Source organism: Anaeromyxobacter sp. K (genome assembly GCF_000020805.1).
Lineage (GTDB): Bacteria > Myxococcota > Myxococcia > Myxococcales > Anaeromyxobacteraceae > Anaeromyxobacter > Anaeromyxobacter dehalogenans.
The window spans coordinates 3,516,321-3,743,849 of sequence record NC_011145.1 but is presented as its reverse complement, the minus strand read 5'-3'; the positions used below and the strand labels follow the sequence as shown (position 1 = coordinate 3,743,849).

Below are 227,529 nucleotides of genomic sequence, written 5' to 3'. Positions count from 1 at the left end.
GCAGACAGCATGACGCCGACCCTCACGGCGTGCGGCGAAGCAGCTCGCGGTCCGTGCAGCGAGCTGAGGCGGGCCGTCTTCGCGGCCCGGCGTGCGACGGAATGCGAGTATTCTGGCGAGGACCCTCAGGTGCCCTGCGCACCCACCCATTGGACCCGACGAGCATGGACAAGAAGCCGCGAGTCTTCACGATGTCTTTCCGGAGCGTGTACCCGCTGTACGTCCAGAAGGCCGAGAAGAAGGGCCGGACGAAGCAGGAGGTGGACGAGATCATCGCGTGGCTCACGGGCTACCGCGGCGCGAAGCTCCAGCGCGTCATCGACTCCGAGGTGGACCTCGAGACCTTCTTCTCGAAGGCGCCGCGGCTGAACCCGAACGTCGGGCTCATCACCGGCGTGGTGTGCGGCGTGCGCGTGGAGGAGATCGCCGACCCGCTGATGCAGAAGATCCGCTACCTCGACAAGCTCATCGACGAGCTCGCCCGGGGGAAGAAGCTGGAGAGCATCCTCCGGAAGTGAGCCACGGCGGTGCGGACGCGGCGTCCGAGCGCGCAAGAAAATGAGAGGCGGCCCGTTTCCAGGCCGCCCCTGCGGAACCAGCTCGGTCGTCGATGCGACGCCGGGAAACCAACGGTCGCCCGTCGCGATCCCGTTTCGCCGTCGAGCGGCGGGCAAGCTCCGCGCGATCCCCGCTGCCCTCTCGAGCCCCGGGTCACGCGACTGAATCGTGGGGTCGCGCATCGCTCCGCGCAAGGGGCGCCGGCGCTCCACCGCGGTCAGCTTCGCGACGGCGCCGAGCATCTCGCCTGGCCGCTCGTTAGGGATCGACGATGACTGCTCGCCTGCTCGTGACCGGTGCGACCGGCACCTTGGGACGCCACGTCGTCGCCCGGCTCCGGGCACGCCCCGGGGTAACGGCGCGGATCCTGAGCAGGAGCGAGCGCTCGCCGGATGCTCCGGCGGGCTGCGAGTGGGTTCGGGGAAACCTGCTCGAGGACGACCTCGGACCGGCGCTGCTGGGCGTGGACGCGGTGCTCCACCTCGCGAGCGCCAAGGGCGCGGGCGATCCCGACGTGCGCGCCGTGGGCCGCCTGCTCGCGGCCGCGGAGGCCGCTCGCGTCCGCCACCTCACGCTCATCTCGATCGTCGGCTGCGACGCGATCCCGCTCCCGTTCTACGCCTCGAAGCAGCGGATCGAGGCGGCGGTTCGTGGCGGTCGCGTCCCGTGGTCCATCGTGCGCGTCGCTCAGTTCCATTCGTTCGTGGATCGGATGGTGCGATCGGCGGCCACGCTGCCGTTGCCGACGCCGATCGTCGCGGACCTCAGGTTCCAGCCGGTGGACGAGCGCGAGGTCGCGGACCACCTCCTCGAGGTCGTGCTCGGGCCGCCCCTCGGCGACGCGCCCGAGCTCGCCGGGCCCGAGGTCCTCACTCTCGGCGACCTCGCGGCGACCTGGCTCGCCGTGACCGGCCGCCCCGCCAGCCTCGTGCCGGTGTCCGTGGACGCGCTCGGGTTCGACGGCGGGGTTGCCCCGGCGCCCGCGCCGTGGACGCGTCCGACGCTGGAAGGATACCGCGCGGCGTTCAACACGCCGCGCGGCCCACGGAGCCTCGGGAAGATCCGCTTCGCGGACTGGCTGCGCGAGCGGGAGTCGGCCGCTGGGAAGTAGCCCGGCCGCCGCGCCCGGCCGCTAGCGCCGCCGATAGTGCAGCGTCACGATCCCCGACTTCAGCCGCCTCGCCGACACGAGCTTCAGGCGGAGCGAGGGCTGCAGGCCGGTGAACAGGTACGGACCGTGCCCGGCCACCACCGGGTGGACGACGAGGCGATACTCGTCCACGAGACCGAGGCGCTGCAGCGCGGCCGAGAGCTGGGGGCTGCCCACCAGGATCCCGCGCGGCGTGGCCTTCTTCAGCGCCTTCACCGCCCGCGTCAGGTCTCCCTCGACGAGGTGCGTGTTGCTCCACGGGAAGTCGCGGCGCGTGGTCGAGACCACGTACTTGGGCTTCGCCTCGAGCTTCCTCGCCCAGGTCCGGTCCGCCGGCCTCGCCTTCGGGTCGCGCGCCACCTGCGGCCAGGCGTCCTCCATCAGCTCGTACGTCCGGCGCCCGAAGAGCATCGCACCGGCGGCATCCATCCGGCGCGTCCAGTAGCGGAGCATCTCGTCGTCGGCGATCCCCTCGCGGTGGTCGCAGCACCCGTCGAGCGTCACGTTGAGCGCGAAGGTCAGGAGTCCCATGGAGTCGATGGCCGGATGCGTCGAATCACGCAGCCGTCAGCCACGCCGCGCCGCCTCGATCTTCGCGACGTCGATCTTCGTCATCGGCATCATGGCCTCGAAGGCGCGCCGCGCCTCCTCGCCCCCTGCCTCGAGCGCTTCCATCAGGACCCGCGGCGTGATCTGCCACGACACGCCCCAGCGATCCTTGCACCAGCCGCACGCGCTCTCCTGGCCACCGTTGCCGACGATCGCGTCCCAGTAGCGATCGGTCTCCGCCTGATCCTCGGTCGCGATCTGGAACGAGAACGCCTCGTTGTGCTTGAACGCGGGACCCCCGTTCAGCCCGATGCACGGCACCCCGGCCACCGTGAACGCGACCATCAGCACGTCGCCCTTCTTGCCGCTCGGGAAGTCGCTGGGCGCACGGTAGATGCGGCCGACGGCGCTGTCCGGGAAGGTCTTGGCGTAGAAGCGGGCCGCGGCCTCGGCGTCCTTGTCGAACCAGAGACAGATCGTGTTCTTCGTCATGTGCTCGTCCTCCGTTGTGGGGCGCCTGCCGCCCATCGACCGCGGCGGCGGTCGGATGGGGAGAGTCGGTACCGAAGGAACGCCCTGCCGACGAGCCATCGGAAGGGGCTCCACTCATCCGACCCGGCGGCGGAGAAGGGCTCATCGGTCGCACCCCATGCGAGACGCTCCTCGGCGCGGCGAACGCCCGACACTTCTGAAGGAGGGCGCACGAGGAGCGCGCATGGAGACGCTCGGAAAGGCGAAGCGGGTCCGCATCTACGTGAGCGAGGACGACCGGGCGGATGGCAAGCCGCTCCACCTCGCGATCCTGGAGCTCCTCCGGCGGGAGAGCGCCCAGGGAGCGACCGTCCTGAAGGGCGTCGAGGGCTTCGGCGCGACGGGCCGGATCCACGTCAGCAGCCTCGCCGACGTCGCCTGGCGCCTGCCCCTCGTGATCGAGTGGGTCGATCGTCCGGAGCAGGTCGAGCGGCTCGCGCCCCGCCTCCGCGAGCTCGTTCGCCACGGCCTCATCACCGTGGACGACACGGACGTGCTCCTGTTCGAGCCGCACCCGGTGCGGGATCTCACCACGACGGCGGTCGTCGCCGACGTGATGAGCCGGGACGTCGTGACGGTGGCGCGCTCGACGCCGGTGCGCGAGGTCGTGGAGCTCACGCTCGGCAAGACGTACCGCGCGGTCCCGGTGGTCGAGGACGGTCGGCCGGTCGGCATCGTCACCAGCAGCGACCTCGTCCACCGCGGCGGGCTCGGCGTCCGGCTCGACCTGCTGGCGAGGCTCGACAAGCCCGCGCTCCAGGAGCTCCTCGAGCGCCTGACGCAGCAGCGCCGGACAGCCGCGGACGTGATGACGCCCGATCCCGTGACCGTGAGCTCCTCCGCCTCGCTTCCCGCGGCGGCGGAGCTCATGGTCCGTGGCAGGCTCAAGCGCCTCCCGGTGGTGGACCACGCCGGGTCGCTCGTCGGGATCGTGAGCCGGGTGGACCTGCTCCGCACGGTCGGCATCGGGTACGGAAAGAAGGAGCCGGTCGCGCGAGAGCTGGGGCTCGTGGGGGATCAGCCGCTCTCCCGCGTCATGCGGCGGGACGTACCCGCGGTACGACCGGACACCTCATTGCCCGAGGTGTTCCAGGCGGTGACGTCCACACGCCTCAACCGTGCGCTGGTCCTGGACGAAGAGAGGCGTCCCGTCGGCCTCGTCACCGACGCCGAGCTCCTCGAGCGCGTGACGCCAGCCCTTCGTCCCGGCGCGATCCGCGCGCTCATGCAGCGGCTCCCGTTCCGGCACGCGAAGGGCGAGGAGTCCGCGGCGGCGCACACGCGCGGCCGCACGGCGGCGGACGTGATGAGCCGGCACGTGGCCACCGTCCGGGAGGACGTGCTGCTCTCGGAGGCGATCGCGAGCATGCTGCGCGGCGAGGACAAGGTGCTCGCCGTCACGGACGCGGAGGGGCGCGTGGTCGGGATCGTGGACAGGGCCGACCTGCTCCACGGGCTCACCGGCCCGCCTCCCACGCCGAGAGCGGTCCCGTAGACGGGGCCCGCGCGCTCGCCGGATCCGATCGACGAGCGCGCCAACGGGACGAGGATGGCGAGCCGCAGGCTCTCCGCAGAACCTAGACGACCATCACGTGACCGTCGGGGACGAACGGGCAGTCGTCCTCGTCGAAGGTGATCGTGAGCTGATGCGTGACCACCATCCCGCCGATGATCTGTGCGGCGTCCTCGGGCTTCAGGTCCGGCGTCGCGTGGTTGACGTCCTGCGCGATGACGAAGTAGCGCCACAGGCCCGCGGATGCCTGCGAGAAATGGCGTCGGCCGGCGTAGGTGCCGTCGCCGGGCTTCTCGTCCGGCAAGCTCCCGTCGTCCTGAAGCAGGAGCTTCGCCGACTGGCCCTGCGGGCCGACCAGGAAGCACTGCACGAGCAGCTGGGCTCCCCGGAACAGGTTCCCGTCCTGGTCGCGGAAGCGAGCCTTGATGACCCACTCCCCGTCCTTGGCGTACGAGGCCACCACCTCCGGGGCGTCGATCTCGTAGCTCGAGGTGACGTGAAGGTTGTGGTTGAGGTCGTTTCCGGACGCCTCGTAGATGGCGGCGTTCGTCGCTCGCTTGTAGTCCCACCTCGCGCGTGCGGCGAAGGGGCGGCCCAGCGCCACTGCCTCGGGATACGTCAGCTCTACGCGCAGCAGCTCCTTCATGGTCAGCTCCCCGGCGCCGGGGAGGGTCGCGTCCTGTCCGCGCCGGATGGGGTCGCGTGCGTCGCTCATGGCCGCCGCGGTGGCCGCCGCCGCGGCGGCCGCGACGAGCCCGGCCGCGATGGGGCTCGTGCCGCCGCCGCCGGCCCGGACGCCGCAGCAATCCCCCACCGGACTGCCCGTATCTCCGGAGCCGCCGCCGACCACCACGTCCCCGCTGCCATCGACGGACTCCGCGATGGCGGCCGCGATCAGCAGCAGCACCGCGAGGATGCACAGCACGATCTTCCACCACGGGTCCTCGAAGGGCAGGTCGGAGTACTGCCCGGCGTAAGGCGGAGTCGGGGTCCAGGCCATCTCCACGACGTGGGGCAGGTATCCGGGGGGACAGAACTCGAAGCTCGGCCCGAGCCGCTCGAAGAGTGCGGTGAGGTTCCCGGTCGCGAGCTTGGCTCGATTCAGGCCGCGCAGCCGTCGATCGCTCGTGTCGTGTGCCAGCTCGTCGGCGGACCGTGGGTCCTCGCGCCGCTTGTGACCGCAGCAGCCGTCCGGCGCCGGCTGCGTGTTCTTGCAGCCGCGGGCGGGCCGGACGAGATCGAGGAAGTTGACGGACAGGACTCCCTGAGGCGTCTCCGCGTGGAAGGTATGGGTGGTCGGGTCGAAGGCGACGCCCATCACGAAGATCTTCTTGATGAAGCGGCTCTTGGTCCCCGCGGCGTCCTCGACGATGAAGCTGATGTGGTGGACGCCGCTCGGGCACTGGCTGAAGTCTGCCAGCCACTGCTCCACGTGAACGGCCTTCGCAGGCAGCGTCGGCAGGAACCGGGTCCCGGGGGAGTAGGCGATCGCGGGGTGCGACACGCTCTCGATGTAGACCTTCGGGGCAGCCACGCTCCCGCCGCCAGCGTTCTGGACCTGCAGGTTGATGTTCTGCTTCCCGAGCATCGTGACGAAGATGCCGTCGGGCAGCATCAGGCCCGTGATCAGGTCCGACGCGAAGGGACGAGTCGGGACGGTGATGGCCATGATGGCGCTCCTCTCGACCAGCAGAAAGACATCGAAACCGGACGGCGCGGCGCGCAGCACCCGCTGCGCCGGTCAGCCCATCACGAGCACGCTGATGCCGCCCGCCAGCGTGTCGCCCCGGTATTGCGCGACGTGAAGGAGCGCCGCGCCTCCTTCGACGCGGCCGACGAGCGTGGTGAAGTGGCCGCCCTTGCCGCGTATCGAGACCTCCTCCACGCGGCCGTCGTCGCGCCTGTCGAGCACGTCCTCGGTGGGGCATCGGGCCTGCACGAAGGCCGTCCGGACGAGCTTCCCTTCCAGCTTGGGCCGCTCGAGCCTGAGGCGTCTCCGCAGCGGATCGAGCTCGCGGAGCGTTCCCTGACGGACCTTGAGCTGGTACCGCCCCTCGGTCCGGAGCGCGTTGTACACGGTGAAGGGGAACGCGAAGAAGCCGCGCAGGGCCTGCACGACGTTCAGGTTCCGCTGAGCGACGTGCCTGTCGGTCGGCACGTCGAAGTCCGGCACCGGCGGGAGGGGATCGAGCGTGGTGTGGAACGCCTCCGCGAGCACGCACTCGTGGCCACCGTTGACGTGTTCCGGGATCCAGGGCGCGAGGCACAGCACCTCGGCCGACTCGTTGGGCAACAGGTTCACGTTGGACGCGCCGATGAAGTGTGCGGTGTTGCGGTCGAATCCAACGGACGGATTGGCCCAGTAGAAACGCACCGCGGCATTGCTCACGTTGCTCGTGCCCTTGTTGGTCACCAGCGCCCAGAGGTAGCAGGGCTGCCCGATGACGGGCGCCCCCGCGGGGCCTTCGGGGTCGGTTCCCGGGACCGTCCAGACGTCGGGGCTCATCCACCACGGCTCGCCATCGCGAATCTCGAGTTCGACCGGCACGGGAGGCCTCCGGAGCTGAAGTCGTCGACGCTCGCGCTCGCGGCCCGGTCCGACGCTCCGGGACTGCGGCCGCGCGCGTCTCGTGCCCGGAAGACCGGAGTGCACGGGCAGCGTGACCCGACATGTCGGGGTCACACCTTGCGTGTGCCGCGTCGACCGCAGACGGCGTGAGACGGCACCCGGTGGTCCTCGCCGGAGGCGGCCGGCGCTCAGAGGGCGGCCGGCCGGAGAGGCGTCAGCCCCCACCGTTCGAGCCGATGCAGCACACGTCCGCGAAGGGACCTCGACCATCCGCACGCCGCTCTTCTCGCCGCTCGGAGGGCCGCCGGGTGCACGGACGATGCGGGGGACCGCGCTTGCGTGCGAAGGTCCTGGACGGTGGACCCGAGGGGAGTCCTCATGGCAGCGGCGACGCGGCTATGTCTCGATGTGCGGACGTCTGCGCGGCGCGTGAACCACGTCGTCGCGGTTCGGGGGACGCCACGCGAGGCTGGCCATGAGCTCGAAGCCGCAGAACGAGAAGCAGCGCTCGGGTGCACCCGGTGCAACTCAGGCCTTCGTGGTGGGGCTTTGGGGCGTTCGATACCAGGTCAAGGACGTCGAGCGCGCGCTCACCTTCTACACGCAGACCCTGGGCTTCAGGCTGGACATGCAGAACCTGCCGGCCTTCGGCCAGGTCTCGGTGGGCGGCCTCAAGTTGATCCTGAGCGGTCCCGGCGCATCGGGCTCGCGGCTGCTGCCCGACGGCCGTCAGCAGGAGCCCGGTGGATGGAACCGGGTGGTCCTCCAGGTGGAGGACCTGCCTGTCCGCATCGCCGACCTGAAGCAGGCGGGGGTCCGGCTCAGGAACGAGATGGAGGTGGGCCCCGGGGGCAAGCAGGCCCAGATCGAGGATCCCGACGGCAATCCGATCGAGCTCTTCGAGTTGGCCCACCGCTGAGCACCGGCCGTCCGCCGCCGATCCCGGACCGGCGCCGGCGCCGGGGAGGTGCGGGTGGAGCGCATCCACGATCACGCCATCATCGGCGACGGCCGGTCGGCGGCGCTCGTGTCCAGGCGCGGGAGCATCGACTGGCTCTGCTGGCCGCGGTTCGACGGCCCGAGCGTCTTCGGCGCGCTCCTCGATGACGGGGCGGGCCACTTCACCGTCGCGCCGACGCAGCCATTCCGGACCCGCCGGCGCTACCTCGGGGACACCAACGTGCTCGAGACGCGGTTCGAGACCGCCTCGGGGACCGTCGCGGTCACGGACTTCATGCCGGTCGCGTCCGACCCGGAGCGGCGGCGCCTCCTCCTCCCCGACCACGCCATCCTGCGCATCGCCGCGTGCGAGCGCGGCGACGTGGAGCTGGAGGCGACGTTCGAGCCGCGCCCCGACTACGGGCGCGAGCGGCCGCGGCTCGTGGACGCGGGCGGGCTGGGGCTGCGCCTGGAGACGCGGGCGGGGCTCGTCGCGCTCCGCGCCGGGCTGCCGCTGCGCATCGACGACGGCGGGCGCGCCACCGGGCGGATCCGGGTCCGCGCCGGCGAGGAGTGCCAGTTCGCGCTCACGCTCGCGAGCGAGTGGCCTGCCGTGCTGCCGCCGCTCGGCGCCGCGACGCACGACGCCCTCCACCGGACGGTCGGCTGGTGGAGCGACTGGGCCGCGCGGATCCGCTACGGGGGACCGGCTCGCGAGGCGGTGGTGCGGAGCGCCCTCGCGCTGCGGCTCCTCGTCTACGCGCCCTCCGGCGCCGTCGTCGCGGCGCCCACCACGTCGCTCCCGGAGCGGGTGGGGGGCGATCTCAACTGGGACTACCGGTACTGCTGGCTGCGCGACGCCGCCCTCACGGTCCGGGCGCTGTTCGGCCTCGGCTTCCAGGAGGAGGCGGACGCGTTCGTGAGCTGGCTCCTGCACTCGACCCGCCTCACGCAGCCGGCGCTCCAGGTGCTGTACGACGTCCACGGGAACCAGCCCGCCGCCGAGCGCACGCTGGGTCACCTCGCGGGCCACCGTGGATCGCGCCCGGTGCGCGTCGGGAACGGCGCCGCGGGCCAGCTCCAGCTCGACGTCTACGGTGAGGTGATCGACGCGGTGGCGCACTTCGTCCGCAGCGGCGGGACGCTCGACCGCGAGACGCAGCGGATGCTGTCCGCGCTGGGCGAGTACGTCTGCCGCAACTGGCAGCGGCCGGACGACGGCATCTGGGAGCCCCGGTCCGGAGCGGCCCACAACACGCACTCCCGCGTCCTCTGCTGGACCGCCCTCGACCGCCTCCTCGAGCTGCACGCGAAGGGCCACGTACGGCGGGCGCCGGTGAGCCTGTTCGAGCGGAACCGGTCGGCGATCCGCAGCGAGGTCGAGGCGCGCGCTTGGAACGCGCGGCTCGGCAGCTACGTGTCGCGGCTCGACGGCGAGGAGCTCGACGCGTCGCTGCTCCTCATCCCGTGGTACGGGTTCCAGGACGCGAGCGCGCCCCGCATGCGCGCGACGTACCGGCGGATCACCGAGCAGCTCGGCGCGCGGGACGGCCTCCTCTACCGGTACCGCACCGGCGACTCGCCCGGCGAGGGCGCGTTCGGGATCTGCTGCTTCTGGGGCGCCGAGACCCTGGCGCTCGGGGCGGGGAGCGCGGCCGACGCGCAGGCCACGCTCGAGCGGCTGTGCGGGTTCGCGAACGACGTGGGCCTGTTCGCGGAGGAGATCGACCCCGCCACCGGCGAGGCGGTCGGGAACTTCCCCCAGGCGTTCACGCACGTCGGCCTCATCAACGCGGCGCTCTCGCTGGAGCGGCGGCTCCGGCGCGAGGCGCCAGCGTCGGCTGCGGAGGTGCGCGAGCTGCCCGCGGCCGACGAGGTGGGCCCATGAGCGTCGGGAGCTGGCTGCTCTGGGGGTTCGTCGGGACGGTCGTGCTCACGACGGTGATGTCGGCGAGCCAGGGCCTCCGGCTCACCCGCATGAACCTGCCGTACATGCTGGGGACGATGCTCACGCCGAGCCGCGACCGGGCGAAGCTCCTCGGGTTCGGCGTGCACCTCCTGAACGGCTGGCTGTTCTCGCTGCTCTACGTCGCCGCGTTCGAGGCCTGGGGCAGGGCGTCGGTGTGGCTGGGCGCCGCCATCGGTCTCGTTCACGCGGCGTTCGTGCTCACCGCCGGGATGCGGATCCTGCCGGGCCTCCACCCGAGGATGGCGAGCGAGGCGCAGGGCCCCGACGTCACGCGGCAGCTCGAGCCGCCCGGGTTCCTCGCGCTGAACTACGGGGCGCGCACGCCCATCACCACGCTCGCCGCGCACCTCGTCTTCGGCGGGATCCTGGGCGCGTTCTATCGCGTGATGCCGGGGTGACGGTGGAGGGATGGCGACGGCGACGTGACCCCGCGGATGCCGGGGCTGCGCGCTCGCCCGTCCCCCACCGCACCGGACCCCGCGTCAGTCGGCGACGCGGACGACGACCTTGCCGAAGTTCTTGCCCTCCAGCAGGCCGATGAACGCCGCCGGCGCGTTCTCCAGCCCGACGACCACGTCCTCCCGCAGCTTCACCTTGCCCTCGGCGACCCAGGCGCTCATGTCGCGCAGGAAGGGGGCGTAGCCGTCCGCGTAGTGGTCGAGGATGATGAACCCCTGCAGGCGGAGGCGCTTGCGGAGCACGAGCGCCATCAGCATCGGCAGGCGGTCCGGGCCCGGCGGCGGCGCCGCGTCGTTGTAGTGCGCGATCCCCCCGCACACCGGCACGCGCGCGCCCTCGCGCAGGAGCGGCAGCACGGCGTCGAGCACCGCGCCGCCGACGTTCTCGAAGTAGACGTCGATGCCGTCCGGGCACGCCGCGGCGAGCTGCTGCGCGAGCCCGGGGTCGCGGCGGTCGAGGCAGGCGTCGAAGCCGAGCTCCTCGGTCACGTACCGGCGCTTCTCGGCGCCGCCGGCGATGCCGATCACGCGCGCGCCCCGGAGCCTGGCGATCTGGCCGACCACGGCGCCGACCGCGCCGCTGGCGGCGGCCACCACCACGGTCTCGCCGGGCCTCGGCTCGCCGATGTTCAGCATGCCGTGGTAGGCGGTGAAGCCGGGCATGCCGAGCACGCCGAGCGCGTACGAGGGGTGCGCGAGGTCGCGGATCGGCATCAGCCCCTCGCCGTCGGAGAGCGCGCAGTCCTGCCAGCCGGTGGCGCCGACCACCAGCTCGCCCTCGCGGAAGCCAGGGTGCCTGGAGGCGACCACGCGACTGACCGTGCCGCCGACCATCGTCTCCCCGAGCTCCAGCGGAGGTGCGTAGGAGGGACCTTCGCTCATGCGGCCCCGCATGTACGGGTCGAGCGACAGGTACACGGTGCGGAGCAGCACCTGGCCGGCCGCGGGCGCCGGCACGGGAACTTGCTCGAGGCGGAAGTCCTGCGCGGTCGGCGCGCCGCGGGGGCGAGCGGCGAGCACGATGCGTCGGTTGATGGCGGGGCGCTGCGACATGGCGATTCTCCCGGTGGGGCCTGAGGCGGGACGTGAGCTGTGAGGTCTTGCGAGGCTCGGTCGCGGTCGAGCCCGCTACCCTTCGACCGGAGGGTGGTGCGGATATGCGGATCAACCCTCCGGACGTCAAGTGAATGCGGGAGCCACGGAGCGCGGGGGGCGCGAGGCGATCCTCGCAGCCCGCGGAGCGCTCGAAGCGATGGAAAAGGGCGTGGCCGCCGTGGAGGGTCGCGTCAGCCACGGCAGCACGAACCCGCGCACGCCGAGGTCGGCCACCGCGGCAGGGGCGGGCCCGGGTGCGCGATGCGGTCCGCTCACCGTGGCGCTGCGCTTCGGAAGCGACCTGATGAAGCGCTCACGCGCCGCGCGGGAGCACGGTCAGCACGCGGACGATGAAGCCGTGGAACTCCTTCATGTAGTTCGCGAGGAAGTCCTTCGTGGAGGGCTCGGTCACCTCGCCCTCGGGCGTGATGAGCCCGGGCTTGAAGTGGATGTACGCCTCGAGCGAGTTCATGAGCGGCGAGTTGCAGAACGCCAGCACGCCGCGAAGGCTCTGCTGCGCGAGCGCCGTGCCGAGCGATCCGATCGACGCGCCGATGATCGCCGACGGCTTGCGGGTGAAGGAGTTCTGGCCCCAGGGCCGGCTCGCCCAGTCGATCGCGTTCTTCAGGCCGCCGGGGATGGAGCGGTTGTACTCCGGCGTGACGAACAGGATCGCGTCGCTGTCCTCGATCGCCTTCTTGAACGTGCGCGCGACGGGCGGGTAGTCGGCGTCGTAGTCGTAGCTGTAGAGCGGGAGGTCCTTGAACGGGATCTCGGTCATCGCCAGCTCGGGCGGCGCGAGGCGCACGAGCGCCCCGGCGAGCTGGCGGTTGATGGACGCCTTCGCGAGGCTGCCGATCAGATAGCCGACCTTGTAGCTGGCCATGGGAACCTCCACCGAGCGCGGGAGGCTCGGGCAGGCGGCACGACGCCGCCTCATGGCGCGAAGGATAGGCGGCGCGGACCCGGCGGGCACCGCGACCGCTCGGGTTCGGCCGGTCAGGGCGGTCCCGCGGTCAGGGCCCCGGCGCGTCGTACTCGAGCAGCCGCCGCTCGCCCTGCAGCGCCCGCAGCGGCGTCAGGTCCTGCGTGACCTCGAGCGTGCCGAGGTACGCGCCCGCGGCGTCGCGGACGGCGAAGTAGCGGATGTGCACGAACCGGCCGTGGAGGTCGATCCAGAACTCCGCCACGCTCTGCCGCCCGGCCTTGAAGTCCTCGACGATGCGCTCCACCACGTGGACGCTCTTCGGCGGATGGCAGTGCTTCACCTCGCGGCCGATGACGGCGCGCGAGCGGGCGAAGACGCGGTCCGGGCCCTCGCTGAAGAACGCCACCCGGTCGTCCCGGTCCACGAACGTGAGGTCCACGGGCAGCGTCTGGAACAGCCCGAGGAGCTGCTCGAACGAGAGCGTGCCGCTCGGGAACTGCACCGCCTGCGCCGGCGGCAGCTTCACGGCGTCGGTCACCGGTCGCGGCTCGGGCGGACGGTAGCCCGTGGCCGGCGCGACGAGGCACCACCCGTACTCGGGGCTCTGGCGGAAGATCTCGCCCCAGTCCTCCGCGGTGAACAGCCCGAGGGTCATGGGCAGGAGGATGTTCTCCTCCTTGTAGATCATGCCCTCGAGCGCGGAGAGCGCGGGATCGAGCACGGTCTCGGCGACCACCTTCAGCTCCGCGCCCGAGACCTCCTCCTCGCCCAGGGCGGCGAGCGAGGCCTTCAGCAGCTCCCGCACCTCGTCGTCCTTCCCCCACATCACCTTGCTCGGGCCGGTGGTGCCGTGGCGCTCGAGCACGCTGAAGACGAGGTGCTCCTTGCGCTGGTAGTGCTTGTCCACCTCCCAGAGCACCTCGAACGCGCGGCGCGCCTCGACGCGCTCGGCATCGAAGCGTCCCTCGTCCGGGAGCGCCGCCAGGTTCCGGACGAGCTGGCGCGCGGCCTGGGCCGCGGCACCGAGGGCGCGGTTCTCGGCGCGGAGCTGGTGCACGGGGTGGCCGGGCGCGAGCGGCATGGGCGTCGCGGGCCGGGTCATCACGTCCTGCAGCACGTCCGCGTGCAGGTCGCAGAGCGCCTGCACCTCCTGGTGCGTCATGCCCTCCGCCATGAGCTGCTGCTCCATCGCCGCGACCTCGCTCGCGTCCACGTCCGCGATGAGCGCCGCGAGCCGGCCACGCACGGCCTCCGGCGCCTCGCCGCGGTGCAGGTGCAGGATGATCTCCTTCAGCGTCTGGACGCGCTTCTCGCGGTTGTTGATGAGCTCGCTCATCCGGCCCTCCGGAAGTAGGTCCGCACCAGGGCGTCTCCCTCGGAGACGCTGAAGCTCTCGAAGCCCTTCCCGCGGGCGAGATCCACGAGCGGCGCCGGGACGAAGGGCGTCACGAGCTCGTAGACGTCCCCTTCGCCGAGCGCGGCGAGGTCCGCCATCACCTTCGGCATGGGGTGCTCGCCGGCCTCGATGGCCGCGCGCGCATCGTGGCGCCGCGTCACCGCCTGCTCCGCCGCCCACGGTGGGCGCCGGCCGGGCACCCCGGCCTCCGCCGCCGGGACGGCGAGCGGCGCGAGCCCGGCGGCGGTGCGGAGCCGCTCGATCAGCGTGGCGAGCGGGACGCCGCCGACGACCGAGACCTGGCGGAGCGTGGCGACCTTCGCGACCGTGCGCCGGAGCACCGGGTTCCTGAGCGCGCGGTACCGGGGCGAGAGCTCGACGAGCACGTCCTCGAGCTGCGGCCAGCGCTCCAGCAGCTCTCCGACCCGCGAGTCCGGCGTGATGTTCGCGGCGCCGTCGTCCTTTGCGGCCATGACGATCTCCCCTCGCTCGACGCCTCGTCGCGCCGCGTCACGCGGAACCTTCGCGGACGAGCTGCATCGCCCGGACGCACAGGTGCCCGCCCACCTTGGAGAGGAGCGGCTCCAGGTGCGGCCGCGGATCGCAGGCGAGGCGCCACAGCAGCGCGGCGAGCGCCTCGCCCGACGCCCGATCGCGCTCGCGCGACCACCACTCCGCGAGCTGGATCATCGGACAGCGCTCGACGGCGGCACGGAAACCCTCCGTTCTCCGCTCGAGATCGTGCTCCACCGCCTCGGCGAGCGCACACGGGTTCGTGCAGCCCAGGAGGAGCCTCACGCGAAGGGCCTCCTCGCGGAAGCCCGCGTGATCGCGACGGCCGAACCCGTCGAGCAGGGACTCGACGTCCTCGCGGCGGAGCAGCACGCCGGTGACGAGGGCCAGCGTCGAGGGATCGATGTCCCAGATCCGGCGGGGGGCGACCTCGGGCGATGGACGGCTGGCTCCCGGATCGCGCGCCCTCGCGCTCGGCCGCTGCGGGCAGCCATCGCAGGCCTCGACGAGATCCGACGGGGAGGGGAGAGGAGGCGTCCGGTCGTCGGTGATAATGCGACTCATTATCATCATGGGGCGACCATACGTCTCGGGGCCGGGCGCAGTCAACCCTCCTCGCCGCGCCGGGACTGTTGCATCTCAGCAACAGACAAGTGCCGCCGCCTGCATTGCGCCGAAACGGGAACAGCGCCAGATTGCCTCCCGTACCGAGCGCCACGCGCCCTCCACCCCGGAACCGAGGAACCAAGCCATGACGAATACCTGGGACATCGACGTCAGCCACTCCGCCATCCACTTCCACGTGCGCCACATGGTCATCTCGAAGGTGCACGGCCGCTTCGCGAAGTGGTCGGGCGCCATCCAGCTCGACCCGCAGGACCTCACCCGGTCCTCGGTCGAGGTGACCATCGACGCCGCCTCCATCGACACGCAGGTGGCCGACCGCGACACGCACCTGCGCTCGGCGGACTTCCTGGACGTCGCGAAGTACCCGCAGCTCACCTTCCGGTCGAAGCGGATCGAGAAGGGCGGGGCCGGCTACCGCGTCACCGGCGAGCTCGAGCTGCACGGCGTGAAGAAGGACGTCGTCCTCGACGCCGAGTTCGCCGGCACGGGCAAGGATCCCTGGGGCAACGAGCGCGCCGGCTTCGCCGCGAAGGCCTCGCTGGATCGCCGCGACTTCGGCCTGGTCTGGAACGCCGCGCTCGAGGCGGGCGGCGTGCTCGTCGGCGAGAAGGTCGAGATCACGATCGAGCTCGAGGCCGTGAAGAAGGCCGCCGCCACCCCCGTCGCGGCGTGATCCCGCGCGCGCGCGGCGATCGCTCCGCGCCGCAAGCGAGTCCTCCCGCGGGCCGGCTCCGGCAGGGGCCGGCCCGCGCCGTTCTCGAGCTCCGTCCCGCGGGGCTCCTCCGCCCCGGACCCACGAACCCCAGCCGCATGTCCCGCCGCCGCCTCACCTGGATCCTCGGAGCGCTCGCCGCGATCGGCCCGCTGTCGATCGACACGGCGGCGGTGGCGTTCCCGAGCATCGCGCGGTCGCTCGGCGCGAGCATCCCGGCGGTCCAGCTCACGCTCGCCGCCTACCTGGGCGGGATCGTCGCCGGACAGCTGATCCACGGTCCGCTCTCGGACCGCCTCGGCCGCAGGCCGCCGCTCCTCGGCGGGCTGTCGCTGTACACGGCCGCCTCGGTCGCCGGCGCGCTCGCCCCGACGCTCCAGGTCCTGTGGGCCGCGCGCTTCGCGCAGGGGCTCGGCGCCTGCGCGGTCATCGTCGTCTCGCGCGCCGTGGTGCGCGACCACTGCGCGGCGCGCGAGGCCGCGTCCGTGTACGCGTCTCGCATGCTCGTGAGCGGGGTGGCGCCGGTCGTCGCCCCGGTGCTCGGGGGGCACCTGGTCGTCGCGTTCGGCTGGCGCGCCGTGTTCGCCGTGCTCGCGGCCGCCGGGCTCGCGCTCGCCCTGCTGGTGGCGCTCGCGCTGCCGGAGAGCCTCGCCCCGGCGGGCGCGCCGGCCCCAGCCCGCCACCCGCTTCGCGGGGCGGCCGCCGCCCTCCGCGACGGCAGCTTCGTGCGCCTCTCCCTCGTCGGCGGCGCCAGCGAGGCGGGGCTGTTCGCCTGCATCTCGGCCGCGCCCTTCGTGTTCATCGAGCGGTTCGGCCTGTCGCCCGAGCGGTTCGGGCTGGTCGGCGCGGCGAACGCGCTCGCCGTGGTGGGCGGAGCGCTGGTGAACCGGAGGCTCGTGCGAAGGGTGGGCGTCGCCCGCGCGCTGCGCGCCGGCACGACCGCCGCGACGGTCGCCTACGCCGCGCTCGCGGTGGCGGTCCACATGGGCGCCGGCGCCGCCCTGGTCGCCGCGTTCATGATCGCCGGCGTCGCGACCGTGGGCATCGTGCTCCCCAGCGCGACCGCGGGCGCGATGGACCTCCGCGGCGAGCGCGCCGGGAGCGCCTCGGCGGTGCTCGGGCTGGTCCAGTCCGGGAGCGGCGTCCTCGCGTCCGGCGCGGTGAGCCTGCTGGCGGACGGCACCCCGCGGCCGATGGCGCTCGTCATGCTCGCCTGCAGCGGCGTCGCGCTCGCGCTCTCGCGGCGCGGGCGGCCGCGAGGCGAGGCCGACGCCGTCCCAGGGCGGGACGCGGTGATTGGCCCGGTGCGATGAAGCTGCCATGGCGTCGAGTCGTGCCGACGAAGCCGCGTCGCCCACGGACACCCCGGCGCCGCGCCGCGACGCGCGACCCGCCGGCGCAGCTCCCCGAGGCGATCGCCGCGCACACACCGCTCCGGTGGCTGGCCGGGCCGGAGGACATCGCCGGGGCCGTCGCCTTCCTCTGCTCCTCTCACCCGGTCGCCAGCCCGGTCGCGGCTCGCGCCGCAGGGCAGGCCGCTTGCCCGGGCATAAGCAGGATTTGAGGCCGGGAGGGACGACAGATGAACGACCGCTGGATGGTGCAGGACGGGATGACGGTTCTGAGCAGCGATGGCGAGAAGCTCGGCAAGGTGGTCGCGAAGGACGATCGGACCTTCACGGTGGAGAAGGGCCTCTTCTTCCCGAAGGACTACATCGCCCGGTACGACGAGATCAGCGGGATCACCGACGACGAGATCCGGCTCGCGATGACCAAGGACGCCTTCGTCGCGATGCGCGAGCGGGGGGACTACGGGTTCACCGACACCCGCGACACGGCGCGGACCAGCGCCGAGGACATCCGGGTACCGGTGCACGAGGAGGAGCTCGACGTCCTGAAGCGCGAGCGGGATGCCGGCGAGGTCCGGCTCCGCAAGGACGTCGTGACGGAGACGAAGCACGTGGACGTCCCCGTGACGCGCGAGGTGGTCCACGTGGAGCGCACGCCGGCGAGCGGCGAGCGCGCCATGAGCGCGGGGGAGAGGGCGTTCGAGAAGGACAGCGTCTCGGTCCCGGTCCACGAGGAGGAGGTCGAGATCCGCAAGCGTCCCGTCGTCAAGGAGGAGGTCCGGCTCCGCAAGGAGCGTGTGACCGAGCAGCGAGCAGCCGACGAGGACCTCCGCAAGGAGCGCGTGCACGTCGAGGGCGAGGGTGGTGCGCGCCCGCTCCGGGGCGACGAGCCTGGGCCGTTCCCGCCGAGGCGGGACGATGACGACCAGCTGCCGTGACGGATGATGGACCAGAGCTCCCCCCGGCCATGGAGCGCCGTGGCAGGGGGAGCCTTGGATGTCGAGCTGGCCGCGTGGCGGGGCCGGCGCTGGACCGGTCCCGCCACACGGCCCCCCGCGCTACGGGTTGCGCGCCGCGGCGCGCTGCACGGCCCCGATCTTCACGACCGGCAGGAACCCCTGATCCGAGAGCGTCTTGGTGAGGTGGGCCGAGCAGCTCAGCGTGGCGCCGCGGTTGCCGGTCGCGTCGCACCGGCCCAGCAGGTCGGCGATGGTGCAGCCGTTCGTGAACAGCGTGTTGCTCACGCCGGTGTCTTCCCCGCCCACGATCACGGTCGCGCGCAGATCGGACCCGAGGCACTGGTCCCCGGCGTCGTCGGCGACGCCGTCGAGGTCGCCGTCGGGGTACCAGCCCACGTCGCGCAGGAGCGGCCGGGTCAGGTCCTGCGGCAGGTCCACCGAGTGCGGCAGGTCGGCGTTGATGGCCGGCTCCATGAGCTGGTTCGGGGAGGTGCTCGTGTCCCAGTGCGACACCGACGAGCCGGGCTGCACCGGGTTCGGCGTGTAGAGCAGGACCTGCCCGTCGCGATCGGCGCCGGCCATCACGGCGAGATCGAGGCCGAGGGTCACGTTGACGGCGCCCTGCGCCAGGGCGGCCCTGAGCGCGTTGCCGTCCGCCAGCGTGACCCGCACCGACGGGATGACGATGGACGGGTCCGCCCCGCCCAGCCCCGCCGGCGGCCCGCCGGCCACGTTGTCGGCGACGATCACCGCGATCGCGCCCGCGTCCTGGGCGTTCTTCACCTTCACGGCGAAGCCGCAGGCGCCGCGATCGACCAGCGCGATCTTGCCCGCCACCCCGGCCGCCGCGTCGATGACGGTGCACGCGTCGGTGGAGGAGGGGCCGGTCGGGTTCGAGGCGTCGGTCGCCAGCGCCACGTCACCGGTGATCCCGGGGGAGCCGATCGCCGGGCCGAACGAGGCCGCGCCGACCTGGTAGTCGGCCGGGGCCGGGGCGTTCACGTGCAGCAGCGGCGTCCCGGGCGTCAGCACCGCGGGCGCGGCGAAGGTGACGCTCGGTCCGTTCCAGACCACCGCGCGCGGGTTGACGGCGGAGGCCTGTCGCTCGGCGTCGGTCATCTGGTCGCGGAACTTGCCCGCGGTGTCGTCGAAGTAGAACTTGGAGTAGACGTCGCCGAAGCCGACGAGGTACGCGCCGGTGCTGACGTTCGCGAAGCTGGAGAAGCCGAGGCCGTGCGCGAACTCGTGCAGCAGCACGGTCACGAGGTTGATCTGGCTCGCGGTGTGGCCGTTGTCGAGCCCGTAGTACCAGCTCGTTCCGGTGAGGCACCCGACCTTGCCGATCTCGCTGTTGAACCGGGCGCGGAGGTCGTCGGCGCTGGAGTTCGGGTCGCCCGGGGCCAGGTCGGTGAAGGCGAGCTTGTTCGCCAGGGCGACGTGGTACCAGGTGTTCTCGAACGCTGCGCCCGGGAAGTCGCGGAAGACCTGGATCGCGCCGGCGGAGCCCAGGGTGGCCGCGCTCGCGGTGCAGGCGAGCGGCACGAACGACGCCTGGATCCGGACCTCGACCGCGCTGTCGAGCGACGACGCCCAGATCTCGGCGGCGCGCTGGAACGCGATGAGCCGTTGCTGGCCGACGGTGGTGCCCGGGTTGCCGCCGACCGGGGCCGCCGGGGTGGGATCGTTGAAGCCCACGCCGGGCGCGTTGACGTTCACGATCGTGATCTGCGCGGCGGGGAGGGCGGCGCCCGGGAGCGCGACCGCCAGCAGCGCGAGGAGGAGCGAGGACCGGTTGGCGCGCATGGTCACTCCTCCTCCAGCGGGGCGGCCGCCGGCGCTTCGGCCGGCGCGAGCTGGCCTTCCAGGAACGACCGGGCCTCGGCGGGCGTGCCGACGCACTCGGTGCGGACGCCTTCGGCGCCGACGCGGGCCAGCGAGACGCTCTGGAAGCGATCCTGAAGGTCCAGGCCCACGGCGCCGTTCGGCAGGATCACCTCGGCGAGACCGTCGGACGACTGGCTCACGAGCGGCTCGAGGCCGCGGAGGAGCTCCTCCAGCTCGGCCTGCGTCGGCTGGCGGAGCGCGTGCGTCCGCGGATCGGTCGCGGCCTGGGCCGCCGACGCGCCGGCGACGTCCGGGTCTCTCCGGGCTTCCTTCGCGGCGTGCTGGCCTCGCGAGACGGCTGGCGCTCCGAGTAGCGCGGCCACGGTCATGACGAACGGTACGGTTTGGCGCATGTTCCCCCGCTGAACTGTTGGTGAAGGTGAGGCGGTGTGGACGCTACGTAAAAAGGCGCGTCGCGCTCCCGCAATGGGCAACGGCATCCCCGAAGGGTGGGGCATGTTCACGCTGCGTCCTCGCAGCCGGCGCGTCGGCTGGCGCGTGTCCCCTCGACAAGGGATGGCGCGAACGCGGTCGATGCGCGTCCAGCGTCGGGCGCCCCCGAGCCGCCGCTGCGCGCGATCGACCGACCCGGGTCACCCTCCTCGCGGGGCTGCTCGCTTGCCAGGCCGCGGCGGGGTCGCCAGCGTGAGGCGCTCTCCCCGAGGAGACCGCATGCGCAGAGGACTGCTCGTCTCGCGGGCGTGGCCGCAGGCCGCGCTGCTCGTCCTCGTCGTCGGGTTCGGCATCCTGGGCGTCCTCGCCTGGCGCACCTACACCGCCTCGCCGCCCATCCCCGAGAGGACGCTCGATCCGCGCGGCCGCGTGGTGTTCGACCGCGAGGACGTCCTCGCGGGCCAGGAGCTGTTCCTCACGCGCGGGCTGATGGACTACGGCTCCGTGCTCGGGCACGGCGGCTACCTCGGGCCGGACTTCACCGCCGAGTACCTGCGGAGGTCGGCGCGCTTCGTGGCGGCGCGGAACGGCGAGTCGGAGCGCGAAGGCGGCCCGCGGACCTGGGCCGAGCTCCGCGAGAACCGCTACGACCCTGCCACCGGCGTGCTGAGGTTCACCGACGGCCAGGCGGCGGCGTTCGACCACGTGCGCGAGTCGCTGCGCGCGTTCTTCTCCCTGCCGAGCGCGAGGACCGGGCTCTCGCCCGGCCTCGTCTCGACCCCCGAGGACCTCCGTCAGCTCACGGCGTTCTTCGCGTGGACCGCCTGGGCCGCCTCCACGCACCGCCCCGGCGCCGACTACTCGTACACGAACAACTGGCCCCCAGAGCCGCTCGTCCTGAATCGTCCCACCGGCTCGATGGTGGTGTGGAGCGTCCTCTCGCTCGTCGCGCTGCTCGGCGGGACGGGGCTCCTGTTCGCCGCGTTCGGCCGGTGGCGGTTCCTCGGCTGGCAGGGTCGCGAGACGCAGACGCTCACGTTCCGGCGGCCGCAGGACGTTCCGCTCACGCCGGGCCAGCGCGCCACCGGCTGGTACTTCCTCGTGATGGCGCTGCTGTTCCTCGCCCAGACGCTGGTCGGCGGTGCGACCCAGCACTATCGCGCCGAGCTCGAGGGCTTCTTCGGCATCGACCTGGCGGCGCTGCTCCCGTTCAACGTGGTCCGCACCTGGCACCTGCAGCTCGCCATCTTCTGGGTGGCGACGTCCTACCTCGCCGCCGGCATCTTCGTGGCGCCGATGATCGCCGGGCGCGAGCCCCGCGGACAGCGGGCGCTCGCGTTCGCGCTGCTCGGGGCGCTCGCGGTGGTGGTGGTGGGCAGCCTCTTCGGAGAGCTCGCCGGCATCCACGGGTGGATCCGCGGCTACTGGCTCGGGAACCAGGGGTTCGAGTACCTCGAGCTCGGGCGCTTCTGGCAGGTGCTCCTCATCGCGGGGCTCTTCGCCTGGGCGGCCATGCTGTACCGGACGCTGCGCCCGCGCCTCGCCCGCGAGCACCTCGGCAACATGCCGTGGCTGTTCTTCTTCGCCGCGCTCGCCATCCCGGCGTTCTACGCGGTGGGCCTGCTCGCCCACCCGCGCGCGCACTTCACGGTCACCGACTACTGGCGGTTCTGGGTCGTGCACCTGTGGGTCGAGGACTTCCTCGAGCTCTTCACCACCGCGATCGTCGCCTACCTCTTCGTCCTGCTCGGCGTGGTGGCGGAGAAGGCCGCGGTGCGGCTGGTCTACCTCGAGATCATCCTCTACTCGGTGGGCGGCGTGGTGGGGACGATGCACCACGTGTACTTCTCCGGCGAGCCGGCCGAGCACATGGCGCTGGGCGCGTTCTTCTCCGCCGCCGAGGTCATCCCGCTCACGTTCCTCACCGTCGAGGCCTGGAGCTTCCTGTCGCTCGCGAAGGCGCAGCAGCGCGAGGGCGCGGCGCCGTTCCCCCACCGCTGGGCGGTCATGTTCCTCGCCGCGGTGGGGTTCTGGAACTTCGTGGGCGCGGGCATCTTCGGCTTCCTCATCAACCTCCCGATCGTCTCCTACTACCAGGTCGGCACGGCGCTCACGGCGAACCACGGGCACGCCGCGATGATGGGCGTGTACGGGATGCTCGCGGTGGCGCTGGCGCTGTTCGCGGTGCGCTACCTGGTCGCGCCGGAGCGCTGGTCCGAGCGGCTGGCGAAGGTGAGCTTCTGGTCGCTGAACCTCGGGCTCGGCTGGATGGTGTTCGCGACGCTGTTCCCGATCGGCGTGCTCCAGCTCTACCGGTCGGTGACGGTCGGATACTTCGAGGCCCGCCAGCTCGAGTACGTCACGGCCCGCCCGCTCTCGCTGTTCGAGTGGTGGAGGCTCCCGGGCGACGCCCTGTTCATCGTGGGCGGCGTGCTGCCGCTGGTGGTCCTCTGCTGGCGCGGGATCCGGGCGGCGCCACGCCCCACCACCGCGCCCGCCGGGGAGAGCCCCCTCTTCAGCGACGTGGAGGGCCCCGGCGCGGCGGCCGAGGGCGCGCCCGGTGGTCACGCGGCGCCCCGCAGGCTGTGACCGGGGCGGCCGTCGCGAGGCCGGCGGGTCGGGGCAGGCGAGGGCGGCCCGCGTGCGCACCTTTCGCCTGATGCCGGTCTGGGCGTGGGCGGGGACGTGGGGGCTGGTGGCCGGCTCGGCGCTCGTGCTCGGGGCGGCCGCCGGCTTCTACGCTCGCGTCCCGCAGCGCGTCATCGCCGTCGTCATGGCGTTCGGCGCGGGGGTGCTCATCTCGGCGCTGTCGTTCGATCTCATGGACGAGGCGTACCGCCGCGGAGGCTTCGACTCGACGGCGATCGGGTTCGTGGCCGGGGCGGTGGTGTACACCGCGCTCACCGCGGTGCTCTCCCGGCGCGGCGCCAGGCACCGGAAGCGCTCCGGGCCCGGGAAGCAGCCGTCCGAGTCCGAGCACTCCGGCAGCGGGCTCGCGATCGCGCTCGGCGCGCTCCTCGACGGGATCCCGGAGTCGATCGTCATCGGCTGTCGCTGATCGGCGGCGGCGCGGTCAGCTGGGTGGCGGTCATCGCGATCTTCGTGTCGAACGTGCCCGAGGGGCTCTCGAGCGCGGCCGGGATGCGGCAGGCCGGCCGCACGCCAGCCTACGTGTTCGGCGTGTGGGCGGGGATCGCGATCGCGTCCGCCGTCGCGGCCCTGCTGGGCTTCACCGTGTTCCGGGCCTTCCCGCCCGACGTGATCGCGGCGACGACGGCGACGGCTGCCGGCGCGATCCTGGCGATGCTCGCGGACACCATGATCCCGGAGGCGTTCGAGAACGCCCACGACGTCGCCGGGCTCGTCACGGTGTTCGGCTTCCTGGGCGCGTTCGTCCTCACGAAGCTGGGAGGGTGACGCGAGGGCAGCGGCGCCGGCCCCCGTTCACGTCGGGCTCCACCGCGGGGAAGAACCACGAGGGCTCACGGCATGGCGACGACGGCGCGCCAGATCCTGCGGACCTACGTCGTCCTGACGCTCCTCTCCACGTTCGCGTCCTCCTTCATCTGGGGAATCAACACGCTGTTCCTGCTGGACGCGGGCCTCTCCGTGGCGCAGGCGTTCGCCGCGAACGCGTTCTTCACCGCCGGGCAGGTGCTCTTCGAGGTGCCGACCGGCGTCGTCGCCGACACCCTGGGACGGCGGGTGTCGTACCTGCTCGGCGCCGCCACGCTGTTCGTCGGGACGCTCCTCTACCTCGTCATGTGGCGCCTCCACGGACCGTTCTGGGGCTGGGCCGGGGCGTCCATCCTGCTCGGGCTCGGGTTCACCTTCTTCTCCGGTGCGACCGAGGCGTGGCTGGTGGATGGCCTGCACGCCACCCACTACCCGGGCACGGTGGACGCCGCGCTGGCGCGGGGCAAGATGGCGGAGGGCGCCGGGATGCTCATCGGCACCATCCTCGGCGGCGTCGTGGCGCAGACGACGAACCTCGGCGTGCCGTACGCGCTCAGGGCCGCGGCCCTCGCCCTGACCTTCGCCGTCGCGCTCGCGTCGATGCACGACGTCGGCTTCACGCCGCGGCGAGGCGCGTCGGTGGTCGCGGAGGTGCGGGCCGTGCTGCGCGCCTCACTCCACCACGGCCTGGGGAACCGGCCCGTGCGCTGGGTCATGCTGGGCGGCCTGCTGGGCGGTGGCGTCCCCATCTTCGGCTTCTACGCCATGCAGCCGTACCTGCTGCGGCTCCGCGGCGAGGGCAGGTCGTACGCCGTCGCGGGGCTCGCCGCCGCGCTGGTGGCCCTGGCGCAGATCTCCGGCGCCTACGTCGTGCCGTGGGTGTCGAGGCGCTTCCACCGTCGCACCACGTTCCTGCTCTTCACGACGGCGGCGAGCGCGGCGTGCATGGCGGGCATCGGGCTGTTCCCGCGGTTCTGGGTGGTGCTCGCCCTGCTCGCGGGCTGGGCGGTCGCCTTCGCGATGACGATCCCGATCCGCCAGGCGTACCTGAACTCCCTCATCCCGTCCGCCCAGCGGGCGACGGTCCTGTCCTTCGACAACCTGCTGGCCTCGGCGGGCGGCGCGATCGCCCAGCCGGCGCTCGGCAAGATCGCGGACGTGTGGAGCTACCCCATGTCCTACGTCGCCGGGGCCGTCATCGAGCTCACGGTCCTCCCGTTCCTGGTGCTCGCGCGGCGCGAGCGCGCACCGTCGGATCGGATCGACCCGCGCGGCGTCACCCCCGCTCCGCGCGCAGCCCCGCCGGCACGAGGACCTTCTCGGCCAGATCGAACAGCCCCTGCACGCCGAGCGCGAGGAGCGCCGCGGGGACCGCGCCCTCGAGGATGAGCGGCACCGACAGCAGCCGGATGCCGGTGAGGATGGGCTGGCCGTAGCCGCCCGCCCCCACGAGCGCGCCGAGCGTCGCGGTGCCGACCGTGATGACCGCGGAGGTCTTCACGCCGGCCAGGATGGCGGGGGTGGCGAGCGGCAGCTCCACGAGCCGGAGGCGGGCGAGCGGCGGAAGCCCGAGCGCCTCGGCCGACTCCCGCAGCTCCGGCGCGAGCCCGGTGAGCCCGGCGTGCGTGTTCCGCACGATCGGCAGGAGCCCGTACAGGAACAGCGCCGCGATGGCGGGGCGCGCCCCGATCCCGAGGAGCGGGATCATGAACACGAGGAGCGCGAGCGAGGGGACGGTCTGCACCACCCCCACGAGCGCGAGCACGAGCCGGCCGAGCCGCGGCCGGCGCGCGGCCAGGACCCCGAGCGGCACCGCGGCGAGGATCGCGCCGGTGAGCGCGACGGCGACCAGGACGAGGTGCTCGAGGGTGCGGTCGGCGACGCGACGCGCGAGCCTGTCCCTGGCCACCGGCGCCGGCGCGAGCCCGAGCCGTTCCGCCACGAACTCCGCCGCCACCTCGCCGGGGTCGGCGTGCTCCAGCTGCACGCGCGCGTTCATGGCGGTCATCTCGCGCGCGGTGATGGTGCCCGCGAGCCGGCGGATGGCTGCGACGGCCGCAGGGGCGCGCGCGTCGAGATCCAGCCGCTGGAGGATCACCGCGTCGTAGCGCGGGAACGCCCGCCGATCGTCGTCCAGCACCGTCAGGTCGAGCTGGGCGATCTGGGCATCCGTCGAGTACAGGTCCACCACGTCCAGCGCGCCCTCGGCCAGCGCGCGATAGGCGAGGTCGTGGTCGAGCCCGCGCACCGAGGACGCCGAGAGGCCGTAGCGCGCCCGGAGCGCCGGCCAGCCGTCGGCGCGGTCCACGAACTCGTTCGTGAAGCCGAACCGGAGCCCCGGGTGACGGAGCAGGTCCGAGATGGCCCGGATCCCGAGCCGCTCGGCGGCTGCGCGCCGCATCCCGAGCGCGTACGTGTTCTCGAAGCCGAGCACCGCCGCCACGCCGATCCCGCGCGCCGCCAGCGCGCGCCGGAGGGAGGCGTCGTCGCCGATCGGCTCACCGGCCAGGATCTCCCGGACGAGGGTGCCGGTGTACTCGGGGTAGACGTCGATCTCGCCCCTCGTCAGCGCCTCCCACACCACGCGCGTCCCGCCGAGCGCCCGGCGGTGGACGGCGGCCGCCCCCGAGGACGCGGCGGTCCGCGCGACGATCTCGCCGAGGACGACCGACTCCGTGAACGCCTTCGAGCCGATCTGGACCCCGGGCGCCGCCAGCGCGGCGAGGGCGAGGGCCACCGCGAGCGTCACCGCTCCTCCGGGAGGACGAGGGCCCGGTGCGCGCCGACGAACCGGGCGACGAACGGATCGGCGGGGTTGCGAGCGAGATCTCCGAGCGTCCCGACCTGGACCACCCGGCCGTCCCGCAGGAGCACCAGCCGGTCCGCGAAGAAGGCCGCCTCGGCGAGATCATGGGTGACCAGGATCACCGTCTTCGACACCGCCCGGAACGCGGCCCGCAGGTCCTCCTGCAGCTCGGCCCGCGTGATGGGGTCGAGCGCGCCGAGCGGCTCGTCGAGGACCAGGAGCTCGGGATCGAGCATCAGCGCCCGGGTCAGGCTGACGCGCTGCGCCTGCCCGCTCGAGAGGGCGCCCGGGTGGCGCTCCAGCGCGTCGGCCGGAAGGCGCGCCAGCGCGGCCAGCTCCGCGAGCCGCGCGCGCACGCGCCCCGCGGGCCAGCCCAGGTGGCGCGCGACGAGGCTGGTGTTCGCGGCGGCGGTCAGGTGCGGGAACAGGCCGCCGCCCTGGACGACGTAGCCGATCCGCCTGCGCGCCGCGTGGTCGTCGGGGCCGATGGGCGCGCCCAGGAAGCGGACCTCACCGGCGTCGGGGCGGAGGAGCCCGAGCGCGATGCGGAGGAGGGTGGACTTGCCGGCGCCGCTCGGCCCGAGGAGCGCCACGGCCTCGCCACGGCTCACGGTGAGTGACACCGGACCGATCGCCGCCGGCCCGCGGAACCGCTTCGTGACCTGGTGCAGCTCGAGGACGGGCTGGGTCATTCGGTGAGCGGGGCCGCGCGTCCCCGCCGCCCCTCTCGCGTCTACCTCTACCCCGGTCCGCGGGGTCACGGTGCGGACATCCGGGGAACGACGATCGCGCCGGGGGCGCCGGACAGGCACGCGCGATCGAGAGCATCGAGCGCGTACCCATCAAAGGCGCGCCACCGGGCGCCGGGTCGTCGGCGCTCGTTCCCGGAGGATCCGCGCGGAGGTCGGGGCGAAGCGTGCCCTGCGCGCGGTCCGGCGATCGGGGCGGCGCGCCCGCCGCGGTGTCTCGCCGGCGCGTGCCGACCGGCTACTGGATGGTTCCGCCCGACGCGGTCAGCCTGTCGATGAGGGGCTGCAAGTCGCCGAGCGAGGCCCCGGACACGTTCATCGAGGATCCGACGAAGGCGGACATCCCCCGCGCCGAGGCTCGACGTGCCGGCCGTGCCCTGCATCATGGTCCCGCCCATCATGCCCCCCATCCCGTCCATCGAGATGGCGGTCGATCCCATCATGCCGTTCATCACGCCGTCGGTGGCGTCGTCCATCATGGCGGTGACCATGCCGGACGAGGTCGTCATCCCGAGGGTCATCGCGGACTGCGACTCGCCTGCAGCACGAGGGGACCGGCGTGGTCACCCGAGGTCGGGGGTGAAGGCGGACACCACGCTCGCATGAACACCCCCGATCGCGACGGGGCGGCGCCCGGAGCACCGCCCCTCGACCGCGCCGCGTGGCGACGTCAGCGCGCGGCGATCGAGGACGCCCGCTGGCCGGCCCCCATCACCAACCGCACCTCGTGCGTCCGACCGTCGTCGGCGAGCGGGATGGCCGATGCGTCCACCGCGACGCCGTCCAGCTCCGCCACGGCGATCCCGCGGCACCGCCGCTCGGGGTTCGCGACCGTGATCTCGTAGCGCGTCGAGCCGAGGCGCCAGGTGATCCCGTACTCGGGCCACGACGCCGGGATGCACGGATCCAGCTCGAACGTCCCGCCGTGCCGGCGCAGCCCGAGGATGCTCTCGAGCCCGGCGCGGTACAGCCAGCCGGCCGAGCCCGTGTACCAGGTCCAGCCGGCGCGCCCGGCGTGCTCGGGGTGGGCGCAGACGTCGCCTGCGACGGCGTACGGCTCCCCGCGGTACCGCGCGACGTCCGCGCCGGTGCGGGTGTGGTTCACCGGGTTCAGCATGTGGAACAGCTCGGCCGCCTCGTCGCCGCTCCCGAGCTTCGCGAGCGCCATCACCACCCACGCGGCGGCGTGGGTGTACTGGCCGCCGTTCTCGCGCACGCCGGGCGGGTAGCCCTTGATGTAGCCGGGCTCCTGCGCCGATCGGTCGAACGGCGGCGCGAGCAGCACGACCACCTGGGCGCCGCGCCGCACCAGGTGCGTCCGGACGGAGTCCATCGCCCGGTCGGCGAGGCGCGCCGGCGCGACGCCGGAGAGCACCGCCCAGGACTGGGCGATCGAGTCGATGGCGCACTCGTCGTTCAACGCCGAGCCGAGCGGCGCGCCGTCGTCGTAGTAGCCGCGCCGGTACCACTCGCCGTCCCAGCTCCGCTCGAGCGCCGAGGCGAGCCGGGTCGTCTCGGCGCGGTAGCGCGCCGCGCGATCGGGCTCGCCGCGCGCGGCGCACAGCGGGGCGAAGGCGGCGAGGACGGCGTGGAGGAAGAAGCCGAGCCAGACGCTCTCGCCGCGCCCCTCGCTCCCCACGCGGTTCATCCCGTCGTTCCAGTCGCCGCTCCCCATCAGCGGCAGCCCGTGGACCCCCGAGGTGATCCCGCGGTCGAGGGCGCGCGCGCAGTGCTCGAGGAGCGAGCCCTCCTCGTCCGACACGCGCGGCTGGGCGTAGGCGTCGTGGGCGCCCGGGGCGAGCGGCTCCCCGTCGAGGAACGGGATGCGATCGTCGAGCACCGCGGCGTCGCCGGTCGTCTCGACGTAGTGCGCCACCGCGTAGGGAAGCCAGACGAGATCGTCCGAGCAGCGGGTGCGCGTCCCGCGCCCGCCCGGCGGATGCCACCAGTGCTGGACGTCCCCCTCGCGGAACTGCCGCGCCGCCGCCCGCAGGAGGTGCGCGCGAACCAGCGCCGGCCGCGCCGTGGTGAGCGCCATCGCGTCCTGGAGCTGGTCCCTGAAGCCGAACGCGCCGCCGGGCTGGTGGTAGCCGGTCCGGGCCCACATCCGGCAGGAGAGGTCCTGCAGGAGGAGCCACCGGTTCACGAGGATGTCGAAGGAATCGTCGGGCGTCCGGACCTGCACCGCGCCGAGCGTGTCCTCCCACGCCGCGGTCACGGCGGCGAGCGCGGCCGCCGCGGCCTCGGGGCGACCGTTGCGTCCGACGAGCTCCCGGACGTGCGCCACGTCTCTCCCCTCGCCGACGAGGAACACGATGCGCCGGGTCTCGCCCGGCTGGAGCACGACGCCGACCTGCAGTGCCGCGCACGGATCGATCCCCGCTCCGAAGCGCGCGGGGAGGGCCGCGAGGTCGAGCGCCGCGGGCCGCCCGAGCGAGCCGTTCCGGCCGATGAAGGCGGTGCGATCGCCGGTCGCCGACCGGAGCGCCTCGCTGGCGTGGGCGAACGCGACGCGCCCGGCGAACTCGTGGTTCCAGGTGTTCGTGGCGAGGACCGCGCCGGTCTCGGCGTCCTGCCCGGTGACGACGTGCAGGTTCTGGCCGCCCTGCGGCGGGCCGAGGACCCACTCGACGTAGGAGAAGACCGAGAGGGACCGCGTGGCGCCGCTCTCGTTCGTGAGCGTGAGGAGCGAGAGCTTCACCGGGTCCGCGGCGTCCACGAAGACGTCGAGCGCGTGCCGCACGCCGTTCGTGGCGCGCTCGAAGCGGGTCACGCCCGCCGCGTGGCGGATCACGAACCGGCCGGACGCGCCGGTGCGGGGCAGCGGCCCGGGGGTTGGCGACCACGACGCGCCGGTCTCGTCGTCGCGGACGAGGATCGCCTCGGAGGTGGGATCGCTCACCGGATCGTTGGCGAACGGCGTGAGGCGGTTCTCGCGGCTGTTCTCGGACCAGGTGAACGACGCGCCCGACGCCGTGACGACCGTCCCGAAGCCGGGGTTCGCGATGACGTTCGCCCAGGGGAGCGGCGTCTCCTCGGCGCCCTCGAGCACGATCACGTACTCGCGTCCGCCGTCGGCGAAGCCGCCCAGGCCGTTCCAGAGCGCGAGCGGAGGGATCTCGGGCTGCGCGGCCGGCGCGAGCGCGGGCCTGCGCGGCGCGGGCGGGTCGAGCGCCAGCGGCGCCGCCTCTCGCGGCACCGGCGCGTGATCGAGCTGGTGCGCGAGGGAGCCGGCGCCGCCCGTGAGGACCGCCCGGGCCACGCCGCAGAGGAGGAGGCGCTCCGCCTCGCTCATCCGGTCGCCTCGCAGGAGGTACGCGCCGCCCGGCCTGTGCTTCCACGCCCGCCACGGCCCGTCGTCGAGGAGCGCCGCGAGGCGCCCGTGCATCTCGTCGAGGTAGCTCACCGGGTGCTCGTTCAGGAGCACCACGTCCGCGCGGAGCCCCTCGAGGCGCCAGTACTCCTGCGCCTGCATGACCTGCCGGACCAGCGCGAGATCCGCGTCCGACACGATCCGCACCAGCAGGACCGGCAGGTCGCCGGAGACCCCGTGCCCCCACAGGCCCTCCTGACCGAGCGTGTTCCGCGCGAGGAGCTCGGGGGCGGGGCGCAGCGAGGCGTCGGCGTAGAGCACGCGCGAGGCCAGGCGCTCGAAGAGCAGGGCCTCCTCGCTCGAGATGCCGAGGTGGTGGAGCCTGCTCCGCGCGTGCGCGAACGCGAGCGCGAAGGTCCGGGCGGCGGCGGTGGGGTCGTGGTACCGCTGCGCCAGCGCGAGCGCGGTCTCCCGGCTCGAGGCGACGCCGGTCGAGAACGACAGCCTCACCACGCCGCCGGGCGCGAGCCGCACGCGCTGGCGCAGGCTCACGATGGGATCGAGCAGGACGCCGGTCGTGCCGGAGAGCGCGCGCCCGTCGAGCGCCTGCGGATCCTCGGGGCCGCGGCCGCGCCCGAGGAAGCGCTCGCGGTCGCTCTCCCACTCCACCGGGCCCTGGGTCCGGCCCTCCTGCCCGATGACGTGCACCGCGAAGACCTCGGCCTCCTCCGGCGCGCGCCGCCGGCGCCGGAGGACGAGCGCGCTGGACTCCGGCACGTACTCCGACTCGACGAAGAGCTTGCCGAACGCGGGGTGCGCGAGGTCGTCGGCGCCCGGCGCGAGCACGATCTCGGCGTAGCTCGTCACCTCGAGCTCGCGGGCGCGATCGCCGTGGTTCGTCACCTCGAGCCGGCGCACCTCGACGTCGTCCTCGGGGGAGACGGCGACGTCGAGGCGCGTCGCGATGTCGTCGTCCGTCCGCTGGAACGTCGCCTTGTCGATCGTGAACGTCACCACCTCGTCCCCGCCGGCCCGCGCGGTCGGCTGGTGCGTCGCGGACCAGACGCGGCCGCTGCGGACGTCGCGGAGGTAGAGGTACTGGCCGCCGAGATCGCGCGTCGCGTCCTGGCGCCACCTCGTGACGGCGCGCTCGCGGCAGAAGCTCGCGCCGCCGCCCGCGTTCGTCACGACGGCGGTGTAGCTGCCGTTGGAGAGGAACTGCGCGTGCGGGAAGGTCGTCTCGGGCGAGCGGAAGCGGCGGGCGGCCGCCGGCGGGATCGGCGCGGCGACGCGCGCCACCTCGTCCGGCCGCGGCAGGATGACCGCCGCGTGGCGCGGCACGCGCTCCTGCAGGAGCAGCTCCGTCGCCTGCACGCGGCGATCGGCGTGGAAGCGCTCCACCATGCGGTTCGCCTGCAGCGCGCCCGCGATGGCCGCGAGCGTCATCCCCTGGTGGTGCGCGAGGTAGGTCCGGACGATGGTGCCCCCGCGATCGGCGCGCCCGGGCGCGGCGTCCGTCTCCTCCGGATGTCTCGGCGTGTAGTCGACCGCGTCGAAGTAGCCGTACGCACCGAGGAGGCCCTCCCGCTCGAGGCGGCGAAGGTTGGCCGCCGCCGCGGTGGGGTGGACGAGCGCGGCGAGGGCGGTCGCGTACGGCGCGACCACCAGCTCGTCCCCGAGGCCGCGCTTCAGGCCGAGCCCCGGGACGCCGAACGCCTTGTACTGGTAGTTGCCGTGGTGGTCGACGAGGTCGTAGGCGGACTCGGAGATCCCCCACGGCCTGCCGCGCTCGGCCGCGTAGTCCCGCTGCCGCCGCACCGCCAGCCGGCAGCTCTCGTCGAGCAGGGTGTCCGGGTAGCTGCGCAGGAGCAGCAGCGGCATGAGGTACTCGAACATCGTGGCGCTCCAGGACAGGAGCGCCGGGCCGCCGTGCACGCTGGTGACCGCGCGGCCGAGGTGGAACCAGTGCTTCTCCGGGACGTCGCCCTTCGCGATCGCGATGAAGCTCGCGAGGCGGGCCTCCGAGGCGAGCAGGTCGTAGTGAGCCGGATCGAGCCGGCCGGGCCCTTCCGCGTCGGCGGCGCGGTAGCCGATCGCGAACAGGTCCCGGCGCGGATCGTAGAGGAAGCGGAAGCTCATGCCGTCGGCGAACGCCGCCGCGCGGCGCGCGAGATCCTCCAGGCGCTCGGGCGCGCCGTCCGGCGCGGGCCCGCGCGCGAGCCCGCGGAGCCCCTCGGACACCGCGATGAGCGCGCCGGCGAGGTTGCCGCTGTCCACGGTCGAGACGTACCGGGGCGGGAGCGGCGCCAGGGTCTGGGTGTCGTACCAGTTGAACAGGTGCCCCTCGAGCCGCTCCAGCCCCTCCATCGTGGTGAGGGTGGCGTCGATGCGCTCGAGGAGGCCGCCGGTCGAGACGATCCCGAGGTCGTGCGCGGCGAGCGTGGCGAGGAGACCCATGCCGACGTTCGTGGGCGAGGTCCGGTGCGCGATCCGGTCCGGGGCCTCCTGGAAGTTGTCCGCCGGGAGGTGGTGATCGTCCGGCCCCATGAACGCGTCGAAGTACCGCCAGGTCGAGCGCGCGACGCCGAGGAGGAAGCGCCGGTCCTCCGGGTCGAGCTCGCGATCCCGCGCCGCGATGGGCTGCGAGAGCCGGTGGGCCACGAGGGGGGCGAGCGCCCAGAGGAGCAGCAGCGGCGCCGCCGGGAGCAGCGCCGCCGGCCGCACCGCGGCGACGAGGCCCGCACCCGCGAACGCGATCGCGGGCCCCGCGGCCATGCCGACGAGGAACGACCGCGCCTCGAGCCCCCCGCCTCGCGCGGCGCTCGCGGCGGCCGTCTCCCACTCGAGCAGGCCGCGCCGCGTGATCGCGAGGCGGATCAGCGTCACCAGGATCGCGTGCGCCATCGCGTACGCCTGGTTCGCGAGGAAGGTGAGCTGCAGCAGGACGCGCGCCAGGGTCGCCGCCGCGTCCTCGGCGAGCGCGCGCAGGAACGCCCGGACCGGCTGGTGGCGCCTTGGGCCGCCGAGGGCCTCGAGCACGAGCGGGACGAGGGGGAGCGCGAGCGACGCCACGATCGCGGCGGTCCAGAGCGCCGGGCTGCCCGGGAGCGCGAGCCAGGCGGCGAGGAGCAGGCCGACGGTCGCGGGCGCGAGCAGCGCGCGCCGCAGGTTGTCGAAGATCTTCCAGCGCGCGATGAGCGGGAGGCGGTTCCTCGCGAGGCCCGCCGTCGTCCGCACGAACGGCAGCAGCCAGCCCAGGATCTGCCAGTCGCCGCGGGTCCAGCGGTGCTGGCGGCGCGCGTGGGCGAGGACGCTCGAGGGGTAGTCGTCCACGACCTCGACGTCGGTCACGAGCCCGGTGCGGGCGTGGAGGCCCTCGAACAGGTCGTGGGAGAGGAGGGTGTTGTCCGGGACGCGCCCCTCGAGCGCCGCCGTGAACGCGTCCACGTCGTACAGCCCCTTGCCCGTGAAGCTGCCCTCGCCGAACAGGTCCTGGTAGGTGTCGGAGACCGCGGTGGTGTAGGGGTCCACGCCGGTGTGGCCCGCAAAGATCCGGGCGAAGCGCGAGCTGGACGCGCTCGCGGTCGTGACGCTGACGCGCGGCTGCAGGATCCCGTAGCCCTCGGTGACGCGGCCGGAGCGCGGATCGAGCACGGGGCGGTTGAGCGGATGCGCGATGACGCCGACGAGCTTCTTCGCGCCGTCGCGCGGGAGGCGCGTGTCGGAGTCGAGCGTGATGCAGTACCGCACGCGCTGCAGGACGGCGAGGTCGCCGGACTGCACGACGTAGCTCGTGTCGGTCGCGCCGCGGAGCAGCCGGTTCAGCTCCTGGAGCTTGCCGCGCTTCCGCTCCCATCCCATCCACACGTCCTCGGCCGGATTCCAGCGGCGCGCGCGATGGAGCAGGAAGAACCGGTCGTTCCTGCCCTCGCCGAGCCGCACGTTCAGCGCCGCGATCCCGCCCCGGGCCGCCGCGAGGATGCCCGGGTCCGCGGGCGCGTCCGCGGACGGTGCGTCGGCGAAGTCCCCGAGGATCGCGAAGTGGACGTGGGGGTCGAGGTTCCCGAGCGCGAGGACCTCGAGGTGCTCGAGCTGCCGCTCGACGCCCTCCACGCTCGTGAGCAGCGTCGGGACGGCCACCAGCGTCCGCGCGTCCTCGGGGATCCCCGCCGACAGGTCGAGGCGGGGGAGGCGCCGCGGCGGGGCGAAGCGCGCCGCGAGGCGCTGGGCGAGCGCGACGGCCACCTCGCTCGCCGGCAGCAGGAGGAGCAGCGCCAGGCCGACCTGGGCCGGCGTCGAGGCGCCGGCCTGTCGCGCGTACGCGGCGCCGGCGAGGGCCAGCGCCGCCGTCGCGAGCGCGATGGCGCCGAGATACGCCGCCGTCGCGTGCGCGAACGCGAACCGCCGCAGCGCCTTCCTCGGGCCCGGGCGCCAGGCCACGTCCACCTCGAGCTCGCGGCGCGCCTTCCCGATGAGGTGGGCCCCGACGTGCGCGGCCCGCGCGCCCGGTCCCTCGGTCTCGGCCGCCTCGCGCGCGCTCTCGACCGCGCGCAGGGCGACGCGGACCTGCGCCTCACCGGTGGGCTCGGCGAGCTCCTCGACCGCCTGGCGGTAGCGGTCGCGGGTGAGGAAGTCCATCCGCGCGTGGACGCCCGCGGGATCTCGCTGCAGCACCCGCTCCACCAGGCTGACGCTCTCGACGAAGCGGGTCCAGTCGAGGGTGGCGCAGAGGCGCAGGCTCGTGACGACGTTCGCGACCGAGACCTGCGCGACGGCCTCGTGCTGGTGCTCGCTCCGGATCGCCTCCTCCGCCGTGTGGTGGTCCGCGGCGAGGTGCCGATCGAGGTCGCTCCGGACCGACGCGAGGCGCGGCCCGTACTCGCGCAGCCGCTGCAGGAGCTGCACGACGAGCGCGGGGGGCAGCGCGCGCGGCAAGGGCGGCGCGGAGCGGCGTCCCGCGGCGTCGAAGCGCGCCAGGTACGCGTCCGCGGCACGGCGGCCCGCGCGGGCGGCGAGCGTCTCGTCCGCGAGCCGCCGGAGGTTCTCGACGAGCGCGAGCTTCACCATGCTCGGCCAGGCCCACAGCTCCCCGATGGTGAGCGGCGCCACCGTCTGGAACGCGTCGAGCCAGCGCACGAGCTGGGCGCGGTCGAGCCGGCTGTCGCTGTGGCGGATGAGCTCGACCGCGAGCGCGTAGACGCGGGCGCTCCCCGCCTCCTCGCGGGCGGCGAGCTTGGGCAGCTCGCGGTAGTAGCGCCGCGGGAGGTTCTGGCGGACGTCGCGGATCTCGGACGCGACGAGGTGGTAGTTGTCGAGGATCCACTCGGCGGCCGGCGTGACGAACTCGCCGCGGCGCACGTCGCCGGCGAGCGAGCGGTAGCCGTCGCGCAGCGCCCGGACGTTGTCCTCGAAGCGCGGCAGGACGGTCCGCGCCGCGCGGCCCGACGGATCCACCGTGAAGCGCGCAGCGAGCGAGCGGGCGCGCTCGTCGAGGCGCTCGAGGCTGAGCAGCTCGTCGCGGAACGGCTTCAGGGGAGCGCTGACTGCGCCGCCGCGCGATCTGCGGAAGAAGGACGACTCGAGCCTGGACGCCACGAACAACGCACCCTCCCGGGACGGCAGTCGGCGCGTCATCGGAGATGCGGCGGGCTGTGCAGGAGATCTAGTACGTCGCGCACGGCGGCGCCCCCGCGGATCGGAGGTCGGAGCCGTGGCCCGGGCGCGCGCCTCGTCATTGCGGGCGGGTGGGTAGACCCCCATCTTGCGTCTCGGGGGGAGAGCCATGAGAGCAGCGAGCTATTTGATGGCGGGCACGGCCCTGCTGTTGGGCTGTGCGAGCACGCGGCAGGCGAGCGAGAGCCCGAATCCGGCGACGCGGGAGGTCGCAGCGGAGCAGAGGCAATCCGAGGCGGCCCTGAAGCGCGCGCAGGATGCGCAGGCCGCGGCAGCCGAGCAGGCGAAGCGGGCCGCCGCGGCGGAGGCGCAGGTGCGGGATGATCAGGCGAAGCTGGAGCGCGACCAGGTGAAGCTCCGGCAGGAGCAGCTGAAGGCGCAGCAGCTCCAGACCCAGGCGAAGCAGGAGACCTCCCGGGCGGCGCAGGAGACCCAGCAGCACCAGCAGGCGGCCGTGAGCGGGCTCGCCGCGCAGACGCAGCGCAGCGTGCGGGATCAGCAGCTCGCCGCGGGCGTGGTGACGCAGGTCCGGACCGACGAGATCGTGCTGCAGCCTCGCTCCGGAGGTGCCATGCGGTTCAAGGTGGACGATCGGACGCGGGTCGAGATCGAGGGCCGCCAGGGTTCCGTGGACCAGATCCGGGAGGGCGCAGAGGCCCGCGTCGTCTACGAGCCGTCCGCCAACGGACCGGCCGCGGTGACGGTGGCCGTGAACCCGTCGTCCGCGGCGTCGGGCTCCGGCATGGGCAGCGACGCGCCCGGCTCGACCGGGACGGGGGCGCCGAGCGAAGCGCCGCCGCCTCCGCCTCCGCAGCAGACCTTGCCGCCGCCGGGGACGAACCGGTAACCGGGCCTCGAGCGTCCTTGCCGGTGCTCGCTGGCGCTCTTGCCGCGGGCAAGGTGAAGCTGCGGGAGGGCCTCGTCGCCTGACCCGCCCGGCGCTGGTGCTGGCCGGGAGCACGGGGCTAGGAACCTGCCCGATGGGCACTCCCTACCGGCTGGCCTATTGGCTCGGGTTCACTCCATGGGAAGGGCAGCCGCTGCCCCCGGAGCTCCAGGCGCTCGTCGAAGGGCCGCGCGCCCTTCCGCCGGGCAGGGCGCTCGACCTGGGCTGCGGGCGGGGTGCGCACGCGATCTACCTCGCGAGCCACGGCTGGAGCGTGACCGGGGTGGACCGGGTGACCGCCGCCCTGGAGGACGCGCGCCGGCGGGCAGCGCGCGCCGGCGTCGGCGTGCAGCTCCTGGCGGGCGACGTCACGCGGCTCGAAGCGCTCGGTCTCTCGCCGGGGTACCGCCTGCTGCTCGACGCCGGCTGCTTCCACGGGCTGAGCGATCCCGAGCGCGCGGCGTACGTGAAGGGCGTGACCGCGCTTCGCGCCCCGGACGCGGTGATGCTGCTGTTCGCGTTCGCGCCGGGGTGGCGCGGTCCGGCGCCCCGCGGCGCGAGCGCCGAGGACCTCTCGTCGGCGTTCGGGTCGTCGTGGCAGCTGGTGCGGTCGGAGCCGGCGCGGGAGGCGCGGCTCCCGCGCCCCTTGAAGAACGCGAAGCCGATGTGGCACCTGCTGCAGGCGGCCTGATGATCGCGCGTACGCGGCGCCCGCCCGCCGGGACGTCGCGTCACCCCTCCGGCGCGTCGAGGAACGGCTCGACGGCGGCCGGCATCGCGGGCGACTCGAACACGTCGTAGTGCGTGAGCCCGGGGAGGATCGCGAGCCGCGCCTTCGAGACGCCGCTGCGATCGAGGCCGGCGTCGCGGCGCCCGCCGCCGAGCAGCTGGAAGAGCTGGACCACGTGCTCGGGCCGGATGGCGTCCGCGTCGGCGTAGACGAGCAGGGTGGGCGCGGCCACGTTCGCGACGTCCGCCGACCAGTCGTACGGGCGCCGCTCGAGCTCGCCGAGCTTGTCGAGCAGGTCGCCGAAGCGCGCGGGGTTCGGCGCGATGGCCGCGTACGTCTGGTACGCGGGCGACGGCCGCATCGGCTCTGCGAGCGCGCGGCCGAGGTGCTGGAACCCCACCTTCACCTCGGGGTACCACCCCGCGTCGGAGAACGGCACCGACACGAGGACCAGCCTGCGGACGCGCTCGGGGTGCTGGATCGCCGTCCTCAGCGCGACCCCGCCGCCGAGCGAGTAGCCGAGGAGGTCGGCCTGCGGGATCCGGAGCTGGCCGAGCAGCGCGGCGACGTCGTCGGCGAGCCGCTCGAAGCGGAGCGGCCGCTCCACGTCGGCGGTGCGGCCGTGGGCCTGCAGGTCCACCGAGATCACCTGGCGGTGCGCCGCGAGGCGCTCGGCGACGGGGGCGTCGAGCGCGGTGTTGTGCAGGCCGCCGTGCAGGAGGACCAGCGGCGTCCCGCCGGTGCCGCGGATCTCGTAGTGGAGGCGCAGGCCGTCGACGTCGGCGTATCCGGAGGAGCGGGGGCGTGCGGGGGCGTTCATGGCGGGGCTCTCGAGGCTGGAGGTGTGCTGGGTGCCGGCGGCCGCGCAGGCGCAGAGCACGCTGGCGAGGGTGGCGAGGGCGCGCGGATGAGGTCGCGTGCGCGATCGAGGAGTGCGAGGGCGCGCGGCGAACGCGTCGGGGTGGGTGGTCATGTGGCCCTCGACGTCGTAGCCGGCCGGATCTCATCGCGGACGACCCAGGCGGGACGCCGGCGCCGGTTCACCGCCCGCCGCGCGTCGTGGCGCGGCGATGCCAGGGCTCGCCGCGCGCACCCGATGGCCTGAGACCTGCGGCAGCCTTCCCCGACCTCGATCACCGAACGTGAACGGTGCGCCCGAGCGTTTCGCCGCATTCCCCGGCTGTGTGGTTGTCCGCGAGACCGTGCGTGGCTCTCCTGACCGCGGACCCCCGACATCGAAAGGATCACCGCGCTCGACCCGTACCCGCCGACGCTCCTCGGTGTCCGCCGCTCGTCGATCCCCGAGTCGCCTCCGAAGGGGGGAACTCGTCGCCGCGCGGCCGGACGGGTGGACTTTACAAAAAGTTAACGCTATACAGCAGGCTTCCCGGCCCACGCTGGGCAGGGCACGACGGCGAACATCGCCGCTCGAGAACGAAGAAAGTGTCGTGAGAGAGATGGCTACCGGTACCGTGAAGTGGTTCAACGATGCGAAGGGCTTCGGCTTCATCACCCAGGACGGCGGCGGCGAGGACGTGTTCTGCCACCACACCGCGATCCAGTCCGAGGGATTCCGGAGCCTCGCCGAGGGCCAGAAGGTCGAGTTCGACGTGACCAAGGGCCCGAAGGGCCTGCAGGCGGCCAACGTCCGTCCGCTCTGATCTGCTGACCTGTTGATCCGCTTCGCAGCGGAGACGGAGCCCGGCCCCACCAGGCCGGGCTTCGCCGTTCCTGGGATCCGCGGCGCCGGACGCTCGCGCCCATGCCCGCCCGGCAAGGGCCAGTTCCGCGTCGACGAGCGGCGCCCCCCACCTCGAGCCTAGAAGAGAGACATGAACGAGAACTTCGGCGAGATGAAGGCGCGGCTCCGCAAGCTCACCGAGCGGCTCACCGGCGAGCCGGACCGCATGCTGGGGAACCTCGAGTTCGCGCGCGCGGTCAGCCAGGCGCAGCGGCTCCTGCGCGACGGGGACCGCACGCGCGAGCCGTCCGAGGCGCTTCGCGCGGCCATCGACAAGGCGGAGCTGCTCGGGCGGTCCACCCGGGAGGGCTGAGTCGCTCCGACGGTTCACCCCGGCGGCGAGCCGCCGCCCCAGGGGTCGGAGGCGCCGGCGACGGGCAGGCGCCAGCCGCGGCGCAGGGCCATGAAGCGGAGGCCGAAGCAGAGGAGCGCGCCGGTGGTCGTGGCGATCGGCGATGGGACGCCGAGCCAGCTCCCGACCACCACCACCGTCGCGCCGGCCAGGGCGGCCACGGCGTAGATCTCCGCCCGCAGCACGGTGGGGACCTCCGCCACCAGCAGGTCGCGCACGACGCCGCCCCCGATCCCGGTCAGCGTGCCGAGCAGCGCGGCGGGCAGCGCCGGGAGGTGATACACGAGCGCCTTGTGCGTGCCGGCGACCGCGAAGAGCGCCAGGCCGGCGGCGTCGAAGAGCTGCACCGGGTTCCGGAGCCGGTCCACCGTGGCGTGCGCCGCGAGCACGACCACCCCGGCGAGGAGCGAGATCGCGAGGTAGCGCCAGTCGGCCAGGGCGGCCGGGGGGATGGCGCCGATGAGCACGTCGCGGATGATCCCGCCCGAGCTCGCCGCCACCAGGGACAGCACGAGCGCCCCGAAGACGTCGAGCCGGTGCTTCACCGCGGCGGCAGCGCCGCTGAGCGCGAACACGAAGGTGCCGCCCAGGTCGAGCGCCACCGGGAGCACGCCGAGGTCGACCGTGAACTGCGTGACGGTCACGGCGCGAGCCAGCCCATCGCCGCCGACGCCGCGGCCTCCACGCCGGTGCGCAGCGTCGGGTGGAGCACCGGCGCGAAGCGCGGGTTGTGATTGGTGGGGATCTCTCCCATCCGGCCCGCCGCCCGGGCCTTCCGGTAGGTCTCGGGATCGGTCCCGCCCACGAACCAGAACACGGACGGCACGTGCCACTGGGCGCCGAAGCAGCCGAAGTCCTCGCTCGCCGACGTGGGCGAGACCTCCCGGACCCGCTCCGGCGGGAACCTGCGCCCGAAGGCCTCGACCACGCGGCGGGTCGCCTCCGCGTCGTTCTGGACCATGCCGTAGCGATCGAGCGGCGTGATCTCCGGCGGCCTGGGCGCCCCCGAGGCGGCCGCCTCGGCCTTCACGATGCGCTCGATGGCGGCGAGCACCCGGGTGCGCACGCCCTCGTCGAACGTGGCACGTTCAGCTTGATGAGCGCCTCGTCGGGGATGACGTTCTCCTTCGTGCCGGCCTGCAGCGCGCCCACTGTGACGACCGCCGCCTCGCTCGCCGCGAGCTCGCGGGAGACGATCGTCTGGAGGCGGAGCACCGTGGCCGCCGCCATCACCACCGGGTCGATGCTGGCCTGGGGCATCGAGCCGTGCGCCCCGCGCCCGAACAGCCGGATCTGCAGGCTGTCGCCGGCGGAGGTCATGACGCCCGCGCGCCAGCCCAGCACGCCCGCCGCGCCGACCATGACGTGCTGCCCGAGCACCACGTCGGGCTTCGGGAAGCGCGTGAACAGCCCGTCGTCGATCATCGCCTGCGCGCCGGTGGCGATCTCCTCGGCCGGCTGGAACACGGCGAGCAGCGTTCCCCGCCAGGCGTCGCGGGCGCGGCCGAACAGCGCCGCTGCCCCGGCGAGCCAGGTCACGTGCATGTCGTGGCCGCAGGCGTGCATCACCGGGACGCTCCTGCCCTCCGCGTCCGTCGCGTTGACGTCGCTCGCGTAGGGCAGCCCGGTCAGCTCCTTCACCGGCAGCGCGTCCATGTCGGCGCGCAGCATGACGGTGGGGCCGTCGCCGTTGCGGAGCAGGCCGACCACGCCGGTCTTCCCGATCCCGGTCGTCACCTCGAAGCCCGCCGCGCCGAGCCGCTCCGCCGCGATCCCCGCGGTGCGGGTCTCCTGCATCGAGAGCTCCGGGTGCGCGTGGAGGTCGGTGTAGAGCGTCTCCAGCTCCGGCAGCAGCCCATCGAGCGGGGCGAGCAGTCCGTCCATCCCTCGAGCGTCCGTCATGTCTCCCTCGCAGCAATCCGTGGAACAGGCCACGGCGGCCGCGTCGATCGTAGTCCGCGTCCGCCCCCGCCTGGCGACTCAGGCGAGCATCCTCCTTCGCGGGACTCAGCCCGCCCGCTGCCTCGGCTTCCCCGCCAGCTCCCGCGCCACGTCCACGAAGGCCCGGAGCGCCGGGGACACCTGCGCCCGGCTGGGAAAGTAGAGGAAGAACCCGGGCACCGCGGCGGCGTAGGGCTCGAGGAGCAGCCGAAGCCTCCCGCTGCGCAGGTCGTCCTGGATCTCCGGCTCGAACATGTAGAGGAGGCCGACGCCAGCGACGGCCAGGGCCCGCATCAGCTCGGGGTCGTTCGTGGTCACGGTCCCCCGGACGGGAACGCGCCAGGACTTCCTCCCGCGCTCGAGCTCCCAGGCGTAGAGCCCGCCGTGCGTGCTCGAGCGGATGCACAGGCAGTCGTGCTGGAGGAGGTCCTGCGGCCGCTCCGGCGTCCCGCGCCGCGCGACGTACGAGGGCGCGCCCGCCACGACGAAGCGGCCGGCCTCGGTCAGGCGCACCTGGACCATGTCGCGCTCGATGGCCTCGGTGAGGCGGATCCCGGCGTCGATCCCCTCGGCGACGATGTTCACGAACCGGTTCTCCACCTGCACCTCCACCTCGACGCGCGGATGCCGCTCGATGAAGCGGGGCAGCAGGCGGGCGAGGACGGGGGTCACGGCGGTGCTGGGCACGGTGAGCCGCACGCGGCCGGTGACCTCGCCGGGCTGGACGGTCACGGTCTTCAGCGACTCGACGGCCTGATCCACCGCCGCGCCCGCGTTCTCGAGCAGGCGCTGGCCCGCGTCGGTGAGCGCCACGGTGCGCGACGTCCGCGTGAGCAGGGTGACGCCGAGGCGCGCCTCGAGCTGCCGCACCGACTGGCTGAGCGCGGAGGTGGAGACGCCGAGCTGCCGGGCGGCCGCGGCGAAGCTCCGGCGCCGCGCGACCGCGATGAACGAGTTGAGCGCGTTGAGCGGCGTGAAGGCCATGGTGCGCGTCCTCTCCTTGCCGGTGCCGGTGCGGCCGCCCGGATCCTACGATCCTCCATCGGCCGACGGGGGAGCGTCGGTGCCCCGGAACGCGCATGGGGCGTTCGGGAAATCTTCACGGCACGGCGGGGACGTGTCGCGACAGAATGGTGGCGACGACCCGCCCGCGGCGGCTGGCCGGGTCGGGGGGCGTCCGGCTCGCATGCTCGTGTTCGAGATCATCATCGGCCTGCTCCTCGCCGGCGCGGCCCTCACGGCCCTGTCCCGGCGGATCGGGACCCCGTACCCGGCGCTGGTGGCGCTCGCCGGCGCCGCGCTCGCGCTCGTGCCGGGCACGCCGACCCTGGTCCTCGAGCCGGAGCTCGCGCTCACGCTCTTCGTCGCGCCCGTGCTCCTGGATGCCGCCTACGACGCGTCCCAGCGCGACCTTCGGGCGAGCTGGCGCACCGTGGCCGGGCTGGCGGTCGGCGCGGTCGCGCTCACGGTCGCCGTGGTGGCCGTGGTCGCCCGCGCGCTCGTGCCGGGCATGCCCTGGGCGGTGGCGGTGGCGCTCGGCGCCATCGTGGCGCCCCCGGACGCCGCGGCCGCGACCGCGGTGCTCGGGCAGCTCCGCCCCCCGCACCGCCTCATGGTGATCCTCGAGGGCGAGAGCCTGTTCAACGACGCCAGCGCGCTCCTCGTCTACCGCCTGGCGGTGGGCGCGGCGGTGGCGGGCGCGCTCTCGCCGCTCGCGGCGCTGCCGCTGCTGCTGGTCGCGACGGTGGGGAGCGTGGCGCTCGGGTACGCGCTCGCCCGCGTGATCCCGCCGCTCATCGCGCGCATCGAGGACGTGCCCATCGCCGTGGTGGTCCAGTTCTGCGGGACGTTCGCGGTCTGGATGCTCGCCGAGCGGCTCCACCTCTCGGGCATCCTCACCGTCGTCGTCTTCGCCATGGCGAGCGCCCAGCGCGCCGCGGGGCAGATGGCCGCGCGCGTCCGCATCCCCTCGTATGCGGTCTGGGGGTTCGCCGTCTTCGTGCTGAACGTGCTCGCGTTCATCCTGGTGGGCTTCCAGCTGAAGGCGATCCTCGGGCGGATCGACGCGGCCACGCTCCTCCGGTACGCCGGCGTGGCGGGGGCGGTGTGCCTCGCCGCCATCGTGGCGCGCATCGCGTGGGTGTCGGCCACGGCCGCGGTGAGCCGGCTGCGCTGCCGGCCGGCGTGCGACGGGACGCCGGAGCGGCCCGACGCGATCGGGCTCTCGCCGCGCGGCGCCGCGGTGGTCGGCTGGTGCGGAATGCGCGGCATCGTGACGCTCGCCGCGGCGCTGGCGTTGCCCACCGGCGGCCGGGGCGCGCCGGCGTTCCCGCACCGGGACCTGGTCGTGTTCACCGCGTTCGCGGTGGTGCTCGGGACGCTCGTCCTGCAGGGGATGACGCTCCGCCCGCTGCTGCGCGCGCTGCGGCTCGAGGGAGATCGCTCGGTCGATCGGGAGGTCCGGCTCGCCCGGGTCGAGACGCTGCGCGCCGGCCTGTCGGCGACCGACGGGGCGGCGGGCGACGAGCTCTCGCGCGTGCTGCGGCGACGCTACGAGGTGATGCTCCGCGGCGCCGAGGCGGAGCTGCGCGGCGAGGCCGCGGAGGCGCCTGCGGGCGAGGCCGATGATGGGCCGCGCACCCAGGGCGCGGCCGTGGCCCGCCGGGCGGTGGAGGCGGAGCGCGGACGGCTCCTGTCGCTGCGCGCCGAGGGGACCATCGGGGACGCGGCGTTCCAGCGGGTCGAGGAGGAGCTCGATCTCGAGGAGCTGAGCCTGCGGCGGCTGGCGCGCGACGAGGCGCCGGAGGCCTCGTGACCGGGCCCGGCCCCATCCTGCGCGTCGAGCGGCTGTGCAAGGCGTACGGCGCGACCCCGGCCGTGGACGGGATCTCGTTCCACGTCGCGCCCGGCGAGATCGTGGGGCTGCTCGGCCCGAACGGCGCGGGCAAGACCACCACCATCAGCATGATCCTGGGCGTGCTCGCGCCGACCTCCGGCGGGATCTGGATCGACGGCGTCGACCTGGCGCGGCGGCGGTCCGACGCGCTCGCGCGCACCAGCTTCGCGGCGGTGTACGCGCCGCTGCCCGGGAACCTGACGGTCTCGCAGAACCTGACGGTGTTCGGGCTGCTCTACGGCGTCCGGGACGTCCGCGCCCGCGTGGAGGCGCTGCTCTCGGAGCTGGACCTCGTCCCGTTCCGCGACACGAAGACCGGCGTGCTCTCGTCGGGCGAGCAGTCGCGGGTCACCATCGCGAAGGCGATGCTGAACGCGCCGCGGCTCCTCCTGCTCGACGAGCCGACCGCGTCCCTCGACCCGGCGGTCGCGCGCGAGCTGCGGGTGCGGATCCGCGGCGTCGCCGCGCGCGAGGGGCAGGGGGTGCTGTGGACCTCGCACAACATGCGCGAGGTCGAGGAGGTCTGCGACCGCGTGCTGTTCCTGTCCCACGGCCGGATCCTGCTGGAGGGCGACCCGCGCACGCTACCCGGCGAGCACGGGCGCGCGTCGCTCGAGGACCTGTTCATCACCGTCGCGCGCGAGCCGCTCGCGCTGGAGCAGCCGTGACGGCGCGGCGCCTCCGGCGGGTGGCGGCGGTGGTGCTGCGGCAGGCGTACCTGCTGCGCGGGAGCCCGGCGCGCATCCTGCCGCTGTTCGCCTGGGTGGCGATCGACGTGGTGCTCTGGGGGTTCATCTCCCGCTACCTGAACCAGGTCGCCGCGTCGGGGCTCGACTTCGTCCCGCTGCTCCTGGGCGCCGTGCTGCTCTGGGACTTCTTTTCGCGGGTGATGCACGGCGTGACCATGGCGTTCTTCGAGGACGTGTGGTCGCGCAACTTCCTGAACGTGTTCGCGACCCCCATCACCACCGGCGAGTACGTCTCCGGCCTGGTGGTGTCGAGCGTGCTCACGAGCACGCTCGGGCTCGCGGTCATGCTCGGCCTCGCCACCGCGGCGTTCGGGCTCTCGTTCGTCGCCTACGGGCTCGCCATCCTGCCGGCGCTGCTGATCCTGTTCATGTTCGGGATCGCGCTCGGGATCCTGGGCTGCGCCATCGTGCTCCGCCTCGGCCCGGCGGCCGAGTGGCTGATCTGGCCCATCCCGGCGGTGCTCTCGCCGTTCGTGGGCGTGTTCTACCCGATCGCCACGCTGCCGCGCTGGATGCAGGCCGTGTCCTGGTTGCTCGCGCCGTCGTACGTCTTCGAGCAGCTGCGCGCGCTCACGGCCGGCCGGCCGGTGTCGTGGACCGCGCTCGGGCAGGGGGCGCTCCTCGCGGCCGGGACCATCGTGCTCGCGGGGTGGGCGTTCGTCCGCGTCTACCGGTACGCGGTCCGCACCGGCCTGCTGGCGCGCTACAGCGCGGAGACGGTGAGCTGAGGCCGCCGGGTCAGGACCGGCGGCGGGCGGGCGCGGCCGCGCTCGCGACGCGGTACCGGACCCACAGCAGGTCCCCGGGCCGGCGCTCCGCCGACAGCAGCCGCAGGCGCAGCCTGGGCCCGGGCTCGCCCGCGTCGAACAGGGCGGGCGTCCCGACGCTCCCGTCGGCCACCGGCGCGACGAGCAGGCTCAGCTCGTCGATGACCCCGGCGGCGAGGAACGACCCGTTGATCTTGCCGCCGCCCTCGAGGAGCAGCCGCCGGATGCCGAGGCGCGCGCGGAGCTTGCGCAGCACCGCCGGCAGCGCGATCCGGTCCTTGCCGCCGAACAGGTACGACACGCCGCGGTCGCGCAGGAACGCGAGGTAGCGGTCCGGGACGCGCTCGGTGAGGATCGCGACGGCGTGGTCCGCGTCGATCGCGCCCGACTCCCAGCGCAGCTTGCCCGATGGGTCGAGGGCGATGGCGTACGAGGGCGCGTCCGACCGCGCGATGAAGTCGGTGCGTGGGAGGCGGCCCCGGGCCCGGGGCGGCAGCGGCGCCCGCCCGGCGTACGGCTCCATCGAGATGCGACCGATGATCCAGGCGTCGGCGCCGAGGGCGGCGTGGATCCGCTCGTACTCGGCGCTCAGCCGCGCGGACCGCGGCCAGCCGTCGGTGACGATGCGCCCGTCCACCGACGGGCCCATGTGGCAGATGACGTACGGCCTCCCGGACCGGCCGGACGACCTGGAGGGCTTCGGGGGCATCGTCGCGACCTCCGTCTCACCGCGGGCCCGGCCCCCGGCGGCGCGATCCTACCGCCGCGCGGGAGCCGGCGCGGGCCTTCACCCCGCCTGGAGCGAGGCCATGTCGATCGAGAAGCGGTACTTCACGTCCGAGCGCAGCATCCGCTCGTAGGCCTCGTTCACCTGCTGCATCGGGATCACCTCGACGTCGGCGGTGATGCCGTGCGTGCCGCAGAAGTCGAGCATCTCCTGCGTCTCGGCGATGCCGCCGATGGGCGAGCCGGAGATGCTGCGGCGGCCGAGGAGCAGGCCGAACGCGGCGACCGGGAGCGGCTTCTCCGGCGCACCGACGAGCGTCAGGTTGCCGTCGCGGCGGAGCAGGTTCACGTACGCGTTGAGGTCGTGGTCTGCGGCGACCGCGTCGAGGATGAAGTCGAAGCTGCCGGCGTGCTTGCGCAGCGCGTTCGCGTCCCGGGAGAGGACCACCTCGTGCGCGCCGAGGCGGAGCGCGTCCTCGCGCTTGCCGGGCGAGGTCGTGAAGACGACCACGTGCGCGCCGAGCGCGCGCGCGAACTTCACGCCCATGTGGCCGAGCCCGCCCAGGCCGACCACGCCGACCTTCTTGCCCTCCTTCACGCCCCAGTGCCGCAGCGGCGACCAGGTGGTGATGCCGGCGCACAGGAGCGGCGCGGCGGCGGCGAGATCGAGGTTCGGGGGCACGCGCAGGACGAAGTGCTCGTCCACCACGACGCTGCCGGAGTAGCCGCCGTAGGTCACGCCGCCGAGGTGCCGGTCCGGCGCGCCGTAGGTGAGGACCTGGCCCGGGCAGAACTGCTCGAGGCCGGCCCGGCACTCGGGGCAGGTGCGGTCGGAGTCCACCATGCAGCCGACGCCGACGAGGTCGCCGGGCGAGAACCGCGTCACCTCGGCGCCGACCTTCGCGACGCGGCCGACGATCTCGTGGCCCGGGACGCACGGGTAGACGGTGGACGCGAGGCTGCTCCACTCGTTGCGCACGGTGTGCAGGTCGGAGTGGCAGATGCCGCAGTAGAGGATCTCGATCTGGACGTCGCGCGGGGTCGGGTCGCGGCGCGGGATGGTGGTGGCGGCGAGCGGGGACGTCGGGCTGGTGGCGGCGTACGCCTTGGCGTGGAACATGTGGCTTCCTCCGGGGCTCGCCGCGGCTCCACCGGGAACCGGGCGGCGGGAGGAAGCTACGCGCGCGCGCGGCGCCACGAAACGGGCGGATCGCGCATGGGCCGTTCATGAAAGCTTCACGGTGCGCGGCGCGGCGCGCGCCGTCCACGGGCGCCGGCACGTCCGGCCGGGCGGCGCCGCGTCCCCGACGGAGCGCGGCGGGGCGGACCGCCCCGGCCCGTGTTAGGCATCCCCGCCGGAGGACGCATGACCGATCCCTCGGCCCACTCGGCGGCCCTGACCTACGGCTCGTACCTCGCGCTCGACGAGCTGCTCTCGGCGCAGCGGCCGCGCTCCGAGGAGCACGACGAGCTGCTGTTCATCGTGGTGCACCAGGTCTACGAGCTCTGGTTCAAGCAGGTGGTCCACGAGCTGGCCTACCTGCAGGAGCGGCTGCACCGGGGCGAGGGCGGCCACGCGCTCGCGACGCTGAAGCGCGTCCTCACCATCCTGAAGACCGTCGTGTCCCAGGTGGACGTCATCGAGACCATGACGCCGCGCCAGTTCACCGCGTTCCGCAGCCGCCTGGAGGCGGCGAGCGGGTTCCAGTCGGCGCAGTTCCGGGTGCTGGAGGCGATGCTCGGGCGCCGGGACGAGCGGATGCTCGCGCCCTATCCGCCGGGCGGTCCGGGGCACGCGCGGATCGCGGCGGCAATGGCGGCGCCGTCGCTGTTCGACTCGCTCCTGCGCTACCTCGCCACCCAGGGCTTCGCGGTGCCGCCGGTCCCGGAGGCGCCCGCGGCGGGGTGGCGCCCGCCGTCGGAGGCGGTCCAGCGCGTGCTGCTGGACGTGTACCGCGCCGACGGCGAGGCGGCCCTGGTGTGCGAGCGCTTCGTGGACCTCGACGAGGGCGTGCAGGAGTGGCGCTACCGGCACGTGAAGATGGTCGAGCGGACCATCGGCGACAAGCCGGGTACGGGCGGCTCGGCGGGCGCGCAGTACCTGCGCACGACGCTGTTCACCCCGGCGTTCCCCGACCTGTGGGCGGTGCGGGGCGCGCTGTGAACCCGCTCGCGCGCCACTACACGCGGTTCCGCGTGGCGGAGCGGCTGCTGCTCACCGGCCACTCGCACCAGGCCTGGCCGGACGTCGCGCGGGAGGGAGTGCTCGAGGCGTTCGAGGACGCGGCGCGCGAGGTGGACGGGAAGTGGGGGCAGGCGCTCGCGAAGGCGGAGCGGGTGCGGGAGGGGTTCCGGGCGCTGCTCGCCGATCCCGGCGGCGAGCTCGCGCTCGGTGGGAGCACGCACGAGCTGGCGCTGCGGTTCCTGTCGGCGCTCGACCTGCGGCGGCGCCGGCGGCTGGTCACGACCGACGGCGAGTTCCACACGCTGCGGCGGCAGCTCGCCCGGCTCGGCGAGGACTGGCTCGAGGTGGAGGTCGTCCCGGCGCGGCCGGCGGACACGCTCGCCGAGCGGCTGGCCGCGCGCGCCGGCGACCGGACCGCCGCGGTGCTGGTCTCGGCGGTCCTGTACGAGGACGCGCGGATCGTCCCCGGCCTCGGAGGGCTCGCGGAGGCGTGCGCGGCCCGCGGGGTCGAGCTGCTGGTGGACGCCTACCACGCGCTCGGCGCGATGCCGTTCGCGCTCCCGGCCATGGGGCTCGGGTCGGCCTGGATCGTGGGCGGCGGGTACAAGTACCTGCAGCTGGGCGAGGGGAACTGCTTCCTGCGCCTGCCGCCGCACGCGCGCGGGCTGCGGCCGGCCGTCACCGGCTGGTACGCCGAGTTCGACGCCCTGGCGGACGCGGCGCGCCCCGGCCTCGTCCCGTACGGCCGCGGCGCCGCCGCGTTCGCGGGCTCGACCTACGATCCGACCAGCCACTACCGCGCCGCGCGCGTGATGGACTTCTTCGGCGAGCAGGGGTTGACCCCGGAGGCGCTCCGCGCGAGCTACCGGCGCCAGGTGGACCTGCTCGCGGCGCGCTTCGACGCGCTGGGGCTGGACGACGCGCTGGTGGGGCGCGACCGCAGCACGCCGCTCGACCGGTTCGGTGCGTTCCTGGCGCTCGACACCCCCCGCGCGGCGGCCCTGCAGCGCGCGCTCGCGGCGCGCGGCGTGCTCGCCGACAGCCGCGGGCGCCACCTGCGGCTCGGCCCGGCGCCCTACCTCGACGACGCGCAGCTCGAGGCCGCCGTCGAGCGGCTGGGCGAGGCGGCGCGGGAGCTCCGGGTCGAGCCATGAGATGATGGCCGAACAATCCGTCAACGGAAGGTCACGGTCGTGCAACCCCGGGCGCACCAGCCTGTCGCCACCATGAACAGATCCTCACCGCAGTGGGCGCGCCACCTGGCGGCGCTCCTCCTCGTCGCGCCGCTCGCGGCCGCCGCGCAGCCGCGCGACGCCCGCGGGAAGGGCGGCGCGCTCCCCGAGCCGTCGCTGCAGCTCATCCTGAGGAGCCGCGACGCGCTCGGCCTCGACGCCGGCCAGGTCGTCACGCTCGAGCTGAAGCTGAGCGAGATCCAGCTCCGCGCCCGGGAGCTGGTCGCGGAGCGCGACCGCGACGTGGAGGCGGCGAGGTCGGGGCCGCAGAACGGGTCGTCGGGACCGGGCGAGGGGGCGCTCCGCGGCGGCACCGGCGCCGCCCCGCCGCCCGGGGCCGTCCAGGTCCGGGACCAGCGCCTGCTCGCGGACTATCAGGCCCTGGACGCCGCCAGCGTCCAGGGGGTCCGGCGCATCTTCCGGCCGGAGCAGCTCGAGCGGCTCGATGCGCTGCTCGCGGGACGCGCCGAGGCGCTGGGCAGCCCGCAGCGGCGGCCGGCGCCGCCGCGCGACACGGCGCCGCCGCAAGCGGGTACGCCGCCGGAGGCGCCGGCTCGCGCACCCTGAGCCGCGGTCGGCGTCCGCGGCCGTCGCCGCGGCCACCGCGGAGGCAGGGCGGGGCGCGGAACGATCGGGGCGGAGGCGCCCGGAGGCACCCCCGGGCTGAGACGAGCGGGGTGGAGGCGCCCTGTGGCACCCCCGGGCTGAGACGAGCGGGGCGGAGGCGCCCTGTGGCACCCCCGGGCTGAGACGAGCGGGGCGGAGGCGCCGGTGGCGCCTCCGCCCCTTGGGAGCAGCGGGGAGGATCGCTCCCCGCCGCCTCGCAGCGGTCGCTACGGCACCGCGTCGATCAGCGTCTGGCGGCCGTTCTCGAACACCGACGGCGCCCAGCCGTTGTCGTACGCGTGCTGGCGCAGCTGGAACTGCTCGAGCGCGTCATCGGACTGGTGGCAGCTCATGCACGACGCGGTGGTCGGGCCGAGGAGCTGGTCGTCGGCGAGGACGTTCCACGGCGCCACGCCGGCGTCGTAGGTGACCCCGACCACCTGCCTCGGATCCGGCAGCACGTCCGCGGTGGTGCCCGTGAGCGTGTCCACGTGGCAGGCGCCGCAGTCGTTCAGCGCGCGCGGGTACTCCACCTCCACGAAGCGGTGCGGGCGCCACGTCCCGTCGGTGCTGGCGGGCAGGTCCGCCTGCGCCTTGCAGGAGCCGTCGGTGTTCGCCACCACCGAGTAGTCCTTGCCGGTGGCGGAGGAGCCGTACACCTTGCAGTAGGTCAGCGGCCCGTCCTCCTCGTCCACGCAGGTCACGCACGCGTCGCCGGACGGCCAGTTCGGCAGCACCGCCAGCGCCTCGGCGGAGCCGAAGAAGTAGATGCCGTTGGTGCGGTAGTACATGAGGCCTCGGCCGGTCTCGCCGGCCGAGTGGATCGCGTGCACCATGGTGCGGAGGTCGTACGTCTGGCCGTTCAGGCCGTCGTACGCGTTCGCGGCGCTGATGCCGATGTCCACGCGGCGGTTCTGCTCGCTCGACGCCGGGTTGTGGCACATGACGCACAGCTCGATGCTGTCCACGCGGCTGCCGCCGTGCTGGTACAGCGTGCCGAAGTGGCACGCGTTGCACTTGTCCACCGAGACGATCTGGCGGCGGATGACCTCGGGCACCGCGCCGTCGGCGACCAGGAACTCGCGGGTCGGGGTGGTGGCGCGGACCCAGACGACGTTGCCGTTCGAGAACCGGACCTGCGGCTTGCCCTGCAGGGCGAGGATGCCGCGGGTGGCGGTGGTGTTCTGGAGCGGCAGCACCGTCGTGGCGACGTGGTTCGCGTCGCAGGTGGTGTTGTCGGTGGTGAGCAGGGTGGAGCCGTTGGGCTGGCCGGGCAGGATGGTGGTGGACGCGCCGGTGAGGCCGTCGTTCACCCAGTCGTCCGCCTGCGCGTAGGACCGGATGAAGCTCATCGAGTTGCCGCAGCCGGCGGTCGTGTTGGTGCATCCCTCGGTGGCCAGGTCAGGCGGCGTCCGGAAGAACACCGGGCCGACCGCGTAGTCGTCGTTGCACGGATCCCACGCGGCGCCGCCGTCGCTCGGGTTGGTGGCGGTCCAGGTGACCGTCGTCCCGGTGGCGCTCACCGCGACGTCGGTGATCTCCAGCTTGATCGTCGAGGCGAGCACGATGGACTGGTCGGCGCCGTCCCAGATCAGCCCGGCGCGCTCGGTGACCTGGCCGTCGTGGAGCGCCCCGGCGGTCTGGCCGTCGTGGCACGGGCTGCAGGAGGAGAACGGCGTCAAGGCGGCGTGATAGCCGCTGAGCGCGCCGGTGACGAACTGGCCGAGGTCGTCGTGGCAGGACACGCACAGCGCGAACGACACCGGGGCGCCGGCGGCCGCGGCGAGCTGGTCGGGGCCTCGGTGGCAGGTGGCGCAGTTGTTCATGTTGCCCGGGAAGCCGTTCGAGAAGTCGGTGAAGTTGCCATTCGACGGCCACACCCAGTGGTACACGCCGTCCGGCATGTTCTTCGAGTTGTGGATGCCGTGGACGATGCCCATGAGGCCGGTGCCGCGGGTCCCCTCGGCGGGATCGACGCCCACGATCGGCGGCGTGACGTTGGCGTTCGCGGCGACGTACCCGGTCAGCCGCGTCTCGACCGCGCCGTCGCGGTTGTGGCAGACCACGCACGGGCCGATGCCCTGCGGGTTGGTCACGTCATGGGCCGCGCCGCGCCAGACGTGGTTGCCGTGGCAGTTCATGCAGGCTTCGTTGCTCACGGAGTCGTGCGAGGCCTCGCCGAGCGTCGCGACCACGGTCGCGGTCATCTCGTCCGGGCCCATGGTGCTCAGCATGAAGGTCGTGCCGGGCGCCGGGTCCGCCGCGAAGCCGGACACGGTGATGGTGTAATTGCCGCTGCCGTTGCTCGAGACGGCCCACTGCACGTTCGGATCGCAGGTGGCGCTCGCCACGGTGCCGCACGGGATCTTGGTGCGGCGGCCGGCGCGGATGGCCGGGTCGTAGACCCAGAACGCGTCCTCGTTGTGCGCGCGCAGCGTCGCCGCCTTGTTCGTGAAGTCGATCTGGTTCACGCCGTTCACCTTCACGTTGAAGCGGAAGGTCACCGCGTGCGTCTCCGGGTTCACCCTGATCGTGTAGCGGTCGTCGGTGGACAGCGTCACCTGGACCGCGTCGTTCGGCGCGAGCGCGTGGACGGACGCGATCGACCCTGCGTGACAGCCGGCGCACGCCTCGGTGGTGGCGAGCGGCGGCTCTCCCTGATCACCCTTGTCGCCCTGGTCCCCCTTGTCGCCCTGCGGCCCCTGCGGGCCCACCGGCCCCTTGTCGCCCTGACAGCCGGCGGACAGCACCGTCGCGACCGCGATCGCGACGAGCATCATCAGCTTCCTCATGACTTCCCCCTCCTACGTTGGGTTGCGCTACGGAGCCCGCGAACGTCGGAGCGCGATGAGACGCCCCCGGATCAGTCCGGTCAATGCGACGGCCGACCACGCCACAATGCGGATCAATCCATCGTGCGGTGCGGCAATCGCCGCTGCGCAATCGCGCACGCCCGGGAGAACCCCCTGCGCGCCTCGGCTCGCCGCGCACGGGGGCGGCCGCTCCGCGCAGCGGCCGCCGCCTGCGCGGCCGCGCGCCGCGCCCGGCGCGTCACGCGCCTGACGCCGGGGGGGACGGCGTGGCGCACCGTCCGGGCCGGGCGGGCGCTGTCACCCAGGGTGAGGACGAACCCTCGAACGACGCGTGCGGACACGAGCATCCGCGCGCGTCGGGCGTGGCCCGGCGCTTGCTCGGGGCCTTCGCGCCCAGTCAACCACCGGACGCCCATGCGCTCTCGACTGAACATCGGAAAGAAGATCGTCGGCACCTACGCCATCGCGGTGGCGCTGCTGGTGGTGCTCCTGGCAGGCGCCGTCGCGGCGCTCCGCACGCTGGAGGGGATCGCCTCCGGCTTCACCCAGGTGAGCGTGCCCAACCTGGCGTCGGTGGCGACGCTCGAGTCGGAGATGACCGACGTCTCCCGCGCGATCCACGCGCTCTCGAACGGCCGCTTCGACGGCGACTTCCGCGCGGCGCTCCACCAGGAGGCGGCGCGCTCGATGGAGGCGGTCGCCCGTGCGCGGCGCGAGTACGGCGCGCGGCCGAGGACGACCGAGGAGCAGGAGCACTGGAACGCCCTCCAGGCGCCGCTCGACGAGTGGGGCGAGGCGGCGGGGCGGGTGCTCGAGCTGGAGCGGCGCCGCGACGCGCTGCTCGCCGCCGGGCTTCAGCTGGAGGACCCGGAGGTGGAGCGCGCGCAGCACCGCATCGTCGGCGGCCTCCTGCTGCACCGGGACGGCTACGACGCGGCCATGGCGCTCCTCGCGACCTTGAAGGCGAGCCAGGCCGCGGACGTCGCGGTCGAAGGGGCCCGGGCACGGCGGGCCGCGCTGGTCTCGGGGGTCGCGCTGGCCGCCGGCATCCTGCTCATCGCGTTCGCGCTGGTGGGCGTCGGGGTGCTGGTGGCGCGCGACGTGACGGGCACGTTCGCCCGCATCGCCCGGACGCTCGACGAGATCGCCGGCGGGCGGATGCCACCGCGCATCACCGAGACCCGCGGCGAGGACTTCAACGGCGTCCGCGACAGCTTGAACTCGGTGATCGGGGCGGTGGAGGCGCTGGTCGAGGACGCCAAGTCGCTGGCGGGTGCCGCCGCCGAGGGTCGGCTCTCCACCCGGGCCGACCTCTCGCGGCACCGGGGCGACTACCGCGCCATCGTGGCCGGCGTGAACGAGGCGCTCGACGCGGTGACCGGGCCGGTCGGGGTGGCGGCCGACTACGTGGACCGGATCGCGAGGGGCGACATTCCGCCGCGCATCGAGCAGCCGTGGGCGGGTGACTTCGCGCCGCTGCGCGAGAACCTGAACACCTGCGTGGCCGCGGTGAACGCGCTCGTCGCCGACGCGCGCGCCCTCTCCGCCGCCGCGGTCCAGGGACGGCTCACCACCCGCGCGGACGCGCGGCGTCACCAGGGGGACTTCCGGCGCATCGTGGAGGGCGTGAACGCCACGCTCGATGCGGTCATCGGGCCGCTCGGGGCCGCGGCGGCGTGCGTGGATCGCGTCGCGCGCGGAGACCTCCCGCCGCCGATCGCGGAGCGCTGGGCGGGTGACTTCGACGCGCTGAAGACCAGCCTCAACGGCTGCATCGGCGCGGTCACCGCCCTGGTGGAGGACACGCGGCTGCTCTCGCACGCGGCGCTCGACGGCCGCCTGGACGTCCGCGCGGACGCCGCGCGTCACCAGGGCGTCTACCGCGAGATCGTGGACGGTACGAACGAGACGCTCACCGCGGTGGTCGCCCCCATGCGCGACGTGGCGGCGGTGCTCGGGCGCCTCGCCGACGGCGACCTCTCGGCGCGCCCGGACGCCGGACGCTACCGGAACGAGGCGCGCGCGATCCTGGAGGGCGTGGACACCACGCTCGACGTGCTGCTCGCCCCGATCCACGAGGCGGCCGAGGCGCTCGCGCGCCTGGCCGAGCGGGACCTGCGCGCGCGGATGCGCGGCGCGTACCGCGGCGACCACGCGCGGCTGAAGGACGCGCTCAACGGCACCGCGGCCGCGCTGCACGACGCGCTGGCGCAGGTGGCCGAGGCGGCGGACCAGGTGTCGAGCGCGGCGTCCCAGATCGCGTCGTCCTCGCAGGCCGTCGCGAGCGGTGCCTCGGAGCAGGCCGCCTCGCTCGAGCAGACGCGCACCGCCGTGGACGGCGTCGCCTCGGCGGCTCAGCGCTCCGCGGACAGCGCGCGTCGCGCGAGCGCGCTGGCGGAGCGGGCGCACGGCGCGGCCGACGAGGGCGCGACGGCCGTGGAGCAGGTGAAGGGCGCGATGGCCAGCATCCGCGCGAGCGCGGAGGGCACCGCGCGCATCATCAAGGACATCAACGAGATCGCGTTCCAGACCAACCTGCTCGCGCTGAACGCGGCGGTCGAGGCGGCGCGCGCCGGCGAGGCCGGGCGCGGGTTCGCGGTGGTCGCCGAGGAGGTCCGCGCCCTGGCGCTTCGCGCCAAGGAGGCGGCCACGCGGACGGAGGGGCTCATCCGCGACTCGACCGAACGCGCCGACGAGGGCGCAGGCACCGCCGGCCAGGCGGCCGATCGCCTCGGCGACATCGTGGCCGCCATCGCGGAGGTCTCCGGCATCGTCCGGGAGATCGCGGACGGCGCCCGCACGCAGGCGGCCGGCATCGCGCAGGTCCACTCCGCGGTCGGCGAGATGGAGAAGGTGACGCAGCAGAACGCGGCCAGCGCCGAGGAGTCCTCCTCGGCCGCGAGCGAGCTTTCCGGCCAGGCCGAGGAGCTCGCCGCCATGGTCGGCGCCTTCCGCGTCGCGCGGACCGGCGCGGCGCCGGAGGCGCCCCCCGTCCACGCCGGGCCGCGTCCGGTACGCCGGGACGGCGTGCCGCACGCGCCGCGGCTCGAGGCGTGAGCGCCCGCACACGCTGCCCGGCGGGCCGGAGGACGTCGGCCCCCGGGATCACCCCCACGTCCTGTGAAGAGGTGCCAGATGAAGAAGCTGCTCGCCGCGGTCGCGTTGGCCGCCGTCCTCGTCGGTGACGCGTGGGCCGCGGAGGTCCGCGCCACGCCCGAGGATGCCCAGGAGCTGGTGAAGACCGCGGTCGCGTACCTGAAGAAGCACGGCAAGGATCGGGCGTTCAAGGAGTTCCAGAACCGGAACGGCCCGTTCATCTACAAGGACCTCTACCTGTTCGTGTACGACCTCGAGGGCACGTGCGTGGCGCACGGGGCGGACCCGTCGCGGGTGGGCAAGAACTACCTCGGCGTCGCCGACGAGGACGGCACCCTGTACACCAAGGAGTACGTCGAGCTCGCGAAGACCAGGGGCTCGGGCTGGACGCGGTTCAAGTTCAGGAACCCGGCCACCGGGAAGGTCGAGCCGAAGAAGGCGTACACGGAGCGCGTGGGCGACGTGCTGGTGGGCTCGGGCGCGTACACCACCGACTGATGGTGGAGGGCGCCGCCCGGTGCCGGGCCGGGCGGCGCGCGGCGGCGCGCCCGCGGATCCGAGCCCGGCGCCGGCGCTCACGGGCCGGGGGGCGCGCATTCGGCGAGCAGCTCCGCGACGAGCCGCTCCATCCGCCGGTGGTGCGAGCCGGCCCAGTAGATGCGGTCGCAGGACGGGCACCGGCGGAACGCGTGGTGCCGCGCCCGCACCGCGGGCGGCACGCGACCCGCCACCGCCTCCGGGGCGACCGGCTCGAGCGACGTGTTGCAGCGCAGGCACCGCCGGAACGGGGCGACGGCGCGCGCCAGGTCGAGCCGCCGGACCACCTCGGTGAGCTGCCGCCGCGGGTCGGTGGCCCGGACCCAGTAGCCGTGGGTGACGACGCGGCGCTTCAGCAGGCCCTGGTCGCGGGTGAGCAGGATGCGGCCCTCGGCGGCGGCCACGGCGGCGAGCTCCGCGTCGGCGGCGTCGCTCCACCAGCGCACGTCGAACCCCAGCATGCGCAGGTGCCGCGCGAGCCGGCCGAGGTGGCCGTCGAGGACGAGGCGCACCTCGCGCAGCGGGACGGGGCGGACGCGCGCGAGCGGTCCGATGTCGAACGAATCGAACACGGGGTAGACGCTCACGCGCGCCCCGTCCCGGAGCGGCCAGGCGAAGCCCACCGACTCCCCGTCCGCGAGGATCAGGTCCACCTCCGTGTGCGGCACGCCCAGCGACTCGATCACGTCCTTGACGGCAGGGCGGCCGGGATAGGCGTGCTCGAACGGCACGCCGCGCCGGCGCGGCGGCAGGAAGTCGTTCAGCTCGGCGTAGAAGCGGAACGTGGCGCGGGCCATGGGCCGATCCGACGTTAGGCGTCGCCGTCGGCGGTGTCGCGGGCGCGTCGGGGGACGCCCGACCACGCCGGCGCCGGAGCGCCCTCTTGCCCCGCGCACGGGCCGACCGGGGCGGTCGTCATCCCGCGACCCACCTCGAAGCGGTGAACGCACCCAGGGGCGGCCTTCACCGCACGGCGGCCCGTGGTGCAAACTGGCCGCATGCGCGAGAGCCTGATCGCGTTCGCGGTGCTCGCGGTGCTCATGTTCGCTGCGCAGGCCGCGCGGCTCCGGGGCCGCCGCCGCCGGGCCGCGCCATCCCACGTGCCCTGGAAGCCGGGCCAGCCGCTGGTGCTCCGGACGCCGCCGCGGAACGCGCTGCTGTCCTGCGTCACCGCGCTCGTCCCCGCCCTGCTGGTGGCGGCGCTCATGACCCGGTCGTGGGGCGCGCAGCCGCGCCGGGTCGGGCCGGTGGGCATGGCCGGCGGGGCGGCGGTGGTGCTCCTGCTCCTCGCGGTCGCGGTGTTCCAGCTCGCCTCCGCCGCGCGCGCGCACGTGATGGTCCACGACACCGGCCTCGAGCGCGTCGGCGTGTTCCGCCGCCTGCTGGTCGGGTGGGGGAGCGTCGCGAAGCTCTCCTTCAACGGCGCGCAGCGCTGGTTCCACCTGACCACCGACCAGGGCGCGCACGTCTGGCTGCCCGTCGAGGTCGCGGGGATGCCGGAGTTCGCGCGGCTGGCGCTGCGCCGGATCCCGCGGCAGGTGCTCCAGGCGGACCCGGCGGCGCGCGAGGCGCTGCAGGAGCTCGCCGGCACCGGCGGCGCGCCGCGCTCGCGCAGCGCGATGTGACGCCGGGCTCGCGCTCGCCCGCGCCGCCCCGGAGGCACCCGCGCCCGAGGGGGCGGCGGCGTCCCGCCGTCGCGGCCGGACCACCGCTGCGAGGCACCGACGCGCACCCGCCCGTCCCTCCCTGCGGCCCGCGGGGACGGATGGGCCGCTCACAGCCGGTAGCGGAAGGCCACCGCGTCCTGCCAGCCGCGGATGGCGCGGAACGCCTCCTTGAGGCGGGTGCGCTCCACCGGCGAGAGCTCTGCCAGCGCGACCTCGTCGCCGGGCGGACGTCCCTCGGCGAGGTGGCGGAGCTGCCGGCGGAGCCGCAGGCCCACCAGGAACCGGTACGCCTCGGCCACGATCTCGCGCAGCTCCGGGTCCATCCGGCCCGCCCGCTCGGCCGCGGCCAGGCGCTCCAGGGTCCCGCGCTCCGCGATGCCGCTCTCCAGGGCGTAGCAGCGCGCCAGGAACGCGACCGGCGCCAGCCCGTGCTTCTTCAGGTCCACCGTGGAGGACGCGCCGCGCAGGCGCAGCAGCAGCGCGGGCGGGGGGTGGAACCGGATCGCCTGCTCCGCCATGCCGCGCAGGAACAGCGGCAGCTCCGCCGCGCCGGCGACCACCTCCTGCAGCGGCGCGAGGTCGAGCGCGCCGGCCGCGCGGCGGAAGTCGAGGAAGATGGCCGCCTCGAGGAGCGCCTGCGGCCGCGGCTCGGCCAGCCAGGTGCGGAAGCGCTCCCGCCACTCCGACATCGGCCCGTTCCAGCGGGTCGCCATGTAGCCGCCGGGGCAGGCCGGGAAGCCGGCGGCGCGGAGGTCCGCCACCACGCGGTCGGCGAGCGCCTGGTACCAGCCGCGCGCGGCGAGCCCCTCGTCCGCGAACACGAGCGCGTTGTCCTGGTCGGTGAGGAGCGTCTGCTCCATGCGGCCCTCGGAGCCGAGCGCGAGCCAGGCCCAGGGCGCGGGCGCGGGCCCCAGCTCCGCCTCGGCCCAGCGCGCCGCGGTGCGGAGCAGGGTGTCGTTCAGCCGCGCGACGAGCTGGGCGATCACCATCGGATCGAGGCGCGCGGCGAGCAGGCCCGCCACCATGTCCGACACCTGCGCCGCGTAGCCGGCGAGCCGGTCGCGGGAGGGGAGCCGCTCCACCCGCCGCAGCAGCGCCATGGGCCCGTGCGCGGAGACCCGCATCAGGTCGGTGGAGGTGACCACCCCGGCGATCTCGCCCCCGCGCACCACCGGGAGGTGGTGGAGCCCTGCGTCCAGGAGCGCGAGCCACGCCTGGTACACCGGGGTGGCCGCGTCGACCGTGCGCAGCGGGCCCGAGGCCACGCTCGCCGCGGGCGCGCTCCCGGGGACGTCCTCGGCCACCACCCGGTTGCGCAGGTCGCGATCGGTGAGGATCGAGGGCGGCTCGGTGCGGAGCAGGACCGACGAGATGCGGTGGGCGCGCATGGTCCGCGCCGCCTCGACCACCGTCGCGCCGCGCGCGATCCAGACCGCAGGCCCGCGCAGCAGGTCGCCGACCGGCACCGCGAGGTCGGGCTGGAACGCCGCCACCGGCGATGGCTCCAGGCTGGACCGGAGCCGCTGCCCGAGCCCGGCGGCGAAGTGGCCTGCGAAGGCGCGGTCGGCGAGCAGCCGCTCGAAGATCTCCTGCGGCAGCCGCCAGGCGACGAGGTCCTCCTCGACGACCACGTCGAGCGCCGCGGCGCCGGTGAGGAGCGAGGTGAACCCGAAGGTCTCGCCCTCCTCGAGCACCTGCACGCTCTGGCCGTGGCGCTCGAGGCGCACGGTCCCGCTGCGGACGACGAAGAGGTGGCGGAGCGGCTCGCCGCCGGCGCGCGCCATCCAGGTGCCCGCCGGGAAGGCGCACGGCTCGAGGTGCGCGACCGCCTCGGTGAACAGCGGCTCGGGCAGCCGGTCGAACGGCGGGATCGCGCGCAGGGCGGCGGCGGGCGTCACGCCGCGACGTTGGCACGCTCGCGGCCGGGGGACAACCGCCGGGCTGCGGCAGGCTCGCGCAGGAGCGGATCGCGCGCGATCACGATGTGACGGCAGCGGTCACGCCGCGCGCCGCTCCGGCGACCGCGACCGCCCCGGATCTCGCGCGTTTCGCGGCCCGCTCCGCTCGCGCCGCCCGGCACGGGCGCTGCAATCCCTGGATGGCGTCGAATCCACGACGAAGACGCGGGCGGGACGCCCGCACCAGGAGAGAACATGCGCACCCGGACCATCCTCGCCCTCGCCGCAGCCACGATGCTCGGTGGCTCCGCCCTCGCCGCCGACCTGCCGCCGAACGCGGGCTCGCACGACGACGTCAACTACGGGGAGGCGACGCACACCACCCTCGTCACCAGCGGCACCGCCGGCACCGGCGCGGTCGCCGCGGGCCCGAGCTACGACGACACCCGCTACCCGGCCCAGGCGCCGGCACGCGAGCGGCCGGCCCGGCCCGAGGCTGCGCGGATGGCCTGCGCCTGCACGCGCTGAACCGCCCGAGAGGAGAAGACCATGAAGCTCCGCCACTCGATCCCGCTCGCCGCCGCGCTCGCGCTCGGCGCCGGCGCAGCCCGCGCCGCGCAGGTCCCCACCACCACCGACGAGGCGCGCGAGGCCGTGCGCGCGTCGGCGTCGCGCACCGATCTCACCGCCCGGATGCACGGGCACGCGGTCGAGATGATGAAGGGAAAGGATCACCAGGCCGCGTGGGACGCCGCCGTCCGGACCGACGACGGGGAGGCGATGGCCGCGCGCGGCTGGAAGCACACCGAGGAGATGATGAAGGGGCTCGACCACCAGGCCGCGTGGGACGCGACCGACGCGTGGTGGCGCACCGCGCGCTGACGCCTCGCGGCGGTCGCGGTCGTCCGCGACCGCGGCTGCGGGGCGCCTACACGAGCGCCCGGGCGACGGCGTCGATGGCCTTCAGCCCCTCGCCGAACCGGGCGATCGACGCGCGATGCCGCTCGAGCTCGCCGTAGGGGAGGTAGCGCACGGAGAGCTCTCCGATGGCGCGGAACGCGGGGCGGACGAGCTGCCTGCGCACGTCCTCCTCGCGCGAGTCCGGCGCGACCAGGTAGAGGCCCGGGACGGCCCGGGCCGCCGAGGCGAGATCGAGCATTCGCATGATCCCGGAGTGGATCGAGGTGGTGTGCTCCACCTCGAACGCCGCGACGGCGGGGCCGCCCCCGCGCTCGAGCCAGATCACGTCGATGAGCGGCACGGAGTCGATCCCGGCCAGCGAGGCAGGGAGCGCAGCGATGCAGCCGTCGCCGAGCCGGCCATCCGCCAGCGCGCGGGACCGGTCGTTCGAGGCGATCCACACGTCGAACCCGAGCGCGCGCCCGAGATCGCGCAGCCAGCCCTGGATCTCGGTGTGGGTCCGATCTCCCTCGCGTCCGGCCTCGAGGAGCTTGCGCTCCCGCGCGGACTCCTCCCGGACGCGGGCGAGGTCCGCACGCCACGCTGCCTCGGCGGCGGCGTCGCCGTCGCGCGGCGGCAGCGGATAGCGCCCCGCGCCGAGGTCGAACAGGAAGCCGGCCACGGCGCCGAGGTCGTTCGAGAGCCGCGTCGGGTGCGCGGCGTTGAGCCGGAGCACCCCCTCGCGCAGCGCGAGGTACTCGTCCCACCGGCCGAGCTTCACCTTCGAGCCGGTCAGCGCGTTGTAGCCCTTCACGATCGCCGTGTTGAACGGGACGGCGAGCGTCGGGTGGAGGAAGTAGAGCAGGTTCGCCGCCGCCGGGCCGAGGCCCTTGATCCGCCGCTCGTCCAGGCGCCGGATGGCGGACAGGAGCGGCTCCTCCGCGCTGCAGCAGGCGCACGTGTCGAGGAAGCGAGCGAAGGCGAGCTGGTTCTCCCGGTCCTCGTAGATGTCCGGGATGCGCAGCTTCGGCTTCCAGAGGAACGCGTGGTCCGCGCCCTTGAAGATCTGGCGCTGCTCGGCGATCGACCCGACGACGGTCTCGAGCGCCGAGCCCTTGTAGGCGCTCCCGAACGTGCCGGCCTCGATCTGCGCGACCACCGTGCGGATCCCCCGCCGGATCGAGCGGAAGTTCTTCAGGCGCTCCTCCCAGAGGAACCACGACCGGTACGTTCCGCCCGGGTCCGCCCGCCAGCGCTCGAGGATCTCGCCCGTCCGTTCGTTCGTCATCGCGGCGTGGATTCTACCGCGCCCGCGTTGAAAGCCCGCGCCCGCGCCGCTATGTGCGCGTCGCCGGAGCCTGGCGACGCGAGGGGACACCATGGACGAACACGCGGGGCATCGAGGGCACGAGGGGCACCCGTCGAGGCGTCCCGCGCCGCCGCCGCGACCGGCGCCGGACGAACCGGGCTACCCGCGGCATCCGGAGCTCGCGGACGCGCGGGCGCGCGATCACTCGCATGCCGGGGCGGAGCACGGTGAGCACGCCGCCCACGATCGGCACGAGGGGCACAGCGTCGAGATGTTCCGGACCCGGTTCTGGGTCGCGCTCGCCCTCACCATCCCCACGGTCGCCTGGGGTCACATGCTCGCCGCGGCGACCGGCTGGCATGCCCCGGCGTTCCCGGGATCGAGGTGGATCCCGGCCGTCTTCGGGGTCGTGGTGTTCGCGTACGGCGGGACGCCGTTCCTGAGGGGAGCGGCCCGCGAGCTGCGCGACCGGCTCCCCGGGATGATGACGCTCATCGCGCTCGCGATCGGCGTCGCGTTCGCGTTCAGCGTCGCGGTGACCGCCGGGTACCCGGGGATGCCGCTGTGGGAGGAGCTCTCCACGCTCGTGACCGTGATGCTCCTCGGTCACTGGATCGAGATGCGCTCGATCTCGCAGGCGGGCGGCGCGCTCCGGGAGCTGGCGCGGTTGCTGCCCTCGGTGGCGGTCCGGGTCACCGACGGCGGCGAGGAGGAGGTCCCGCTCTCGTCGCTGCGCGTCGGCGACACCGTCCTGCTCCGTCCCGGCGCCCGCACGCCGGCCGACGGGCGGGTGCGATCCGGCGAGAGCAGCCTGGACGAGTCGATGATCACCGGCGAGTCCCGCAGCGTGACGAAGCGGCCGGGGGACGCCGTCATAGCGGGCACCGTGAACGGCGCGGGATCGCTCCGGGTCGAGGTGACGGGAACGGGCGAGGCGACCGCGCTCGCCGGGATCATGCGGCTGGTGGAGGCGGCCCAGACCTCGCGCTCCCGCGCGCAGGCGCTGGCCGATCGGGCGGCGTTGCTGCTGACGCTCGTCGCCGTCGCGGCGGCGGTGGCCACGGCCGTCGGCTGGGGGCTCGCGGGCGCCACCGGCGCCTTCGTGGTGGAGCGCGTCGTGACGGTCCTCGTCATCGCGTGCCCGCACGCGCTCGGGCTGGCGATCCCGCTCGTCGTCGCGATCTCGACGACGCTCGGCGCGCGGTCCGGGCTCCTCGTGCGCGACCGGCGCGGGCTGGAGGAGGCGCGGCGCCTCACGACGGTCGTGTTCGACAAGACCGGGACGCTGACGCTCGCCGAGCACCGCGTGGTCGGGATCCGGGCGGAGGGGAGGCTCCGCGAGGAGGACGCGCTCGCAATCGCGGCGGCGGTGGAGCGCGACTCCGAGCACCCGGTGGCGCGGGCCGTGGTGCGCAGCGCCCGTGACCGAGGCCTCGCGATCCCGGAGGCGCAGGGATTCGAGGCCATCCCCGGGCACGGGGTCCGCGCGCGGGTGGACGGGCGGGAGCGCCTCGTGGGCGGGCCGAACCTGCTGCGGCGCCTCGGCCTGACCGCGTCCGCCGGGCTCGAGGCGTTCACGCGCGCGGCCGCCGGACGGGGGCAGTCGGTCGTGTTCCTCGTGGACGGCGGCGGCGCGGCCGCGGCGTTCGCGGTCGCGGACGCGGTGCGGCCCGAGTCGTCCGCGGCGGTGCGGCGCCTCCACGACATGGGCCTCGAGGTCGCGATGCTCACCGGCGATGCGCGCGCGGTCGCCGACGCGGTCGCGCGCGAGCTCGGGATCGACACGGTCCACGCGGAGGTCCTCCCGGACCGGAAGGCGGAGGTGGTCGAGGCGCTCCGGCGGGGCGGCAAGCGGGTCGCCATGGTCGGGGACGGCGTGAACGACGCGCCCGCGCTCGTGACGGCCGACGTGGGCATCGCGGTCGGCGCGGGGACCGACGTCGCGGTCGAGGCAGGCGACGTGGTGCTCGTGCGAAGCGATCCCCGGGACGTCCCCCGGATCGTCGCGCTCAGCCGCGCGACGTACCGCAAGATGATCCAGAACCTCTGGTGGGCGGCGGGCTACAACGTCGTGGCCATCCCGCTCGCCGCCGGCGTGCTCGCGCCGCTGGGCATCGTGCTCGCGCCGGCGGTCGGGGCGGTGCTCATGTCGGTCAGCACCATCGTGGTCGCCGCCAACGCGCAGCTCCTCCGTCGCGCGGAGCTCTGAGGCGGGCGCACGGACGGCATGCCCCCGAACGCGCCAGGGACCGGGCGCCGCAGCGGAACGACGGGGCGGCGACCCCGGCGGGCAGCGCCGGGCACGGCACCCCGGGCGCAGCTTCCCGGGTCTCGCCAGGAGGGCAGCCATGACTCGATCGCTTCTGTTCGTTCTCTCACTCGTCGGGGCGACCGCGTGCATGCACGCGGGGCACGCCGCGCCGGAGCCCGGCACGGCAGGGGCCGCCGCCGCGACGCCGGGCGCCGCGACGGCGCCGGGCGGGATGGCCGGGATGTGCCCGATGAGCGTGCCCGGCACCCGGCTCTCCGCCGAGGACACCTCCAGCGGCGAGGCGGTGACGTTCACGACCAGCGATCCGGACCAGGTGTCCGCGCTGCGCGAGCGCGTGCACGCGATGGCGGCGATGCACGCCCGCCACCACGCGGGCGGTGACGCGGACCGCGGCGCGATGCACGGCATGCACGGCGGCATGGCGGGAATGCAGATGCCGCCGCCCTCCCAGGCGAGCGTCGAGGACGTGCCGCAGGGCGCGCGGCTGGTGGTGACGCCGAACGATCCGGCGGACCTGCAGGCCCTGCAGTCCACCGTGCGCCAGCACGCGACGTACATGCAGGAGCACGGCTGCCCGATGATGAGCCCCTCGCAGCACGGCTCCTGACCGTCGCGCGGCGCCGGGGCGATCGCACGACCGCGCACGTGCCGCGTGATGCCCGGGAGCGCTACGCGGCGCGTTCCCCGGCGTCCGCCCCCGGGCGGAAGTCCTCGGTGGCGCCCGGCTCGACGAAGTCCTCCGGCCGGGTGTCCTCGAGCCGCAGCTGCTCGTACTCCGCCAGGATCGTCTTCGCGCGGTCGAGCGCGCGCGCGAAGAACGGCCCGGCGGCCTCGCCGGCGTGGCGCTCGGCGAGGTAGAGCGACGTCAGCCGCGCAACCGCCTCCGGGATGCGCCGCGCCGGCACCTTGGCGGCGAGCCGCCCGAACGTGGCGCCCCCCGCGTCCACGTGGCCGCCGAGCAGCACGAAGTACTGCGGCACGGCGCGGCCGCCCAGCTTGCGCGCGCTGCCCTGCAGCCCGATGGCGGCGAGGTGGTGCTGGCTGCAGCCGTTCGGGCACCCGGACATGGCGACGGACAGCGCCGCCGTGCCGGCGCCGGGGACGGCGTGCCGCACCTCGTCCTCGACCAGGCGCGCGAGCGCGCGGGTGCGCGTCACCGCCAGGCGGCACACGTCCGCGCCCGGGCACGCGACCACGTCGGCCGCGGTCCCGGCGCCGTCGCGCCCGAGGCCGGCGGCGGAGAGCCGCGCGTGGAGCGCCGGCACGTCCTCCTCGCGCACCCAGCGCAGGAGCACGTGGCCGCCGCTGGTGAACCGCACCGCGCCGTCGCCGTAAGCCTCGGCCAGCGTCGCGAGCGCCTCGAGCTGTGCCGCGGTCGCGTCGCCCTGGGCGAGCGACACCGCCACGATGGCGTGGCCGGCCTGCCGCTGGGGGAGCACGTTGGTGGCGCGGAACGCCGCCAGCGCGCCCGGCGCGGGCTCGGTCACGATCCGGAGCGGCGGCGGCTCGCCGGGCCCGCGGAGCCGGGCGCCGCGAACCCGCGCGGCGAGGTCGGCGACCGAGGGCGCGCGCGGGCGCGCGGTGGCGGGCGGAGCCTCGACCGGCGGGCGCTCGGGGTCGAACGGCAGCGCCGGGGCGCCCTCGGCCCGCACCTGCGCCAGCTCCGCCAGGACGAGGGCGCGGAACGGCTCGAAGCCGAGCGCGCGGACCAGGAACTTGAGCCGGTTGCGGTGCCGGTTCACGCGATCGCCGCGCGCGTGGAACACCCGGACCACCGCCTCGCCCAGCGCGAGGACGTCCGCGGCCGGCAGGAAGTCCTCGAGGAGCGCGCCGACGGTGCACAGCGACGAGGTCCCGCCGGCCACCGTCACCGCGAACCCCCGCGCGCCGTCGCGCACGCGGGCGCGAAAGCCCAGGTCCTGGATGGCGGTCGCCACGTGGTCGCGGGCGCACCCCTCGAACGCCACCTTGAACTTGCGCGGCAGCGCGTGGCCGAGCGGGTGGCGCAGGAAGTGCCGGGTGAACGCCTCCGCGTACGGCGTCACGTCGAAGACCTCGTCCGGCGAGACGCCGGCGCGCGGGCAGGCGAGCACGTTGCGCACCGTGTTGCCGCACGCGCCCGAGGTGGTGATGCCGGCCTCGGCGAGCCGCCGCATGGCGGGCTCGAGGTCGGCGGGGCGGACGTAGTTGAGCTGGAGGTTCTGGCGCGTGGTGACGTGCCCGAAGCCGCGCGAGCAGCGGGTGGCGACGTCGGCGATCGCCCGGAGCTGCGCGCCGGTCACGGCGCCCTGCGGCAGCTTGATGCGCAGCATGTGGACGCCGTCCTGGCGCTGCCCGTAGACGCCGCGGGGGACGCGGTAGGCGCGCCAGGCCTCGGCGTCGAGCTCGCCGCGCTCGAAGCGGCCCAGCGTGTCGACGAAGGCGGAGATCTCGGCGTCGTCCGCGAAGGAGGCGCGGTCGCGCGGGGACGGGCTGGGCGTGGCGGTCATGGGGTCCTTTCAGGCCGGCCGGGCGTCGGCGCGGGCGGCGGGCTGCGCTTCGGTGGAGTGCGGGGAGCGGAGGGAGAGGGCGGCGACGGCCCCGACCACGAGCGTGCCGGGCAGGTGGGCGCGGTCCGGCGGGAGCGCGAGGCCGGGCAGGTCGGCGAGGTGGCCGCGCCAGGTGTGGGCGAGCTCGCCCGACGCGCCCAGGACGAGCGCGGCGGGCGTCTCGGCGGCCCACCCGCGGGCGCGGAGCCGCGCGGCGATGCCGGCGCGCTCGCCCACGCCCATGAGCACCACGAGCGAGATCGTGCCCGGCGCGAGGCCGTCGAGCACCGGGCCGTACGACGCCTCGGCGTGCCCGGCCACCACCGCGAACGCGGCGGAGGTCCCGCGGTGCGTCACCGGGATGCCGGCGAGCGCCGGCGCGGCGACCGCGGACGAGACGCCGGGGACCACCTCGAACGGCACGCCCGCGGCGGCGAGGGCCAGGGCCTCCTCGCCGCCGCGGCCGAACACGAACGGATCGCCGCACTTCAGCCGGACCACGCGCTTCCCGGCGCGGGCGGCCCGCACCAGCAGCCGCTCGATCGCGCGCTGCGAGACGCTCGGGCGCCCGGCGCGCTTCCCCACGTGGAAGCGGTGGGCGGAAGGGGCGAGCGCGAGCACCGCGGGGTCGACGAGCGCGTCGTACAGGACCACGTCCGCGGTCCGGAGCCGCTCGGCGCCGCGGCGGGTGAGCAGGCCCGCGTCGCCGGGGCCGGCGCCCACCAGCGACACGAAGCCGGGCGGGACCGGGGCCTCGGGCGGCTCGCCGTGCAGCGCGTTCAGCGCGCGGAGCAGGCGCCCGCGGCGCGCCGCGAGCGGCACGCGCGCGGCCTTCCAGGCCGGCCGCTCCGCCTCGGCCGCGTCCACCCAGCCGGCCACCTCGGGCGGGAGCAGCGCGTCCACCGCCTCCCGGAGCAGGCCCGCGAGCGCGGGGGCGCGCCCGGCGGTGGAGATGGCGACGGTGGCGTCGCCGCGGCGGACGACGCCCGCGGTGTAGGCGGTGGCGTGCTCCGGATCGTCCACCGCGTTCACCAGGATGCGGCGCGCCTCGGCGGCCCGGGCCACGTCGCGGTTCACCTCCGGCGTCGCCGCCGCCACGGCGAACCAGGCGCCGTCGAGGTCGCCGCCGCGGAACGGCCGGCGGACCAGCTCCGCCGCCAGCCCGGCGACGTCCTCGCGGATCTGCGGGGCGACCACCTTGACGCGGGCGCCGGCCTCGGCGAGCTGGCGCACGCGGACGGCCGCCATGGCCCCGCCGCCCACCACCACCACCTCGCGGCCGGCGAGCTTCACGAACAGCGGCACGAGCGGTGCGGTCACAGGACCCCCCAGCGGCGGACGTACTCGAGGAACACGCGGTACTCCCGGTCGGCGAAGCCGAGCGCGCGGAGGCGCCGCTTGGCGTCCTGCGCCTCGACCTCGCTCGACTCCGCCACCAGGCCCCGGCGCCCCGCGTGGACGGTGAACCCGAGCTGCGCGAGCGCGCCGCCCAGCGCCGCGGCGTGGGGCGAGCCGGCCTCCACGGTGATGCGGGTGACGTGGTCGACCATGGCGCGCCTCACCGCACCGCGAGCCAGTAGGCGTCGAAGACGTGCGTGGACAGCCAGTAGCCGAGCGGCACGTTCACGAGCACGCCCACCGTGAACGCCGCGAACGGGCGCCAGCCGAACCGGGTCAGCTCGCGGAAGCGGGTGGTGAAGCCGATGGACAGGAACGTCCAGGTGAACGCCCAGCCGCGCAGGTTCTTGAGCGGCCCGATCGCCTCCTTGGCGAAGCGGGTGCCGGCGCCGGAGTCCACCGAGGCGAGGATCACCGTGACCGCGAGCGAGGCGGCCAGGAAGCCCAGGATGAACTTCGGGAACCGCCGCCAGATCTCGCCGGTCCCGACCTTCTCCGGCGCGCCGGTGCGCTCGCGGTCCCAGCGGGTCACCGAGAGGAAGGCCACCACCAGCGCCCAGACGCCCACGAACATGTCGCGACCGACCACCTTCATGAGCGTGAACGTCTTCACGGCGCGCTCGTCCCCCAGGGCGGAGGCGGCGGCGAAGCCGGCCGCGTCGGCGAACTCCGAGGTGCCGATCCACGCGCCGGCCACGCCGGGCGCGAGCCCGAGCGCGCGGCAGGCGAAGGGCAGCGCGAAGATCATCGCCACCGCCCACAGGATCACCATCGAGATCGCGACCGAGACGTGGGACTTCTCCGCCCGGCAGGCGCCGCCGATGGCGATGGCGGCGGACACGCCGCAGATGGAGCCGCCGGCGCCGAGCGTGGCCGCGAAGCGCGGGTCGAGGCCGAACAGCCGCGTGGCGGCGAGGTGGATGGTGAAGAACGTCGAGACCGCGACCAGGGTGGCCTGCGCGATGGCGAGCGGGCCGGCCTGCAGGATGATGGTGAACGGCAGCGTCGCGCCCATCAGCACGATGCCCACCTTCACGTAGAACTCGGTTCGGAGCGCCGACTGGAACCAGGCGGGCAGCGTCACCGCGTTGCCGAGCAGCATGCCCACCCCGAGCGCCAGCAGCGGGGTCTCGAGCTGCCACTGCTTCAGCACGGCGTTCGAGCCGAGCGCGGTGACGACGACCGAGAACGCGAACAGCAGCGCGAACCCGGCCGCGTACCGGGCGACGTCCCAGCCGATGACGAGCGAGGCGACCGAGAACGCCGCCAGGAACGTCCCGAACAGCGCCAGCGGCGCCACCGGGTTCGCGCCGAGCGCCCCCAGGAGCTTGCCCGCCTCGGACCAGGTCGGGAACGAGAGCGCGGTGGCCGAGACGGCGCGCCCGCCGCCCAGGAAGAACGCGGCGGTGACCGCGAGGACCAGGCCGAGCGCGATCAGGATCGCCCAGGTGTCCTCGCGGCGGTGCCAGGGGAGGGCTGCGGTGGCGGCTTTCGACATGGACGTCTCCATCGGGCGCGGCTCGGGCCGCGCCGGGGCAGGCGGGAAGGGAGGAGAGGGGGCGCTCGCCGGCGCTCAGCCGCGCATTCGCGCGGGGGGCGCCGGCCGACGACAGGCGCACCGCACCGGCCGTGCGCGCGCGTCGGTTCCGGGAGCAGGGGAGCGCATGGTGAGGGCATCTTGGATGACGGATGGCGTTCCTGTCAAGCGGACAACGGACGATTGTCCGGTTTGACGGACGGACCGGACCGAACGGCGCGAGCCCGGCCGACGGGCCGGGCTCGCTGGGCTGCGGGCGCGGGAGGGATGCGCCTACAGCGACTTCAGGTACTCGACGAGATCGCTGCGCTGCGCCGGCGTGAGGTGGAGGTCGAGGTGCTGGTCGTAGTGATCGACCACGTCGCCGAGCGTCGCGAAGCGGCCGTCGTGGTAGTAGCCGCCCTTCGCGTGCGCGAACAGGCCGCGCAGCGGCGTGGTGCGGTAGCGGCCCTCGGGCCCGCGGTTCGCCTGGAAGTCGTCGATCCCGATCTCGGCCGGCGTGTGCAGGTTCCAGCCGGGCTCGGTGAAGATGGGCGGGACGTGGCAGCTCGCGCACTTCGCCGCGCCGGCGAACAGCGCGCCGCCGCGGGCCGCGGCCGCCGGGTCGAAGCTGCCCTCGGGCGGTCGGGGCGCGGCCAGCGAGAGCTGGTACGCGTGGAGCGCGGGCAGCTTCGGCGTGACGAGGTCGGGCTTGCCCTCGGGCGGGCGGACGTGCCCGAAGCCGTTGCGCGCCGCGATCGGAAACTTCGTCGCGTCGTCGAGGCGCGGGTCGAAGAACGTGCCCTGGCCGTGCATCTCCAGGTTGGCCACGAACGCGTTCCAGTAGGTGACCTGGCCCCAGCCGGTGAACGTGTGCAGGTTCACGCCCGCGAGGCCGAACGCCGGCGGGATGAGCGTGGCCGCGGTCTTGCCGTCCGGCCGGAAGCCCTTGCCGTCGAGGAACACGGTGGCGTCGAACTTGCCCGGCCCCCACGCGTCGAGCACCGAGCGAAGCGTCGGGACGTCCACGCCGAGCAGGTCCGCGACCGGCTGGAGGTTCGGCGACAGGCCCACGATCGCCCCGACGTTCAGGTCGCGGTTGGGCCAGCCGTCGAGCCGGTGGCCGACGCCGGGCGCGAGCGCGTCGTCCACGGTGGAGTGACAGAGCGCGCAGGTGATGCCGACGGCGCCGAGCGCGCCGTCCTCGACCTTCGCCTTCACCCCCACCACCGCGTCGCGCGCGAGGAGGTCCAGCGTGACGGCGGGGTCGTTCAGGTTCACCTGGCCGGCGCGGAGCGCGTCCACCGTGGCGGCGGGGAGCGCGTCGAGGTCGACCTTGAGCCCCGCGCCGAGCGCCTGGACCGGGGTGAGGGTGGCGATGGGCTCCTGGAGGCGCAGCACGCCGGTCCAGAACGCCTCGTCACCGAACGTGTCGTACCGGAACACGTGCCGCCCCTCGGTGATGGCGGCGTTCGGCCCTCGCTTCGGCGTCGCGAGCGCCGCGGTGGCGAGGGTGAAGGTGACGATCGTGCCGCCCAGCAGCCAGGCGGCCGTCCCTGCGTTCACGCGTCGAGCCATGTCGGTCCTCCGGTTCCGGTCCAGGCATCGGATGCGCCGGCGCGGCGGCGCGTTTCGCGGGGCTACATCCGGGCCGTGTGCAGGTCGGGTGGCGCACGGGAACGGTGCGAGGTGTCGAACCCACGATGACCGCGATCACAGTGCGTGGAGCTGCGGGGGTGGCGCTCGCCCTGGCGCTGGCCGGGTCCGGGCCGGCGCGCGCCGGGGAGGCCGCGAAGACCGGCGAGGCCGCGAAGGCCGGGGAGGCCGCGAAGGCGGGCGACGACGCAAGGGCCGGCGAGGCGTCGAACGCGGACGGCGGCGCGAACGCCGGCGAAGGCAGGGCGCGGGCGCACGCGACGCCCGAGCGCCGTCCCGATCTCGAGCCGCCGACGCCCGACCTCGACTTCGACCTGCTGGGGCGGCCGGCGAAGCAGGCCGATCCGCGCGTCGAGCGCCAGCTCCAGCGGCGCCGGCTGATGCTGAGGCTGCACCCCGCCGTCGGCCTGGCCACCTGGGCGGCGCTCGCCGCCACGACCGTGGTCGGCCAGCTCGACTTCGACGATCGCTTCCGGGGCGGGGGCGACACCGGTCGCTACCACGCCTGGCACCGGGGGCTCGCCCACGGCACGAGCGCGCTGTTCCTCTCGACGGCGCTCCTGGGGGTGCTCGCCCCGAAGCCGCTGAAGGAGCCGGTCCGGCTCGACACCGCGCTGCTGCACAAGATCGCGATGGGCGCCGCCACGGCGGGCATGGTCACGCAGATCGTGCTCGGCATCGTGGCGCGCCGGCGCGCGGGCAGCCTCTCCGAGCGCGACCTGGCGGCGGTGCACCAGGGCGTGGGGTACGCGACGCTCGGCGCGATGACGGTCGGGGTGACGGTGCTGCTGTTCTGAGGATCAGCCGCGCTTCTCGATCAGCACCGACGTCTGCGCCGAGCCCCGGGGCAGCCCGCCGATCGCGCGGAGCTGGCGCACGGCCTCGTCGCCCTTCTCGAGCCGCTTCGCCGCGGCGTCCTTCAGCTTCGGCCACGGCACCGGCGCCTTGGTGCAGACCGCGAAGATGCGCGCCGGACCCGCCTGCCCGTCGAGCACGGCGGTGGTGGGCAGCGCGTGCGGCTCGGCCGGGTGGATGAGCTCCTCGGAGGCCTTGTCGCCCTTCGGCGGGTAGAGGCGCGCGATGTTCCCCTTGGGATCGACCGACAGGATCCACAGGCAGCAGGGCGAGCTGGGGTGGACCTCGAAGCGGAGGGACGCTGTGGCGGGCACCGGCTCGCCGTCCGCCACCGGCGCGGCGCGCGCCGCGTCCTGCACGAACACGGACAGCTCCACCGTCGGCGCCGGGCGCAGGCGCACCAGGAGGAACACGGCCACCGCGGCGGCCGCGGCGAGGGGGACGGCGAAGCGCAGCCAGTGCAGCCGTGGCGCCGGCCGTGGCGCAGCCGCCGGAGCCGCCCGCACCGACGCGACCACCGCGTCCACCGTGGCCGGGTAGACCTCGCGCGCGAACGCCTCGCCCTCGGCGCGCATCTCGGCGAGCCGCTCCTGGCAGGCCGGGCACGCGGTCACGTGCGCCGCGTCGGCGCCGTCGGGCGCGAGCAGCAGGGCCTCCAGCCTCAGGTCGGACGGGCAGGCCGTCATCCCTCACCTCGGGCCAGATACTCGCGCGCGGACTCGACGAAGCGGTCGAGGCGACGGCTCACCGTGCGCCGGGAGATCCCGAGCGCACGCGCCAGCTCCTCGTGCTCCATCCCGTCCACGAATACCCCCACCGCGACCGCCTGCGTCACCTCGTCGAACCGCGACAGTACCCGCTGCGCGACCAGGCGCTGCGGCTCGGCGGCCGTCCCCGCCGCCGCGCGCGCCGGGGCGAGCTCCAGGGATCGCTCCCCGTGACGCCGCGCGTTGCGCAGGAGGTTGAGGCAGTGGTTGGTGGCCACCCGGTAGATCCAGTGCAGCACCGCCTCCGGCTCGGTCGAGGTGGTCCAGTGCCGCAGGAGCTGGACGAAGACGTCCTGCGTCGCGTCGCGGGCCAGCTCGCGATCCCGCAGCAGCCGCAGGCAACGGCGGTAGACGGCCGGCCCGTAGGTCCGGTAGAGCCGGGCAGCCGCCTGCTCGTCCATCGGCACCGCACGTTCCTAACGACACCGGCGGCAGGGCGCGTGGGTCCCGGCGCGCCGAGCCCAACGGGGTGCGCGCACCTGGGGTGCAGGTGTCTCCGGGCGCGGAGGCCGGGTGTCTGGACGGCATGATCGCCGCGCTCGCGCTGTCCGTCCTCGCCGCACTCGCCCCAACGGCCTCGCCCGCCGGGGCGGCCCCGCGCACCTTCGACGTCGGGCCCGCCAGCACGCTCCGCTACCGGCTGGTCCACAAGTTCCACGCGGTCGAGGGGACGTCCCGCGCCGTGGAGGGGAAGGCGCGGGTGCTGCCGGACGGGACGGTGCAGGTGATGGTCCGCGCGCCGCTCGACTCGTTCCACTCCGGCAACTCGAACCGCGACGCGCACATGCTCGAGGTCACCGGCGCGGCGCGGCAGCCGTACGTGATCTTCAAGGGCGTCGGCCACCTCGACCCGCCCGAGCGCTTCCCGGCGGACGTGCGGGTGGAGCTGCGCGGCGAGCTGACGCTCAAGTCCCCCCGGCCGGTCGTGGCGGCGGCCGCCGTGCACTTCGACGGGCCGGACCGGGCCCACGTCGAGGCGAGCTTCCCGGTGAGCCTGGACGCGCACCAGGTCGAGCGGCCGGAGCTGCTGTTCGTGAAGGTGGACGACCGCGTCGACGTGGACGCGCGGCTCGAGCTGGAGGTGGAGCGATGAGCGTCACCCGCCGTCAGTTCCTGGTCCGCGCGCTGGCCGGCGGCGCCGGGGCCGCCGCCGGCGCGGCGCTGCCCGCCTGCGCGCCCGACACGTCCCCGGCCCCGCTGGTGGACGTCGCCGCGCCGGTGAACGGGCGGCTCACGCTGACGCTGTCGCGCCATCCGGCGCTGGCGCGCCCGGGCGGCGCGGTGCGGGCGCGCGCGCCCGGGCTCGCGGACCCGGTGCTCGTGGTCCACGCGGCCGACGGCACCTTCGCCGCCATGTCGAGCACGTGCACGCACCAGGGCTGCCCGGTGGGCTTCGAGGGCGGCGAGGTGATCTGCCCGTGCCACGCCTCCACCTTCGACCTGCAGGGCCGCGTCACGCGCCCGCCCGCGGTCCAGGGGCTGGCGGCCTACGCCGCGTTCTTCGACCCGGCGCTGGACGAGGTGGCGGTCGATCTCACCGCCGGGGATCCCGGGTTCCCGCGCTGGACGGACGGCGCCGTCGTGTTCCCGCTGGCGGACTTCCCGCAGCTCGCCGCCGAGGGAGGCTCGGTGGCCGGCCGGCCGGGCGGCGCGCCGCGGCCGCTCGCCCTGGTGGTCGTGGCGCTCGCCGGCGGCGCGTACGCCGCGCTCGACGCGATCTGCACGCACCTCGGCTGCATCGTGGGATGGGACGCGGGGCGCGGCCAGGTGATCTGCCCCTGCCACGGCTCCCGCTACGCGCTCGACGGCGCCGTGCAGCACGGACCGGCCACGCGCCCCCTCGGAACGTACGACGTCACCGCCGATGCGCTGGCGGTGACGGTGCACGTCCCGGCGTGAGCGGTGCGCCCTAGGGGCCGGAGAGCGGCACGAGGATGTCCCCGGGGGCGCCGCGCGCGCCCTGGTGCACGTGGGCGGCGGTCGCGCCGGTGAGGCCGGCCGCGATCACGAACCCGCCCACCTCGCCGCCGCCGCCGTCGTCGAGCGCGAGCAGCCCGGCCCCGAAGCCGGTGGACGTCACCGGCGGCGTCTCCTGCGCGCCGTCCAGCGAGGCGATGCGGATCGGGCCGCCGCGCTCGAGCTGGCCGCGGATCTCGCCGGCCGGGTGGGCGGTCGTGTGCACGTTGTAGTAGAGGCCGCCCGCGTCGAACGCGGTCCGCTGCTCCGCGGTGAGCGGCTCCGCGTCGTCGCGCACCACCCACAGCCCGGGCCGCCCGAACAGCGGGACGATGATGCCGCCGGAGGTGCCCCTCGCCGCCTGGTGCACGTGCGCGGCGGACTCGGCGGTGAGCTTCCGGGAGATCACGAAGCCCCCCGGCCGGCCGGTCGCGTCGTCCACCGCGAGCAGGCCCGCGCCGAAGCCGCTCGAGCCGGTGGCGGGGACCTCCTGCGCGCCGTCCAGCGCCGCGAGCCGCGCCGTGCCGCGGTGGTCGAGCTGGCCGCGGATCTCGCCGCCGGCGTGGGCGGGGGTGTGGACGTTCACGAACAGCGTGCCCGCCTCGAAGGCGTCGCGCTGGTCCGCGGTGAGCGGCGCGGCGCCGTCCGGCACCACCCACACCTCGGGGCCGCCGGCCAGCGGGACGATGATCTCGCCCGGCGCGCCGCGCGCCCCGAGGTGCACGTGGGCGGCGTTCGCGGTGGGGACCCCGGAGGTCACCACCACGCCGCGCATGCGGAGCGTGCCGGGATCGACCGTGAACGCCGCGGCGCCGAACGCGTTCGTGATGACCGGCGGCGTCTCCTGCGCGCCGTCGAGCGTGGCGATGCGCAGCGTGCCGCCCAGGTCGAGCTGGCCGCGGAGCTCGCCGCCCGCGTGGGCGGCGGTGTGCGCGTTGCAGAACAGGTCTCCGGCCGTGAACGCGGCCTGCCCGGCGGCGGTCAGGGCCGGCGCGGACTCGGGGACCACCCACAGCGCGGCGAGCCCCGCGTCGCCGCCGCCACCTCCGCCCCCACCGCCGCCGTCGCCGTAACCGCCACCTCCTCCGCCTCCGCCCCCTCCGCCGTAGCCTCCTCCTCCGCAGGCGGCGAGCAGGAGCGAGGCGAGCAGCGCGTGGCGCGACGGCGATCGAAGCAACACGTGTCCCATGGATCGAGTCCTCCCTGGCGCGAGAACGGCCGCCGGGAGTGACACCGATCGTTCGCGCGGGGTGACGCACCGCCTTGGGGCGGCGGGCCCGCGGACTAGCGAGGCCCGAAGACCTCGCGGAACGCCTCGGGCACGTGCACGACGCGCCGCGCGGCGTAATCGAAGAACACGATGCCGGTCTTGGCGCGGGCGATCTCCTTGCCGCTCGCCGCGTCGGAGAGCCGGTAGACGAGGTCACAGCCGCGCGACCCCAGGTCCGCGACGGCAACGTCCACCCGCAGCGTCATCCCCCAGGCGCCCTCGGCCCGGTAGACCACGGCGGCGTCCACCATCAGGATGCCCGGCCCGCGGACGTCGAGCTCGGTCCAGCCGTGCCGCGCGAACAGCCGGACGCGCGCCTCGTGCACGAGCGAGAGCACCGCGTCGTTGCCGAGGTGCCCGCCGTAGTTCATGTCGCCGATGCGGATCGGCAGCTCGGTGGAGAAGGCGAAGGTGTCGGGCAGCTCGACGTGGACGCGGGACAGGGGACGCCTCCTCGGTGCGGGGGCGGTGAGGGTATCACCGCGTCCGCGCGCCGCGGACGGACGGGCGCGGACCGGCCGCGGCGCCGCCCCGCGCCGGTGCGGCGCGCGGGGGGACGCACGCCGCGACCGCGCCGCGCACGAACGCGACCGCGGTGCGTGCCACGGCGGCGGACGGGGCCCCGCCCTTGACCTGGCGGATCGCGTCCGCCACGCAGGCCGCCACCAGCCTGGCCACGGCGGGCTCGTCCCGGACGCCGAGCTCGGCGAGCGCCGGCTGGACGAGCGCGTAGACCTGGCCGTGCGTGGCGGCCACGGCCCGGCCCAGCTCGGGCCCGGGCCGGACCGCGCCGCCGGCCAGGGCAGCGCCGACCCGGTGCTTGCCGGCGGCGAACATCTCGAGCTGGACGCGCACGAACGCGCCCAGGCGATCGAGCGGGGTCGCGTGCCGGCCCAGCTCGGCGCGGACCTCGGCCAGCCAGGCGGGCAGCTCGGCCTCGACGAGCGCGGCGAGCAGGTGGTCGCGCGAGGCGAAGTACTCGTAGACGCTCGGCCGTGCCAGGCCCGCGAGATCCGCCACGGCCCCGAAGGCGAGCGCGTCCGGTCCTCGCTCGAGCAGGATGGCGCGCGCGGCGTCGAGCAGCCGGGCGCGCTGCGCCGCCCGGTGCTCGCGGAGGGTGGGCGCGGAGATCCGGGGCATCGCCCGCAGCTTGACTTCCCGACGCGTGGTTGGCAACGTTGCCGACACCATGTCGGCAAAACGCCGTGCGCTCCTGGCCGGGTTCGCCGCGCGACGCGGGCGGGTCCTCGCGCTCGCCGCCGCGGGGGTGGCCGCCGCGTGCGGCGCCGCGCTGGCCGCTCGCCCGCCTGCGCTGGCGACGGCGCGCGTCCGGCGGGTGGCGCTGCGCGAGACGGTGGTCGCGAGCGGGCGGGTGCTGGCCGCCGGGCGGGCGGAGCTGGGCCTCCCGCTGGCAGGGGTGGTCCGGGCGGTCCACGTCGATCGCGGCGCCCGGGTGCGCGCGGGCGAGGTGCTCCTCGAGCTCGACGACGCCGCGCTCGCCGCCACGCTCGAGGAGCGCCGCGCCGCGCTCGGCGCTGCGGAGGCGCGGCTGGCGCAGCTCGCCACGACGTCGGCGGCGTCGGCGAGCGCCGGGCTGAGCGAGGCGGACGCGGCGCTCCGGCGGGCAGAGGCCGAGCTGCGGCGCGCCGCGACGCTCCGCGCGGAGGAGGCGATCGCGCCGGCCGCGCTGGAGGAGGCGGAGCTCGCGGCGGATCGCGCCCGGAGCCGCCGCGCCACCGCGCTGGCGGCCCGCGAGGACGTGCAGGGGGCCGAGCTCCGGCTGGCGCGCGCGCGGGCCGCCGAGGCGGCTGCGGCGGTCCGCACCGCCGAGGCCCGGCTCCGCGAGGCCCGGGTGCGGGCGCCGGCGGACGGGCTCGTGCTCGAGCGGCGGGCCGAGCCGGGCGACGTGGTGACCGCCGGGCGCGCGCTGCTGGTGCTCGCGACGGACGGCGAGGCGCGCGTGGCGGTGGAGCTGGACGAGCGTCACCTGGCGCGCGTCCGGCCCGGGCAGCTCGCCCGCGTCGCCGCCGACGCCTGGCCGGAGGTGGTGTTCGGCGCCGTGGTCGCGTCGGTGGGACCGGGCGTGGACCCGGCCCGGGGGACGAGCGAGGTCCGGCTCCGGGTCCCGGACCCGCCGCGCGCGCTGGTGCCGGACCAGACCGTCTCGGTGGAGGTCGAGACCGGCGCGAGGCCGGACGCGCTCGCCATCCCGCCGGAGGGCCTGCGCGAGGCGCCGGACGGCTCGACCTGGTGCGCCGTGGTCCGGGACGGGCGCCTGGCGCGCGCGGCGGTGCGCGCCGGGCTGCGCGCGGCGCACGCCGTCGAGGTGACGAACGGGCTCGCCGAGGGCGAGGCGGTGGCGACGGGGGCTGCCGCGGAGGCGCTGCTCGGCCGCCGGGTGCGGCCGCGCGAGGAGCGCTGATGCGGCTCGATCTGTTCCTCGCGCTGCGGTTCCTGCGGGAGGGCCGCGCCCAGACGGCGCTCATCGTGGGCGGCACCGCCGTCGGGGTGGCGGTGTTCTTCTTCCTGAACGCGCTGGTCGCGGCGGTCGAGCGCGGGATGGTGGCGCAGACCCTGGACGCGCTCCCGCACGTGGTGCTGCGCCCTCGCCCGGAGGCGCCCCGCACGCCGCCGTCGCCGGAGGGACCCGCGGCGGCGGCGCACGTCCAGCGCGCGCCCCAGCGCCTGCGCGCCGTGGACCAGTGGCAGGCGGTGGCGCGCGAGGTCGCAGCGGTGCCGGGTGTGCGGGCGGTGGCGGCGGTCGCGTCGGGTCCAGCCACCGCGTCCAGGGGCGAGGCGAGCCGGTCGGTGAACCTGATCGGCGTGGACCCGGACGCCTACCGGCGCGTCCTGGTGGCGCTGCCGGGCCGGCTGGTGGAGGGAGACCTGAGGCTCGGGCCGTCCGAGGTGGTGGTGGGCACCGAGCTGGCGGAGGAGCTGGGGCTCTCCCCCGGCGACACCCTGCGCGTCTCCACCGCCGCCGGCGGGCGCGCGCTCGTGGTGGCGGGCCTGTTCGACCTGGGGACCCGCGACCAGAACCTCCGCTGGGTGCTCACCGCCTACCGCAACGCGCAGGCCCTGCATGCGCTGCCGGGCGCGAGCGCGCTCGAGGTCCGGCTCGACGACGCATGGGCGGCCGCCGAGGTGGCCGACCGCCTCCGCCGGCGGACGGGTCTCCGGGTGGAGAGCTGGATGGACCTGAACGGCCGGCTGCTCGCGGCGCTGCGGTCGCAGCGCGGCTCCACCCGCGCCATCCAGGCGTTCGTGGGGCTCGCGGCGATCGCGGGCATCGCCAGCGTGCTGGTGGTGTCCGTGGTCCAGCGGCAGCGACAGATCGGGATCCTCCGCGCCATGGGGCTCTCGCGAGGCGGCATCCAGCGCCTGTTCCTGGTGCAGGGGGCGGTCATCGGCCTGCTGGGCGCGGCGGCGGGCGTCGCCGTCGGGTCGGTGCTGGCGCTCCTGTTCGAGACCAGCGCGCGCCACCCCGACGGCACGCCGCTCTACCCCGTGCAGCTGTCGCCGGCCCTGTTCGCGGCCTCGGCGCTGCTGGCGCTCGGGGCCGGCCTCGCCGCCGCGGTCGCGCCCGCCCGGCGCGCCGCGCGGCTCGACCCGGCGGAGGCGATCCGCCGTGACTGAGCCCGCGCTCGCGCTGCGCGGCGTCGGCCGGGCGTTCGGCGGCGCGGTCGTCACGCGCGTGCTCCACGACGTCGACCTCGCGATCGCCGCGGGCGAGCTGACCGCCGTCGTCGGCCCGTCCGGCTCCGGCAAGAGCACGCTCCTCAACGTCATGGGGCTGCTCGACCGTCCCACCGCCGGCAGCGTGGAGGTGTTCGGCCGCGACACGGGCGCGCTCGACGAGGACGCGCTCACCGCGCTGCGCGGCGGGACGATCGGCTTCGTCTTCCAGTCGCACCACCTGCTGCCGGCGCTCACCGCGGCCGAGAACGTGGCCGTCCCGCTCGCCATCGCGCACGGCCGGCTGCTGCCCGAGCACGTGGCGCGCGCGGAGGAGCTCCTCGCGACGCTCGGGCTGGCCGGACACGCCGGTGTGCGGGCGGGCCGGCTCTCCGGCGGGCAGCAGCAGCGCGTCGCGCTGGCGCGCGCGCTCATCCGGCGGCCGGCGGTGGTGCTCGCCGACGAGCCCACCGGCAATCTCGACTCGGCCGCCGCCGACGCCGCGTTCGAGCGGATGCGCGCCATGAACGACCAGCTGGGCGTGGCGTTCGTGGTGGTCACGCACGACCCGCGCCTGGCGGACCGCTGCCGGCGCGTGATCCGCCTGCTGGACGGACGGGTGGTGGAGGACCTGCGGAGGGGCTGACGCTCCGGCGGCGCGTGCGTCGCGCGCCACCAGCGCGGGGTCAGGCCGGCAGCGACGCGAGCGCGCGCTCGAGGTCGTCGATCAGGTCGGTGGGCTCCTCGATCCCGATGGAGAGCCGGATCACCGAGTCGGTGATGCCCGCCCGCTGCCGGGCCTCCGGCGTCATCGACGCGTGCGTCATCGAGGCCGGGTGCGCCACCAGGCTCTCGACGCCGCCCAGCGACTCCGCCAGCGTGAACCAGCGCAGCGTGCGCAGCACGTGGTCCACCCGATCCGGGCGGCCGTCGCGGAGCTCGAAGCTCAGCATGGCGCCGAAGCCGCGCTGCTGCGCGCGCGCGAGCGCGTGCTGCGGGTGCGAGGCGAGGCCGGGGTAGTGGACCCGCGCGACCTGCGGGTGGCCGGCCAGGAACGCCGCCACCCGCTGCGCGCCGGCCTCGTGCGCCTTCACGCGGAGCGCCAGCGTCTTCAGCCCGCGGAGCACCAGGAAGGCGTCGTGCGGGCTCTGGGAGGTGCCGAGCAGGTTGTTCATCGACTGGATGCGCTGCAGGAGCGCGGTGCGGCCGCGGGGCGCGACCACCGCACCGCCGACCACGTCGCTGTGGCCGTTCAGGTACTTGGTGGTGGAGTGCACCACCAGATCGGCGCCGTGCTCGAACGGGCGCTGGAGCGCCGGGGAGAGGAAGGTGTTGTCCACCACCACGAGCGCGCCGCGCCGGTGCGCCAGCTCGGCCACCGCGCGGATGTCGGTGAGGCGGAGCAGCGGATTCGACGGCGTCTCGATCCAGACCATCCCGGTGTTCGGCCGCAGCGCGCGCTCGACCGCGCCGAGGTCGGCGAGATCGAGGTAGGTGACGTCCAGCCCGTAGGCCTGGCGCGCGTGCTCGAGCGTCCGGAACGTGCCGCCGTAGCAGTCCACGGTACAGAGCAGGTGGCTGCCGTGCGGGAGCAGGTTGAGCGCCACCAGCACCGCGGCCATGCCGGTGGTGGTGCAGGTCGCCCCGGCGCCGCCCTCCAGCGTGGCGATGGCCTCCTCCAGCGCGGCGCGCGTCGGGTTGCCGCTGCGCGTGTAGTCGTAGCCGGCGTTGGTGCACACGTCGCGGAACGCGAACGTGGACGACTGGTAGATGGGCGGCATGACCGCGCCGTAGGCGGGGTCGGGCTGCACGCCCGCGTGGACGCACTGCGTGGCGAGCGCGGCCCCGGGGACGAGCGGCGCACGCTCCGCCCAGCCGGCCCGTGCCGGCGTGCCGGGCGCGACGATGGTGAAGTGGTAGGCCGGGTTGCCTGGCACGTTGGAGTCGAGGTGGACGTCTTCGGACATGGCGGCTCCTGGGGCCGTGCGGCGGGCGCGGCCGGGCGGATGTTCCTATCAGACCTCCAATCCGTTTCATAGGAGACGGATCCGTTAAAGCAGGAATGGCCGCATAACGGCGGTTTCTTGATGCAACGTCCGTCCGTTATGACGGACATTACGCCGTACGTCGGCGGCCCGCCCGCCCGTCGAGCCCGCGCCCGGCGCGCCGCGGCCGGATCGAGGGTAGACTGTCCGGTCGTGAAGCTGCTGCTCGCCGAGGACGACCGGATCGTGCGCGTCACCGTTCGCGACGCGCTGGAGGAGGCCGGGTACCAGGTCACCGCCTGCGCGGACGGCGCGCAGGCGCTCGCCGCGATCGAGCGGGAGCCCTTCGACCTCGTGCTCACCGACGTCCGCCTCCCCGGCGTCGACGGGCTGACGCTGTTCCGCCGCACCCGGCGCGCACAGCCCGACGCCGGCGTCGTGCTCATGACCGCCTACGCGGACGCCGACGACGCGGTCTCGGTCATGCGCGAGGGGGCGCGGGACTACGTCCAGAAGCCGTTCGAGATGGACGAGCTCCTGCTGCGCATGCAGCGGGTGCGCGACGAGCACGCGTTCCGCAAGGGCATGCAGGCGGGCGCGCCGCCCGGGCCGGAGGCGGGCGGCGTCCTGGGCGACTCCGCGCCCATGCGGCGGGTGCGTGATCGCCTCGACGCGGCGGCGGCGAGCGACGTGCCGGTCCTGGTCACCGGGGAGACCGGCACCGGCAAGGACCTGTGCGCGCGCACCATCCACGAGCGGAGCCACAGGGCGGGGCGACCGTTCGTGGTGGTGAACTGCGCCGCCATCCCGGAGGCGCTGTTCGAGTCCGAGCTGTTCGGCCACGAGAAGGGCGCGTTCACCGGCGCGGACCGCAAGCGCATCGGCCGTTTCGAGGCGGCCGACGGCGGGACGCTGTTCCTCGACGAGGTCGGAGAGCTGGCGGCGAGCAGCCAGGCCAAGCTGCTGCGCGCGCTGGAGAGCTCGACGTTCGAGCCGGTGGGGTCGAACCGCAGCGTGAGGGTGGACGTGCGGGTGATCGCCGCCACGAACCGCGACCTCGCCTCGGCCATCGCCCGCGGGGCGTTCCGCAAGGATCTGTACTACCGGCTCAACGTCATCGACCTCCATGCGCCGCCGCTGCGAGAGCGCCGCGGCGACGTGCCGGTGCTGACGGCCGCGTTCCTGGCCCGGATCGCGGGCCGCCTGGGGCGGCCCGTGCCACAGCTCGAGCCGGCGGTGGTCGCGGCGCTCGCCGCCCACGACTACCCGGGCAACGTGCGCGAGCTGCAGCACGCGCTCGAGCGAGCGGTGGCGCTCGCCCGCGGCGGGCCGATCCGGCTCGAGCACCTCCCGCCGGACCTCGCCGGGCCGCTCCCGGCAGGCGAGGCGGCGCCGGCCGGCGAGGGGCTCGCCCGGCTCGGCGAGGCGGTGGAGCAGTTCGAGCAGCAGTACATCCGCCGTGCGCTCGAGAAGACGGGCGGCCACCGCGCGCGCGCGGCGGCGCTGCTCGGCATCTCGCGGAAGAGCCTCTGGGAGCGGCTGCGCGACGCGGACCGGGCGCGCGACGAGGGGGGCGAGGGGGGAGGAGAGGGCGGAGACCGGGGAGGCTGAGCGTCAGGCCCGGGCGCCCGCGCCGGGCGCCGCGTGCCCGCCGGCGCGGAACCACGCGGTCGCCACCGTGCCGCCGCGAGCCGGGAAGTCGAACGTCAGCTCGCCCCCGTGCGCGTCGAGGATGGTCCGGGTGACGGACAGCCCGAGCCCGGTGCCCTCGCCCTCCGGCTTCGTGGAGAAGAACGGGTCCAGGATCCGGTCGCGCACCTCCTGCGGGATCCCGGGCCCGTCGTCCTCCACGGCGATCCCGACCATGCCGTCGCGGCGGACCAGCCGGACCCGGAGCGCGCCGCCGTCCGGCGTGACGTAGCCCGCGTTGAGGAGCAGGTTCAGCACCGCCTGCTCGGCGAGCCGCCGGTCCGCCAGCACCGGCGCCACGTCCTCGCCGCCGAGGAGCGTCGCGGCCACGCGGCGCTGGTCCAGCGCGGGGCGGACCAGCGCCAGCGTCTCCTGCGCGAGCCGGCTCGCCGCGATGGGCTCGAGCCGGGGCGGATGCGGCCGGCCGAACTCGAGGAGCTGCTGGACCACCTCCTCGATGCGCTGGAGCCCCTCGCCCATCAGCGAGAAGTACTCGCGCTCCTTGGCGGGGGGCAGGTCGCCCCGCTCCAGCCGGCGCACGCAGTTCTTCAGGCCCGCGAGCGGGTTGTTCACCTCGTGCGCCACGCCGGCCACCAGCGACCCGAGCGCCGCCAGGCGCTCGGTCTGGACGCTCTTCTGGCGCACCCGGACCTGCTCCTCGTGCGCGGCGCGGAGGCGGAGGAGCATCCGGTGGAACCGGTCGCGCAGCACCGCGATCTCGCGCCCGCCGCGCGGCGGCAGCGCCGGCACCGGCTCGTCCCGGCTCGGGTCGAACCGGTCGGCCACGGCCAGGACCTCCTCGATGGGCCGGGCGATGCTGCGGCCCATGAGCAGCGCGGCCGCGAGCCCGGCGGCCGCGATGCCGACCGCGAGCAGCCCGAGGTGGACCGCGAGCTGGCGCCGCGCGCGCTGGACGGTGCCGAGGTCCAGGCCGAGCCGGACCTCGCCCAGGCTCCCGTCGAGGATCGGCTCGACCAGGTCGAGGACGCGGCGGTTCCCGCTCGCGACGACCACCGGCAGCTGGTCGCCCGCGGGCCGGAGCGCCACGAGCCTGGCAGGCGTCGCGCCGGCGAACGACGTGGCGACGACGCGCCCGTCGCGCACGATGAAGCAGTACGCCACGTGGCCGCCCTCGTCGCGCGCCGCGCTGGAGACCAGCTCGAACAGCGTCACGGGATCCCCGAGCAGCACCGGGTCGGCCGCCTGCTCGGCGACGAGCCGCGCGATGGTCCGGCCCAGCACCTCCTCCTCCTCGGCGATGGCCCGCGTGGCGATGCGGTTGCCGAGGGCGAGGTGGGCGGCGTGCATGACGACGACGCCCACCGCGGCGAGCAGCGCGAGCTTCACCCACAGGCGAAGCCGCGGGAGGCGCGGCCGGTGGCGCCAGCTCACCGGCGCGCCTCGACCACCCGGGCCGCGCTGTCGTACAGCCCGCGCTCGGGGACGACGAACCGGTCGATGTCGAGCGGCCGGAGCGCCGCGGCGTCCTCCGGCGCGTCCGCCAGCTCGAGCAACACCTGGCGCAGGCGCGCGCGCAGCGCCGGGTCCAGGCGCGTCGCCGCCACCACCGGCATGGCCCCGAACGGCGGCGATCGGTGGAGCACGCGGACGCGGCGGGCGAGCGCCGGGTCCGTGTGCTGCAGGTGCGCGAACACGCCGCCGTGCACGGCCGCGCCGTCCACCAGCCCCGTGGCGACGGCGGTGATCGACCGGTGGTGGTTCTGCGTGTACAGCGTGCTGCCGAAGAAGCGGTCCGGATCGTGGCCGAGGTCGCGGAGCAGGCGCATCACGTAGGCCCGGCCCGAGAACGACAGCTCGTCGGTGTACGCGAACCGCTTGCCTGCGAGGTCCTCCACGCTCCGCGCGTGGCTGGAGGCGGGGACGATCACGAGGGACTCGTAGGTGGGCTTCCCGTCGGTGAGCGGCACCGCGACCACCTCGACGGCGCCCGGCCCGCGCCGCACCAGGTCCAGGTAGCCGCCGGTGCAGACCAGCGCCGCGTCGAGCTTGCCCTCGGACAGCAGGTCGTTCACCTCGCGGTAGGTGCGGCGCTGCACGAACTCGATGTCCATCCCGAGCCGGCGGCCGACGCGCTCGAACAGGAGCGAGTACTGCGCGTAGGTCTCGCGCGGCGACTCCACCGCGGCCACCGAGAACCGCAGCGTCGGCCGCAGCGCCCGGCTCGCCTCCGGCGGCGCGGGCTGGGCCGGCGTGAGCGGGATCTCCTGCTCCCGGTAGCCGGGCTTGCCGCACGCCGCCGAGGCGGAGACGGCCAGCAGGAGGGCGAGCGGTCGGACGATGGCGCGCATTCGGTCATCTTACCGGGACAGCGCTGGAACACGCGCCGCGTACGATCTCGTCCGCCGCGCGTCCGGCGTCACCGCCCGGTAACGCTCCCCTCGCCGCGGTTTCGCCGCCGGAACCTCGTCCCTCTCCCCACACGAGCGAGCACGCGCACTTGCGCGTCGCGGCGCCCTGGTCCGCCGCTCGCACTGCTCCCGCGCGCCGGATGGCTCCCGGGACGTCCCCGGACCGCCGCCGGGTCACCAGGGAGAGGCAATGAAGAGACTTCTAGCGCTGCTCGCGGCGGGATTCTTCCTCGCCGCCTGTCAGGGGGATGCGGGCCGGACGGGCGCGAACGGCCAGAACGGCCAGGACGGCGCCGAGGGGCCGCAGGGTCCCGCCGGACCGTCGGGCCCGCCGGGCGCCGGCTACGTGCCGGTGGAGCCGGCCGGCGTCGTCGGCATCGTGAGGGACACCGCGGGTGAGCCGGTCGTGGGCGCGACCGTGTACCTCGTCCCGAGCACGGACATCCCGAGCGCCGCGATCGACCTGTCCACCATCGACAGCGCGCGCGCGAGCACGGTCGACGAGCCGCTCGAGGACACCATCGCCGCGAACGGCGCGGGCTACGCGAAGGCGGTCACCGACGCGACCGGCGTGTACCGGATCCCGACCGTCGCGACCGGCCGCTACTTCGTGACCGTGGTGCCCGCGCCGGCGGACGCGGCGCACCTCCCCGGCGGCAGCCTGTGCCGCCGCTCGCTCCAGGAGACCTCCCTCGTCGGCAAGCAGCTCGACGTCAAGGTGTCGACGCGGCCGTCGGCGGCGGCGCAGTACGTCGGCCCGAGCGTCTGCCTCCGCTGCCACGGCGCGGTGCACGAGCTCCAGACCCTGCACATGAACGGCATCCGCGTGACCGGCCGCGCCGGCCCGCTGCAGAACGGCAGCCGCTTCCCGCAGTGGAACGAGGCGCTCGACAAGTTCGAGGCCGGCACCGTGCTGTACTACTACCGCGAGGCGGACGGCACGCCGACCACCGACTGGAAGGTCTCCGAGACGGATCCGGGCGCGGCGCTGACCCGCTTCACCGCGACCCTGTTCCACGACACCGACGGCAAGTACAAGGTGCGGCTGGACAACGTGGCCACCCCGGCCGACCCGCTGAGCGGCGTCGTCTACGAGGCGGAGCTGTCCTACGGCGGCGGCCTCTACAAGCAGCGCTGGGTCACCCGGCTCGCCGACGGCAGCCGCTACGTCCTGCCCATCCAGTACAACCTCCAGGCGGCGGCGGGCCTCGCCGGCAACCAGACCGTGAACGATCCGTTCGGCCGCTGGACGTGGCAGCAGTACAACGCCGGCAACTGGTGGAACGAGAGCGCGCTGGCGTTCAAGAACGTGACCGCCACGCCCGAGAAGTCGTTCGACAACGCCTGCGCCGGCTGCCACTTCACCGGCTACGCGCTCAACGGCAACAAGGCGAGCGCGGTCCCCGACGAGGCCGGGGACTACGACTTCGACGGCGACGGCGCCGCCGAGGTCATGAACGTCTCCTGCGAGTCCTGCCACGGTCCCGGCTCCGAGCACTGGTACAAGGCCGGCCAGGGTCACGCCATCGTCTCCCCGGGCCTCATCACGCCGGAGCGCGAGGTCAACATCTGCGCCGCGTGCCACACCCGCGCCATCGGCCGCGGCGGCGTGAAGAACGCCGCCGGCGCGCCGGTCACCGAGGCGCCGCTGGACGAGGCCGGCCGCATGCCGGCGGTGGGGCTCTCCCGCGCCGAGTTCCTCGCCGAGAACGTGCACAGCATCGACGACGGGCTCTGGACCGTCGCGGGCGGCGGCGACGGCGTCCACTCGGTGAAGCACCACCAGCAGGCCTCGGACTTCCTGAAGTCGAAGAAGTACCGGAACCCGTACGACCTGCTCGCCTGCTCGGACTGCCACGACCTGCACGGCAACGGCGAGGTGCCGCACCAGCTCCGCACGGCGCTCGACGCCTCGGGCGCCGACTACACCGCGGCGGGCGCCGAAGGCCTGTGCCTCGGGTGCCACAAGGCGTACCTGAACGGCTACCCGGCCCCGGAGAACCTGACCGTGGGCCAGCGGATGCGCTCGCACTGGGCGGCGCAGGGCGTCGCGGACGTGGCCATGGGCGACATCCGCTGCGCGGACTGCCACATGCCGAAGACCGCGAAGTCCGGCTCGGGCCTGAAGCAGGCCTCGATCGCCGGCGTGCAGTACTGGTCGGGCGACATCTCCAGCCACGTGTTCGACGTCCCGCTCCGCGCGGAGATCACGAACCGGTCGGCGACGATGATGCCCATCCCGTACACGAACAAGTGCGGCGCCTGCCACTTCGCAGCGCCGTGACGCGCGACTGACCGCGTGAAGGCCGGCGCCGGCCGAGGGGTCTCCCCGGCCGGCGCCGGTGTTCCATCCACCTGCATCCCGCACCCCCGGAGCACCGGAACATGGCATCGCGCCTGCGCCTCGACGTCCTCGACCCCCGCCCCGCGCGCCGGCTCCTCGCGAGCCCGGTCTTCCCGCTCGCGCTGCAGGCGGCCGCGGTGATCGCGGTGGTGCTCCTCGTCGTGAACGGGTGGGGCCTCGGGACCGGGGCCTCCGCCGCGGAGCTGAAGACGCTCCGCAAGACGAACCTGACCACGCTCTTCGTGTGGGGGCTGTGGTGGCCCGGGATGATCGCCGCCGCCCTCCTGCTCGGGCGCGCCTGGTGCACCGTCTGCCCGATGGAGCTGGTGAACCGGCTCGGCGCGGCGGCCGGGCGGCGCCTCGGGATCGCGCGCCTGCCGACGTGGGGGCTCCTCCGCGCCGGCTGGGCCGTGGTGGCGGCGTACCTCTCCCTGCAGCTGCTCGTCGCGGGCGCCTCGATCCACCGCGTCCCCCACTACAGCGCGCTGCTGCTCGTCGCGCTGCTCGCCTCGGCGCTCGCCACCGGCCTGCTGTTCCGGGAGCCGCGCTCGTTCTGCAAGTCCTTCTGCCCGGCCGGCGCGCTGCTCTCGGTGTACGGCCGCTTCACCCCGCTGCAGCTCGAGACGCGGGACCCGGCCGTCTGCGACGCCTGCGAGACGCGGGACTGCGTGGCCGCGGTGAACCGTGACCGGCTCGACCGGCGCAGCTGCCCCTCGCTGCTGCGCCCGTTCGCCCGCACCTCGGGCGACGGCTGCGTGCTGTGCCTGCAGTGCGCCAAGGTGTGCCCGCGCGAGAACGTGGGGCTCGGCCTCGCGCCGCCGGAGGCGCCCTCGCGCGCGCACCGGCTGCTGCGCCCGGCGGAGGCCGCGTTCGTGATGGTGGCCTCCGGCTTCGTGACCCACGAGCTCGCCGGTGAGGTGCCCTGGCTCGAGGGGATCTTCCACCGCGTGCCCGAGGCGCTCGCGCCCGCCGGCGGCGCCGCGGCCTGGGCCGAGGCGGCCTGGTTCCTGGTGGGCTTCCCGGCGCTGCTGTGGCTCGCGATCGCGGCGGTGGCCCGCGCCGCCGGGCATCGGGGCAGCCCGCGGGAGCTGCTCGCCGCGGCCGCGACCGGCGCCGCCCCGGTCGTCGCGGTGGCGCACCTCGCCAAGGCGCTCGCGAAGCTCGCCTCGTGGGGCGGCTACCTCCCGCTCGCGCTGCGCGATCCGGCGGGCGTGGACACGCTGCACGCCATCGGCGCGAAGGCGCTCGTCCCGCCCGGCGCGCTGGCGCCGCTGCCGGTGGTCGGTGCCGCGGTGCTCGCGGGCGTGCTCGCGCTCGCGGCGTGGAGCTGGCGCCGGTCCGGCGCGGGCGGCCCTGCCCGGGCCGGGCGCGCGGGGGCGGTCGGGGCCGCGCTCCTGTTCTCGGCGGTCCTCGGGGTGTGGATCACCGGCTGATGCCGCGCCGCGCCTCCCCCGCGACCGCCGCCCGGGCCCGCGCCAGCATCACCGCGTACACCGCCCCGAGCGCCGCGAGGCAGGCGAGCCCGAGCGTCACGTAGCGGCCGGACAGCGCGGACGCGCTCCAGCGGTGCACCTGCATGAGCGTGCTCGCGTCGGAGAGGCCGACGCCCTCGATCTCGCCGAGCGGGAGCTCCCCGGGGTCGCGCCAGGCGCGGACCCAGGCGTGGAGCGCGTCCACCAGCGCCGCCGCGCCGATGGCGAGGAAGCCCCACCGCAGCGAGCCGCGGCCGAGCGGGCCCTCGGGATCGGACCAGATCGTCGCCACCAGGGCCGCGCCGATCACCATGCACCCCGCGTCGCCGCCGAACGTGATGAGCGCCCGGGCGGTCGTCGCCGGCAGCGCAGTGCAGACGAGCTGGACGGCGAGCCCGGCCAGGCCGGCGGCGAGGAGCGCCCGCCGCCCGGTGCGCCAGCCGCGCCAGGCGAGCGCGGCGAGCCCGCCGGCGACCGCCACCACCACGAGCGGGAGCCGCGCCGCCGAGATGGGCGTCCGCCAGGGGCCGGGGAACGCGCCGTGGCCGCACAGCCACGCGGCGGTGGCGTGCCCGAGCTCGTGGATCCACATGGACAGGAACGTGCGGAGCAGCGCGTGGCCCGGTCCGCTCGCGACCAGCGCGAGCGCGAGGAGCAGCGCGGCGGGCGGCGCCACCGCCCGGATCCACAGCTCGCGGCGGGCGCCGTCCAGCGCGCCGGACCAGCGCGCCGGCGGCGGCATCCCGAGCGCGACGCCCTCCGCGCCGAGGTCCGGCTGCGGCGCGTCCGGCAGCGGGGTGGCAGGCGCCGGCCGCGGCCGGGCCTTCGCGTAGATCACCCGGCACCGCGGGCACTCCGGCCCGGGCGCGCGGGGTGCGCCGCAGCGCGGGCAGGCGTGACCGGGTGCGTTCGCCATCGCGCCACTCTAGCGGAGCGGGCGGCGCGATGGCGCCGCGTTCGCCCCTCAGGCGGTGATCCCCCCGTCGATGGCGAGCGAGACGCCGGTGACGAACGCGCTCTCGTCCGAGGCGAGGTACGCCACCAGGCCGGCCACCTCGTCGCCCGTCCCGTACCGCGGCAAGGCCAGCATCGGCAGGACGGTGGAGGCGAGCGGCCCGCTGGCCGGGTTCATGTCGGTGTCGATCGGCCCCGGCGACACCAGCGTCACGCTGATCCCCCGCGGACCGAGATCGCGCGCCAGGCCCTTGGTCAGGCCGACGAGCGCCGCCTTGCTGGCCGCGTATGCGGAGACGCCCGGGAACGGGACGCGCTCGTCGTTGGCGCTGCCGATGGTGATGATGCGCCCGCCGGTGCGCAGGTGGCGCGCGGCCGCGCGCGCGCCCGCGAACACCGACCGGAGGTTCGTCGCGACGATCCGGTCGAAGTCCTCGAGCGTGGTCTCCTCGACCGGCTTGAACGTCGCGACGCCTGCGTTGCTCACCAGGACGTCGAGCCGCCCGTGCTCGGCGGCGACCTCGTCCACGATCCGCTCGACCGCCACCGGGTCCGCGCTGTCCACGCGGTACGCGCGCGCGCGGCCGCCCGCGCGCTCCACCGCCTCCGCGATCCGGCGGGCGGGCTCCTCCGAGCTGACGTAGGTGAACGCGACGGTCGCGCCCTCCCGCGCCAGCCGCCGCACGATCGCGGCCCCGATCCCGCGGCTCCCTCCGGTCACCAGCGCCACCTTGCCCTGCAGGCTTCCCATGGTTGCTCCCGTTCTGTAGTGAACGACACAGAAAGCCTACGGCGCTTGCCAGGGAGCCGCCCGACTTTCTATGCTGTACGACACAGAAAGGGGGCCGGCATGGCCACGCGCGGGCGGCCTCGCTCGTTCGACCGGGGTGAGGCGCTGCGGAAGGCGATGGAGGTGTTCTGGGATCGCGGGTACGACGGGGCCTCCATGGCGGACCTCACCCGCGCCATGGGGATCAACTCACCCAGCCTCTACGCGGCGTTCGGGAGCAAGGCGGCGCTGTTCCGGGAGGCGGTGGACCTGTACGCGGCCACCGCGGGCGCGGGCGGCCGGTGCGCGCTGGACGAGGGCACCGCGCGGGAGGCCCTCCGCGGCATGCTTCGCGCGACGGTGGAGGGGCTCACCGCGGCGGGGAAGCCACGCGGTTGCATGATCGTGCTGGGCGCATGCCAGGGCGGCGCACCCGACGCCGGCGACGGTGCGGCGCTGGACGCGCTGCTGCGGGCGCGCCGCGCCCGGGCGGTCGAGGACGTGCGCCGGCGGCTCCGCCGCGGCGTCGACGAGGGTGACCTTCCGCCGGGGGCCGACGTGGAGGCGCTCACCGCGTTCTACGCCACCGTGCTGCAGGGGCTCTCGCTCCGGGCGCGCGACGGCGCCTCGCGCGCCGAGCTGCTCGGGATCGTCGAGTCCGCCATGGCGGCGTGGGACGCGCTGCTGCGCCCGGCGGCCCCGGGCCGTGGCGCCGCGCGCGGCCGCCGCACGCACGCCGCCCGCTGACGCCGGCCGGCTCGGTGCACCTCGCGGGTCGAAGGGCGGGCGCCGAACGGCCGGATGCGTCCCGGGCCGCGGCCGCTCACCCGCGCGGCTTGCCCTCGACGTAGCCGCCCGCGGTCTGCACGCCCACCACCGCCTTGCGGTGGAACTCGGGCACCGACGCCGCGCCGGCGTAGGTGAACGCCGACTGCACCCCGGTGATCACGTCCACCAGGATCGCGCCCACGCTCTCCCGGCCCTCGCGGATGTAGATGCGCGAGGTGGAGATGCCCTCGCGGAAGAAGCCCTTCTTCGCGCGCTCGAACGGATCGATGCCGGCGGTGCGATCGCTCACCGCGCGCGCGCTCGCCATGCCGTAGTTCTCCTTGTACGGGCGCCCCTCGCGATCCTCCTTCACGTCGCCGGGGCTCTCGTACGTGCCGGCGAGCGCCGTCCCGATCATGACGCGCGAGGCGCCCGCCGCGAGGTACAGCGCCACGTCGCGCGGATCGCGGACGCCGCCGTCGGCCCACACGTGCCGCCCGCGCCGGTGCGCCTCGCGGGCGCACGCGAGCACGGAGGTGAACGTCGGGCGCCCGGCGCCGGTCTGCATGCGCGTGGTGCACATCGCGCCCGGGCCCACGTTCACCTTGACCACGTCCGCGCCCGCGTCGAGCAGGTCCCGGGTGCCCTCCGGCGTGCACACGTTCCCCGCCACGAGCGGCAGCCGGTCGCCGATGGCCCGCCGCACCTCGCGGATCGCCTCGAGCATGCGGCGCTGGTGCCCGTGCGCGGTGTCGAGCACGATCGCCGCGACGCCCAGCTCGGCGAGCCGCGCGGCCGAGGTGGCGGCGTCGGCGGAGATCCCCACCGCGGCGGCGACCATGAGCCGGCCGGCGGGGTCGAGCGCCGGCGCGAGCAGCTCCAGGCGCACGGCGTCGTCGCGGGTGAGGACGCCGACCAGCCGGCCCGCGCCGTCCACCACCGGCGCGGCCTTCACCCGCTGCTCCTCCATCCGCAGGAACGCCTCGCGGTTCGGCGTGCCCGCCGGGAGGGTCACGAGGCGCGACGACATGAACGACGCGGCCGGCGAGTACTGGTCCTGGTCGCGCAGGTCGGCGTGCGTCACGATGCCGACCGGGCGGCGCTCGTCGTCCACCACCACCACCATGTCGTGCGCGCGCTTCCGGATGATGCCCTGCACGTCGCGCAGCGTGGCGCGGGGCGAGACGGAGAGGGGCGTGTCGTGGCGCGGGTCCACGGACCGGATGTGCTGGATGATCCGCGCCGCGGTGTCGAGGCTCATGTCCTGCGGCAGGACGCCGAGCCCGCCCAGCCGCGCCATGGTCTCGGCCATCCGCTTGCCGGTGACCGCGTTCATGTTGGCCGAGACCACCGGGTGCGAGCCGCCCGCGAAGTCCACCGGCCGGAGGTCCACCTCCAGCCGCGAGCCGCCGTCGAAGTAGCTGGGGACGAGGAACACGTCCTCGAGCGACAGCTCGAGCGCCTCGTCGTGCTCCGGGTGGAGGAAGCGCATCTCCACCGGATAAGCCGGACGGGCGGGCCGTGCCCAGTCCCAGGCGGACGGAGCGGGCACGGTGGCGGTCGGTCGCACCCTCGCGCGCCGTCCGCGCGGGCACGCTGTCCCGCGCGTCGCGGACCGGACCCCCGACTCGCGAGTGCCGGCGGACCCGCCGCGCCGCGGGCGCCGGGCTCGCGAGCGCGCGGGGCGCAGACCGCACGGCAGGCGCGGAATTTCGCGCGGCGTGCGGCCATCGGCGGTCCCGCGCGCCGCGGCGCACCCTGCGGCGGGGGTGGTGGCGCGGCGACCCCCCGCCGCCGGGCCAAACCTGCGTCATCTCGCGCGGTGGCGGGCGGTACGCTCCGTGCTCTGGCGGCGATCGATGACCGCACGATCCCCGCTGCCACGGCCGGCGCTCGCCTGCCTCGCGGGCGCCTGGCTGCTCGCCGGCCCGGCCTGCGCCGCGTCGCGCACCGCGGCCGCGGTCGCGCCTGCGGGGCATCCCGCGCGCCCGCGCGTGGAGCTGCTCGCGCCCTGCGCCGCCGCCGACCGCGACGGCGTACCGTGCACCCACCGTCACGCCGTGCTGGAGGTGAGCTACTGATGCCGGAGTCCGTCGTCGTGAGCTTCGGTCACGTCCATGGCGCTCGCGCGCGCGAGGTGACGGGTGCGCTCGCCACCGTCCTCTCGCTGGTGCGCGACGACCTGGAGGGCTGCGAGGCGGGGTTCCGCCGCGACTCGCAGGGCCTGCTGGCGGTCGTGCGGCTCGACGCGCCGAAGCCGGCGGCCGCGGTGGCGCGGCTGGCGTTCTGGTGCGCGCGGGCGGGCGGCGTGGCGCTGTCCCTCTCGCAGGCCACCGCGTCCACCCGGGCCAACGTCGTCGACGCGCTCGGCGCCAGCGACGCACGGGTCTCGCTCGGGCAGGACCGCGTCGCCGAAGGGGTGACGGTGCTCGCCGCCGCTGCCGGGCTGGACGAGCCGGTCGAGCCGCCGGGGCCGCTGCCGGTGCTGGTGCTGTCCCTGGGCGGTCCGGGATGGGAGGCGATGACCTACGACCCTGCGAGACGCCGGCTGTTCGTCCCGAGCCCGCTCTCGCCTCCGCTGGGCGACCGCTTCGTGCTGCGCCTCGAGGGAGCGCCGGGCGAGGAGTTCACCTGCTCCGGGACGGTGCGCACGGTGGCGGTGGGCGATCCGTACCAGCCGCGGGACGCGGCGCCGGCGGGGTTCGTGGTCGCGGTGGAGGAGGGGCGGGGGCTGCACGCCTGCCTGGCCGAAGCGTGCCCGCCGCGCGCCGACGGGGGCCGACGGTCCGCGCCGCGCCTCCGCGTGGGCGGCCGCACCCGCCTGACCACCCCGGCTTCCGCGGTCGAGGCGCGCTTCGAGGACGTGTCCCACGGCGGCGCGTTCGTGAGCACGGACGCCCCGGTGGTCCCGGGCACGCCCATCCGCCTCGACCTGTCGACGCCGCATGGCGAGCGGCTGGGCCTGGCGGCGACCGTGGTCCATGGGCGTGCCGGAGGCGTGGGCGTCGAGTTCGGCGCGGGACGGGCCGCGCGCGCGGTGCTGGACGCGGCCGTCACCGGGCTCACCGCGGCGAGGCCGCGCGCGCTGGTGGTCGACGACGACGCGCTCGCGCGCGCGATGCTCTCCGAGGCGCTCGCCGGTCGCGGCTTCGAGGTGGTGACGGAGCGCGACGCGATGGCCGGGCTGCTGAGGCTGGCGGAGGAGATCTTCAGCCTCGACGTCCTCGTCACCGACGTGGTGATGCCGGAGGTGGACGGCGGGGAGCTGGTGCGGCGCATCCGCCACGTGGGCGGCGAGCGGGATCTGCCGATCGTGGCGGTCACGGGGAGCGAGGACCCCGCGCTGGCGGCGCGCCTCCGGGCCAGCGGCGCCGACGAGGTGCTCGCGAAGCGGATCGGCCCCGACGGGATCGCCGACGCGGTGGTGAAGCTGCATCGGGACGTCCGGGCCGGCCGGGCCGGGAGCCCCGAGCCGGCGCGCGCCTGCCGCTGAGCGCCGCGCCATCCGGCCGCACTCGCCGCCAGGGCGGTTGACGCCCGGCGGCCAGCCGCCTAGAAGAGACCCGTGACCGATCGTGTCCTCTAGCCCGAGTCGTCGCGCGCCGCGCTCCCGCGAGCGCCCGCGCGACCCGTGCGCCTCCGACGCGTCCGCCCGTGCGGCGCGACGTCGGCGCGTCCGTCCGCTCGTGCATTCGAGGTCCAATCGTGTCCACCCTCGCAGCTCTCGGCTGGGGTCCGTACTTCTCGGCGCAGCTCTCCTCTGAAGAAGCCTCCACTCTCCTCGTCGGCCGCGTCGTCGCGGACCGCGGCCGCCGGCTGCGGGTCCGCTTCGAGGCGGGCGACCGGCTGGCGATCGTCCCCGGCCACCTGCTCGGCGCCGATCCGGCGCCCGTCGCAGGCGACTTCGTGCTCGCCGCGCCCGGCGAGCCGCCGGTGATCGCGCGCGTGCTGGAGCGGCGCTCGGCGCTGTCGCGCAACGCCGCCGGCCGCGCCACCGTCGAGCAGGTGCTCGCGGCCAACGTGGACGTCGTGCTCGTCGTCCAGGGCCTGGACGAGGGCGCCCACCCGCGCCGCCTGGAGCGCACGCTCGCCGCGGTGCACGCGAGCGGCGCCGAGCCCGCGGTGGTCCTCACCAAGGCCGACCTGGTCCCCGACCTCGGGGAGGCGCTCGCCGAGGCGCGGTCGGCCGCGGCGGGCGCGCCGGTGCTGGTCGCGTCCGGCTTGAGCGGCGAGGGCCTGGACGCGCTGGCCGGCCTGGTGGGGCCGGGGCGGACGGCGGTGTTCGTCGGCCCCTCCGGCGCGGGGAAGTCCACCCTCGTGAACGCGCTGCTCGGGCGCGCCGAGCAGCCGGTGGGCGCCGTCCGGGCGCGCGACGCGCGCGGCCGCCACACCACCACCGCGCGGCGCCTGTTCGAGATCCCCGGCGGCGGCAGCGTCATCGACGGCCCCGGCATCCGGGAGCTCCGGCTGTGGGACGCCGGCGGGCTCGCCGCGGCGTTCGACGACGTGGCCGCGCTCGCCGCCGGGTGCCGGTTCCGGGACTGCAGCCACGCCGGTGAGCCCGGCTGCGCGGTGGCGGCCGCGGTGGAGGCGGGCGGGCTCGACGCCGGACGGCTCGAGAGCCTGCGCAAGCTGGAGCGCGAGGCGGCGCTCCAGGAGGCCCGCCGCGGCGGCGCCGCGGCGCGGGCCGAGAAGCAGCGCTGGCGGACCATCAAGAAGGCCCAGCGGCGGATGTACCGCGACCGCGAGCGCGGGTGAGCGAGGCGCCCCGGCCGCCGGCGGCGCGCGCGGCCGGGGCGCTCGCCTCGTGAGGACGGCGTCGCGGAGCGCCGCCTAGACCAGCGGGTGCCCCCCGTCCACGCGGAGCACGGTCCCGGTGGTGAACCCGTTCTCCATCAGGAACGCGGCGGCGTGGGCGACGTCCTCCGGCCGGCCGATGCGACGGGCGGGGAGCCGCTCGGCCATCGCCGCGAACGTCGCCGCCTTTCCGTCGCCCGCGACGGCGTCCCAGATCTCGGTGTCCACCCAGCCCGGCGAGAGCGCGTTCACCCGCAGCGGGGCGAGCTCCAGCGCCGCGGCGCGCACGAACGCCGCCAGCGCGCCGTTCACCGCGGCGATCATCGAGCCCCGCGGCATGGGGCGATCGGCGGCGATCCCGGTCGTGAACGTGAGGGAGCCGCCCGGCCGCAGCCTGGGCGCCCCGTGCTTCGCGAGCAGCAGGGCGCCGAGCAGCTTCGAGTCCACCACCGCGCGGGCCGCCTCGAGGTCGAACGCGGCGATGGGCGGGTACGCGGGCACGACCGCCGTCGCGACCACGTGGTCGGCGGCCGGGACCTCCCGGAACAGCCGCACCACCTCGTCCTCGCGCCGGACGTCGGCCGCGACGGCCCGCGCCCTCGCGCCGGCGCCGAGCCCACCGAGCGCCCGCGCCAGGCGCTCCCGGGAGCGCCCCGCCAGCACCACCTCGGCGCCGCGCGCCAGCGCCTCCCGCGCCACGGCGAGGCCGATGCCCGACCCACCGCCCACCACCACCACCGTGCGATCCTTCAGCCCACCCGGCGTCGTCGTCATGCGCGCATCCCTAGCCCGCGCCGCGGCGCGGATCCACGGGACGATCCGGTATGCTTCGTCCCATGGAAGAGATGATCGATCCGGGCGACCTGCGGCTCTTCGTGGCGGTGGCCCGGCAGTCGAGCTTCGTGGGCGCGTCCCGGCGCACCGGCGTCCCCACCAGCACCGTGAGCCGGGCGGTGGCGCGCCTGGAGGAGCGGCTCGGGGTGCGCCTGCTGCACCGCACCTCGCGGCGCGTCTCGGCCACCGACGAGGGCGCCCGGCTGCTCGCGCGCGCGGCGCCGCTCGTCGCTGGCCCCCGGCATCGCCCTGCACGTGGCCCGGCTGCTCGCGCGCGCGGCGCCGCTGCTGGACCAGCTCCGGGACCTGCTCGAGGACGCGACCGAGCGCGACGAGGAGCCCGCCGGCCGGCTGCGGGTGACCGCGCCGGTGGTGACCGGCGCGGAGCGGGTGGGCCGGACGCTCATCGCGTACGCGGCCGCCCACCCGCGCGTCACCGTGGACCTGCGGCTCACCAACTCGGTGCTGAGCCTGGTGGAGGAGGCGCTCGACCTCGCGTTCCGCGTCGGTCCGGTCGCCGAGGCCGACGTGGTGGCCCGGCGGCTCTGGGCGATCCCTTACGCGCTCGCCGCCTCGCCCGCGCTGGTCGCGCGCGCGCTCGGGGGCCGTCGGCGGGTGGACGCGGCGAGGCTGGCCCGGGCGCCGGCGGTGGTGACGCACCCGGGCCGGCCGTGGCGCTTCCGGGGCGCGGACGGGGCGGTGCGGGAGCTGAGGCCGAACGAGCGCTTCGCGGCGAGCGACCCGCGCGTCGCGGTCGAGGCGGCGCTGGCGGGGCTCGGCGTGGTGCGCGCGCCGGCCGAGATGGTCGCCGCCGCCCGCGGCCTGGTGCCGCTGGAGTGCGCGCTGGGGGAGCCGGAGGGCCGGGAGCTGTTCGCGGTGTACCCCTCGCGCCGTCTCGTGCCCCGGCGGGTGCGCGACGCGATCGACTGGGTGCGGCGCGCGGGGCCGGGCGGAGCGGAGGGCCCGCGGCGCCGGCACCCGCACCTGTCGGGCTGAGCGGCTCAGCGCCCGCGAGCGGGCTCCACCCGCCGCAGCTTGTCCGGGTTGAGCACCGCGTAGAACGCGGTCACGCGCTCGCCGTCGGTCGCGAACGAGGTGGTCGAGAACGGCCGGCCGTCGAGGGTGGTGAGGATGGCGGGCTCGCCGTTGATCCACACCAGCTCGCGCCGCGTCCGGCCGGCGCCCTTGCGGGCCACGTTCAGCATGAACCGGACGATGCGCGCGCTGCCGCGGAGCCCGCGCGCGACGTGGACCTTGCCTCCGCCGTCGGAGGTCCAGGTGGCGTCGTCGGACACGAGCGCGAGCAGCGCCTGCTCGTCGGCCGCGGCCAGCCGGTCCAGGAGGCGAGCCACCAGCCGGTGCTTGGCCTCGAGCGGCACCTCGAACCGCGGCCGCCCCTCGCGCACCCGCAGCCGCGCCCGGTGCACCACCTGGCGGCAGGCCTCCTCGCTCCGGTCCAGCACCCGGGCGATCTCCGCGTAGCCGGCGCCGAACACGTCGCGGAGCAGCAGCGCGGCGCGCTCGTCCGGCGAGAGCCGCTCGAGCAGCACCAGGAACGCCATGGACAGGTCGGAGGCCAGCTCGGAGCGCGCGTCGGCGGGAGGCGCGGCGCCGGTGACGAGCGGCTCGGGCAACCAGTCGCCCACGTAGCGCTTCCGCTCGCCGCTCGCCTGGCGCAGCCGATCGACCGCGAGCCGGCTCGTGACCGCCACCAGCCAGGCCTCGGGGTTCTGCACCGCCGCGACGTCCGCCTCGTGCCAGCGCAGGTAGGCGGTCTGCAGCACGTCCTCCGCGTCCGGGACGGTGCCGAGCATGCGGTAGGCGATGCCGAACAGGCGGGGGCGGAGGCGCTCGAACGCCGAGCTCCGCTCCGCGGGGAGCCCAGGGGTGGTGGCGGAGGGGGTCATCATGGGGTCGAGACGATCGGGGTGACGGTGCCGTGACCGCGATGCCGTCGCCCGGTCCGATCGGGGCGTCACGGGCCGGCCGGTCACGGGCCGGCGGCGCGCCCGTCTTGCCGGTCATGACCCACGAACATCGAGGAGAGGCCATGCAGCCGAGGATCGATCACGGGAAGGTCGCACCGGGGGCCCTGCGGGCGATGTACGCGCTCGAGCAGTACGTGCGGGGCTCGGGGCTGGACCTGACCCTGTATCACCTGGTGAAGCTCCGGGCGTCGTACCTGAACGGCTGCGCGTTCTGCGTGGACATGCACACCAAGGAGGCCCGCGCGCACGGCGAGACCGAGCAGCGGCTGTACGCGGTGCCGGTCTGGCGGGAGACCCCGTTCTTCACGCCGCGCGAGCGCGCCGCGCTCGCCTGGACCGAGACCGTCACGCTCATCGGCCAGACCGGCGTGCCGGACGAGGCGTTCGAGGCGGCGCGGCAGGAGTTCGAGGAGGCGGAGCTGGTGAACCTCACCATGGCGATCGTCGCCATCAACGGGTGGAACCGCCTGGCCGTCTCGTTCCGCGCGCCCGTCGGCACGTACCAGGTCGGCGCGAACCGTGCCCCCGCGGAGCCCGCGGCGCAACGAGCCTAGGGCTGCTGCACCGCCCGCGGACCCCGGGCCACGACGGCCCGGGGTCCCGGCGACGCGCGGACGCTCAGGGCGCCAGCTCGACCGCGATCCCGTCGTCTCCCTGCGGCACGAGCGTGTCCTCGCCCACGACGATCGTGCCGCCGAACGTGCCGCCCACCGTGACCTCGTGGTCGGCGCCGTACGAGAGCGCCTGCGCGCGCGTGGAGCCGCACTGGCCGTTGGTCGGCACGGTGCGCGTCCAGAGCGGCGTGTTGGCGAGGTCGAACGTGCGGACGGTCACGGCCAGGCAGCTGGTCGGGTTGCCCGCGACCGCCGCGCGCCCGGTGGGGTCCACGCCCAGGAGCGCCGGCCAGAGCCGCTCCACGCCGCGGGCCCAGCGCGGCTTCCCGTCGGCCTCCAGCACCGCCAACACCAGCCCGCCGTTGTCCACGGTCGAGTCGCCCCAGGTGACCGTGCCGGCCCGGTCGGCGAGCAGCACGAGCGTCCCCTTGCTGGTGGTCCCGATGCCGCTGAAGTAGCCGAGGGTCGCGGACTGGACCGACCACTGGAACTTGCCGTCGGTCCCGAGCTTCACCACCTGCGCCGTCCAGGTGCCGGAGGCGGGCGCCGGCGCGCCGTCCACGAGGCCGCTCGAGGAGTGGCCGGCGACGTAGGCCTCGCCGGTCGGCGCGAGCGAGATCGCGTCCACCCACTGCGACGCCTTCGACCAGAGCGGCTTGCCCTCCCAGGAGTACTTCTCGACCACCGGCGCGTACGTCTGGCGCGGGGAACGGAACAGGAGCGCCGAGCCGGAGTCGTCGGACGCGAGCTGGTTCACGCTCGACCCGGCCAGCGACACGGTCCAGACGTGGCGCCCATCGGGACCGAGCTTCACCAGGGCCGAGTCCTGGATCGCGCCGCCGCCGAGGTCGATGCCCGGGCGGCCGGTGCAGTCGCCCCAGCACTGCGGGTCGATCGCGAGCAGCACGTTGCCGAGGCGCGTGACCGCCATGCGGAACACCGGCCAGCCGGCGTAGGTGAAGGTCTTCGACCACACCGCCTTGCCGTCGTGGTCCCGCTTCTCCAGGCGCAGCGTGCCGCCGCCCGGCCCGGCCTCGTCGATGGTGGTGGAGAGCAGGACGCGCGAACCCTGCTCGTCCGCGCCGACCGCGGCGTACACGTCCGGCCCGGGGGTGCTCACGGTGGCGTACCAGCGCACCGTCGGGGCGGGCGCGGGCACCGCGCAGACGTTCTGGTTCCCGCCGCCACCGCACGTCTGGCCCTCGGGGCAGGCGCCGCAGTCGAGCGTGCCGCCGCAGGCGTCCTCGATGCGGCCGCAGTCCTTCCCCTGGGCGGCGCAGGTGGTCGGCGTGCAGGGCGCGGGGCCGCAGGTGTTCGAGGCGGTGCAGACCTTCCCGCTGCCGCACGCGCCGCAGTCGAGCGTGCCGCCGCAGCCGTCGGGGATGGTGCCGCAGGTCTTGCCCTCCTTCGCGCAGGTGGTGCGGGTGCAGCCCGCCGCCGGCGTCCCGCAGACGTTGGGCGTCCCAGCACCGCCGCAGACCTGGCCCTGCGGGCAGCTCCCACACTCCAGCCGCCCGCCGCAGCCGTCGTCCACCTGGCCGCAGTTCTTCCCCAGGGACTGGCAGGTGGCCGGGTGGCACGCCGGCGCGCCGCAGGCGTTCGCCGTCCCGCCGCCACCGCAGGTCTGGCCCTCGGGGCACCCGCCGCACTGGAGGAACCCGCCGCAGCCGTCGCTCACCTGGCCGCAGGACGCGCCCGCCGCCGCGCAATCCGCGGGCGTGCACGTCTCCCGCTTCCCGCCGCCGGAGGAGCCGCAGCCCAGCCACGCCACCACCCCGAGGACGATCCCCGCCGCCCGCAAGCTCGCGCGTCCCACGGCCGCCTCCCCGACCGCGCGCATGGCGCGATCGCCCCGGCGTCAAGGTGCCGTCTCGGGGAGCGCCGAGGCGACGCCCCACGCGGCGCACCCCTACACGGCGATGTGGGCGGGCGTTTACGACCCGTGACGGTCGTTCGCGCATCGCCCCGCTCACGCTTCGATGAGAATTCCCTCCGGACGGTGTCGATCCAGCGAGGCGCCGATCGTCGCGACGAGGAGCGGCGGGATGGGCGCCGACACGCACGTCCAGGGGCGAGCGCCCCGGACCCGACAGGTGAGGAGCACACAATGGAGCTGACGACGGACATCGGTGGGCGGAACACGGCGGGCGCGGAGCGGGTGCAGTCGGGCGCGACCTCGAGGACCGCGGTGTGGACCGGTCGCGTGCTGAGCGGCCTCGCCATCGCGTTCCTCGCGGTCGACGCCATGGGGAAGCTGATGCGGGCGGCGCCGGTGCTGGAGGGCTCGCAGCAGCTCGGGTTCCCGCTCGACACCGTCGTCGGGATCGGCACGACGCTGCTCGCCTGCGTGGCGCTGTACGCCGTCCCGCGCACCGCGGCGCTCGGCGCGATCCTGCTCACCGGGTACCTGGGCGGCGCGGTCGCGACGCAGGTGCGGGTGGGGAACCCGCTGTTCAGCCACGTGCTGTTCCCCACCTACGTCGCCGCGCTGATCTGGGGCGGCCTGGTGCTGCGCGACCGCCGGCTGCTGCTGGCCCTGCTGCGGGGGCGCGCAGCCGACGGGCAGGAGGCGTCATGGGGCAGGTGATCGCGACGGATGGGACGGCCATCGCGTTCGAGCGGCAGGGCGCGCGATCGCCCGCGGTGGAGGTGGGCAGCGCCTCCGCTTCGGGCGCGGCGGGCGCCATCGCCGGGCCGGCCCTGAGCGCGGCTACGGGGTGAGCTCGGCCGGGAGGCCGAAGCGCGGGAACAGGGTGGCCGTGTCGAGGAACGCGGTCCAGGCGGCGATCCCGCCGGCCGACGGCTCCAGCACGAGGAGCGCCCAGGGGCGGTGGACGCCGGGGCCCGCGGCCCGGTACTGGCCGAACGCGGGCAGGCCGCTCGCCGCGGTGGGCAGCAGGCGCGAGCCGCGGCAGCCGGCGCCCGGCCCGGCGAGGAAGGCGGCCACCGCGTCGCGCCCGCGCAGCCAGAGCGAGAACGGCGGCATGGAGAAGCAGGCGTCCTCGCGGAGCGTCGCGGTGAGCGCCGCCACGTCGTAGCGCTCGAACGCCTCCACGTAGCGCTCGAGCAGCGCGGCCTCGGCCTGCGACAGCGCCGCGCCGGGGCCGGAGGGATCCCGCGCCGGGAGCGTCGCGCGGGCCCGCTGCAGCATGCTGTTCACGGCCGCCACGGACGTGTCGAGGTCGCCGGCGATCTCCGCGGCCGACCAGCCCAGCACGTCCGCGAGGAGCAACGCGGCCCGCTGGCGCGGCGGGAGCTGCTGGAGCGCGGCCACGAACGCGAGCCGGATGCTCTCGCGCAGGAGCACCTGCTCGGCGGGATCGACGTCGGCCGGGATCGCCTGCGCGTCGGGGATGGGCTCGATCCAGCGCTCCGCCGGGAGCGCCTCGAGCGCGTCGGCCGCGGTGCCGGCCGGCCCGAGATCCACCGGGCGGGCCCGCCGCGCCCGGTCCTCGAGCGCGTCGAGGCACACCCGGGTGGCGATCCGGTACAGCCAGGTGCGGAGCGACGAGCGTCCCTCGAAGCGCTCGAGACCGCGCCAGGCGCGCAGCAGCGTCTCCTGGACCGCGTCGTCCGCCTCGGCGGCGGAGCCCAGCATCCGGTAGCAGTGACCGGTGAGCGCCGCCCGGTGCGTCTCCAGCTGATCGACCGTGGTCATGCGACCGAGGTCATAGCGGAGGACCGGGCCGGTGCGAAGCGCCAGCGCGGCCCCCATGCGGGCGCCACCCGCCTAGCTCTGCAGGCCCGGGTGCTTGCCCGGCGCGTCGTGCACCTCGAGCCGGTTGTCGATCCGGCGGACGCCGCGCACCTGCCCGATCGCCGTGAGCAGGCCCTGGACCTCGTCCCGCAGGATCGGGCCGGCCAGCGTCACGATGCCGTCGTCGGCGTGCACCTGGATCGACCGGGCGTGGCTCACCGGGCGCCCCATGTGCGCGCGCACCCGCTCGACCAGGATGTCGTCGGGCACGCGCTCGTCCGCGTGCGCGAGCTCATGGCGCCTCCCGCGCGCCCGGTTGGCGACGTCCTTCGCGCGCCGCTCCGCCTCGCGCCTCGCCTGGCGGGCGGCCGAGGTGGCCTTGTCCCGGACCAGCGCGCGGCGGGCTGCGCCGCGGCGCGGGTCGAGCAGCGCGGCGGCGAGCGCGCCGACGGCGGCGCCCGCGAGGAAGGACGGCACGCTCCGGCTCCACGCCCGGCTCCGTCGTTCGAACCACATGGCGGTTCCTCCCGTTCCGGGGCCCGAAGCCCCAGCTACGGTACGCATCGCGCCGGGAGGTGCCGACGGAGGCGGGGTGCGGGCCGGGCGCGCGGGAGCCCGGCGCATCCGCGGGCGGACGCAGGGACGCAGCTCGAGCGTCCGCTCACCGCGAGCGCGTCAGGGCGGGCGGAGGCGGTGGGCGCGGCCCCTCACTTCACCGCGCCGACGGTGAAGCCGGCGATGAAGCGATCCAGGAACACGTTGTAGACGATCGCGATGGGCAGGCTCGCCAGCAGGCAGGCCGCCATGAGCGAACCCCAGTAGTAGACGTCGCCGCGCACCAGGTAGATGGGGACGCCCACGCTGACCGTCTGGTGCTCGGCCGAGGAGATGAAGGTGAGCGCGTAGACGAACTCCTGCGTCACCAGCGTGAACGAGAAGATCACCACCGTCAGGATCCCCGAGACCGAGATCGGGATGACGAGCTTCACGAACGCGCCGAGCCGGGTCAGCCCGTCCACCAGCGCCGCCTCCTCCAGGTCCTTGGGGATGGCCTTGAAGAAGCCCATCAGCAGCCAGATCGAGAACGGGACGGTGAACGTCGGGTAGGTGACGATGATGGCCCAGAGCGTGTCCTGCAGCCCGAGCTCCGCGACGACCCGGGACATGGGGATGAAGAGCAGGGTGGGCGGGATGAGGTAGGTGAGGAAGATGCCGATGCCGAGCTGCTGCCCCGCGGCGCCGGTGAGCCGCGCCAGCGCGTACGCGGCCGGGACCGCCAGCAGCAGCGTGATGACCACCACCGCCGCGCCGGCCAGCGTGGTGTTCCAGAACCAGCGCAGGAACAGCGTCTCGTGGAACAGGAAGCGCAGGTGGTCGAGCGTGGGCGCCGCGTTGAAGATGAACGGGTCGTGCTCGACGTCGTAGAGGTCCGAGGTCTGCTTGAACGAGGTGATCGCCATCCAGTAGAACGGGAACGCGAGCAGCGCCGCGAACCCCGCCACGATCACCCACCGGCCGATGCGGGTCCCGAGGGTCGCCTGCGTCCGGATCACGCGCGCCTCCTCACGTCACCTCGGCCCGGTGCGCGACCCGCAGCATCAGGAACGCCACCGCGACCAGGATGGGCACCAGGAACACCGAGATGGCGGCGCCCTCGGCCAGGTCCGAGCCGAGCACGCCGGTGAAGAACGCCAGCGACGGCAGCACCTGGGTGGTGTCGTACGGACCGCCGCGGGTCAGGATGTAGACCACCGTCATGTCGGTGAACGTGAACACCACCCCGAACAGCACGGCCACGTTGATGATCGGCCGCATCATGGGGAGGGTGATCTGGAAGTGCGTGCGCCAGAACCCGGCCCCGTCCACCGCGGCGGCCTCCGGGATCTCCTTCGGGATGGAGGTGAGGCCGGCCAGCATGATCACGGTCGCGAACGGGATCATGCGCCAGGCGTGCACGGCGATCACCGAGCCCATGGCGAGCGCCGGCTCGCCCAGCCACATGGGCGGGTCGAACCGGTTCACGAGGTGGAGCCGCGCGAGCACCCAGCTCACCACCGAGTAGATGGAGTCGAGGATCCACTTCCAGCCGATCGCGCCGAGGCTGATGGGCGCGACCCAGGGCAGCAGGATCAGGAACCGGACCGCCGCCCGGCCCCGGAAGCGCTCGCGCAGCGCGAGCGACAGGGCCGTGGCCGCGACCAGCACGATGACCTGCGTGGACACCGTGAAGACGAAGGAGTCGAGCAGCGCGCGGCGGAACGTGGGGCTGCGGATCACGCTGCGGAAGTTGTCGAGGCCGACGAACGACCAGCCCTCGGAGCCGACCGTGACGTCGCTGACGCTGTACAGGAACGCGAGCGCCAGCGGCAGGCCCACCAGCGCGAGGATGTAGACCACCGCCGGCGTGAACAGGGCCACGCCGAGCCAGGTCGCCGAGGACGGACCGCGGCGGCGCGGGACGTCGCGGAGCGCTCCGGCGGCCGGCCGCGCCGCGTCGGCGGGGGTCATCGCCACGCCAGCTCCCGCGTGGGCACGCGCCGCTTCGTGCCCGGGTCGAACAGCCGGAGATCGCGCTCCGCCACCGCCAGCGGGTGCACCGCGCCCTCGTCGAGCCCGGTGCTCGCGCCCAGCGTCATGCGCGACACGACCTTTCGCCCGCCGAACCGGCCGCCCTCGACGACGCCGTGCAGGATCCGCTCGGAGCCGAGGTACTCGACAGCCTGCACGCGCACGTCGAGCGCCACCGCCGGGCCGGTCACGGTCGCGCGCGGCAGCAGGCTCTCGGGGCGGAAGCCGGCGATGACGTCGCCGCCGTCGACCAGGTTCATGGGCGGCGAGCCCAGGAACGTGGCCACGAACGTGTCGGCCGGCTCGTCGTAGACCTCCTTCGGCGTGCCCACCTGCCGCACCACGCCCCTGTCCAGCACCACGATCCGGTCGCCCATGCTCATGGCCTCGACCTGATCGTGCGTGACGTAGATGGTGGTGGTGCCCACCCGCGCGTGGAACTGGATCAGCTCGGTGCGGGCGGAGGCGCGCAGCTTCGCGTCCAGGTTCGAGAGCGGCTCGTCCAGCAGGAACACGGTCGGCTCGCGCACCAGCGCCCGGGCCAGCGCCACCCGCTGCCGCTCGCCGCCGGACAGCTCCCGTGGCTTGCGGGCCAGCAGGTGGCCGATCCCGAGCAGCTCCGCGGCCCAGCGCACCCGCTCGCGGCGCCGGTCGCGCGGGACGCCGTGCGCCTTGAGCGGGAAGCCGATGTTCTGCTCGACCGAGAGGTGCGGGTAGAGCGCGTAGCTCTGGAACACCATGGCGATGCCCCGGGCGCGAGGCGGGAGCCCGGTGACCACGCGGCCGCCGATGAGCACGTCGCCGCGGGTGGGCTCCTCCAGCCCGGCGATCATCCGGAGGAGCGTGGACTTGCCCGAGCCGGAGGGCCCGAGGAAGACCAGGAACTCGCCGTCGCGGGTGGCGAGGTCCACCTCGTTGACCGCGGCGCCCTGGTCGGCCTTCCGGAAGATCTTGGTGAGCCTCCGCGTCTCGACGACCGCCACGCGCCCCTCCGCCTCACTTCCACTTGTCGAAGATGCGCTTCACCTCGGCCTCGGCCGCCTTCGCGGCGTCGCGCGCCGGCATCTCGTCGCGCGCGACCTTCGCGAACATCGTCGGGATCACGAAGGTGTTGAACACCTCGTCCACGGCGGCGGTGGCGTAGCCGGGGTAGCCGACGTTGGTGGCCCACTCGGTGACGCCCGCGAGCACCTTGTACTTGTCCGGCGGCACGCCCTTCGGATCGTTCGCCACCTGCTGGGCGATGTCCGGCACCGTCTTCGGGAAGCAGGGGAAGTTGTAGAACTCGCTCGCCTTGAACGCGTCGCCGAACGCATCCAGGTAGTCCACCAGGAACTGCTTCGCGCCGTCCTTGTTCTCGGCGAACTTCCAGATGACGTAGCAGTCCATGACGTGCTCGGCCGCCATCCGGCGCACCGGCCCCTTCAGCGCGGGCACGATCTGGATCTTCTTCGACATCTCCGGGTTCTCCTTCTCGGCGGTGCGCGTCACCGAGATCGCGTTCAGCACGAAGGAGAGCTTGCCGGCCAGGATGCCCCGGTTGTTCGACGAGGGATCCCAGGTGAACACCTCCCCGGTCTGCGCCTCCTTCTGCAGCGCGCGCATGAACTCGAGCGCCTGGATGGTCTGCGGCGAGTTGATGACCACCCGGCCCTCCGCGTCCTGCACCGAGCCGCCGAACGACCAGAGCAGCGCGCGCATGGCCATGTTCGTGTCGAGCTCCTGCGAGAGCCCGATGCCGCACGGGTTGCCGATCTTCTGCTTGATGGCCGCGGCGCCCTTGCGCAGGTCCTCCCAGGTGTCCGGGCCGTGCGGGAAGCCGACCTGCGACCAGAGGTCCTGCCGGTAGTTGCCCGGGTCCGGGACGTAGCTGTCCGCGAACGCGAAGTACTTCCTGGTCTTCGGGTTGAACGTGGACTTGTGCCCGAGATCGTTCACCTTGCCCCAGCGCTTCTCCACCTGCTGGTAGATCTCGGTGTGGTCGATGACCTGCTTCTCGTACGCCGCCGGCGGCGAGAGGAACATGAACAGGTCGTGGCCCTTCTGCGCGGAGACCTCGGCGGCGGCGCGGGCGTTGATCTCCGGGATGGAGATGTGATCGACGATCACCCGGGTGCCGTGCTTCTCGCCCCACTGCTTGCAGAAGGTGCCGTCGAACCACTTGTCGTAGCCCGGCACGAAGTGGCTCCACTGGATGATCTTGAGCGTCTTGCCGCCCTGCGCGCGCGCGCGGCGCGGCAGCCCGGCCGCCGCCAGGGCGCCCACGCCCGCAGCCTTCACGAACTGCCGACGGCTCCACCTCGAGGACCCGCGATCGCCTGCCATCCCGACCTCCGGCGCGCGATCGTTCGCGCGCGAAACCGTGACCTCTGCATCGCTATGTACGAGGGCGGCTGGCGGCCGTGCGCCTGACGGGTCCGGCGCTGCGTCGCTTGGGGCCGCCCGCGCGTGCTCCCTCCATGGCGACGCCGCGCGCGGGGCCGCTCGCGTGCGCCGGCGCGCGCGCCGCCGCGACGCCGGAGCGCCCGGCCCGGGCTGGTGCTTGCCGCCCGCACGGGCCCGGGGTTGAATCGCGCCGATGGCCGGCCCGCTCGCCTCGCCCCGGAAGGCCACCCCATGAGCGCGTCCGCTCCCCTGCCGGTCCGGCTCGATCCTCCGGTGGACCCGGCGCGGGATCACGTGCTCGGCGACGCCGGCGCGGAGCTGACGCTGGTCGAGTACGGCAGCTACGCGTGTCCGCACTGCCACGCTGCCCACGAGGTGGTGGCCGAGCTGCGCGACCGGCTGGGCGACCGGCTCCGGTACGTGTTCCGCCAGCGCCCCATCCGCGCCGAGTCGGCCCGGCCTGCGGCAGAGCTGGCCGAGGCGGCCGGCCTCGCCGCCGACCGCTTCTGGAAGGCGCACGACCTGCTCATGCGCCGGGGGCCCTCGTTCGCGCCCGGCGAGCTGGACGCGATCGCGCGCGAGCTGGGGCTGCCGCCGCGCGAGGAGGGCGGCGGCCCGTGGGAGGGCGCGGCGGCGCGGGTCGGCGAGGACGTGGAGAGCGCACGCCGCAGCGGCGTCCACCTCACGCCCACGTTCTTCATCGGCGGCCGCCGCTACGAGGGGCCGTGGGACGCGACCTCGCTCTCCGAGGCGCTGCTCGGCTCGCTCGGGCACCGCCTCCACGCGGCCACCGTGGACTTCGCGCGCTGGGCGCCCTCCACCGGCCTGCTGCTGCTGGCGGCGACGGCGCTCGCGGTGGCGATCGCGAGCTCGCCGGCCGGCGACGCGTTCACCGCCGGCTGGCGGACGCCGCTCGGCCTCACCCTCGGTGGCCACGCGTTCGCGCTGCCGCTGGTGCAATGGGTGAACGACGGCCTGCTCACGCTGTTCTTCCTGGTGGTCGGCCTCGAGATCAAGCGCGAGCTGACCGTGGGCCGGCTGGCGAGCTGGCGCGCCGCCGCGCTGCCCCTGGCGGCGGCCATCGGCGGGATGGTCGCGCCCGCCGCGCTGTACCTGCTCGTGATCCCCGCCGGCCCGCTCGCCGGCGGGTGGGGCACCACCATCTCGACCGACACCGCGTTCGCGGTCGCGATCCTGGTGCTGCTCGGCGACCGCGTGCCGGTGGACCTGCGGGTGTTCCTCACCGCCGCGGTGATCGTCGACGACCTGGTCGCGATCGCGGTGGTGGCGCTGTTCTACTCCGGCGCGATCTCGGCGCCGTGGCTGCTCGCGGCGGCGGCCGTGACCGCGCTGCTCGCCGGCCTGAACCGCGCCTCGATCTCGGCGGCGCCACCCTACGCCGCCCTGGGCGTGCTGCTGTGGGCCTGCCTCCACGCGGCCGGGCTGCACCCCACGCTGGCGGGCGTGATCCTGGCCGTGGTGACGCCGACGCGGCCGCCGCCCGACCTCCGCGCGCTCACCGGCCAGGCGCAGGCGGTGCTCGAGGCGGAGCTGCGCCGGGCGCGCGAGGGGGTGCTGCGCCACGGGCCCTCCGAGCCGGCGCTGCGCGCGCTCGACGCCATCCACGATCGCGTCGAGTCGCCGGCGAGCAAGCTGCTCCGGACGCTCGACCCGTGGGCGAGCTACGCGGTGCTCCCGGTGTTCGCGCTCGCGAACGCCGGCGTCGCCTGGGTCCCGGGGGCGCTCGAGGGGCGCTGGCGGCTGGTGGCGGCCATCGCGATCGGGCTGGTGGCCGGGAAGCCGCTCGGGATGCTGGTGGCGGCGCGGCTGGCGGTGCGCGCCGGGCTGGCGGTGAAGCCGGCGACCTACGGGTGGCGGCAGCTCGGCGGCGCCGGGGCGCTCGCCGGCATCGGCTTCACCATGTCGCTGTTCATCGCCGGCCAGGCGTTCCCGGATCCGGCCGACTTCCGCGCCGCGAAGATCGCGATCTTCGCGGCGTCGCTGCTCGCCGGCGGCGCCGGCGCCCTCGTGCTCTGGCCGCGGCGCGCGCCCGACGCCGCCGCGGAGCAGGTCCCGGCGCCGGCGGGCTCCGAGGTGGACGCGCCCGCCGGGTAGCCGGGAAGGGCCGTCAGCGCGGCCCGAGCCGCCCGCCGGGCCAGGTCCAGCCCGCGTCCTCCGGCGCGTCCACCCCGTGCTCGTGCGCGTACATGCGCGCGGTGAGCTGCCGGTTGCGCAGCCGCTCCTTGGCGTGCGCGCCGGTGGCGCGGAGCCGCGGCACGCGGTCGATGACGTCCATGGCCAGGCTGAACCGGTCGATCTGGTTGTCGATGGCGAGCTCGAGCGGCGTGTCGATGCTGCCCTTCTCCTTGTAGCCGCGCACGTGCAGGTTCGGGTGGTTCCGGCGGCGGTAGGCGAGCCGGTGGATCAGCCACGGGTAGCCGTGGAAGTTGAAGATGATGGGCCGGTCGGTCGTGAACAGCGAGTCGAAGTCGCGGTCGGAGAGACCGTGCGGGTGCTCGGTGTCCGGCTGCAGCGTGAACAGGTCCACCACGTTGACGAAGCGCAGCTTGACGTCCGGGAACGCCTCGCGCAGCAGCGCCGTGGCCGCCAGCGCCTCGAGCGTGGCGACGTCGCCGGCGCAGGCCATCACCACGTCCGGCTCGGCGCCCTCGTCGCTGCTGGCCCAGTCCCAGATCCCGAGCCCCTTGGCGCAGTGGGTGATGGCCGCGTCCATGGGCAGGTACTGCAGGTGCGCCTGCTTGTCGGCCACGATCACGTTCACGTAGTTCTCGCTGCGCAGGCAGTGGTCCGCGACCGAGAGCAGGCAGTTCGCGTCGGGGGGCAGGTAGATGCGGGTCACCGCGGCGCTCTTGTTCACCACCACGTCGAGGAAGCCCGGGTCCTGGTGGGTGAAGCCGTTGTGGTCCTGCCGCCAGACGGTGGAGGTGACGAGCAGGTTGAGCGAGGCGATCTCCTCGCGCCAGGAGAGCTGGTTGCAGATGGACAGCCACTTCGCGTGCTGGTTGAACATCGAGTCGATGATGTGGACGAACGCCTCGTAGGTGGAGAGCAGGCCGTGGCGGCCGGTGAGCAGGTAGCCCTCCAGCATCCCCTCCAGCGTGTGCTCGGAGAGCATCTCCACCACCCGCCCGTCCGGCGCGAGCCGCCCGCCGTCCTCGTCCTCGGGGAAGCGCTCGGCGAGCCATAGCTTCCGCGACGCCTCGTAGACGGCGTCGAGCCGGTTGGAGCTGGTCTCGTCCGGCCCGAACAGCCGGAAGCGGGTCGGGTTCTCGCGCATCACGTCGCGCAGGAACGCGCCCAGCGGGCGCGTGTTCTCCGCCCGCGACTCGCCGGGCGCGGGCACCGGCACCGCGTACTCGCGGAAGTCCGGGAGCAGGAGCGCCTTCTTCAGCACCCCGCCGTTCGCGTGGGGGCTCGCGCCCATGCGGCGCTCGCCGCGCGGCGCGGCCTCCCGCACCCGCGGCGCGGGCGCGCCGGACGCGTCGAACAGCTCCTCGGGCCGGTAGCTGCGCAGCCAGCGCTCCAGCAGCGCCAGGCGCGCCGGGTCGTCCTTCACGCGCGGGATGGGGACCTGGTGCGCGCGCCACGAGCCCTCCAGCCGGTGCCCGTCCAGCTCGGCCGGCGCGGTCCAGCCCTTGGGCGTGCGAAGCACGATGGCGGGCCAGCGCGGGCGGGCGGGGACCCCGGTGCGCCGGGCCTCGAGCTGCGCGCCGCGGATCAACTCGACGCACCGGTCGAGCGTGGCGGCCATGGCCTGGTGCATCGACTCCGGCTCGGACCCTTCCACGAAGAACGGCGTCCAGCCCGCGCCGCGCAGCAGCGCCTCCAGCTCGTCGTGGCCGATGCGGGCGAGCAGGGTGGGGTTGTCGATCTTGTAGCCGTTGAGCGACAGGATCGGCAGCACGGCGCCGTCGCGGATCGGGTTCAGGAACTTGCTCACGTGCCAGGAGGTCGCGAGCGGCCCGGTCTCGGCCTCGCCGTCGCCCACCACCGCGGCGACGACCAGGTCCGGGTTGTCGAACGCCGCGCCGCAGGCGTGCGAGAGCACGTAGCCCAGCTCCCCGCCCTCGTGGATCGAGCCCGGCGTCTCGGGCGTGCAGTGGCTCCCGACGCCGCCGGGGAAGGAGAACTGGCGGAAGAACCGGCGCAGCCCCTCCTCGTCCAGGCTGCGGTCCGGGTAGACCTCGGAGTAGGTGCCCTCCAGGTAGACGGGGCCGAGCACGCCGGGCGCGCCGTGCCCCGGACCCGCCATGAACAGCACCTCGGCGCCGCGCAGCCGGATGAGCCGGTTCAGGTGCGCGTACACGAACGACAGCGCCGGGCTCGCGCCCCAGTGCCCGAGCAGGCGGTTCTTCACGTGCTCGGGGCGCAGCGGCTCGCGCAGCAGCGGGTTGTCGCGCAGGTAGATCATCCCGGCCGCGAGGTAGTTGCAGGCGCGCCAGAACGCGTCGAGGCGGTGGACCTCCTCGGGCGCGAGCGGCCGCTCGGAGACGGTGGCGCGGGCGGGGCCGTACGCGGACAGCGCGGCGGCGCCCGCCGGGACGGCGGGGTTCGAGGTCACGTGGCTTCCCTCCCTGGCGCGCGGCCGCGCGCGCACGAGCAGCGCCCGGGCCTGGCGCGCGATGGTGAGCTCCTCGTCGGCCGGGACCACCCAGGCCGAGGCGCGGCTGCCGGCGACCGAGACGCGCGGGCCCCCGGCCGCGTTCGCGCCCGGGTCGAGCTCCACGCCCAGCCAGCCCGCGTCGCGGCAGACGCGCGCGCGGATCTCCGGCGCGTTCTCGCCGATGCCCCCGGTGAACACGAGCGCGTCGAGGCCGCCCAGCGCGGCCGCGGCGGCGCCCAGCTCGCGCCGGATCCGGTACACGAACAGGTCCACCGCCAGGGCCGCGCGCGGGTCCGCCGAGGCGAGCAGCGTGCGCATGTCGGCGGAGACGCCGGAGACGCCCAGCAGGCCGGAGCGGTCGTACAGCAGCGCCTCGATCTCCCGCGCCCGCATCCCGCGCTCGGCCGAGAGCCACAGCAGCGCGCCGGGGTCGATGGTGCCGCAGCGCGTGCCCATCACCAGGCCGTCGAGCACGCTGAAGCCCATGGTGGCGCCCAGGCTGCGACCGCCCTGCAGCGCGCACAGGCTCGCGCCGTTCCCGAGGTGCAGCGCGACGGTGCGCCCGGCCGCGGCCCCGGGGTCGAGCGCCGGGAGCGCCTCGGCCACGTGCTGGTACGAGAGCCCGTGGAAGCCGTACCGGCGCAGGCCGGCCTGGTGCAGCTCCTCCGGGATGGCGAACCGCTCGAACAGCGGCGGCGCGGTGCGGTGGAACGCCGTGTCGAAGCAGGCCACCTGCGGCACGCCGGGAAGCAGCTCGCGCACGGCGCGGATCGGCGCGAGGTTGTGCGGCTGGTGCAGCGGCGCGAGCGGGACGAACGTCTGGAGGCGCGCGAGCACCTCGTCGGTGAGGAGCGCCGGCCCGTCGAACACCGTGCCGCCGTGCACCACCCGGTGGCCCACCGCGTCGAGCGTCCGCCCCCCGGGCGCCGCGCGCACCAGCTCGAGCACCGCCCGCAGGGCGGCCGCGTGATCCACGTACGCGTTCGCGGGCCAGGTGCGCTCGCCGGCCGGCTCGCCCTCCGGCCCGCGCGCGAGGAGGTGCGGCGCGCCGTCGCCGCCGAGGCGCTCGACCTTGCCGCGGAGCTCGGGGGCGAGCCCACCGTCCGCCTGTCCGGCGAACAGCGCGAACTTGATCGAGGACGACCCGGCGTTGAGGACGAGGATCCGCTCGGACATGGCGCGCCGCCGGATCGTCATACTGCGCCTCGCCTCGCCCCCGGTCAGCGGAAGTCGGGTCGCACCCCGCGCGGTAGGCCGGGCCGCCGCCCCGGTCAGCTCAGGGTCTTGCGGAAGCGGAGCGCGGAGAGGACGAAGATGGCCGAGCCGATGACCGCGAGCGCCGTGAGGGGGACCGCCAGGTCGGCGAGGCCGGCGCCGCGCAGCAGCGAGCCGCGCATCACGGTGGCGAAGTGGCGCACCGGGTTCACGAACGTGATGGCGCGGAGCCAGCCGGGCATCGCGGCCACCGGCGTCATGACGCCGGACAGCAGCAGCGCCGGGACCAGGAACAGGAAGCCGCCCAGGAACGACTGCTGCTGGTTCTTCGAGATGGTCGAGATGAACAACCCCACGCCGAGGGTGGTGAGCAGGTAGAGGAGCGTGCCGAGCGCCAGGACCGGGAGCGGTCCGCGGATGGGTACCCCGAAGATCAGGCTGGCGACCCCCACCAGCAGCGCCAGGTTCACGAACCCGATGATCACGTAGGGCGCGATCTTGCCGGCGAGCAGCACGGCGGGCCGGATGGGCGTGACCAGCACCTGCTCCAGCGTGCCCATCTCGCGCTCGCGCGCGAGCCCCATCGCGCTCACGATCGTGGTCACCACCACCAGGAGCAGCGCCGCGATGCCCGGGACCATGTAGGGCGGGGAGTCGAGCCCGGGGTTGTAGAAGAGCCGCGGCACCAGCGAGAGCTGGCCGGGCGGCGTGGCGCCGCGCGACGCGAGCGCCTCCCGGGCCAGGCGCTCGCCCACCCCGCCGAAGTAGCGCGCCACCGCGTCGGCGGCCACCGTGGAGCGGTTCGGGTCGGCGCCGTCGATGAGCACCTGCACCTCCGCCGGCCGGCCGGCGGCCAGGTCGGCGGCGAGCCGCTCCGGGAACATCACCGCCGCGGCCGCCTCGCCCCGGTGCACCCGCAGCTCGGCCTCGACCGCCGAGGCGGTGTCGCCGGCGCGGATCAGCGTCCCGTCGGCGAGCAGCCGCCGCGCGTGCTCGCGCGAGACGTCGGTGCGGTCGCGGTCGAGCACCACCGTGCGCACCCGGTCCACGTCGAAGTTCGCCGCGAACCCGAACACCACCGTCTGCAGCAGCGGCGCGATCACCAGCACCGCCATCATGCGCTTGTCGCGCGCCGTCTGGCGGACCTCCTTGCGGAACACCGCCAGGAACTGCACGCGGGCCGAGGGCCGGGGACGACGGGGGGTCACGCGAGCCTCCGCTTGAAGCGCGCAGTGGAGAGCGCGATCACGAGCAGCGCGAACGCCACCACCGCGAGCAGGTCGGGCCAGAGCACGTCGAGGCCGTTCCCCTTGAGCAGGATCTCGCGGAGCGCGTGCACCATGTAGCGGGCCGGGATCAGGCGGGAGAGGAGCTGCAGCGCCACGGGCATGTTCTCGATGGGGAACACCATGCCGGAGAGGAGCAGGGACGGCAGCAGGGCGGAGATGAGCCCCACCTGCGTGGCGAGGAGCTGGTTCTTGGTGAGGACCGACACGAGCAGCCCCTGGCCGAGCATCCCCACCACGAAGAAGAACCCCATGGCGATGAGGAGCGGCGGCTTGCCCATCACCGGCACGTCGAACACCGCCGCCCCGAACGCGATCACCACCAGCAGCTCGAGCATCGCCAGCACGAGGTAGGGCAGGAGCTTGCCGAGCACGATCTCCAGCCGGCCCACCGGCGAGGCGAAGAGCTGCTCCATCGAGCCGCGCTCCCACTCGCCGGCCACCGTGAGCGTGGTGAGCAGGATGGCGGTGATCGCCAGGATGTACGCGGCGAGCCCCGGCACCAGGAACAGCGCCGATCGCGCGGCGGGGTTGTAGAGCGTCCGGACCTTCACCGAGAGCGGCGGCGCGGCCGGCGCCGCGAGGGCGGCGGAGCGCCGGCGCGACTCGGCGCGCACCAGCGCGTCGGCCTTGGAGAGGAGCTGGTTCGCCGAGCTGACGTCGGACGCGTCGGCCAGGAGCTGCAGCTCCACCACCTCGCGGCGGGCCAGCCGCTCCTCGTAGTCCTCCGGGATCACCAGCACCGCCGCCGCCTCGCCCCGGCGGAACAGCCGGTCCGCGTCCCGGGGCGCGACCTCGCCCGCCAGCGCCAGCTCGCCGCTCTCGGTGAGCGCCCGGACCAGCTCGCGCGACGCCTCGCTCCGGTCCGCGTCCGCCACCGCCAGCGGGATCCGCTCCAGGTCGGTGGTCACGCCGTAGCCGAACAGGAACAGCATCACCAGCGGCATGACCAGCGCCAGGTACAGCGTGCGCGGGTCGCGCAGGACGTGGATGGTCTCCTTCTGCGCCATGGCGCCGATGCGCACCAGCGAGCGGCGCGCCCGCTCCCGCGGCCCCGTCACGGCGAGCCCTCCTCGCCGCGTCCGCCGGCGCCGACCACCGCCAGGAACACGTCCTCGAGGCTCGGCTCGGCGGCCTCGACCACCACGTCCGAGGCGCCCCCGGCCCGCAGCGCCGCCGCCGCGTCCTGCTCGGACAGCGCGCCCGGCTCGACGCGCAGGTGCAGCGCCGCGCCGAAGCGCATCACGTTCCGCACCCCGGGCAGGCCGCGCGCCCGCTCGACCGCGCGCGCCAGGTCCCGGCCGCGCGCCACGAGCAGCCGCTCCGGCACCCAGCGCGCCTTCAGGCCGGCCGGCGTGTCGAGCGCCACCAGCTTGCCGTCCACCATGAGGCCGATGCGCCGGCAGTACTCGGCCTCGTCGAGGTAGTGCGTGGTGACGAACACGGTGGTCCCCTCGCGAGCCAGGTCGCGGATGACGCGCCAGAACGTGCGGCGGGCCACCGGGTCCACGCCGGCGGTGGGCTCGTCGAGGAACACCACCTGCGGCCGCTGCAGGATGGCGCTGGCGAGCGCGAGCCGCTGGCGGACGCCGCCGGGCAGGTCGCCGGTGATGACGTCGCCCGCGTCGCGCAGGTCGGCGAGCGCCAGCACCTCGTCGGCGCGCCGCTCCAGCGCCTTGCCCCAGAGCCCGTAGGCGCCGCCGAAGAAGATCAGGTTCTCGCGGACGGGGAGGTCGAGGTAGAGCGAGAACTTCTGCGACATGTAGCCGATGGAGGCCTTCACCGCCTCGGGGTCGGTGGCGAGGTCGTGGCCGGCCACGCGGCCGGTGCCGGAGGTGGGCGCGAGCAGCCCGGTGAGCATGCGGATGGTGGTGGACTTCCCCGCGCCGTTCGCGCCCAGGTAGCCGAAGATCTCGCCGCGCTCGACCTCGAAGCTGACGCGGTCCACCGCCAGGAACGCGCCGAAGCGGCGCGTCAGCTCGCGCGCCTCGATCGCCGGCGCGGTCGCGCTCGCGGCCGGGGTCACGCCGCCTCCCGGATGCGGGCCAGGAACAGGTCCTCGAAGTCGGGGTGGGTGGGCTCCAGCTCGGCGCCGAGCGGCGCGATGGCCCGCGCCACCTCGTCCCGCGCGCCGCGGGCGACCACCACCTTGAGCCGCGCCCCGGCGGGCGAGGCCGCCAGCACGGCCGGGTGCGCCGCGAGCGCGGCGTCGAGCCGCTCGCGATCGCCGCCGTGCACCTCGTACGCCTCGTCCTCGAAGCGGGCGATGAGCGCGCCCGGCTCCCCGTCGAGCAGGGCCCGGCCGCGGTGCACCAGCGCCACCCGGCTGCAGCGCTCCGCCTCGTCCATGTAGGGCGTGGACACCAGCACGGTCATGCCGCCGTGCACGAACTCGTGGAGCAGCGCCCACAGCTCGCGCCGCGAGACCGGGTCCACCCCGTTGGTCGGCTCGTCGAGGAGCAGCACCTCGGGCTCGTGGAGCAGCGCGCACGCGAGCGCCAGCTTCTTGTACATGCCGCCCGAGAGCGCGTCGGCGCGCCGGTCCGTGAACCGGTCGAGCCGGGTGATGCCGAGGAGCCGCTCCTTGCGCTCGCGGTAGACCGCCCGCGGCAGCACGTAGAGCCGGGCGAAGAAGTGCAGGTTCTCCTCCACGGTGAGGTCCCGGTAGAGCGAGTACTGCTGCGGCATGAGCCCGAGCCGCTCGCGGTTCGCGCCGGAGAGCGGGTCCGCGCCCAGCACCTGCGCCTCCCCGCCGTCCAGGGCCAGCAGGCCCGCCAGCGCGCGGATGGCGGTGGTCTTGCCGGCCCCGTCCGGCCCGACCAGGCCGAGCAGCTCGCCGCGCGCCAGCTCGAACGAGAGGCCGTCGAGCGCGGTGGTGGCGCCGAACCGGCGGACCATCGCGCGCGCGACCACGGCGGGCCCGAGGCCGGACGATGGGGAGGGCGCGTGCGTCATGGCGCGCCTCAGCGGCCGGTGCCGGGCAGCGTCACCTGCACCGGCATGCCCGCGCGGAGCTTCGCGTCCCGGTTCACCACCACCACCTCCACCGGGTAGACGAGCCGGTCGCGGTCGGTGCGCGTCTGGATGTTCCTGGGTGTGAACTCGGCCTCCAGCGAGACGGTGCGCACCGTCGCCTGGAACCGCTCGCCCGGCCAGGCGTCGGCCACCACCTCGGCCTTCTGCCCCGGCTTCACCGCGCCGATCTCGGCGTTGGGCAGGTAGAAGGTAGCGGTCACCTCGGACAGGTCCACCAGGCGCGCCAGCACCGCGCCGGGCGCCACCAGCTCGCCGGCCTCGTGCGGCAGCGTCTGCACCTCGGCGTCGCGGGGGGCGCGGAGCTCGCACTCGCCCGCGAGGATGCGCGCGCGCTCCACCGCGGCCTCCGCCGCGCGCACCTGCGCCAGCGCCGCCTGCGCCTGCGAGGCGGTCGCGTCGGTGCTCACCGCGGCGGCCCGCGCCTGCTCGGCGCTCGCGGCCGCCTGCGCGCGTGCGGCGAGCGTCTGCTGCGTGAGCTGCGCCGCGCTGGCCTGGGTGAGATCGATGTTCGAGGCGGCCACGTCCTCCGGGAGGTTCGCGAGGCGCCGCGCCTGCCGCTCCGCCGCCTCGGCCTGCGCCGCCACGGCCGCGGCCTGCGCCCGCGCCGCCTCCTCCCCGGCGCGCGCCGCCACCCGCGACCGCTCCGACGCCTTCACCTGGGCCATGGCCGCGGTCGCCTGCGCCCGCGCCGCCGCCAGGCGCGCCTCGCCCTCGGCGAGCGCCGCCTGCGGGTCGGCGCAGTCGAGCCGCACCAGCAGGTCGCCCGCCTTGACCCGCTGGCCCTCGCGCACCTTCAGCTCCAGGATGCGCGCGCCCACGCGCGAGGAGAGCTCGACCACGGTCCCCTCGACCTCGCCCGAGCCACCCGCGGGCGCCGAGAGGGCGCGCGCCTGGCTCCACAGGCGGTAGCCGATGAGGCTGGCCAGCACGAGCGTGAGCACCACCAGGACCGCGACGACTCGTCTCATGTCTGCTCCCTCCGCGGCGTGTCCCGCGGGCTGCGTCCGGGTCCATCGCAAGACGCGTGCCGCCGTGCGCATGTGCCCGGCGCGCCGCGGGGACGCGGCGTTGCGCCCCGCCCGTCGACCCTCCGGCGTAGGAGAACCGACGCGGCGTACGGGAATCCGAACGCGCGCGCCCGGGCCGCGCGCCGAAATCTCCGCCGCGGCGCGATCCCGCGCGCCGGCACCGTCCTTGCTCTCCTCCGCGCCCGGCGGCGCCGTCCCCCCGCGCCGCACCGGAGAACGCACCGTGAACACGCCGATCCTCCTCGCGCTCCTCCTCGCCACGCCGGGCGGCACCCCGGCGGCGCCCGCCGCCTCGCCGGCCGCGCCGCCCGACGCCGCCGTCCCCGAGCTGACGCTCGAGGCCGCGCTCCGCGAGCTCGACGCGCAGAGCCTGACCCTGGCGCAGGCGCGCAGCCGCGCCGACGAGGCGGGCGCGCTCGTGCGGCAGTCCGCCGCCGCGCTCCTCCCCACGCTCACCGCCCAGGGCACCTATCTGAAGAACAGCGAGGGCGTCACGCTCGCACTCCCGGGCGGCCCCGAGCGCGTCATCCAGCCGGACGAGTCGCTGAGCGTGACCGCCACCGCGCGCGTCCCGCTGCTCGTCCCCACCGCGTGGTTCGACCTCGCCGCCACGCGCGACGCGGCCCGCGCCGAGGACCTCGGCGCCGAGGCCACCCGGCGCACGCTCCGCACCGGCCTGGCGCAGTCGGCGCACGGCGCCGCCTCGGCGGAGGAGGTGGTGGCCGCCTCCGAGCGCGCCGTCGAGAGCGCGGCGGAGCTGGTGCGGAGCGCGGAGCGCCGCGTGGCCGCCGGGACCGCGGCGCCGCTCGACGTGCTGAAGTCGCGCACGGAGCAGGTCCGGCGCGAGAGCGACCTGGTGTCCGCCCGCGCCGGCCTGGAGCGGGCGCGGCTGGCGCTCGGGATCCTGCTCGGGCGGAGGGATCCGGTCCGGGTGGTGGTGCCGGACGGCACCGCGGCGCCCGCGCCGGAGCTCGACGTCCCGGCCGAGGCGCTGGCGGGCGAGGCGCTCGAGCACCGGCCGGAGATCGCCGCGCAGGACGCGCGGGTGGCCGCGGCCGAGTCCGGCGTCCGCTCCGCCTGGGCGCGCCTCGCCCCGCAGCTCTCCGCCTCCGGGTCCGCGTTCGCCGCGGACACCCCCTACGTCTCGGGCGAGAAGGACGGCTGGCGGGTGACGCTCGACCTCACCTGGCAGCTCTACGACGGCGGCTTCCGCTACGGGAAGCGCCGCCAGGCGGAGGCCCAGGCCGCCGGCGCGCGCGCCGGCGCGGAGGCGCAGCGGCTGGCGGTGCGCCAGGAGGTGGAGGACGGCCGGCGCGACCTGCGCGTCGCGCGCGAGCGCCTCCGCCTCGCCGACACGCAGTCGCGGCTGGCCGGCGAGACGGCCGCGTCGGCGCGCCGGTCCTTCGAGGCGGGCATCGCGTCGAGCCTCGACGTGATCGACGCGAACGACCGCCAGTACCTGGCCGAGATCGGCCTCGCCGACGCGCGCGCGCGGCTCGCGCAGGCGCGGCTCGCGCTCGGGCGCGCGCTGGGGCGGGACCTGTAGCGGGGGCGGCCATGCGCGCGGCGGCGACCCTGGCGCGGCGGCGGGTGGGCTCCGGCCCGCCGCTGCCCGAGCGCATCCAGCGGGAGGAGTTCTCCAGGCTGTTCGGACGGCTGCTCACGTTCCGGCTGTGGGTGCTGCTGCCGGCCCTGCTGCTGGTCGGCTGGGTGGTGTGGATCGATCCCTCGCCCTGGCGGCGGGCGGTGCTGCTCGTCGCGTTCGTGGCGGTGTCGACGTTCTTCGTCCGGGAGCTGTTCGCGTTCCGGGCCGGCGGGGCGGGGCAGCGGTCGGTGAACCGCAACGTGCTGCTCGCGACGTTCGGGCAGCTGGTGATCTCGTTCGCGACGGGCGGCATCGACAGCCCGTTCCTGCCCGCCGCGCTGGTGCTGGCGGTGATCCCGGCGATGCTGGTGGAAGGGCCGGTGCGCTGGCTCATCCCGGCCATGCAGATCTCGGGGGTGCTGACCCTGGCGGCGCTGGGGGCGAGCGGCGCCATCCCGGATCTCAACCTGGCGGCGTTCGGCGGCGGCACGCGCGTCGGCACCGGGACCGCGTACCTCTGGGCCGACGCGGCGCTGCTCTGCCTCATGCTGGCCGGCGTGCACGCGCTCGGGAACGGGCTGCGCCACGCCTACCAGGCCGTCCTCCGGCGCCAGCTCGCCGCGCAGGAGGACGCGCTGCGCGCGCACCAGGAGCGCGCCGCCGAGCTGGTCGAGCTGTCCGGCGAGATCGCGCACGAGCTGAAGAACCCGCTCGCCAGCGTGAAGGCGCTCGCGGGGCTGCTGCGCCAGCAGCTCCCGGACGGCAAGGGCGCCGAGCGGCTCGAGGTCCTCCGCCACGAGGTGGACCGGATGCAGTCGGTGCTGGAGGACTTCCTCAACTTCTCGCGCCCGCTCGTGCCGCTCTCGGTGGACGCGTGCGACCTCGCCGCGCTCTGCCAGGAGGTCGCGGCGCTGCACGAGGGCGTCGCCTCGGAGCGCGGGCTGGAGCTGTCGGTGGAAGGCGACGGCGTGTCCGTCCGCGGCGACCGCCGCAAGCTGAAGCAGGTGCTCATCAACCTGGTCCAGAACGCGGTGGAGGCGAGCGCGCCGGGCGGCGAGGTGGTGCTCGAGGTCGCGCCCGCCGCGGACGGCGGCGCGCGCGTGCGCGTGCTCGATCGCGGCGCCGGGGTGGACCCCGCCCTCGGCGACGCCGTGTTCCACCCCGGCGTGACCAGCAAGGCGAAGGGCTCCGGCCTGGGCCTCACCGTGGCGCGGGCCATCGCCCGCCAGCACGGCGGTGACCTCGCGCTCGCGCCCCGGCCGGACGGCGGCACCGCCGCGGAGCTGGTCCTGCCGGCGCGCCCCGCCGCGCCCGGGCCGTAGCGGGGACGCGGCCGGGCGCAGGACCTGGCCGGCGCGATCCGCGATCCGCGATCCCGGGAGCGGATCGCGGATCGCGCCCCGCGCGCGCCTACCGCGGCGCCGCGCCCGGCTCCGCCGCCGGCACCGGGAAGCCGCGCTTGCGCATGAGCGCGCCGATGCCGGGGTCGCGCCCGCGGAACGCGCGGTACGCGTCGGCGGGATCGACGGTGTTCCCGGCGGAGAACACGTGCTCGCGCAGGCGGGCGGCGACCGCCCGGTCGTACGGGCCCTTCGCCTCGGTGAACGCCTCGTACGCGTCGGTGCTGAGGGTGTCGGCCCAGAGGTAGCTGTAGTAGCCGGCGGAGTAGCCGTCGCCGGAGAACACGTGGAGGAAGTGCGGCGGCCGGTGGCGCATCACCACCTCGCGCGGCATGCCCAGCGCGGCGAGCGTGTCCTTCTCGAACGCGGCGGGGTCGATCTCGGTCGAGCCGGCGAGGTGCATCTTCAGATCCACCAGCGCGGCCGAGAGGTACTCCACCGTCCCGAAGCCCTGGTTGAAGGTGGACGCCTTCTGGATCTTCGCCACCAGCGCCCGCGGCAGCGGCTTGCCGGTCTTCACGTGGCGCGCGAAGCGGTCCAGCACCTCCGGCGTCTCGAGCCAGCGCTCCAGGAGCTGCGACGGGAACTCCACGTAGTCGCGCGCCACCGCGGTGCCGGAGAGCGACGGGTACCCGACGCTGGAGGCGAGGCCGTGCAGCGCGTGCCCGAACTCGTGGAACAGGGTCTCGGCGTCGGTCCAGCTCACCAGCACCGGCTCGCCCGGCTTCCCCTTCACGAAGTTCGCGTTGTTCGAGACGATGGTCGGGATCTCGCCGTCGAACCGCTCCTGCGCGCGGTACGCGTTCATCCACGCGCCCGAGCGCTTCCCGTCGCGCGCGTACGGGTCGAAGTACCAGCGGCCCACGTGCCGGCCCTTGCCGTCCTTCACCTCCCAGACGCGCACGTCGGGGTGGTACACCGGCACGCCCTTCGCCGGCGTGAAGTGCAGGTCGAACAGGCGGCCGGCCACCCAGAACATCGCCTCGCGCAGCTTCTCGAGCTGCAGGTAGGGCTTCACCTCGTTCTCGTCGAGGTCGTACTTCGCCTTGCGGACCTTCTCCGCGTAGAAGCGGTAGTCCCACGGCTCGATGGTGATGCCCGCGCCCTCGCGGTCGGCCACCGCCTGCATGTCGGCGACCTCCTCGCGGACCCGCGCCACCGCCGCCGGCCACACCGCCTCCATGAGCGCCATGGCGCGCTCGGGCGTCTTCGCCATCGAGTCCTCGAGCCGCCAGTGCGCGTGCGTCGGGTACCCGAGCAGCTTCGCGCGCTCGGCGCGGAGCTTCAGGATCTCGGTGATGGCCGCCTTGGTGTCGTGGCCGTCGCCGTGGTCGCCGCGGCGGGTGAAGTCGCGCCAGACCCGCTCGCGCAGGTCGCGCCGCTCCGAGTACGCGAGGAACGGCTCGACGCTGGAGCGCGTGTTCAGCACCGCCCACTTGCCGGCCTTCCCGCGGGTCGCGGCCGCGGCGGCCATGCCCGCGCGCACGCTCGCCGGGAGGCCCGCCAGCGCCGCCTCGTCCTCGAGGACCAGGGTGTAGCCGGACTCGTCGGCGAGCACGTCCTGCGCGAACTTCGTGTACAGCGTGGCGAGCCGCTCGTTGATCGCGGCGACGCGCTGCTTCGCGGCCGGGTCGAGCTTCGCGCCGGCGCGGACGAACGTCGTGTGGTAGAGCCAGGCGAGCCGCTTCTGCTCGGGCGTCCTGCAGGAGGTCTCGCGCGCCTCGTAGACGGCGGCGATGCGCGCGAACAGCTTCTCGTTCTGCGTGATGCGGTCGTCGAACGCGGCCAGCTTCGGCGCCAGCTCGCGCTCGACGGCCTGGAACTCCGGCGTGCTCATCGAGGTGGAGAACACCCCGAAGACCGTCATGGCGCGGTCGAGCGCCCGGCCGGAGCGCTCCATCGCGGCCAGCGTGTTGTCGAAGGTGGGCGCGGCCGGGTCTGCGGCGATCGCCTCGACGGCGGCGAGCTTCGCGGCCATGCCGGCCTCGATGGCCGGGGCGAGCTGATCGACGCGCGCCACGTCGAACGGCGGGACGCCGCCGTGCGGGCCCGCCCACGGGGCGAGCAGCGGGTTGTTCACTGGGACCTCCGCGCGCGCGGGGGCCGCGGGCGGGCTGGAGAGCAGGACGAGCTGTGCGAGCGCGCTCGCGACGAGTGCCGACATGTACGACCTCCGCGCCGAATGGGCTCCCGGTTCTCTCGCGCGGGGCCGCGAGCGGGTCAAGTCCCTCGTCGCGCCGGATCGCGTGCGCGTCGCGGTGCGATCCGCGGTTGACACGCGGCGCGAACGCAGGTTGAACGTGCGTGCGCCGGCGCTCGCCGGCGAGCCACGGGCGCCGCGGCAGCCGGGCCGCCGCGCGCCGCCCCTCACCACCCACGGAGCGAACACACATGAAGCGGATGCTCATCTCCGTCCTCGCCGTCCTCGCGCTGGCCCCGTTCGCCGCGCAGGCCCGCAACCTGTCGCCGGGCACGCTGGAGCTCTCCGGCTCGACCCAGCTCGGGTTCTCGACCACCTCGACCGAGGTGGACGGCGACCCCAACGACTTCGACCAGGACATCTGGACCGTCCACGGCTCGGGCCTCGTCTACGTCGCCCCGAACCTCGGCATCGGCCTCGTCCTCGGGCACCAGAACGTCGAGACCACCTACGGCCTCGACAAGACCGAGTCCAGCACCACCACCTTCGGCCCGGCGATCGGCTTCAACGTGAGCCTGGCCCCGCAGCTCTCGCTGAAGCTGAACGGCAACCTCGTGTTCGCGCGGGGGTCGCAGGACGACCTCGACATGGACGGGTTCGGCTGGGGCGTCGGCGCGGGGCTGAGCTTCTTCCCGGTGTCGTACCTGTCGATCGACGCCGGCCTCGGCTACCAGGCGCTGTACCTCGAGGACGACGTGAACCGCGACTGGGACATCTCGGGCCTGAACGTCGGCGTCGGCCTCAGCGTCTACTTCGGCGGCCGGTAGCGCCGAGCCGGTCCCGCGGCGCCGCGGGACGGAGGTCTCGCGCCCGCGGTGCGTTCCCGGAAGGGGCGCGCCGCGGGCGCGCTCGCGCGTCGCCGCCACGGCGGGCGCGGGCGGGCCGGGTTAAGGTTCCGGCCATGTTCGCGCCCATCGTGCTCGCGGCCGGCGGCTCGTCGCGGATGGGCCGCAGCAAGCTGCTGCTCGAGCTCGGGGGCGTCTCGCTGCTCCGGCGCGTCGCCCGCGCCGCGGCGGACGCGGCGGTGGGGCCCGTGGTGGTGGTGCTCGGCGACGCCGCCGAGCGCGCCCGGCCGGAACTGGCGGGCCTTCCCTGCACGATCGTCGCGGATCCCGCCCTCACGTCGCGCGGCATGAACGCCTCGCTCGCGGCCGGCCTGGCCGCGGTGCCCGCCCTCGCGGCGGGCGCGGTGGTGCTCCTCGCCGACATGCCGCTGGTGGACGCCGCGGCGATCCGCGCCCTGGTGGAGCGCCACCGCGCCACCGGTGCGCCGCTGGTGGCGACCCGCGATGGCGACGCCCTCGCGCCGCCGGTGCTCTACCATCGCGCGCTGTTCGCCGAGCTGGCCGCGGGCGGCGAGGGTGACGGGATCGGGCGCGCGCTGCTCCGGCGTCACGCGGAGCGGCTGCAGGTGGTGGACGCGCCCGCCGGCGCGCTCGCCGACGTGGACGGTCCGGCCGACCTGGAGCGCCTGCGCGCGCGGCTCGGCGAAGGAGGCACGGGGTGACCGATCGCGAGATCCTGGAGCGTGCGGCCGCCTGGAGCGCCGCGGGGCAGCGGGTGGCGCTCGCGACCGTCGTCGCGACCTGGGGCTCGTCGCCTCGCCCGCCCGGCAGCCAGCTCGCGGTGAGCGAGCGCGGCGAGCTGGCGGGCTCGGTGTCGGGCGGCTGCGTGGAGTCGGCCGTGGCCGAGGCGGCGCTGGAGGTGCTGCGCACCGGGGCGCCGCGAACGCTCGAGTACGGGGTGACGGCCGAGCGCGCCTGGGAGGTGGGGCTCCCGTGCGGCGGGCGGGTGCGCGTCCACGTGGAGGCGGCCGGCGCCGACGCGCTGGCACGCGACGTCCGCGGGCTCCGCGCGCGCGAGCGGGTCGAGCGGGTGCTCGAGCTCGGCGGGGGCGAGACGTTCCGGCTGGTGCTGGAGCCGCCGGTGCGGCTGGTGATCGTCGGGGCGGTGCACCTCGCGCAGCCGCTCGCGCGCATGGCCGAGGTGGCGGGCTACGAGGTCCGGCTCGTGGACCCGCGCCCGGTCTACGCCACCGAGGCGCGCTTCCCGGGCGTGGCCCTCGAGCGCGGCTGGCCGGACGAGGCGCTCGCCCGGATCGGCCTCGACGCGCGCACCGCCGTGGTGACGCTCAGCCACGACCGCAAGCTCGACGACCCGGCGCTCGCCGCGGCGCTCCGGTCGCCGGCGTTCTACGTCGGGGCGCTGGGGAGCCGCCGCACGCAGGCGGGGATCCGCAGCCGGCTCCGCGAGGAGGGGCTCGCCGACGCCGACCTCGCGCGCCTGCACGGGCCGGTGGGGCTCGACCTGGGCGGCGAGGCGCCCGGCGAGATCGCGGTGGAGATCCTCGCAGACCTGGTGGCGACGCTGCGCCGCGCGGCCGCGCCCGTCCCGGCGCCCGCCGCCGCCGCGCCCGCCACCTGATCCCGGCCGAAGGACACGGAGGAGACGAGATGGCCAGCCTGACCCTGCTCGTGAACGACCAGAAGCGGACGGTGGACGTCGCGCCGGAGACGCCGCTGCTGTGGGTGCTCCGCGACACGCTCGGCCTCACCGGCACGAAGTTCGGCTGCGGCATGTCGCTCTGCGGCGCGTGCACGGTGCTGCTCGACGGCGACGCGGTGCGGAGCTGCCAGACGCCGGTGAAGGACGCCGTCGGGCACCGCGTCACCACCATCGAAGGGCTCGCCGCCGGCGGCAGCCCGCTGCAGGCGGCGTGGGTGGCGGAGGAGGTCCCGCAGTGCGGGTACTGCCAGTCCGGGCAGATCATGTCCGCGGCGGCGCTCCTCACCAGGACCCCGGATCCCACCGACGCGCAGATCGACGCCGCCATGGACGGCGTGCTGTGCCGGTGCGGGACGTACCAGCGGATCCGCCGCGCCATCCACCGCGCGGCGCGGGCCAAGGGAGGTGCGCGATGAGCGCCGGGGCGCTGGGGCGAAGGGACTTCCTGAAGCTCTCGGCGGGCGCGGGCCTGTGGCTGGCCGTGTCCGGTCCGGGCCGCGTGCTGGCCGCGGGGCAGGTGGCGGCGGCGGAAGGCTTCAAGCCTTCGGCGTGGCTGCACCTCGCGCCGGACGGCACCACGACGATCTTCCTCGGCCGCTCGGAGATGGGGCAGGGGACCTACACCGGCATGGCGGTGCTGGTGGCGGAGGAGCTGGAGGCGGACTGGACCAAGGTGAAGATCGTCCAGGGCGACGCCGACCCGAAGTACGGCGAGATGGTCACCGGCGGCTCGCGCTCGGTGCGCAGCGAGTTCATCCCGCTCCGCAAGGCCGGCGCCGCGGCGCGCGAGGTGCTGCTGAAGGCGGGCGCGAGGCGGCTCGGGGTCCCGGTGCGCGCCTGCCGGGCCGAGGGCGGCGCGGTGGTGCACGCCGCGAGCGGGCGGCGCCTCGGGTACGGCGAGCTGGCGGCCGACGCGGCGACGCTGCCGGTCCCGGCGAACCCGCGCCTGAAGGATCCGCGGCGGTTCAAGCTCATCGGCAAGCGCGTGCCGCGCCTCGACACGCCGCCCAAGGTGCGCGGCGAGGCGGTGTTCGGCCTCGACGTGCGCGTCTCGGGCATGCTGCACGCCACGGTGGCGCGGCCGCCGGTGCGCGGCGGGAAGGTGAAGGGCTTCGACGCGGCCGCCGCGGGCAAGGTGCCCGGCGTGCGCAAGGTGGTCGAGGTCCCGAGCGGCGTGGCGGTGATCGCCGACTCGACCTGGGCCGCCATCCAGGGGCGCGAGGCGCTGAAGGCGACCTTCGAGCCGGGCCCGAACGGCGCGCTCGACGGCGCCGCCATCGCGCGCCTGCTCGCCGAGGCGAAGGTGGACCCGGCCCCGTCGCGCAGCGAGGGCGGGGACGTGGAGCAGGCGCTGGCGGGCGCGGCGCAGCGCGTCCAGGCCGTGTACGAGCTGCCGCTGCTCGCCCACGCCACCATGGAGCCGATGAACTGCACGGCCCACGTGGCCCTCGGGAAGGCGGAGCTGTGGGCGCCGACCCAGGCGCCGCTCTGGGCTCGCGCCGAGGTGGCGAAGGCGCTCGGCCTCGCCGAGGCCGCGGTGACGGTGCACGTCACGTTCCTCGGCGGCGGCTTCGGCCGCCGGGCGCTGCCGGACTTCGCGGTGGAGGCGGCGCACGTGTCGCGGGCGGCGGGCGCGCCGGTCCAGGTCACCTGGACGCGCGAGGACGACCTGCGCCACGACTTCTACCGGCCGCCGGGCCGCAACGAGCTGCGGGCCGGCCTGGACGCGAAGGGGCGGCTGGTGGCGTGGCACCACGTGGTGCGCAACCCGTCCATCGGGCAGCAGCTGTTCGGCGAGGCGCGCCGCCGCGGCGACCGACCGGACACGGTGGAGGGCGCGGCCGACGTGCCGTACACCGCCCGCGCCGTCCGCGTGGAGCACGCGCTGCCCGAGATCGGCGTGCCGCTTGGCTGGTGGCGCTCGGTGTACTCGTCGCAGAACGCCTTCGCGGAGGAGGTCTTCGTGGACGAGCTGGCGCGCGCCGCCGGCCAGGACCCGCTCGCGTTCCGGCTCGCGAACCTCCCGCGCGACAGCCGCCTGCGCGGCGTGCTGCGGCTGGCGGCCGACCGCGCCGGCTGGGGCAAGGCGCCGCCGGCCGGCCACGCGCTGGGCCTCGCCTGCCACGCGTCGTTCGGCAGCTACGTCGCCCAGGTGGCCGAGGTGTCGGTGCGAAACGGCCGGATCACCGTGCACCGGGTCGTGTGCGCGGTGGACTGCGGCACCGCCCTCAACCCGGACAGCGTCGAGGCGCAGGTGGAGGGCTCGGTGGTGTACGGGCTGTCGGCGGCGCTGCGCGGCGAGATCACCGTGAAGGGCGGCGCGGTGGAGCAGGGCAACTTCGACGCGTACGAGCCGCTCCGGATGAGCGAGATGCCGAAGGTCGAGGTGCACCTCGTCCCGAGCAACGCCGAGCCCGGCGGCATGGGCGAGCCCGCGCTCCCGCCCATCGCCCCGGCCGTCGCGAACGCGGTGTTCGCCGCCACCGGCGAGCGGCTCCGGAAGCTGCCGCTCCGCCCCGCGGGGCGCGCCGGGTAGGACGCCGGCCGTGCCCCGGCCCCGGGCAGCCGGCTGCCCGGACCGGGGCAGGCCGCGCCCGCGGTCGCAGAAAGCCTGCGGGATCGGGCCGGCGACGGTGGCACGGCCCCTGCTTCGCTGGGCGGGATGGACGCGCGGCGCGCCGAGCTCGAGGCGGAGACGCTGTACGAGATCGGCAAGGTCCTGTCGCTCTCGACCGACCTCAACAAGGCCTTCACCTCGGCCCTCAACCTGCTCGCGCTGTACCTCGGGATGGAGAACGGGACGCTGTCCCTGTTCGATCCGGTCACCGGGGAGGTGTTCATCGAGGCGGCGCCGGAGATGCGCGACGAGGAGCGCATCCTCGGCCGCTTCCGGCCCGGCGAAGGGCTGGTCGGGCGCATCTTCGCGAACGGGATGCCGGTGGCGATCCCGGACATCGCCCGCGAGCCGGTGTTCCTGAATCGCACCGGCAGCTGGCGCGACCTGGAGCGCGACCCGCGTGCGTTCGTGGGCGTGCCGGTCCAGGACGGCCGCGCCGTCCTGGGCGTGCTCACGGTGGACCGCCCGCACCGCGGCGGGCCGCTGTCGCTCGGGCGCGACGTCCGCCTGCTCACCGCGGTGGCGCACCTGATGGGCGCGCGCGTGCGGCTCATGCAGCTCGAGAGCCCGCAGCGCCGCGCCGCCCAGGACCTCCCGCCGGTCGCCCCGGAGCTGGAGCGCTTCCCGGGCGTGGTCGGCCACGGCCAGCGCATGCGCGAGGTGCTGCGGCTGGTGTCGCGGGTGGCGCGGAGCCGGGCCACGGTGCTGCTCCGGGGCGAGAGCGGCACCGGCAAGGAGCTGTTCGCGCACGCGCTCCACGAGGCCAGCCCGCGCGCCGAGCGGCCCTTCGTGGCGGTGAACTGCGCCGCGCTGCCGGAGGCGCTGGTCGAGTCGGAGCTGTTCGGGCACGAGAAGGGCGCGTTCACCGGCGCCGCGGCGGCGCGGCCGGGGCGGTTCGAGCAGGCGGACGGCGGGACGCTGTTCCTCGACGAGGTGGGCGAGCTGTCGCCGGGGGCGCAGGCGAAGCTGCTGCGAGCGCTCCAGGAGCGCCAGTTCGAGCGCATCGGCGGGCGGCGGACGGTCACGGTGGACGTGCGGCTGGTGGCGGCGACCAACCGCGACCTGGAGGAGATGGTGCGGGCGGGGACGTTCCGCCTCGACCTGTACCACCGGCTCTCGGTGGTGACGCTGGAGCTGCCGCCGCTCCGCGATCGGCCCGAGGACCTGGCCGCCCTGGCCCAGCACTTCCTGGCCGCGCTCGCCGAGGAGCACGGTCGCCCGGCGTCGCTCGGGCCGGGCGTGCTGGAGGTGCTGCGCGCCTGCCGCCTGTCCGGGAACGCGCGGCAGCTCCGCAACTGCCTGGAGCGGGCGCTGGTCTCGTCCACCGGCGACGCGCTCGGCCGCGACGACTTCCCCTGCGCGCGCGCGGGGGGCGTCCCGTGCATGCTCGAGCGCGTCCTCGAGCCCGCCGCGCCGCGCGCCGCCGCGCCGGCGCCGCTCCCGCTCCCGCCGCCCGCGTCTCCGGCGGCACCGCCCGCGCCCGGGCCGGCCGGCGCGGCGCCCGGCACCGAAGCGGCGGACCGGGCCCGGGTGCTCGCGGCGCTGGAGCGCTGCGGCTACGTGCAGGCCAAGGCCGCGCGGCTGCTGGGCATGACCTACCGGCAGGTCGCGTACCGGGTGCGCAAGTACGGCATCGCCATGGAGCGGCTGTAGCGCCGGCGCATGGAGCCGCCCACCTCGTTCAACCGCTGCAACCTCCCGCCGTGGGTGATCGCCTCGGCGGAGTTCAACGACGACCCGCGGCCGATCGAGGTGCAGGGGGTGCGGGCGTCCAACGCCTGGCTGTTCCGCGCGCTCGACGCCCTCGACGATCCGGCCGAGCGCGCCCGCCGGCTGGACGACTGGATCACCGTGCGGTTCCAGCTCCACCAGTGGCAGGCGCAGGCCACGCCGTCCGCGCGCCGCAGCCTGCGGAACGGCTACCTGCGGTTCCTGCGCGGCTGGGGCCACGACTCGAGCTCGGTGGAGGGGGCGGTCCTGAAGGCGTGGGTCCAGAGCCGCATGGGCATCCCGCCCACCTGGCACCACGGCCGCCTCGACGATCCGGCCGGCGAGCCGGCGCGCCGCTTCGCGGTGGACCGGACCGCCGGCAGCGCGCGCACCAGCGCCATCTTCGACCAGCTCGACCTCGTCTACGCGTTCACGCAGTACGAGCTGGCGCGCACCCGGCCCGGCGAGCGCTGGGTGACGCTGTGGCGCGGGCAGCACGAGGTGGGGCCGCGCGAGGTGATCTCGCAGGGGCCCGGCCGCGAGCAGCGGGTGCGGCTCAACAACCTGTGCTCGTTCACCGACGACCCGGAGCGCGCCTGGGAGTTCGGCTCCACCGTCTGGCAGGCGCGCGTGGCCGTGCCGCGGATCTTCTGCGCCTCCTGGCTGCTGCACGGGGTGATGCGCGCCGAGCGCGAGGCGCTGGTGATCGGGGGAGAGCTGCGGGTGCGGCGGGTGATGGGCTAGTCAGCGCCGCAGCGCCACCAGCCGCGTGCGGCGCCAGCGGAGCCGGCCGTAGCAGGCGAGCGCGGGCGCGTTCTCGCGATCGGCGAGGAGCTGCAGCCGCGTCGCCCCGGCGCGCCGCGCCCACGCCTCCAGCTCCGCGAGCAGCGCGCGCGCCACCCCGCGCCCGCGCCAGGCGGGCGCGACGACCAGGTCCTCCACCCAGCAGCTCGGCGCGCCCTCGGCCGTGGAGATCACGAGCTGCCCGGTGACCATCCCCACCACCGCGCCGCCGGCGTCCGCCACCCGGACCGCGGCGCGGTCGGGCGCGGAGAGCAGCGCGGCGAGCCCGCGGAGCTGCCGGTCGCGGTCGGGGCGGAAGTCCGCCTCGATCGCGAACAGCGCCGCGAGCAGCTCGGCCATGGCGGCCAGGTCCTCCACTCCGGCGGCGCGGACGGTGGGCTCGACCGCGCTCACGGGATCAGGCCGCCAGCGGCTCGAACGCGAACGCGTCCTTCTTGCAGGTGCGCCCGCACGCCTCGCAGCCGATGCAGTCGTCGGGGCTCGCCACCGTGGCGAACATCTTCGCCGACTCCTCCTCGTCCACCTCGGCCGGCGCGAGCACGTCGTGCGCGCAGATCTTGATGCAGCGGCCGCAACCGATGCACAGCTCGGGGTCGATCGACTTCACGAACCTCGGGGTCCAGGCCTTCTTGCCGCGGGTGAGTCCGGTCAGGTAGCTCATCGCTTCCTCCTCGTCAGGCGTCCGCCTCGTCGGTGATCGCGTCCTGCGCCAGCAGCCGGCGCAGCCAGGGGGGCGGCGTCCCGCGCAGCACCTCCTGGAGCCGGGACACCGCCTCCGCGATCGGGACGTCGGCCTGGAGCTTCATGGGGTGGATGCGCCGGGCAGCGAGCTTCGCGGCGGCGGGGCCGCCGATCTGGCGCGTGAACACGATGGCGCAGCCCGCCACCGCGGCCGCGCGCGCGGTCGTCCGGTCGTCCTCGTCGCCGGTGGCGAGCGCCTCGACCGCACCCACCGGCGCGGCCGTGGCCGGGCCCACCTCCCAGATCCAGAACCGGCCGCACTGGCCGAAGTGCTGGTCGATGACGCTGCCGTTGCTGCTGGTGAACGCGACGCGCATGGCCGCCTCCTCAGTTGTGCGCCAGCCTCTGCGCCTCGCCGGCGCCCGCCTGGAGCAGGTTCGCGACCTCGAAGACGAGGTCCATGGTCCCGCGGTACCCCACCCAGACCTTCTGGTGCGCGCCCAGCCGGTCGAACACCGGGTAGCCGGTGCGCAGGTGCGCCTTGATCCCGAGCTTCTGCACCGCCTGGCGGCCGTTCGAGCTGGCCACCACCAGGTCCGCGCCGCGCGCCGCGTCCTCCAGGTCCTCGAGATCGCCGACGGCCACGCGGGCCGCCGGGAGGCGATCGAGGCCGCGCGTGCGGGTGGCGGCGAGCGCGGCCTGCACCTCGCAGCCCATCCCGGCCAGGAACGGCGCGAGCCCCTTCAGGTGATCCGCCTCGAGCGCCAGCGCGACCTTCTTCCCGGCGAGCGCGTAGTGGCTGTCCACCATCGCGTCGAGCAGGCGGCTGCGCGCCCGGCGCAGCGCCTCGGGGACCGGGCGGCCGGAGATCGCCGACAGCGTGGCGACGAGCGCGTCGGTCTCGAGCAGGCCGGTCGCGGAGGTGAAGCCGTGGGCCGGGACGCCGAACCGCTCCTCCAGCCGCCGCGCGGCGCGGGCCAACGAGTCGCCGACGTAGATCGTCGCGGCGCTGCGTCCGGCGCGCCGGAGCGCCTCCACCGGAACGCCGCCGGTGGAGAGCGGCGAGACCTCGTCGTCCACGTGGCCGTCGAGCGCGCAGGAGAGGTCGGGGACGGCCAGGCACTCCAGGCCGAACGCCTCCACGAGCAGCTTCAGCTCCTCGACCTCGGCGGGCGTGAGGTGGGCGCCCGGGAGCAGGGTCACCTGCGAGGGGAGCCGCTCGCCGCCCCCGGCCAGCGCGGCGAGCAGGGCCTCCACCGCCGCCGCGTAGCCCTCCTGCATCGAGCCGCAGTAGTCGGGCGTGGAGGCCCAGACCACCGGGAGGCCGTCGAGCTCGGGGTGCTCGGCGCGGAACTGGACCACCGCGCTGCGCACGTCGTCGCCCATGGTCTCGGTGAGGCCGCTCGTCATGACGCCGATGACGCCGGGGTGGAACTTCTCGGCGACGCGGGCCAGCCCCTGCTTCAGGTTCTCCCAGCCGCCGAAGATGGCCGAGTCCTCGCTCATCGCGGTGGAGTTGAGCGCGATGGACTCCTTGAAGTGGCGCGAGAGCTGGAGGCGGATGAACGTCGAGCAGCCCTGCGCCCCGTGCAGCAGGCCCAGCATCCGATCCACGCCGAGGTAGGCGAGCGTCGCGCCCAGCGCCGGCGAGTTCTTCTGCGGGTTCACGGTCGCCGCCTTGGCCGGGACCTTCACCCGGGACGCGGACAGGTCCTCCGCCTCGAGCCGCGCGGCGTGGCCGCGGGCGGACCGGGCGGCAGCGGCCGTCCCCGCCTCGCTCGTCCACGCCACCGGCGCGTCGATCGCCTTCCAGATGGGGTCGTTGACGGTGAGATCGAGCTGCCGCGCGAAGGTGACCATGCCGGCGTAGCCGGCGTAGGGGTGGGCGCGCCCGTGGTTGATGTCGAGGAACGGGGTGCGCGTCTTCAGCGCCAGGAACTTGGTCTTCCCGCCGGCCACCACCAGGTCGGGCCGCTTCGCCTGCATGACCCCGAGCAGCCCCGCGGTGGAGGTGTCCTCGATGATATGGGCGTCCCGGTGCATGAGCGACTTCATCCGGTGGAAGTCCTCGAGCGTGGAGTTCTGCGTCCCGGCGGCGAGCACCTCCACGCCCAGCTCGCGGAGCGCGTTCACCATCGACCAGGTCTTCACGCCGCCGGTGAACAGCACCGCCCGCTTGCCCTCCAGCCGGGCCCGGTGGGGCGCGATTCGGGCGCGGCAGGCCGCCTCCTCCTCGGCGACGAGCCGCTCCACGCGGTCGCGCAGGGTGGTGTCGGCGGGGTCGCCGTCGGCGAGATCCAGCTCGCGCGCCATCTCGCGCAGCGCGCGGGCGGTGTCCGTCATCCCGTAGAAGGACGCCTCCAGGAACGGGATGCCCCAGCGCTTGCGCATCTTGCGCGCGAGGTTGGTGAGGCTCTTCGAGCAGACGATGACGTTCAGCCGCGCCCGGTGCGCGTGGCGGAGGTCGTCGAAGCGGGCGTCGCCGGAGATGCAGGAGAGGACGCGGATCCCGAGCCGCTCGAACAGCGGGAGCATCCCCCACAGGTCGCCGGCGATGTTGTACTCGCCGATCAGGTTCACGTCGTAGCGCGTGCGCACCGCGGGCTCGGCGGTGCCGATGACGTGATCGAGCAGCACCTCGCCGGCCAGGCGGTTGCCGATGTTCTTGTCGCCCACGAACCCGGGGGCGTTCACCGGGATGACCGGGAGGTCCACCTCGGCGGCGGCGCGCCGGCACACCGCCACCACGTCGTCGCCGGTGAGGGCCGAGACGCAGGTGGAGTACACGAACACCGCCTTCGCCTCGCCGCGATGGCGCGCGGCGAGGTCCACGATGGCCTGGTGCAGCTTCTGCTCGCCGCCGAACACCACGTCGTTCTGCACCAGCTCGGTGGTGAAGCCGCGGCGGTAGAGCTGGCTGCCGGAGGAGCGGGCGCCGCGGTTGTCCCAGCTGTTGCCGGCGCACGCGATGGGGCCGTGCACCAGGTGGATGGCGTCGGTGACCGGCATCAGCACCACGCGGGCGCCGTCGTAGGCGCAGCTCCGCTCCGTGCCCTCGCCGGGCTCCGACCTCTTGCAGAAGCGCGGGGCGCCCTTCTCCAGGGTCTCGCAGTCGGTGGGGTCGAGGTCGCTGGGCCGCGCCATGGAAACGCTCCAGGTCCGCCGGCGGGGCGCGCCCGGGGGCGCGCCCCCGGCATCACCGCATCATCTCGAAGAACCGCTCCTCGCAGGTCTCGTCGCGCAGATCGAGGAACTTGTTGCAGAGCTCGGTGAGCATGTTGATCGCGCCCTGGTAGCCGATGATGGGCGAGCGGTGCTTGTTGACGCGGTCGAACACCGGGAAGCCGAAGCGGAACAGCGGCACCCTGGCGTCGCGCGCCGCGAACTTGCCGTGCGTGTCGCCGATCACCGCGTCCACCGGGTCGGTCACGAGCAGCGAGCGCAGGTGCCACAGGTCGCGGTTCATCCAGACCTGGCCGTCCTTGCCGTAGGGCGAGGCGTCGAGCACCGCGCGCAGCTCCTTCTCCAGCTTCTTCGAGCCGCGGCTGCAGAGCACGTGGCGCGGGGTGGCGCCCATCTCCAGCAGGAACGCCACGTAGCCGAGGAGCTGGTCCGGGTCGCCGTACACGGCGAAGCGCTTCCCGTGCAGGTACTGCTGGGCGTCGGTCATCGCGTCCACCGCCCGGCCGCGCTCGGCGCGGATGGACTCGGGCACGGGCCGATCGAACAGGCGCGACAGCTCGAGCATGAGCGCGTCGGTCCGCGCGACGCCCATGGGCATGGGCAGGGAGACGTGCTCGCCGGCGTAGGCCTCCTTGATCCAGCCGAACGTCTTCGCGGTGGAGTAGGGGCCGACCGTGAGCGTGGCCTTGCCGTTGATCGAGTCGGCCGCGTCGGCGAGCGGGGTGCCGCCGGGGTAGAGCCGGTAGGTGCCGTCGTTGGGCGAGTCGAACGTGTCGGAGATGTCGGCGAGGACGGTGGCGGGGATCCCGAACGCCGCGAGGATGCGCTTGTACTCGCGGTAGTTCCCGGTGTTCGCGTCGAACCCGGTGAGGAGGTTGAGCCTGCCGGTGCAGCGCCCCTCGACCCGCTTGCCCTCGGTGAGCGTCTGGAGGATGGCCGCGAGCATGGCGTCGTAGCCGGTGACGTGCGTGCCGCTGAAGCTCGGCGTGTTGGCGTACGGCGCCGGCAGGTCCTTCGGCAGCGCCCCCTTCTGCCGGGCGTTCTTGATGAACGCGGTGAGGTCGTCGCCGATCACCTCGGGCATGCAGGAGGTGAAGATGGCGAGCATCCTGGGCTTGTACAGCGCGACCGCGTTCTCGAGCCCCTCGTGCAGGTTGTTCTGCCCGCCGAACACCGCGCCGTCCTCGGTCATCGAGTCGGACACCGCCGGCGCCGGCTCGCGGAAGTGCCGGTTCAGGGTGGAGCGGTAGTACGACGCGCACCCCTGCGAGCCGTGCACGAAGGGGAGGGTGCCCTCGAAGCCGTGCGCGGCCAGCTCGGCGCCGAGCGGCTGGCAGGCGTGGACCGGGTTCACCACCAGCGCCTGCCGCGCGAAGTTCTTCTCCCGGTACTCCTGCGTGTCGATCCAGGCCGCCACCCGCGCCTCCTCCTCCGGCGTGGTGGGGGTGACGGGCTTCACGGTGAGGCCGAGGTTGTTCGCCATGTGCTGCTCCTCCGGACGCACGGGGACCCATCCGTCCCACGGGCGGCGTGCGCTGCGTGATTGCGGGTGGTGCGGGGGATGCCCGGCTAGAACGGCGCCTTCACGAGCTTCCAGGTCGGGCTGTTGATGGCCATGTCGATGTCGCGGGCGAAGACCGGGAAGCCCTGGTAGGCGTGGTACGGGCCGGAGTAGTCCCAGCTGTGCATCTGCCGGAACGGCAGGCCCATCTTCTGGAAGACGTACTTCTCCTTGATGCCCGAGGCGACCAGGTCCGGCTTCAGCCGGCTCACGAAGTGCTCGAGCTCGGCCTCGGACGCGTCGTCGTAGATGACGGTCGCGTCGGGCATCTCCGGCTGCGTGCGGTCGTAGTCGTCGGAGTGGGCGAACTCGTAGCCCGAGCCGACCACCTGCATCCCCAGGTCCTCGTAGGCGCCGACCGTGTGCCGCGGGCGGAGGCCGCCGACGTACAGCATCACCTTCTTGCCCTCCAGGCGCGGCCGGTAGGTGTCGACGACCTGCTTCATCTCCACCTCGTGCCGGGCGATCACCTTCTCGACGTTCTCCTGGATGCGGTCGTCGAAGCGCTCGGCGATCTTGCGCAGGCTCCCGGCGATGTGGGTCGGGCCGAAGAAGTTGAACTCCAGCCAGGGGATCCCGTACTTCTCCTCCATCACCCGGCACATGTAGTTCATGGACCGGTAGCAGTGGATGAGGTTCAGCTTGACCTGGTGCGTGGCCGCGATGCGCTCGAGCTCGCCGTCGCCGGTCCAGGTGGCCTTCACGTTCAGGCCGATCTCCTCCAGCAGGGCCCTCGCGCTCCAGACGTCGCCGCCGATATTGTAATCGCCGATCAGCGCGACGTCGTAGGGGCCCGCGGGCTCCGTGAAGGTGCGGGTCTCGATGACGTAGTCGCGGATGGTGTCGTTGGAGATGTGGTGCCCGAGCGACTGCGAGACCCCGCGGAAGCCCTCGCAGTTGCAGGGCACGACCGGCAGGTCCAGCTCGGCCGACATCTTCTTCGCGACCGCGTTGATGTCGTCGCCGATGAGGCCGACCGGGCACTCGGACAGCACCGAGATGCCCTTGGCGAGCGGGAACAGCTCCTTCACCTCCTTGAGCAGCACCGCCAGCTTCTTGTCCCCGCCGTAGACGATGTCCTTCTCCTGGAAGTCGGACGTCATCTGCATGGCGAACTGGCTCACGCCGTTCCTGCCGGACATGAGGTTGCGGCGGGTGCCCCACGAGTACCAGCCGCAGCCCACCGGCCCGTGGGAGACGTGGGCCATGTCGCGGATCGGGCCCCACACCACCCCCTTCGCCCCGGCGTAGGCGCAGCCGCGCGCGCTCATCACGCCGGGGACCGTCTTCCGGTTCGACTTCACGCAGGTCGAGCAGGCGGTGGGATCGTTCGGCGCGAGGTGCGGGGCGCGCTTCTTGCGCCCCTTCTCCGGGTAGAGCGCGAGCGCCTCGTCGATCATCGCCTGCGTGGACTCCCGGGTGATGCCCTCGACCGTCTTCACCTTCACGTCGTCCGCCATGGTGCGATCCCTCCTTCGTCCTGCGTGCCTACGCGACGGCGGCGGCTTTGCCGACCTTCGACTCGTCCTCGGGGGCCATGATCCCGTACTCGAGCAGCAGGTCCTCGAGCTCCTCCATCTCCAGCGGCCTGGGGATCACGAGCATCCGGTTCTCCGCGATCTTGCGTGCCAGCTCGCGGTACTCGTCCGCCTGCGGGTGCTGCGGCGCGTACTCGATGACCGTCATGCGGCGCAGCTCGGCGCGCTGGACCTCGTTGTCGCGCGGCACGAAGTGGATCATCTGCGTGCCGAGGCGCCTCGCGAGCGCGTCGATGAGCTCGTACTCGCGGTCGGTCTTGCGGCTGTTGCAGATGAGGCCCGCCAGCCGGACCTTGCCGGAGGAGGCGTACTTGAGGATGCCGCGGGCGATGTTGTTGGCCGCGTACATGGCCATCATCTCGCCCGAGCAGACGATGTAGATCTCCTCGGCCTTGTTCTCGCGGATGGGCATGGCGAAGCCGCCGCACACCACGTCGCCCAGCACGTCGTAGAACACGAAGTCGAGGTCGGGCGTGTACGCGCCCTGCTCCTCCAGGAAGTTGATGGCCGTGATCACGCCGCGGCCGGCGCAGCCGACCCCCGGCTCCGGGCCGCCGGACTCGACGCACTTCACCGCGCCGAAGCCGACCTTCATCACGTCGCCGAGCTCGAGGTCCTCCACCGTGCCGCGCTCGCGCACCAGGTCCATCACGGTGGCCTGCGCTTTGGCGTGGAGGATGAGGCGGGTCGAGTCGGCCTTGGGATCGCAGCCGACGATCATCACCTTCTTGCCGAGCGAGGCGAGGCCCGCCACCGTGTTCTGGGTGGTGGTGGACTTGCCGATGCCGCCCTTCCCGTAGATTGCGATCTGCCTCATGTCGTCTCCGTTCCCGTGGTCGCCAGGCTGCGACCGGCCCCGGTCGCGGTGCGCGTCGGCCGGTGGCCTGCCGCATTGCGAGCGGCGGGCCAGCCCGGCGCGCCCGCGCGAAACCGCTGCGGGAGAGGCGCTGCGGCCGGCACGGTGCCCCGGGGCGGCGCGCGCGGGGGTGGCGGCCCCCGCGATTGTCCGGTTCACGACACGCGCCGGGTCCGGAACCCGACGCGCCGGGGTCGTGGAGCCGACACGGCGCCGCGCCACGCGCCGCGGGCGCGGCGCCGGCGCGCCGTCCGCGGCCTGGAATGTCCGGTGCAGTGGCGTCCGCGCACGATGCGCTCCGCCTTCACCTGCTACGCCGAAGATGCCCAGGGCGGCTGCTCCCGCGCCGCGCCCGCCGCCCGCCCGCTCCCCGCCGACGTGGCGGCGCGCATCCGGAACCACCCCTGCTACAGCCAGGAGGCGCACCACCACTTCGCCCGCATGCACGTGGCGGTGGCCCCCGGCTGCAACATCCAGTGCCACTACTGCAACCGGAAGTACGACTGCGCGAACGAGAGCCGCCCCGGGGTCGTCTCCGAGCGGCTCTCCCCCGACCAGGCGCTCGCGAAGGTCCGGGCGGTCGCGGCGGCCGTGCCGCAGCTCTCGGTGGTGGGCATCGCCGGCCCGGGGGATCCGCTCGCGAACCCCGGCCCCACGTTCCAGGTGCTGGAGCGGATCCGCCGCGCGCTGCCCGACCTCACGCTCTGCCTCTCCACGAACGGCCTCGCGCTGCCCGACCACGTGGAGCGGCTGGTGACGCTCGGCGTCCAGCACGTCACCGTCACCGTGAACATGGTGGACCCCGCGGTCGGCGAGCGGATCCACCCGTGGATCGTCTGGAGGGGCCGCCGGGTGCGCGGCGTCGAGGCCTCGCGGATCCTCTCCGAGCGCCAGCTCGAGGGCCTCGAGCGCCTGGTGGCCGGCGGCGTCCTCTGCAAGGTGAACTCGGTGGTGATCCCGGGGGTGAACGACGCGCACCTGCCGGAGGTGAGCCGGCGGCTGCGCGCGCTCGGCGCCTTCCTCCACAACGTGATGCCGCTCGTGTCGGCGCCCGAGCACGGCACGCACTTCGGCCTCGGCGGCCAGCGCGGCCCGACCGCGGCGGAGCTCGAGGCGGTGCGGCGCGCGTGCGAGGTGGACGCGCGGGTGATGCGGCACTGCCGGCAGTGCCGGGCCGACGCGGTGGGGCTGCTCGGCCAGGACCGCGGCGCGGAGTTCGCGCTCGCGGCGCTCCCGCCGGAGCCCGCGCGCGACGCCGGCGAGGTGCGGGCCGCGCACCGGGCCGCGGCGGAGCGGGTGCGCGCGCGCGCCGAGGCGGCGCGCCAGGGTGCGCTGGCCCGCGTGGCCGGGATCGACCCGGCGGTCCGGGCCCGGGTGGCGGTCGCGACGCGCGGCGGCGGCCTGGTGAACGAGCACTTCGGCCACGCGCAGGAGCTGCTGGTCTACGACGTGGATCGGGACGGCGCGCGGCTGGTGGGCGTGCGGCGGGTGGAGCGGTACTGCCGCGGCGGCGCCGGCGAGGAGGACGTGCTGGAGGGGGCGCTGCGCGCGCTCGGCGACTGCAGGGCGGTGCTGGTCGCGCGCGTCGGCCGCTGCCCGCGCGAGCGGCTCGCGGCGGCGGGCATCGCGCCGGTGGAGGGTCGGGCGCAGGAGCCCATCGAGGCCGCCGTGCTCGGCTGGTTCGCGGACTTCGCGGCCGGCGGCGCCGCCTCGCGTTGACGGTGCACGGTGGGTCGCGCAGAGTGGCGCCGTGATCCCGCGCCGCGCCGCCTCCCTCGTCGCCCTCGGCCTCGCGATGCTGGCGCCCGCGCCCGCCCGCGCGGAGGGGCCCGCGCCGGCGGAGGCGGGCGGGCGGCCCGACGATCTGGTCGCGTTCACGGTGAGCGGCGGGGTCAGCCTGGGCGCGTACGAGGCGGGGCTGTCCTGGGCCACCGTCCGGTATCTCACCGCGGTCCGCGAGGGCGGGACCGAGGTCGCGGCGCTGTTCCGGCCGCGGCTGGCGGCCGTGACCGGGACCTCCGCCGGCGCGGTGAACGCGCTCCTCGCCGCCGCGACCTGGTGCGCGCGCCCGGAGCGCGCCGGCGACGTGGACGACAACCTGTTCCTGAGCGCCTGGATCGACCTCGACTTCGACGAGCTGCTGCCGCGCTCCGCCCTCGGCTACCGGCCGGGAGACGGCCTGCTGTCCGCGGCGGCGCTCGAGCGGACCGGCGCGCTCATCCGCTCGGCGCTCTTCGGTCCGGGTGCGGCCGGGGCCTTCCGCCCCGGCTGCCGCGTTCCGGTCGGGATCGCGGTGACCCAGGCCGAGCCGCGGCAGCGCGACGTGGCGGGGCTCACCACCTCGACGCAGCGGCTCGTCATCCCGTGGCGCCTGGAGGTGGGGTCGGACGGGGCGGTCGCCGTGCACCGGCAGGCGCTCCGTCCCGGCGAGCTGTCGGACAGCGTGCTCGAGCTCGACGGCGTGCCCGCGCCCGGCGTCGCCGCGCCATTCCGGCCGCAGGTGATCGAGGACGCGCTGCTGGCGTCGGCCGCGGTGCCGATGGCCTTCGCGCCGCGGCGGCTGTGCGCCCCCGCGACGGCGGACGCCGACGGGGAGGGCGCGCCCGTGCGCTGCCACGACTACGTGGACGGCGGCGTCTTCGACAACGCACCCATCGGCCTGGCGGTGGACCTGGTGGACGCAGGCGGCGGGGGCAGCGTGCTGCACCCGGTGATCTTCTTCCTGGTGGATCCCGAGCTGCGGCGCCTCCGGCCGCCGCCCGACGCCTCGGCCGCGGACGCGCCCGAGCACTTCACGCTCGGCCGGCACCTGCGCCTGTTCGGGAGGCTGCTGGCCACCGGGCGCAGCGCGGAGCTCTCGCGCACCATCGGGGCGAGCGGCTGGAACCGGACCACCCAGCGGGTCCTGCGCGAGTTCGCCGAGGTGGCGGCGGAGTTCGCGGAGCTGAGCGCGACGTCCGCGGCGGCGTACGCGCCGGCGCGCGCGTCCCCGCGCCCCGGGGCCGCCGGGCCGGCGCCGGCCTCGGTGAGCCGGGCCGCGTTCGGGCGGGCGCTCTCCGCCTGCATCGACCGGCTCGCGGCGGCGCCGGTCTCCCGCGGCGGCGAGCCGGAGCCGTGCACGCGCGAGGTGGGCGGGCTGTCGCTCGCGCCGCCGGGGCCGCAGGACGCGCCGCTCCCCGCGGCCGAGGTGGTGCGCCTCGCCGACGGGCTCGCGGCGCTGCTCCGCGAGGTCGCGACCGCCTCGCCGGCGCGCCGCGTCGCGGAGGTCCCCGACCCCGAGGCGTTCGAGCGGCGCTCGACCCTGGTCGCGTCGTCGCTGCTGTTCCTCGCCGACGAGGTGCAGCGCGTCTCCGCGAGCGGCCTCCCGGAGGAGGTGCTGCACCGGTTCCGCGCCGCGGTCCTCGAGCCCATCCGCCGCTCGGACGGCCTCACGCGCGCCGCCAGCGCGCTGCTCGCCGCGCTGCTCGATGCCCAGCTCGAGCGCCTGGCCGCGGTGGCGCCCCCGGGGGTGGCCGCCGAGGCGCGCCGCGCCCGCGCGCGGCTCGCGACGCTGCCCGGGGACGCCCTGCTCGACCTGGACGCGCTCCAGGGGACGGTGGCCGCGTCCTCGGCGCTGCTGGCGCGCGGCGAGTGGGAGGCGCGCGCCATGACCGGCGCGTGGCGCGGCGTGCTGGGCGTGCTCGAGGCCAGGACGCGCCTCCTCGGGTTGTCCTCGCGCGTCGCCGCGCTCCGCGTCGACGCCGTGGCGCTCGCCGATCGGGCCGCCACCGAGCGCCGCCTGGTGGCGCCCAGCCGGTTCGCGCCGCTCGCCGGGGCCCAGCTCTCCGGCTTCGCCGGCTTCCTCGACCGGCCCCTGCGCCGCTACGACTACTACGCGGGCGTCTACGAGGCGGCGCACGGGATCGCGGTGGCGGAGTGCGCCGGCGGCGCGCCGGAGGCGGGCGACGCGGGCCCGGTCCGGCTGCGCGGGAGCCCGGCGGACGTGGATCTCACCGCGCCCGCCACCCAGCGCTGCGTCGGCCAGGCCTTGCGGCGTACCGTGGACGTCCTCGGCGTCCGCGCCTCGCCGTACGCGAGCCAGGTGGTCGCGCGCCTCGCGGGGCTGGAGCTCGCCGCGTGGCTCGGCCGGTCCACGCGCGCGCAGCTGCTCCGGCAGGAGGAGAGCTGGAGCTGGCTCGACGAGCTGGCGCCACGCCCGGCGCCGGCGGGCGACCCGGTCCTCGCCACGCTCGAGGCGCTCACCGACCGCCGGGTGCCGTGCCGGTCCGGGGACACGGAGGCGCTCTGCCCGGCGGAGCTCGGCTTCGGCGAGTTCCTGGCCGCGCTCTCCGCCCACGGCTACCGCGCCGGGTCGGAGGGGCTCCGCCTCGCGATGCGCGATCAGGACGCGTGGTGGGCGGACACCCTCGACCGGCTGGCGGGTCGCGCGCTGGCGGTGGAGCGCACCGCGGTCGGGAGGGATCCGGGCCCGCTCTCCGGCGCGATGATCTCGGCGTTCGGCGCGGCCGAGCTGCTCTCGCGCCGCCAGGCCGAGCGCGGGCCGACGCCGCGCCTGGTGCTCGATCCCTCGACGCTCCCGGCCACGGCGGCTCCGGGCCAGGCGGCGTGGCGCCCGCTGGCGGCCCGCCTCGTCCCGTACCGGCTCTCGCTCGACGTGTCGCGCGGCGGCTTCGCGCTCGCGTGGCTGGAGCCGGAGCTCCACCTGCGCCCCTGGCTCTCGATCGCCACCACGCTGGAGCCGGTCGCGTTCCGGGCCGCCCACGACACCTGGTCGAGCGCCGCCGGCGCGGTCGTGCTCGGCCACGCGCGCGGCTTCTCGTTCGGCGCCGGGCCGCAGTGGTGGGCCGACTGGGACGGACCCTCCGGGCTGGGGATCGAGGCCCGCGTCGCCGCGGTGCAGGATCGCTTCGCGGTGATCGTCGGCGCGCGCGACCCGGCGGCGCGGCCCGGCCCGCAGGGCTGGTTCGTGGCGCTCTCGGTGGCCGACATGAACGGCCTCGCCTACTGGCTCTCGCCGCTCGGCGCCGGCCCGTCGGCCCCCTGATCGGCGCCGCGGCCGCTGACGCTCAGGAGGCCGCCCACCGGGCGTCGCGGTCCCAGAGGTCGTCCGCCATCGCGCAGCCGGCGCAGCGCGGCTCGGGTCCGGCGGTCGTCGCCAGGCGGCCGCACCCGCCGCAGCGCGGCAGCCACTGCCGGGCCTGCGCCACCACGGCGGCGATCACGCCGGCGTCGCGCAGGATGCGGCGGTGGCCCAGGCCCTGCGTCGCGAGCAGCCGCGCGGTGGGCCAGCCCTCGGCGAGCGCGGCACCGTCCGCGAACGGGATCTCGCGATCCCCGGGATCGTGGATCACGAGGAGCGGCGCCGCGCCGGGCGGGGCGAGCCGCGGCAGGTCGAGCGCGTCCGGCGAGACGCCCAGCCTTCGCTCCATGTCCTCCCCGAGCGCCGCGGCGGAGACGCCCAGCTCGGCGGCCGCGTCGGCCACGAAGCCGGCCGGCCCGCGCGGCGGCGAGATCGCCACCGCCGTGTCGAGCCGCAGCCCGCGGATCATGGCGAGCACGACCGCCGAGCCGCCCAGCGAGTGGCCCACCGCCATGCGGGCGCCCACCGCCGCCGCCGCCGCGCGGGCCGCCTCGGCGAAGTGGATCATCGACGCGAGGCACCCGGGCGACGCCCCGTGCGCGGGCGCGTCCAGGGTGACGGCGCTGCAGCCCGCCGCCGCGAGCGCCTCGGCGATCGGGAGGAGCTGGCCGGCGCGGCCGCCCCAGCCGTGCAGCAGGAGCACCGCCGGGCCCTGCCCGACGCGCCAGGCGCGCAGCGCACCGTCGCGGCCGGGGAGCGCCAGGGGCTCGGCGCGCGCGAGCGCCTCGCGCTCGGCGGACGGTGGGCGATGCCGCGGCGGCGTCAGGATGAGCCGGCCGGCGGCGCGGGCGGCGAGCCGGGGCGCCACCTCCGACAGCGCGGAGAGGCCGGCGCGGAGCGCGCGGCGGGCAGGAGAGCGAACGTTCGTACTATTTTCGGGACGAGACACGGGCACCTCGGGCGCTGCGGGAAAGGGGACGAGGTCAGGCGGGCAGCCGGCAGTCCGCCAGCAGCCGCTCCACCGCGGCGCGGGCGCGGCGCCGGGCGCGGCGGTCGCCGAGGAGCCGCCAGGCGTGGTGGGTGGAGAGCATGATCCCGTGGAGCTCGAACGCGACCTGGTCCGGGTCCACGTCCGCCCGGAACTGGCCGCCGTCCCGGGCGTCGCGCGCCACGCGGGCGAGCGTCCCGAGCCACGCGCGCTCCATCGAGACCAGCAGCTCGCGCGCCGGGCCGGGGCGATCGTCGAGCTCCACCGCGGCCTGCACGAAGACGCAGCCGCCGGGCTGCGGGACCAGCTCCGGCCAGCGCAGCCACCGCTCGACGAGGGCCCGGATCCGCGGCGCGCCCCGCGGCTCCGCCATCGCCGGCCGGACCACGGCCTCGACGAACAGCGCGCCCGCGTGCTCGAGGGTCGCGACCTGGAGCGCCTCCTTCGACTGGAAGTGCGCGAACAGGCCGCTCTTGGAGAGGTCCATGGCCTCGGCCAGGCGCCCGATGGTGACGCCCTCCAGCCCGACCTCGCTGGCGAGCTGGACGGCGCGGTGCAGGATGGCCTCGCGCGTCTCGGCGCCCTTCCCCATGGCTCGCAAAATAGAACGGTCGTTCGGCATGGGCCAGGGGAACTCGGCCGGGAGACCCACCAGGGCAGGCGCCGCGGGGGCGGGCGCCCGCCGCGGGCGGCGCGACGGCTAGCGCGCGGCCGCGCCGGCGTGCGGGGGGGCGCCGCGCCGGGCCGCGCGGGTGAACCACGCCGACGCCGGCCCCGCGTCGGCCTCGCGGCCGGCGGCGCACAGCCGGATCCGCTCCACCGCCCTCGCCACCATCGGCTCGACGCCGGGCAGCGCCGCCGCGCGGCGCGCGAACAGCGCCTCGACCCGCGCCGCGTCCTCGCCGGAGCAGGCCCCGCGCGCGGCCCCGGGGAGGCCGGCGGCCATGAACGGCGGCAGCGCCGCCGCCCACGCGTCGAGGTTCTCCTCGAGGAGCGCCAGCCGCCGGGCGACGGACGCGGGATCGCTGCGCACCGCGTGCGGGTCCAGCACGGCATCGACGCGCTCGAGCAGCGGGAGGCCGTCGGCCGCGAGCACCGCCGCGAAGCGGCGCGCGAGGTCGGGATCGTCCGCCGCGGCGAGCGCCGGGAGCAGCCGCTCGCGGGTCGCGAGATCCGGGGCGGCCACGGCGCGCGCGAGGACGGCCTCGAACATCGGCCGCCCGCGCTCCTGCACCGCGACCGCGAGCGCGATGGGCGCGAGCTCGGGGTCCACCGCCTCCGGGTGCAGCTTCCCGTCGGCCACCCCGGCGTAGGCCGCGCCGCGCCGCGCCGCCTCGCGGCGGACGGCCGGGTCGCGGCCGGTGAGGGCGAGCAGGCGCACCACGCGGGCGCGCAGGTCGCGGACGGCGCTCGACTCCGCGGGCCGCGCGGACCACCCGAGCCTGGCCAGCACCGGCCGGTAGAGCCGCCGCGCCACGACCTCCACCGCAGGCCGGTCCGCCGGCGGCACCAGCCAGTCGTGGGCGTGCTCGAGCGCCTCGATGGGCTCGGCAGCGACCTCGGGCCGTGGGTCCCGCGCCAGCGCGGTGAGCGCGTCCATCGCGTCCGCGTAGGGCAGCGCGCCTGCGCGCTCCGACGCGGCGACGGCGCGCGCGAACGACAGCCGCTCCAGCGTGGAGAGCCGCGCGAGCCCGCGCGCGCGCAGCCGGGCCAGGTCGGCGGGCGCGAGCGCCCAGGCGTAGTAGCCCGCCGCGCCGGCGTCGGGCATGAGCCACGCCGGGCAGCCCTCGGGGAGCGCCACCGTCGCCTCGGCCCGCTCCAGCAGCGTGCAGCGCTCGCGCACCGCGCCGGCCGCCTCGTAGCGCAGGCACACCGGGATCCTCCACGCGCCGCCCGGCGCCGCCCCGGAGCCGCGCGGCAGCGCCCGCGCCTGGCGGAGCCGGACCCGCGCGGCCGCGCCCTCGCACGCGACGGCCGCCTCCACCCGCGGCACCCCCGGCTGCGACAGGAACGTCCGGAACGGCCCCGCGACGTCGCGACCGGCCGCCGCGGAGATCTCCGCGAGCAGCGCGTCGGTCGATCCGGTCCCGTCCACGTGGGCCGCCAGGTAGCGCCGGATGCCGTCGCGGAACGGCGCCTCGCCGACCCAGCGCTCGACCATGCCGAGGAGCGCGGCGCCCTTCTCGTAGCTCATGCCGTCGAACTGCCCCTCCACCTCCTCGATGCGCGTGAGCGGCTTCAGGATGGCGCGCGTGGTCGCGAGCTCGTCCTGGCGCATCGCCCGCGCCGTCCCGCCGGCGGCGGCCACGTCCGCTCCCCAGGACGGCTGCCAGCGCTGGACTGCCCGCGTCCCCATCCACTGCGCGAAGGACTCGTTCAGCCAGATCTCCGTCCACCAGGGCAGGGTGACGAGGTCGCCGAACCAGTGGTGCGACATCTCGTGCGCCATGGCGTCCGCGATCGACCGGCGCTCGTCCGGGCCCTGCCGACGCGGGTCGAACAGGAGCGCGGACTCCACGTAGGAGATCGCGCCCGGGTTCTCCATGGCGAGCGGGAACCCGGGGACCACGACGTGGTCGAGCTTCGGATAGGGGAACGGCGTCCCGAACCACCGCTCCAGCTCGGCGAGCAGCGCCGGCCCGGCCTCGCGCGCGAACGCCGCGTCGGCGGCGCGGCCGCGCGGCACGACGTACCGCACCGGCAGCGGCGTCGGGCGGATCTCGTTCGGCGGCGCCGGCGCGTCCACCACGTCGTACGGGCCGACCGTCCAGAACACCAGGTAGGTGGGGATGGGGCGCGTGGCCGAGAAGCGGACGCGGCGGAGGCCGCCCGCGGCGGGCTCGCTGCCGCGCTCCGGGGCGTTCGAGATCGCGACCAGCCCGGCCGGAACCGTGAGCGTCACCTCGAACGGCGTCTTGAACCGGGGCTCGTCGAAGCACGGGAAGGCGCGGCGGGCGTCGACCGCCTCGAACTGCGTGGAGGCGTAGAGTTCGCCCCCCTCCCGCGCGCGGAACGCGCCGGCGCCGGCCGGCCCCCAGCGCGCCGACCAGGCCATGCGGAGGGTGACGGGCCCGGGCCCGACCGCCCGCGGCAGGTCGAGCCGCGCGACGCCCGAGGGGTGCACCTGCGTCAGCCGTCCCGGAACGCGGGCGCCGCCGGCGGCCTCCACGGTGACCTCCGAGACGGCGAGGTCGCGCGCGTGCAGCCAGATCCGGGCGAGCGGCCGCTCCAGCACCACCGCGACCTCGGCGCGCCCGCGGATCCCGTCCTCGCGCTCCGGCAGGATCTCCAGGTCGAGCGCGTAGCGGACCGGGCGCACGTCGGCGGGGAGCTGCAGCAGCGGCGGCGGCTCCTCGCCGGATCCGGGCGCGGGCGCGAGGGAAGGGCCGGGCGGCGCCGCGGGGCCGGCGGCGGCACGCGCCGCGAGCGCCAGCAGCGCGGCCACGGCGAGGAGGGCGGGGCGCGGCGGGAGCGGGGCGGCGCGGCGCAGCAGCGTCACGGTTCACCTCGGGGGAGACCGAGACGATACGCTCCCCGGGCGCGCCGGGGAACCGCCTCGCCGGCCGCCCGCCGGGCCCCCGCGAAACGCCGGGCTTGATCGGCGGGGCGCAGTCGGGTACGAGCGCCCGGATCGAAGTGCGCGCGCCTCGACGGCGCGACGGAAAGGTGCCGAGATGCCGAAGACCGAGCTGCCCGTCCTCGAGTTCGTCCTCACGAACTACAAGAACTTCAACGCGCGCCAGACCCGCGACGCGCTCGTCGCCTACTGGCGGCACGTGGAGGCGGGCGGGAAGATGTTCTGGGCCGTCGCCGGCGCGATGTCCTCGGCGCAGCTCGGGCTCACGCTGGCGCCCGCCATCCGGGCGGGGCTCATCCACGGGTTCTCCGTCACCGGCGCGAACCTGGAGGAGTCGCTGTTCCGGCTGGTCGCGCACCACAGCTACAAGGACTTCCCGGACTACCGCTACCTCACGAAGGCGGACGACACCCGCATCCTCGAGGACCGGATGCGCCGGGTGACCGACACCAGCATCCCGGAGGACGAGGCGTTCCGCGCGGTGGAGAAGTTCATCGTCCCGATGTGGACGCGCGCCACCGAGAAGGGCGAGCGCCGCTTCTGGCACGAGTACTTCTACGAGCTGATCCAGTCGATCGGGACCGACCTGTACGAGGGCGACCCCGAGGCCTGCTGGCTGCTCGCCGCCGCGCGGGCGAAGCTGCCCATCGTGGTCCCCGGCCACGAGGACTCCACGTTCGGCAACATCTTCGCGTCGCACGTGAAGACCGGCGAGTGCAGCCCCTCGATCGTGAAGTCCGGCATCGAGTACATGGCCGCGTTCTACGACCAGTACAAGGAGCTGTCGGCCGGCAAGGGCGTCGGGTTCTTCCAGATCGGCGGCGGCATCGCCGGCGACTTCCCCATCTGCGTGGTGCCGTCGATCAAGTACGACCTGGGCGAGCCGGTGAAGCCCTGGGCGTACTTCTGCCAGCTCTCCGACTCGACCACGTCCTACGGCTCGTACTCGGGCGCGACGCCCAACGAGAAGATCACCTGGGACAAGCTCACCCAGGACACGCCCATGTTCGTGGTGGAGTCCGACGCGACCATCGTGGCGCCGCTGATGCTCACCGCGCTGCTCGAGTGCAAGCGCGCGCCCGCCGAGGCGAACGCGCTCATCGCGAAGCTCGCGAAGTGACGTCGTCCGCTTTGGCGGACGGGGGGCGGGATCCCTGCTAGAAGGATACGGCATGGAGATCCCGCAACCCCCGCGGACGGCGCCCGCCGTCCGCCGGCTCGGGCTGGGGATGGCCGCGCTGGGCCGCCCCGCCTACCACACCATCGGACACGGCACCGACTTCCCCGAGGGCCGCTCGCCCGAGCAGCTCCGCCGGCACGCGCACGCGGTGCTCGACGCCGCGTACGACGCCGGGATCCGCCACTTCGACGCGGCCCGCTCCTACGGCGCGGGCGAGGCCTTCCTGCGCGCCTGGGCGGACGCCCGCGGCCTCGGCCCCGGGGACCTCACCGTCTCGTCGAAGTGGGGCTACCGCTACGTGGGCGGCTGGCGCGTGGACGCCGAGAAGCACGAGGTGAAGGACCACTCGCTGGAGGCGCTGCGGCGGCAGCACGCCGAGTCGGTCGAGGCGCTCGGCCCGCTGCTCTCGCTGTACCAGATCCACTCCGTGACCGCGGACGGCCCGGTGCTCGGCGACGGCGCGGTGCTGGACGAGCTGGCCCGGCTGCGCGACGGCGGGCTGCGCCTCGGGGTGACGGTGAGCGGGCCGGGGCAGGCCGAGGCGGCCGCGCGCGCGCTCGGGATCGAGCGCGGGGGGCGGCCGCTGTTCACCGCGGTGCAGGGCACCTGGAACCTGCTCGAGCGCTCCTGCGAGGCGGTGCTCGGCGAGGCGCACGCGTCGGGCCGGCTGGTGATCGTGAAGGAGCCGCTCGCGAACGGGCGGCTCGGGCCGCGCGGCGACGTCGGGTCCGACGGGCCGCTCGCGCGCGTGGCCCGCGAGGCCGGCACCACGCCCGACGCGCTCGCCCTCGCGGCCGCGCTGGCCCGCCCCTGGGCGGACCTGGTGCTGCTCGGCGCCGCCACCGTGGACCAGCTCCGCTCCAACCTGCGCGCGCTCGAGCTGCAGCCGAGCGCCGAGGCCCAGGAGCGGCTCGCCGCGCTGGTCGAGCCGCCGGCGCGCTACTGGGCCCGGCGCGCCACCCTGGCCTGGACCTAGGTCAGGCGCCCGGCCGCGCGCCGAGCGCGGCGAGCGCCGTCGCCACCGCGGTCGCGAGCCGCGTGCTGGGTCGCCCGATGAGCCGCTCCAGGTCGCCGCTCGCGTCGTCGAGCTCGCCCCGGGCGACGCCCAGGTCCGCGTCCACCAGCGCGTCGGCGTACGGCCCCGGGATGCCGGCGCCGACCAGCACCGCGCGGTAGTCCGCGGGCGGGAGGTCGCGGTAGGCGACCGGCTTGCCGGCCTGGCGCGAGACCTCCGCCGCGAGGTCGGCCATCGTGAAGGGCGTGCCCGCCAGCTCGTACGCGCGGCCCTCGTGGCCCTCGCCGGTCAGCACGGCGGCCGCGGCCTCCGCGTAGTCGGCGCGCGCGGCGCCGGCGATCCGGCCGTCGCGGGCCGACCCGGCGATGGCGCCGTGCGCGAGGGCCGGGCCCAGGTGCTCGGTGTAGTTCTCGAGGTACCAGCCGTTCCGGAGCAGCACGTGCGGCACGCCGGAGGCGCGGAGCATGGCCTCCGTCTCGCGGTGCTCGACGGCGAGCATCACGCCGGAGGTGTCCGCGTGCAGGATGCTGGTGTACGCCACCAGCCGGACGCCCGCGCGCCGGGCGGCGTCGACGACCGCCTGGTGCTGCGGCACGCGCCGGCCGACCTCGCTGCCGGAGATGAAGAGCAGCTTCTCCACGCCCGCGAGCGCGGTGCCGAGCGTGGCGGGCCGGTCGTAGTCGCCCTGGCGAACCTGGAGCCCGAGGGCGGCGAGATCGGCCGCCCGGGCCGGGTGGCGGACCAGCGCCACCAGCCTTGCGGCGGGGACGCGCTTCAGCAGGGCCTCGACGGCCTGGTGGCCGAGCTTTCCGGAGGCGGCGGTGATGGCGATCACGGGTTTTCTCCTTCGGGCGCGGGGCGCCCGGGCGGCGGGGGATGCATAGCCGGTCGCGACTCGCTCCGCCCGGCGCGGAGCAGCCGGCCTTGACGCGGCGCGCATCGACGGCTATCGAAGGCCCGCCAGGAGCGCCCATGCCCGTCCAGCTCACCGACGACGAGTTCTGCACCATCGCGCGGGCGCTCGCCGACCCGCAGCGCTGCGAGATCCTGCGCCGCGCCGCCGCCGAGGGCGAGGTGGCCTGTTCCCAGCTGGTGGAGGGCGTCGCCCTGTGCCAGTCCACCGTCTCGCACCACCTGAAGGAGCTGGTGGCGGCGCAGCTCCTGGAGCGGCGCCGGGAGGGGCACTTCGCGTACTTCCGGCTCCGGCGCGACGTGATGGAGGCGTACCTGGAGGCGCTGCGGGCCCGCACCCTCGCGCCCCCGCCCCCGCGCAAGCTCGCGGAATCGCGGGCGCGCGGCGGCTGATCCCCTCCCGCTGCCGGGGGCCCCTCGGCGCGCCGCCCGCTTTCGGCTGAAAATCGACCGACATCGAATTAAGAACCAGGGGTGCCGATGAACACCTGGTCCCTCGTTCCCATGTTGCTGGTCGAAAGCTCCATCCCCGCGGACGCTCGCCGCGCGCTGCACGCGTCGCTGCTGGTGCGCGACGCGCGCCGGGCGCGCGCCGCCCGGGCCCTCGCAGGGCGCATGCTCGTGGCGGAGCGGTGCCTCACGCCGGAGGAGGCGGGCGAGCTCGTCGGGGTGGATCCCGGCGACCTCCAGCCGCCGCTGGTGCCGCTCGCCGCCTGAGGCCCGCGCGGCGTGCGCTAAGGGACGCGCTCGAACGCCTCGGCGGGCGAGAGCGACACCGGGCACGTCTCCGGCGGCCGGGCGCCGCGCGCCACGTGCCCGCACGTGCGGCAGACGTGGAACGGCTCGCCCGGCGTGCGGAGGGCGTCCAGTCGCCCCACCGCGTCCTGATACAGCGCGACCAGCTCCCGCTCGACCGCGTGCGCGAGCGTGAAGCCGAGCGCCGCCTCCGCCAGCCCCTCGCGACGCGCCTGCCGGACCGCGCGCGGGTAGGAGCCGAACCGCTCCGCGCTCTCGTGCGACAGCATCGCCCGCAGGTTGAACGGGGTGTCGCGCACCGTCCCCACCACCGCCGCGGCCGTCGTCACCGACCCGCCCAGGCGACGGAGCGCCGCGGCGTGCTGCTCCGCCCGGATCTGCTCGGACCGTGCCGCCGCCCGGAACAGCGCCGCCGCGCCCGGGTAGCCCTCGCGGTCCGCGGCGAGGGCGAAGGCCTGGTACCGCGCGTGCGCATCCAGATCGCGCTGGTGCGCCGCCTGGAGGTTCGCCTGCGTGGGGGAGGGCTCGGCGCCGAGCGCACGCCCCCCGAGCAGCAGCAGCCCCCACGTCCCCACCGCGATCGCAATCTTCCGCATGGTGAACCTCCGTCGCGCAGCCCGGACCGGCCCGGGGCGACGGTCACGATGGGAGGGCGCGCGCGGACGCGCCATCCGGCGCATGACGCATGGCCTGCCGCCCTGCGAGATCGGGCACTTGCCCGCCAGCGGGCGGCGGATGCCGGAGGGACCGCGGCGGCCTAGCCCGGATCGGACGAGCCCGGCGCGAGCGCCCGCATCCGCTTCCAGAGGGTCCCCCGCGAGATGCCGAGCCGCCGCGCGGCCTCGGCCCGGCGCCCGCCGCAGGCCTCCAGCGCGGACCGGATCTCCTCCGGCCCCGGCATGGCCCCCGGGCGGCGGGCCGGCGGGGCGCAGGCGCCGCGCAGCTCGGCGGGGAGGTGCTCGATCCCGAGGTCACCGTCGCCCGCCTGCAGCGCCGCGAACTCGAGCACGTTCTGGAGCTCCCGCACGTTGCCGGGCCAGGTGCAGGCGGACAGCGCCGCGATCGCGGCGGCGGAGAGGGCGCGCGGCCGCCCTCCGCGGGCCGGCGCGTGGCGCTCCAGGAACGCGGTGGCGATCTCGGGGAGGTCCTCGACGTGCTCGCGCAGCGGCGGGACGCGCAGCGGGAACACCGCCAGCCGGAAGTACAGGTCCGCGCGGAACCGACCCGCGTCCACCAGCGCGCGCAGGTCGCGGTGGGTGGCGCACACGATGCGCACGTCCACCGGGACCGGCGCGGAGTCGCCCACGCGCTCGATCTGGCGCTGCTCGATGACCCGCAGCAGCTTCACCTGCACCAGCGGCGAGATGTCGCCGATCTCGTCCAGCAGCAGGGTGCCGCCGTCCGCGTCCTGGAAGCGCCCGCGCCGATCGCGCAGGGCGCCGGTGAACGCGCCGCGGACGTGCCCGAACAGCTCGCTCTCCAGCAGGTTCTCGTTCAGCGCGGAGCAGTTCACGCGCACGAACGGGCCGGCCGCCCGCGCGCTGCCGGCGTGGATGGCCTCGGCGACGCGCTCCTTGCCGGAGCCGCTCTCGCCGTGCAGCATCACCGTGGCGTCGGAGCGCGCCACCAGCGCGATCATCCGGCGCAGCTCCTCCATGGCCGGCCCGCGACCGAGCAGCCCGGACGCCTGCGGCCGCGCGCACGCGTCCTGCCGCCGCCCGCCGGGCACCGGGTCCACCGGGCTGAAGGACTCGAGCGCCCCGACCGCGGTGCCGTCGGGCGCGAGCAGGGGCACGGCGCTCTTCACGATCACGAGCAGGCGGTCGTCGCGCGTGCGCACCGAGCAGGTCTTGGAGGTGCGCTCGCGCTCGGCCATGCCGCAGCGGATGGGCCCGGCGCCGCAGGCACAGCCGTGCACCGGATCGCCGGCGAGCAGCGAGCAGTCCCGCCCGACCGCGTCCCCGGAGGACCACCCGGTGATCCGCGCCGCGGCGCGGTTCCAGAACGTGATGCGTCCCGCGGCGTCGGTGGTGAACAGGCCGTCGGGGAGCGCGTCGGCGACGGCGCGGAGCGCGTCCTCGCTGCCGAGGCCGAGGAACGGGAGGGGGGCGGCGCTGGGCGGGGGCACGTCTCCTCCGGCGTTCACGTGAACGCCGGATCGGAGCCGCACGTCCTGTCGAAGGTTCCGCGCGGCGCTGCGGCGGATCGCCGCATGGCCGGATTCCGAGGGCTTCCGGGCCGCGGCCCGGGCGCGGCGGCCGGGCGTTCACGGCGCCGGCGTGAACGAGACGGCGAACGTTCACGCGTGAACGTCCCGGCGGGCGGCGCCCGGGGATCCGCCGCGCCATCTGCCCGGGATGGCTCGGGACGGGGACGGAACCGCGCAGGGCGTCGCGGGGCGACACGGTGGGGCACGCACGTTGCTCAACGGCCGGCGCCGCCGCCCGCGGGCGCGCGGCGCGCCGCCACCGGCGGTGAACCCCGTTCCGAGGAGAACGTCTTGATCCGAATGATCCACGGCCTCGCCGTCGCCGCGCTCGTCGCGGCCGCCGGGCTGGCCGGCTGCTCGTCGACCGAGGACAAGAAGTGCCAGGACTTCTGCGGCGAGGGCGCCGCCTGCGTGGGCGGCGCCTGCGTCGCGGTGGAGGCCTGCAGCCCCGCCTGCGGCGCGGGCACGGTGTGCCAGGGCGCCGGCGCGTCCGCGACCTGCGTGCCGCTCCTCTCCAGCGCCTGCGCCGGCGGCTGCGCGCAGGACCAGGTGTGCCTCGCGGCGGGCGGCACCGCCGCCTGCGTGGGCGTGTGCGGCGCCGGGCAGGCGTGGAACGCGGGGGCGCAGCGCTGCGAGGCCACCGCCTCCCTCTGCGGCCCGGGCCAGGCCTGGAACGCCACCGCGCTGCGCTGCGAGGTCACGAACATCCACGCCGCGTGGCTCACCGGCCCGTTCACGAAGGGCGAGGAGGTGACCGCCGAGTGCCTCACCTGCCACGCCGGCGCCGGTCAGGAGATGCTGGCCTCGGCGCACTTCCGCTGGGCCGGCCCGACGCCCGGGCTCCGCGACGCGGCCGGCAACCCGGTGGACGACGGGACCGTCGGCAAGAAGGGGCTCATCAACGACTTCTGCGTGGCGGTGCCGAGCAACGAGGGGCGCTGCGGCGAGTGCCACGCCGGCTACGGCGACCCGGCGCAGAAGAAGCTCGCCTACCAGCTCGCGCCCGACGCCGGCCGCGTGGACTGCCTGGTGTGCCACGCCGACCTGGGCACCGGCTACGTGAAGGCGCAGAAGAACTTCGGCGTCGCCGACGTGAAGCCCGTCTCCGGCTGCAGCCCCGCCTGCACCGGGACGCAGGTGTGCCTCCCGCTCGAGGCCGGGCCGGCCTGCGTCGCCCCCGGCTCGCCGGAGTACGCCGCGAAGCTCTCCGACGTGCTGCTCCAGGCCGCGCGCTCGGTGCGGCGCCCCGGCCGCGACAACTGCGGCAAGTGCCACTTCTACGCGGGCGGCGGCGACAACGTGAAGATGGGCGACCTCGCCTCGTCGCTGGCGGCCCCTGCCGGCCCGGAGGTGGACGTGCACATGGGCTCGGCGAACGCCGGCGCGCCCACGCTGTGCGTGGACTGCCACGCCGGCGACGCCTTCCGCCACGACCGCATGAAGGGCACCGGCCTCTCGGTCGCCATGGTGGAGGAGGCGCCGCTCGCGTGCGCCGACTGCCACGCGCCGACCGCGCCCATCCACACCGCGAAGCACCTCGCCGCGGTGGCGTGCCAGACCTGCCACGTGCCCGCGTTCTCGCGCCAGCTCGCCACCAAGACGAGCTGGGACTGGGAGCAGGCCGGCTACAAGGACTGCAAGTACCCCGGCGCGCCGCAGGCGATCGTGGACGCGTGCGTCACCAACCCGGCCAGCCCGGCGTTCGGCACGTCCAAGGCCGTCATCGACGGGGTGGAGGTGGACTACAACTGGCAGAAGGGCGTGTTCGTGATGGAGAAGGGCGTGAAGCCGGCGTACCGCTGGTACGACGGCACCGCCCGTCACACCACCGTCGCCGGCGCCCTGGCCTCGTTCGACCCCGCCGACGGGCTGGCGGCCGGCGCGCCCATCGCGCTGTCCGAGCCCGCCGCCCGGCTGGGCGACGCCGGCGCGCGCGTCACCCCGTTCAAGCACATGCAGGGGCGCCAGCCGGTGATGATCGACGGCGCGTTCGCCATCGTGCCGCACGTGTTCGGCGCCTGGTCGCTGTGGGGCACGAAGCCGGATCCGACCGCCGCGGGCGCGTCGATCCCGGTCGTCCCGGCCACCTCCGCCGCGCCGACCGGGCCGAGGTACGGCGACCACGCCACCTACGCGGCGTTCCTCGATGCCATGTGGAACGACGTGGTCTCGTTCGGCGCGGCCACCGCGGGGCAGGTCCCCGTGCTCGTCACCGTGGCCGCCGGCCACGCGACGCGCGACGCCGCCGGCGACGTGACGCTCGACGCGCCTGGGCACGGACTCGCCTCCGGCACGTACAACGTGATGACGCCCGACGCCGGCTTTGCGCCCGGCATCAAGGCGGTCACCGCGGTGGACGCGAACACGCTCCGCTGGCACGAGGCGGCGCTGCCGAACCCGGCCGCCCCGGTGGTCTCGACGCAGCCGGTGCGCCTGTTCCGCGCGCTCGTCCGCGGCGTGGACTGGCGCTGGAGCGACACCGAGATGTTCATGAACGTGAACCACGAGGTCGCGCCCCGGGCGCAGGCGATCTCGGCGTGCACGGACTGCCACGCCCCGGGCGCGCGCGTCCCGGTCTGCGACCTGTACCAGGGCGCGGCGACCCGGCCGTTCGGCTGTCCGTAGCGCGCCGGTGAGGGGAGGCCGCGGTCCCGGTGCGTCCGGGGCCGCGGCCCGTCGTCACCGCACCCTGGCCGGCGCCGCGGGCGCGGCGCGCGGCCGGCGCAGGCGCGGCACCGCCAGCAGCGCCAGCCCGAACAGCGCGAACGCGGGGACCAGCGTGGCCGGGCGGCCGTGCGGGACCGCGTCCACCAGCAGCTGCAGCCCGGCGAGCGCCAGCACCGGGTACGTGAGCCAGGACGCCTCCAGCCACTCCGGCCGGCGGCCCAGGGCCGCCAGCGCGAGCACCCCCGCGACGAGCGCCGCGGTGCGCGCCGCGGACAGGCCGGCCGGCGATCCGGCCAGCGCGGGCGAGGCGAGGCCCACCGCCGCGCCGCAGAGCCCGGCCGCCGCCACCCCCACCAGCACGAGCTGCGGCGCCCGCTCGGCGCGGGTGGCGCGCCCCACCGCGCCGGCGCAGCGCCAGGCGGTGGCGAGGACCAGCGCGAGCACCGCCAGCGCCGCCGCCCCGGGCGGCTCGGCGGGCCCGGCCAGCGCCACCGCGGCCCCGCTGACGAGGCCGCCCGCGAGCGCCGCCGCCGCGCCCGCCAGCGCCGCGTGAAGCGCGAGCGTGGCCCGGCGCAGCCGCCGGGCCAGCAGCGCCGCGCCCAGGCCCAGCGCGGCCCAAGCGATGGCCCGCGCGGCGCCGTCGAGCAGCAGGCCGCTGCCGCACAGCGCGAGCAGCAGCGCCACGGCGGCGTAGAAGCGGAAGTTCGCGCGCGCCGCGTCGCGCCGGTCGGCGAACGCGAACGCGACGCCGTAGGCGCCGGACGCCAGCAGGAGCGCCGCCACGCCGAAGCCCGCCGCGCCGCCCTCCGCCCGCGCGTCGAGCAGCGCGGCGCCGCCCAGGCCGACCGCGAGCGCGGCGGCCGCCTGGACCACCTCGAACGGCACCACCGCCCGCTGGAGCACCAGCGTGCGGACCGCGATGCTGCCGAGGTACGCGGCGAGCAGGATCCCGAGCACGAGCAGGGCGGTCCCGGCGTCCTCGCCGCCGCGCGCGGCGCGCACCGCCAGCGCGAGCGCCGCCAGGTCGGCGGCGGCCGCCACCGGCCAGCGCGGGCCGTACCAGTCGAGCACGTAGCCCATCCACAGCGTCGCCGTCCCCACCGCCACGAGGACCAGGGCCGCCGGCGCGAACCGCCCGGAGGCGGCGGCGAGCGCCAGCGCGGTCGCGACCGCGCCGAGCGCCGCGATCCAGGCGAGCGCGGGCAGGCGGCGGCGCCAGGAGACGGCCAGCGCCGGGCCGGCGAGCGCCGCGAGCGCGAGCGCCGCCGCGCCCGGGCCGAGCAGCCGGAGGCGGGTGGCCGCCTCGAACACGAGCGGGAACCCGACCAGCGCGGCGGTGAGGCCGTGCGCGACGGCGCTCGCCGGCGGCGGCCCGCCCGCGGGCGCGGCGCGCCCGGCGCGGTCCGCGAGCGCGAGCAGGGCGAACGCGAGCGCCACCCCGAGCGCCACGCCCAGCCACGGCGGGAGCCGGCCGGCGTCGGTGACGGCGCGCAGCACGAACGCGCCGGCCAGCACGAGGAAGCTGCGGCCGGCCACCGTGAGCCCGCCGGCGAGGCCGCCGGCGAGCGCGGCCGCGTCGGCGGCGGCCGGGCCGCGACCCACCGCGGCGGTCCCCGCGGCCCTGGCGGAGGCGCCTCGCAGCGCGCTCGTGTGGGCCTCCAGCGCGCCCACCCGCCGCTCGAGCCGCTCCACGGCCTGGGTCAGCTCCTGCAGCCTCGCCTCGATCGTCCCCGGCGCGCCCTCGGCCATGGCCCGCCTCCACGTCCTTCGCTAAGGGTGAACGTCTCCCAGCCCGGTGCGGGCGCGCGCGTCGCGGACGCCGCCGGGCTCGTGCGCGGCGGCGTCCGCCTCGCCCTGGCCGGGCGGGTCGATGCCGAGCACCCGGTCGAACACCCACAGGATCGCGAACGGCGCGAGCACGAGCGCGACGGCCATCAGCACGCCCTCGCGCCCGAACAGCTCCGGCTCGTAGTGCGAGCGCAGGCCGCGCAGCGACTTCGAGAGGAGCTGCCCGCCGATCACGATGTTCCAGCGCATCGAGAACACCTGCAGCAGGCAGAGCAGCGCCGCCACCGTGGAGAGCGTGTTCCGGACGCGCGGGTGCAGGTAGCGGTTCATCAGCACCACCACCGCGAGCAGGATCACCGGGATGAGCCCGCCCACGATCATCTGCACCGTCACGTACGAGAGCTCGAGGCGGGTGGTGATGAGCTCCGAGATGATCAGCCACGAGTCGGAGCGCTCGTAGGCCATCACCAGGATCTCGAGCAGCTCCAGCGAGAGCGTGAGGATCAGGAACAGCCACAGCCAGCGCGCCAGCGAGGAGACGCAGGGCTGGTCCGCGGGGCGGCCGCGCAGCTTCGAGACGACCTGGTAGAGCACCAGGAGCAGCGCGATGCCCGACACCGCCGCCGAGACCAGGAAGATGATGGGCATGAGCGGCGTGGACCACCACGGGTTCGCCTTGATGGCGCCGAAGATGAACCCCACGTACCCGTGCAGCATGCACGCGCCGGGGAGGCCGATGCCGGCGAGCACCGCGATGGCGCGGTGGTCCACCGCCAGCGCCTCCGGGCTCGTGTCGTAGGTGCCGAGCGCGAGCGTCGCGTAGAGGGCGCGCGCCGCCCCCCGGCTGCGCCGGGCCCGGTCGATGATCTCGCGCCGCCAGACGAACCAGACCTCCAGCGCCAGGACCAGCAGGTAGCCGCCGTACAGCATCCCGAAGCCGGCCATGGCCGAGGTGAAGTGCGGCGTGACGAGCACGAGCGGGCCGCGCTCCGGGTGCCCGAGGTGGAGCTGCAGCGGCAGCGACGCCACCAGCAGGAACGAGAACGACGTCGCCATGGCGAGCCGCGCCACCGGCCGGAGCTCGGCGCGGCCGAACAGGTGGAACAGGCTCGTGACGATGAACGCGCCCGCCACGAAGCCGGTGATGTACGGGTACATCACGATCATCAGGCTCCACCACACGTGGACGTCGTTCGGGAACGCGAAGCCGCTGATCTGGGGCATCACCGCACCTCCCCGTCGAGGTGGAGGTAGAAGCACTGCGGCTCGGTGCGCAGGTGCGGCTGCAGCACCGCGACGCGGTCGTGCTCGATGGCGTGGCGCACCGGATCGCCCTCGCGCCGCAGGTCGCCGAACGCGCGCGCGCCGGTGGGGCAGACCTCGACGCAGGCCGGGCGCAGCCCGCGGCTGATGCGGTGGTAGCACCAGGTGCATTTCTCGGCCGTGTGCGTCTCCGGCGACAGGAAGCGGCTGCCGAACGGGCAGGCCTGCACGCAGTACGCGCACCCGATGCAGCGCTCGCCGTCCACCAGCACCACGCCGTCGGGGGTGCGGTAGGAGGCGCCCACCGGGCAGACCTGGATGCACGGGGTCTCGCGGCAGTGGTTGCACATCTTCGGCACGAAGAACGACTTCGTCGCGACGAACGCGACCTGGAGCGCCGGGAAGCCGTCCTTGCCGCCGTTCGGCGAGTCCACGCTGGTCCCGTCCATGCCGGTGACGTAGCGCTCGACCCAGGTGCGGAAGAAGCCGTCGGGCACGTGGTTCTCGGCGCTGCACGCCCGCACGCAGGAGCCGCAGCCGATGCACTTCTCGGGATCCACCAGGTAGGCCCAGCGGTGCTCCCAGGGCTGGTAGCCGTCCGCGGGCGGCGGCGCGCCGGAGGCCGCCTCCGCCGCGGCCGGCGCGGCAGCGGTGGCGCCGGCGAGGAAGACCACCGCCCCGCCGGAGAGCAGCAGGACGTCCTCCAGGAACGCGCGGCGGCCGAGGACGCGCGGGGTGGAGCGGCCTCCGGTCGGCGCGGGGCACGGCGTGCGGTCGTCCATGATCGCCTCCGCTACGGCGTGGGAGCGTGGGGGTCGTGGCAGGCGAGGCAGGCGCCGGCGTCGAGCGGGCCCTCGACGTGCTCCTCGAGCACCACCTGCGGGAACGCGGCGGGCCGGCCGAGGACCTTGCGGTGGCAGCGCGCGCACAGCGCCGGCGAGCGGTCCACCGTGGGCGAGGTCACGCGCCCGTCGCCGGCCACGTGCGCGAGGAGCGGCCCGTGGCAGATCTCGCAGCTCACCGCGCGGTGCGCGCCGGCCGCGCGTCGGCGCAGCTCGTCCTCGTGGCAGGCGCCGCAGGCCGCCGGGCCGCGATGGGCCGGCGTCCGCGCGTTCATCTGCTCGGCCACGTTGGCCCAGCGGTAGGGCCCGTGGAGGCCGTAGGTGGGCGGCACCAGGAAGCCGCGGGTGATCCCGACGCCGGCCAGCAGCGCCAGGACCACCAGCGCGGCGCGGAAGACGTGGCGCGCGTGCTCCATCACCGCACCTCCGGATCCGGACCCTCCCGGCCGAGCTGCTCCGGGAGGAAGAGCCAGGCGAGCCACCGCGTCCGCCGGCGCGGCCGGGGCGGCGCGAGCGGGAGGGGCTCGGGAAGGAGCAGCAGGCCGAGGAGGCTGCGCCGCTCGCACCGCGGCGGCGCCGGGGGGGGCGCCGGGGGGAGGGTCTCGATCGCGACGATCCTGCGGAGGCCGGCGATCAGGGCCGCGGTGCGAGGCGGCATGTGGGGAAGCGAAGCATGCGGCGCCTTGCCGCGGCAATCCCCCCGGCGCGCCGCCGCGGCGAGCGCAGCCGGCGGAGGCGCCGCAGGTGCGCGGATCCAGGGCGCTCTCGGCGCGCGGGTGCGCGCCATCGCCGCACCGCGTCGAGGGGAGGACGATTTGACGCCCATCAGGCGCGGGCGCGACAAGTGACGGTCAGTGAATGGCGCCCGGGCGCCCGCCTGCCCGCTCCGGCGGTCCCGCCGCGCCGACGGGAGAGGATCGGTCCACCTGCGCGCACGCCCGCTGGAACACGGCCCGGAATTCTGCTACTTGGCCCGTCCCATGAGCCGGATCTACAAGTCGCTTCCTCCGAAGGGCACCGCCATCGGCATCGCGTTCAGCGGCGGCCTCGACACGCGCTGCGCGGTGGCCTGGATGTCCGAGCAGGGCATGGCGGTCCACGCCTACACCGCGGACCTCGCCCAGCCCGACGAGGCGAACCCGGCCGACATCCCGCCCATCGCGCTCCAGCACGGCGCCGCGAAGGCGCGGCTGGTGGACTGCCGCGAGGCGATGGTGCGCGAGGGCATCGCCGCCATCCAGTGCGGCGCGTTCCACCTGTCCTCCGGCGGCAAGAAGTACTTCAACACCACGCCGCTCGGCCGCGCGGTCACCGGCACCGCCATCGTGCGCGCCATGCGCGAGGACGGCGTGCACGTCTTCGGCGACGGCTCCACGCACAAGGGCAACGACATCCAGCGGTTCTACCGGTACGGCATCCTGGTGGACCCGCAGCTCAAGATCTACAAGCCCTGGCTCGACCAGGCCTTCGTGACCGCGTTCGGCGGCCGCAAGGAGATGAGCGAGTACCTGGAGCGCCGGCAGCTGCCCTACAAGATGGGCAAGGAGAAGGCCTACTCCACCGACGCGAACGTGCTCGGCGCCACGCACGAGGCGAAGGACCTCGAGCGGCTCGACTCGAGCATGCGGATCGTCGAGCCGATCATGGGCGTGGCGCACTGGAAGCCCGAGGTCCAGATCGCAACCGAGGAGATCGAGATCACCTGGGAGCAGGGCCAGCCGGTCGAGCTGAACGGGAAGCGCTTCCCCTCGCCGTACGAGCTGTTCCTCGAGGCGAACCGCATCGGCGGGCGCCACGGCCTGGGGATGAGCGACCAGATCGAGAACCGGGTCATCGACGCGAAGAGCCGGGGCATCTACGAGGCCCCCGGCATGGCGCTCCTGCACCTCGGCTACGAGCGGCTGCTCTCCGCCATCCACAACGAGAACACGCTCGACCTGTACTTCACGCTGGGCCGCCGCCTGGGCCGCCTGCTCTACGAGGGCAAGTGGTTCGACCCCGAGGCGCTCATGCTTCGCGACGGGCTCACCCGCTGGGTGGCGCCCGCCGTCACCGGCAGCGTGCGCGTCGAGCTGCGCCGGGGCGACGACTGGACCGTCCTCTCGACCCGCGCCGAGTACATGAGCTACGCGCCGGAGAAGCTGTCGATGGAGCGCGTGGCCGATCCCGCGTTCACGCCGGAGGACCGCATCGGCGCGCTGGAGCTGCAGAACCTGAGCGTGGGCGACAACCGCGACCTGCTGCTGCACCACCTCGACGCCGTCCGGAAGCTGGGCGCCGCGACCCGCGGCCCCGGCCTCGGGGCGCTGCTCGGCTCCGGCGAGGACGAGTGATCGCCCGGCGCGGCCCCGCGGCCGCGCCGGATCTGCTCCCTGCTCCCACATCGGCGCCCCGGCGTCCCCTGCGACGGGAGCGCGAGCCGGGTTAGGACTGAGGTCCATGGCCCACGCACGCCCTCCCTCCGCGCGGCCCGCTCGCGGCGCGCTCGCGCGCCTGCGCGACCTGAAGCTCCGGACCAAGCTGCTCGTCCTGCTCGCGGGCGTGAACGCAGCCTCGGCGGCCGCGTTCGTGACGATCTCGTACCGCGTGCAGGCCGGCGAGATCCGCGCGGCCGTGGACGACAAGCTGCTCACCGCGGCCCGCGCGGCGGCGCTGTTCCTGGTGCCGTTCCACGACCGGATCGACGGCCCCGCCTCGATCACGCCCGAGGAGCACCTCGAGGTGCAGCGGCGCCTCTCCGCGCTCGCGGAGGAGACCGGCCTCGCCTACCTGTACACGGTCGTCGCGCAGGGCTCCGGGAGCGCGTTCACGTCGTCGAGCGCCACGCGCGAGGAGCTCGCCTCCGGCACCGGCCCGCGCTTCTTCCAGGCCACCACGCACCCGAGCCCGGGCCTGGTGGCGGCGCTCGCGGATCACCGGGTCCACTTCGACACCTACGTCGATCCCACCGACTCGCTGCGCTCGGTCTACGTGCCGCTCCGCTCGCGCAGCGGCAAGGAGTTCTTCCTCGGGGTGGACGTCCACACCGCCACCCTGGAGGGCGCGATCCGGGCGGCGCTGTGGCGCGCGCTCGCCACGGGCGCCGCGGTGCTCGCCCTGGGCCTGCTCGCCTCGGCGCTGATGCTCGGCCCGCTCCTGGCGCGGCTGCAGCGCGTGGGCGCGACCCTCCACCTGGTGGCGCGCGGCCGGCTGGACGTCGAGCTGGAGGAGGACGGCGGGGCGGACGAGATCGGGCGCGTCATCGAGGCGCTCCGCGGGATGGTGGCGGCGCTCTCCGGCGCGGCCGGGAGCATCCGCGGGGCGGCGGACGCGCTCGCCGCCGGCAGCGGTCAGCTCGCCGGTGGCGCCGCGGCGCTCTCGCAGGCCTCGAGCGAGCAGGCCTCCGAGACCGAGCAGGCCTCGGCGGCCATGCACGAGATCGCGCGGCACGCGCAGGAGAACGCCGCGGCGGCGGCGCGGACCGGCGAGGCCGCGGCGGGCGCGGCCCGGGGCGCCCGCGCCGGCGGCGAGGCGGCGGCCCGGACCGCGGCGGCCATGCGCGAGGTGGGCGAGAAGATCTCGATCGTGGAGGAGATCGCCTACCAGACCAACCTGCTGGCCCTGAACGCGGCCATCGAGGCGGCGCGCGCCGGCGAGCACGGTCGCGGCTTCGCGGTGGTGGCGAGCGAGGTGCGCCGGCTCGCGGAGCGGAGCCGGGCGGCGGCCGAGGACATCGGCCGGCTCACCGCCGCGAGCGTGGACCTCGCCGCCCAGGCCGGGACCGCGCTCGACGCGGTGGTGCCCGAGGTGGAGCGGACCGCCGCCCTCGTCCAGCAGATCTCGGCCGGCAGCGCCGCGCAGGGGGCGAGCGCCGCGCGGGTGAGCGGTGCGCTGCGGAGCCTGGAGGAGATCGGCGGCCGGAACGCGGCCGCGGCGGAGGAGCTGTCGTCCACCGCCGAGGAGCTGGCCGCCCAGGCCGAGGGGCTGCGGGACGCGATCGGCTTCTTCCGCGGCGTGGCCGCCGGGGCGGAGCCGCACCCGCCCTCCGCGCCGCCGCTCCGGCTCGCGTCGGGGCGGTGAGAGCACGTGAACCAATCCCCTCCCGTCGCCGCGGCGGCCGATCCGCGTCGCATCGCGTCGTTGCTCCTCCCTCACATGCCGACGGGCATGCTCGGTCGTCGCGCCTCGCGCTGCTCGCGTCTCGACCGCCTGGCTCGGTCCGGGGATTGATTCACGCGCTCTGAGCGGAGCGACCGGCGCCGCTCAGCCGGGCCGGCCCGTTCGCCCCAGCAGCGGCCCGAGCCGCGCCAGCGCCGCGCCGAGCGCGTCGGGCGTGACGGCGGTGAAGCAGAGCCGTGCGTGCGTCCGGTACGCCGCGCCGGTCGCCGGCCCCGGCGTGAGCAGCACGCCCGCCTCGAGGCAGCGCGCCAGGAAGCCGTCGAGCGCCTCGCCCGGCCGGAGGTGCGGGGCCACGTCCAGGAACAGGAACGTCCCGGCCTCCGGCGCGAGCACGCCGAGCGCGGCGGCGGCGCTGCGGCCGGCCCGCGCGTACATCGCGCGGGTCTCCGCGAGCCAGGCGTCGCCCTCGCGGAGCGCACGGGCGGCGGCGATCTGGAACGGGCGCGGCGCGCAGTAGGTCTTGAACGTCTGCACCGCCCGCACCGCGCGCATGATCTCCTCGGGCCCGTGCGTGTAGCCCACCCGCGCGCCCGCGAGCGCGTACGCCTTCGAGAACGAGTGGGTGGCGACGGTGCGCTCGCGCAGCTCCGGCCGCGTCCAGATCGGCGGGCGCGGCGTGCCGTACTGCAGGTCCTCGTAGACCTCGTCCGCGATCACCCACAGCGCGTGGCGACGCGCCAGGCGCGCCAGCGCGGTGACCAGCTCGTCCGGGAGCGAGCGGCCGGTGGGGTTGTTGGGCGAGTTCACGTAGATGGCGGCGGTGCGCGGCGTCACCGCGGCGGCGAGCGCCGCCTCCGGGTCGAACCCCGGCGCGTCGAGCCGGTCGAAGAACGGCACCTCCACCGGCACCGCGCCGCGCGCCGCCACGATGCCGCGGATGAGCGGCCAGTAGGGCGCGAGCACGATCACCTCGTCGCCCGGGTCGAGCAGCGCGTCCACCACCACCGCCAGCCCCGCGGTGGCGCCCACCATGACCTGGAGCCCCTCGCGCGCGACCGGCGCCCCTCCGCGCGCCCGCAGCCGCTCCTGGATGGCGTCGAGCAGCGCCGGCTCCCCCTGCACCGGCGCGTAGCCGTGGAGGCCCGGGTGATCGGCCACGCGCTGCGCCTCGGCGCGGGCGAAGGCGGGCGGCTCGCGCCAGGTGTCGCCCACGTTGAGCGCGTACACCGGGCCCTGGGGCAGGTGCACCGGGCCGCCGGTCGGGCTGTAGACGCGGTCGGAGAGGGTGGCGGTGGTGGGGGAAGGGAACGGGTGGCGGGCCATGGGGCATCGCCGGCGGGGCGGGCGGCGCGCCCGTCCGGTGAGGCCCGCCCTCCGCGCCGGCCGGCGGAGGGCGGGCATCCTGGCCTCAGCGGCCGCGCGTCGCGCGCGACTCGGGGCGCATCTCGCCGGTGCGGCGCTTCACGCGCATCTGGCTGTCGGTCTTCTGGCGGTTGGAGGCCTTGCGGGTGGACTTGCGCGACGGCTTCCCGGCCGAGTCCTCCAGCGCGTACTGCGCCTTCTTCCCGGCGCGGACCGACTCGTGGCGCGCGCTCTTGCGGCTCGTGGCGCTCACCCCCGGCAGCGCGGTGTCCACGGGTGTGTCGCGCCGCGCCGGCCGCGGCTGCTTCGCCTTCTTCGGGCCGGAACGCTCGGTCTCGTAGCGGAACCGCTCAGCCTTCGTGGCCATCGAACCTCCTCGCAAGTGAGCTGCGGCGTGGCGTGAACCCTCTGGAAGCGTGCGCGCCCGCGCCCAGCGGACTCAAGCCCCAATTCGGGCTCAGACGGGAAGGCGCGCGGCGCCCGGTCACGCGGCGCCACCCGGCGGGCGCGGGGCCGGCCGCTGCGCGCCGGCGGGGCTGGCGGGGATCCGGCTCATGACGTGCTCGGCGAGCGCGGTGATGGTGAGCGACGGGTTCACGCCCAGGTTCGCGGGCACCAGGCTGCCGTCGGCGACGTACAGGTCCTGGTAGCCGAACACGCGTCCCTGCGCGTCGCAGACGCCCTCGGCCGGCGACGCACCCATCGTCGCGCCGCCCAGGATGTGCGCGGTGCTCGAGGCGCCCAGGAACACCTCGTGGAGCCCGCTCTGCGCCACGCCGTCCATGCGCACGGCCATCCTGCGCGCCACCGCGTTCGCGAGCGGCATGTAGCTGGGCGGGCGGGGGCCGTCGAGCGCGCTGGTGAGGGATCGCCCCCACGGCCGGCGCGCCAGCCGCAGCCGCAGGTGGCTCGCGAGCGGCTGCATCACGAGCAGCACCGCGGTGCGCCGCGCCCAGCCGAACGGCCAGTGCGCGCGGGAGAAGTCCAGCGGGTGCCGGAACAGGTTCCCGAGCCAGCGCAGCGGGCGCGGCCAGGGCGGCCCGCCGCCGGTGAGGTGCGTCGCGAGGAGCGACATGAAGTCGTGGCCCGCGCCGTAGCGGACGACCTCCATGTGCGTGTCGTCGTCCGCCTGCAGCCCCGAGGTGATGGCGAGCCCGTGGCTGTAGTCCACGTCGTCGCGGCGCGCGGTGACGGCGAGCAGCGCCTCGCTGTTGGTGCGCACGTGGTTGCCGAGCTGATCGGAGAGCGCCGGCAGGCTCCCGCCCGCCCTGCAGCGGAGCAGCAGGCGCACCGTGCCGATCGCGCCCGCGGCCAGCACCACGCCGCGCGCGCGGAGCACGCGCCGCTGGCGCCGGACCACGTGCGTGGACGACCGCGTGTGGACCTCCCAGCCTCCGCCCGCGAGCGGATGGAGGTCGGTGACCCGCGTCTCGGGCAGGATCTCGGCGCCGCGCCGCTCGGCCAGGTAGAGGTAGTTCCGGTCGAGCGTGTTCTTCGCGCCGTGGCGGCAGCCCGTCATGCACTCGCCGCACAGCGAGCAGCCGATCCGCGCCGGCCCTTCGCCGCCGAAGTACGGGTCCGGTGCGGCGCGCTTCGGGTCGCCGAAGTGCACCGCGACGGTGTGGCGCGAGAACGTGTGGCCGCGCCCGGTCTCCTCGTCCACCGCCTGGCGCAGCGCCTCGTCGCCCGGGAACACCTCCGGCGCCTCCACCGCGCCCAGCATGAACCTCGCCATCGCGTAGTGCGGCGCGAGGCGCGCCCTCCAGCCGCCGCCCGGCCAGCGCGGATCCTCGAAGGCGCGATCCGGAGGGGTGAGCAGCGTGTTCGCGTAGACCAGGCTGCCGCCGCCCACGCCCGCGCCGTGCAGCACGAGGACGTCCTTCAGCAGCGTGATCTGCTGGATCCCGAACAGCCGCAGCCTCGGCATCCACAGGAACTTGCGCAGGTTCCAGTTGGTGCGCGGGAAGTCCTCCGGCCGCCAGCGCCTGCCCATCTCGAGCACGCCGACGCGCCAGCCCTTCTCGGCCAGCCGCAGCGCGGACACCGAGCCGCCGAAGCCGGAGCCGATCACGAGGTAGTCGTAGTCGAAGGGGGCGTCGGGCTGGGGGCCGGGCATGGTCGAACGTCCATGCTAACCGCGGCCACGGCGCGGGGTCGAGCGGCGCGCCGCTCGTGCTCGCGCCCGGCCGGGTCGCGCGGTACGTTCTGCCCCGTGGACCCCGCCCTCGAGCTCCTGTCGCGCGACCCCGCCTGGCGCCCCACCGCCGAGGAGGCGGCGCCCTGGCTGCGCCTCGCGGAGGCGCCCGCCGCGCCGGAGGCGCTGCTGCGCGAGGTGCGGTGGTGGCGCGCGTTCGAGGCGGCCCGGCGCCGCGCCTGGGACGAGGTCAGCGCGCTCGCCGAGGCCGGCCTGGCCGAGCCGTTCACCGAGCGCGAGGCCATCCGCCTGGCGTTGCTGCACTGCCTGTCCGGCAGCGTCGCGGAGGCCGAGCACGTGGTCGCGCAGGCGGTGCAGCTCGGGGCCAGCGACGAGGGGCTGCCGCGCCGCGTGGCCGAGGCGTGCGCGCGCGAGGGGCTGCGGGAGGCGGCGGAGCGGATGGGGGGCGGCGGGGCGCGGTGACGCACCGTGAAGGCAGGCCCCCCGCGCCCGCCCGGAGCGATCCCCTCCGCCCCGCGTGCCAGGCGCGGTCGAACGCGGTAAGAGCCTGCGCATGCCCGATCGGACCGGACCCCTCCTCCGAACGCCTGCCTGGAGGGCGCTCGAGGCGCACCTCGCCGAGCTCCAGCCGCTGCACCTGCGCGAGCTGTTCGCGCGCGATCCCGGCCGCGGCGAGCGGCTCGTCGCGGACGGCGCCGGGCTCCACCTCGACTACTCGAAGCAGCGCGTGACGGAGGAGACCGTGCGGCTGCTGGCCGCGCTCGCCGAGGCGCGCGGCCTGCCCGAGCGGCGCGCGGCCATGTTCCGCGGGGAGAAGGTGAACGTCACCGAGGGCAGGGCGGTGCTGCACGTCGCGCTGCGCGCCCCGCGCGGCGAGCGGATCCTGGTGGACGGGAGCGACGTGGTGCCCGAGGTCCACGCCGTGCTGGACCGCATGGCGGCGTTCGCGGACCAGGTGCGGAGCGGCGCCTGGACCGGGTTCACCGGCAAGCGCATCCGCACCGTGGTGAACGTCGGCATCGGCGGCTCGGATCTCGGGCCCGCCATGGCGTACCGAGCGCTGCGCGCGTACGCGACCCGGGACCTCGCGTTCCGCTTCGTCTCGAACGTGGACGGGACCGACCTCGCCGAGGCGGTCCGCGACCTCGATCCCGCCGAGACGCTGTTCCTGGTGGCGTCGAAGACGTTCACCACCCTCGAGACCATGACCAACGCCGCCTCGGCGCGGTCCTGGCTGCTCGCGGCGCTCGGCGACCCGCGCGCGGTGGCGCGCCACTTCGTCGCCATCTCCACGAACGAGGCCGAGGTGCGCCGCTTCGGCATCGACCCCGCCAACATGTTCGGCTTCTGGGACTGGGTCGGCGGGCGCTACTCGATGGACTCGGCGATCGGCCTCTCGACCATGATCGCCGTCGGTCCCGAGGGCTTCCGCGAGCTGCTCGCCGGCTTCCGCGAGATGGACGAGCACTTCCGCGACGCGCCGCTCGAGCGGAACCTGCCCGCGCTGATCGGCCTCCTCGGCGTGTGGAACGCGAACCTGCTCGGCGCGGAGACCGTCGCGGTCCTTCCCTACGACCAGTACCTCGACCGCTTCCCCGCGTACCTGCAGCAGCTCACCATGGAGTCGAACGGGAAGCGCGTGACGGCCTCCGGCGCGCCGGTGGAGGGCCACGGCACGGGCGCGATCTACTGGGGCGAGCCGGGCACCAACGGCCAGCACTCGTTCTACCAGCTGCTCCACCAGGGCACGCACCTCGTCGCCTGCGACTTCATCGGCTTCTGCCGGCCGCTCCACGCGCTCGCCAGGCACCACGACCTGCTCATGGCCAACCTGTTCGCGCAGGGCGAGGCGCTCGCGTTCGGGAAGACCGCGGAGGAGGCGCGCGCGGAGGGGACGCCGGAGCCGCTCGTGCCGCACCGCACCTTCCCCGGGAACCGGCCCTCCAGCACCATCCTCGCGGACCGCCTCACCCCGCGCACGCTCGGCGCGCTCGTCGCGCTCTACGAGCACGCCGTGTTCACCCAGGGCGTGATCTGGGACGTGGACTCGTTCGACCAGTGGGGCGTCGAGCTGGGGAAGGTCCTCGCGAACCGGATCGTGAAGGAGCTGGAGTCGCCCGCCGAGCCGGCGCTGGCGCACGACGGCTCCACGAACGCGCTCATCCGGCGGTACCGGGCGAGGCGGGGCGGGTAGCCGGCCCGCTCTCCCCCGGGTATCGTGCGGCGGTTTGCGCGCGCTGCTGGAGATCCTGTACGTCGTCCTGCCGTTCGCCTGCGTGGCGGCGGTCCCTGCGTCCTCCGGGCCCGGCGCGGCGGCGCGGCGGCTGGTCATGGGCGTGGCGCTGTACCAGGCGATCCTGCTGGTGGTGGGGCTGGGCCTCGGAAGTCTGGGCCGGCTCAGGCCCGCATGGACTGCAGCCGCACATGCCGTTGCCCTCATGTCGCTGGTGTGGTGTGCCCAGCGCCACCAGCGCCAGGCGCGGCGCCGGCGACCGCTGCACGTGGGAGCGGTGCTCCGAACGCGTCGCGGGCTGGCGCTGGCGGCCCTCGCGTGCGGAATCGTGCTCTCGTTCGCCGCGCAGCTCGCTGCGGACGGGCTCCGAGGGACGCGTCACCTCGATGGGCTCATCTACCATGTGCCCCGGGCGCTCGCGTGGGCGGGGCAGGGGAGCTTCACGCCCTGGCCGACTCCGACCTGGCAGCAGATCGGCCTCCCCGTCGCTGGCGACGTGATCCTGGGGACGCGCGTATTCCTCGGGCTCGGCTGGGCGGGCGTCGCGCTCGTGTGCGCCTGGATCACGGCGGGGGCGATCGCAGCGGTGCATGCGATCGGGATCGAATTCGGGCTGGGCCGCTCGCGCGCAGCGCTCGCCGCGCTCCTGTTCGCAAGCTTCCCGGCGGTGGGGCTGCGCGTCTGGGCCTGGAATACCGACGTCTGCGCCGCGTTCCCGCTGCTCGCGGCGGCCTTGCTCGTGCTGCGCATCCCGCGCACGCGGGGAGGCGCTTCGGTGGGCGGCCCGGCCGCCGTCGCTGCGGCGGTCGGCCTTGCGGCGATGAGCATCACGTGCAAGCCGACGCTGGCCGTGATCGCGGCGTTCGGGGCCGCGTCGGCTGCCGTCCGCCTGCGGGCGCGCTGGCGTGAGCCGGCGATCGCCGGGGCCGCGGTGCTGGCCGCGCTGGCGGGAGGCGCGGTGATCCTCGCGTCGTACTGGCCGATCCATCGCGCCTTCGGCGACTTCGCCGGCGGAGCGCTGGGGCGCGCGCACGGCGTTCGTGGTGCCGGGGAGGCGATGCGCTCGGTCGCCGCTGCGCTCGCGCACTGGACGCTCGAGCCGCTCGGCTACGCGCCGCCTGGCATGCGCGGCTGGCTCGCGGGGCTGGTGGATCGCGTCTACGGACCGCTCGGCGTGCTCGAACCGCGGTTCGAGGTGGCGCGCGTCGCATGGGAGCCGCTGGCATCGCCGGACACGGGGCGGACGGGGTTCGCCACGGTGCTTGCGGTTCCCGCCCTGGTGGTCCTGCTGCCGCGTAGGACGAGGGCGCTCGCTGCCGGAGCCGCCGCCATCACGTTCCTCGCGACCGCTGCCCCCATCTACCCGCAACCCTGGTCCGGGCGCTTCACCATCCCCCTGCTCGGCGGCCTCGCGTTGCTCTGGGTGGCGCCGAAGGCGGTGGCGCGAGGCCGGCGTCGCTGGATCCCGATCGGTGTGGCCGCCGTCTGCGCGGTGGGGCTCATCGCCACGACCGTCTACTACTCGGCGATCGAGCCGCGCCGCGACCTGTCCCGCGCGGCGTTCCATTACCTCGAGGCCGAGGAGCGCGCGCGGCTCGCCGCGGTCCTCGACGGTGAGCCGCTGTGCCTCGTGGGCGGAGGAGCCAACGAGGTGCTGCTGGCCGGGCCCGCGCGGCCGTTCGCGCTGCGGTATCTGACCTGTCCCACGGGCACGGCCACCATGCTTCGCCCCGGCGAGCGCGAAGGATGCAACGCGGTGGCGGTCGTTCACCTGGGGCGCGATCGCGTCCCCACGGGATCGGCGCTGCCGGCGCCATCGCCACCCGGCGCGTGTCCTCCGGTGGAGCTTGCGTCTCTCCGGGCGCGGTTCGCCGCGCGCGGGTGGTCGGTCCTGGCGCAGAACACGAACGTGGACGTCTGGGTCCGAGGGGCGGCCGGTGCGCACTGAGCGGGCGCGGATCCGTCAGCCGAGCAGCCGGCCGATCGCGCCGCGAAGCCCGCGCACGCGGGTGCGCGGCAGCACCAGGCTGCCCGGGCTCGACACGAGCGGCGAGGCGTAGAGGCGGTGGCCCACCGCGATCCGCGCCGGCGCGCCTCGCAGCCGGTGCACCCGCCGCTGCACCAGCAGCGTGATGCCGTAGGCGGTCCCGACCAGCGTCAGGATGAGGACGAGATCGTCGAGCATGGCTGCTCCCCCCGAGCAGGAAATTGCAGCAGGCCACGGCCTGCGCATCGAGTGGAACACCACAACGGGCGAGCACGGGCGCGGCTGCGCCCGCCGGCCGCAGCCGCTCCACGGCGTGTCGCGAGGCCGCGGGACGCCTGCCGCGGAGGAACGGGGCGCTATCGCAGCGCCGTCAGCGTGACCGTGGGGCGGAGCGATGCGCGCGCGGGAGGCAGCGCGAGGTCCGCGCCGAGCCCGCTGATGGCCCGGACGTTCGAAGCGAGCGCTCGGATACCCGCCGGGAGCGGCGCGAGCGACGAGCGCGCCCGGCGACGGCGCCCGACGAGGAGCGCGGCGACGAGCGAGACCACCATGGAGACGACGATCGTGAGCGGGAGCGCGAGGCCGGTCATGGTCACCCCCGTGCGCGAAGCGGGCACGGCAATCGACCAAGCTCGATCCGCGGAGAGCGATGCGCCGCTCCCCCGAGAGGGGTCGCCGGCGGACTGCGTCCAGCGCGTCAACACGGACGGGTCAAGGATTTGACGCGCGGCAAGGAAGCCAAGGGCCTCGGGCTGATACCGGATGCCCCGGATCTCACAGCCGGGGGAGGCTCCACCCATGTCCCGACGCACCGCCGGTCTGCCGGCCGTCGTCCTCGCGCTCGCGCTCGCGGGCTGCAACTCCGCGCGGAACGCCGCCTCGGAGGAGCGCGCCGAGGGCGCGGCGTGCACCCGCTGTCACGGCGGCGCGGACAACCGGAGCGGCGCGCCGCCGCTCGATGCGCACGGCGAGAGCGACACCACGCGCATCTCGGTGGGCGCGCACACGGCGCACGTGTCCGGCTCGCACGGCATCGCCGCGCCGCTCGGCTGCGAGGCCTGCCACGCCGTCCCGGATCCGGCGCACCCGCTCGCGCACGTGGACGGGGTCCCGCGCGTCGTCCTCGGGGTGGCCGCGAAGGCGAACGGCACGGCGGCCTCGTGGAGCCCGGCGGACGCGACCTGCTTCGCGTACTGCCACGGCGTCTCCCTCGCCGGCGGTGCCGCCACGCGGCCGACGTGGACGCGCGTGGACGGCACGCAGGCCGCCTGCGGTGCCTGTCACGGCGATCCGCCGCCCGCGCCGCACCCCCAGTCCGCCGATTGCGGGATCTGCCACCCGGCCACCATCCTCGCCGGCACGCTCCGCACGATCGACGTGGCCGGGGGCCGCCACCTGAACGGTACGGTGGACTTCTCCACCGGCTGCGCGGACTGCCACGGCGATCCCACGCGCCCGCGCAACCCCGCCGCGCCGCCCCGCGGCACCCACGGCGAGACCGATCCGGCGTCCGTCGCGGTCGGCGCGCACCAGGCGCACCTCCAGGCCGGTCCCGTGGCCGGGCCGTTCGCGTGCACCGAGTGCCACGTCGTCCCCACCGGCCTCGAGCACCTCGACGGCACCGCGCGCGTGACGTTCGGCCCGCTCGCGGCGCGCGGGACGCGGCCGGCCTGGGGCGAGAGCGGCCCCACCTGCACCTCGACGTACTGTCACGGCGCGACCCTGTCTGCGGGTGGCACCAGCACGTCCCCGCGCTGGACGGGCGGGGCGAGCGAGGCGGCGTGCGGCACCTGCCACGGCGCGCCGCCGCCGCCGCCGCATCCCCGCGGCACCGGCTGTGCGATCTGCCACCCGGGCACGGTGAACGGCGACGGGACCGTGAACGTGACCGGCGGCATGCACGTGGACGGAACGGTGCAGGTGAACCAGTACCATCCGGTGACCTGGATCGAGCCCACCGCGCACGGCTACGCGGCCAACCGCGACCTGGCGAGCTGCCGGATCTGCCACGGCGAGGACCTGGCCGGCGGCGGCACCGGCATCTCCTGCGCCACGTGCCACGGCGCGGGCTGGCAGTCGAACTGCACGTTCTGCCACGGCGACGCGAACCGGGCCGTCAACCAGCCGGCGCCGCCGGTGGGCACGCAGGGCGAGCTGGGCACGGACGCCCCCGCCGTCGGGGCGCACCTGGCGCACGTCCAGGCCGGGACGCTCCGCGGCCCGGTGGCCTGCTCCGAGTGCCACACCGTGCCGACCGACCTCACGCACGTCACGGGCGCGGTCGAGCTGGCCTGGGGGCCGCTCGCGATGGCTGGCGGCGCAACGCCCACGTACCAGGCCGGCGCGTGCGCCTCGACCTACTGCCACGGGGCGACGCTCGCCGCCGGCGGCACGAACCACGCGCCGAGCTGGACCACCGTGGACGGCACGCAGGCCGCCTGCGGCACCTGCCACGGCCTCCCGCCGCCGCCTCCCCACGCGCAGCTCTCGAACTGCGGGGCGTGCCACCCGGCCACGGTGGACGCGGCAGGGAACCTGAGGCTGGACGGAGGCAAGCACATGAACGGCCAGCTCGAGCGCTCCGAGACGCACCCGCTGGGCTGGAACGATCCGGCGCAGCACGGGTACGCGGCGAACGCCGGGCTCGCGTCCTGCCGCACCTGCCACGGGCCCGATCTCGAGGGTGGCACCAGCGGCGTGTCCTGCAGCGCCTGCCACGGCGCGGGTTGGCAGTCGAACTGCACCTTCTGCCACGGCGACCCGTCTCGCACGGTGAATCCCGCCGCGCCGCCGGTCGGGACGCGCGGCCAGGCGCTCACCACCGATCGCGCGGTGGGAGCGCACGAGGCCCACGTCCTCGGCGGCCCGCTGGCGCGCCCGCTCGGCTGCGCGGAGTGCCACGTCCAGCCCACCGACCTCTCGCACGTGGACGGATCGCCCGCGGTGGCCTGGGGCGCGCTCGCGCGCGCCGGCTCGGCCACGCCCTCCTGGAACGGCGCCACCTGCGCCGGGACCTACTGCCACGGCGCCACGCTCGCGGCCGGCGGCGCGAACCTCGCGCCCGCGTGGACGGTGGTGGACGGCACCCAGGCCGCGTGCGGCGCCTGCCACGGCGCGCCGCCGCCTTCGCCGCACGTCGCGAACGCCGACTGCGGTCAGTGCCACGACGGCTACACCGCCACGTCGGTGAACGTGGCCACGCACGTGAACGGCGCGCTCGACGTGAACGCCATGGCGTGCACCTCGTGCCACGGCGACACGTCGCGCGCCATCGGTGCCGCCGCACCGCCCACCGGCACGCGCGGCGAGACCGCGACCACCGATCGCGCGGTGGGCGCGCACCAGGCCCACGTGCAGGGCAGCGCCATCGCGCGGCCGTTCGACTGCGACGAGTGCCACCTGAACCCCACCGGCCTCGGCCACATCGACGGCACGCCCGCCATCGTGTGGAGCGCGCTGGCCAGCGGCGGCGGGTCGCCGCAGTGGGACGGCGCCACCTGTGCCTCCACCTACTGCCACGGCGCCACGCTGGCCGGCGGGGGCAGCAACGTCCGGCCGGCGTGGACGGTGGTGGACGGCACCCAGGCCGCCTGCGGCACCTGCCACGGCGCGCCGCCGGCCTATCCGCACCCCGCGCGCGGCGATTGCGGCACCTGCCACCCGGGCGCCGCCGACGGCGCGCCCGCCCGCGACGTGCACGTGGACGGGAAGGTGGACGTGAACGCGGCCGGCTGCGCGCTGTGCCACGGCGACGCCTCGCGCCCCGTCGGCGCCGCCGCACCGCCCGCCGGCACGCGCGGGGAGACCGCGACCACGGATCGCGCCGTGGGCGCGCACCAGGCGCACGTGCAGGGCAGCGCGATCGCGCGGCCGTTCGACTGCGACGAGTGCCACCTGAAGCCCACCGGGCTCGGCCACATCGACGGGAACCCGGCCATCGTGTGGGGCGCGCTGGCGTCGGCGAGCGGGAACGCCGCGCCGATCTGGAGCGGCACCACCTGCGCGTCGACGTACTGCCACGGCGGCACGCTGCGCGCCGGCGGGAGCAACGTCGAGCCGGCCTGGACGCAGGTGGACGGGACGCAGGCCGCGTGCGGCACCTGCCACGGGACGCCGCCACCCCCGCCGCACCCCGCGAACCCGGACTGCGGGGCGTGTCACACCGGCTACACCTCCACCACGGTGAACGTGGCCACGCACGTGGACGGGCGGCTGGACGTGGGCGGCCTCTCCTGCACCTCGTGCCACGGCGACGCCACGCGCTCGACGAACGCCGCGGCGCCGCCCATCGGCACCGCGGGCGAGACGGATCCGTCCACCCGCGCCGTGGGCGCGCACCAGGCCCACCTCGCCGGCAGCCGCTGGTCCAACGGCTTCGCGTGCACCGAGTGCCACGTGGTGCCGACCGACATGCTGCACACCGACGGCGCCGCGCAGGTGTCCTTCGGCGTGCTCGCGACCGGCGGAGGCGTGCTCGCGCCGGCCTGGGACGGGAACGGGTGCGCCACGGTCGCGTGTCACGGTGCCGCGGTGGGCGGCAGCGTCCTCCCGTCCTGGACCGGGGGCCCGGGCCAGGCGGAGTGCGGCTCGTGCCACGGGCTGCCGCCGACCACCGGGCGGGCGCACGGTACCTCGACGTTCCGGCGCTACCACGGGACCAAGGCGTGCAGCGAGTGCCACGGGGCCGGGTACCAGACGCAGGCCGGCTTCGAGGCCGTGAACAAGGATCGCCACGTGAACGGGGTGGTCGAGGCGCTGGCCTGCACCGACTGCCACACGGACTGGTGAGCGGCGCGGACCGGGGCGGCCGGCAGGCTCGACGGCCTGCCCGCCGCACCCCGGCGGCCGCCGTGCTATCGTCGCGCGCCCGCCGGTCCCGGACCGCGGGACTGCTCATGGACGCGACCGCGCCGCGAAGGCTCGCCAGGGCCCTGCCCATCGCCGCGATCCTCGTGCTGGGGGTCGCGGCGTATGCAAACGCGTATCGCGGGCCATTCGTTCTCGACGACCACTCGTCGATCATCGACAACGCAGACATCGCCCATCCGACGCGCTGGCTGCCCGGCGGCCCCGGGTACGCATCCGCGCCGAACCGCGCGCTCACGTACTTCACCTTCGCGCTGAACCACCGGCTCGGCGGGCTCGATCCGGTCGGCTACAAGGCCGTCAACGTCGGGATCCACCTGGCCGGCGCGCTGCTCGTCTACGCGCTGGTGCTGCTGGCGCTGCGGACTCCGCGGCTCGCCCGCTCGGCGCTGGCCCGGTCCCCGCGTGCCGTCGCGCTCTGCGCGGCCGCGCTGTTCGTGGCGCACCCGCTCCAGACGCAGGCCGTGACCTACGTCGTGCAGCGGCTCACCTCGCTCGCGACGCTGCTGTACCTCGCCTCGGTGGTGCTGTATGCGCGCTGGCGCGAGCGCCTGGACCGCGGTGCGGGGACCGGACCGCGGGCGGTGCTCGGATACGTACCGGTGCTCCTCGCAGCGCTCCTCGCCATGCGGTCGAAGGAGATCGCGCTGACCCTGCCGCTCGCGATCGCCGCCTACGAGATCTGCTTCCTGAGCGCGACGCCACGTCGGCGTCTCCTCTACCTCGCGCCCGTGCTGGCCACCCTGGTCGTCATCCCGATGACCCAGCTCGGCGGCGGGATCGGTGCGAGCGTCGGCGGAGCGGAACGGGGCGCGACACGGCTCGCAGCGGCCGCGGCCGCCGCGGCCAACACGACGACCGCCCGGCCGTACCTGGAGTACGTCACCACGCAGCCGGCGGTCATCGCCCGCTATCTCGGGATGGCGATCCTGCCGGTGGGGCAGAGCATCGATCACGGCTTCGAGACCTACCCGCTTGCGCATCCTCTGGCGCTGCTCGGCCTGGCCATGCTGGCGGCGCTCGCCGGGCTCGCGGTCTGGCTGCTGGCCGCCACGCGGCAGCGGACGGCGCGCCCGAGCGGGATGGATCCGGCGGCGCGGCTCGTTGCCTTCGGCGCCGTCTGGTTCCTGCTCGGCCTCTCGCTCGAGTCGCTCGTCGCGCTGCAGGACCTGATGGTCGAGCACCGCATGTACCTGCCCTCGGCGGGCCTGTTCGTGGCCGTCGCGGCCAGCGCGGGGCTCGCGGGGGAGCGCATCGCGCCGGGACGCTGGGAGCGAGGGCTGATGGCCGTGGCGCTCGGAGTCGCCGCGGTGCTCGCGGTGATCACGTTCGCGCGGAACGAGGTCTGGGCGGACGACGTCCGCCTGTGGTCGGACGCCGCGGTCAAGGCGCCCGCCAATCCGCGGACGCACGGCAACCTGGGCCTCGCGCTCGCCCAGCGCGGCGAGGTCGCGCGCGGCATGGCCGAGATCGACGTCGCGCTCCGCCTCAAGCCCGATTTCTACCAGGCGCACACGAACAAGGGCGTCCTGCTGCTGCAGCAGGGGCAGCTCGTGCCGGCGCTCGAGCACCTGCGGTACGCCGTCGCGCTCGCACCGAACGACGCCGCCTCGCGGTTCGCGCTGGGGCGGGCGCTGCACGCAGCCGGGGATCTCGCCGGCGCGGTCGAGGAGTACCGGGCGGTGCTCGCCCGGCAGGACCGCCACAGGCTGGCCGTGAACAACCTGGCCGTCGCGTACGCGCAGGCGGGCCGCATGGAGCTCGCCATCGAGCACTTCCGGCGGGCGGCGGCCCTGGATCCGGACGACCCGGAGCCGGCGGTGAACCTCGGCCGCGCGCTGCTCACGACCGGCGATGCCGGCGGGGCGCGCGACGCGTCGGAGGCGGCGCTGCGCACCGCACCACGGCACCCCGGCGCGCACGCGGTGCTCGGGGGCGCCTACCTGGCGATGGATCGCGCCGCGCCCGCGGCGGAGCACCTGGCCCTCGCCGTCCAGCTGGGCGCGCGCGATCCGGAGACGTTCGATCGTCTCGCCACGGCGTACGCTCGGCTCGGCGCATCCGAACAGGCCGACGCCGCTCGCGCGGCGGCGCTGCGGATGAGGGCCGGCGCGCCCCCCTGAGCCGACTGCGGTCTGCGGGCGCGGCCCGCCCCCACCCCGACCACGCCCAGCGCCGCCGCGTTCGCCATCGTTCCGTCGAGTCGGCGCGGCGCGGCGCGAGCCGAGGCGCAATGCATGCGCCGCGCGCCCGCACCCGTTGCGCTCGCGAGCGCACGCGCGGCCTGGGCGGCGAGCGGCGCAAGCGCGCCGATGGCGGGGATTGGGGGTTCCGGTGTGGGTGCCTTCCCCCGGCCTGGGTGAAATCCCCCAGGTCGCGAGGCGGGCGCACGCGCTCACGTCCAGGATCCCGGGGATTTCGCGGGATCAGGCGCGAGCTCGAGTCGGCACCGCTCATGCACACAGGCGGCGCGACGTAGTGACGGGGACGCAGCATCGCCGCGGCGCGGGATGACCCGGGACCGGGGCAGTTGATCGGAAGACGTTTCGCTGTGGAGCAACTCAGCCGGGCCCGCCAATGGATGGCGGACCCATTGAACGGAGCAGAGGGGACACGATGAAGTTCACGCGTATCGCAATCGTTGCAGCGTTCGCGCTCGTCTCGGGCCGGGCGTATGCGTTCCACGCCGGCGGCGTCGCCCAGTGCGAGGGCTGCCACACGATGCACAACTCGACGACGGCCGCCACGGGCACCGCGTCGACGGTCATGGGCAACAACCCGACGATCGGTCAGGCCAGCAAGTACCTGCTCCAGGGCCAGGATCCGAGCTCGACCTGCCTCATCTGCCACGGTCGCGCGGGCGTCAGCAGCTACCACGTCTACGAGCCCAGCCTCGTGACGGCCACCACCTCGACCTTCGCGGCGACGATGGTGAACTTCACCCCGGGCGGCGACTTCGGCTGGCAGGCGAACACCGGCTTCAACCAGGGCGGCAAGACCAAGCGGTTCGGCCACTCGGTCCTCGCGGCTGCCTACGCCGGCATGACGTCGGACTCCCGCGCGGCTGCTCCGGCCGGTGATGTCGCCGGCGTGTACGACGGCGCGGCGTTCTCCTGCATCTCCTGCCACGATCCGCACAGCAAGGCGCGCATGAGCGCCGACGGCACGATCATCAACACCGGCCTGCCGATCGCCGAGTCCGGCTCCTACCCGGTCGGCGGCGCGCTGCCCGCCGGCACCGCGATGGGCGCGTACCGCCTCCTCGCCGGCGTCGGCTACCAGCCGAAGTCCTCGCCGACGCAGCCTGCGTTCGCCGTGAACCCGCCGGTCGCCGTGGCGCCGTCGAGCTACAACGCGAACGAGGCCGCCACCTTCAACGCCGCCACCCGCGGTGGCCAGGTCGTGGTCGCGTACGGCAACGGCATGTCCGAGTGGTGCGCCACCTGCCACCCCGGCATGCACAACAACACCAACACCTCGGGCAGCATCTTCAAGCACCCGGCTGGCGACACGGCGACGATGAGCGCCACGGTGGCCGGCAACTACAACAGCTACGTGAAGTCGGGTGACCTGACGGGCACGAACGCGTACGACGCGATCGTCCCCTTCGAGCAGCACACCGACCGCGCCACCCTCGAGACGAAGGCCGTGGGCGTGGCTGGCACGCCGGCGATCAACGCCGTCGCCGGCACCAGCGGCGTGATGTGCCTCTCCTGCCACCGCGCGCACGCGTCGCCGTACGAGTTCGCGCTCCGCTGGGCCGACAAGGAGTTCATCATCGAGAACGGCGAGTACTACGGCTTCGAGGCCGCCGCCCGCGGCGAGTGGCGCACCTCGGCGATCATCCAGGCGGGTCACCAGAACCGCCCGGCGACCGCCTACGCCACGTTCCAGAAGTCGCTCTGCAACAAGTGCCACGCGAAGGACTAGTGGTCGGTTGCTGACGTAGCTCGACCGGAGGGAGCCGCGCAGCCAGCGGCTCCCTCCTTTCATTTTCTGCCGGATCGCCCTGGGACGTTCGGCCCCCCGATGGAACGGGCCCGCGGCTCATGGCAAAGTGTGCGGCGGGGGTCGCCATGGTCCGACATCGATGCGCCGCGCTCGCGCTCCTGCTGGCCGTCGGCGGGTCTGGCTGCTCGGCGGTGCGCGCGCGCTCCGCGAACCCCGGACCGCTGGGGGCAGAGGGCGACCTGTACGTCTTCCTGCAGCCCTTCGCGCGCGAGGTCGAGAACGTGACCTTCGGCGTCACTGGCGTCGAGGTCGTCGGATCGGGGGACGGGGCCGCGCAACCGGTCCATGCGGTGCTGTCGGAGATCGGCGGCGAGGGTCGCGGCCGTCAGCGGCTGCTCGCCCAGGGGCGGCTCGCCGCGGGCACGTACGCCGGACTCCGCCTCAAGGTGGGGCGCGCCCGCCTCGAGACGCCGGAGGGTCCGGCCGATCTGCTGGTCCGCACCGAGGAGGTCCAGGTGTCGGGCGCGTTCACGGTGCTGCCGGGGCGCGCCCACGTGCTGTGGCTCGTCCTGCGCGAGGCGCAGCCGTCCGGCGACGACGTCTCGTTCGCACCGCGCTTCTCGCTGGTGGCGCCCGAGGCCACGCACCCGCAGCGGCTCGGCTACTGCGCGAGCACTGGGGACAACGCGCTCATCGCCTTCGACCGGTACGAGCGCCAGGTGACCGGCGCGATCGCGACGGGCATGGGACCGGCGGGCGTGGCCATGGACCAGGCCGCCAACCTCGCCTACGTGGCCCTCTCCCTCGAGGACCGGATCGAGGTGCTGGACCTCACCAACGGGCAGGTGCGCGAGCCGATCCGGCTGCGTCCCGGCGACGGTCCGTACGACGTTGCCCTGGTGGACGAAGGACGGACGCTGCTCGCCGTGAACCGGCGGTCGAGCACGGTGTCGTTCCTGGATACCAGCGCGCGCGTGGAGATTGGCCGCGCCGCGGTGGGGGAGGAGCCCTGGTCGCTCCGGCTCGATCCGCAGCGCCACCGGGCCTACGTGTTCGGACGACGATCGAACACGGTCACCGCCCTCGACGTCACGCGCCGGACGGTCGTCGGCGCGGCCGCGACCGAGCCCGAGCCGCTCCGCGGTGACCTCGACCGGAGCGGCTCCCGGCTGTTCGTGGTCCACGCCGGCTCGGCGTACCTGTCGATCTACACGCTCCCGGAGCTCGCCCCCGCGGGCCGGCTGTTCGTGGGCCTCGGGGCCACCGCCATTCTCGTCGATCCGCGGACCGATCTCCTCTACGTGGCCCAGTCGGGCAACCCGGTCCTCGCGGTCTTCGACCCGTTCTCACTGGTGCCCCTCGGCGGCGTCGACGTGGGCGGGGGGGCGTCGTTCCTGGTCTTCGACGCGACGCAGAACCTGCTCTTCGCGCTCCTGCCGGAGCGGCGGGCCGTCTCGGTGGTCGATCTCACGGCGCAGCGGCAGGTCGGCCTCTTCGAGGTCGGGCGCGAGCCATACGACCTCGCGCTGTCCGGGGAGCGGCGTTGAGGGGAGCGCTGCGAGCGATGCCCCTGCTGCTCGTCGCGGCCGCCGCGCTCGGATCTCGCGTCGCCCACGCGGACGGGCTGACCGCCGCGGCGGAGCCGACGTACACGCTCACGCGGTTCCGGCTCACCGATGCGACCGGGACCACGACGACCACCGACTCGCAGGCGCTCTCGCAGCAGTACCGGCTCGGGCTCGACAAGTCGTTCACCGAGGCCCTGCGGTGGCGCGCCAGCGGCACGCTGCTCCGCGACCAGGTTTGGTCCGAGACCGAGGGAGCGTCCGCCGACACCACGCGCCAGGAGTGGACGCTCTCGACGGGCCTGGGTTGGGGTGGGCCAGTGCTGGGCGGGAGCTTCACCTACGACCGGGACACCGTGGACGCGAAGTACAGCGTCGAGTCGGCGGCGGGCGGTCGACAGCGGACGCGCGTGCCCCAGCTGGTCAGCGAGACCTACGGCGCCTCCGCCCGATGGGAGCCGGCGGACCTGCCGGTCCTGAACCTCCGGCTGAGCCGGACGAACCAGTTCGACGAGGATCGCGTCGAGTTCGACACGTCCACCACCACCGCCGGCGTCACTGCGGTCTACTCGCCGACGAACGAGGTGGGGCTCACCTACGCGACGACCTACAACACCACCGACGATCGGGTGGACGATACCAGCACCTGGACGCTCGGGCAGGTCGCGACCGCCACCTACCGCCGGCGCTTCTTCGCCGATCGCTCGCAGGCGTACCTCATCTACGGGCTGCAGAGCTCGATCTCCGAGACCCAGGCCACCTCGGCGCTCGGGACGGTGCGGACGCAGCGGCCGCCGCTCGCCGGCCTCTCGCTGGTGGAGGCGTTCCCCGACGTCCCCTCCACCGACACGCTCCAGGCGAACCCGGCGCTCGTGGACGGGAACGTGCAGTCGAGCGCCGGGCTCGACCTCGGCTTCCAGCGCACGCTGGCCGGGGACACGGCACCGCGCGATCTCGGCGTCCAGATGGCGGAGCCGCTCCAGCAGGTGAACGTCGTCCAGGTCTGGGTGGATCGCCTGCTCCCGGAGACGGCCTGGCGGGCCGTGGAGTGGTCCGCGTGGCGAAGCGACGACAACGCGAACTGGGTGCCGGTGCCGCTGGATGGGGCGGTGACGTTCGGCCCTTTCCAGAACCGGTTCGAGATCCCCATCCAGCGGACCCGCTCGAAGTACCTGAAGGTCGTGACCCGGCCGCTCGCGGCCACCGTCACCACCGACGCGGCCCTCGGCGCGATCCTGGTCACCGACGTCCAGCTCTTCGACGACGTGTCCGCAGCCTCGGTCGCCGGTCGGAACACCACCGTGAACAACGCGCTGAGCGGCACGGTGACGACGCGGCTGCTGGACGCTCCGGCGCTGACGCACGATCTCAGCTTCCAGTGGGCCAAGACTGGGGGGCAATCCGCCGCCTGGACCGTGGCGAACGGGCTCGGGCTCACCCAGCGCCTGCACCCCACCACCACCGTCTCCTCCCGCGTCGCGCGGACGGACAGCAGCGCCGGCGGCCGACACACCGGGCAACTGGACTGGGGCGCCTCGCTGGGCGTGAGCCCGATCCGCACCGCCTCGGGCGGCGCGACGTACTCGGGAAGCTGGGCGCAACTCCCGGAGGGAGACCAGGTCCGCAACGCGGCCAGCGTCTTTGCGCGCGCCGATCTGTACCAGGGTCTGAGCGTCACCGCGAACGCGGGGCAGTCCCATGTCTCGGGCCTCGAGACGACGACGCGAACGACGTTCACCTCGGCGACCACGTCGATCGTGCCGAACCGCGTGCTGAACCTCTCGGGGACCTACGCCTTCAACAAGATGCACGCGGAGACGGGGGATCGGGTGCGCGACTCGGAGGCGCAGCAGCTGACCGGGCTCGCGACCGTCACGCCGTTCCCCGCGCTGCTCGCCACCGCCGGCGCGACGCGGTCCACGCAGTCCGGCACGAGCCCGCGCCTGCTCTGGAACTACCTCGTCTCCTACTCGCCGCTGCGCGGCGGGGATCTCGTCCTCTCCGCGCAGCACCAGGAGACCTCCGACGACGTGGCCGACACGACCACCAAGTCCACCAGTGGTAACGTTCGCTGGAACGTCCGGCCGAACGCGTACCTGGACCTGAACTACTCGAACATCGACAACCGTTCCCCGCAGAGCAGGACGAGAGCGGACTCCCTGATGCTGCACCTCTTCCTGACGCTCTCCTGAGCACGACGCTCGCTCGAGCATGCCATGACGACCCGAACCTCGCTCTCGATCCGCCTGGCCACGCTGCTGCTGCTGGCCGCCATCGCCTGCCGCTCCTCCGGCCGCGTGTACCACGACACCGACATGGACTTCGGCTCGATCCGGACGGTCGCGGTGATGCCGTTCTCCAACCTGACCCGGGAGGCCGCCGCGGCCGACCGGGTCCGCGAGGTGTTCTCGAGCGCGCTCCTGGCGACCGGGGGCATCTACGTGCTGCCGCCCGGCGAGGTGGCCCGCGGGGTCGCGCGCGCCGGGGTGGCGCTGCCCACCAGCCCGTCGGTGGAGGAGGTGGTCAAGCTCGGCTCCGTCCTCAAGGCGGACGCGGTGGTCGTCGGGGTGGTCAAGGAGTACGGAGAGGTTCGCTCCGGGACGACGGCCTCGAACGTGGTCTCGATCAGCGCGCAGCTGCTCGAGACCTCGACCGGCAAGGTGGTCTGGTCCGGGCAGTCGACCAAGGGCGGGGTGACGCTGAGTGATCGGCTCCTCGGGAGCGGGGGGGAGCCGATCAACCGCATCACCGAGGAAGCGGTCGATGAGCTCCTGTCGCAGCTCTTCCGCTAGCGCGACGCGGGTCCTCGCGCTCGCGCTCGCGGTGGCGGGCGTCGGGTGCGGCGGCCCGCGGGTGCCCGTGGCCGCGGCGCCCGCGCCCGCGCGCGTCGCGGTGTTCCCGGCGGTGAACGTGGGCGGTGGGCCGGCGCCCGGCGAGGAGCTCGATCGCGGGGTCGAGGCCACCGTGGCGGGCGCCGGGCTCGAGGTGGTGCCCCGCGCGTCGGTGGACGATTTCCTCGCCCGGCACCGCGTCCGGAACACGAGCGGCGTGGACGCGGAGACCGCGCGCGCGGCGCGCGAGGAGCTCGGGGCCGACGCCGTCGTGCTCGTCTCGGTGGGGGCCTACCAGCCGAGGGCGCCGCCGAGGCTCGCGGTCACGCTCCGCCTCGTGTCCACCGGCGAGCCGCCGCGGATCCTCTGGATTGACGGCGCGGTGCGGTCCGGCGACGAGCGGCCCGGTCTGCTCGGTCTCGGACTGATCCAGGACCCGGCGCGCGTCCAGCGCATCGTGCTCGATCGGCTCGGCCGCTCGCTCCGCGCGTTCCTTCGCGGCGGCGTCAGGGCCGGCCGCTGCGAGCCCGAGCGGCGCTTCCGCCCGCGGCTGGTGTTCCGCTCGCCGCGGCTGCGCGAGGGGCCGTTCAGGCTCGCGGTCCTGCCGTTCGTGAACGAGACCCGGCGCCGGAGCGCGGGCGACGCGGCCACGCTCGAGGTGATCCGGCAGCTCTCGACCGCCGCCGCGGCCGAGGTGGTCGAGCCCGGGCTGGTCCGCGCGGTCTTGCTCGAGAACCGCCTGATCATGCCCGGCGGCGTCTCGCTCGACGTGGCGAGCACGGTGCTCGACAAGCTGGACGCCGACCTGGTCGTCGCCGGGGTGGTGCGGCGGTACGAAGACGGCGGCGGGACGTTCGGCGCCGCGCGCGTGGAGCTCACGGTGCAGGTGCTGGATCGCGCCCACGAGGTGGTGGCGTGGAGCTCGGTCTCGGAGGGCGACGGCGCCGACGGCGTCTGGTGGTTCGATCTCGGCCTGGTCCGAAACTCCGCCGACCTCCTGTGCCGCGTCGCGGCCTCCGTGGTGGACCGGATGGATCTGGAGGTCGCGCCCTCCGGTGGGCGAGAGGCCGCGCCCCAGCGGGCCCGACCGCGCGGCTCGATGTGGCTCCACGGGGCACGATGACGTTCGAAAACACGCCCGCCCACAGCCGCTGCGGGAATCCGTGGCGCGGCGCAACGATTGCGCCAGGGCGCTTCAATCCATTCGAAAACACGACCAAATTTCCAAGTCTTACATCGGAACCGCAAGGCACAACCGTTGCACCCACGTCGGCCGCCCACATGACCAACCTGCACGCCATGCCCCGCTCTCTGCTGCTCGCCATCCTCGTCGCCTTCGTCGCGCCCCGCGTCGCCTCGGCGGCGGAGTCCGCGAAGCCCCCCGCCGCGGCGAAGGCGGCCGATCCCTCGCCTGCCTCGAAGCCGGCGTCCCCGGCGGCGACCGCGCCCGGGCCGATGACGGCGCGGATCGAGGCCCCGCTGTTCTCGCCACTGTTCACGCAGACGCCGGTGGCCCGCATCGACGATCAGGTCGTGCGGCTGGCGGAGCTCCAGGAGGCGCTGGCCACGACGCACGATGAGCGGAAGGCGGGCGCCGCGACGGCGCCGGACTTCAAGGCCGTGCTCCAGCGCCTCATCGACTCGCGGCTCCTGATCATGGAGGCGCGCGAGATGGGGCTGGACGAGGCCCCGGAGGTGAAGGAGCAGCTCACGGTGTTCAAGGACGTGACGCTGCGCCAGACGCTCCAGCAGCAGGTCACGCAGGACGTGAAGCCCGACGCGCTCGAGGTCGAGCGCGTCTACAAGGAGTCGGTGCGGCGCTGGAAGGTGCGCTCGCTCCTCTTCCAGAAGGAGGAGGACGCCGCCGCGGTGAAGCCCGCGCTCGCCGGCGGCAAGGGCTTCGTCGAGCTGGCGAAGCAGCTCGTCGCCGAGAAGAAGGCCGAGGGCAGCGGCGAGCCGGAGGTCCTGCCCCCGGATCAGACGCTGCCGGTCGTCACGACGGCGCTCCAGCGCCTGCAGAAGGGGCAGGCCACCCCGCCGCTGAAGCTGCAGAAGGGGTTCGCGATCCTGTACGTCGAGGACATCGTGTACCCGGACGATCCGGCGAAGCGCGCCGAGGCCGAGAAGGCGTCGGTGGACCGGCAGAGCGGACAGGTCCTCACCGCGTTCCGCAAGGAGCTGGACCGCAAGTACGTGAAGATCGACGAGGCCCTGCTCCGGAAGATCAACTTCGACGCGCCGAAGCCCGGGTTCGCCGTGCTGGTGAAGGACAAGCGGCCCATCGTGCGGATCGCCGGCGAGGCGCCGATCACCGTCGCCGATCTCGCGAACGCGGTCGGCGAGAAGTTCTTCCACGGCGTGGAGAAGCCGCAGCAGGAGAAGCGGGTGGACAAGCTCAAGCGGCCGCGCCTGGATGGGCTCATCTACAAGCGCGTGTTCACGAAGGAGGCACGCGTCCGGAAGCTCGATCAGTCCGAGGAGTACCTGCGGGCGGTCGAGGAGTACGAGAACTCGTTGGTGTTCGGCACGTTCGTGCAGCGCGTCCTCGTGCCGGACGTCTCCCTCAAGGATGACGATCTGCGGGCGTACTACGACGGCCACCGCGACGAGTTCACCGCCGCGCCGCTGTACCGGCTCGACCAGCTCGCCTTCCCTGACATGAAGGGCGCCCAGCGCGCCACCGAGCGGCTCGCCCGCGGCACCGACTTCAAGTGGCTCAAGGCGAACGCCGAAGGGCAGCTCCCGCCGGCGCAGCGCGCGCTCGACTTCGAGGGACAGCTCCTCTCCGCCAAGGGGCTCCCGGAGGATCTCGCGGGGGCGCTCGCGTCGGCCCAGGTCGGCGACTACCGGCTGCACCAGGGGCCCCGGGGCCAGGGCTACGTGGTGCAGGTCGTGTCGCGCACCGACCCGCAGGTGCAGCCGTTCGAGGAGGCCAAGCCGGACATCCAGAAGAAGCTGTTCGGCCAAGCGCTGAACCGCGCCGTCACCGACTGGGCCGCGAAGCTGCGCGACGCGCACCGGATCGAGACGTACATCACCCGCATCGGCAGCTGACGCGAAGTCCTCCAGCGAGGGAGTGGCCGTGACGCGCACGATGAGACTCTGGCGGATCCTCGCGCTGGCGGCCGTGACCGCCGGCGTGCTCCTGGCGCCCGCGGACGGCGGCGCCGCCGAGCGAAAGTTCAAGCGGAAGGAGTGCCTCGACTGTCACACCGAGGAGGCGAAGAAGTTCTCCGCCTTCCGGTACAGCCACGAGGCGGTGAAGAAGGGCGAGTGCGAGGCCTGTCACCAGCGCCACGGCATCGTCCCCAAGCTCCTGCTGAAGGAGAGCGGCAACAAGCTCTGCTACTCGTGCCACAAGCCGGCGTCCATCGGCATGGACCAGCCGAACGTGCACGCGGTCCTGAAGACGGGGTCGTGCACCCAGTGTCACGCGGTCCACGGCTCGAACGCGCCGCACATGCTGAAGGCGGAGGGGAGCGCGGCCTGCTGGGAGTGCCACGACCGCAAGGCGTTCGAGCGGAAGAACGTGCACCCGGTGCTCGCGAAGGAGGGCTGCGGCGCCTGCCACGCGACGCACGCCTCGGCGCAGAAGTCGCTCCTGAAGGCCGAGGAGGGGCAGCTCTGCGTGAAGTGCCACGCGCCCACCTCGGGTGGGTTCGCCAAGGCGCACGGCGGCTACCCGGTCGCCGGGAAGCGCTGCAGCGCCTGCCACGAGCCGCACTCCTCCGACCAGCCGAAGCTCATGAAGGCGTCGGTCCACTCGGCGCTGTCCGGCGGCTGCGACCAGTGCCACGCGGCCCCGGGCAGCCCGAAGCCCTTCGCGGTGCAGGCGGCGGGCGGCAAGCTGTGCGCGAACTGCCACGACGCGAAGGACGTCACCAAGGGCCAGAAGGTGGTCCACGCGCCGGTGCGCAAGGAGGAGTGCGTCGCCTGCCACGACCCGCACGCCTCGAACAGCCCCGCCATGACCCGGGCGCCCGGCGCCGCGCTCTGCACCGGGTGCCACGCCGGCAAGGACGCCAAGAAGCTGGTGGCGCACAAGCCGATGTCCGGGCCGAAGGCCTGCCTCGGCTGCCACCAGCCGCACTCGGCGCCGGTGAAGGGGCTCCTCGCGACCGAGGTGTCGAAGAGCTGCGCCACCTGCCACCCGAAGGTCGCCGACGAGGCCAAGCGCAAGGTCGTCCACGTACCGTTCAAGGACGGTGACTGCGCCACCTGCCACGACCCGCACGGCTCGGACTTCCCGGGCATGACCGCGGCGCGCCAGGACAAGCTGTGCTTCGGGTGCCACGCCGACGCCGAGACCCGGTTCGTGAAGGCGCACACCCACAAGCCGGTGCTCGAGGGCAAGTGCAGCGCCTGCCACGCCGGTCACTCGGCCGATCGCCCCAAGCTCCTGAAGACCGACGGCGCCAAGCTGTGCCAGGGGTGCCACGGTGAGCTCATGAAGCTCGCCTCGGCGGGCGTGGCCCACAAGCCGTTCGCGGAGGGGGCCTGTCTGACCTGCCACGATCCGCACGGCTCGAACGCCGGCGGGATGATCGTGAAGGACCAGAAGGCGCTCTGCCTCTCCTGCCACGCCAAGGTTGCCGCGAGCTCCGACTCGGCCAAGAGCGTCCACGCCGCGTTCGCGTCGGGGGAGTGCACCAAGTGCCACAACCCGCACGGCGCCAAGCTGAAGGGGCTGCTCAACGCCTCCGGCCCCGACCTCTGCTTCTCCTGCCACACGAAGCAGAAGGAGAAGATGGCCGGGGAGACGAGGCACGCGCCCGCGGACGACTGCCTGTCCTGCCACTCGCCCCACCAGTCGGCGCAGCCGAAGCTCACCAGCGAGCCGGTGCTGGCGCTCTGCGAGCAGTGCCACGACGTGAAGGCGCCGCAGTTCTCGACCCGCCACGCCGGCATCGACGCCAAGGTCATGCACTGCGTCGCGTGCCACGACCCGCACTCGTCCAAGGACCCGAAGTTCCTCAAGACGGCGGTCCACCCGCCCTTCGCCGCGCGCCAGTGCGACAGCTGCCACCTGCCGGTGGGCGGCAAGTGAGAGGACCCATGCGCTCGCGAACCGCTCTCCTCCTCGTGTCCCTCGCCGCGGCCGGCCCGGCGCTGGCCGCCCCCAAGGCGCCGCCGGCGAAGGCGCAGCCCGCCGCGGCCGCGCCGAAGCAGGGCAACCCGTACCGGCTGAAGACCGGCGCCGAGGGCAAGCTCTGCCTCGACTGCCACGCCGACTTCGAGCAGAAGCTCGCGCAGAAGTCGGTGCACACGCCCGTCCGGACGCGCGACTGCGTCGGCTGCCACAACCCGCACGCCTCTGACCACGGCAAGCTGCTCGCGGACACCGGCGGCCAGATCTGCGCCCGCTGCCACGGCGGCATGGTCCCCGCCTCGGCGAAGAGCCTCCACGCCCCGGTGAGCGAGGGCAAGTGCGCGAGCTGCCACGCCGCGCACGCCTCCAACTTCAAGAACAACCTGCTGAAGGGCGGCGCGGAGCTCTGCGCCGGCTGCCACAAGAAGCTGGTGGACGGCATCGTCGCGGCGAAGGTGAAGCACAAGCCGGTCGAGAACGACTGCGCCACCTGCCACGACGTCCACGGCTCCGCGACCTCGCCGAGCCTGCTCAAGAAGGACGCGCCGGACCTCTGCGTCGGGTGTCACCGCCCGGACGGCGCCATCTTCCTCAAGAAGCACATGAACTACCCGGTGGGGAAGGCGCGCTGCACGACCTGCCACGATCCGCACGGCTCGAGCAAGCCGGGCATGCTCTACGATCACGTCCACCCGCCGGTGGCGCGCGGGCAGTGCTCGCAGTGCCACGAGCCGCCCGGCTCGCCCAACCGCTTCAAGCCGAAGCAGGCGGGGGTCGAGCTGTGCAAGCTCTGCCATACCCCCAAGATCGGCGAGTTCACCGCCAAGGCGCGGGTGCACCGCCCGGTGCTGGAGGGCGACGCCTGCCTGACCTGCCACGGGCCGCACGCGTCGAAGCAGGCGGGCCTGCCGCGCGCGAACCTGACGGTGGTCTGCGGCGAGTGCCACGCGGACACGATCAAGCGGCAGAAGCTCTCGCCGGCGAAGCACGAGCCCGTGGGCGCCGGTGAGTGCGGGGCGTGCCACGACCCCCACTCCTCCGACGCGCCGCTCATGCTCACCGGCGCGAACCGGGTCGAGATGTGCGGCAAGTGCCACGACTGGCAGCGCCACTCGTCCCACCCGATCGGCGAGAAGGTGAAGGACCCGCGCAACCCGAACCGGACGGTGGACTGCCTGAGCTGCCACCGTGCTCACGGAACCGAGTACGCGCAGATGCTGCCGTTCCCGACGACCACCGACCTGTGCACGAAGTGCCACGAGTCGTTCAAGAGGTGACGCCCGTGTCGAGAGCGATCCTGTGCCGCGTGGTGTTGGGGCTCACGGTGGTCTTCGGGCCGGCCGTGGGGGCCGCCCAGGCCTTCCGCCACCAGACCACCGTCTACTCCGATCCGAAGGAAGGGCAGCTCCGGCGGCCCGAGGGCGTCGCGTGCGGCGCGAACGGCGCCGTCGTGGTCGCCGACACCGGCAACGCCCGGCTGCTGCTGTACACCTACCGTGACGGTGCGCTGACCGGCGGCGCGCAGGTGAAGCTCGCCCAGGTCCCGTACCCGTACCGCGTGCAGCTCGACCCCAAGGGCGAGGTGCTGGTCCTGGACGAGAAGCTGCGCAAGATCGTGCGGCTCGACGCCAAGGGCGCCTTCCTCGCCAACGTCGGGCTGGAGGGCGCGCCGGCGGGTGCGCTGCCGGGCAGCTTCAAGGTGGACGGCGCGGGCAACCTGTACGTGCTGGACGTCCTGGGCCCGCGGGTGCTCGTGGCCGATCCGTCGGGCAAGGTGACGCGGCAGCTGGAGCTGCCCCGGGACGGCGCGCAGTTCACCGACGTGGCGGTGGACGGCGCCGGCACGATCTTCGCCGTGGACGCGGTGGGCGCCGCGATCTGGAGCGCCGACAAGGGCGCCACCGCGTTCAAGCGCATGACCGAGTCGCGCAAGGACGTGATGAGCTTCCCGACCTACCTGGCGTTCCGCCAGGGCAAGCTGTACGTGGTGGACCAGCACGGCAGCGGGATCGCCATCCTCGCCACGGACGGCACGTTCCAGGGGCGTCAGCTCGCGCTCGGCTGGAGCCCTGGCCTGGTCTACTACCCGGCCCAGATCTGCTTCGCGCCGGACGGCGCCGTGTTCGTGGCCGACCGCGGCAACGACCGCATCCAGGTGTTCGACACCGGCCGGTGAGGAGGCGCGTGGGCCGTACCGCCGTCATCGTCGCCGTGCTGGCGCTGGCGCTCCCCGGGGCTGCCCGGCCCGGGGAGGCCGCGCCCGGCGAGGGCGACGCGCGGCGCCCCATCTCGCTGGCGTACCTCTACGACGTGGCGGCGCTGGACGGGCCCATCGCCATGAGCTGGGCGATGCTCAGCTACGACGCCGGGCGCCGGGAGCTGTACGTCATCGCGCCGGGGGAGGGCGTGCGCGTCTTCAACCGGACCGGGGTCGAGGTGTACCGGTTCGGCGACGAGGGCGAGCTGGGCTGGGTGCGGGGCGTCGCCGCGATCGAGAACGGGGACCTGTTGCTGCTCTCGGAGCGCGACGGCACGCGCGTGCTGCGGACAGACTTCCGGGGCACGCAGACCGGGGAGCTGCGCTTCGCAGCGCCGGCGACGCTGGGGGCCTTCGCGCCCACACGGCTCGCTTACCGGGACGGGCTCGTGTACCTGGCCGACGCGTCCAGGCTCAAGCTGCTCGTGACGGATCTCAAGGGCGCCACGGTGCGCGCGGTGGACCTCGCGCCCCTGGCGCTGGAGGGCGCGGCCGCGAACGGCAACGAGCTGCACGGCTTCAGCGTGGATCCGCGCGGCAACGTCCTGTTCACCATCCCCACCCGGTTCCACGCCTACGTCCTCGCGCCGGACGGGACGCTGCGCGTCTTCGGTCAGCGCGGCAGCCGCCCCGGGCTCTTCAACGTGGTGGGCCCGATCGTGGCGGACGAGGAGGGGAACGTCTTCGTGGCGGATCAGCTCCGGCGCGTGGTGATGGTGTTCGGACCCGATCTCAAGTTCGTCGGCGAGTTCGCGGGAGGGGAGGCAGGGCTGGTCATCCCGAGCGAGCTGGCGGTCGGCAACGGCGTGCTCTTCGTGTCGCAGGGAGGAAACCGGGGCGTGAGCGCGTTCCTGGTACACGGCCGCTGAGCACCGCGACGGCCGGGGCAACGGTCCGCGAAGTCACGCGGACGCGGGACGCAGGCGAGGGCTGGCTGGACAGCACGCCGCAGGACGGCGGCAGAGGGATCGTGTCAGCGTCGAGGCGAGTGCCACCAGGGGTTCGTCGACTCGCGGCCGCAGCGGTCGCGCTGCTCGCGGCAGCGCCGGCCCTGGCGTTCCATTCGGGCGGCGCCGCCCGCTGCGAGGGCTGCCACACGATGCACGGCAGCGCGACCAAGACCTCGGGCTCCGCCCTGGTCCAGGGCGCCGACGCGAGCTCCACGTGCCTCCTCTGCCATGCGGGCGTCTCCTCCGCGCCGCACTCGGTCCTCTCGCTGTCGGTGCAGCCCGGGGCCGCGCCGCTCAACATGACGCCGGGCGGCGACTTCGCGTGGCTGACGAAGTCGTGGTCGTGGACGGGCACCGCAGGCCTGGAGAGGAGCCCGGGCGACGCACACGGCCACAACGTCGTGGCGGCCGACTACGGCCGCTTCCCGGATCCCCGGCACCCGACCGCGCCGGGCGGCAGCTATCCGTCGAACCAGCTCTCCTGCATCAGCTGCCACGACCCGCACGGAAAGTACCGGGTCCGGGAGGGCGGGATCGTCGCCACGGGCGGCGCGCCCACCGTCGCCTCCGGTTCGTACGGGGACCGGTCGGCGTACGTCGCGCCGGGGCAGACCACGGCCGTCGGCACGTATCGCATGCTGGCGGGGGTCGGCTACCAGCCGCGGACGCTCGCGGGCATCAACGCGTTCTCGGCGGATCCTCCGGTCGCGCTCGCGCCCAGCGCCTACAACCAGGGCGAGCGGATCGCCGACGTGCGCGTGGCGTACGGCACCGGGATGTCCGAATGGTGCGGCAACTGCCACGGCGCGATCCACACGCCCGTGAACCCGACGCGTGCGGGCGAGTTCATGCACCCGTCGGGCAGCACCGCCAAGCTCGGGATGCTCGCCAACGTCTACAACGCCTACGTGAAGAGCGGCGACCTGGGCGGGAGCTACGCCACGGCGTACACGTCGCTGGTGCCGTACGAGGAAGGCACGGCCGACCGGGCCACGCTCGCAGCGAGCACGTCGAGCGACGGGATGGTGCGGACCGGGCCGGTCCGTGGGCAGGAGAACGTGATGTGCCTCTCCTGTCACCGCGCGCACGCCTCGGGGTGGGACGGATCGCTGCGCTGGAACGTCAAGAGCGAGTACGTGGTGGCGGGCGGGCAGTGGCCCGGGATCGACGCGATGGGCGAGGCCGCGCGGGCGGCGGTGGCCCAGGGACGCACGCGGGCGGAGACGCGCGGGGCGATGTACGACCGTGAGCCGACCGCGTTCGCCACCTTCCAGACCAGCCTCTGCAACAAGTGTCACGCAAAGTGAGTGCGGGGATCGCATGAGCGCGCCGGCGAGACGAGCGGGGACGTGGCTTCGGCGCGCGGGCGCGCCGCTGGCGGGCGCCGCCGCGCTGGTGCTGCTCCTCGCCTGCGGCGGCGGCGGCGGCGGCTCGAGCTCCTCCGGGAAGGGTTACCCACAGCCGTCGCCCAAGGGGCGGGTGCTCGGCCTCTCCTCCGCCGCGACCATCGGCGCCCAGGGCGGAACCCTCGTCTCGCCCGACGGCCTGCTCACGATCGCGATCCCCGCGGGCGCCGTGGCGTCGCCGGTGGCCTTCACCATCGACGAGATCACCAACACCGCCCCCGGCGCGCTCGATCCGGCCAAGGCCTACCGCCTCGGCCCGGAGGGGACGGCCTTCTCGGCCCCGGTGAGCCTCACGTTCGTGGCCGCGGCGCCGGGCGCGCCGCTCGACGGCATCGCCGTCGCGTACCAGGAGCGGCAGGGCTTCTGGCTGCGGTACCGCGACCGCGACGTCGCCCGTGACCTGGCCGCCGGCACGGTGACGGTCGCCTCGCTGCACTTCAGCGACTGGAGCCTCGTCGGGAGCTCGACGCGCGACCTCGACGGCGTCGTCACCGTCGACTCGACCCTCGGCAAGACGTACACCGCGACCGGAAGCCTCGCGCTGAACTACGCGGCCGAGGACGCGGGCGGCGCCTACTTCCTGCAGTGGGGCACGCTCGCGCTCGACTCCACGACCGTGACCGCCCCCGACGTCGCCTGCACGGCGGCGGACCCGGCCTTCGAGCTCGACGCGACCATCGCCGAGGTGCTCGGGTCGCCCGCGTTCCGCTTCGGCATCACCGCGCGCTGGCCGCTCTCGTGCAGCTACGCCGGTGGCGCGGCCTACGACGAGCTGCTCTCGCTCCAGTTCGACACGCTCGGCATCTACCACCCGACCTGCAAGCGGACGCTCGCCGCCGGCTCGGTGATCTCCCAGGATCACCTGCAGGGCCAGTACACGCTGGACTGCTCCACGGCCGGGGCGGTGCAGCTGAGCTGGGACCTGACCACCGCCGCGATGCGCGTTCCGGTGGCGGTGGACGACCCGGTGACGGTGTCCGAGGGCTCGTTCGTGGTGGTGAACGTCCTCGCGAACGACACCGTCGCCGATGGCGTGGCAGGCCTGACGATCCTCGCCGGTCCGGCGAACGGCACCGCCGTCCTGAACCCGGACCGGACCGTCACCTACACCCCGTCGCCGGGCTACTTCGGTCCGGACACGTTCACGTACCAGGTGACCGACTCCGACGGCCAGACCGGGTCGGCGACCGTGTCGGTGACGGTGACGGCCGTGGACAGCGGCTCGCCGGTGGCGGTGGACGACGCGGTCACCACGCTCGAGGACACCGCGACCACGGTGAACGTGCTCGGCAACGACACCGTGCAGGACCCGCCCGCCACGGTCACCATCGCGACCGCGCCGGGGAAGGGCTCCGCCTCGGTCAACGGCGACGGCACGATCACGTACACGCCGACCGCGAACGCGTTCGGCGCCGACGTGTTCAGCTACCAGGTGAGCGACTACGACGGGCAGGTGGCGACGGCCACGGTGTCGGTCACGGTGACGCCCGTCGACGACGGACCGCCGGTGGCCGCGGACGAGGCGGTGACGCTCGCGGAGGGCGGCGTGATCGTGATCGGCGTCCTCGCCAACGACACGGTGGTGGACGGGGTCTCCGCGCTCGTCGTGACCTCCGGGCCGGCCGGCGGCACGGCCGTCGTGAACGCCGACCACACCATCACGTACACGCCAGCCCCCGCGTTCAACGGCGCGGACGCCTTCACGTACCAGGTGACCGACGGTGATGGCCAGACCGCCAGCGCGACGGTGAGCATCACGGTCACGGCCGTCGACAGCGGCGCGCCGGTCGCGGTGGCGGACTCGGCGTCGACGCTGGAAGGCTCCGCCGTCGGGGTGCCGGTGCTCGCGAACGACACCGTGCTCGACCGGCCTGCCGCCGTGACCGTGATCGCCGCGCCGGCGCACGGGAGCGCGGTCGCGAACGCGGACGGCACGGTGACGTACACGCCAGCCGCGGGGTGGAACGGCACCGACGCCTTCACGTACCAGGTGGCCGATGCGGACGGGCAGACCGCGTCCGCGTCGGTGAGCGTCACCGTGACGCCCGTGGACAGCGGCGCGCCCGCCGCGGTGGCGGATGCGGCGACGACGCCGGAGGGGACTGCCACCACCGTCGCCGTCCTCGCGAACGACACGGTCCAGGATCCGCCGGCCACGGTGACCGTGCTCTCGTCCCCGGCGCACGGGACCGCAGTGGCGAACGCGGACGGCACGGTGACGTACACGCCGACCCCGGGGTGGAACGGTTCGGACGCGTTCACGTACCAGGTGGCCGACCTCGACGGGCAGACCGCCAGCGCGACGGTGAGCATCACGGTCACCGCCGTGGACAGCGGCGCGCCCGTGGCGGTGGCGGACGCGGCCTCGACGGCCGAGGGCAGCGCCGCGGTGGTCGCGGTGCTGGCGAACGACACCGTGCAGGACCTCCCGGCCACGGTGACGGTGCTGTCGGCGCCCGCGCACGGGACCGCGGTGGCGAACGCGGATGGAACCGTGACCTACACGCCGGCGCCGGCCTGGAACGGCACCGACGCGTTCACCTACCAGGTGGCCGACCTCGACGGTCAGGCCGCCTCGGCCACGGTGAACGTGACGGTCACGCCGGTGGACAGCGGCGTGCCGGTGGCGGTGGCGGACTCGATCACCACTGGGGAGGGCGTCGCCACCCTCCTCGCGGTGCTCGCGAACGACACCATCGCCGATCCTCCCGCGACCGTGACCGTGCTGACGCCTCCGACGCACGGGACCGCCATCGCGAACGCCGACGGGACGATCACGTACACGCCGGCCTCGGGCTGGAATGGCGCGGACGCGTTCACCTACCAGGTCGCCGACCTCGACGGTCAGACCGCCACGGGGAACGTGACCGTGTCGGTGACGCCGGTGGACAGCGGCGCCCCCGTCGCGCTCGCCGACTCCGCGAGCACGGCGGAGGGGAGCCCGGCCATCGTGCCGGTGCTCGCGAACGACGTCGTCCTGGATCTCCCGCCCACCGTCACGATCGCGTCGGCGCCCGTCCATGGCACGGCGGTGGCGAACGCGGACGGCACCGTGACCTACACGCCCGCGGCGGGCTGGAACGGCACCGACGTGTTCACGTACCAGGTGGCCGATCTCGACGGGCAGGCCGCCCAGGCGGACGTGACGGTGACGGTGACGCCGGCGGACAGCGGCGCGCCGACGGCGGCCGCGGACGTGGCGGCGACCGCGGAGGACACGCCGGTCGCGGTGGCGGTCCTCGCGAACGACACCGTGGCGGACCCGCCCGCCACGGTGAGCCTCCTGGGCGCGCCCGCACATGGAGCGGCCACGGTGCAGGCGGACGGCAGCATCCTCTACACACCGGCCGCGAACTGGTTCGGCGACGACGCGTTCACCTATCAGGTGGCCGACCTGGACGGGCAGGTCGCGTCCGCGGCGGTGTCGGTCACCGTCTCGCCGGTCGACGACGGCCCGCCCGTGCCGGTGGACGACGCCGTGCCGGTGCCGGTGGACACCCCGACGATCATCGCCGTCCTCGCGAACGACACCGTCATCGACGGGGTGGCCTCCGTCATCGCGGGCGCGCCGGCGAACGGGACCGCGGTCGCCAACGCCGACGGGACCATCACCTACACGCCCAACGCCGCGTACGCCGGCGCCGATGCGTTCACGTACCAGGTCACCGACACCGACGGGCAGTCGGCGACGGGCACCGTCTCCATCACCGTCACCTCTCCCTGAGATCGCGATCGAGCGGTCGCCGCCGGTGCCGGCGGGACCGGAGCCGACGCGACGCCACCGATGGACGGCACATGCGCTTCCTCGTGTTCTTCCTCTTCTTCGTGTCCGGATCGGCCGGGCTCGTGTACGAGATCGCCTGGGCTCGCTCCCTGGGCGTCGTGTTCGGCGCGTCTCACCTCGCGGTCACCACGGTGCTGGCCGTGTACATGGGCGGGCAGGCACTGGGCGCGGCGCTGATCGGCGCCCGGGCCGATCGCACCCAGCGGCCGCTCAGGCTCTACGGGCTCCTCGAGCTCGGGATCGGCGTCTCCGCGCTCGGCTTCCTCGGCCTGACGCGCATCTATCCCGCGCTGTACGTGCCGCTGGCGCGCATCGCCGAGGAGAGCCCGCTCTACCTGACCGTGGTCCGCACCACGTTCGCCGCGCTCGCGATCATCGTCCCCACGACGTTGATGGGGGGCACGCTCCCCACCTTGAGCCGGTTCTTCGCCGCCCGCGAGGGCGGGCTCGCGAGGCAGGTGTCGCTCCTGTACGGCTTCAACACCCTCGGGGCAGTGGTGGGCGCGCTGCTGGCCGGGTTCGTCCTCCTGCCACGCCTCGGGGTCACCGCCACGCTGCTGGTGGCCGCGGCCGTGAGCATCGCGGCGGGTGCCGCGTCGGTCCTCCTGCAGCGCGGGGAGGCGCTGGCGGAGGCAGCGCCGCGCGCCGCGACCGCGGGCGAGGGCGCCGAGGCGGGAGACGGGGGCGCGAGCCCCGACGGCTTCGCGGCCCGGCTCACGCTCCTCGGCATCGGGCTGTCCGGCTTCTGCGCGCTCGGCTACGAGGTGCTCTGGACGCGCATGCTCACGCTGGTGGTCGGAACCTCGGTCTACAGCTTCACCGTGATGCTGGTGGCGTTCCTCGTCGGCATCGCGCTCGGCAGCTACGCATTCTGGCCCGTTCGCCGGCTGTTCGGCGGTGGGCGGCACGCGGGCGTGCTGGTGTTCGGGAGCATCCAGGTCCTGATCGGCGTGTCGGCGCTCGCCGTCACGGTCCTCATGCGCGACCTGCCGCTCACCGCCGCGAACGCGAGATCGCTGCTGGCGGGATTGGCGCTGACCGGGTTCGCCGAGCGCGTCGGCTCCTCCTTCGGAATCGCGTTCGCGTACCTCCTGGTGCCGGCGTTCCTCATGGGGCTGGCCTTTCCCGTCGCCGGGGCGGTGTGGTCGGCCGGCCGCGCCGGCACGGGGGCGGCCGTGGGCCGGCTCCTGACCGCCAACACCGTCGGCGCCATCCTCGGCTCGGCGACCACCGGGTTCGCGCTCGTCTACCTCTTCGGGATCGAGCGCTCCCTGCAGATGCTGATCCTCGTGAACGTCACGTGCGGCCTCGCGATCGCGGTGAGCGCCTCGCGCTCCCGGCGGGCGGTCGCTGCCGTCGTTGGCCTCGGCGCGGCGCTCATCGTGGCCCGCGCCGCGGAGCCGTCGTGGGGGCGCGTGTGGGATCAGAAGTTCTTCGCGACGTTCTCGAACATGCGCCGGGCCGTGGACGCACCGGATCGCGCGAGGGCGCGCCTGGACGACGCGGAGGTCCTCTACTACCACGAGGGGGTCGATGAGACCGTGAGCGTGACCCGCGCACGGGGGGACGTCCAGCAGACCTTCATCGTGAACGGGCGGCCGGAGGCCTCCAACGCGCCCATCGACGTGCAGCTCCAGCGCGCGCTCGGGCACCTGCCCATGCTGCTGCACCGGAACCCGCGCAGCGTCTTCGTGCTCGGGACCGGCAGCGGGATGACCCTGGGCGCGACCTCGATCCATCCGGAGGTGGAGCGGATCGTCCTGGCGGAGATCGAGAAGGGCGTGCTGGGGGTGGCGCGCACGTTCTCCGAGTGGAACGCGCACGTCCTCGACGACCCCCGCCTGCACATCGTGTTCAACGATGGCCGGAACCACCTCGGGAGCACGCGCCAGCGGTTCGACGTCATCACGTCAGACCCCATCCACCCCTGGTCCGGCGGCGCGGCCTACCTCTACACGGTCGAGTACTTCCGCACCGTCGCCGAGCACCTCGCGCCGGGCGGGATGGTCAGCCAGTGGCTCCCGCTCTACGAGCTGTCCACCGACGACGTGCGGACCGTGCTGCGGACGTTCGCCGAGGGGTTCCCGCACGTGCAGGTCTGGCTCACCTACTACGACGCCGTGCTGATCGGATCGAACGAGCCGATCGCGCTGGACGAGACGGAGCTGGAGCGGCGCCTCTCGAACCCCAGGATCCGCGACGACCTCGCGGCCGTCCACATGGGGTCGGTGCGGGATCTCCTCGCCTACTTCGTCCTGGGCGACGCGGGAGCGCGCGAGTTCGCCCGTGGCGGCCGGATCAACACCGACGACAACCTCACGCTCGAGTTCTCCGCGCCCCTGTCCCAGGGCGTGCTGACGGCCGGCGGCAACGTCCTCGCGCTCACCGCCGCGCGAGAGAGCCTCGTGCCGCACCTGGCCGGTTCGCCCTCCGCCGCCCTCCGGCAGGTCTCCGTCGATCGATGGTCGCGCGACCTCGAGACGGCGCGCCTGTTCGATCTCGCGCACGCCCAGTACCTCGCGGGCGAGCAGACGAGTCCGGGCTTCGCGGACCTGCTCGCCACCGTCCGCGTGCGCGATCCCGGGTACGCGCCGCTCCTGTTCCTGCTCGACGAGGCGCAGTTCGAGGACCGGCGCCAGCCGGCGATCGTGGCGGAGACTTCGCTCGAGCTGCGCGATGGTTCAGGGGCCGCGGCACGCATACGGCTCGGCGCGATCCGCACGTTCCTGGGACGTGGGCGGGTGCTCGTCTCGTTTGCCGACATGGGCGGCCGCGAGGTGTGGGCGAAGCGAATCCTCTGCGGTGCGTACGAGCAGCTCGAGGACGAGACCGCGAGGTACGCCAGCCGGATCCTCGGCGCTGCCAGGGCTGCGTCGGCCCAGGGCGCCGGCACGGCTGAAGGCGTTCGCGAGGTCCTCCGGCGGGAGGCGGACCGGGGCGCGTGCCAGCTCGACCTGTGACGCGCCCCTGTGGACCTGCGCGGCGCTCGCGAGAGGCCGAGCGTCACCTCGCGGCGCCTCGCGCGCCTTCCGGGGCGCCGCGCTCCAGCATATGCTGGCGCACGTTCCGGGCCGACGCCGCATGCGTGTGACCATCCTCACCCCGACGCTGAACGCGGAGCGCTTCCTCCCGGAGTGCCTTCAGTCCATCCGCATGCAGTCCTACCCGGCCTCGAGGATCCAGCACCTGGTGCTCGACGGGCATTCCAGCGACGGGACCGTCGCGCTCGCGCGCGCCTCCGGTGCCGAGGTGAGCGTCCAGCGCGACGGAGGGCTGTACGAGGCGATGAACCGCGGCATCCGGCTCGCCGGCGGAGACGTCATCGGCTGGCTCAACGGCGACGATGCGTACGAGCCCGGTGCGATCGCGGCGGTCGTGGACGCCTTCAGGCAGAACCCGACTGCGGAGATCGTCGTGGGCGATCATCGGATGGCAGGTCCGGAGGGCTCGCGGCTGATCCGTGGGCGTGCGGAGGCGCTCGCGCGCCTGCGCGCCGGCAAGCGACGCGGGGCGTGGGTGGTGCCCATCGCGACGTTCTTCCGGGCGGCGACGCTCCGTGGCCTGGGCCCGTACCGGAGCGAGTACCGGTACTGCGCAGACCTCGACCTTTGGATGCGGGCGGCCGCACGCCCGTCGCCGCCCGAGGTGGCGCGCGTGGACACGGTGATCGGCTCGTTCCGGGTCCATGCAGGCTCCCTCAGCAGCGGGCGCACCATGGCGGCGAGCGCCCGGGAGCTCGCCGCGCTCGGCCTGCGCTGGTCGCGGGACGAGGGTGCGCCGCCGGGCGTGCGTCGGTACGGGCTGTATGTGCACCGTCGGTACGCATACCTGTTCCGGAGGTGGGAGGCGGCGCCGCGGGGTCGCCTGGCCTCGCTGCGTACGGCGGTCGCCTGCTACGTCGAGCTGCGCCGCCTCGGCCGTGGCGCGCTCCGCGATTTCACGACCCCGGGGACCGACCCGTGAGCGGAGGGGGCACGCGGCCACTGCGGATCTGTGTGGACGCCCGCCTGACGCACGGGACGTCCGGAGGCCTGGAGCAGGTGGTCATCGGGCTGGCGGCCGGGCTCTCGGGGCTCACGGACGGAGACGAGGAGTACCTGTTCCTCCTCGGCCCCGACGGAGGGGAATGGCTGCGTCCTTACCTGGGCCGGAACTGCCGCGCGATCGCCGCGCCCCAGCCGTCCGCCATGGGCCCCCGGGCGCGGCTCGCGGCTGCGATCCCGTGGGCGGCGCGCGTCTATGGGGCCGCGCACGACGTGGTCGTCGGGCCGAGCGTGTCGCTCAGCGACGGCCGCGCCGAGGCGTGCGGTGCGGACGTGGTGCACCTCACGCATCAGGAGGGCTTCGTCACCCGGATCCCCAGCATCTACCATCCGCACGACCTCCAGCACGTGCACCTGCCGCAGTTCTTCACGCGGCGACAGCGGCGCAGACGCGACGTGCTGTTTCGCACGCTTGCGGCGCGGGCGTCGCTCGTCGCGGTCGGCTCGAGCTGGGTGAAGGGCGACGTCGAGCGCCACCTCGGCGTCCCCGGCGACAAGGTCGCCGTCATCCCGCTCGCCCCGGTGATCGGCCACTATCCGAGGCCCGCCGCGGAAGCGATCGACCGGGTGCGCGCGAAGCTGGACCTGCCGGGGCAGTTCGCGCTCTATCCGGCGCAGACCTGGCCTCACAAGAACCACGTGCGGCTGCTCGACGCGCTGGCGCTGCTCCGCGACGCAGGTGGCGCCGAGATCCCGCTCGTCGCGTCCGGGCACCTCAACGTGTTCCATGCGGAGATCGCGGCGCACGCACGGCGGCTCGGGCTCCAGCGGGTCCGCTTCGTCGGCTTCGTGTCGCCCGAGGAGCTCCGGGCGCTGTACGCGCTCGCGCGCTGCGTGGTCATCCCCTCGCTCTTCGAGGCTGGCAGCTTCCCGCTGTGGGAGGCATTCGACAGCGGCGTCCCGGCCGCCTGCTCGACCGTGACCTCGCTGCCCAGGCAGGCAGGCGACGCCGCGGTGCTGTTCGACCCGAGGGACACTCAGGCGATGGCCTCCGCCATCCGACGTGTCTGGGAGGACGAGGCTCTCCGAGCCTCCCTGGTCGCGCGTGGGCGTGCGCGGCTCGCGCACTTCAGCTGGGATCGCACCGCGCGGCTGTTCCGGGCGCATTACCGCCGGATCGCGGGCCGGCAGCTCTCCGAGCACGACCAGGCGCTGCTCGCCGAGGCGCCGCTGATGTAGCCGTTTCGCGCGGTGCACGTGGTGTAGACTGCGGGCTTTCCAGCCGATCCAGGGGTCCCAGAGATGACGTCCATCCCCGTTGCCGCGCCCGACCTGACCGGGAACGAGGAGCGCTACGTCGTCGAGGCGCTCCGCTCCAGCTGGATCTCGTCCACCGGGCCATTCGTGGGGCGCTTCGAGCGGGCGTTCGCGGAGCAGTGCGGAACGCGGGCGGCCATCGGAGTCGCGAACGGCACGCTCGCGCTCCACTTGGCGTTGCTCACGATGGACCTGCGACCCGGAGACGAGGTGCTGGTACCGTCGCTGACGTACATCGCCACGGCGAACGCGGTCCGCTACTGCGGCGCCGAGCCGGTGTTCGTGGACGTGGACCCCGCGACCTGGTGCATGGATCCGGAGCGGCTGGAGGCCAGCATCACCCGGCGCACCAAGGGCATCATCCCGGTGCACCTGTACGGCCACCCGGCAGACATGGACGCCATCGGCCACATCGCCGCGACGCACGGCCTCTGGGTGGTCGAGGACGCCGCCGAGGCCCACTTCGCGCGGTACAAGGGCCGGCCCACCGGCTCTCTGGCTCGCATCGGCGTCTTCTCCTTCTACGGAAACAAGGTGCTCACCAGCGGGGAGGGCGGCGCCGTGACGCTGGACGACCCGGCGCTGGAGCGCCGGGCGCGGCTGCTCCGCGGGCAAGGCGTCGATCCGGACCGGCGCTACTTCTTCCCGATCACCGGCTACAACTACCGGCTCACGAACATCTGCTGCGCGCTGCTGTGCGCCCAGCTGGAGCGCGCGCCGCAGCTCCTGGCCCGGCGGCGGGCGATCTACGCGCGCTATCGCGCCGCGCTGGAGGGGGTGCCGGGCATCGGGTTCCAGCCGCAGGCGGGCTGGGCCGAGCTCTCGCCGTGGCTCTTCAGCATCACCGTGGACGCGGCCGAGTTCGGGCGCTCGCGGGACGAGCTGGCGGCGTGCCTGGCCGAGCGCGGCATCGAGACGCGCCCGTTCTTCCGGCCGCTGCACCGGCTCCCGCCGTTCTGGGAGGAGTCGCGCCGGCGCGCCGAGGCGCTCCCCGTCACCGAACGGCTCGGCGCGTCCGGCCTCAACCTCCCCACCCATACGCAGCTGACCGACGCCGAGGTGGATCGGGTCGCAGCTGCCATCCTGGAGGCGCGCCGTTGAGCGCGGACGTGCTACGCGATCAGCTCGAGCTCCGGCGCGTCGGCCCCGAGATCGAGGTCGCGCTCGCCGAGCTGTTCTCCGCGCTGGTCGCGGCGGGGGACGACCGGTCCTTCCACCCGCACCCGTTCACGCCCGCAGCCGCGGCCGAGCGTGCTCGGTATGCCGGGCTCGACGTGTACTGCGCCGCCGTCGTCGCCGGAAAGGTGCTCGGGTACGGGATGCTGCGGGGGTGGGACGAGGGCTACGCCGTCCCGACCCTCGGCATCGCCATCCATCCGGAGGCCCGCGGGATGGGCCTGGGGCGGCTCGTGATGGAGTACCTGCACTGCGAGGCGCGCCGCCGCGGGGCCCCGCGCATCCGGCTCAAGGTCTATCCGGGCAACGCCGCCGCCGTGGCGCTGTACCGTTCGCTCGGGTACGAGTTCCACGGTGAGGAACGCGGCCAGCTCGTTGCATTCAAGCCGCTGCCCGCGCGCTCCTGACGGCCGCACTCCCGATGCCTCGGCAACCGCCAGCCCGCGCTCCGGAGACCGGCGCTCGACCCGCCGCCGTCGAGGACGCCCGCGCCGGCGTGCTCGCGCGTGTGCGCGCGCGTTGGCGCGAGGGCTGGTCGATGGTCCGCCTTCGCCCGTTCGAGCAGGACACGCCCCACGGGCGCTCCCAGGAGCGATACCGGCGCATCGCGCTCACGACGCTCTCCGGCCTGGCCGTGCGCGCCGTCGGAACGCTGGTGGGCCTGGTGAGCGTGCCGCTCGTGCTCGCCTATCTCGGGAAGGAGCGCTATGGGCTCTGGAGCACGATCACCACCGTCGTGGCCTGGGTCGCCCTGTTCGACTTCGGGATCGCGAATGGCCTCGTGAACTGCATCGCGCGGGCCCACGGTCGCGAGGACCGGGCCGAGGCGGCGAGGTACGTGTCGACCGCGCTGGCGCTGCTGCTCGGCATCGCCGCCGTGCTCGCGGTGGTGCTCGCGGTGGGCGCGGTCCACGTGCCCTGGAGCGCGGTGCTCGCCGTACGCGGCGCGATGGACGAGCGCACCGTCACCTGGTCCGTGATCGCGGCGCTGGCGACGTTCCTGGTGGGAATGCCGCTGTCGGTGGTCCCCCAGATCTTCGCCGGATATCAGCGCGCCTACGTGGCGAACGCGTTCGCGCTCGTGGGCACCGTGGCGGGATTGGGCGTCCTGCTGGTGGCGCTGCGGGCAGGAGCGGGCATGCCGGCGCTGGTGGTCGTGTTCGGCGTTGGGGCGCTCATCTCGTCGGCGCTCGGTCTCGGTTGGGCGATGGCCCGGGGCATGCCATGGCTGCGGTTCCGGGCGTCGGCGGTGTCGCGCGAAGCGGTCGGCGCGCTCATGTCGCGGTCGGCGCCGATCTTCCTGTTCCAGATCGGCGCGCTGCTCGTGAACGAGACCCAGTCCATCATCCTCGCCCACCGTTGCGGCCTGGCGACCGTCGCCGAGTACTCGATCGTCATGCGCCTCTACGTGCTCTCCATGGGGCTCATCCAGGCGAGCACGGCCTCCTTCGTGCCCTCCTTCCGGGAGGCGCGGGAGCGCGGGGACGTCGCCTGGCTGCGCGCCGGGTTCCGCCAGTTCCTGCGAGCCCGCGTCGGACTCGCCCTGGCAGGTGGCGCCGCGCTGGTGGTGCTCGGGAACCCGCTGCTGCGTCTCTGGTTGCGCCGATCCGACATCTCGTTCGGGCCGGCCGTCTGGGCAACGCTCGCCGTGCTCATGGTCGCGGCGACGTGGGTCACGGTCTACAGCGACCTGCTGGCGATCCTCGACCGGCTGTGGGTGCTCGTGCTGCTCGTGTTCTTCAACGGCGCGGTCACGGTCACGCTCACGTACGTGCTCGCGCCGCGCTTCCAGGTGCTCGGAGTCCTGTTCGCGAGCGGCGCGGTCACGCTGCTCGTGTTCTCGTGGCTGATCGTCCTGCTGGCCAGGCCTGTGCTTGCAGACGAGGCGGAGCGCCGGACCGCCGGCGCCTAGCGCGGCGACCGCATGCGGCGCAGGCGGCGACCCACGCCCCGCGCGACGGATCTCGCGACGGAGCGCGCCGCGGAGCCGTCGATCGGGCTGCCGAACGGGCGTTCCTCGTGGCGCTCCTCCGGCAGCGAGCGGCGCACCGCGCCCGGCGCCGCCAGGCGCAACAGCAGCGCGCCGAGCACCCGGTCCCATCGGGCTGGACCGAAGATGCGGCGGAAGATGTCCTGGCGATGGGAGATCGCGAGCGCCTCCTCGACGTGCGCCAGCATGCGCTGCGCGAGCGCGCGTGCCTCCTCCGTCGAGTCGCACATCCCCGCGAGCCGGAGCGCCTGGTCCGATGCGCCGAGGTGGAGCGCCATCTGCGCGAGGGCGGAAGACCGGAACAGGACCACGGGCACGCCCATGGTGACCGCTTCCAGCGGGTGGTAGTGGAGGTGGTGACGTGATCCGAGCCCGGCGTAGATCATGAGCCTGGAGCGGGCGATCGCTCCATAGAACGGCTCGTCGTCGAGCGTGCCGACGATTCGCGGGTCCCGCCCGTCCTCACCGCCTGGAGGGTTTTGCCCCAGTATCCGCACCGGGAGGTCGCCGAAGCTCGCCGTGAACCGGGCGTACTCCTGCCGACGGTACCGGCCGATCAGGGAGATCACCTCGCAGGCCATCGCCTCCGAGTCGCGGCCTGCCCATCGGTGCGGCAAGCGCGCCGGGGTCACGCAGGCCGGCAGGAACGTCTCGTTGCGCGTCAGCCGCACGTCCTCGACGGTTGCCTGGTACGGGAGCGCAGGGCAGAACGCGTAGCGCTCGGTCGTGGCGAGCAAGTCGAGCGCCCGCGTGCGCGCCGGCCACCTGCCGAGCGACGCGCTGTACGGGTAACCGCCGTAGGCCCGGAGCACGACCCCGCCACGGAACCGGCGGAGGAGCTCGACCACGCTGCGGCTGTACGTCCCGACCCAGATCACGTCGATCCACCGGTTGAGCGCTTCGATCACCGCCTGCGGCAGCTGCTCCGGCCGCTGGTACTGCGCGAACGGGCGGATGAGCTCGAGGACGTCCGCCGGAACCGAGCAGGACGCACGCCACGGCGGCGCGAGCGGGTCGCGGTCCTCGCTCGGCTCGAGGGCGTTGGGGAACTCTGCCGACGTGCCGCTGGTCGGGATGACCTCGGCGCCACAGCGGAGCAGTGCCGTCACCTCCTCGTAGCGCGCGGTGCGGTGGAAGGAGACCCACAGCACCCGCGGCCGCGGCGCAGCAGGGTCCAGCAGGCCGAGGCCGAGCCCGTCGTCGCTCACTGGGCAGCCCCTGCCTTCCGCGCGACGAGCAGGAGCCCGAGCCCGGCGCCGCCCTCGGGGACCTCCTCTCGGAGCAGTGGGTCGAGCACACGTCTCGCGCGCGCGACCCACTCGTCCCGCCCCGAGCCTCTGGTGGACGAGAGCTGTCGTGCCTCGGCCGAGGTGAGCGACGCGAGCTTGCGGAGGCAGGGCATTCGGCTCGGACCGGAGAACCGCGTCATGGCGCGGGCGGCGGAGAGCGGCATGTAGGTGCGCACGTGCACGCGCTCGAGCCCCGCCGACTCGAGCATCACGCCCCATTCCTCGCTGCCGTGCATGGACACGTGCCGGTACTCCCGGCATTCGCGCCTCGCCATGACGCGCCCGAGCGCACCCAGCCCGAGCGGAGCGAGCACGCGGCTCCATTCGTATGCGGGTGCCTCGTAGAGGCGGGGGTCCGGGGTGGTGAAGATCAGCGCGCCTCCCGGCCGGAGCACCCGGTGGGCCTCTGCGATCAGCTGCTCGACCCCGTCGACGTGCTCCACCACGGAGTTCGAGAACACCAGCGCGAAGCGTCCGTCCGGAAAGGAGAGGGCGCGCGCGTCCTCCTTGCTGACCTCGCCGTAAATGCCGCGCTCCCGTGCCGAGGCCACGTCGTCGTCCCACGTGTCGCACGAGTCCACCCCGACCGCATCCCGGCGGCGCCCGAAGACCCACCCGAAGAGCTCGCCGTCGCCACAGCCGACGTCGAGGATGGGGCCTCGCGCGAGCCTGGCGTCCTCCGCGAGCAGGCGCTTCACGGCGAGGACCTCGAAGTACCGCCACAGGCCCTCGTCCCACCGGCGCCCGTGGGCGTGGCAGCGCGTGAACACCTCCTGGAACGTGCGCTCGGCGGTCTCGGTCATCGGCGAAAGCTCTCCGGAGACGGCGGACGGACGGAGTATAGACCGGGCGCTCGCGCGAGCCACGCGAGGGCGCGATGGCCTGCTATGATCCTCCCGTCCGCGCACCGAGCGTGCTCCACCCTAGCCCCGTGACTCCTCTCCGGTTCGTCCTGCTCATCGACCACTCCGGCCCCCTGGGCGGCGCGGCGGTGAGCCTGCGCGCGCTCGCGGTCGCGGTGGACCCGGCCCGGTTTCGGCTGTGCGTGGCGCTCGCGAGGCCGAGCGCGGCGCTGCGCGAGTTCTACCGGTCCGCCGGGCTGCAGACCGTGGACGCCCCGGGCATCGGGACCTTCGAGCACACCACTGCGCGCTGGGCACGGCTCGCGGATCCGGCGAGCTGGCCGCTCGCGTTGCACGGGGTCGCTGGATGGGCGCGGTCGGAGCGGAGCACGCTCGAACTGGTGCGGGCGCAGCGGCCGGCGCTCGTTCACCTCAGCTCCGCGGTGCTGGCGCCCTCCGCACGCGCGCTGCACCGCGCCGGCGCCCCGTTCGTCTGGCACGTGCGCGAGATGCCCGCGGGGAACAGCTCCGGCTGGCGCACCGCCCGCCTGCGGGCGGCGCTGCGGGGCTGGCCCGCGCGGGCGCTCTTCATCTCGGAGGTCGCGCGCCGTTCCTGGGTGGGCGACGCCCCCGGGGCCATCGTGGGCGAGCCGCTCGACCTCGACCGCTTCGACCCGGCCCTGGACCGTGCGGTGGCGCGCCGGGCGCTCGGCATCGTGCCGGACGCCCGCGTCGTGCTCTACGGCGGCGGGAACGCGCGCATCAAGGGCGTCCTTCCGCTGATCGAGGCGATCGCCCGCCTTCGCCGCCTGGAGCCGCGTGCCGTCTGCCTGATGCCCGGAGGGGAGCTGGTCGCCCCGCGCACGGCGCTGTACCGGGGGGCGGCGACGCTGCTCCCGCTGGTCGGCGCGCGCACGCTCACGCAACGGATCGAGCGTGCCGTGGACCGGCTCGGCCTGGAACCGGCGCTGCTGCGGAGACCTTTCACCCAGCGGATGGAGCTCCACCTCGCGGCGTGCGACGTCGTCGCCTTCCCCGCCCTGGTGGATCACTTCGCCCGGCCGGTGGTGGAGGCGGCGGCGATGGCACGTCCCGTGGTGGCCTCCCGGCTCCCGATGATCGCGGAGCAGGTCAGGGACGGAGAGACGGGCCTGCTCGTTCCGCCGGGCGATCCCGTGGCGCTCGCGCAGGCGCTCGCGGCGCTGCTCGCCGACCCCGACCGCGCGCGCGGCGTCGGATCCGCAGCGCGCGCGGCGCTCGGGCGCCGCTTCGATGCGCGGCTGCACGCCGAGCGGGTCATGGCCGAGTGGGACGCAGTGCTGCGCGCCGGGGATCAGCGCCAGGCGTGAGCCCGGTCGTCCCACTGGAAGAGCGTACGCCGGTTGAGCACCCGCTTCGCGCGCGACGGCACGCACAGCCACACGGCTGCGTCCCACAGCGCCAGCCCGAGGTCCCATGGCCTGAAGTGCTCCCGGATCGCGTCCATCTCGGCGCGGTAGGGCCGCTTGTCCTCGGACAGCTGACCGGGGTGACGCACGAACGCGCCGAGAAACGTGTCCACCACCGCGAGCTCGTCGTGCGCCGCGAAGCACTTCCAGAGATAGAAGTCGCCGGCGAGCCGGAGCGACGCGAGGCGATCGAGGTCCACGTGCCGCAGGAGGTCCCGGGTCCAGAACGTGGTCTCCTGCTGCACGAACACAGGCAGGAAGCGTCCGTAGACGCCCTGGCGGATCGCCCTGCGGCGGAAGCGGTGCGGGAGCAGGCTGCGCACGAGCTGCCCATGCTCGTTGCACACGTAGTACATCCCGGTGAGCCAGCGGGCCCGGCCGCTCTCGATCACGTCCGCGACCACGTCGAAGGCGCCAGGGTGGTAGAAGTCACCTGCGTTCAGGTACGCGACGACGTCGCCGGTCGCGCGGCGCAGCCCCTTCGTGAGGCCGTCGTACATGCTCCGGTCCGGAGCGGAGATGATCTCGGCGCGGTCGCCACACACCTCCCGCACCACGTCGAGGGTCCGATCGCCCGAGGCGCCGTCGCAGACGATGTACTGCAGCGCCAGCCGCCCCGACCTGACCGCGGTCTGGGCGAGGATGGACTCGGCCGTGACGCGGATCAGGTGCTCCGCGTTGCGACAAGGGGTGACGATGGTGATGGAGGAGACCTTCACGAGGTCCTTCCCGTCAGAACCCGCCACCGCGGCCTGGCTCGGTGGGGTGGCCGTCCCGGGCGCGCGCGGCCTCCTCGTCCCGCTCCGCCGACAGGATGGCCAGCTCCTGGGTGAGCTGACGAACCTGCTGCGTGAGTCGGGAGAGCACGGTCGAGAAGTGCACGCTGATGAGGACCAGGAACAGCAACCCGAACAGGAAGAGCGTCGTGGTGACGGTCACCGCGCCGATCAGCGCGGTCACCCGCTCGACCAGCCCATACCACGAGGCCAGCACCAGCATGGCGATGCCGGTGACGATCCAGAGAAACGAGTACTCCTCCTTCAGCTTGCGGCGCCGGACCAGCTCCAGGATCACGCCGAACGTGATCAGGCTGGCCGTGATCGCGAACACGCGCTGGGTGGGCGTCATCGCGTCTCCCTCCGGAGCGGAACCAGGAACAGCGCCAGCGACATCCGGAACACGTAGTAGAGCGGCTTGACGACGCCGCCGTGCATGCTCTTGCCCTCGGGCGACGGGAGCATCCGGACCGGCACCTCGGTGAGCCGGAGGCCGGCGCGCGCGACCATCGCGAGCACGTCGGCGTCGGGGTAGTCCACCGGGTATCGCTCGTGCGCGTAGAAGCGCAGCGCCTCGCGCGAGATGGCCTGGAACCCGCTGGTGGGGTCGGTGATCCGCTGGCCGGACAGCGCGCTCGCCACCCGCCCGAACAGCCACATCCCGATCCGCCGCGCCAGGGGCGGCCGGTACGACCCCGAGTCGAGGAAGCGCGAGCCGACGACGACGTCGGCCCCCTGGAGCGCCGTGAGCAGCCGCGGGATGGACGCGGGGTCGTGCTGGCCGTCCGCGTCGAGCTGGAGGACGGCGTCGTAGCCGTGGCGCAACGCGTACCGGTAGCCGGTCTGGAGGGCCGCGCCGTAGCCGAGGTTCACGGGGTGGACCGCCACGCGGGCGCCTCCGGCGCGCGCCTCGGCGGCGGTCTCGTCGGTCGAGCCGTCGTCCACGACGAGGACGTCGCCCGCCACCTGGTCGCGCACCGCCTCGACCACCCGCCGGATGCCCCGAGCCTCGTTGAAAGCGGGCATCACCACCAGCAGACGGGCCGGGTGGGCGTGCGGCGTCTCGGCGACGAGTGCGTGCGTCAAGGCAGGAATGACGTAGCATACGCGCGGGACCGGGAAAAGCGCGCACGGTCCGGCAAGAACGCTGCCTCGGAGGGCGGTTGCGAGTCTCCATCATCACCCCGTCGTTCAACCAGGGCGGCTTCATCGAGCGCACCGTCGAGAGCGTGCTGTCCCAGCGCGGCGACTTCGATCTCGAGTACCTGGTCGTGGACGGAGGCTCCACCGACGCGACGCGCTCGGTCTTGCGACGGTACGAGGGGCGGCTCCGCTGGATCTCCGAGCCGGACCGGGGGCAGTGCGACGCGATCAACAAGGGCCTGCGGATGACCTCGGGCGAGGTCGTGACCTGGCTCAACTCCGACGACACCTACGAGCCGGGGGCCGTCCAGGCCGCCGTCGAGGCGCTCCGGGGGGGCGCGCGCTGGTGCTTCGGCGAGTGCCGGATCGTGGACGAGCACGACCGGGAGATCCGCCGCGGCGTCACCGCCTACAAGAACGCGCAGGCGCGCCGCTACGGGCTGGTGCGCCTGCTCGGGCGCAACTTCATCTCGCAGCCCGCGACGTTCTTCCGTCGCGACCTCGTGGCCGAGGTGGGCGCGCTCGACGAGTCGCTGCACTTCGCGATGGACTACGATCTCTGGCTGCGCTTCGCGCGGGTGGCGCGGCCGGTGTTCGTGCCGCGTCCGCTGGCGGCGTTCCGCTGGCACGCCTCCTCCAAGACCGGCGCCCGCTACCGCACCGGCGCGTGGGAGGCGTTCGGGATCGCCCGCCGCCACGCGCGCGGCCTGGAGCGCCTGGCGCTGCCCGGACACCTGGCGCGGTACGCGGCGCAGGTCGCGGTCTACGGGGCGCTCGACCTCGCCGCCGCGCTGCGCCCGCGATGACCGCGCCGGCTCACTTCTCGATCGCCACGTCCACCAGCACCGGCGCGAGCACCCGCACGATCTCGGACGGCGCGAGCCCGACCAGGAAGCCACGCGAGCCGCCGTTGATGTAGACCTTCTCGAGCGCGAGGATCGACCGCTCCAGGTACACCGGCATCTTCTTCCGGGTGCCGAACGGGCTCGTCCCGCCGACCTGGTAGCCGGAGTGCCGGTTCGCGACCTCCGGCTTGCAGGGCTGCACGGTCTTCTTGCCGATGGTGCGCGCGAGCGCCTTGGTGGAGACCTCGCGGTCGCCGTGCATCAGGACCACCAGCGGCTCGCGGTCCTCGTCCTCCATCACGAGTGTCTTGATGGTGGCGTGCTCCTCGACGCCGAGCTCGCGGGCGGAGACCCGCGTCCCGCCGTGCTCCTCGTAGCGGTACGGGTGCTCGGTGTAGGCCACGCCCTGCTCGCGGAGGAGGCGCGTGGCGGGCGTCGAGGGGAGCTTGCTCATGCGGGCGGAGGATACCGCACGCGCGGCGCGACGGGACGCCTCACGCGCACGCCTTCTCCACCAGGTCCAGCGCGCAGTCGAGCTCCAGCGCGAACCGCCCGCGGCGCACCGGGACCAGCCGGACGTCCGGGCACTTCTCCGCCAGCCGCCGTCGCAGCAGGATGAGGCGGCTCTCCAGGTTGTCCTTCACCGGCGGGAGCCCGAGGCCGGGGTCCAGGCGCAGCTCACGGTTGGTGAACTCGATCCGCCCCTCGGCGCGGTGGAGCCCGAGCACCTTCCACAGGATCTTCCCGGGCACGTTCCGGATCAGGTACTCGCCGTCCACGAACACGCAGTCGTCGTTCCGGTAGTAGACGAGCGTGCGCCGGCGGGCCGCCTGGGGAGCGCGGGCCGGGGGCGGCACCGGGGCCGGCGTGGCGGCGGGCGCGGCGTCCTCCTCCAGCGCGGCCATCCGGTCCATGCCCATGGCGATCTGGTTCGCCACGATCTGCAGGAACGCCTCGTCCCACTCGTCGAACTGGAGCGGGTCCCGGCTCTCCACCGCGAGCACGCCGACCAGCCGGTCGCCCACGAGCAGCGGCAGCGCGAGCTGCGCCTGCGCGTCGGGGAGGCCGGGCAGGGGGATCTCGGGCGCGAGCCCGGCCGCGTCGCCGGCCTCGGCCACCCGGCCGCGGATGGCGCGCCCGTAGCGCAGCTCCCCGCCGACCCCGGCCACGCGGATCATGCGCCGGCGCTCGGCCACGGTGCCGATGATGCCGGCCCCGAGCGCCACCTCGGCGCCGATGCCGCCGGGCCCGTAGCCGCGGCTGGCGAGCGCGACGAGGTGACCGGCCTCGCAGGGCACGAGCACCATGGCGTGCTGGAAGCCGAGCAGCTCGTCGAGCGCGGCCATGGCGCCGGAGAGCAGCGCCTCGAGGTCCGCGGCGCGGTTGATCCGCTCCGACACCGCCTGCAGCCCGCGCAGCTCGGTGAGCGGCCCGGACGCGATCGGCGGGGCGCGCTCCGCGTCGAGCATGGGATCGGGCGGCATCAGGAAGCCATCCAGCCGCTCGACCCCGAGCACCTCGTACACGTCGGCGGAGAGGAGCCGGAACACCCCGGCCATGCCGGTGTGCGAGGCGATCGCCTGGATGCGGAGCGCCATCCGGTCGAACAGCGGCCCGTCGGTCTCGGCGTGATCGTACCGGAGCCGCAGCCGCCAGCTGTCGAGCGTGAGCGGGTCGAGGAGCAGCACGGTGGCGTGCGGGTGCTCGAGCACGTTGCGCTTGGTCTTGTTGAAGAACTGGCAGGACAGCGCCACGTGCCGATCGTCCACCTGGTGCACGTGCGACAGGTAGGTGACGTTGGGCTCGCCGGCGCGCGAGCAGGTCGCGATGGCGGCGGGCACGATGCCCTGGAAGCAGGTGGCCGGCAGGCCGGCGAGCGGCGCCGGGGCGGTCACGGCGCGCGCTCCGGCGGGACGGCGGTCCCGAGCGGCGCGCCGGCGCCGGGGCCGGGCGTCTGCACGAACAGGCCATCCACCCGCAGCCGCACCGCCAGGCAGGGCCAGCGGTCCACGCGCAGCGTGAGCCGCGGCGGGACGCCGACGAGCGCCAGCTCCCGCGCCAGCGCGCAGGTGTACCGCTCCACCAGCGGCCGCTCGGCCTCGGCGGCCGGCGCGAGCGCCGCCACCTGTCCCTTCACCTGGATGGTGTGGTGGTCGGTGGGCCGGGAGAACATCACCGCCACGCGCCCGCTCTCCCGGAGCGCGGCGGGGCAGCGGCCGGCGCTCGCCTCGGGGACGAGCACGGTCAGCTCGGTCCCCCCCGCCTCCACCCGCGCCCCCACCGCCCGGACGCAGTCGGGCACGAGCCGGGCGTCGCGGCTCGCCAGCAGGATGGAGACGCCGGACTCGAGGAACGCGGAGAGGTCGTGGGAGATCACGCTGGGCGCGGATTCTAAGGGCGCGCGCCACCGCGCCGCACGCCGGGCGGCGCGCCCTGTCGGGACGACCAGGAAGTGCGTCCCACGCGCGCGGGGCAGCGCGCGCCGAAGCGCACGCTCCGTGCGGCCTCCCCGCGGGGCGCCCGGCGCGCTACGCGGCGATCCCGGCGGCCGCGGCGGCGGCCGCCCACTCCTCGGCGCCGAGCGCCTCGCGGATCGGCGCGGTCGCCTGGGCGAACGCGGCGGGCGGGATCTCCCCGGCCATGCCGCGGAGCAGGCCGGCGCGCTCGGGCAGGTTGAGCGACCGGGCGATGACCGCGCTCCACTCGCCGCGCCGCGGCGGCGGGATGCTCTCCAGCAGCGCCCGGTGGAGGCCGCCCAGCGCGGCGTCGTCGAGGTGCGCGTGGAGCACGCGCATGGCCTCCACCTCCTCGCGCTCCATGTGCCGCAGGTGCTCGGCCGCGAGCCCCCAGATCCGGTCGTGCAGCCGGCGCCCCAGCGCGGCGCGCTCGGCGCCGGACGCCGCGGGCAGCCGGGCCGCGAGCTGCCCGGCCTCGCGCGCCAGCCCCTCGGTGCGCGCGTGGTCGGCCGCGAGCGCCGCGTGCAGCTCGGGCGCGAGCCGCGCCAGCTCGGGCATGAACCAGCGGTCCTCGTGTGCGGCGTGCTCCTCCAGCATCCCGAGCAGCCGGTGCACGACCTCGGCCGCGGCGGCGGCGCCGGCCTCGTCGGCGAAGTCGGTGCGGCCGAGGTGCGTCCCGGCGTCGAACAGCAGCGTCCGGATGCCCTTGTGGACGGGGCCGAACAGATCGATGCGCGACATGCGTGCTTCCTCCAGGTCGGTGCGGGTCCGGGCACCAATCTGACGGAGCGCGGCGCGGGCGCCTGCTCAAAGTTCGCTAGCGGAATCCTAAGTTGTCCTTAAGGCCGCGCGCCCATCCGGGATAGGCTGCGCGGGCGCGCGCCGATCCATGCTGGGCGGCGTCCGCGACCGGGAGCACGCCATGCACGCCTCGCCGAACCCGCCCAACCACCTGCTCGCGTTCGTCATCCGCCTGGTCGTGTCGGCGGGCGTGCTCTGGCTGGCGGTGGCGTGGGTCTCGCCCGGGAACCCGTACAACACGTTCGGTCGCGCGGTGATCGTGTCGATCGTGCTGTCGATCGCCTACTACATCACGCTCGCGAAGTTCCTCTGGTTCCTGGTCCTGCCCTGGCTGCTGTACGTGCTGGTGTGGCTGAGCGTGATCGCGGCGAGCTACGGGCTCGGCTTCTGGCGCTCGCTGCTGCTCGCGCTCGCCCTCACGTTCCTGTCCTGGGTGGTGTCGGCGATCTTCGGGGTCCGGACGTTCAGGTCCGAGTGACGGGGCGGCGCGCGCGCGGCGCCCGCTCGCCGCCCGCGTGCGCGCGGTGCTCGCCGGAGGCCCGCGCCTCGCGCACCGGCTCGATGCGGACGCCGGGCGCGCGCGGATCCGGTCGCCGCGCCGTCGCGCCGAACCGCGCCGCGGCGGCGCGGGCCACCTCGAACCGCGTCTCGGTGGCGCCGATCAGGATCTTCCCGATCTCGTCGCGGGTCACGCCGCCTCGCCGGCACAGGAGCGGCAGCAGCCACTTCGGATCGGCCTTCTTCTCGCGCCCGAGGTTGATCCGGAACCAGGCCACCTCGGCGGGCGGACCGCGCCGCGGCGCGCGCTCGCCGCGGGGGGAGGGGGCCTGGCGGGCGGCGTGGACGGTCTCGGGGAGGTCCTCGGGCGAGGGCAGCCGGGCGCGCGTGGAGCGGACCAGCGCGGCGGCGACGAGCACGGGATCGCGGCCCGACAGCAGCCGGGCGGCGGCGGCGCGCTCGTCGTCCGTCGCGTCCTCCGACAGCGCGTCCACCTCGCCCGCGAGGCGCGCCTCGTCGGACGCGCGGATGGCCTCGGCGGCGGGGACGGGGGCCCACTCGACCCGCACGCCGGCGTCCCGGAGCATCCGCTCCAGCTTGTAGCGCTCGGGCGGCGCGGCCAGCAGCACGGCCAGGCCCTTGCGGCCGGCGCGCCCGGTGCGGCCGCTCCGGTGCTGCAGCGCCGCCGGGTCGCGCGGGAGGTCGGCGTGGAGCACGAGATCGAGGCCGGGCAGGTCGAGCCCGCGCGCGGCGACGTCGGTCGCGACCAGCACGCGCGCGCGGCCATCGCGCAGGGCGACGAGCGCGCGGTTCCGCTCGGCCTGGGTCAGCTCGCCGGAGATCGGGACGGCGGCGAACCCGCGCTCGGACAGGCTGGAGGCGGTGTGGTGGGCGGCCTCGCGGGTGGCGCGGAACACCAGCGCCCGCGGCGGCTCCAGCGCGCGCAGCACGTTGACCACCGCCAGCTCGCGCTCGCTCGGCGCGACCACGTGGGCGCGGTACGTGATGTCCGCGTGCGCCTCGCCGGCGGGCGTGGCGGCGACGCGCGCCGGATCGCTGGTGTAGCGGCGGGCCAGCTCGACGATGGGCTTCGGGAGGGTGGCGGAGAACAGGATGGTGCGGCGCCCCTCGGGCGCGGCGGCGAGGATGGCCTCCAGCTCGTCGCGGAAGCCCATGTCCAGCATCTCGTCCGCCTCGTCCAGGACCAGCGCGCGCAGCTCGGACAGGTCGAGCGCGCCGCGGCGGTGGTGGTCGAGCAGGCGGCCGGGCGTCCCCACCACCAGGTGGGCCCCGTCCGAAAGCGCGCGCGCCTCGCGGCGGGCGTCCATGCCGCCCACGCAGGCCACGACGCGCCCCTCGGCCTCGGCGAGCAGCCAGGCCAGCTCGCGCTGCACCTGCATGGCGAGCTCGCGGGTGGGGGCGACCACCAGGCCGGCAGGGGCGCCGGCGGGGCCGAACGCGGGGGCGTCGCCGAGCAGCGAGCCGCCCAGCACGAGGCCGTAGGCGACCGTCTTGCCCGAGCCGGTCGCGGACGAGACGAGCAGGTCGCGGCCGCGGAGCGCGGGCGTGAACACCGCCTCCTGCACGGTCGTCGGCTCGGAGTAGCCGCGGCGCTCCAGCGCGCGGGCGAGGGCAGGGTGGGCGCCGAGCTCGGTGAAGGTCACGGGCGCGTTCTAGCAGGTTCCGCGGCGGGGATCATGCGGGGCTGCGCCCCACGCTGCCGCGCCGGCCCCGTGCCTCGCGCGTTCAATGGTCGATCCGGACGCTCCGGACCGCGAGCAGCACCTCGGCCAGGAACGCGAGCAGCGCGCCGATGAACGCCACCATCGCCGCCACGAACAGGCCCGCCACCGGATGCGAGAAGTCCCAGTGCAGGAGCGAGGCGATGAAGGCGACCGCGATGAGCACGCACACCAGCAGCGCGGCGGCGGTCGCGAACGTGATGGAGGTGTTGACGAGGCGGCGGCGGCGGAACTGCAGCGCGAGCTCCTCGCGCACGCCGGCCTGCCGCTCCGGCGGCAGCGCCGGGAGGCGCTCCAGCAGGCGCCGGGACCGGTCCACGATCCGCCCGAGCCGGGTGGAGAACACGCCGAGCAGCGTCCCGGCCGCGGTCAGCAGGAACACCGGCGCGACGGAGAGCTGGATGACCCGGGTGATGTTGGCGATCGCGGGATCGGGCGGCATGCGCGGAGTCTCGCCTCGGCGCGCGCCCGGCACAAGAACGCGGCGGCGCCGGCCTCACCCGCCGGCGTGCGGCAGGATCCGCCCGGCCCGGATCGCGAGCGGCCAGGTGACGCGGAGCGGCCGCTCCGGCGTCCCCCACGCGGCGCGCAGGGCGGGGCCGATCTCGACGAGCGGGTCGGCGCCGGTGCGCTTGCGGTGGGCGGTCACGGCCGACCAGGTGCCGAGGTACCCGAGGAAGACCTCCATCGGCCAGCGCTCCTCGATCTCGAGCGGCGGCGCCTCGAGCTCGGGGAACGGGAAGGGCAGGGTCCGGTAGCCGCTCTCGACGTGCACGCGCTCGGGCGGCCAGTCGCCGGCGAGCAGCCCGTGGTACAGCCGGTCCACCACCGCGTCCACCTCGGGGTCCACGCGGGTGAGCCCGTACGTCACCGCGGCGAACACCGCGCCGGGCCGCGCCACCCGCCGCAGCTCCGCGTGGAACCGGTCGAGGTCGAACCAGTGCATGGCCTGGGCCGCGATGGCGAGGTCCACCGACGCGGGCGGCAGGCCGGTGTCCTCGGCCGGCGCCACCGCGTAGGTCACGCGCGGATGGCGAAGCGCCTGGCGGATCTGCGCCTCGCCGGGATCGACGGCGTGCACGCGCTCGAACACCTCGGCGAGCCCGAGCGAGGCCTGCCCGTTCCCGCAGCCGCAGTCCAGCGCGTCGCCGCGGGCGGGCGCCACCTCGGCCAGCCAGCGGAACAGCGCGCGCGGGTAGCGGGGGCGGAACGCGCGGTACGCGTCCGCCACCGGGGTGAAGTGGTCCTTGAACGCGGCGGCCATGGAAGAGGTCTAGCACTCCCACGGCTCGCCCGCCGCCCGCGCTTCGACGGCGGTCGGCGCGAGCGGACGTCGAGAGCCGTTCGGGGTGAGCGAGCCGAACCCGGAGCGGAGGGATCGAAGCGCCGGACGCCGCGGTCAGATCCCCGCGCCCTGCTCCGCGCCGGCCGAGTCGCCGGTCCGCGCCCGCGGCGCCTCGCCCAGGTGGCGGAGGATGGCGTCGGAGAACGCCTCGAGGTCGTCCGGCTTGCGGCTGGTGATGACGTTCTCGTCCTCGACCACCTCGCGGTCCACCCAGCGGGCGCCGGCGTTGATGAGGTCGGTCTTGAGCGAGGGCCAGGAGGTGACGGTCTTGCCGTCGATCGCGTCCGCCTCCACCAGCATCCAAGGCCCGTGGCAGACCGCGGCGACGGGCTTCCCCGCGGTGAACGTGGTCCGGACCAGCCGGACCATGTCCATGTCGGTGCGGAGGTGATCGGGGGAGTAGCCGCCCGGCACCACCAGCGCGTCGAAGTCCTCGGCGGTGACGTCCCGCGCCGCCACGTCGGTGGTGAACGTCTCCCGCTGCTTCTTGCCGCGGATCTGCTTCCCCTTCTCGAGGCCCACCAGCACGGTCTCGTGCCCGGCCTGCCGCAGGCGGTCCCACGGGACGCGGAGCTCCGAGTCCTCGAACAGATCGTCCGCGATGAATGCGATGCGTGCCATGGGTTCCTCCGAGTGGAGGTTCGGCACAGGCCGCGCGCCGCACAAGGCGACGGCGCCGAAATTCGTCAGGCGCCGGGTCGCTCCGGTGGGTTCCACCAGACGGCTCCCTTGCCCTGCACCGCCTCGGCCGCACGCCGGCGCGTGTCGGCCAGCTCCGCCTCGTCCATCGGCCGGAACGCCGCCGCGGCGGCGAACGCCGCGTCCTGCTCGTTCGGGAACGAGAGGCCGAGCAGCGCCACGTCGGGATCGCAGGTGAGCGTGTACCGGACGCACGCCTCGACCGGGAGCCGCGGCAGCGCCGGGGCGGCCGCGTCCTCCCCGCCGGACGAGAGCTTCCCGCGAGGGCGCTCGGACAGCGCCCGGCCGTAGCCGTCGGTGTCGCCGAGCAGCTTGCCGGCGCCGAACGTCTTGAAGCAGATCGTGCCGACCCCGAGCGCGCGGGCGCGCGGCAGGATCTCCTGCACGTACCGCGGGTGCACGTACGGCCCCACCGGGAACATGACGACGTCGCACAGGCCGGAGTCGAGGGCAGCGGCGAGGACGTCGGGGTGGTGGCTGGAGATGCCGCGGAAGCGCGCCCGCCCGCGGCGGATCTCCTCGCCGAGCTCCTGCATGCCACCGCCCGGCGCGGCGAGGCGCGCCCAGGCGGCCGGCTCGGACACCGAGTGGAAGACGAGCAGGTCCACCGCGCGCAGCCCGAGCCGGCCCAGGCTCCCGTCGAGCTGCGGCGCCACCGGGCGGTCGAGGTGATCGATCTTGTCCACCACGAACACGCCCTCGCGGCGGCCGCGGAGCGCCTCGCCGACGATCTCCTCGGAGTAGCCGTCCTCGTACATCGGCGCGGTGTCCACCACGTTGACCCCGGCGTCGAGGGCGCGGCGCAGCGTGGCCACGCACCGCTCCTTCGGGACGCTGCGATCGGCGAGGTCGCCGGCGCCGATGCGGGTGACGGGGACGCCGGTGCGGCCGAGCGGCCGGCGCGGCTGGAAGCGGGGGAGCGCGGTCATGACCGCATCCTAACGCCAGGGCCCCGGCGCGCGTCCGGCGCACCGGGGCCCCGTCCACCTGCCCAGCCCGCTACGGCTTCGCCTTCGAGGGCATCACGTCGATCTGCACCGCCTGCGGCGTGTCGCCGCTGCGGTCGAGGCGCGCCCGGACCGAGGCGCCCTGCCGGATGTCCGCCAGCGTGGCGGCGTGGCCGTCCACGGTGATGCGGGCGCGGTCGGCGACCTTCACCTGCGTGGTGGCGTCGCCCGAGTCGATGGCGATCTCGTGCTGCTCGCGATCGACGAGCGCGACGCGCCCGGTGAGCTCGCTCGGGCCGCTCGCCGTCGTCCCGGCGCCCGTGCCGCTGGTGGCGGCGCCCGGCGTGCCGGTGCCGGCCACGCTGCCGGTCGCGCCGGGCTCCATCGTCTCCGGCACGCGGCCCTGCTGGCCCGCCGCGCCGGCGCCCGGATCGCCCGAGTACCGCGGGGTCGCGTCCGCGCCCTCGGTCGGGAGCGGATGCGGATCCTTCCCGCCCACGCCCTGCTGCGCGCGCGCGCTGGGCGCAGCCTCGGCCGCCTGCGCCTCGGCGACGTCTCGCTCGCTCTGCCCCTCCTGCGGCGCGGCCTGCGCGGTGCGCTCTCGGCCGCTCATCTCGGTGGTGGCCTTGTCGTCACCCGACCTGCTGGCCGTGCGGGTCTTGCTGCTCGTCCCGGTCTTGCAACCGGCGGCGGCGAGCAGCAGCGCCGCCGCGATCGCGATTCCTCTCACGTGCATGCCTTCGGTCCCCCTTCGCGAAAGGATGGGGGCAGGCGGGGCGAGGCGCACGCCCGGCTACCGGTGGGCGCGCGACCGCCCGTCGCCCGGGCCGGTCCCCGAGCGTCGGACGCGCCTCCGCGGGGAGATCACTCGCCGCGGAGCGTCTCGAACAGCATCAGGGCGAAGAAGATCGGGACCGACAGCGCCACCAGGCCGCCGATCACCAGCCCGGCGATGGTGGCCCACCGGGCCGCGCCCGCGGGGGGCAGCGGCGCGTCGATGGCGAACGGGTTCTTCTTTCCGCGGAAGAGCTTGCGCCTCACGGGCCGCATTCTACACGCGCCGCGGCGAGGTGGGACGGCCACGGCGGCCTCGCGGCTTGACGGCCGGGCGCCCGGTCGGATAACCATGGAGGACGATGCATTCGCAGCGCGCGACCGGTCGACTTCTTCGCCAGGCGAGAGAGCTCGCCCGGTTCGACTGACCGCGCGACCTCTCTCGCCGTCCCACGGCCGGAGAGGTCACCGCTCCCAGCAAGACGAACAGAGACCTCCCGGCCCCCACCCGCCGGAGGAATCACGTCATGCCGAGGATGCCCGCCCACAAGTACCGCCCGTTCCCGCAGGTC

190 protein-coding genes and 1 pseudogene (1 of these 191 cut by a window edge) are annotated in these 227,529 nt (G+C 74.8%); 95 read left to right on the top strand and 96 right to left on the bottom strand.

The genetic code is table 11. From position 1 onward, the window contains the following. Nucleotides 1-164: 164 nt before the first annotated feature. Together ANAEK_RS16715 and ANAEK_RS16710 are read left to right on the top strand one after the other, a co-directional pair. Complete coding sequence (locus tag ANAEK_RS16715; RefSeq protein WP_012527313.1) at nt 165-518, top strand: DUF2200 domain-containing protein; 354 nt, start codon at nt 165-167, stop codon at nt 516-518. A 311-nt stretch (nt 519-829) separates the two neighbouring features. Next, nucleotides 830-1,669 carry an SDR family oxidoreductase gene (locus ANAEK_RS16710; protein WP_012527312.1) on the top strand — a complete coding sequence of 280 codons (840 nt, stop codon included), beginning with the start codon at nt 830-832 and terminating at the stop codon, nt 1,667-1,669. Nucleotides 1,670-1,690: 21 nt separating this feature from the next. Here ANAEK_RS16710 and ANAEK_RS16705 read toward each other — a convergent pair whose 3' ends face one another. Next, on the bottom strand, nt 1,691-2,239 hold the full coding sequence (locus ANAEK_RS16705) for a dihydrofolate reductase family protein (protein ID WP_012527311.1): 549 nt from the start codon (nt 2,237-2,239) through the stop codon (nt 1,691-1,693). Between the two features lie 36 nt (nt 2,240-2,275). Next, a complete protein-coding gene (locus ANAEK_RS16700) occupies nt 2,276-2,749 on the bottom strand; it encodes a VOC family protein (protein WP_012527310.1) in 474 nt (157 codons plus the stop codon). Between the two features lie 223 nt (nt 2,750-2,972). Here ANAEK_RS16700 and ANAEK_RS16695 point away from each other — a divergent pair, with 223 nt between their 5' ends. Then, nucleotides 2,973-4,283, top strand: a complete 1,311-nt coding sequence (locus ANAEK_RS16695; protein ID WP_012527309.1) for a DUF190 domain-containing protein — start codon at nt 2,973-2,975, stop codon at nt 4,281-4,283. Between the two features lie 82 nt (nt 4,284-4,365). Here ANAEK_RS16695 and ANAEK_RS16690 read toward each other — a convergent pair whose 3' ends face one another. Together ANAEK_RS16690 and ANAEK_RS16685 are read right to left on the bottom strand one after the other, a co-directional pair. Continuing rightward, nucleotides 4,366-5,970, bottom strand: coding sequence for a hypothetical protein (locus tag ANAEK_RS16690; RefSeq protein WP_012527308.1), 1,605 nt, complete (start codon nt 5,968-5,970; stop codon nt 4,366-4,368). 72 nt (nt 5,971-6,042) lie between these two features. Further along, on the bottom strand, nt 6,043-6,849 hold the full coding sequence (locus tag ANAEK_RS16685; protein ID WP_012527307.1) for a hypothetical protein: 807 nt from the start codon (nt 6,847-6,849) through the stop codon (nt 6,043-6,045). Between the two features lie 496 nt (nt 6,850-7,345). Here ANAEK_RS16685 and ANAEK_RS16680 point away from each other — a divergent pair, with 496 nt between their 5' ends. From ANAEK_RS16680 to ANAEK_RS16670, 3 genes are read left to right on the top strand one after another with little or no spacing between them, the layout of a single operon-like run. Then, the gene (locus ANAEK_RS16680) at nt 7,346-7,789 is read left to right on the top strand and encodes a VOC family protein (protein ID WP_012527306.1); all 444 of its coding nucleotides are present in this window, start codon (nt 7,346-7,348) and stop codon (nt 7,787-7,789) included. A 54-nt stretch (nt 7,790-7,843) separates the two neighbouring features. After that, nucleotides 7,844-9,697 (top strand): glycoside hydrolase family 15 protein, encoded by a 1,854-nt coding sequence (locus tag ANAEK_RS16675; protein ID WP_012527305.1) that lies wholly within the window; start codon nt 7,844-7,846, stop codon nt 9,695-9,697. Beyond that, nucleotides 9,694-10,176, top strand: coding sequence for a hypothetical protein (locus ANAEK_RS16670; protein WP_012527304.1), 483 nt, complete (start codon nt 9,694-9,696; stop codon nt 10,174-10,176). The genes ANAEK_RS16675 and ANAEK_RS16670 overlap by 4 nt, the downstream gene beginning before the upstream one ends. Nucleotides 10,177-10,260: 84 nt before the next feature. Here the strand turns inward: ANAEK_RS16670 and ANAEK_RS16665 are convergent, their stop codons facing one another. The 5 genes from ANAEK_RS16665 to ANAEK_RS16645 form a co-directional block, all read right to left on the bottom strand. Next, nucleotides 10,261-11,289: an NADP-dependent oxidoreductase gene (locus ANAEK_RS16665; protein WP_012527303.1), complete on the bottom strand. Its 1,029-nt coding sequence runs from the start codon at nt 11,287-11,289 to the stop codon at nt 10,261-10,263. A gap of 355 nt (nt 11,290-11,644) precedes the next feature. Beyond that, nucleotides 11,645-12,271: an NADPH-dependent FMN reductase gene (locus tag ANAEK_RS16660; RefSeq protein WP_232288250.1), complete on the bottom strand. Its 627-nt coding sequence runs from the start codon at nt 12,269-12,271 to the stop codon at nt 11,645-11,647. Between the two features lie 76 nt (nt 12,272-12,347). Then, a complete protein-coding gene (locus tag ANAEK_RS16655) occupies nt 12,348-13,595 on the bottom strand; it encodes a DUF438 domain-containing protein (RefSeq protein ID WP_012527301.1) in 1,248 nt (415 codons plus the stop codon). Continuing rightward, on the bottom strand, nt 13,592-14,128 hold the full coding sequence (locus ANAEK_RS16650; RefSeq protein WP_012527300.1) for a DUF1858 domain-containing protein: 537 nt from the start codon (nt 14,126-14,128) through the stop codon (nt 13,592-13,594). The genes ANAEK_RS16655 and ANAEK_RS16650 overlap by 4 nt, the downstream gene beginning before the upstream one ends. 37 nt (nt 14,129-14,165) lie before the next feature. After that, on the bottom strand, nt 14,166-14,732 hold the full coding sequence (locus ANAEK_RS16645; protein WP_157376710.1) for a hypothetical protein: 567 nt from the start codon (nt 14,730-14,732) through the stop codon (nt 14,166-14,168). A 187-nt stretch (nt 14,733-14,919) separates the two neighbouring features. On the opposite strand from ANAEK_RS16645, the gene ANAEK_RS16640 reads away from it, so the two are divergent. The 3 genes from ANAEK_RS16640 to ANAEK_RS16630 all read left to right on the top strand — a co-directional run bounded on the left by ANAEK_RS16640 (nt 14,920) and on the right by ANAEK_RS16630 (nt 17,794). Next, the gene (locus tag ANAEK_RS16640; protein WP_012527298.1) at nt 14,920-15,468 is read left to right on the top strand and encodes a YceI family protein; all 549 of its coding nucleotides are present in this window, start codon (nt 14,920-14,922) and stop codon (nt 15,466-15,468) included. Between the two features lie 137 nt (nt 15,469-15,605). Then, a complete protein-coding gene (locus tag ANAEK_RS16635) occupies nt 15,606-16,820 on the top strand; it encodes a multidrug effflux MFS transporter (protein WP_012527297.1) in 1,215 nt (404 codons plus the stop codon). Between the two features lie 269 nt (nt 16,821-17,089). Continuing rightward, nucleotides 17,090-17,794: a YsnF/AvaK domain-containing protein gene (locus tag ANAEK_RS16630; RefSeq protein WP_012527296.1), complete on the top strand. Its 705-nt coding sequence runs from the start codon at nt 17,090-17,092 to the stop codon at nt 17,792-17,794. 120 nt (nt 17,795-17,914) lie between these two features. Here ANAEK_RS16630 and ANAEK_RS16625 read toward each other — a convergent pair whose 3' ends face one another. Together ANAEK_RS16625 and ANAEK_RS16620 are read right to left on the bottom strand one after the other, a co-directional pair. Next, nucleotides 17,915-19,618, bottom strand: coding sequence for a PA domain-containing protein (locus tag ANAEK_RS16625; RefSeq protein WP_012527295.1), 1,704 nt, complete (start codon nt 19,616-19,618; stop codon nt 17,915-17,917). 2 nt (nt 19,619-19,620) lie between these two features. After that, nucleotides 19,621-20,028: a hypothetical protein gene (locus tag ANAEK_RS16620; protein ID WP_232288249.1), complete on the bottom strand. Its 408-nt coding sequence runs from the start codon at nt 20,026-20,028 to the stop codon at nt 19,621-19,623. 343 nt (nt 20,029-20,371) lie between these two features. Here ANAEK_RS16620 and ANAEK_RS16615 point away from each other — a divergent pair, with 343 nt between their 5' ends. The 4 genes from ANAEK_RS16615 to ANAEK_RS16605 all read left to right on the top strand — a co-directional run bounded on the left by ANAEK_RS16615 (nt 20,372) and on the right by ANAEK_RS16605 (nt 24,937). Continuing rightward, the gene (locus ANAEK_RS16615) at nt 20,372-22,681 is read left to right on the top strand and encodes a nitric-oxide reductase large subunit (RefSeq protein WP_012527293.1); all 2,310 of its coding nucleotides are present in this window, start codon (nt 20,372-20,374) and stop codon (nt 22,679-22,681) included. 70 nt (nt 22,682-22,751) lie between these two features. Beyond that, complete coding sequence (locus ANAEK_RS23180; RefSeq protein WP_232288248.1) at nt 22,752-23,150, top strand: ZIP family metal transporter; 399 nt, start codon at nt 22,752-22,754, stop codon at nt 23,148-23,150. A gap of 23 nt (nt 23,151-23,173) precedes the next feature. Continuing rightward, nucleotides 23,174-23,509 (top strand): hypothetical protein, encoded by a 336-nt coding sequence (locus ANAEK_RS23175; protein ID WP_198137442.1) that lies wholly within the window; start codon nt 23,174-23,176, stop codon nt 23,507-23,509. Nucleotides 23,510-23,581: 72 nt separating this feature from the next. Beyond that, nucleotides 23,582-24,937 (top strand): MFS transporter, encoded by a 1,356-nt coding sequence (locus tag ANAEK_RS16605; RefSeq protein ID WP_012527292.1) that lies wholly within the window; start codon nt 23,582-23,584, stop codon nt 24,935-24,937. Here ANAEK_RS16605 and ANAEK_RS16600 read toward each other — a convergent pair. Together ANAEK_RS16600 and ANAEK_RS16595 are read right to left on the bottom strand one after the other, a co-directional pair. Next, nucleotides 24,825-26,297 carry a glycine betaine ABC transporter substrate-binding protein gene (locus ANAEK_RS16600; protein WP_012527291.1) on the bottom strand — a complete coding sequence of 491 codons (1,473 nt, stop codon included), beginning with the start codon at nt 26,295-26,297 and terminating at the stop codon, nt 24,825-24,827. The genes ANAEK_RS16605 and ANAEK_RS16600 overlap by 113 nt on opposite strands. Then, the gene (locus tag ANAEK_RS16595) at nt 26,294-27,046 is read right to left on the bottom strand and encodes an ATP-binding cassette domain-containing protein (RefSeq protein WP_012527290.1); all 753 of its coding nucleotides are present in this window, start codon (nt 27,044-27,046) and stop codon (nt 26,294-26,296) included. Before ANAEK_RS16595 ends, ANAEK_RS16600 begins: the two co-directional genes overlap by 4 nt. A 456-nt stretch (nt 27,047-27,502) precedes the next feature. Here ANAEK_RS16595 and ANAEK_RS16590 point away from each other — a divergent pair, with 456 nt between their 5' ends. Beyond that, the gene (locus tag ANAEK_RS16590) at nt 27,503-27,709 is read left to right on the top strand and encodes a hypothetical protein (protein WP_232288247.1); all 207 of its coding nucleotides are present in this window, start codon (nt 27,503-27,505) and stop codon (nt 27,707-27,709) included. A 64-nt stretch (nt 27,710-27,773) separates the two neighbouring features. Here ANAEK_RS16590 and ANAEK_RS16585 read toward each other — a convergent pair whose 3' ends face one another. Then, entirely contained in the window at nt 27,774-36,011 is an 8,238-nt protein-coding gene (locus ANAEK_RS16585) for a GH36-type glycosyl hydrolase domain-containing protein (protein WP_232288246.1), read from the bottom strand. Nucleotides 36,012-36,402: 391 nt separating this feature from the next. Here ANAEK_RS16585 and ANAEK_RS23650 point away from each other — a divergent pair, with 391 nt between their 5' ends. Both ANAEK_RS23650 and ANAEK_RS16575 read left to right on the top strand, forming a co-directional pair. Continuing rightward, on the top strand, nt 36,403-36,936 hold the full coding sequence (locus tag ANAEK_RS23650) for a hypothetical protein (RefSeq protein WP_304411946.1): 534 nt from the start codon (nt 36,403-36,405) through the stop codon (nt 36,934-36,936). 133 nt (nt 36,937-37,069) lie between these two features. Continuing rightward, a complete protein-coding gene (locus ANAEK_RS16575; RefSeq protein WP_012527287.1) occupies nt 37,070-37,666 on the top strand; it encodes a bifunctional 2-polyprenyl-6-hydroxyphenol methylase/3-demethylubiquinol 3-O-methyltransferase UbiG in 597 nt (198 codons plus the stop codon). Nucleotides 37,667-37,706: 40 nt separating this feature from the next. Here the strand turns inward: ANAEK_RS16575 and ANAEK_RS16570 are convergent, their stop codons facing one another. Continuing rightward, nucleotides 37,707-38,678, bottom strand: coding sequence for an alpha/beta fold hydrolase (locus ANAEK_RS16570; protein WP_012527286.1), 972 nt, complete (start codon nt 38,676-38,678; stop codon nt 37,707-37,709). Nucleotides 38,679-39,162: 484 nt separating this feature from the next. Here ANAEK_RS16570 and ANAEK_RS16565 point away from each other — a divergent pair, with 484 nt between their 5' ends. Both ANAEK_RS16565 and ANAEK_RS16560 read left to right on the top strand, forming a co-directional pair. Beyond that, the gene (locus ANAEK_RS16565; RefSeq protein WP_012527285.1) at nt 39,163-39,366 is read left to right on the top strand and encodes a cold-shock protein; all 204 of its coding nucleotides are present in this window, start codon (nt 39,163-39,165) and stop codon (nt 39,364-39,366) included. Nucleotides 39,367-39,537: 171 nt separating this feature from the next. After that, a complete protein-coding gene (locus ANAEK_RS16560) occupies nt 39,538-39,759 on the top strand; it encodes a hypothetical protein (RefSeq protein ID WP_012527284.1) in 222 nt (73 codons plus the stop codon). Nucleotides 39,760-39,773: 14 nt separating this feature from the next. Here ANAEK_RS16560 and ANAEK_RS16555 read toward each other — a convergent pair whose 3' ends face one another. The 4 genes from ANAEK_RS16555 to ANAEK_RS16545 all read right to left on the bottom strand — a co-directional run bounded on the left by ANAEK_RS16555 (nt 39,774) and on the right by ANAEK_RS16545 (nt 42,723). Next, nucleotides 39,774-40,442 (bottom strand): trimeric intracellular cation channel family protein, encoded by a 669-nt coding sequence (locus tag ANAEK_RS16555; RefSeq protein ID WP_012527283.1) that lies wholly within the window; start codon nt 40,440-40,442, stop codon nt 39,774-39,776. Beyond that, nucleotides 40,439-40,864 carry a hypothetical protein gene (locus ANAEK_RS23420; protein WP_232288245.1) on the bottom strand — a complete coding sequence of 142 codons (426 nt, stop codon included), beginning with the start codon at nt 40,862-40,864 and terminating at the stop codon, nt 40,439-40,441. Before ANAEK_RS23420 ends, ANAEK_RS16555 begins: the two co-directional genes overlap by 4 nt. Beyond that, nucleotides 40,825-41,700, bottom strand: a complete 876-nt coding sequence (locus ANAEK_RS16550) for an amidohydrolase (RefSeq protein WP_232288244.1) — start codon at nt 41,698-41,700, stop codon at nt 40,825-40,827. Before ANAEK_RS16550 ends, ANAEK_RS23420 begins: the two co-directional genes overlap by 40 nt. Before the next feature lie 105 nt (nt 41,701-41,805). Next, nucleotides 41,806-42,723 (bottom strand): LysR family transcriptional regulator, encoded by a 918-nt coding sequence (locus tag ANAEK_RS16545; protein ID WP_012527282.1) that lies wholly within the window; start codon nt 42,721-42,723, stop codon nt 41,806-41,808. Nucleotides 42,724-42,925: 202 nt separating this feature from the next. Between ANAEK_RS16545 and ANAEK_RS16540 the strand changes: the two genes are divergently transcribed. From ANAEK_RS16540 to ANAEK_RS16530, 3 genes are read left to right on the top strand one after another with little or no spacing between them, the layout of a single operon-like run. Beyond that, nucleotides 42,926-44,554, top strand: a complete 1,629-nt coding sequence (locus tag ANAEK_RS16540; RefSeq protein WP_012527281.1) for a sodium:proton antiporter — start codon at nt 42,926-42,928, stop codon at nt 44,552-44,554. After that, nucleotides 44,551-45,303, top strand: coding sequence for an ABC transporter ATP-binding protein (locus tag ANAEK_RS16535; RefSeq protein ID WP_012527280.1), 753 nt, complete (start codon nt 44,551-44,553; stop codon nt 45,301-45,303). The genes ANAEK_RS16540 and ANAEK_RS16535 overlap by 4 nt, the downstream gene beginning before the upstream one ends. Further along, nucleotides 45,300-46,112: an ABC transporter permease gene (locus tag ANAEK_RS16530; protein ID WP_012527279.1), complete on the top strand. Its 813-nt coding sequence runs from the start codon at nt 45,300-45,302 to the stop codon at nt 46,110-46,112. The genes ANAEK_RS16535 and ANAEK_RS16530 overlap by 4 nt, the downstream gene beginning before the upstream one ends. Nucleotides 46,113-46,122: 10 nt before the next feature. On the opposite strand, the gene ANAEK_RS16525 is transcribed toward ANAEK_RS16530, so the two are convergent. Next, nucleotides 46,123-46,860 (bottom strand): RibD family protein, encoded by a 738-nt coding sequence (locus ANAEK_RS16525; RefSeq protein WP_012527278.1) that lies wholly within the window; start codon nt 46,858-46,860, stop codon nt 46,123-46,125. 78 nt (nt 46,861-46,938) lie between these two features. Further along, entirely contained in the window at nt 46,939-47,997 is a 1,059-nt protein-coding gene (locus tag ANAEK_RS16520; protein ID WP_012527277.1) for an NAD(P)-dependent alcohol dehydrogenase, read from the bottom strand. 246 nt (nt 47,998-48,243) lie between these two features. Between ANAEK_RS16520 and ANAEK_RS16515 the strand changes: the two genes are divergently transcribed. The 3 genes from ANAEK_RS16515 (at nt 48,244) to ANAEK_RS16505 (ending at nt 50,861) form a co-directional block, all read left to right on the top strand. Beyond that, the gene (locus tag ANAEK_RS16515; protein WP_012527276.1) at nt 48,244-49,041 is read left to right on the top strand and encodes a tryptophan 2,3-dioxygenase; all 798 of its coding nucleotides are present in this window, start codon (nt 48,244-48,246) and stop codon (nt 49,039-49,041) included. After that, complete coding sequence (locus ANAEK_RS16510; RefSeq protein ID WP_012527275.1) at nt 49,038-50,216, top strand: kynureninase; 1,179 nt, start codon at nt 49,038-49,040, stop codon at nt 50,214-50,216. Before ANAEK_RS16515 ends, ANAEK_RS16510 begins: the two co-directional genes overlap by 4 nt. Nucleotides 50,217-50,288: 72 nt before the next feature. Then, nucleotides 50,289-50,861: a hypothetical protein gene (locus ANAEK_RS16505; RefSeq protein ID WP_012527274.1), complete on the top strand. Its 573-nt coding sequence runs from the start codon at nt 50,289-50,291 to the stop codon at nt 50,859-50,861. 266 nt (nt 50,862-51,127) lie between these two features. Here the strand turns inward: ANAEK_RS16505 and ANAEK_RS16500 are convergent, their stop codons facing one another. Continuing rightward, the gene (locus tag ANAEK_RS16500; RefSeq protein ID WP_012527273.1) at nt 51,128-53,692 is read right to left on the bottom strand and encodes a collagen-like protein; all 2,565 of its coding nucleotides are present in this window, start codon (nt 53,690-53,692) and stop codon (nt 51,128-51,130) included. Between the two features lie 435 nt (nt 53,693-54,127). On the opposite strand from ANAEK_RS16500, the gene ANAEK_RS22670 reads away from it, so the two are divergent. Then, nucleotides 54,128-56,770: a methyl-accepting chemotaxis protein gene (locus ANAEK_RS22670; protein WP_012527272.1), complete on the top strand. Its 2,643-nt coding sequence runs from the start codon at nt 54,128-54,130 to the stop codon at nt 56,768-56,770. Between the two features lie 78 nt (nt 56,771-56,848). Beyond that, nucleotides 56,849-57,307, top strand: a complete 459-nt coding sequence (locus tag ANAEK_RS16480) for a cache domain-containing protein (RefSeq protein ID WP_012527271.1) — start codon at nt 56,849-56,851, stop codon at nt 57,305-57,307. 77 nt (nt 57,308-57,384) lie between these two features. Here the strand turns inward: ANAEK_RS16480 and ANAEK_RS16475 are convergent, their stop codons facing one another. Next, nucleotides 57,385-58,143 carry a Mut7-C RNAse domain-containing protein gene (locus ANAEK_RS16475; RefSeq protein ID WP_012527270.1) on the bottom strand — a complete coding sequence of 253 codons (759 nt, stop codon included), beginning with the start codon at nt 58,141-58,143 and terminating at the stop codon, nt 57,385-57,387. 201 nt (nt 58,144-58,344) lie between these two features. On the opposite strand from ANAEK_RS16475, the gene ANAEK_RS16470 reads away from it, so the two are divergent. Then, the gene (locus ANAEK_RS16470) at nt 58,345-58,971 is read left to right on the top strand and encodes a PH domain-containing protein (RefSeq protein WP_012527269.1); all 627 of its coding nucleotides are present in this window, start codon (nt 58,345-58,347) and stop codon (nt 58,969-58,971) included. A 149-nt stretch (nt 58,972-59,120) separates the two neighbouring features. Here the strand turns inward: ANAEK_RS16470 and ANAEK_RS16465 are convergent, their stop codons facing one another. After that, on the bottom strand, nt 59,121-60,911 hold the full coding sequence (locus tag ANAEK_RS16465) for a DUF294 nucleotidyltransferase-like domain-containing protein (protein ID WP_012527268.1): 1,791 nt from the start codon (nt 60,909-60,911) through the stop codon (nt 59,121-59,123). 255 nt (nt 60,912-61,166) lie between these two features. Here ANAEK_RS16465 and ANAEK_RS16460 point away from each other — a divergent pair, with 255 nt between their 5' ends. Both ANAEK_RS16460 and ANAEK_RS16455 read left to right on the top strand, forming a co-directional pair. Further along, on the top strand, nt 61,167-61,439 hold the full coding sequence (locus tag ANAEK_RS16460) for a hypothetical protein (protein ID WP_012527267.1): 273 nt from the start codon (nt 61,167-61,169) through the stop codon (nt 61,437-61,439). 21 nt (nt 61,440-61,460) lie between these two features. Continuing rightward, nucleotides 61,461-61,793 carry a hypothetical protein gene (locus ANAEK_RS16455; RefSeq protein WP_012527266.1) on the top strand — a complete coding sequence of 111 codons (333 nt, stop codon included), beginning with the start codon at nt 61,461-61,463 and terminating at the stop codon, nt 61,791-61,793. 46 nt (nt 61,794-61,839) lie between these two features. Here ANAEK_RS16455 and ANAEK_RS16450 read toward each other — a convergent pair whose 3' ends face one another. After that, on the bottom strand, nt 61,840-63,099 hold the full coding sequence (locus ANAEK_RS16450; protein WP_012527265.1) for a hypothetical protein: 1,260 nt from the start codon (nt 63,097-63,099) through the stop codon (nt 61,840-61,842). A gap of 292 nt (nt 63,100-63,391) precedes the next feature. Here ANAEK_RS16450 and ANAEK_RS16445 point away from each other — a divergent pair, with 292 nt between their 5' ends. Together ANAEK_RS16445 and ANAEK_RS16440 are read left to right on the top strand one after the other, a co-directional pair. Then, nucleotides 63,392-65,329: a heavy metal translocating P-type ATPase gene (locus ANAEK_RS16445; RefSeq protein WP_012527264.1), complete on the top strand. Its 1,938-nt coding sequence runs from the start codon at nt 63,392-63,394 to the stop codon at nt 65,327-65,329. A 139-nt stretch (nt 65,330-65,468) separates the two neighbouring features. After that, entirely contained in the window at nt 65,469-65,999 is a 531-nt protein-coding gene (locus ANAEK_RS16440; RefSeq protein WP_012527263.1) for a hypothetical protein, read from the top strand. 61 nt (nt 66,000-66,060) lie between these two features. Here the strand turns inward: ANAEK_RS16440 and ANAEK_RS16435 are convergent, their stop codons facing one another. The 5 genes from ANAEK_RS16435 to ANAEK_RS16415 all read right to left on the bottom strand — a co-directional run bounded on the left by ANAEK_RS16435 (nt 66,061) and on the right by ANAEK_RS16415 (nt 72,412). Next, nucleotides 66,061-67,881, bottom strand: a complete 1,821-nt coding sequence (locus tag ANAEK_RS16435; RefSeq protein ID WP_012527262.1) for a nitrite/sulfite reductase — start codon at nt 67,879-67,881, stop codon at nt 66,061-66,063. A gap of 9 nt (nt 67,882-67,890) precedes the next feature. Further along, nucleotides 67,891-69,240, bottom strand: a complete 1,350-nt coding sequence (cobA, locus tag ANAEK_RS16430) for a uroporphyrinogen-III C-methyltransferase (protein ID WP_012527261.1) — start codon at nt 69,238-69,240, stop codon at nt 67,891-67,893. Beyond that, complete coding sequence (locus tag ANAEK_RS16425; protein WP_012527260.1) at nt 69,237-69,470, bottom strand: hypothetical protein; 234 nt, start codon at nt 69,468-69,470, stop codon at nt 69,237-69,239. The genes cobA and ANAEK_RS16425 overlap by 4 nt, the downstream gene beginning before the upstream one ends. Before the next feature lie 8 nt (nt 69,471-69,478). After that, nucleotides 69,479-70,816 (bottom strand): YeiH family protein, encoded by a 1,338-nt coding sequence (locus ANAEK_RS16420; protein WP_012527259.1) that lies wholly within the window; start codon nt 70,814-70,816, stop codon nt 69,479-69,481. Between the two features lie 312 nt (nt 70,817-71,128). Beyond that, nucleotides 71,129-72,412, bottom strand: coding sequence for a hypothetical protein (locus ANAEK_RS16415; protein ID WP_012527258.1), 1,284 nt, complete (start codon nt 72,410-72,412; stop codon nt 71,129-71,131). 125 nt (nt 72,413-72,537) lie between these two features. Here ANAEK_RS16415 and ANAEK_RS16410 point away from each other — a divergent pair, with 125 nt between their 5' ends. Next, nucleotides 72,538-73,287 (top strand): hypothetical protein, encoded by a 750-nt coding sequence (locus tag ANAEK_RS16410; protein ID WP_157376709.1) that lies wholly within the window; start codon nt 72,538-72,540, stop codon nt 73,285-73,287. 3 nt (nt 73,288-73,290) lie between these two features. Here the strand turns inward: ANAEK_RS16410 and ANAEK_RS16405 are convergent, their stop codons facing one another. Further along, entirely contained in the window at nt 73,291-74,031 is a 741-nt protein-coding gene (locus ANAEK_RS16405) for a DUF4384 domain-containing protein (protein WP_012527256.1), read from the bottom strand. After that, nucleotides 74,028-74,513: an RNA polymerase sigma factor gene (locus ANAEK_RS16400; protein ID WP_012527255.1), complete on the bottom strand. Its 486-nt coding sequence runs from the start codon at nt 74,511-74,513 to the stop codon at nt 74,028-74,030. The genes ANAEK_RS16405 and ANAEK_RS16400 overlap by 4 nt, the downstream gene beginning before the upstream one ends. 125 nt (nt 74,514-74,638) lie before the next feature. On the opposite strand from ANAEK_RS16400, the gene ANAEK_RS16395 reads away from it, so the two are divergent. Both ANAEK_RS16395 and ANAEK_RS16390 read left to right on the top strand, forming a co-directional pair. Then, complete coding sequence (locus tag ANAEK_RS16395; RefSeq protein ID WP_012527254.1) at nt 74,639-75,205, top strand: YceI family protein; 567 nt, start codon at nt 74,639-74,641, stop codon at nt 75,203-75,205. Further along, the gene (locus tag ANAEK_RS16390; RefSeq protein WP_012527253.1) at nt 75,202-76,011 is read left to right on the top strand and encodes a Rieske 2Fe-2S domain-containing protein; all 810 of its coding nucleotides are present in this window, start codon (nt 75,202-75,204) and stop codon (nt 76,009-76,011) included. Before ANAEK_RS16395 ends, ANAEK_RS16390 begins: the two co-directional genes overlap by 4 nt. A gap of 10 nt (nt 76,012-76,021) precedes the next feature. On the opposite strand, the gene ANAEK_RS16385 is transcribed toward ANAEK_RS16390, so the two are convergent. From ANAEK_RS16385 to ANAEK_RS22940, 3 genes are all read right to left on the bottom strand, one after another. Then, nucleotides 76,022-77,257, bottom strand: a complete 1,236-nt coding sequence (locus ANAEK_RS16385; RefSeq protein ID WP_012527252.1) for a CHRD domain-containing protein — start codon at nt 77,255-77,257, stop codon at nt 76,022-76,024. 95 nt (nt 77,258-77,352) lie between these two features. Further along, the gene (locus ANAEK_RS16380) at nt 77,353-77,709 is read right to left on the bottom strand and encodes a thioesterase family protein (RefSeq protein ID WP_157376708.1); all 357 of its coding nucleotides are present in this window, start codon (nt 77,707-77,709) and stop codon (nt 77,353-77,355) included. Nucleotides 77,710-77,815: 106 nt separating this feature from the next. After that, the gene (locus tag ANAEK_RS22940; RefSeq protein WP_012527250.1) at nt 77,816-78,478 is read right to left on the bottom strand and encodes a TetR/AcrR family transcriptional regulator; all 663 of its coding nucleotides are present in this window, start codon (nt 78,476-78,478) and stop codon (nt 77,816-77,818) included. Nucleotides 78,479-78,527: 49 nt separating this feature from the next. Here ANAEK_RS22940 and ANAEK_RS16370 point away from each other — a divergent pair, with 49 nt between their 5' ends. The 3 genes from ANAEK_RS16370 to ANAEK_RS16360 are packed head-to-tail and all read left to right on the top strand — an operon-like array spanning nt 78,528 to nt 81,659. Continuing rightward, the gene (locus ANAEK_RS16370; RefSeq protein ID WP_012527249.1) at nt 78,528-79,760 is read left to right on the top strand and encodes an efflux RND transporter periplasmic adaptor subunit; all 1,233 of its coding nucleotides are present in this window, start codon (nt 78,528-78,530) and stop codon (nt 79,758-79,760) included. Continuing rightward, nucleotides 79,760-80,974, top strand: a complete 1,215-nt coding sequence (locus ANAEK_RS16365; protein ID WP_012527248.1) for an ABC transporter permease — start codon at nt 79,760-79,762, stop codon at nt 80,972-80,974. The genes ANAEK_RS16370 and ANAEK_RS16365 overlap by 1 nt, the downstream gene beginning before the upstream one ends. Further along, complete coding sequence (locus ANAEK_RS16360) at nt 80,967-81,659, top strand: ABC transporter ATP-binding protein (RefSeq protein ID WP_012527247.1); 693 nt, start codon at nt 80,967-80,969, stop codon at nt 81,657-81,659. The genes ANAEK_RS16365 and ANAEK_RS16360 overlap by 8 nt, the downstream gene beginning before the upstream one ends. Before the next feature lie 40 nt (nt 81,660-81,699). Here the strand turns inward: ANAEK_RS16360 and ANAEK_RS16355 are convergent, their stop codons facing one another. After that, on the bottom strand, nt 81,700-82,980 hold the full coding sequence (locus ANAEK_RS16355; RefSeq protein ID WP_012527246.1) for a PLP-dependent aspartate aminotransferase family protein: 1,281 nt from the start codon (nt 82,978-82,980) through the stop codon (nt 81,700-81,702). A 231-nt stretch (nt 82,981-83,211) separates the two neighbouring features. Between ANAEK_RS16355 and ANAEK_RS16350 the strand changes: the two genes are divergently transcribed. Continuing rightward, a complete protein-coding gene (locus ANAEK_RS16350) occupies nt 83,212-84,609 on the top strand; it encodes a sigma-54 dependent transcriptional regulator (RefSeq protein ID WP_012527245.1) in 1,398 nt (465 codons plus the stop codon). 3 nt (nt 84,610-84,612) lie between these two features. Here ANAEK_RS16350 and ANAEK_RS16345 read toward each other — a convergent pair whose 3' ends face one another. Together ANAEK_RS16345 and phnD are read right to left on the bottom strand one after the other, a co-directional pair. Continuing rightward, on the bottom strand, nt 84,613-86,079 hold the full coding sequence (locus ANAEK_RS16345; RefSeq protein ID WP_012527244.1) for a sensor histidine kinase: 1,467 nt from the start codon (nt 86,077-86,079) through the stop codon (nt 84,613-84,615). Continuing rightward, nucleotides 86,076-86,996 carry a phosphate/phosphite/phosphonate ABC transporter substrate-binding protein gene (gene phnD, locus ANAEK_RS16340; RefSeq protein WP_012527243.1) on the bottom strand — a complete coding sequence of 307 codons (921 nt, stop codon included), beginning with the start codon at nt 86,994-86,996 and terminating at the stop codon, nt 86,076-86,078. The genes ANAEK_RS16345 and phnD overlap by 4 nt, the downstream gene beginning before the upstream one ends. Before the next feature lie 250 nt (nt 86,997-87,246). Here phnD and ANAEK_RS16335 point away from each other — a divergent pair, with 250 nt between their 5' ends. Both ANAEK_RS16335 and ANAEK_RS16330 read left to right on the top strand, forming a co-directional pair. Next, nucleotides 87,247-89,340, top strand: a complete 2,094-nt coding sequence (locus ANAEK_RS16335; RefSeq protein ID WP_012527242.1) for a cytochrome c3 family protein — start codon at nt 87,247-87,249, stop codon at nt 89,338-89,340. Nucleotides 89,341-89,441: 101 nt separating this feature from the next. Further along, nucleotides 89,442-90,833: a 4Fe-4S binding protein gene (locus tag ANAEK_RS16330; protein ID WP_012527241.1), complete on the top strand. Its 1,392-nt coding sequence runs from the start codon at nt 89,442-89,444 to the stop codon at nt 90,831-90,833. On the opposite strand, the gene ANAEK_RS16325 is transcribed toward ANAEK_RS16330, so the two are convergent. Together ANAEK_RS16325 and ANAEK_RS16320 are read right to left on the bottom strand one after the other, a co-directional pair. Beyond that, nucleotides 90,823-91,788: a hypothetical protein gene (locus ANAEK_RS16325; protein WP_012527240.1), complete on the bottom strand. Its 966-nt coding sequence runs from the start codon at nt 91,786-91,788 to the stop codon at nt 90,823-90,825. The genes ANAEK_RS16330 and ANAEK_RS16325 overlap by 11 nt on opposite strands. Before the next feature lie 48 nt (nt 91,789-91,836). Further along, nucleotides 91,837-92,577 carry a 3-oxoacyl-ACP reductase family protein gene (locus tag ANAEK_RS16320; protein ID WP_012527239.1) on the bottom strand — a complete coding sequence of 247 codons (741 nt, stop codon included), beginning with the start codon at nt 92,575-92,577 and terminating at the stop codon, nt 91,837-91,839. A gap of 99 nt (nt 92,578-92,676) precedes the next feature. Between ANAEK_RS16320 and ANAEK_RS16315 the strand changes: the two genes are divergently transcribed. Then, nucleotides 92,677-93,342, top strand: a complete 666-nt coding sequence (locus ANAEK_RS16315) for a TetR/AcrR family transcriptional regulator (protein ID WP_012527238.1) — start codon at nt 92,677-92,679, stop codon at nt 93,340-93,342. Nucleotides 93,343-93,418: 76 nt separating this feature from the next. Here ANAEK_RS16315 and ANAEK_RS16310 read toward each other — a convergent pair whose 3' ends face one another. Next, nucleotides 93,419-94,855 carry a GuaB1 family IMP dehydrogenase-related protein gene (locus tag ANAEK_RS16310; RefSeq protein ID WP_012527237.1) on the bottom strand — a complete coding sequence of 479 codons (1,437 nt, stop codon included), beginning with the start codon at nt 94,853-94,855 and terminating at the stop codon, nt 93,419-93,421. 367 nt (nt 94,856-95,222) lie between these two features. On the opposite strand from ANAEK_RS16310, the gene ANAEK_RS16305 reads away from it, so the two are divergent. From ANAEK_RS16305 to rsgA, 3 genes are all read left to right on the top strand, one after another. Next, on the top strand, nt 95,223-95,444 hold the full coding sequence (locus tag ANAEK_RS16305; RefSeq protein WP_012527236.1) for a hypothetical protein: 222 nt from the start codon (nt 95,223-95,225) through the stop codon (nt 95,442-95,444). Then, entirely contained in the window at nt 95,444-96,856 is a 1,413-nt protein-coding gene (locus tag ANAEK_RS16300; protein WP_012527235.1) for a response regulator, read from the top strand. Before ANAEK_RS16305 ends, ANAEK_RS16300 begins: the two co-directional genes overlap by 1 nt. A gap of 212 nt (nt 96,857-97,068) precedes the next feature. Continuing rightward, nucleotides 97,069-98,121, top strand: coding sequence for a ribosome small subunit-dependent GTPase A (gene rsgA, locus ANAEK_RS16295; RefSeq protein WP_012527234.1), 1,053 nt, complete (start codon nt 97,069-97,071; stop codon nt 98,119-98,121). Nucleotides 98,122-98,196: 75 nt separating this feature from the next. Here rsgA and ANAEK_RS16290 read toward each other — a convergent pair whose 3' ends face one another. Next, nucleotides 98,197-98,934, bottom strand: a complete 738-nt coding sequence (locus ANAEK_RS16290) for an SDR family oxidoreductase (protein WP_012527233.1) — start codon at nt 98,932-98,934, stop codon at nt 98,197-98,199. Nucleotides 98,935-98,984: 50 nt separating this feature from the next. Between ANAEK_RS16290 and ANAEK_RS23415 the strand changes: the two are divergent. Together ANAEK_RS23415 and ANAEK_RS16285 are read left to right on the top strand one after the other, a co-directional pair. Continuing rightward, nucleotides 98,985-99,131 (top strand): annotated as a pseudogene (locus ANAEK_RS23415) (LysR family transcriptional regulator); the annotation flags it as partial. 118 nt (nt 99,132-99,249) lie between these two features. Next, on the top strand, nt 99,250-99,990 hold the full coding sequence (locus tag ANAEK_RS16285) for a substrate binding domain-containing protein (RefSeq protein WP_232288243.1): 741 nt from the start codon (nt 99,250-99,252) through the stop codon (nt 99,988-99,990). Nucleotides 99,991-99,995: 5 nt separating this feature from the next. Here the strand turns inward: ANAEK_RS16285 and sigJ are convergent, their stop codons facing one another. Then, nucleotides 99,996-100,904, bottom strand: coding sequence for an RNA polymerase sigma factor SigJ (gene sigJ, locus ANAEK_RS16280; protein WP_012527232.1), 909 nt, complete (start codon nt 100,902-100,904; stop codon nt 99,996-99,998). A gap of 140 nt (nt 100,905-101,044) precedes the next feature. Between sigJ and ANAEK_RS16275 the strand changes: the two genes are divergently transcribed. Continuing rightward, nucleotides 101,045-101,536: a carboxymuconolactone decarboxylase family protein gene (locus ANAEK_RS16275; protein WP_012527231.1), complete on the top strand. Its 492-nt coding sequence runs from the start codon at nt 101,045-101,047 to the stop codon at nt 101,534-101,536. A gap of 64 nt (nt 101,537-101,600) precedes the next feature. Here the strand turns inward: ANAEK_RS16275 and ANAEK_RS16270 are convergent, their stop codons facing one another. Then, nucleotides 101,601-103,412 (bottom strand): hypothetical protein, encoded by a 1,812-nt coding sequence (locus tag ANAEK_RS16270; protein WP_041454245.1) that lies wholly within the window; start codon nt 103,410-103,412, stop codon nt 101,601-101,603. 291 nt (nt 103,413-103,703) lie between these two features. Here ANAEK_RS16270 and ANAEK_RS16265 point away from each other — a divergent pair, with 291 nt between their 5' ends. Continuing rightward, nucleotides 103,704-104,183: a DoxX family protein gene (locus ANAEK_RS16265; RefSeq protein WP_012527229.1), complete on the top strand. Its 480-nt coding sequence runs from the start codon at nt 103,704-103,706 to the stop codon at nt 104,181-104,183. Further along, a complete protein-coding gene (locus ANAEK_RS23170; RefSeq protein ID WP_012527228.1) occupies nt 104,171-104,317 on the top strand; it encodes a hypothetical protein in 147 nt (48 codons plus the stop codon). Before ANAEK_RS16265 ends, ANAEK_RS23170 begins: the two co-directional genes overlap by 13 nt. Here the strand turns inward: ANAEK_RS23170 and ANAEK_RS16260 are convergent. The 6 genes from ANAEK_RS16260 to ANAEK_RS16230 all read right to left on the bottom strand — a co-directional run bounded on the left by ANAEK_RS16260 (nt 104,307) and on the right by ANAEK_RS16230 (nt 110,186). Next, complete coding sequence (locus ANAEK_RS16260; RefSeq protein WP_049778402.1) at nt 104,307-105,254, bottom strand: sigma-70 family RNA polymerase sigma factor; 948 nt, start codon at nt 105,252-105,254, stop codon at nt 104,307-104,309. The two genes, ANAEK_RS23170 and ANAEK_RS16260, sit on opposite strands and share 11 nt — an antisense overlap. Nucleotides 105,255-105,326: 72 nt before the next feature. Next, the gene (locus ANAEK_RS16255) at nt 105,327-105,809 is read right to left on the bottom strand and encodes a BON domain-containing protein (protein ID WP_012527226.1); all 483 of its coding nucleotides are present in this window, start codon (nt 105,807-105,809) and stop codon (nt 105,327-105,329) included. Between the two features lie 191 nt (nt 105,810-106,000). Next, complete coding sequence (locus ANAEK_RS16245) at nt 106,001-106,846, bottom strand: carbohydrate ABC transporter permease (RefSeq protein WP_012527225.1); 846 nt, start codon at nt 106,844-106,846, stop codon at nt 106,001-106,003. Nucleotides 106,847-106,856: 10 nt separating this feature from the next. Beyond that, entirely contained in the window at nt 106,857-107,801 is a 945-nt protein-coding gene (locus tag ANAEK_RS16240; protein ID WP_012527224.1) for a carbohydrate ABC transporter permease, read from the bottom strand. Continuing rightward, nucleotides 107,798-108,844, bottom strand: a complete 1,047-nt coding sequence (locus ANAEK_RS16235; RefSeq protein ID WP_012527223.1) for an ABC transporter ATP-binding protein — start codon at nt 108,842-108,844, stop codon at nt 107,798-107,800. Before ANAEK_RS16235 ends, ANAEK_RS16240 begins: the two co-directional genes overlap by 4 nt. 13 nt (nt 108,845-108,857) lie before the next feature. Continuing rightward, on the bottom strand, nt 108,858-110,186 hold the full coding sequence (locus ANAEK_RS16230) for an ABC transporter substrate-binding protein (protein ID WP_012527222.1): 1,329 nt from the start codon (nt 110,184-110,186) through the stop codon (nt 108,858-108,860). 291 nt (nt 110,187-110,477) lie between these two features. On the opposite strand from ANAEK_RS16230, the gene nhaA reads away from it, so the two are divergent. After that, complete coding sequence (gene nhaA / locus ANAEK_RS16225; protein WP_012527221.1) at nt 110,478-112,361, top strand: Na+/H+ antiporter NhaA; 1,884 nt, start codon at nt 110,478-110,480, stop codon at nt 112,359-112,361. 13 nt (nt 112,362-112,374) lie between these two features. Here the strand turns inward: nhaA and ANAEK_RS16220 are convergent, their stop codons facing one another. From ANAEK_RS16220 to ANAEK_RS16195, 6 genes are all read right to left on the bottom strand, one after another. Then, entirely contained in the window at nt 112,375-116,067 is a 3,693-nt protein-coding gene (locus tag ANAEK_RS16220; RefSeq protein WP_012527220.1) for a phosphoketolase, read from the bottom strand. A 74-nt stretch (nt 116,068-116,141) separates the two neighbouring features. After that, nucleotides 116,142-117,293: an ABC transporter permease gene (locus tag ANAEK_RS16215; RefSeq protein WP_012527219.1), complete on the bottom strand. Its 1,152-nt coding sequence runs from the start codon at nt 117,291-117,293 to the stop codon at nt 116,142-116,144. Further along, nucleotides 117,290-118,432, bottom strand: a complete 1,143-nt coding sequence (locus tag ANAEK_RS16210) for an ABC transporter permease (RefSeq protein WP_012527218.1) — start codon at nt 118,430-118,432, stop codon at nt 117,290-117,292. The genes ANAEK_RS16215 and ANAEK_RS16210 overlap by 4 nt, the downstream gene beginning before the upstream one ends. Beyond that, complete coding sequence (locus ANAEK_RS16205) at nt 118,429-119,397, bottom strand: ABC transporter ATP-binding protein (RefSeq protein WP_012527217.1); 969 nt, start codon at nt 119,395-119,397, stop codon at nt 118,429-118,431. Before ANAEK_RS16205 ends, ANAEK_RS16210 begins: the two co-directional genes overlap by 4 nt. Then, a complete protein-coding gene (locus tag ANAEK_RS16200; protein WP_012527216.1) occupies nt 119,394-120,326 on the bottom strand; it encodes an ABC transporter ATP-binding protein in 933 nt (310 codons plus the stop codon). The genes ANAEK_RS16205 and ANAEK_RS16200 overlap by 4 nt, the downstream gene beginning before the upstream one ends. Before the next feature lie 8 nt (nt 120,327-120,334). Then, nucleotides 120,335-121,375 (bottom strand): HlyD family secretion protein, encoded by a 1,041-nt coding sequence (locus tag ANAEK_RS16195; protein ID WP_012527215.1) that lies wholly within the window; start codon nt 121,373-121,375, stop codon nt 120,335-120,337. Between the two features lie 283 nt (nt 121,376-121,658). Between ANAEK_RS16195 and ANAEK_RS16190 the strand changes: the two genes are divergently transcribed. Together ANAEK_RS16190 and ANAEK_RS16185 are read left to right on the top strand one after the other, a co-directional pair. Continuing rightward, complete coding sequence (locus ANAEK_RS16190) at nt 121,659-122,981, top strand: TolC family protein (RefSeq protein WP_012527214.1); 1,323 nt, start codon at nt 121,659-121,661, stop codon at nt 122,979-122,981. An 11-nt stretch (nt 122,982-122,992) separates the two neighbouring features. Continuing rightward, nucleotides 122,993-124,342: a HAMP domain-containing sensor histidine kinase gene (locus ANAEK_RS16185; protein WP_012527213.1), complete on the top strand. Its 1,350-nt coding sequence runs from the start codon at nt 122,993-122,995 to the stop codon at nt 124,340-124,342. 88 nt (nt 124,343-124,430) lie between these two features. Here ANAEK_RS16185 and ANAEK_RS16180 read toward each other — a convergent pair whose 3' ends face one another. Further along, nucleotides 124,431-126,584, bottom strand: a complete 2,154-nt coding sequence (locus ANAEK_RS16180) for a M3 family metallopeptidase (RefSeq protein WP_012527212.1) — start codon at nt 126,582-126,584, stop codon at nt 124,431-124,433. 227 nt (nt 126,585-126,811) lie between these two features. Between ANAEK_RS16180 and ANAEK_RS16175 the strand changes: the two genes are divergently transcribed. From ANAEK_RS16175 to ANAEK_RS16145, 7 genes are all read left to right on the top strand, one after another. Continuing rightward, the gene (locus ANAEK_RS16175; protein ID WP_012527211.1) at nt 126,812-127,387 is read left to right on the top strand and encodes an outer membrane beta-barrel protein; all 576 of its coding nucleotides are present in this window, start codon (nt 126,812-126,814) and stop codon (nt 127,385-127,387) included. A 134-nt stretch (nt 127,388-127,521) separates the two neighbouring features. Next, nucleotides 127,522-128,127: an NTP transferase domain-containing protein gene (locus tag ANAEK_RS16170; protein WP_012527210.1), complete on the top strand. Its 606-nt coding sequence runs from the start codon at nt 127,522-127,524 to the stop codon at nt 128,125-128,127. Further along, nucleotides 128,124-129,044 carry an XdhC family protein gene (locus ANAEK_RS16165; RefSeq protein WP_012527209.1) on the top strand — a complete coding sequence of 307 codons (921 nt, stop codon included), beginning with the start codon at nt 128,124-128,126 and terminating at the stop codon, nt 129,042-129,044. Before ANAEK_RS16170 ends, ANAEK_RS16165 begins: the two co-directional genes overlap by 4 nt. Nucleotides 129,045-129,073: 29 nt before the next feature. Then, the gene (locus tag ANAEK_RS16160) at nt 129,074-129,541 is read left to right on the top strand and encodes a (2Fe-2S)-binding protein (protein ID WP_012527208.1); all 468 of its coding nucleotides are present in this window, start codon (nt 129,074-129,076) and stop codon (nt 129,539-129,541) included. Further along, nucleotides 129,538-131,661, top strand: coding sequence for a xanthine dehydrogenase family protein molybdopterin-binding subunit (locus tag ANAEK_RS16155; protein ID WP_012527207.1), 2,124 nt, complete (start codon nt 129,538-129,540; stop codon nt 131,659-131,661). Before ANAEK_RS16160 ends, ANAEK_RS16155 begins: the two co-directional genes overlap by 4 nt. Before the next feature lie 126 nt (nt 131,662-131,787). Continuing rightward, a complete protein-coding gene (nifA, locus tag ANAEK_RS16150) occupies nt 131,788-133,395 on the top strand; it encodes a nif-specific transcriptional activator NifA (protein WP_012527206.1) in 1,608 nt (535 codons plus the stop codon). Between the two features lie 9 nt (nt 133,396-133,404). Next, nucleotides 133,405-134,196, top strand: a complete 792-nt coding sequence (locus ANAEK_RS16145; RefSeq protein ID WP_012527205.1) for an NAD(+)--dinitrogen-reductase ADP-D-ribosyltransferase — start codon at nt 133,405-133,407, stop codon at nt 134,194-134,196. On the opposite strand, the gene ANAEK_RS16140 is transcribed toward ANAEK_RS16145, so the two are convergent. The 7 genes from ANAEK_RS16140 to nifH all read right to left on the bottom strand — a co-directional run bounded on the left by ANAEK_RS16140 (nt 134,197) and on the right by nifH (nt 142,036). Next, nucleotides 134,197-134,649: an N-acetyltransferase gene (locus ANAEK_RS16140; protein ID WP_012527204.1), complete on the bottom strand. Its 453-nt coding sequence runs from the start codon at nt 134,647-134,649 to the stop codon at nt 134,197-134,199. A gap of 4 nt (nt 134,650-134,653) precedes the next feature. Next, the gene (gene fdxB / locus ANAEK_RS16135) at nt 134,654-134,917 is read right to left on the bottom strand and encodes a ferredoxin III, nif-specific (protein ID WP_012527203.1); all 264 of its coding nucleotides are present in this window, start codon (nt 134,915-134,917) and stop codon (nt 134,654-134,656) included. Nucleotides 134,918-134,930: 13 nt separating this feature from the next. After that, nucleotides 134,931-135,314 carry a nitrogen fixation protein NifX gene (nifX, locus tag ANAEK_RS16130; protein WP_012527202.1) on the bottom strand — a complete coding sequence of 128 codons (384 nt, stop codon included), beginning with the start codon at nt 135,312-135,314 and terminating at the stop codon, nt 134,931-134,933. A gap of 10 nt (nt 135,315-135,324) precedes the next feature. Next, nucleotides 135,325-138,081 carry a bifunctional nitrogenase iron-molybdenum cofactor biosynthesis protein NifEN gene (locus tag ANAEK_RS16125; protein WP_012527201.1) on the bottom strand — a complete coding sequence of 919 codons (2,757 nt, stop codon included), beginning with the start codon at nt 138,079-138,081 and terminating at the stop codon, nt 135,325-135,327. Between the two features lie 52 nt (nt 138,082-138,133). After that, nucleotides 138,134-139,603, bottom strand: coding sequence for a nitrogenase molybdenum-iron protein subunit beta (gene nifK, locus ANAEK_RS16120; RefSeq protein ID WP_012527200.1), 1,470 nt, complete (start codon nt 139,601-139,603; stop codon nt 138,134-138,136). Nucleotides 139,604-139,689: 86 nt separating this feature from the next. After that, the gene (gene nifD / locus ANAEK_RS16115) at nt 139,690-141,141 is read right to left on the bottom strand and encodes a nitrogenase molybdenum-iron protein alpha chain (RefSeq protein WP_012527199.1); all 1,452 of its coding nucleotides are present in this window, start codon (nt 141,139-141,141) and stop codon (nt 139,690-139,692) included. Nucleotides 141,142-141,169: 28 nt separating this feature from the next. After that, entirely contained in the window at nt 141,170-142,036 is an 867-nt protein-coding gene (nifH, locus tag ANAEK_RS16110; protein WP_012527198.1) for a nitrogenase iron protein, read from the bottom strand. 330 nt (nt 142,037-142,366) lie between these two features. On the opposite strand from nifH, the gene nifB reads away from it, so the two are divergent. Together nifB and ANAEK_RS16100 are read left to right on the top strand one after the other, a co-directional pair. Next, nucleotides 142,367-143,794 (top strand): nitrogenase cofactor biosynthesis protein NifB, encoded by a 1,428-nt coding sequence (gene nifB, locus ANAEK_RS16105; RefSeq protein WP_157376706.1) that lies wholly within the window; start codon nt 142,367-142,369, stop codon nt 143,792-143,794. Between the two features lie 31 nt (nt 143,795-143,825). Beyond that, a complete protein-coding gene (locus tag ANAEK_RS16100) occupies nt 143,826-147,119 on the top strand; it encodes a patatin-like phospholipase family protein (protein ID WP_012527196.1) in 3,294 nt (1,097 codons plus the stop codon). 22 nt (nt 147,120-147,141) lie between these two features. On the opposite strand, the gene ANAEK_RS16095 is transcribed toward ANAEK_RS16100, so the two are convergent. The 3 genes from ANAEK_RS16095 to ANAEK_RS16085 all read right to left on the bottom strand — a co-directional run bounded on the left by ANAEK_RS16095 (nt 147,142) and on the right by ANAEK_RS16085 (nt 151,642). Then, a complete protein-coding gene (locus ANAEK_RS16095) occupies nt 147,142-148,023 on the bottom strand; it encodes an alpha/beta hydrolase (protein ID WP_232288241.1) in 882 nt (293 codons plus the stop codon). A gap of 115 nt (nt 148,024-148,138) precedes the next feature. After that, nucleotides 148,139-148,735 carry a TetR/AcrR family transcriptional regulator gene (locus ANAEK_RS16090; RefSeq protein ID WP_012527194.1) on the bottom strand — a complete coding sequence of 199 codons (597 nt, stop codon included), beginning with the start codon at nt 148,733-148,735 and terminating at the stop codon, nt 148,139-148,141. A 108-nt stretch (nt 148,736-148,843) separates the two neighbouring features. Further along, nucleotides 148,844-151,642, bottom strand: coding sequence for a M1 family metallopeptidase (locus ANAEK_RS16085; RefSeq protein ID WP_012527193.1), 2,799 nt, complete (start codon nt 151,640-151,642; stop codon nt 148,844-148,846). Nucleotides 151,643-151,817: 175 nt separating this feature from the next. Here ANAEK_RS16085 and ANAEK_RS16080 point away from each other — a divergent pair, with 175 nt between their 5' ends. Both ANAEK_RS16080 and ANAEK_RS16075 read left to right on the top strand, forming a co-directional pair. Next, the gene (locus ANAEK_RS16080; RefSeq protein ID WP_012527192.1) at nt 151,818-152,840 is read left to right on the top strand and encodes a deoxyhypusine synthase family protein; all 1,023 of its coding nucleotides are present in this window, start codon (nt 151,818-151,820) and stop codon (nt 152,838-152,840) included. Between the two features lie 52 nt (nt 152,841-152,892). Further along, entirely contained in the window at nt 152,893-153,876 is a 984-nt protein-coding gene (locus tag ANAEK_RS16075) for an aldo/keto reductase (RefSeq protein WP_012527191.1), read from the top strand. Between the two features lies 1 nt (nt 153,877). On the opposite strand, the gene ANAEK_RS16070 is transcribed toward ANAEK_RS16075, so the two are convergent. Then, nucleotides 153,878-154,750 carry an SDR family oxidoreductase gene (locus ANAEK_RS16070; protein ID WP_012527190.1) on the bottom strand — a complete coding sequence of 291 codons (873 nt, stop codon included), beginning with the start codon at nt 154,748-154,750 and terminating at the stop codon, nt 153,878-153,880. Nucleotides 154,751-154,887: 137 nt separating this feature from the next. On the opposite strand from ANAEK_RS16070, the gene ANAEK_RS16065 reads away from it, so the two are divergent. Both ANAEK_RS16065 and ANAEK_RS16060 read left to right on the top strand, forming a co-directional pair. Then, nucleotides 154,888-155,220 (top strand): helix-turn-helix transcriptional regulator, encoded by a 333-nt coding sequence (locus ANAEK_RS16065; protein WP_012527189.1) that lies wholly within the window; start codon nt 154,888-154,890, stop codon nt 155,218-155,220. Nucleotides 155,221-155,307: 87 nt separating this feature from the next. Beyond that, nucleotides 155,308-155,544 carry a hypothetical protein gene (locus ANAEK_RS16060; protein ID WP_012527188.1) on the top strand — a complete coding sequence of 79 codons (237 nt, stop codon included), beginning with the start codon at nt 155,308-155,310 and terminating at the stop codon, nt 155,542-155,544. Nucleotides 155,545-155,561: 17 nt separating this feature from the next. On the opposite strand, the gene ANAEK_RS16055 is transcribed toward ANAEK_RS16060, so the two are convergent. Together ANAEK_RS16055 and ANAEK_RS16050 are read right to left on the bottom strand one after the other, a co-directional pair. Beyond that, nucleotides 155,562-156,179 (bottom strand): rubrerythrin family protein, encoded by a 618-nt coding sequence (locus ANAEK_RS16055; protein WP_012527187.1) that lies wholly within the window; start codon nt 156,177-156,179, stop codon nt 155,562-155,564. Nucleotides 156,180-156,340: 161 nt separating this feature from the next. Beyond that, on the bottom strand, nt 156,341-157,711 hold the full coding sequence (locus tag ANAEK_RS16050; RefSeq protein WP_012527186.1) for a sigma-54-dependent Fis family transcriptional regulator: 1,371 nt from the start codon (nt 157,709-157,711) through the stop codon (nt 156,341-156,343). A gap of 381 nt (nt 157,712-158,092) precedes the next feature. Here ANAEK_RS16050 and ANAEK_RS16045 point away from each other — a divergent pair, with 381 nt between their 5' ends. Continuing rightward, nucleotides 158,093-160,417, top strand: a complete 2,325-nt coding sequence (locus ANAEK_RS16045; protein ID WP_232288453.1) for a hypothetical protein — start codon at nt 158,093-158,095, stop codon at nt 160,415-160,417. Between the two features lie 54 nt (nt 160,418-160,471). On the opposite strand, the gene ANAEK_RS16040 is transcribed toward ANAEK_RS16045, so the two are convergent. The 5 genes from ANAEK_RS16040 to ANAEK_RS16020 are packed head-to-tail and all read right to left on the bottom strand — an operon-like array spanning nt 160,472 to nt 165,010. Next, a complete protein-coding gene (locus ANAEK_RS16040) occupies nt 160,472-162,208 on the bottom strand; it encodes a hypothetical protein (RefSeq protein WP_012527184.1) in 1,737 nt (578 codons plus the stop codon). Nucleotides 162,209-162,229: 21 nt separating this feature from the next. Then, complete coding sequence (nrfD, locus tag ANAEK_RS16035) at nt 162,230-163,471, bottom strand: NrfD/PsrC family molybdoenzyme membrane anchor subunit (protein WP_012527183.1); 1,242 nt, start codon at nt 163,469-163,471, stop codon at nt 162,230-162,232. Next, on the bottom strand, nt 163,471-164,292 hold the full coding sequence (locus ANAEK_RS16030) for a 4Fe-4S dicluster domain-containing protein (RefSeq protein WP_012527182.1): 822 nt from the start codon (nt 164,290-164,292) through the stop codon (nt 163,471-163,473). The genes nrfD and ANAEK_RS16030 overlap by 1 nt, the downstream gene beginning before the upstream one ends. 11 nt (nt 164,293-164,303) lie before the next feature. Beyond that, complete coding sequence (locus ANAEK_RS16025) at nt 164,304-164,768, bottom strand: hypothetical protein (protein WP_012527181.1); 465 nt, start codon at nt 164,766-164,768, stop codon at nt 164,304-164,306. Beyond that, nucleotides 164,768-165,010 (bottom strand): hypothetical protein, encoded by a 243-nt coding sequence (locus ANAEK_RS16020; protein WP_012527180.1) that lies wholly within the window; start codon nt 165,008-165,010, stop codon nt 164,768-164,770. Before ANAEK_RS16020 ends, ANAEK_RS16025 begins: the two co-directional genes overlap by 1 nt. A gap of 322 nt (nt 165,011-165,332) precedes the next feature. Here ANAEK_RS16020 and argG point away from each other — a divergent pair, with 322 nt between their 5' ends. Both argG and ANAEK_RS23645 read left to right on the top strand, forming a co-directional pair. Continuing rightward, nucleotides 165,333-166,685, top strand: coding sequence for an argininosuccinate synthase (gene argG, locus ANAEK_RS16015; RefSeq protein ID WP_012527179.1), 1,353 nt, complete (start codon nt 165,333-165,335; stop codon nt 166,683-166,685). 106 nt (nt 166,686-166,791) lie between these two features. Further along, nucleotides 166,792-168,411, top strand: coding sequence for a methyl-accepting chemotaxis protein (locus ANAEK_RS23645; protein WP_012527178.1), 1,620 nt, complete (start codon nt 166,792-166,794; stop codon nt 168,409-168,411). A 183-nt stretch (nt 168,412-168,594) separates the two neighbouring features. Here ANAEK_RS23645 and ANAEK_RS16005 read toward each other — a convergent pair whose 3' ends face one another. The 3 genes from ANAEK_RS16005 to ANAEK_RS15995 form a co-directional block, all read right to left on the bottom strand. After that, on the bottom strand, nt 168,595-169,773 hold the full coding sequence (locus tag ANAEK_RS16005; protein WP_012527177.1) for a pyridoxal phosphate-dependent aminotransferase: 1,179 nt from the start codon (nt 169,771-169,773) through the stop codon (nt 168,595-168,597). 85 nt (nt 169,774-169,858) lie between these two features. Further along, a complete protein-coding gene (locus ANAEK_RS16000) occupies nt 169,859-170,179 on the bottom strand; it encodes a hypothetical protein (protein WP_012527176.1) in 321 nt (106 codons plus the stop codon). A gap of 117 nt (nt 170,180-170,296) precedes the next feature. Then, the gene (locus ANAEK_RS15995) at nt 170,297-171,928 is read right to left on the bottom strand and encodes a GMC oxidoreductase (protein ID WP_012527175.1); all 1,632 of its coding nucleotides are present in this window, start codon (nt 171,926-171,928) and stop codon (nt 170,297-170,299) included. Between the two features lie 96 nt (nt 171,929-172,024). Between ANAEK_RS15995 and ANAEK_RS15990 the strand changes: the two genes are divergently transcribed. The 3 genes from ANAEK_RS15990 to ANAEK_RS15980 all read left to right on the top strand — a co-directional run bounded on the left by ANAEK_RS15990 (nt 172,025) and on the right by ANAEK_RS15980 (nt 176,148). Continuing rightward, the gene (locus ANAEK_RS15990; protein WP_012527174.1) at nt 172,025-172,429 is read left to right on the top strand and encodes a hypothetical protein; all 405 of its coding nucleotides are present in this window, start codon (nt 172,025-172,027) and stop codon (nt 172,427-172,429) included. Between the two features lie 91 nt (nt 172,430-172,520). After that, a complete protein-coding gene (gene pgi / locus ANAEK_RS15985; protein WP_012527173.1) occupies nt 172,521-174,161 on the top strand; it encodes a glucose-6-phosphate isomerase in 1,641 nt (546 codons plus the stop codon). 34 nt (nt 174,162-174,195) lie between these two features. Continuing rightward, entirely contained in the window at nt 174,196-176,148 is a 1,953-nt protein-coding gene (locus ANAEK_RS15980) for a hypothetical protein (RefSeq protein ID WP_012527172.1), read from the top strand. 15 nt (nt 176,149-176,163) lie between these two features. Here ANAEK_RS15980 and ANAEK_RS15975 read toward each other — a convergent pair whose 3' ends face one another. Together ANAEK_RS15975 and ANAEK_RS15970 are read right to left on the bottom strand one after the other, a co-directional pair. Next, on the bottom strand, nt 176,164-176,385 hold the full coding sequence (locus ANAEK_RS15975) for a hypothetical protein (RefSeq protein WP_012527171.1): 222 nt from the start codon (nt 176,383-176,385) through the stop codon (nt 176,164-176,166). A gap of 158 nt (nt 176,386-176,543) precedes the next feature. Next, nucleotides 176,544-176,777: a hypothetical protein gene (locus tag ANAEK_RS15970; protein WP_012527170.1), complete on the bottom strand. Its 234-nt coding sequence runs from the start codon at nt 176,775-176,777 to the stop codon at nt 176,544-176,546. A 208-nt stretch (nt 176,778-176,985) separates the two neighbouring features. On the opposite strand from ANAEK_RS15970, the gene ANAEK_RS15965 reads away from it, so the two are divergent. The 20 genes from ANAEK_RS15965 to ANAEK_RS15870 all read left to right on the top strand — a co-directional run bounded on the left by ANAEK_RS15965 (nt 176,986) and on the right by ANAEK_RS15870 (nt 211,274). Further along, nucleotides 176,986-180,975 (top strand): CxxxxCH/CxxCH domain-containing protein, encoded by a 3,990-nt coding sequence (locus ANAEK_RS15965; RefSeq protein WP_012527169.1) that lies wholly within the window; start codon nt 176,986-176,988, stop codon nt 180,973-180,975. 107 nt (nt 180,976-181,082) lie between these two features. Further along, on the top strand, nt 181,083-183,176 hold the full coding sequence (locus tag ANAEK_RS15960) for a tetratricopeptide repeat protein (protein ID WP_012527168.1): 2,094 nt from the start codon (nt 181,083-181,085) through the stop codon (nt 183,174-183,176). 493 nt (nt 183,177-183,669) lie between these two features. Further along, nucleotides 183,670-184,983 carry a hypothetical protein gene (locus ANAEK_RS15955; protein ID WP_012527167.1) on the top strand — a complete coding sequence of 438 codons (1,314 nt, stop codon included), beginning with the start codon at nt 183,670-183,672 and terminating at the stop codon, nt 184,981-184,983. A 146-nt stretch (nt 184,984-185,129) separates the two neighbouring features. After that, complete coding sequence (locus tag ANAEK_RS15950) at nt 185,130-186,551, top strand: YncE family protein (RefSeq protein WP_041454090.1); 1,422 nt, start codon at nt 185,130-185,132, stop codon at nt 186,549-186,551. Nucleotides 186,552-186,568: 17 nt separating this feature from the next. Beyond that, a complete protein-coding gene (locus tag ANAEK_RS15945; RefSeq protein ID WP_012527165.1) occupies nt 186,569-188,761 on the top strand; it encodes a hypothetical protein in 2,193 nt (730 codons plus the stop codon). A 24-nt stretch (nt 188,762-188,785) separates the two neighbouring features. Beyond that, a complete protein-coding gene (locus ANAEK_RS15940; protein ID WP_012527164.1) occupies nt 188,786-189,361 on the top strand; it encodes a GNA1162 family protein in 576 nt (191 codons plus the stop codon). Further along, the gene (locus tag ANAEK_RS15935) at nt 189,333-190,523 is read left to right on the top strand and encodes a hypothetical protein (protein ID WP_012527163.1); all 1,191 of its coding nucleotides are present in this window, start codon (nt 189,333-189,335) and stop codon (nt 190,521-190,523) included. The genes ANAEK_RS15940 and ANAEK_RS15935 overlap by 29 nt, the downstream gene beginning before the upstream one ends. A gap of 158 nt (nt 190,524-190,681) precedes the next feature. After that, complete coding sequence (locus tag ANAEK_RS15930; protein WP_012527162.1) at nt 190,682-192,454, top strand: peptidyl-prolyl cis-trans isomerase; 1,773 nt, start codon at nt 190,682-190,684, stop codon at nt 192,452-192,454. 28 nt (nt 192,455-192,482) lie between these two features. After that, on the top strand, nt 192,483-194,447 hold the full coding sequence (locus tag ANAEK_RS15925; protein WP_232288240.1) for a cytochrome c3 family protein: 1,965 nt from the start codon (nt 192,483-192,485) through the stop codon (nt 194,445-194,447). A gap of 8 nt (nt 194,448-194,455) precedes the next feature. Beyond that, entirely contained in the window at nt 194,456-195,766 is a 1,311-nt protein-coding gene (locus tag ANAEK_RS15920; protein WP_012527160.1) for a cytochrome c3 family protein, read from the top strand. 5 nt (nt 195,767-195,771) lie between these two features. Continuing rightward, the gene (locus tag ANAEK_RS15915) at nt 195,772-196,665 is read left to right on the top strand and encodes an NHL repeat-containing protein (protein WP_012527159.1); all 894 of its coding nucleotides are present in this window, start codon (nt 195,772-195,774) and stop codon (nt 196,663-196,665) included. 8 nt (nt 196,666-196,673) lie between these two features. Then, nucleotides 196,674-197,615 (top strand): hypothetical protein, encoded by a 942-nt coding sequence (locus tag ANAEK_RS15910; RefSeq protein WP_012527158.1) that lies wholly within the window; start codon nt 196,674-196,676, stop codon nt 197,613-197,615. 230 nt (nt 197,616-197,845) lie between these two features. Continuing rightward, entirely contained in the window at nt 197,846-199,003 is a 1,158-nt protein-coding gene (locus tag ANAEK_RS15905; RefSeq protein WP_232288239.1) for a cytochrome C, read from the top strand. 13 nt (nt 199,004-199,016) lie between these two features. Next, the gene (locus ANAEK_RS15900; protein WP_012527156.1) at nt 199,017-202,826 is read left to right on the top strand and encodes an Ig-like domain-containing protein; all 3,810 of its coding nucleotides are present in this window, start codon (nt 199,017-199,019) and stop codon (nt 202,824-202,826) included. 71 nt (nt 202,827-202,897) lie between these two features. Next, nucleotides 202,898-205,846, top strand: coding sequence for a fused MFS/spermidine synthase (locus ANAEK_RS15895; RefSeq protein WP_012527155.1), 2,949 nt, complete (start codon nt 202,898-202,900; stop codon nt 205,844-205,846). A 127-nt stretch (nt 205,847-205,973) separates the two neighbouring features. Further along, complete coding sequence (locus ANAEK_RS22665; RefSeq protein WP_198137441.1) at nt 205,974-206,849, top strand: glycosyltransferase family 2 protein; 876 nt, start codon at nt 205,974-205,976, stop codon at nt 206,847-206,849. Nucleotides 206,850-206,881: 32 nt separating this feature from the next. Then, the gene (locus ANAEK_RS15885; protein WP_012527153.1) at nt 206,882-208,108 is read left to right on the top strand and encodes a glycosyltransferase family 1 protein; all 1,227 of its coding nucleotides are present in this window, start codon (nt 206,882-206,884) and stop codon (nt 208,106-208,108) included. 63 nt (nt 208,109-208,171) lie between these two features. Further along, nucleotides 208,172-209,287 (top strand): DegT/DnrJ/EryC1/StrS aminotransferase family protein, encoded by a 1,116-nt coding sequence (locus ANAEK_RS15880; protein WP_012527152.1) that lies wholly within the window; start codon nt 208,172-208,174, stop codon nt 209,285-209,287. An 8-nt stretch (nt 209,288-209,295) separates the two neighbouring features. After that, complete coding sequence (locus ANAEK_RS22660) at nt 209,296-209,769, top strand: N-acetyltransferase (RefSeq protein ID WP_232288238.1); 474 nt, start codon at nt 209,296-209,298, stop codon at nt 209,767-209,769. A gap of 131 nt (nt 209,770-209,900) precedes the next feature. Beyond that, nucleotides 209,901-211,274, top strand: a complete 1,374-nt coding sequence (locus ANAEK_RS15870; RefSeq protein ID WP_012527150.1) for a lipopolysaccharide biosynthesis protein — start codon at nt 209,901-209,903, stop codon at nt 211,272-211,274. Here the strand turns inward: ANAEK_RS15870 and ANAEK_RS15865 are convergent. Then, nucleotides 211,271-212,560, bottom strand: coding sequence for a hypothetical protein (locus ANAEK_RS15865; protein WP_012527149.1), 1,290 nt, complete (start codon nt 212,558-212,560; stop codon nt 211,271-211,273). The genes ANAEK_RS15870 and ANAEK_RS15865 overlap by 4 nt on opposite strands. Then, nucleotides 212,557-213,444 carry a bifunctional 2-polyprenyl-6-hydroxyphenol methylase/3-demethylubiquinol 3-O-methyltransferase UbiG gene (locus ANAEK_RS22655; RefSeq protein ID WP_012527148.1) on the bottom strand — a complete coding sequence of 296 codons (888 nt, stop codon included), beginning with the start codon at nt 213,442-213,444 and terminating at the stop codon, nt 212,557-212,559. Before ANAEK_RS22655 ends, ANAEK_RS15865 begins: the two co-directional genes overlap by 4 nt. Nucleotides 213,445-213,572: 128 nt before the next feature. Here ANAEK_RS22655 and ANAEK_RS15855 point away from each other — a divergent pair, with 128 nt between their 5' ends. Next, complete coding sequence (locus tag ANAEK_RS15855; protein WP_041454089.1) at nt 213,573-214,832, top strand: glycosyltransferase family 4 protein; 1,260 nt, start codon at nt 213,573-213,575, stop codon at nt 214,830-214,832. Here the strand turns inward: ANAEK_RS15855 and ANAEK_RS15850 are convergent. The 3 genes from ANAEK_RS15850 to ANAEK_RS15840 are packed head-to-tail and all read right to left on the bottom strand — an operon-like array spanning nt 214,817 to nt 216,793. Next, nucleotides 214,817-215,650, bottom strand: coding sequence for a glycosyltransferase (locus tag ANAEK_RS15850; RefSeq protein ID WP_041454088.1), 834 nt, complete (start codon nt 215,648-215,650; stop codon nt 214,817-214,819). The genes ANAEK_RS15855 and ANAEK_RS15850 overlap by 16 nt on opposite strands. Before the next feature lie 13 nt (nt 215,651-215,663). Further along, nucleotides 215,664-216,059, bottom strand: a complete 396-nt coding sequence (locus tag ANAEK_RS15845) for a DUF2304 domain-containing protein (RefSeq protein ID WP_012527145.1) — start codon at nt 216,057-216,059, stop codon at nt 215,664-215,666. Next, nucleotides 216,056-216,793 (bottom strand): glycosyltransferase family 2 protein, encoded by a 738-nt coding sequence (locus ANAEK_RS15840; RefSeq protein ID WP_012527144.1) that lies wholly within the window; start codon nt 216,791-216,793, stop codon nt 216,056-216,058. The genes ANAEK_RS15845 and ANAEK_RS15840 overlap by 4 nt, the downstream gene beginning before the upstream one ends. Before the next feature lie 77 nt (nt 216,794-216,870). Between ANAEK_RS15840 and ANAEK_RS15835 the strand changes: the two genes are divergently transcribed. Continuing rightward, the gene (locus ANAEK_RS15835; protein ID WP_012527143.1) at nt 216,871-217,656 is read left to right on the top strand and encodes a glycosyltransferase family 2 protein; all 786 of its coding nucleotides are present in this window, start codon (nt 216,871-216,873) and stop codon (nt 217,654-217,656) included. A 10-nt stretch (nt 217,657-217,666) separates the two neighbouring features. Here the strand turns inward: ANAEK_RS15835 and ybaK are convergent, their stop codons facing one another. The 4 genes from ybaK to ANAEK_RS15815 form a co-directional block, all read right to left on the bottom strand. Beyond that, a complete protein-coding gene (ybaK, locus tag ANAEK_RS15830; RefSeq protein ID WP_012527142.1) occupies nt 217,667-218,149 on the bottom strand; it encodes a Cys-tRNA(Pro) deacylase in 483 nt (160 codons plus the stop codon). 40 nt (nt 218,150-218,189) lie between these two features. Beyond that, nucleotides 218,190-219,590 carry a GAF domain-containing protein gene (locus tag ANAEK_RS15825; RefSeq protein WP_012527141.1) on the bottom strand — a complete coding sequence of 467 codons (1,401 nt, stop codon included), beginning with the start codon at nt 219,588-219,590 and terminating at the stop codon, nt 218,190-218,192. Continuing rightward, nucleotides 219,587-220,072: a hypothetical protein gene (locus ANAEK_RS15820; protein WP_012527140.1), complete on the bottom strand. Its 486-nt coding sequence runs from the start codon at nt 220,070-220,072 to the stop codon at nt 219,587-219,589. Before ANAEK_RS15820 ends, ANAEK_RS15825 begins: the two co-directional genes overlap by 4 nt. A gap of 151 nt (nt 220,073-220,223) precedes the next feature. Beyond that, a complete protein-coding gene (locus ANAEK_RS15815) occupies nt 220,224-220,892 on the bottom strand; it encodes a hemerythrin domain-containing protein (protein ID WP_012527139.1) in 669 nt (222 codons plus the stop codon). Nucleotides 220,893-221,073: 181 nt separating this feature from the next. Between ANAEK_RS15815 and ANAEK_RS15810 the strand changes: the two genes are divergently transcribed. Further along, on the top strand, nt 221,074-221,430 hold the full coding sequence (locus tag ANAEK_RS15810; RefSeq protein ID WP_198137440.1) for a hypothetical protein: 357 nt from the start codon (nt 221,074-221,076) through the stop codon (nt 221,428-221,430). Here the strand turns inward: ANAEK_RS15810 and ANAEK_RS15805 are convergent. The 7 genes from ANAEK_RS15805 to ANAEK_RS15775 all read right to left on the bottom strand — a co-directional run bounded on the left by ANAEK_RS15805 (nt 221,417) and on the right by ANAEK_RS15775 (nt 227,233). Then, nucleotides 221,417-223,114 carry a DEAD/DEAH box helicase gene (locus tag ANAEK_RS15805; protein ID WP_012527137.1) on the bottom strand — a complete coding sequence of 566 codons (1,698 nt, stop codon included), beginning with the start codon at nt 223,112-223,114 and terminating at the stop codon, nt 221,417-221,419. The genes ANAEK_RS15810 and ANAEK_RS15805 overlap by 14 nt on opposite strands. 82 nt (nt 223,115-223,196) lie before the next feature. Then, nucleotides 223,197-223,634, bottom strand: coding sequence for a DUF2721 domain-containing protein (locus ANAEK_RS15800; RefSeq protein WP_012527136.1), 438 nt, complete (start codon nt 223,632-223,634; stop codon nt 223,197-223,199). A gap of 54 nt (nt 223,635-223,688) precedes the next feature. Further along, nucleotides 223,689-224,456, bottom strand: a complete 768-nt coding sequence (locus ANAEK_RS15795) for a class I SAM-dependent methyltransferase (protein WP_012527135.1) — start codon at nt 224,454-224,456, stop codon at nt 223,689-223,691. A 135-nt stretch (nt 224,457-224,591) separates the two neighbouring features. Continuing rightward, nucleotides 224,592-225,158: a type 1 glutamine amidotransferase domain-containing protein gene (locus ANAEK_RS15790; RefSeq protein WP_012527134.1), complete on the bottom strand. Its 567-nt coding sequence runs from the start codon at nt 225,156-225,158 to the stop codon at nt 224,592-224,594. Between the two features lie 65 nt (nt 225,159-225,223). Further along, complete coding sequence (locus ANAEK_RS15785) at nt 225,224-226,165, bottom strand: aldo/keto reductase (RefSeq protein WP_012527133.1); 942 nt, start codon at nt 226,163-226,165, stop codon at nt 225,224-225,226. Nucleotides 226,166-226,235: 70 nt separating this feature from the next. After that, nucleotides 226,236-226,919 carry a hypothetical protein gene (locus tag ANAEK_RS15780; protein ID WP_012527132.1) on the bottom strand — a complete coding sequence of 228 codons (684 nt, stop codon included), beginning with the start codon at nt 226,917-226,919 and terminating at the stop codon, nt 226,236-226,238. A gap of 128 nt (nt 226,920-227,047) precedes the next feature. Next, the gene (locus ANAEK_RS15775) at nt 227,048-227,233 is read right to left on the bottom strand and encodes a hypothetical protein (RefSeq protein WP_012527131.1); all 186 of its coding nucleotides are present in this window, start codon (nt 227,231-227,233) and stop codon (nt 227,048-227,050) included. A gap of 251 nt (nt 227,234-227,484) precedes the next feature. Between ANAEK_RS15775 and ANAEK_RS15770 the strand changes: the two genes are divergently transcribed. Beyond that, nucleotides 227,485-227,529, top strand: the 5' portion of a protein-coding gene (locus tag ANAEK_RS15770) for a 2-isopropylmalate synthase (RefSeq protein WP_012527130.1). It continues 1,299 nt past the right edge of the window; only the first 45 of its 1,344 coding nucleotides appear in the window; the start codon lies at nt 227,485-227,487; its stop codon lies beyond the right edge, outside the window.

Bases quoted from the DNA above. Each gene is read 5' to 3' on its own strand.
- ANAEK_RS16240 (WP_012527224.1), bottom strand. From the start codon at position 107,801: ATGACCCCCGCCGACGCGGCGCGGCCGGCCGCCGGAGCGCTCCGCGAC.
- pgi (WP_012527173.1), top strand. From the start codon at position 172,521: ATGCCCGATCGGACCGGACCCCTCCTCCGAACGCCTGCCTGGAGGGCG.
- ANAEK_RS16640 (WP_012527298.1), top strand. From the start codon at position 14,920: ATGACGAATACCTGGGACATCGACGTCAGCCACTCCGCCATCCACTTC.
- ANAEK_RS16230 (WP_012527222.1), bottom strand. From the start codon at position 110,186: ATGGCAGGCGATCGCGGGTCCTCGAGGTGGAGCCGTCGGCAGTTCGTG.
- ANAEK_RS16660 (WP_232288250.1), bottom strand. From the start codon at position 12,271: ATGAGGCGGCGTCGTGCCGCCTGCCCGAGCCTCCCGCGCTCGGTGGAG.
- ANAEK_RS15960 (WP_012527168.1), top strand. From the start codon at position 181,083: ATGGACGCGACCGCGCCGCGAAGGCTCGCCAGGGCCCTGCCCATCGCC.
- ANAEK_RS16300 (WP_012527235.1), top strand. From the start codon at position 95,444: ATGCCGGAGTCCGTCGTCGTGAGCTTCGGTCACGTCCATGGCGCTCGC.
- nhaA (WP_012527221.1), top strand. From the start codon at position 110,478: ATGAGCGCGTCCGCTCCCCTGCCGGTCCGGCTCGATCCTCCGGTGGAC.
- ANAEK_RS16435 (WP_012527262.1), bottom strand. From the start codon at position 67,881: ATGACCGCCACGCCCAGCCCGTCCCCGCGCGACCGCGCCTCCTTCGCG.
- ANAEK_RS16590 (WP_232288247.1), top strand. From the start codon at position 27,503: ATGCCCCCCATCCCGTCCATCGAGATGGCGGTCGATCCCATCATGCCG.
- ANAEK_RS16090 (WP_012527194.1), bottom strand. From the start codon at position 148,735: ATGGGGAAGGGCGCCGAGACGCGCGAGGCCATCCTGCACCGCGCCGTC.
- ANAEK_RS16365 (WP_012527248.1), top strand. From the start codon at position 79,760: ATGCGGCTCGATCTGTTCCTCGCGCTGCGGTTCCTGCGGGAGGGCCGC.
- ANAEK_RS16415 (WP_012527258.1), bottom strand. From the start codon at position 72,412: ATGGCTCGACGCGTGAACGCAGGGACGGCCGCCTGGCTGCTGGGCGGC.
- ANAEK_RS16170 (WP_012527210.1), top strand. From the start codon at position 127,522: ATGTTCGCGCCCATCGTGCTCGCGGCCGGCGGCTCGTCGCGGATGGGC.
- ANAEK_RS16695 (WP_012527309.1), top strand. From the start codon at position 2,973: ATGGAGACGCTCGGAAAGGCGAAGCGGGTCCGCATCTACGTGAGCGAG.
- ANAEK_RS22940 (WP_012527250.1), bottom strand. From the start codon at position 78,478: ATGCCCCGGATCTCCGCGCCCACCCTCCGCGAGCACCGGGCGGCGCAG.
- ANAEK_RS15845 (WP_012527145.1), bottom strand. From the start codon at position 216,059: ATGACGCCCACCCAGCGCGTGTTCGCGATCACGGCCAGCCTGATCACG.
- ANAEK_RS16440 (WP_012527263.1), top strand. From the start codon at position 65,469: ATGACTCGATCGCTTCTGTTCGTTCTCTCACTCGTCGGGGCGACCGCG.
- ANAEK_RS16480 (WP_012527271.1), top strand. From the start codon at position 56,849: ATGAAGAAGCTGCTCGCCGCGGTCGCGTTGGCCGCCGTCCTCGTCGGT.
- ANAEK_RS16260 (WP_049778402.1), bottom strand. From the start codon at position 105,254: ATGACCACGGTCGATCAGCTGGAGACGCACCGGGCGGCGCTCACCGGT.
- ANAEK_RS15895 (WP_012527155.1), top strand. From the start codon at position 202,898: ATGCGCTTCCTCGTGTTCTTCCTCTTCTTCGTGTCCGGATCGGCCGGG.
- ANAEK_RS16030 (WP_012527182.1), bottom strand. From the start codon at position 164,292: ATGGACGACCGCACGCCGTGCCCCGCGCCGACCGGAGGCCGCTCCACC.
- fdxB (WP_012527203.1), bottom strand. From the start codon at position 134,917: ATGAGCTACCTGACCGGACTCACCCGCGGCAAGAAGGCCTGGACCCCG.
- ANAEK_RS16185 (WP_012527213.1), top strand. From the start codon at position 122,993: ATGCGCGCGGCGGCGACCCTGGCGCGGCGGCGGGTGGGCTCCGGCCCG.
- ANAEK_RS16615 (WP_012527293.1), top strand. From the start codon at position 20,372: ATGCGCAGAGGACTGCTCGTCTCGCGGGCGTGGCCGCAGGCCGCGCTG.
- ANAEK_RS16160 (WP_012527208.1), top strand. From the start codon at position 129,074: ATGGCCAGCCTGACCCTGCTCGTGAACGACCAGAAGCGGACGGTGGAC.
- ANAEK_RS16625 (WP_012527295.1), bottom strand. From the start codon at position 19,618: ATGCGCGCCAACCGGTCCTCGCTCCTCCTCGCGCTGCTGGCGGTCGCG.
- ANAEK_RS16370 (WP_012527249.1), top strand. From the start codon at position 78,528: ATGTCGGCAAAACGCCGTGCGCTCCTGGCCGGGTTCGCCGCGCGACGC.
- ANAEK_RS15880 (WP_012527152.1), top strand. From the start codon at position 208,172: ATGACGTCCATCCCCGTTGCCGCGCCCGACCTGACCGGGAACGAGGAG.
- ANAEK_RS16445 (WP_012527264.1), top strand. From the start codon at position 63,392: ATGTTCCGGACCCGGTTCTGGGTCGCGCTCGCCCTCACCATCCCCACG.
- ANAEK_RS16145 (WP_012527205.1), top strand. From the start codon at position 133,405: ATGGAGCCGCCCACCTCGTTCAACCGCTGCAACCTCCCGCCGTGGGTG.
- ANAEK_RS16195 (WP_012527215.1), bottom strand. From the start codon at position 121,375: ATGAGACGAGTCGTCGCGGTCCTGGTGGTGCTCACGCTCGTGCTGGCC.
- argG (WP_012527179.1), top strand. From the start codon at position 165,333: ATGAGCCGGATCTACAAGTCGCTTCCTCCGAAGGGCACCGCCATCGGC.
- ANAEK_RS16565 (WP_012527285.1), top strand. From the start codon at position 39,163: ATGGCTACCGGTACCGTGAAGTGGTTCAACGATGCGAAGGGCTTCGGC.
- ANAEK_RS16265 (WP_012527229.1), top strand. From the start codon at position 103,704: ATGGAGCTGACGACGGACATCGGTGGGCGGAACACGGCGGGCGCGGAG.
- ANAEK_RS15795 (WP_012527135.1), bottom strand. From the start codon at position 224,456: ATGGCCGCCGCGTTCAAGGACCACTTCACCCCGGTGGCGGACGCGTAC.
- ANAEK_RS15800 (WP_012527136.1), bottom strand. From the start codon at position 223,634: ATGCCGCCCGATCCCGCGATCGCCAACATCACCCGGGTCATCCAGCTC.
- nifX (WP_012527202.1), bottom strand. From the start codon at position 135,314: ATGCGCGTCGCGTTCACCAGCAGCAACGGCAGCGTCATCGACCAGCAC.
- ANAEK_RS16180 (WP_012527212.1), bottom strand. From the start codon at position 126,584: ATGTCGGCACTCGTCGCGAGCGCGCTCGCACAGCTCGTCCTGCTCTCC.
- ANAEK_RS23170 (WP_012527228.1), top strand. From the start codon at position 104,171: ATGGGGCAGGTGATCGCGACGGATGGGACGGCCATCGCGTTCGAGCGG.
- ANAEK_RS16450 (WP_012527265.1), bottom strand. From the start codon at position 63,099: ATGACGAACGAACGGACGGGCGAGATCCTCGAGCGCTGGCGGGCGGAC.
- ANAEK_RS16700 (WP_012527310.1), bottom strand. From the start codon at position 2,749: ATGACGAAGAACACGATCTGTCTCTGGTTCGACAAGGACGCCGAGGCC.
- ANAEK_RS16560 (WP_012527284.1), top strand. From the start codon at position 39,538: ATGAACGAGAACTTCGGCGAGATGAAGGCGCGGCTCCGCAAGCTCACC.
- ANAEK_RS15930 (WP_012527162.1), top strand. From the start codon at position 190,682: ATGACCAACCTGCACGCCATGCCCCGCTCTCTGCTGCTCGCCATCCTC.
- ANAEK_RS16525 (WP_012527278.1), bottom strand. From the start codon at position 46,860: ATGCCCCCGAAGCCCTCCAGGTCGTCCGGCCGGTCCGGGAGGCCGTAC.
- ANAEK_RS15995 (WP_012527175.1), bottom strand. From the start codon at position 171,928: ATGCCCGGCCCCCAGCCCGACGCCCCCTTCGACTACGACTACCTCGTG.
- ANAEK_RS15945 (WP_012527165.1), top strand. From the start codon at position 186,569: ATGCCCCTGCTGCTCGTCGCGGCCGCCGCGCTCGGATCTCGCGTCGCC.
- ANAEK_RS16515 (WP_012527276.1), top strand. From the start codon at position 48,244: ATGACCGATCCCTCGGCCCACTCGGCGGCCCTGACCTACGGCTCGTAC.
- ANAEK_RS15940 (WP_012527164.1), top strand. From the start codon at position 188,786: ATGACGACCCGAACCTCGCTCTCGATCCGCCTGGCCACGCTGCTGCTG.
- ANAEK_RS15935 (WP_012527163.1), top strand. From the start codon at position 189,333: ATGAGCTCCTGTCGCAGCTCTTCCGCTAGCGCGACGCGGGTCCTCGCG.
- ANAEK_RS16505 (WP_012527274.1), top strand. From the start codon at position 50,289: ATGAACAGATCCTCACCGCAGTGGGCGCGCCACCTGGCGGCGCTCCTC.
- ANAEK_RS16575 (WP_012527287.1), top strand. From the start codon at position 37,070: ATGGGCACTCCCTACCGGCTGGCCTATTGGCTCGGGTTCACTCCATGG.
- ANAEK_RS16060 (WP_012527188.1), top strand. From the start codon at position 155,308: ATGAACACCTGGTCCCTCGTTCCCATGTTGCTGGTCGAAAGCTCCATC.
- ANAEK_RS15905 (WP_232288239.1), top strand. From the start codon at position 197,846: ATGCACGGCAGCGCGACCAAGACCTCGGGCTCCGCCCTGGTCCAGGGC.
- ANAEK_RS16020 (WP_012527180.1), bottom strand. From the start codon at position 165,010: ATGCCGCCTCGCACCGCGGCCCTGATCGCCGGCCTCCGCAGGATCGTC.
- ANAEK_RS16650 (WP_012527300.1), bottom strand. From the start codon at position 14,128: ATGGCCGCAAAGGACGACGGCGCCGCGAACATCACGCCGGACTCGCGG.
- ANAEK_RS16080 (WP_012527192.1), top strand. From the start codon at position 151,818: ATGCCGAAGACCGAGCTGCCCGTCCTCGAGTTCGTCCTCACGAACTAC.
- ANAEK_RS15955 (WP_012527167.1), top strand. From the start codon at position 183,670: ATGAAGTTCACGCGTATCGCAATCGTTGCAGCGTTCGCGCTCGTCTCG.
- ANAEK_RS16705 (WP_012527311.1), bottom strand. From the start codon at position 2,239: ATGGGACTCCTGACCTTCGCGCTCAACGTGACGCTCGACGGGTGCTGC.
- phnD (WP_012527243.1), bottom strand. From the start codon at position 86,996: ATGCGCGCCATCGTCCGACCGCTCGCCCTCCTGCTGGCCGTCTCCGCC.
- ANAEK_RS16680 (WP_012527306.1), top strand. From the start codon at position 7,346: ATGAGCTCGAAGCCGCAGAACGAGAAGCAGCGCTCGGGTGCACCCGGT.
- ANAEK_RS15870 (WP_012527150.1), top strand. From the start codon at position 209,901: ATGGTCCGCCTTCGCCCGTTCGAGCAGGACACGCCCCACGGGCGCTCC.
- ANAEK_RS16595 (WP_012527290.1), bottom strand. From the start codon at position 27,046: ATGACCCAGCCCGTCCTCGAGCTGCACCAGGTCACGAAGCGGTTCCGC.
- ANAEK_RS15790 (WP_012527134.1), bottom strand. From the start codon at position 225,158: ATGGCACGCATCGCATTCATCGCGGACGATCTGTTCGAGGACTCGGAG.
- ANAEK_RS15815 (WP_012527139.1), bottom strand. From the start codon at position 220,892: ATGTCGCGCATCGATCTGTTCGGCCCCGTCCACAAGGGCATCCGGACG.
- sigJ (WP_012527232.1), bottom strand. From the start codon at position 100,904: ATGATGACCCCCTCCGCCACCACCCCTGGGCTCCCCGCGGAGCGGAGC.
- ANAEK_RS16075 (WP_012527191.1), top strand. From the start codon at position 152,893: ATGGAGATCCCGCAACCCCCGCGGACGGCGCCCGCCGTCCGCCGGCTC.
- ANAEK_RS16665 (WP_012527303.1), bottom strand. From the start codon at position 11,289: ATGTCGCAGCGCCCCGCCATCAACCGACGCATCGTGCTCGCCGCTCGC.
- ANAEK_RS16395 (WP_012527254.1), top strand. From the start codon at position 74,639: ATGATCGCCGCGCTCGCGCTGTCCGTCCTCGCCGCACTCGCCCCAACG.
- ANAEK_RS16290 (WP_012527233.1), bottom strand. From the start codon at position 98,934: ATGACGACGACGCCGGGTGGGCTGAAGGATCGCACGGTGGTGGTGGTG.
- ANAEK_RS16000 (WP_012527176.1), bottom strand. From the start codon at position 170,179: ATGGCCACGAAGGCTGAGCGGTTCCGCTACGAGACCGAGCGTTCCGGC.
- ANAEK_RS16405 (WP_012527256.1), bottom strand. From the start codon at position 74,031: ATGACGGCCTGCCCGTCCGACCTGAGGCTGGAGGCCCTGCTGCTCGCG.
- ANAEK_RS16425 (WP_012527260.1), bottom strand. From the start codon at position 69,470: ATGGTCGACCACGTCACCCGCATCACCGTGGAGGCCGGCTCGCCCCAC.
- ANAEK_RS22670 (WP_012527272.1), top strand. From the start codon at position 54,128: ATGCGCTCTCGACTGAACATCGGAAAGAAGATCGTCGGCACCTACGCC.
- ANAEK_RS16475 (WP_012527270.1), bottom strand. From the start codon at position 58,143: ATGGCCCGCGCCACGTTCCGCTTCTACGCCGAGCTGAACGACTTCCTG.
- ANAEK_RS16570 (WP_012527286.1), bottom strand. From the start codon at position 38,678: ATGACCACCCACCCCGACGCGTTCGCCGCGCGCCCTCGCACTCCTCGA.
- ybaK (WP_012527142.1), bottom strand. From the start codon at position 218,149: ATGAGCAAGCTCCCCTCGACGCCCGCCACGCGCCTCCTCCGCGAGCAG.
- ANAEK_RS16320 (WP_012527239.1), bottom strand. From the start codon at position 92,577: ATGGGAAGCCTGCAGGGCAAGGTGGCGCTGGTGACCGGAGGGAGCCGC.
- ANAEK_RS15900 (WP_012527156.1), top strand. From the start codon at position 199,017: ATGAGCGCGCCGGCGAGACGAGCGGGGACGTGGCTTCGGCGCGCGGGC.
- ANAEK_RS16630 (WP_012527296.1), top strand. From the start codon at position 17,090: ATGAACGACCGCTGGATGGTGCAGGACGGGATGACGGTTCTGAGCAGC.
- ANAEK_RS16175 (WP_012527211.1), top strand. From the start codon at position 126,812: ATGAAGCGGATGCTCATCTCCGTCCTCGCCGTCCTCGCGCTGGCCCCG.
- nifH (WP_012527198.1), bottom strand. From the start codon at position 142,036: ATGAGGCAGATCGCAATCTACGGGAAGGGCGGCATCGGCAAGTCCACC.
- ANAEK_RS16045 (WP_232288453.1), top strand. From the start codon at position 158,093: ATGATCCACGGCCTCGCCGTCGCCGCGCTCGTCGCGGCCGCCGGGCTG.
- ANAEK_RS16710 (WP_012527312.1), top strand. From the start codon at position 830: ATGACTGCTCGCCTGCTCGTGACCGGTGCGACCGGCACCTTGGGACGC.
- ANAEK_RS15810 (WP_198137440.1), top strand. From the start codon at position 221,074: ATGCACGCCTCGCCGAACCCGCCCAACCACCTGCTCGCGTTCGTCATC.
- ANAEK_RS16540 (WP_012527281.1), top strand. From the start codon at position 42,926: ATGCTCGTGTTCGAGATCATCATCGGCCTGCTCCTCGCCGGCGCGGCC.
- ANAEK_RS23645 (WP_012527178.1), top strand. From the start codon at position 166,792: ATGGCCCACGCACGCCCTCCCTCCGCGCGGCCCGCTCGCGGCGCGCTC.
- ANAEK_RS15965 (WP_012527169.1), top strand. From the start codon at position 176,986: ATGTCCCGACGCACCGCCGGTCTGCCGGCCGTCGTCCTCGCGCTCGCG.
- ANAEK_RS16055 (WP_012527187.1), bottom strand. From the start codon at position 156,179: ATGCGGAAGATTGCGATCGCGGTGGGGACGTGGGGGCTGCTGCTGCTC.
- ANAEK_RS16645 (WP_157376710.1), bottom strand. From the start codon at position 14,732: ATGAGTCGCATTATCACCGACGACCGGACGCCTCCTCTCCCCTCCCCG.
- ANAEK_RS16065 (WP_012527189.1), top strand. From the start codon at position 154,888: ATGCCCGTCCAGCTCACCGACGACGAGTTCTGCACCATCGCGCGGGCG.
- ANAEK_RS16025 (WP_012527181.1), bottom strand. From the start codon at position 164,768: ATGGAGCACGCGCGCCACGTCTTCCGCGCCGCGCTGGTGGTCCTGGCG.
- ANAEK_RS16305 (WP_012527236.1), top strand. From the start codon at position 95,223: ATGACCGCACGATCCCCGCTGCCACGGCCGGCGCTCGCCTGCCTCGCG.
- ANAEK_RS15780 (WP_012527132.1), bottom strand. From the start codon at position 226,919: ATGCACGTGAGAGGAATCGCGATCGCGGCGGCGCTGCTGCTCGCCGCC.
- ANAEK_RS16470 (WP_012527269.1), top strand. From the start codon at position 58,345: ATGCGCGAGAGCCTGATCGCGTTCGCGGTGCTCGCGGTGCTCATGTTC.
- ANAEK_RS16275 (WP_012527231.1), top strand. From the start codon at position 101,045: ATGCAGCCGAGGATCGATCACGGGAAGGTCGCACCGGGGGCCCTGCGG.
- ANAEK_RS16155 (WP_012527207.1), top strand. From the start codon at position 129,538: ATGAGCGCCGGGGCGCTGGGGCGAAGGGACTTCCTGAAGCTCTCGGCG.
- ANAEK_RS15970 (WP_012527170.1), bottom strand. From the start codon at position 176,777: ATGACCGGCCTCGCGCTCCCGCTCACGATCGTCGTCTCCATGGTGGTC.
- nifA (WP_012527206.1), top strand. From the start codon at position 131,788: ATGGACGCGCGGCGCGCCGAGCTCGAGGCGGAGACGCTGTACGAGATC.
- ANAEK_RS16220 (WP_012527220.1), bottom strand. From the start codon at position 116,067: ATGACGATCCGGCGGCGCGCCATGTCCGAGCGGATCCTCGTCCTCAAC.
- ANAEK_RS16455 (WP_012527266.1), top strand. From the start codon at position 61,461: ATGAAGCTCCGCCACTCGATCCCGCTCGCCGCCGCGCTCGCGCTCGGC.
- ANAEK_RS16385 (WP_012527252.1), bottom strand. From the start codon at position 77,257: ATGGGACACGTGTTGCTTCGATCGCCGTCGCGCCACGCGCTGCTCGCC.
- ANAEK_RS23180 (WP_232288248.1), top strand. From the start codon at position 22,752: ATGCCGGTCTGGGCGTGGGCGGGGACGTGGGGGCTGGTGGCCGGCTCG.
- ANAEK_RS16550 (WP_232288244.1), bottom strand. From the start codon at position 41,700: ATGACGGACGCTCGAGGGATGGACGGACTGCTCGCCCCGCTCGATGGG.
- ANAEK_RS16545 (WP_012527282.1), bottom strand. From the start codon at position 42,723: ATGGCCTTCACGCCGCTCAACGCGCTCAACTCGTTCATCGCGGTCGCG.
- ANAEK_RS15775 (WP_012527131.1), bottom strand. From the start codon at position 227,233: ATGCGGCCCGTGAGGCGCAAGCTCTTCCGCGGAAAGAAGAACCCGTTC.
- nifK (WP_012527200.1), bottom strand. From the start codon at position 139,603: ATGGCGAACAACCTCGGCCTCACCGTGAAGCCCGTCACCCCCACCACG.
- ANAEK_RS16315 (WP_012527238.1), top strand. From the start codon at position 92,677: ATGGCCACGCGCGGGCGGCCTCGCTCGTTCGACCGGGGTGAGGCGCTG.
- ANAEK_RS16200 (WP_012527216.1), bottom strand. From the start codon at position 120,326: ATGACGCACGCGCCCTCCCCATCGTCCGGCCTCGGGCCCGCCGTGGTC.
- ANAEK_RS16355 (WP_012527246.1), bottom strand. From the start codon at position 82,980: ATGTCCGAAGACGTCCACCTCGACTCCAACGTGCCAGGCAACCCGGCC.
- ANAEK_RS16420 (WP_012527259.1), bottom strand. From the start codon at position 70,816: ATGTCGAAAGCCGCCACCGCAGCCCTCCCCTGGCACCGCCGCGAGGAC.
- ANAEK_RS16715 (WP_012527313.1), top strand. From the start codon at position 165: ATGGACAAGAAGCCGCGAGTCTTCACGATGTCTTTCCGGAGCGTGTAC.
- ANAEK_RS16040 (WP_012527184.1), bottom strand. From the start codon at position 162,208: ATGGCCGAGGGCGCGCCGGGGACGATCGAGGCGAGGCTGCAGGAGCTG.
- ANAEK_RS16655 (WP_012527301.1), bottom strand. From the start codon at position 13,595: ATGAGCGAGCTCATCAACAACCGCGAGAAGCGCGTCCAGACGCTGAAG.
- nifB (WP_157376706.1), top strand. From the start codon at position 142,367: ATGCGCTCCGCCTTCACCTGCTACGCCGAAGATGCCCAGGGCGGCTGC.
- ANAEK_RS16390 (WP_012527253.1), top strand. From the start codon at position 75,202: ATGAGCGTCACCCGCCGTCAGTTCCTGGTCCGCGCGCTGGCCGGCGGC.
- ANAEK_RS15975 (WP_012527171.1), bottom strand. From the start codon at position 176,385: ATGCTCGACGATCTCGTCCTCATCCTGACGCTGGTCGGGACCGCCTAC.
- ANAEK_RS15950 (WP_041454090.1), top strand. From the start codon at position 185,130: ATGGTCCGACATCGATGCGCCGCGCTCGCGCTCCTGCTGGCCGTCGGC.
- ANAEK_RS16635 (WP_012527297.1), top strand. From the start codon at position 15,606: ATGTCCCGCCGCCGCCTCACCTGGATCCTCGGAGCGCTCGCCGCGATC.
- ANAEK_RS16335 (WP_012527242.1), top strand. From the start codon at position 87,247: ATGAAGAGACTTCTAGCGCTGCTCGCGGCGGGATTCTTCCTCGCCGCC.
- ANAEK_RS16125 (WP_012527201.1), bottom strand. From the start codon at position 138,081: ATGGCGCGGCCCAGCGACCTCGACCCCACCGACTGCGAGACCCTGGAG.
- ANAEK_RS16400 (WP_012527255.1), bottom strand. From the start codon at position 74,513: ATGGACGAGCAGGCGGCTGCCCGGCTCTACCGGACCTACGGGCCGGCC.
- ANAEK_RS15785 (WP_012527133.1), bottom strand. From the start codon at position 226,165: ATGACCGCGCTCCCCCGCTTCCAGCCGCGCCGGCCGCTCGGCCGCACC.
- ANAEK_RS16380 (WP_157376708.1), bottom strand. From the start codon at position 77,709: ATGAACTACGGCGGGCACCTCGGCAACGACGCGGTGCTCTCGCTCGTG.
- nifD (WP_012527199.1), bottom strand. From the start codon at position 141,141: ATGGCGGACGACGTGAAGGTGAAGACGGTCGAGGGCATCACCCGGGAG.
- ANAEK_RS22655 (WP_012527148.1), bottom strand. From the start codon at position 213,444: ATGACCGAGACCGCCGAGCGCACGTTCCAGGAGGTGTTCACGCGCTGC.
- ANAEK_RS15920 (WP_012527160.1), top strand. From the start codon at position 194,456: ATGCGCTCGCGAACCGCTCTCCTCCTCGTGTCCCTCGCCGCGGCCGGC.
- ANAEK_RS16670 (WP_012527304.1), top strand. From the start codon at position 9,694: ATGAGCGTCGGGAGCTGGCTGCTCTGGGGGTTCGTCGGGACGGTCGTG.
- ANAEK_RS16520 (WP_012527277.1), bottom strand. From the start codon at position 47,997: ATGTTCCACGCCAAGGCGTACGCCGCCACCAGCCCGACGTCCCCGCTC.
- ANAEK_RS16690 (WP_012527308.1), bottom strand. From the start codon at position 5,970: ATGGCCATCACCGTCCCGACTCGTCCCTTCGCGTCGGACCTGATCACG.
- ANAEK_RS16325 (WP_012527240.1), bottom strand. From the start codon at position 91,788: ATGGCGAACGCACCCGGTCACGCCTGCCCGCGCTGCGGCGCACCCCGC.
- ANAEK_RS16255 (WP_012527226.1), bottom strand. From the start codon at position 105,809: ATGTGGTTCGAACGACGGAGCCGGGCGTGGAGCCGGAGCGTGCCGTCC.
- ANAEK_RS16005 (WP_012527177.1), bottom strand. From the start codon at position 169,773: ATGGCCCGCCACCCGTTCCCTTCCCCCACCACCGCCACCCTCTCCGAC.
- ANAEK_RS16620 (WP_232288249.1), bottom strand. From the start codon at position 20,028: ATGACCGTGGCCGCGCTACTCGGAGCGCCAGCCGTCTCGCGAGGCCAG.
- ANAEK_RS16410 (WP_157376709.1), top strand. From the start codon at position 72,538: ATGACCGCGATCACAGTGCGTGGAGCTGCGGGGGTGGCGCTCGCCCTG.
- ANAEK_RS16605 (WP_012527292.1), top strand. From the start codon at position 23,582: ATGGCGACGACGGCGCGCCAGATCCTGCGGACCTACGTCGTCCTGACG.
- nrfD (WP_012527183.1), bottom strand. From the start codon at position 163,471: ATGCCCCAGATCAGCGGCTTCGCGTTCCCGAACGACGTCCACGTGTGG.
- ANAEK_RS16500 (WP_012527273.1), bottom strand. From the start codon at position 53,692: ATGAGGAAGCTGATGATGCTCGTCGCGATCGCGGTCGCGACGGTGCTG.
- ANAEK_RS16460 (WP_012527267.1), top strand. From the start codon at position 61,167: ATGCGCACCCGGACCATCCTCGCCCTCGCCGCAGCCACGATGCTCGGT.
- ANAEK_RS16310 (WP_012527237.1), bottom strand. From the start codon at position 94,855: ATGCGCTTCCTCCACCCGGAGCACGACGAGGCGCTCGAGCTGTCGCTC.
- ANAEK_RS16330 (WP_012527241.1), top strand. From the start codon at position 89,442: ATGGCATCGCGCCTGCGCCTCGACGTCCTCGACCCCCGCCCCGCGCGC.